181 protein-coding genes, 28 tRNA genes, 8 rRNA genes, 2 other RNA genes and 1 pseudogene (2 of these 220 only partly in view) are annotated in these 230,686 nt (G+C 46.5%); 36 read left to right on the top strand and 184 right to left on the bottom strand.

All coding sequences use genetic code 11. The features are described 5' to 3' along the window. From PTQ21_RS06845 to PTQ21_RS06820, 6 genes are all read right to left on the bottom strand, one after another. A 23S ribosomal RNA gene (locus PTQ21_RS06845) occupies positions 1-1,117 on the bottom strand; it reaches 1,810 nt to the left of the window's first position. Between the two features lie 311 nt (positions 1,118-1,428). Then, positions 1,429-2,981, bottom strand: a 16S ribosomal RNA gene (locus PTQ21_RS06840). Together the 16S and 23S rRNA genes form the textbook arrangement of a ribosomal RNA operon. 694 nt (positions 2,982-3,675) lie before the next feature. Further along, the gene (gene rocF, locus PTQ21_RS06835; RefSeq protein ID WP_083584913.1) at positions 3,676-4,644 is read right to left on the bottom strand and encodes an arginase; all 969 of its coding nucleotides are present in this window, start codon (positions 4,642-4,644) and stop codon (positions 3,676-3,678) included. A gap of 53 nt (positions 4,645-4,697) precedes the next feature. Continuing rightward, positions 4,698-5,891, bottom strand: a complete 1,194-nt coding sequence (locus tag PTQ21_RS06830; protein ID WP_274569250.1) for an ornithine--oxo-acid transaminase — start codon at positions 5,889-5,891, stop codon at positions 4,698-4,700. Positions 5,892-6,029: 138 nt separating this feature from the next. Beyond that, a complete protein-coding gene (locus PTQ21_RS06825; protein WP_072735864.1) occupies positions 6,030-6,686 on the bottom strand; it encodes an amino acid ABC transporter permease in 657 nt (218 codons plus the stop codon). 23 nt (positions 6,687-6,709) lie between these two features. Next, positions 6,710-7,531: a transporter substrate-binding domain-containing protein gene (locus tag PTQ21_RS06820; protein WP_274569249.1), complete on the bottom strand. Its 822-nt coding sequence runs from the start codon at positions 7,529-7,531 to the stop codon at positions 6,710-6,712. A gap of 328 nt (positions 7,532-7,859) precedes the next feature. On the opposite strand from PTQ21_RS06820, the gene PTQ21_RS06815 reads away from it, so the two are divergent. Further along, positions 7,860-8,504, top strand: a complete 645-nt coding sequence (locus tag PTQ21_RS06815; protein WP_274569248.1) for a GntR family transcriptional regulator — start codon at positions 7,860-7,862, stop codon at positions 8,502-8,504. A gap of 180 nt (positions 8,505-8,684) precedes the next feature. Here the strand turns inward: PTQ21_RS06815 and PTQ21_RS06810 are convergent, their stop codons facing one another. Then, complete coding sequence (locus PTQ21_RS06810) at positions 8,685-9,425, bottom strand: class I SAM-dependent methyltransferase (RefSeq protein ID WP_274569247.1); 741 nt, start codon at positions 9,423-9,425, stop codon at positions 8,685-8,687. A 164-nt stretch (positions 9,426-9,589) separates the two neighbouring features. On the opposite strand from PTQ21_RS06810, the gene PTQ21_RS06805 reads away from it, so the two are divergent. Further along, positions 9,590-9,952, top strand: a complete 363-nt coding sequence (locus PTQ21_RS06805) for a hypothetical protein (protein WP_063568136.1) — start codon at positions 9,590-9,592, stop codon at positions 9,950-9,952. Between the two features lie 68 nt (positions 9,953-10,020). Here the strand turns inward: PTQ21_RS06805 and PTQ21_RS06800 are convergent, their stop codons facing one another. The 5 genes from PTQ21_RS06800 to PTQ21_RS06780 form a co-directional block, all read right to left on the bottom strand. Next, positions 10,021-12,906 (bottom strand): S-layer homology domain-containing protein, encoded by a 2,886-nt coding sequence (locus tag PTQ21_RS06800; protein WP_420800355.1) that lies wholly within the window; start codon positions 12,904-12,906, stop codon positions 10,021-10,023. A 313-nt stretch (positions 12,907-13,219) separates the two neighbouring features. Then, the gene (locus tag PTQ21_RS06795) at positions 13,220-13,447 is read right to left on the bottom strand and encodes a cold-shock protein (RefSeq protein ID WP_017691121.1); all 228 of its coding nucleotides are present in this window, start codon (positions 13,445-13,447) and stop codon (positions 13,220-13,222) included. Positions 13,448-13,636: 189 nt separating this feature from the next. Further along, a complete protein-coding gene (locus PTQ21_RS06790) occupies positions 13,637-13,837 on the bottom strand; it encodes a cold-shock protein (protein WP_024633772.1) in 201 nt (66 codons plus the stop codon). Positions 13,838-14,225: 388 nt separating this feature from the next. After that, entirely contained in the window at positions 14,226-14,462 is a 237-nt protein-coding gene (locus PTQ21_RS06785; RefSeq protein WP_063568137.1) for a DUF6953 family protein, read from the bottom strand. A gap of 142 nt (positions 14,463-14,604) precedes the next feature. Then, positions 14,605-15,390 (bottom strand): CPBP family intramembrane glutamic endopeptidase, encoded by a 786-nt coding sequence (locus PTQ21_RS06780; RefSeq protein WP_274569235.1) that lies wholly within the window; start codon positions 15,388-15,390, stop codon positions 14,605-14,607. A gap of 299 nt (positions 15,391-15,689) precedes the next feature. Here PTQ21_RS06780 and PTQ21_RS06775 point away from each other — a divergent pair, with 299 nt between their 5' ends. Continuing rightward, positions 15,690-16,361: a phosphatase PAP2 family protein gene (locus PTQ21_RS06775; RefSeq protein WP_063568139.1), complete on the top strand. Its 672-nt coding sequence runs from the start codon at positions 15,690-15,692 to the stop codon at positions 16,359-16,361. Positions 16,362-16,503: 142 nt separating this feature from the next. On the opposite strand, the gene PTQ21_RS06770 is transcribed toward PTQ21_RS06775, so the two are convergent. Next, positions 16,504-17,283: an AraC family transcriptional regulator gene (locus tag PTQ21_RS06770; RefSeq protein ID WP_063568140.1), complete on the bottom strand. Its 780-nt coding sequence runs from the start codon at positions 17,281-17,283 to the stop codon at positions 16,504-16,506. 112 nt (positions 17,284-17,395) lie between these two features. Here PTQ21_RS06770 and pyk point away from each other — a divergent pair, with 112 nt between their 5' ends. Beyond that, entirely contained in the window at positions 17,396-18,811 is a 1,416-nt protein-coding gene (gene pyk / locus PTQ21_RS06765; RefSeq protein WP_064642858.1) for a pyruvate kinase, read from the top strand. Between the two features lie 138 nt (positions 18,812-18,949). Here the strand turns inward: pyk and PTQ21_RS06760 are convergent, their stop codons facing one another. Together PTQ21_RS06760 and PTQ21_RS06755 are read right to left on the bottom strand one after the other, a co-directional pair. Continuing rightward, positions 18,950-20,479 (bottom strand): methyl-accepting chemotaxis protein, encoded by a 1,530-nt coding sequence (locus PTQ21_RS06760; RefSeq protein ID WP_090955842.1) that lies wholly within the window; start codon positions 20,477-20,479, stop codon positions 18,950-18,952. 165 nt (positions 20,480-20,644) lie between these two features. Beyond that, on the bottom strand, positions 20,645-21,094 hold the full coding sequence (locus PTQ21_RS06755; protein ID WP_274569234.1) for an SRPBCC family protein: 450 nt from the start codon (positions 21,092-21,094) through the stop codon (positions 20,645-20,647). A 283-nt stretch (positions 21,095-21,377) separates the two neighbouring features. On the opposite strand from PTQ21_RS06755, the gene PTQ21_RS06750 reads away from it, so the two are divergent. From PTQ21_RS06750 to PTQ21_RS06740, 3 genes are read left to right on the top strand one after another with little or no spacing between them, the layout of a single operon-like run. Further along, positions 21,378-22,115 carry a WecB/TagA/CpsF family glycosyltransferase gene (locus PTQ21_RS06750; protein WP_063568144.1) on the top strand — a complete coding sequence of 246 codons (738 nt, stop codon included), beginning with the start codon at positions 21,378-21,380 and terminating at the stop codon, positions 22,113-22,115. A 23-nt stretch (positions 22,116-22,138) separates the two neighbouring features. Beyond that, positions 22,139-22,684 carry an AAA family ATPase gene (locus PTQ21_RS06745; RefSeq protein WP_063568145.1) on the top strand — a complete coding sequence of 182 codons (546 nt, stop codon included), beginning with the start codon at positions 22,139-22,141 and terminating at the stop codon, positions 22,682-22,684. Further along, on the top strand, positions 22,681-23,490 hold the full coding sequence (locus PTQ21_RS06740) for a helix-turn-helix domain-containing protein (protein WP_274569233.1): 810 nt from the start codon (positions 22,681-22,683) through the stop codon (positions 23,488-23,490). The genes PTQ21_RS06745 and PTQ21_RS06740 overlap by 4 nt, the downstream gene beginning before the upstream one ends. 63 nt (positions 23,491-23,553) lie before the next feature. On the opposite strand, the gene PTQ21_RS06735 is transcribed toward PTQ21_RS06740, so the two are convergent. Beyond that, entirely contained in the window at positions 23,554-24,087 is a 534-nt protein-coding gene (locus tag PTQ21_RS06735; RefSeq protein WP_269055453.1) for an MOSC domain-containing protein, read from the bottom strand. Positions 24,088-24,401: 314 nt separating this feature from the next. Between PTQ21_RS06735 and PTQ21_RS06730 the strand changes: the two genes are divergently transcribed. The 3 genes from PTQ21_RS06730 (at position 24,402) to PTQ21_RS06720 (ending at position 26,217) form a co-directional block, all read left to right on the top strand. After that, entirely contained in the window at positions 24,402-24,707 is a 306-nt protein-coding gene (locus PTQ21_RS06730; protein WP_274570457.1) for a DUF1304 domain-containing protein, read from the top strand. Positions 24,708-24,826: 119 nt separating this feature from the next. Continuing rightward, entirely contained in the window at positions 24,827-25,627 is an 801-nt protein-coding gene (locus PTQ21_RS06725) for a DUF4261 domain-containing protein (RefSeq protein WP_274569232.1), read from the top strand. Between the two features lie 230 nt (positions 25,628-25,857). After that, on the top strand, positions 25,858-26,217 hold the full coding sequence (locus PTQ21_RS06720) for a hypothetical protein (RefSeq protein WP_269055446.1): 360 nt from the start codon (positions 25,858-25,860) through the stop codon (positions 26,215-26,217). Positions 26,218-26,372: 155 nt separating this feature from the next. Here the strand turns inward: PTQ21_RS06720 and PTQ21_RS06715 are convergent, their stop codons facing one another. Beyond that, the gene (locus PTQ21_RS06715; protein ID WP_274569231.1) at positions 26,373-27,374 is read right to left on the bottom strand and encodes a GNAT family N-acetyltransferase; all 1,002 of its coding nucleotides are present in this window, start codon (positions 27,372-27,374) and stop codon (positions 26,373-26,375) included. Between the two features lie 136 nt (positions 27,375-27,510). On the opposite strand from PTQ21_RS06715, the gene PTQ21_RS06710 reads away from it, so the two are divergent. Continuing rightward, the gene (locus PTQ21_RS06710; protein ID WP_274569230.1) at positions 27,511-27,681 is read left to right on the top strand and encodes a hypothetical protein; all 171 of its coding nucleotides are present in this window, start codon (positions 27,511-27,513) and stop codon (positions 27,679-27,681) included. Between the two features lie 83 nt (positions 27,682-27,764). Here the strand turns inward: PTQ21_RS06710 and PTQ21_RS06705 are convergent, their stop codons facing one another. The 36 genes from PTQ21_RS06705 to PTQ21_RS06530 form a co-directional block, all read right to left on the bottom strand. Next, entirely contained in the window at positions 27,765-28,778 is a 1,014-nt protein-coding gene (locus tag PTQ21_RS06705; RefSeq protein ID WP_079697755.1) for a LacI family DNA-binding transcriptional regulator, read from the bottom strand. 104 nt (positions 28,779-28,882) lie between these two features. Further along, the gene (gene iolB, locus PTQ21_RS06700) at positions 28,883-29,692 is read right to left on the bottom strand and encodes a 5-deoxy-glucuronate isomerase (protein ID WP_274569229.1); all 810 of its coding nucleotides are present in this window, start codon (positions 29,690-29,692) and stop codon (positions 28,883-28,885) included. Between the two features lie 85 nt (positions 29,693-29,777). Next, a complete protein-coding gene (gene iolG, locus PTQ21_RS06695; protein WP_274569228.1) occupies positions 29,778-30,830 on the bottom strand; it encodes an inositol 2-dehydrogenase in 1,053 nt (350 codons plus the stop codon). Between the two features lie 70 nt (positions 30,831-30,900). Next, entirely contained in the window at positions 30,901-32,376 is a 1,476-nt protein-coding gene (locus PTQ21_RS06690) for a CoA-acylating methylmalonate-semialdehyde dehydrogenase (RefSeq protein WP_269453533.1), read from the bottom strand. Between the two features lie 71 nt (positions 32,377-32,447). Continuing rightward, complete coding sequence (gene iolC, locus PTQ21_RS06685) at positions 32,448-33,458, bottom strand: 5-dehydro-2-deoxygluconokinase (protein WP_274569227.1); 1,011 nt, start codon at positions 33,456-33,458, stop codon at positions 32,448-32,450. Between the two features lie 121 nt (positions 33,459-33,579). Further along, positions 33,580-34,473 carry a myo-inosose-2 dehydratase gene (iolE, locus tag PTQ21_RS06680; protein WP_274569226.1) on the bottom strand — a complete coding sequence of 298 codons (894 nt, stop codon included), beginning with the start codon at positions 34,471-34,473 and terminating at the stop codon, positions 33,580-33,582. Positions 34,474-34,651: 178 nt separating this feature from the next. Next, a complete protein-coding gene (gene iolD, locus PTQ21_RS06675; RefSeq protein WP_274569225.1) occupies positions 34,652-36,517 on the bottom strand; it encodes a 3D-(3,5/4)-trihydroxycyclohexane-1,2-dione acylhydrolase (decyclizing) in 1,866 nt (621 codons plus the stop codon). A gap of 318 nt (positions 36,518-36,835) precedes the next feature. Then, positions 36,836-36,906 (bottom strand) — tRNA-Gly (locus PTQ21_RS06670). Between the two features lie 9 nt (positions 36,907-36,915). Next, a tRNA-Pro gene (locus PTQ21_RS06665) sits at positions 36,916-36,989 on the bottom strand. A 7-nt stretch (positions 36,990-36,996) separates the two neighbouring features. Beyond that, positions 36,997-37,075 (bottom strand) — tRNA-Leu (locus tag PTQ21_RS06660). Between the two features lie 15 nt (positions 37,076-37,090). Then, a tRNA-Arg gene (locus PTQ21_RS06655) sits at positions 37,091-37,167 on the bottom strand. A 7-nt stretch (positions 37,168-37,174) separates the two neighbouring features. Further along, positions 37,175-37,249: transfer RNA gene (locus tag PTQ21_RS06650), tRNA-Gly, on the bottom strand. 10 nt (positions 37,250-37,259) lie between these two features. After that, positions 37,260-37,340, bottom strand: a tRNA-Leu gene (locus tag PTQ21_RS06645). Positions 37,341-37,346: 6 nt separating this feature from the next. After that, a tRNA-Lys gene (locus PTQ21_RS06640) sits at positions 37,347-37,422 on the bottom strand. Between the two features lie 7 nt (positions 37,423-37,429). Then, positions 37,430-37,515, bottom strand: a tRNA-Tyr gene (locus PTQ21_RS06635). A gap of 9 nt (positions 37,516-37,524) precedes the next feature. Beyond that, a tRNA-Thr gene (locus PTQ21_RS06630) sits at positions 37,525-37,600 on the bottom strand. 18 nt (positions 37,601-37,618) lie between these two features. Then, a tRNA-Phe gene (locus PTQ21_RS06625) sits at positions 37,619-37,694 on the bottom strand. Between the two features lie 96 nt (positions 37,695-37,790). Then, positions 37,791-37,868: transfer RNA gene (locus PTQ21_RS06620), tRNA-Asp, on the bottom strand. A 27-nt stretch (positions 37,869-37,895) separates the two neighbouring features. Continuing rightward, a tRNA-Met gene (locus PTQ21_RS06615) sits at positions 37,896-37,969 on the bottom strand. A gap of 20 nt (positions 37,970-37,989) precedes the next feature. Next, positions 37,990-38,065 (bottom strand) — tRNA-Val (locus PTQ21_RS06610). A 125-nt stretch (positions 38,066-38,190) separates the two neighbouring features. Further along, positions 38,191-38,262 (bottom strand) — tRNA-Glu (locus PTQ21_RS06605). A gap of 4 nt (positions 38,263-38,266) precedes the next feature. Then, positions 38,267-38,342 (bottom strand) — tRNA-Asn (locus tag PTQ21_RS06600). Between the two features lies 1 nt (position 38,343). Continuing rightward, positions 38,344-38,419, bottom strand: a tRNA-Ala gene (locus PTQ21_RS06595). Between the two features lie 28 nt (positions 38,420-38,447). Further along, positions 38,448-38,521: transfer RNA gene (locus tag PTQ21_RS06590), tRNA-Ile, on the bottom strand. Positions 38,522-38,559: 38 nt separating this feature from the next. Then, positions 38,560-38,676: ribosomal RNA gene (gene rrf, locus PTQ21_RS06585) — 5S ribosomal RNA — on the bottom strand. Positions 38,677-38,755: 79 nt separating this feature from the next. Beyond that, positions 38,756-41,681: ribosomal RNA gene (locus PTQ21_RS06580) — 23S ribosomal RNA — on the bottom strand. A 309-nt stretch (positions 41,682-41,990) separates the two neighbouring features. After that, positions 41,991-43,543: ribosomal RNA gene (locus PTQ21_RS06575) — 16S ribosomal RNA — on the bottom strand. Between the two features lie 778 nt (positions 43,544-44,321). After that, the gene (locus PTQ21_RS06570) at positions 44,322-44,867 is read right to left on the bottom strand and encodes a GNAT family N-acetyltransferase (RefSeq protein ID WP_274569224.1); all 546 of its coding nucleotides are present in this window, start codon (positions 44,865-44,867) and stop codon (positions 44,322-44,324) included. Positions 44,868-44,917: 50 nt separating this feature from the next. Next, positions 44,918-46,522 (bottom strand): response regulator, encoded by a 1,605-nt coding sequence (locus PTQ21_RS06565; protein WP_274569223.1) that lies wholly within the window; start codon positions 46,520-46,522, stop codon positions 44,918-44,920. Next, a complete protein-coding gene (locus PTQ21_RS06560; protein WP_274569222.1) occupies positions 46,519-48,417 on the bottom strand; it encodes a cache domain-containing sensor histidine kinase in 1,899 nt (632 codons plus the stop codon). Before PTQ21_RS06560 ends, PTQ21_RS06565 begins: the two co-directional genes overlap by 4 nt. A 27-nt stretch (positions 48,418-48,444) precedes the next feature. Further along, a complete protein-coding gene (locus PTQ21_RS06555) occupies positions 48,445-49,293 on the bottom strand; it encodes a carbohydrate ABC transporter permease (RefSeq protein WP_274569221.1) in 849 nt (282 codons plus the stop codon). Beyond that, positions 49,290-50,240, bottom strand: coding sequence for a carbohydrate ABC transporter permease (locus PTQ21_RS06550; RefSeq protein ID WP_274569220.1), 951 nt, complete (start codon positions 50,238-50,240; stop codon positions 49,290-49,292). The genes PTQ21_RS06555 and PTQ21_RS06550 overlap by 4 nt, the downstream gene beginning before the upstream one ends. Before the next feature lie 46 nt (positions 50,241-50,286). Next, complete coding sequence (locus PTQ21_RS06545) at positions 50,287-51,621, bottom strand: ABC transporter substrate-binding protein (RefSeq protein ID WP_063566437.1); 1,335 nt, start codon at positions 51,619-51,621, stop codon at positions 50,287-50,289. Positions 51,622-51,956: 335 nt separating this feature from the next. Continuing rightward, positions 51,957-54,254, bottom strand: a complete 2,298-nt coding sequence (locus PTQ21_RS06540) for a glycoside hydrolase family 88/105 protein (protein ID WP_274569218.1) — start codon at positions 54,252-54,254, stop codon at positions 51,957-51,959. A 256-nt stretch (positions 54,255-54,510) separates the two neighbouring features. After that, positions 54,511-56,085, bottom strand: a complete 1,575-nt coding sequence (locus PTQ21_RS06535) for an S-layer homology domain-containing protein (protein ID WP_063566439.1) — start codon at positions 56,083-56,085, stop codon at positions 54,511-54,513. Positions 56,086-56,349: 264 nt separating this feature from the next. Then, on the bottom strand, positions 56,350-57,168 hold the full coding sequence (locus tag PTQ21_RS06530) for an endonuclease/exonuclease/phosphatase family protein (RefSeq protein WP_274569217.1): 819 nt from the start codon (positions 57,166-57,168) through the stop codon (positions 56,350-56,352). A gap of 279 nt (positions 57,169-57,447) precedes the next feature. Between PTQ21_RS06530 and PTQ21_RS06525 the strand changes: the two genes are divergently transcribed. Together PTQ21_RS06525 and PTQ21_RS06520 are read left to right on the top strand one after the other, a co-directional pair. Continuing rightward, positions 57,448-59,217 carry an SWIM zinc finger family protein gene (locus tag PTQ21_RS06525; protein ID WP_063566441.1) on the top strand — a complete coding sequence of 590 codons (1,770 nt, stop codon included), beginning with the start codon at positions 57,448-57,450 and terminating at the stop codon, positions 59,215-59,217. 5 nt (positions 59,218-59,222) lie between these two features. Next, the gene (locus tag PTQ21_RS06520) at positions 59,223-62,237 is read left to right on the top strand and encodes a DEAD/DEAH box helicase (RefSeq protein WP_072735817.1); all 3,015 of its coding nucleotides are present in this window, start codon (positions 59,223-59,225) and stop codon (positions 62,235-62,237) included. Positions 62,238-62,340: 103 nt separating this feature from the next. Here PTQ21_RS06520 and PTQ21_RS06515 read toward each other — a convergent pair whose 3' ends face one another. Next, on the bottom strand, positions 62,341-62,799 hold the full coding sequence (locus PTQ21_RS06515) for a hypothetical protein (RefSeq protein ID WP_274569215.1): 459 nt from the start codon (positions 62,797-62,799) through the stop codon (positions 62,341-62,343). A 306-nt stretch (positions 62,800-63,105) separates the two neighbouring features. Here PTQ21_RS06515 and udk point away from each other — a divergent pair, with 306 nt between their 5' ends. Continuing rightward, complete coding sequence (gene udk, locus PTQ21_RS06510) at positions 63,106-63,738, top strand: uridine kinase (protein ID WP_063566443.1); 633 nt, start codon at positions 63,106-63,108, stop codon at positions 63,736-63,738. 176 nt (positions 63,739-63,914) lie between these two features. Then, positions 63,915-64,244, top strand: a complete 330-nt coding sequence (gene csaA, locus PTQ21_RS06505) for a chaperone CsaA (RefSeq protein ID WP_064641285.1) — start codon at positions 63,915-63,917, stop codon at positions 64,242-64,244. A 111-nt stretch (positions 64,245-64,355) separates the two neighbouring features. Here csaA and PTQ21_RS06500 read toward each other — a convergent pair whose 3' ends face one another. Next, a complete protein-coding gene (locus PTQ21_RS06500; protein WP_274569213.1) occupies positions 64,356-65,195 on the bottom strand; it encodes an AraC family transcriptional regulator in 840 nt (279 codons plus the stop codon). 194 nt (positions 65,196-65,389) lie between these two features. On the opposite strand from PTQ21_RS06500, the gene melA reads away from it, so the two are divergent. Beyond that, the gene (gene melA / locus PTQ21_RS06495; RefSeq protein WP_274569212.1) at positions 65,390-66,691 is read left to right on the top strand and encodes an alpha-glucosidase/alpha-galactosidase; all 1,302 of its coding nucleotides are present in this window, start codon (positions 65,390-65,392) and stop codon (positions 66,689-66,691) included. A gap of 89 nt (positions 66,692-66,780) precedes the next feature. On the opposite strand, the gene PTQ21_RS06490 is transcribed toward melA, so the two are convergent. From PTQ21_RS06490 to ytxJ, 9 genes are all read right to left on the bottom strand, one after another. Then, positions 66,781-67,479 carry a response regulator gene (locus PTQ21_RS06490; protein WP_064641280.1) on the bottom strand — a complete coding sequence of 233 codons (699 nt, stop codon included), beginning with the start codon at positions 67,477-67,479 and terminating at the stop codon, positions 66,781-66,783. Position 67,480: 1 nt separating this feature from the next. Beyond that, a complete protein-coding gene (locus PTQ21_RS06485) occupies positions 67,481-68,860 on the bottom strand; it encodes an ATP-binding protein (protein WP_274569211.1) in 1,380 nt (459 codons plus the stop codon). Next, positions 68,790-69,062: a DUF4118 domain-containing protein gene (locus tag PTQ21_RS06480; RefSeq protein ID WP_274569210.1), complete on the bottom strand. Its 273-nt coding sequence runs from the start codon at positions 69,060-69,062 to the stop codon at positions 68,790-68,792. The genes PTQ21_RS06485 and PTQ21_RS06480 overlap by 71 nt, the downstream gene beginning before the upstream one ends. An 8-nt stretch (positions 69,063-69,070) precedes the next feature. Beyond that, positions 69,071-71,410: a histidine kinase gene (locus tag PTQ21_RS06475; protein ID WP_274569208.1), complete on the bottom strand. Its 2,340-nt coding sequence runs from the start codon at positions 71,408-71,410 to the stop codon at positions 69,071-69,073. Between the two features lie 128 nt (positions 71,411-71,538). Further along, entirely contained in the window at positions 71,539-72,099 is a 561-nt protein-coding gene (gene kdpC / locus PTQ21_RS06470; protein WP_274569206.1) for a potassium-transporting ATPase subunit KdpC, read from the bottom strand. A gap of 224 nt (positions 72,100-72,323) precedes the next feature. Next, positions 72,324-74,462, bottom strand: a complete 2,139-nt coding sequence (kdpB, locus tag PTQ21_RS06465) for a potassium-transporting ATPase subunit KdpB (protein WP_240321502.1) — start codon at positions 74,460-74,462, stop codon at positions 72,324-72,326. A gap of 67 nt (positions 74,463-74,529) precedes the next feature. Next, positions 74,530-76,209 carry a potassium-transporting ATPase subunit KdpA gene (gene kdpA / locus PTQ21_RS06460; RefSeq protein WP_090955342.1) on the bottom strand — a complete coding sequence of 560 codons (1,680 nt, stop codon included), beginning with the start codon at positions 76,207-76,209 and terminating at the stop codon, positions 74,530-74,532. 63 nt (positions 76,210-76,272) lie between these two features. Next, positions 76,273-76,335, bottom strand: a complete 63-nt coding sequence (locus tag PTQ21_RS06455) for a potassium-transporting ATPase subunit F (RefSeq protein WP_231952816.1) — start codon at positions 76,333-76,335, stop codon at positions 76,273-76,275. A 308-nt stretch (positions 76,336-76,643) separates the two neighbouring features. Next, positions 76,644-77,183 carry a bacillithiol system redox-active protein YtxJ gene (gene ytxJ / locus PTQ21_RS06450; RefSeq protein WP_274569204.1) on the bottom strand — a complete coding sequence of 180 codons (540 nt, stop codon included), beginning with the start codon at positions 77,181-77,183 and terminating at the stop codon, positions 76,644-76,646. 370 nt (positions 77,184-77,553) lie between these two features. Here ytxJ and PTQ21_RS06445 point away from each other — a divergent pair, with 370 nt between their 5' ends. Continuing rightward, positions 77,554-78,432, top strand: coding sequence for a hypothetical protein (locus tag PTQ21_RS06445; RefSeq protein ID WP_274569203.1), 879 nt, complete (start codon positions 77,554-77,556; stop codon positions 78,430-78,432). A 121-nt stretch (positions 78,433-78,553) separates the two neighbouring features. Here PTQ21_RS06445 and PTQ21_RS06440 read toward each other — a convergent pair whose 3' ends face one another. The 27 genes from PTQ21_RS06440 to PTQ21_RS06310 form a co-directional block, all read right to left on the bottom strand. After that, the gene (locus tag PTQ21_RS06440; protein WP_064641272.1) at positions 78,554-78,985 is read right to left on the bottom strand and encodes a VOC family protein; all 432 of its coding nucleotides are present in this window, start codon (positions 78,983-78,985) and stop codon (positions 78,554-78,556) included. 219 nt (positions 78,986-79,204) lie between these two features. Beyond that, positions 79,205-79,765 (bottom strand): hypothetical protein, encoded by a 561-nt coding sequence (locus tag PTQ21_RS06435; RefSeq protein WP_072735797.1) that lies wholly within the window; start codon positions 79,763-79,765, stop codon positions 79,205-79,207. A 79-nt stretch (positions 79,766-79,844) separates the two neighbouring features. Continuing rightward, positions 79,845-80,072, bottom strand: coding sequence for a hypothetical protein (locus tag PTQ21_RS06430; protein WP_053782996.1), 228 nt, complete (start codon positions 80,070-80,072; stop codon positions 79,845-79,847). Between the two features lie 118 nt (positions 80,073-80,190). Next, positions 80,191-80,982: a carbohydrate-binding protein gene (locus tag PTQ21_RS06425; RefSeq protein WP_274569200.1), complete on the bottom strand. Its 792-nt coding sequence runs from the start codon at positions 80,980-80,982 to the stop codon at positions 80,191-80,193. Positions 80,983-81,196: 214 nt separating this feature from the next. Continuing rightward, positions 81,197-82,069 carry a sugar phosphate isomerase/epimerase family protein gene (locus PTQ21_RS06420; RefSeq protein WP_063566455.1) on the bottom strand — a complete coding sequence of 291 codons (873 nt, stop codon included), beginning with the start codon at positions 82,067-82,069 and terminating at the stop codon, positions 81,197-81,199. A 12-nt stretch (positions 82,070-82,081) separates the two neighbouring features. Then, complete coding sequence (locus PTQ21_RS06415; protein WP_063566456.1) at positions 82,082-82,957, bottom strand: sugar phosphate isomerase/epimerase family protein; 876 nt, start codon at positions 82,955-82,957, stop codon at positions 82,082-82,084. A 139-nt stretch (positions 82,958-83,096) separates the two neighbouring features. Continuing rightward, positions 83,097-86,198, bottom strand: a complete 3,102-nt coding sequence (locus PTQ21_RS06410) for an alpha-mannosidase (RefSeq protein ID WP_274569198.1) — start codon at positions 86,196-86,198, stop codon at positions 83,097-83,099. A gap of 2 nt (positions 86,199-86,200) precedes the next feature. Beyond that, the gene (locus tag PTQ21_RS06405; protein ID WP_274569196.1) at positions 86,201-88,507 is read right to left on the bottom strand and encodes a glycoside hydrolase family 3 N-terminal domain-containing protein; all 2,307 of its coding nucleotides are present in this window, start codon (positions 88,505-88,507) and stop codon (positions 86,201-86,203) included. Between the two features lie 44 nt (positions 88,508-88,551). After that, a complete protein-coding gene (locus PTQ21_RS06400; protein WP_274569195.1) occupies positions 88,552-90,774 on the bottom strand; it encodes a helix-turn-helix domain-containing protein in 2,223 nt (740 codons plus the stop codon). Between the two features lie 196 nt (positions 90,775-90,970). Continuing rightward, on the bottom strand, positions 90,971-92,608 hold the full coding sequence (locus tag PTQ21_RS06395) for a type 2 periplasmic-binding domain-containing protein (protein ID WP_274569193.1): 1,638 nt from the start codon (positions 92,606-92,608) through the stop codon (positions 90,971-90,973). Positions 92,609-92,743: 135 nt separating this feature from the next. Then, entirely contained in the window at positions 92,744-93,652 is a 909-nt protein-coding gene (locus PTQ21_RS06390) for a carbohydrate ABC transporter permease (RefSeq protein WP_231952803.1), read from the bottom strand. Positions 93,653-93,667: 15 nt separating this feature from the next. Then, entirely contained in the window at positions 93,668-94,648 is a 981-nt protein-coding gene (locus PTQ21_RS06385; protein WP_090811484.1) for an ABC transporter permease, read from the bottom strand. 313 nt (positions 94,649-94,961) lie between these two features. Beyond that, positions 94,962-96,374 (bottom strand): alpha-L-fucosidase, encoded by a 1,413-nt coding sequence (locus PTQ21_RS06380; RefSeq protein WP_274569190.1) that lies wholly within the window; start codon positions 96,372-96,374, stop codon positions 94,962-94,964. Between the two features lie 298 nt (positions 96,375-96,672). After that, positions 96,673-97,731: a Gfo/Idh/MocA family protein gene (locus PTQ21_RS06375; protein WP_063566462.1), complete on the bottom strand. Its 1,059-nt coding sequence runs from the start codon at positions 97,729-97,731 to the stop codon at positions 96,673-96,675. Between the two features lie 259 nt (positions 97,732-97,990). Further along, positions 97,991-98,857 carry a sugar phosphate isomerase/epimerase family protein gene (locus PTQ21_RS06370; RefSeq protein ID WP_274569189.1) on the bottom strand — a complete coding sequence of 289 codons (867 nt, stop codon included), beginning with the start codon at positions 98,855-98,857 and terminating at the stop codon, positions 97,991-97,993. A 142-nt stretch (positions 98,858-98,999) separates the two neighbouring features. After that, positions 99,000-100,388, bottom strand: a complete 1,389-nt coding sequence (locus PTQ21_RS06365; RefSeq protein WP_274570456.1) for an alpha-L-fucosidase — start codon at positions 100,386-100,388, stop codon at positions 99,000-99,002. 170 nt (positions 100,389-100,558) lie between these two features. Beyond that, positions 100,559-100,729 carry a hypothetical protein gene (locus PTQ21_RS06360; protein ID WP_161490621.1) on the bottom strand — a complete coding sequence of 57 codons (171 nt, stop codon included), beginning with the start codon at positions 100,727-100,729 and terminating at the stop codon, positions 100,559-100,561. Between the two features lie 186 nt (positions 100,730-100,915). Further along, positions 100,916-101,104, bottom strand: coding sequence for a hypothetical protein (locus tag PTQ21_RS06355; protein ID WP_024629467.1), 189 nt, complete (start codon positions 101,102-101,104; stop codon positions 100,916-100,918). Between the two features lie 101 nt (positions 101,105-101,205). Continuing rightward, a complete protein-coding gene (locus PTQ21_RS06350) occupies positions 101,206-103,992 on the bottom strand; it encodes a glycoside hydrolase family 3 C-terminal domain-containing protein (protein ID WP_274569186.1) in 2,787 nt (928 codons plus the stop codon). Between the two features lie 222 nt (positions 103,993-104,214). Next, positions 104,215-105,303, bottom strand: coding sequence for a low temperature requirement protein A (locus tag PTQ21_RS06345; RefSeq protein WP_269054590.1), 1,089 nt, complete (start codon positions 105,301-105,303; stop codon positions 104,215-104,217). 58 nt (positions 105,304-105,361) lie between these two features. Further along, on the bottom strand, positions 105,362-106,324 hold the full coding sequence (locus PTQ21_RS06340; RefSeq protein WP_274570455.1) for a ring-cleaving dioxygenase: 963 nt from the start codon (positions 106,322-106,324) through the stop codon (positions 105,362-105,364). Between the two features lie 128 nt (positions 106,325-106,452). Next, a complete protein-coding gene (locus tag PTQ21_RS06335; RefSeq protein ID WP_063566529.1) occupies positions 106,453-106,680 on the bottom strand; it encodes a DUF896 domain-containing protein in 228 nt (75 codons plus the stop codon). A 202-nt stretch (positions 106,681-106,882) separates the two neighbouring features. Continuing rightward, positions 106,883-107,899 carry an SPFH domain-containing protein gene (locus tag PTQ21_RS06330; RefSeq protein WP_063566468.1) on the bottom strand — a complete coding sequence of 339 codons (1,017 nt, stop codon included), beginning with the start codon at positions 107,897-107,899 and terminating at the stop codon, positions 106,883-106,885. Positions 107,900-107,938: 39 nt separating this feature from the next. Beyond that, positions 107,939-108,718, bottom strand: coding sequence for a TPM domain-containing protein (locus PTQ21_RS06325; RefSeq protein ID WP_090955414.1), 780 nt, complete (start codon positions 108,716-108,718; stop codon positions 107,939-107,941). Between the two features lie 23 nt (positions 108,719-108,741). Then, positions 108,742-109,773, bottom strand: coding sequence for a TFIIB-type zinc ribbon-containing protein (locus PTQ21_RS06320; RefSeq protein ID WP_274569182.1), 1,032 nt, complete (start codon positions 109,771-109,773; stop codon positions 108,742-108,744). A 44-nt stretch (positions 109,774-109,817) separates the two neighbouring features. Continuing rightward, a complete protein-coding gene (locus tag PTQ21_RS06315) occupies positions 109,818-110,522 on the bottom strand; it encodes a PspA/IM30 family protein (protein WP_274570454.1) in 705 nt (234 codons plus the stop codon). Positions 110,523-110,728: 206 nt separating this feature from the next. After that, positions 110,729-111,679, bottom strand: a complete 951-nt coding sequence (locus PTQ21_RS06310) for an alpha/beta fold hydrolase (RefSeq protein WP_274569181.1) — start codon at positions 111,677-111,679, stop codon at positions 110,729-110,731. 383 nt (positions 111,680-112,062) lie between these two features. On the opposite strand from PTQ21_RS06310, the gene PTQ21_RS06305 reads away from it, so the two are divergent. The 5 genes from PTQ21_RS06305 (at position 112,063) to PTQ21_RS06285 (ending at position 119,159) form a co-directional block, all read left to right on the top strand. Continuing rightward, on the top strand, positions 112,063-113,745 hold the full coding sequence (locus PTQ21_RS06305; RefSeq protein ID WP_274569180.1) for a sigma-54-dependent transcriptional regulator: 1,683 nt from the start codon (positions 112,063-112,065) through the stop codon (positions 113,743-113,745). A gap of 166 nt (positions 113,746-113,911) precedes the next feature. Further along, positions 113,912-114,898, top strand: coding sequence for a 2-keto-3-deoxygluconate permease (locus PTQ21_RS06300; RefSeq protein ID WP_064641229.1), 987 nt, complete (start codon positions 113,912-113,914; stop codon positions 114,896-114,898). A gap of 62 nt (positions 114,899-114,960) precedes the next feature. Then, the gene (locus PTQ21_RS06295; RefSeq protein ID WP_274569178.1) at positions 114,961-116,256 is read left to right on the top strand and encodes a four-carbon acid sugar kinase family protein; all 1,296 of its coding nucleotides are present in this window, start codon (positions 114,961-114,963) and stop codon (positions 116,254-116,256) included. Continuing rightward, on the top strand, positions 116,253-117,254 hold the full coding sequence (pdxA, locus tag PTQ21_RS06290) for a 4-hydroxythreonine-4-phosphate dehydrogenase PdxA (RefSeq protein WP_090811499.1): 1,002 nt from the start codon (positions 116,253-116,255) through the stop codon (positions 117,252-117,254). Before PTQ21_RS06295 ends, pdxA begins: the two co-directional genes overlap by 4 nt. Before the next feature lie 144 nt (positions 117,255-117,398). Next, a complete protein-coding gene (locus PTQ21_RS06285; protein WP_274569177.1) occupies positions 117,399-119,159 on the top strand; it encodes a sulfatase family protein in 1,761 nt (586 codons plus the stop codon). A 196-nt stretch (positions 119,160-119,355) separates the two neighbouring features. On the opposite strand, the gene PTQ21_RS06280 is transcribed toward PTQ21_RS06285, so the two are convergent. The 9 genes from PTQ21_RS06280 to PTQ21_RS06240 form a co-directional block, all read right to left on the bottom strand. Beyond that, positions 119,356-119,865, bottom strand: coding sequence for a GNAT family N-acetyltransferase (locus PTQ21_RS06280; RefSeq protein ID WP_072735777.1), 510 nt, complete (start codon positions 119,863-119,865; stop codon positions 119,356-119,358). A 150-nt stretch (positions 119,866-120,015) separates the two neighbouring features. After that, the gene (locus PTQ21_RS06275; RefSeq protein WP_274569175.1) at positions 120,016-121,143 is read right to left on the bottom strand and encodes a glycoside hydrolase family 88 protein; all 1,128 of its coding nucleotides are present in this window, start codon (positions 121,141-121,143) and stop codon (positions 120,016-120,018) included. Positions 121,144-121,176: 33 nt separating this feature from the next. After that, a complete protein-coding gene (locus tag PTQ21_RS06270; protein WP_274569174.1) occupies positions 121,177-123,510 on the bottom strand; it encodes a helix-turn-helix domain-containing protein in 2,334 nt (777 codons plus the stop codon). A 49-nt stretch (positions 123,511-123,559) separates the two neighbouring features. After that, the gene (locus PTQ21_RS06265) at positions 123,560-124,444 is read right to left on the bottom strand and encodes a carbohydrate ABC transporter permease (RefSeq protein ID WP_274569173.1); all 885 of its coding nucleotides are present in this window, start codon (positions 124,442-124,444) and stop codon (positions 123,560-123,562) included. Between the two features lie 30 nt (positions 124,445-124,474). Beyond that, the gene (locus PTQ21_RS06260) at positions 124,475-125,401 is read right to left on the bottom strand and encodes an ABC transporter permease (protein ID WP_274569171.1); all 927 of its coding nucleotides are present in this window, start codon (positions 125,399-125,401) and stop codon (positions 124,475-124,477) included. Positions 125,402-125,481: 80 nt separating this feature from the next. Next, positions 125,482-127,287, bottom strand: coding sequence for an extracellular solute-binding protein (locus PTQ21_RS06255; RefSeq protein ID WP_274569170.1), 1,806 nt, complete (start codon positions 127,285-127,287; stop codon positions 125,482-125,484). Between the two features lie 105 nt (positions 127,288-127,392). Further along, complete coding sequence (locus PTQ21_RS06250) at positions 127,393-128,247, bottom strand: aldo/keto reductase (protein ID WP_274569169.1); 855 nt, start codon at positions 128,245-128,247, stop codon at positions 127,393-127,395. A gap of 167 nt (positions 128,248-128,414) precedes the next feature. Next, complete coding sequence (locus PTQ21_RS06245) at positions 128,415-129,665, bottom strand: macrolide family glycosyltransferase (protein WP_274569168.1); 1,251 nt, start codon at positions 129,663-129,665, stop codon at positions 128,415-128,417. 226 nt (positions 129,666-129,891) lie between these two features. Next, on the bottom strand, positions 129,892-131,145 hold the full coding sequence (locus PTQ21_RS06240) for a mechanosensitive ion channel family protein (RefSeq protein WP_090811508.1): 1,254 nt from the start codon (positions 131,143-131,145) through the stop codon (positions 129,892-129,894). 201 nt (positions 131,146-131,346) lie between these two features. Here PTQ21_RS06240 and PTQ21_RS06235 point away from each other — a divergent pair, with 201 nt between their 5' ends. After that, positions 131,347-132,069 carry a hypothetical protein gene (locus tag PTQ21_RS06235; protein ID WP_090811510.1) on the top strand — a complete coding sequence of 241 codons (723 nt, stop codon included), beginning with the start codon at positions 131,347-131,349 and terminating at the stop codon, positions 132,067-132,069. A gap of 326 nt (positions 132,070-132,395) precedes the next feature. On the opposite strand, the gene PTQ21_RS06230 is transcribed toward PTQ21_RS06235, so the two are convergent. Beyond that, a complete protein-coding gene (locus PTQ21_RS06230) occupies positions 132,396-133,490 on the bottom strand; it encodes a carbohydrate kinase (RefSeq protein WP_274569167.1) in 1,095 nt (364 codons plus the stop codon). Between the two features lie 327 nt (positions 133,491-133,817). On the opposite strand from PTQ21_RS06230, the gene PTQ21_RS06225 reads away from it, so the two are divergent. Together PTQ21_RS06225 and PTQ21_RS06220 are read left to right on the top strand one after the other, a co-directional pair. Continuing rightward, the gene (locus PTQ21_RS06225; protein WP_064641207.1) at positions 133,818-134,999 is read left to right on the top strand and encodes a NupC/NupG family nucleoside CNT transporter; all 1,182 of its coding nucleotides are present in this window, start codon (positions 133,818-133,820) and stop codon (positions 134,997-134,999) included. A gap of 23 nt (positions 135,000-135,022) precedes the next feature. Next, positions 135,023-135,952: a nucleoside hydrolase gene (locus tag PTQ21_RS06220; RefSeq protein WP_072735766.1), complete on the top strand. Its 930-nt coding sequence runs from the start codon at positions 135,023-135,025 to the stop codon at positions 135,950-135,952. Positions 135,953-136,198: 246 nt separating this feature from the next. Here PTQ21_RS06220 and PTQ21_RS31460 read toward each other — a convergent pair. The 7 genes and pseudogenes from PTQ21_RS31460 to PTQ21_RS06190 all read right to left on the bottom strand — a co-directional run. Continuing rightward, positions 136,199-136,294, bottom strand: a pseudogene (locus tag PTQ21_RS31460) (IS3 family transposase); the annotation flags it as partial. Between the two features lie 150 nt (positions 136,295-136,444). Next, complete coding sequence (locus tag PTQ21_RS06215) at positions 136,445-137,041, bottom strand: IS3 family transposase (RefSeq protein ID WP_274570453.1); 597 nt, start codon at positions 137,039-137,041, stop codon at positions 136,445-136,447. Positions 137,042-137,073: 32 nt separating this feature from the next. Beyond that, positions 137,074-137,763, bottom strand: a complete 690-nt coding sequence (locus tag PTQ21_RS06210) for a helix-turn-helix domain-containing protein (protein ID WP_274569164.1) — start codon at positions 137,761-137,763, stop codon at positions 137,074-137,076. Positions 137,764-138,440: 677 nt separating this feature from the next. After that, positions 138,441-139,283, bottom strand: coding sequence for a hypothetical protein (locus PTQ21_RS06205; RefSeq protein WP_274569163.1), 843 nt, complete (start codon positions 139,281-139,283; stop codon positions 138,441-138,443). Positions 139,284-139,645: 362 nt separating this feature from the next. After that, a complete protein-coding gene (locus PTQ21_RS06200) occupies positions 139,646-139,894 on the bottom strand; it encodes a hypothetical protein (RefSeq protein ID WP_274569162.1) in 249 nt (82 codons plus the stop codon). Positions 139,895-140,294: 400 nt separating this feature from the next. Next, complete coding sequence (locus PTQ21_RS06195) at positions 140,295-140,639, bottom strand: helix-turn-helix domain-containing protein (protein WP_274569161.1); 345 nt, start codon at positions 140,637-140,639, stop codon at positions 140,295-140,297. A 48-nt stretch (positions 140,640-140,687) separates the two neighbouring features. Next, the gene (locus PTQ21_RS06190; protein WP_274569159.1) at positions 140,688-141,554 is read right to left on the bottom strand and encodes a hypothetical protein; all 867 of its coding nucleotides are present in this window, start codon (positions 141,552-141,554) and stop codon (positions 140,688-140,690) included. Positions 141,555-141,680: 126 nt separating this feature from the next. On the opposite strand from PTQ21_RS06190, the gene PTQ21_RS06185 reads away from it, so the two are divergent. Beyond that, positions 141,681-144,395, top strand: coding sequence for a TrlF family AAA-like ATPase (locus tag PTQ21_RS06185; protein ID WP_274569157.1), 2,715 nt, complete (start codon positions 141,681-141,683; stop codon positions 144,393-144,395). A gap of 42 nt (positions 144,396-144,437) precedes the next feature. Here the strand turns inward: PTQ21_RS06185 and PTQ21_RS06180 are convergent, their stop codons facing one another. Beyond that, complete coding sequence (locus tag PTQ21_RS06180; protein ID WP_274569156.1) at positions 144,438-145,622, bottom strand: DUF262 domain-containing protein; 1,185 nt, start codon at positions 145,620-145,622, stop codon at positions 144,438-144,440. A gap of 259 nt (positions 145,623-145,881) precedes the next feature. Here PTQ21_RS06180 and PTQ21_RS06175 point away from each other — a divergent pair, with 259 nt between their 5' ends. Beyond that, on the top strand, positions 145,882-146,358 hold the full coding sequence (locus PTQ21_RS06175) for a hypothetical protein (RefSeq protein ID WP_274569154.1): 477 nt from the start codon (positions 145,882-145,884) through the stop codon (positions 146,356-146,358). A gap of 66 nt (positions 146,359-146,424) precedes the next feature. Here the strand turns inward: PTQ21_RS06175 and PTQ21_RS06170 are convergent, their stop codons facing one another. The 3 genes from PTQ21_RS06170 to PTQ21_RS06160 form a co-directional block, all read right to left on the bottom strand. Then, positions 146,425-147,600, bottom strand: a complete 1,176-nt coding sequence (locus tag PTQ21_RS06170; RefSeq protein ID WP_274569152.1) for a hypothetical protein — start codon at positions 147,598-147,600, stop codon at positions 146,425-146,427. Positions 147,601-147,614: 14 nt separating this feature from the next. Next, on the bottom strand, positions 147,615-148,214 hold the full coding sequence (locus PTQ21_RS06165) for a hypothetical protein (protein WP_274569151.1): 600 nt from the start codon (positions 148,212-148,214) through the stop codon (positions 147,615-147,617). A gap of 477 nt (positions 148,215-148,691) precedes the next feature. Beyond that, positions 148,692-149,663 (bottom strand): phage/plasmid replication domain-containing protein, encoded by a 972-nt coding sequence (locus PTQ21_RS06160; RefSeq protein WP_274569150.1) that lies wholly within the window; start codon positions 149,661-149,663, stop codon positions 148,692-148,694. A 432-nt stretch (positions 149,664-150,095) separates the two neighbouring features. Here PTQ21_RS06160 and PTQ21_RS31455 point away from each other — a divergent pair, with 432 nt between their 5' ends. Then, the gene (locus PTQ21_RS31455) at positions 150,096-150,209 is read left to right on the top strand and encodes a helix-turn-helix domain-containing protein (protein WP_420800372.1); all 114 of its coding nucleotides are present in this window, start codon (positions 150,096-150,098) and stop codon (positions 150,207-150,209) included. A 97-nt stretch (positions 150,210-150,306) separates the two neighbouring features. Here the strand turns inward: PTQ21_RS31455 and PTQ21_RS06155 are convergent, their stop codons facing one another. Beyond that, complete coding sequence (locus tag PTQ21_RS06155) at positions 150,307-151,002, bottom strand: PaeR7I family type II restriction endonuclease (RefSeq protein WP_274569148.1); 696 nt, start codon at positions 151,000-151,002, stop codon at positions 150,307-150,309. 23 nt (positions 151,003-151,025) lie between these two features. Further along, the gene (locus PTQ21_RS06150) at positions 151,026-152,702 is read right to left on the bottom strand and encodes an Eco57I restriction-modification methylase domain-containing protein (protein ID WP_274569147.1); all 1,677 of its coding nucleotides are present in this window, start codon (positions 152,700-152,702) and stop codon (positions 151,026-151,028) included. 345 nt (positions 152,703-153,047) lie between these two features. Between PTQ21_RS06150 and PTQ21_RS06145 the strand changes: the two genes are divergently transcribed. Beyond that, positions 153,048-153,494: a hypothetical protein gene (locus tag PTQ21_RS06145; RefSeq protein WP_274569146.1), complete on the top strand. Its 447-nt coding sequence runs from the start codon at positions 153,048-153,050 to the stop codon at positions 153,492-153,494. Positions 153,495-153,565: 71 nt separating this feature from the next. Here the strand turns inward: PTQ21_RS06145 and PTQ21_RS06140 are convergent, their stop codons facing one another. The 11 genes from PTQ21_RS06140 to PTQ21_RS06090 form a co-directional block, all read right to left on the bottom strand. Next, positions 153,566-154,681 carry a site-specific integrase gene (locus tag PTQ21_RS06140; protein ID WP_274569144.1) on the bottom strand — a complete coding sequence of 372 codons (1,116 nt, stop codon included), beginning with the start codon at positions 154,679-154,681 and terminating at the stop codon, positions 153,566-153,568. 279 nt (positions 154,682-154,960) lie between these two features. After that, positions 154,961-155,325, bottom strand: a transfer-messenger RNA (tmRNA) gene (ssrA, locus tag PTQ21_RS06135). A gap of 618 nt (positions 155,326-155,943) precedes the next feature. Then, on the bottom strand, positions 155,944-156,426 hold the full coding sequence (smpB, locus tag PTQ21_RS06130; RefSeq protein WP_024629496.1) for an SsrA-binding protein SmpB: 483 nt from the start codon (positions 156,424-156,426) through the stop codon (positions 155,944-155,946). A 180-nt stretch (positions 156,427-156,606) separates the two neighbouring features. After that, entirely contained in the window at positions 156,607-159,384 is a 2,778-nt protein-coding gene (gene rnr, locus PTQ21_RS06125) for a ribonuclease R (RefSeq protein ID WP_274569141.1), read from the bottom strand. A 451-nt stretch (positions 159,385-159,835) separates the two neighbouring features. Then, a complete protein-coding gene (gene secG / locus PTQ21_RS06120; RefSeq protein WP_024629498.1) occupies positions 159,836-160,069 on the bottom strand; it encodes a preprotein translocase subunit SecG in 234 nt (77 codons plus the stop codon). A gap of 220 nt (positions 160,070-160,289) precedes the next feature. Next, positions 160,290-161,576, bottom strand: coding sequence for a phosphopyruvate hydratase (gene eno, locus PTQ21_RS06115; protein WP_063566488.1), 1,287 nt, complete (start codon positions 161,574-161,576; stop codon positions 160,290-160,292). A gap of 240 nt (positions 161,577-161,816) precedes the next feature. Beyond that, complete coding sequence (gene gpmI / locus PTQ21_RS06110; RefSeq protein WP_063566489.1) at positions 161,817-163,361, bottom strand: 2,3-bisphosphoglycerate-independent phosphoglycerate mutase; 1,545 nt, start codon at positions 163,359-163,361, stop codon at positions 161,817-161,819. Then, positions 163,361-164,113, bottom strand: coding sequence for a triose-phosphate isomerase (tpiA, locus tag PTQ21_RS06105; RefSeq protein WP_063566490.1), 753 nt, complete (start codon positions 164,111-164,113; stop codon positions 163,361-163,363). The genes gpmI and tpiA overlap by 1 nt, the downstream gene beginning before the upstream one ends. A gap of 33 nt (positions 164,114-164,146) precedes the next feature. Beyond that, a complete protein-coding gene (locus tag PTQ21_RS06100) occupies positions 164,147-165,328 on the bottom strand; it encodes a phosphoglycerate kinase (protein ID WP_024629502.1) in 1,182 nt (393 codons plus the stop codon). 149 nt (positions 165,329-165,477) lie between these two features. Next, positions 165,478-166,485 (bottom strand): type I glyceraldehyde-3-phosphate dehydrogenase, encoded by a 1,008-nt coding sequence (gene gap, locus PTQ21_RS06095; RefSeq protein WP_024629503.1) that lies wholly within the window; start codon positions 166,483-166,485, stop codon positions 165,478-165,480. 108 nt (positions 166,486-166,593) lie between these two features. Then, positions 166,594-167,619, bottom strand: coding sequence for a sugar-binding transcriptional regulator (locus tag PTQ21_RS06090; protein WP_063566491.1), 1,026 nt, complete (start codon positions 167,617-167,619; stop codon positions 166,594-166,596). A 483-nt stretch (positions 167,620-168,102) separates the two neighbouring features. On the opposite strand from PTQ21_RS06090, the gene PTQ21_RS06085 reads away from it, so the two are divergent. Together PTQ21_RS06085 and clpP are read left to right on the top strand one after the other, a co-directional pair. Beyond that, positions 168,103-168,177, top strand: a tRNA-Arg gene (locus tag PTQ21_RS06085). 178 nt (positions 168,178-168,355) lie between these two features. Further along, positions 168,356-168,952, top strand: coding sequence for an ATP-dependent Clp endopeptidase proteolytic subunit ClpP (gene clpP / locus PTQ21_RS06080; RefSeq protein WP_063566492.1), 597 nt, complete (start codon positions 168,356-168,358; stop codon positions 168,950-168,952). Positions 168,953-169,237: 285 nt separating this feature from the next. Here the strand turns inward: clpP and PTQ21_RS06075 are convergent, their stop codons facing one another. From PTQ21_RS06075 to PTQ21_RS06045, 7 genes are all read right to left on the bottom strand, one after another. Beyond that, on the bottom strand, positions 169,238-170,335 hold the full coding sequence (locus PTQ21_RS06075; protein WP_274569140.1) for a PdaC/SigV domain-containing protein: 1,098 nt from the start codon (positions 170,333-170,335) through the stop codon (positions 169,238-169,240). Between the two features lie 371 nt (positions 170,336-170,706). Beyond that, the gene (locus tag PTQ21_RS06070) at positions 170,707-171,462 is read right to left on the bottom strand and encodes an SIMPL domain-containing protein (RefSeq protein ID WP_064641198.1); all 756 of its coding nucleotides are present in this window, start codon (positions 171,460-171,462) and stop codon (positions 170,707-170,709) included. A gap of 147 nt (positions 171,463-171,609) precedes the next feature. Further along, positions 171,610-171,879 carry an HPr family phosphocarrier protein gene (locus PTQ21_RS06065; RefSeq protein ID WP_017691248.1) on the bottom strand — a complete coding sequence of 90 codons (270 nt, stop codon included), beginning with the start codon at positions 171,877-171,879 and terminating at the stop codon, positions 171,610-171,612. A 255-nt stretch (positions 171,880-172,134) separates the two neighbouring features. Continuing rightward, positions 172,135-173,073 carry a DNA-binding protein WhiA gene (gene whiA, locus PTQ21_RS06060; RefSeq protein WP_063566495.1) on the bottom strand — a complete coding sequence of 313 codons (939 nt, stop codon included), beginning with the start codon at positions 173,071-173,073 and terminating at the stop codon, positions 172,135-172,137. A 6-nt stretch (positions 173,074-173,079) separates the two neighbouring features. Beyond that, on the bottom strand, positions 173,080-174,066 hold the full coding sequence (locus PTQ21_RS06055; protein WP_063566496.1) for a gluconeogenesis factor YvcK family protein: 987 nt from the start codon (positions 174,064-174,066) through the stop codon (positions 173,080-173,082). A 13-nt stretch (positions 174,067-174,079) separates the two neighbouring features. Further along, positions 174,080-174,979 carry an RNase adapter RapZ gene (rapZ, locus tag PTQ21_RS06050; RefSeq protein ID WP_053782949.1) on the bottom strand — a complete coding sequence of 300 codons (900 nt, stop codon included), beginning with the start codon at positions 174,977-174,979 and terminating at the stop codon, positions 174,080-174,082. A 51-nt stretch (positions 174,980-175,030) separates the two neighbouring features. After that, a complete protein-coding gene (locus tag PTQ21_RS06045) occupies positions 175,031-175,981 on the bottom strand; it encodes an ROK family glucokinase (RefSeq protein WP_064641195.1) in 951 nt (316 codons plus the stop codon). A gap of 362 nt (positions 175,982-176,343) precedes the next feature. Between PTQ21_RS06045 and PTQ21_RS06040 the strand changes: the two genes are divergently transcribed. The 4 genes from PTQ21_RS06040 to PTQ21_RS06025 are packed head-to-tail and all read left to right on the top strand — an operon-like array spanning position 176,344 to position 179,778. Then, positions 176,344-177,297 (top strand): ABC transporter ATP-binding protein, encoded by a 954-nt coding sequence (locus PTQ21_RS06040; RefSeq protein ID WP_063566498.1) that lies wholly within the window; start codon positions 176,344-176,346, stop codon positions 177,295-177,297. A 1-nt stretch (position 177,298) separates the two neighbouring features. Beyond that, positions 177,299-178,036, top strand: a complete 738-nt coding sequence (locus tag PTQ21_RS06035) for an ABC transporter permease (protein WP_274569127.1) — start codon at positions 177,299-177,301, stop codon at positions 178,034-178,036. 9 nt (positions 178,037-178,045) lie between these two features. Further along, positions 178,046-179,179, top strand: a complete 1,134-nt coding sequence (locus PTQ21_RS06030; protein ID WP_274569126.1) for a sensor histidine kinase — start codon at positions 178,046-178,048, stop codon at positions 179,177-179,179. Further along, positions 179,176-179,778, top strand: a complete 603-nt coding sequence (locus PTQ21_RS06025; protein WP_063566501.1) for a response regulator transcription factor — start codon at positions 179,176-179,178, stop codon at positions 179,776-179,778. The genes PTQ21_RS06030 and PTQ21_RS06025 overlap by 4 nt, the downstream gene beginning before the upstream one ends. A gap of 170 nt (positions 179,779-179,948) precedes the next feature. Here PTQ21_RS06025 and PTQ21_RS06020 read toward each other — a convergent pair whose 3' ends face one another. The 51 genes from PTQ21_RS06020 to rpoE form a co-directional block, all read right to left on the bottom strand. After that, the gene (locus PTQ21_RS06020) at positions 179,949-180,884 is read right to left on the bottom strand and encodes an AI-2E family transporter (RefSeq protein ID WP_063566535.1); all 936 of its coding nucleotides are present in this window, start codon (positions 180,882-180,884) and stop codon (positions 179,949-179,951) included. Between the two features lie 256 nt (positions 180,885-181,140). Next, complete coding sequence (trxB, locus tag PTQ21_RS06015) at positions 181,141-182,100, bottom strand: thioredoxin-disulfide reductase (protein ID WP_063566502.1); 960 nt, start codon at positions 182,098-182,100, stop codon at positions 181,141-181,143. 170 nt (positions 182,101-182,270) lie between these two features. Continuing rightward, positions 182,271-184,004, bottom strand: a complete 1,734-nt coding sequence (locus PTQ21_RS06010) for a tetratricopeptide repeat protein (protein WP_063566503.1) — start codon at positions 184,002-184,004, stop codon at positions 182,271-182,273. Positions 184,005-184,198: 194 nt separating this feature from the next. Beyond that, a complete protein-coding gene (locus tag PTQ21_RS06005; RefSeq protein WP_274570452.1) occupies positions 184,199-185,953 on the bottom strand; it encodes a hypothetical protein in 1,755 nt (584 codons plus the stop codon). 95 nt (positions 185,954-186,048) lie between these two features. Beyond that, positions 186,049-186,921 (bottom strand): carbohydrate ABC transporter permease, encoded by an 873-nt coding sequence (locus PTQ21_RS06000; protein ID WP_063566505.1) that lies wholly within the window; start codon positions 186,919-186,921, stop codon positions 186,049-186,051. Between the two features lie 62 nt (positions 186,922-186,983). Continuing rightward, complete coding sequence (locus PTQ21_RS05995; protein WP_063566506.1) at positions 186,984-187,880, bottom strand: ABC transporter permease; 897 nt, start codon at positions 187,878-187,880, stop codon at positions 186,984-186,986. A gap of 142 nt (positions 187,881-188,022) precedes the next feature. Continuing rightward, positions 188,023-189,624 carry an extracellular solute-binding protein gene (locus PTQ21_RS05990; RefSeq protein WP_274569125.1) on the bottom strand — a complete coding sequence of 534 codons (1,602 nt, stop codon included), beginning with the start codon at positions 189,622-189,624 and terminating at the stop codon, positions 188,023-188,025. 334 nt (positions 189,625-189,958) lie between these two features. Continuing rightward, positions 189,959-192,211, bottom strand: coding sequence for a helix-turn-helix domain-containing protein (locus PTQ21_RS05985; protein ID WP_274569124.1), 2,253 nt, complete (start codon positions 192,209-192,211; stop codon positions 189,959-189,961). 293 nt (positions 192,212-192,504) lie between these two features. Further along, complete coding sequence (locus PTQ21_RS05980) at positions 192,505-193,452, bottom strand: ribose-phosphate diphosphokinase (RefSeq protein ID WP_063566509.1); 948 nt, start codon at positions 193,450-193,452, stop codon at positions 192,505-192,507. A 270-nt stretch (positions 193,453-193,722) separates the two neighbouring features. Then, complete coding sequence (gene hisJ / locus PTQ21_RS05975) at positions 193,723-194,547, bottom strand: histidinol-phosphatase HisJ (protein WP_274569121.1); 825 nt, start codon at positions 194,545-194,547, stop codon at positions 193,723-193,725. Between the two features lie 11 nt (positions 194,548-194,558). After that, a complete protein-coding gene (gene hisIE / locus PTQ21_RS05970; RefSeq protein WP_274569120.1) occupies positions 194,559-195,287 on the bottom strand; it encodes a bifunctional phosphoribosyl-AMP cyclohydrolase/phosphoribosyl-ATP diphosphatase HisIE in 729 nt (242 codons plus the stop codon). After that, the gene (hisF, locus tag PTQ21_RS05965) at positions 195,280-196,041 is read right to left on the bottom strand and encodes an imidazole glycerol phosphate synthase subunit HisF (RefSeq protein ID WP_072735753.1); all 762 of its coding nucleotides are present in this window, start codon (positions 196,039-196,041) and stop codon (positions 195,280-195,282) included. Before hisF ends, hisIE begins: the two co-directional genes overlap by 8 nt. A 231-nt stretch (positions 196,042-196,272) precedes the next feature. Continuing rightward, complete coding sequence (hisA, locus tag PTQ21_RS05960; RefSeq protein ID WP_274569118.1) at positions 196,273-197,007, bottom strand: 1-(5-phosphoribosyl)-5-[(5-phosphoribosylamino)methylideneamino]imidazole-4-carboxamide isomerase; 735 nt, start codon at positions 197,005-197,007, stop codon at positions 196,273-196,275. A 111-nt stretch (positions 197,008-197,118) separates the two neighbouring features. Beyond that, complete coding sequence (gene hisH, locus PTQ21_RS05955) at positions 197,119-197,739, bottom strand: imidazole glycerol phosphate synthase subunit HisH (RefSeq protein ID WP_274569116.1); 621 nt, start codon at positions 197,737-197,739, stop codon at positions 197,119-197,121. 3 nt (positions 197,740-197,742) lie between these two features. After that, on the bottom strand, positions 197,743-198,372 hold the full coding sequence (gene hisB, locus PTQ21_RS05950; RefSeq protein ID WP_063566514.1) for an imidazoleglycerol-phosphate dehydratase HisB: 630 nt from the start codon (positions 198,370-198,372) through the stop codon (positions 197,743-197,745). Beyond that, positions 198,365-199,669, bottom strand: coding sequence for a histidinol dehydrogenase (gene hisD / locus PTQ21_RS05945; protein WP_274569114.1), 1,305 nt, complete (start codon positions 199,667-199,669; stop codon positions 198,365-198,367). Before hisD ends, hisB begins: the two co-directional genes overlap by 8 nt. A 107-nt stretch (positions 199,670-199,776) precedes the next feature. Beyond that, on the bottom strand, positions 199,777-200,436 hold the full coding sequence (gene hisG, locus PTQ21_RS05940; protein ID WP_063566516.1) for an ATP phosphoribosyltransferase: 660 nt from the start codon (positions 200,434-200,436) through the stop codon (positions 199,777-199,779). A gap of 1 nt (position 200,437) precedes the next feature. Beyond that, positions 200,438-201,631 carry an ATP phosphoribosyltransferase regulatory subunit gene (locus PTQ21_RS05935; protein ID WP_072735750.1) on the bottom strand — a complete coding sequence of 398 codons (1,194 nt, stop codon included), beginning with the start codon at positions 201,629-201,631 and terminating at the stop codon, positions 200,438-200,440. Positions 201,632-202,128: 497 nt separating this feature from the next. Continuing rightward, positions 202,129-202,650: an acyltransferase gene (locus PTQ21_RS05930; RefSeq protein ID WP_063566518.1), complete on the bottom strand. Its 522-nt coding sequence runs from the start codon at positions 202,648-202,650 to the stop codon at positions 202,129-202,131. Beyond that, positions 202,647-203,297, bottom strand: coding sequence for a pyrophosphatase PpaX (ppaX, locus tag PTQ21_RS05925; protein ID WP_274569113.1), 651 nt, complete (start codon positions 203,295-203,297; stop codon positions 202,647-202,649). Before ppaX ends, PTQ21_RS05930 begins: the two co-directional genes overlap by 4 nt. Before the next feature lie 6 nt (positions 203,298-203,303). Next, a complete protein-coding gene (lgt, locus tag PTQ21_RS05920) occupies positions 203,304-204,341 on the bottom strand; it encodes a prolipoprotein diacylglyceryl transferase (protein ID WP_079697259.1) in 1,038 nt (345 codons plus the stop codon). A gap of 126 nt (positions 204,342-204,467) precedes the next feature. Then, a complete protein-coding gene (hprK, locus tag PTQ21_RS05915; protein WP_063566521.1) occupies positions 204,468-205,406 on the bottom strand; it encodes an HPr(Ser) kinase/phosphatase in 939 nt (312 codons plus the stop codon). A 263-nt stretch (positions 205,407-205,669) separates the two neighbouring features. Beyond that, on the bottom strand, positions 205,670-206,794 hold the full coding sequence (locus PTQ21_RS05910; RefSeq protein ID WP_063566522.1) for an ABC transporter ATP-binding protein: 1,125 nt from the start codon (positions 206,792-206,794) through the stop codon (positions 205,670-205,672). A 103-nt stretch (positions 206,795-206,897) separates the two neighbouring features. Beyond that, entirely contained in the window at positions 206,898-207,965 is a 1,068-nt protein-coding gene (locus PTQ21_RS05905) for a PucR family transcriptional regulator (protein ID WP_274569110.1), read from the bottom strand. A gap of 291 nt (positions 207,966-208,256) precedes the next feature. Then, a tRNA-Lys gene (locus PTQ21_RS05900) sits at positions 208,257-208,329 on the bottom strand. A 7-nt stretch (positions 208,330-208,336) separates the two neighbouring features. Beyond that, a tRNA-Tyr gene (locus PTQ21_RS05895) sits at positions 208,337-208,422 on the bottom strand. A gap of 9 nt (positions 208,423-208,431) precedes the next feature. Continuing rightward, a tRNA-Phe gene (locus PTQ21_RS05890) sits at positions 208,432-208,507 on the bottom strand. A 20-nt stretch (positions 208,508-208,527) separates the two neighbouring features. Next, positions 208,528-208,605, bottom strand: a tRNA-Asp gene (locus tag PTQ21_RS05885). A 9-nt stretch (positions 208,606-208,614) separates the two neighbouring features. Beyond that, positions 208,615-208,690: transfer RNA gene (locus tag PTQ21_RS05880), tRNA-Thr, on the bottom strand. Between the two features lie 5 nt (positions 208,691-208,695). Next, positions 208,696-208,771: transfer RNA gene (locus PTQ21_RS05875), tRNA-Val, on the bottom strand. A 9-nt stretch (positions 208,772-208,780) separates the two neighbouring features. Then, positions 208,781-208,857, bottom strand: a tRNA-Met gene (locus PTQ21_RS05870). 47 nt (positions 208,858-208,904) lie between these two features. Beyond that, positions 208,905-208,996: transfer RNA gene (locus tag PTQ21_RS05865), tRNA-Ser, on the bottom strand. Between the two features lie 85 nt (positions 208,997-209,081). After that, positions 209,082-212,008 (bottom strand): 23S ribosomal RNA (locus tag PTQ21_RS05860). Positions 212,009-212,207: 199 nt separating this feature from the next. Further along, positions 212,208-212,283: transfer RNA gene (locus PTQ21_RS05855), tRNA-Ala, on the bottom strand. 22 nt (positions 212,284-212,305) lie between these two features. Further along, positions 212,306-212,382: transfer RNA gene (locus PTQ21_RS05850), tRNA-Ile, on the bottom strand. Between the two features lie 37 nt (positions 212,383-212,419). Continuing rightward, positions 212,420-212,536: ribosomal RNA gene (rrf, locus tag PTQ21_RS05845) — 5S ribosomal RNA — on the bottom strand. A gap of 101 nt (positions 212,537-212,637) precedes the next feature. Further along, positions 212,638-214,190 (bottom strand): 16S ribosomal RNA (locus PTQ21_RS05840). 359 nt (positions 214,191-214,549) lie between these two features. After that, entirely contained in the window at positions 214,550-214,819 is a 270-nt protein-coding gene (locus PTQ21_RS05835) for a pro-sigmaK processing inhibitor BofA family protein (RefSeq protein ID WP_090812001.1), read from the bottom strand. A 38-nt stretch (positions 214,820-214,857) separates the two neighbouring features. After that, positions 214,858-215,085, bottom strand: coding sequence for a DUF2508 family protein (locus tag PTQ21_RS05830; RefSeq protein WP_079697741.1), 228 nt, complete (start codon positions 215,083-215,085; stop codon positions 214,858-214,860). A gap of 343 nt (positions 215,086-215,428) precedes the next feature. Then, positions 215,429-216,028, bottom strand: a complete 600-nt coding sequence (recR, locus tag PTQ21_RS05825; RefSeq protein WP_053779059.1) for a recombination mediator RecR — start codon at positions 216,026-216,028, stop codon at positions 215,429-215,431. A gap of 34 nt (positions 216,029-216,062) precedes the next feature. Continuing rightward, positions 216,063-216,374: a YbaB/EbfC family nucleoid-associated protein gene (locus tag PTQ21_RS05820; protein WP_024628773.1), complete on the bottom strand. Its 312-nt coding sequence runs from the start codon at positions 216,372-216,374 to the stop codon at positions 216,063-216,065. 48 nt (positions 216,375-216,422) lie between these two features. Beyond that, positions 216,423-218,183, bottom strand: coding sequence for a DNA polymerase III subunit gamma/tau (dnaX, locus tag PTQ21_RS05815; RefSeq protein ID WP_274569107.1), 1,761 nt, complete (start codon positions 218,181-218,183; stop codon positions 216,423-216,425). Between the two features lie 173 nt (positions 218,184-218,356). Further along, positions 218,357-218,624: signal recognition particle sRNA large type (gene ffs, locus PTQ21_RS05810), an RNA gene on the bottom strand. 149 nt (positions 218,625-218,773) lie between these two features. Continuing rightward, entirely contained in the window at positions 218,774-218,971 is a 198-nt protein-coding gene (gene rpmE / locus PTQ21_RS05805) for a 50S ribosomal protein L31 (RefSeq protein ID WP_024628775.1), read from the bottom strand. 103 nt (positions 218,972-219,074) lie between these two features. Further along, positions 219,075-220,349: a radical SAM family protein gene (locus PTQ21_RS05800; protein WP_274569106.1), complete on the bottom strand. Its 1,275-nt coding sequence runs from the start codon at positions 220,347-220,349 to the stop codon at positions 219,075-219,077. Between the two features lie 98 nt (positions 220,350-220,447). After that, complete coding sequence (gene rho, locus PTQ21_RS05795) at positions 220,448-221,773, bottom strand: transcription termination factor Rho (protein ID WP_063567654.1); 1,326 nt, start codon at positions 221,771-221,773, stop codon at positions 220,448-220,450. A gap of 469 nt (positions 221,774-222,242) precedes the next feature. Continuing rightward, on the bottom strand, positions 222,243-223,496 hold the full coding sequence (locus PTQ21_RS05790) for a UDP-N-acetylglucosamine 1-carboxyvinyltransferase (RefSeq protein WP_063567653.1): 1,254 nt from the start codon (positions 223,494-223,496) through the stop codon (positions 222,243-222,245). Between the two features lie 149 nt (positions 223,497-223,645). After that, positions 223,646-224,500, bottom strand: a complete 855-nt coding sequence (gene fba / locus PTQ21_RS05785) for a class II fructose-1,6-bisphosphate aldolase (protein ID WP_063567652.1) — start codon at positions 224,498-224,500, stop codon at positions 223,646-223,648. Positions 224,501-224,760: 260 nt separating this feature from the next. Continuing rightward, on the bottom strand, positions 224,761-225,147 hold the full coding sequence (locus PTQ21_RS05780; RefSeq protein ID WP_024628781.1) for a response regulator: 387 nt from the start codon (positions 225,145-225,147) through the stop codon (positions 224,761-224,763). A 220-nt stretch (positions 225,148-225,367) separates the two neighbouring features. Further along, on the bottom strand, positions 225,368-226,972 hold the full coding sequence (locus PTQ21_RS05775) for a CTP synthase (protein ID WP_063567651.1): 1,605 nt from the start codon (positions 226,970-226,972) through the stop codon (positions 225,368-225,370). A gap of 492 nt (positions 226,973-227,464) precedes the next feature. After that, positions 227,465-228,040 carry a DNA-directed RNA polymerase subunit delta gene (gene rpoE, locus PTQ21_RS05770; RefSeq protein WP_274569103.1) on the bottom strand — a complete coding sequence of 192 codons (576 nt, stop codon included), beginning with the start codon at positions 228,038-228,040 and terminating at the stop codon, positions 227,465-227,467. 463 nt (positions 228,041-228,503) lie between these two features. Here rpoE and PTQ21_RS05765 point away from each other — a divergent pair, with 463 nt between their 5' ends. Next, on the top strand, positions 228,504-229,658 hold the full coding sequence (locus tag PTQ21_RS05765; RefSeq protein WP_063567648.1) for a S8 family peptidase: 1,155 nt from the start codon (positions 228,504-228,506) through the stop codon (positions 229,656-229,658). A 247-nt stretch (positions 229,659-229,905) separates the two neighbouring features. Here the strand turns inward: PTQ21_RS05765 and argS are convergent, their stop codons facing one another. Further along, positions 229,906-230,686, bottom strand: partial view of an arginine--tRNA ligase gene (gene argS, locus PTQ21_RS05760; protein ID WP_274569102.1) — the 3' portion only. The gene runs 899 nt beyond the window's last position; only the last 781 of its 1,680 coding nucleotides appear in the window; its start codon lies beyond the right edge, outside the window; its stop codon occupies positions 229,906-229,908.

Raw genomic sequence — 230,686 nt, 5'->3', positions numbered from 1 at the left:
TCTAAGCCAACATCCTGGTTGTCTGTGCAACTCCACATCCTTTCCCACTTAACACACACTTGGGGACCTTAGCTGATGGTCTGGGCTGTTTCCCTTTTGACAATGGATCTTAGCACTCACTGTCTGACTCCCGGAAGTAAGTCTATGGCATTCGGAGTTTGACTGAGCTTGGTAACCCTTGCGGGCCCCGCACCCAATCAGTGCTCTACCTCCACGACTCTGTTTTCCGAGGCTAGCCCTAAAGCTATTTCGGGGAGAACCAGCTATCTCCGAGTTCGATTGGAATTTCTCCGCTACCCCCACCTCATCCCCGCATTTTTCAACATGCGTGGGTTCGGGCCTCCAGTGCGTGTTACCGCACCTTCACCCTGGACAGGGGTAGATCACCCGGTTTCGGGTCTACGTCCACGTACTATGTCGCCCTATTCAGACTCGCTTTCGCTGCGGCTCCGGCTCTTCACCTTAACCTTGCACGGGAACGTAACTCGCCGGTTCATTCTACAAAAGGCACGCCATCACCCCTAAAACGGGCTCTGACTTTTTGTAAGCACACGGTTTCAGGTTCTATTTCACTCCCCTTCCGGGGTGCTTTTCACCTTTCCCTCACGGTACTGCTTCACTATCGGTCGCTAGGAAGTATTTAGCCTTGGCAGATGGTCCTGCCGGATTCATACGGGGTTTCACGTGCCCCGCACTACTCGGGATACATCTCGGAGGGAACAGACTTTCAATTACAGGGCTTTTACCTTCTTTGGCGGGCCTTTCCAGACCTCTTCGCTTAACCGGTTCCTTTGTAACTCCATGTGAGATGTCCCACAACCCCAAAGAGCAAGCTCTCTGGTTTGGGCTTCTCCGCGTTCGCTCGCCGCTACTGACGGAATCACTATTGTTTTCTCTTCCTCAAGGTACTTAGATGTTTCAGTTCCCTTGGTATGCCTCTACATAACCTATGTATTCAGTTATGAGTAACTGGAAATTACCCCAGCTGGGTTTCCCCATTCGGACACCCCCGGATCAAAGCTTGCTTACAGCTCCCCGAGGCAGTTTCGTTGTTCGCCACGTCCTTCATCGGCTCCTAGCGCCTAGGCATCCTCCGTGTGCTCTTAGTAGCTTAACCATAGTTGCTCCGGTTTCGACTGCTCGCTTCCCTTGTTTTGCTTGCGCAAAGCCAAAAGTCGCTCTCATTCGATACCATCGCAATGCAGTTTTCACTATTTATTAAAACTTGTTTTAACACAAGTTCAGCTTAAAAAGGAATGTTCTAAATCGCAAAATTTCGTTTCGATATCTAGTTTTCAAAGAACAAGCTCCATGCAAAAGCAAGCTGTTTGAGAGTTTGAGCTCTCAAAACTGAGCAACGAGTGAGTAAGTTTTGCAGATCTAGTCTGCGGTTTTGAATGTTTCCACTCGGGAAACGATTCTCCATAGAAAGGAGGTGATCCAGCCGCACCTTCCGATACGGCTACCTTGTTACGACTTCACCCCAATCATCTATCCCACCTTCGGCGGCTGGCTCCTTGCGGTTACCCCACCGACTTCGGGTGTTATAAACTCTCGTGGTGTGACGGGCGGTGTGTACAAGACCCGGGAACGTATTCACCGCGGCATGCTGATCCGCGATTACTAGCAATTCCGACTTCATGCAGGCGAGTTGCAGCCTGCAATCCGAACTGAGACCGGCTTTGTTGGGATTGGCTCCATCTCGCGATTTCGCAGCCCGTTGTACCGGCCATTGTAGTACGTGTGTAGCCCAGGTCATAAGGGGCATGATGATTTGACGTCATCCCCACCTTCCTCCGGTTTGTCACCGGCAGTCTATCTAGAGTGCCCACCCGAAGTGCTGGCAACTAAATATAAGGGTTGCGCTCGTTGCGGGACTTAACCCAACATCTCACGACACGAGCTGACGACAACCATGCACCACCTGTCTCCTCTGTCCCGAAGGAAAGATACATCTCTGTACCGATCAGAGGGATGTCAAGACCTGGTAAGGTTCTTCGCGTTGCTTCGAATTAAACCACATACTCCACTGCTTGTGCGGGTCCCCGTCAATTCCTTTGAGTTTCAGTCTTGCGACCGTACTCCCCAGGCGGAGTGCTTAATGTGTTAACTTCGGCACCAAGGGTATCGAAACCCCTAACACCTAGCACTCATCGTTTACGGCGTGGACTACCAGGGTATCTAATCCTGTTTGCTCCCCACGCTTTCGCGCCTCAGCGTCAGTTACAGCCCAGAGAGTCGCCTTCGCCACTGGTGTTCCTCCACATATCTACGCATTTCACCGCTACACGTGGAATTCCACTCTCCTCTTCTGCACTCAAGTCACCCAGTTTCCAGTGCGATCCGGGGTTGAGCCCCGGGATTAAACACCAGACTTAAATGACCGCCTGCGCGCGCTTTACGCCCAATAATTCCGGACAACGCTTGCCCCCTACGTATTACCGCGGCTGCTGGCACGTAGTTAGCCGGGGCTTTCTTCTCAGGTACCGTCACCTTGAGAGCAGTTACTCTCCCAAGCGTTCTTCCCTGGCAACAGAGCTTTACGATCCGAAAACCTTCATCACTCACGCGGCATTGCTCCGTCAGGCTTTCGCCCATTGCGGAAGATTCCCTACTGCTGCCTCCCGTAGGAGTCTGGGCCGTGTCTCAGTCCCAGTGTGGCCGATCACCCTCTCAGGTCGGCTACGCATCGTCGCCTTGGTGAGCCGTTACCCCACCAACTAGCTAATGCGCCGCAGGCCCATCCCCAAGTGACAGATTGCTCCGTCTTTCCAGTTCTCTTCAGGAGAAGAAAACAACTATTCGGTATTAGCTACCGTTTCCGGTAGTTGTCCCAAACTTGAGGGCAGGTTGCCTACGTGTTACTCACCCGTCCGCCGCTAACTATCAGAGAAGCAAGCTTCTCTTCAAGTCCGCTCGACTTGCATGTATTAGGCATGCCGCCAGCGTTCGTCCTGAGCCAGGATCAAACTCTCCAATAAAGTATTGAAAAGAGCGATAAGCTCATTTTGAAACTGACGAGATTAAAAATCTCATTTATTTTGCTTCCAAATCATACAGTCCGAAGACTTGTACCGATTTCTCAGCGTCGATCTTGCAAGCAAGATCGTTACTCACTCGTTGTTCAGTTTTCAAAGATCAAACTTGTTTCATTGCCTTGTGTTGTTCACCTCAGCAACTTTTATATCTTATCACATCCGAACCAACTTTGCAAGCTCTTTTTTTAAGTTTCTTTCGAAGCTTATTTCATTCGCTTGCCGCACCGTGTTTCTCGTGTTTTCTTGGCCGGAATTAGAATATACCATGTACAGATTATGAACGCAAGCTTTATTTTCAAAAAACTTTAGAACCACATTCTCCATCAGATAATCTACAATCTCCTTCTTCTATAGTAGAGCCCTCGTATATGTACCCAATGCTCCTTAAGTAAAAAGAAAGCCACGCTCAACCAAACATTATTACTCTATAAAGCTAACTTCACCCTCCATCCGTTCAGAAGTAAAGAAGTGCACCCAACAACCATTAGCCAGGGAAGTACTCATACCGATCTTCACTCCGTTGAAGATCGTATGGATGAGTCTGACCCTGGCTCTTATATAACCTTACATTATATGATTAGACCTTACCTTCTATATAAGCATGAATTCATCCGAACAAGAAATATCTATACAACCGTTATAAGATCCGTTTACCCAGCAATGAAGCAATCAGTTCTACTCCAAGGCGGGCCGTATGCCTGTTCTGATCAAATAGCGGATTAACTTCCACCAGATCCATGGACGTAACTCGGTTGGTAGAAGCGAGCAGCTCCAGTGCGAAATGAGCTTCACGGTAATTCAATCCCCCTGGTACCGGCGTACCCACACCCGGAGCCTCACGCGGATCAAGACAATCCATATCAAAGCTAATATGAATACCATCTGTTCCTTCCCCGACTACAGCCAGCGCCTGTTCAACAACCTGTTGTATACCTATCCGATCAATATCATGCATTGTAAAGCTCTTAATGCCAAGCGCTCGGATCTGTTCCTTTTCATACACATCCAGATCACGTAAGCCAATGTAGACCAGATTGGAAGGATTAACGAACGACCCTGCACCCGGAATATGAGACAAGTTAAATGCAGAATGCCCCAAAGCGGCAGCAACACTCATCCCATGCATATTTCCAGACAGACTACGCTCTTCTGTGTTCAAATCCGCATGGGCATCAAACCAGATCACACCTAGATTGGAATAATGTGCAGACACCCCAGCAAGAGAACCTATAGCTACACTGTGATCCCCACCCAGAACAAGCGGAAAAGAACCTCCCGCTATCGCCCCAGACACTTCATTGCACACTCGCTCACTCACCTGTCTAACCTCGGATAAATATTTCACACGGTTTCGTTCAATTGGAGCAACAGACTCTGAGGGACAATCTACACGGATCTCTTTTGATACATTTAACCCAAGGCTTGCAATTTCACGTTTCAATCCTGCAGTAATGAGTTCATCCGGACCTAGCTCAGCACCACCTCGCGCCCCACCTAATCCAAAAGGAACTTTAATGATAGCAACATCATGATGACGTAAAAGCAATTGGCTCGTTTCATTAGAAGCATTCAGCGTTCCTGCAGATTCAATATCATTGTTTTCCATGTAGGTCAGCTCCTTCGCTGCTTATATGAAGTAATCAAAGAATGAAATATTTATCAGTCACCCAACACCTGAGTAATTCGCTCCAACGCCCAATCGATCTCAACCTCTGTAATGGTAAGTGGCGGCGCAAAACGGATCGTTGTCTCATGAGTTTCTTTACAGAGCAGTCCAACAGACATTAATTTCTCACAATAAGGACGTGCAGGTACATGCAGATCAACACCGATGAACAATCCTCTACCTCGAATCTCACGCACAGCTGAACTGCGAACTCCCTGAAGCTGTTTCATAAAATAATTCCCCAGACGCTCCGAGCGCTCTGCAAGCTTCTCATCTTCCAGAACTTCCAGTGCTGCGACAGCCACGGCACAAGCGAGTGGGTTCCCCCCGAATGTGGAGCCATGAGAACCCGGTTCAAACAAATCCAGTATTTCTGCATTAGCAGCAATAGCCGAGATAGGCATTACTCCCCCGCCCAGTGCCTTACCCATAATCCAGATATCAGGCTCAACCCCCTCCCAATCAGAGGCAAATCGCCGTCCCGTTCGTCCGAATCCGGTCTGAATCTCATCCGCCACGGTCAACACCCTATGCTGTTTACACAGTGTAAAGGCTTCAGCAAGATATCCTTCAGGTGGGATGACAATACCAGCTTCCCCCTGAATGGGTTCCACGAGAATAGCGGCCGTGTTTGGTGTAATCGCAAGCTTAAGCGCTTCAATGTCACCATAAGGAATGATTTTGAATCCGGGTGTAAACGGTCCAAAGTCTTTTTTGTACTCTTCTGAAGATGAGAAAGAGGTGACCGTCAGTGTTCTTCCATGAAAATTTCCGGAGCATACGATGATTTCAGCTTGATTTTCCGGTACACCCTTGCATCGATATGCCCATCTTCGCACTGCTTTCACGGCCGTTTCAACCGCTTCAGCTCCCGTGTTCATGGCCAGAATTTTGGGTTTGCCCGTAAATTGCGAGAGCTTCTGATAGAAATGTGATGCCGCACTGCTGTGAAATGCCCGTGATGTTAATGTTACCCGATCTGCCTGATCCTTCAGTGCCTGAATAATCGCTGGATGTCTGTGCCCATGATTTAATGCCGAATATGCACTTAACATATCCATATAACGGTGACCTTCCGGATCTTCGACCCATACTCCCTCCGCCTGCTCAATAACGATCGGGAGCGGATGATAATTAGGTGCAGCATAACGTTCCGACCAATCCATTAACATTTTCGAATCTGACATATACTCCCAGCACCCCTCTTTGATTATATTGTATACAAAATACAATATCAATGTATGCTTCGCCACGACCATTTACGACTCCTGCTCACTTTTTCCGCTATCACCTAAATCCACTCATTCGTAGAGTCCGTATGCAAGTTATCGGGATATGGAAAGTCTGCGTTCCAGCCAGGTGAGCAGGTTGGCCAACGTAAATGTAATTACAAAATAGAGGGCAGCAGCAACAAGGAGCGGGGCAAGTGGTTGGAAGGTAACCCCCTGAACGGCTCTGGCTGTATAGATAATCTCAGCAATCCCGATCATAGAAACAAGCGAGGAATCTTTAATAATAATAATGAATTCATTGCCGATAGCTGGAAGCATGTTACGAAAGGCCTGCGGCAGTATAATGTAGCGAAGCGTCATGCCATGAGACATCCCAAGAGAACGCGAAGCTTCAGTCTGTCCTTTATCGATTGCCTGAATGCCTGCCCTGAACACCTCTGCCATGTATGCCGAACTGTTCATGGTCAGCGCGACCACCCCCGACATAAATGCGGATAGGTTCACACCGATTACGGTCAGACCATAATGAATAATGAGAATTTGCACCAACATCGGTGTACCGCGAATGAGTTCAATATATGCCGATGCTACGAATTTGATAGGCCACACTCGTGATATACGCAGCAGTGCCACCATAACCCCCAGTAATGTGCCAAACAACACCCCAAAGAAGGAAAGCTCCAATGTTACCCACGCGCTACGCACATAGTCCTGCCAATGTTCCGATAGAAAGGAGAAATCTAAATTCACGGCATATCCCTCACTCGCCCGGTTTATTCGCCTAACATCTCATTGGCTTCTACGACGAAGCGTTCGATATCTCCGCCCGTTTTGAGCTTCTCCAGCGTACTGTTGATCTGATCAACGAGCTCCTTGTTGCCTTTTTTCACAGCGATAGCCGATCCTCCTTCATCCTCTGCCTGTTCAATCTTCACGTTTGCAACAACCAGTCCTTCCTGGTTCTTTACATACTGCTGCGCAACCGGCTTCTCCAGAATAAGCGCATCTACCCGCCCGGTCTGCAATTCAAGAATCAATTCGGGAATTTTGGCAAGAGAAGTAAGTTTGGCACCTTGAATGTCCTGAGCAATGCCTTCCTGAATAGAGCTTTTCTGCACACCCACCTGCTTACCCGACAAATTATCCAGTGAGGCTATCGATTCGCCTTCGTCAGCTCTAACGAGTACAGCCTGTTCTGCATAATAGTAGATATCCGTAAAATCAACGTTCTTCTTTCGCTCTTCTGTAGGGGTTAAACCTGATATCACAAAATCAACCTTGTCCGTGCTGAGCGCCATAAGCAAACCTTCAAAATCCATATCCTCAATCTTCAGCTCAGCTCCCATGTCCGCAGCAATCGCCTTGGCAATCTCAATGTCAAAACCAACAATAGTGTCTTTGCCATTAATGCTTTTGTGAAATTCATAAGGTGCGTAGTCTGCACTGGTGCCAAGTACGATTACTTTCTTCTCTGCGCCACCACTCTCCGAGGATGGAGAAGGTTCCGATCCGGCCCCCGTCGTTTGTTCCTGCCCACAAGCCGTCATGATTACCACCATTAACAACAGCATCATTGGCAAAAGCACTCTTTTCACTCAACATACCCCTGTTCTGTTTTGGAATGATAAAGGCATATAACTTGTATACAATATACACAAGACAATATATGGGCTTTAATGTAAGTAATACTAACAAACAATCTGTTGTATGGCAATGAATTTAACACATTTATACGCTATAATTCCATAATACGTAATTTATTTAACATGAAACTAACACCACTTTAGATCATTAAGATTGCTTGCCCAACTCCCCCCTCGGTGTTAAGATGATAAAAACTTGAAACTCCCGAACGGCGCACCATTACAGGGCTCACACCCTCACACATCCAATCATCACTATATACAGAAGGGGGGATTCGGTATGGAGGCACCCAAATACCGGTCCTTGAAAGATCACGTTTACGATTATATCGCACAGAAAATTCAAGACGGGACACTGCTCCCCAATCAGAAGATTAATGAAGCGGAGATTTGCAAAAAGCTGGACATCAGCCGCACACCTACTCGGGAAGCCTTATTTCAACTCACTTCTGACAACCTCCTGCAATATATCCCACGCAGGGGATTTATCGTCGCTCCTTTTGACGCTGGCAAAAAACTCGAATTCTCGCAAGCCATCGGTGCGCTTGAGGCACTTGCTGCTACACTTGCAGTAGACCACCTCAAACCGTCTGAGCTCCTGGAGATGGAAGCCCTTGTTGCACGAATGGATGAAGATATTACCCAGCTTGATCTGGCTGCTTACAGTAAGAATCAATATCAATTTCATAACCTGTACATCCAGCGCTGCGGTAACGCCACTGTCATCGAGATGTTAAACACGTTAAAAAACAGCTTTATTCGCCAGTCGTATGTTAGCGACAACAAGCCGAAGCTATCCATTGTGCTTAATGAAGTAAATGAAGAACATCGCCAAATTCTAAGCGCTTTTCGAGCCAAAGATAAACAGCAACTGGAAGCTCTACTGAAGCATCACTGGCGTATTATCGACAACGATATGCTGTAATACTTTTAACCAAACTCTGGCGTGAACTATTTTCATCACTTACTGGATTGGATTGAGAGTCCCAAAACAAAGAAAAAGCAATCCACTTTAAAGTGGGTTGCTTTTTTAGATGCCAGATTTGGCCTCAGCCTATTTTTTTCACATTCGTTATTGGACTAGCCTCTACGCCAAAAAGTAATCCTACTCTTTCTGTTTATTATCGCTATCCATTGATGACTTTGCTTCAAATACCGCATAACCCAGTCTTTTTCCGTATCTCGCAAGCAAACGATCATTGGTGCGACCCATGCGCCGCACTTGCTCATCCTCAAACAAGCTCATATCCATCTCCCGATGAGGATCATGATCCACGCCCCATTTTCCCATAGAACGAGACTGTTCCTTGACCAAGACTTCAGTAAATCCACACTGTCTGAGACGTTTCTTCCATGTAGTCATGGTTGCCAGTGTCCTTATTCCATAAAATTGTTTCAGCCTTCGGCTCATCACCTCTGTCTTCCTTCCGGATAACACCATCTCCCGATCAATGAAGAGACCCCCTGGCTTCAACACTCGCTTATATTCCGTAAGGGTACTTCGCCATTGGGTGAAGATAGTGACAGACTCCACAAATACCACATCAAAATAATGATCCGGAAAAGGCAAGGATTTCACATCTGCCTGAATAAAACGAATATCTAAGCGCTCCCGTCTTGCGCGTCGCACCGCTTTCTCCAACATCTGCCGATTAAGATCCACCGCAGTTACCCGATAACCGTTTCGAGCCAGATAACAAGCCGTCCTCCCTGTACCACACCCCACCTCAAGCACCTTACTATGCGCAGGCAGAGACAGCGTATCCAACAGTTGCATCGTTGCTGTAAACCCTCCCGGATGGGCACTCCCTTCTCCGAGCCGGGCCAGCAAATCATGATAATCCATGAGCTCCCCTCCCTTTTACTCCCTCCAGTGTATGGAGCAGATATAAAAACGGCTCCTCCCCATCTAATATCCGGGTACTCGTCCATACCAATCGTTCTTTTTTTTACTATGATATACAAACCGTTGAATTCAAGCGGCAACCGCACCTAATGAGGGGGATTTGCATGTACAGAATTAATCCGGTATGTGAAGAAACGGTTTCTCCGCACGTTGGACGTTCCGTTTGTCTCGTTATGAACGACGGTAAGCATATGTATGGTACGCTTAGTCAATGTCGTGATGGCAAAGTTTATTTGAACGGATGCTTCGAAGGACCACGACTGTGTTCAGTCAAATCCAAACAGCAACTTGTAAAAAGCAGTAAGAAAAACGCTGTTGCAACAAAGAAAGTTAAATCTTCGGCCTACGGTCCATATGGTTATGGAGGATATGGTGGGGGTTACGGTGGTTACGGCTATGGAGCTGGAGCAGGAATCGATCTGGCTCTGGTAGCAACACTGTTTCTGCTGCCATTCCTGTTCATCTAAACTCTCCAAACAAACAAAGAACCTTCTCGCTTCATGCGAGAAGGTTCTTCGTTTTTCATTTATCACACTTAAAGTTTCTCCTGCAGCCACTGTTGCAGGTTATATAACACTACGGATGCTTTACCCCGGCTTACACCCAACACTTCATCCGCGCTATAATCTTCTGCCAGATAAGAAACCAGCCCCTGGTCCTTCGTGTCCAGATCCGCTTTCAGCACTTTCAATGTGCTTGCCAGCAGTTCATTCGTTTCTTTCTCGGTAATCAGAGCAGATGGTCTGAATTTGTCTTGAGCTGTAGGAACAAGAACACCCATCTTTTCCAACGCTGCTACATAACCCACATACCAACTTCCCGCTTTTACATCTGCATATTTCGATTCCTTTGCTTCCGGCAATTCGGATACAGTCGAAAGGACACCAGACAGCATTTTCACAAACTCGGCACGTGATACACCTGCATAAGGAGCAAAAATACCACCCACTTTGCCGTCAATAATTCCGTCTTTACGCAAAGCAACCAGCTTATCCTGTACATCTTGAGGCAGTCCATCCAGATCAGTGAATGGAAGAGCTGTTGTAGATGACCCTGCACCTGATTCTTGCTCAGGATCGACATTTCCGCCCTCGGCGCCTGCTGGATTCCCTGTTACAATTCCATAACCATTGGTTCCCACATACACACGTCCGTACACTCTCGAATCACCTGTAATCGTTACATTGGCTGAACCATACTGATGCTGATCATCATTAATTCTAATCCAGGAAGAACCGTTATCGTCCGAACGGAAAATCCCATACGTTCCTTCTACTTTGGCGTAGGAATACAATGCCATATGCTCTTGCCCTTCCGCCGCTTTACCCAGACCTATCGTGGCTGCTTCTTCCACATTAGCCAGCTTGGTGAAGGTTTGACCATAGTCTACGGAATGGAACAGACCATACATACTATCGAGTTTCTTGTTATCTTTTGCCGCAGCCAGCCAGATCTCACCCTCTGAACCCGGTACAGCTTTGAAGTTACTCGTTAAGGCAACAGGCAGTCCAGTTGCGGTCGTTTTCTCAAACGTAACGCCACCATCACGACTCACATAAAAGGCCCCATTCGAGAATCCGTAGAAAACAGATCCATTCACACGGTCAGCCGAGACACGTGCACCTTCCGGAATACCTTTCGAAGCTTTCCAGGTCGCACCCTGATCGGTCGAAATACTCACCGGTCTTGCTTCTCCTTCAGCTTTGCTGACAGGACTCCATAGAATCGATTTCCCGTCAGCGCTAAAGGCCGCATGTCCACCCTCTGTCTTATCTTCATCGGAAGAGATCCAGGCATTCGAAGCAGGCTTCCAAGTTACGCCGTTATTCGTGGAAATTCCCATTCGAGCAGCCTTTCCTTCCGCGTTACCTACACGTACAACCAGATTCGGGTTCAACTCTGCATAATCAATATCCGTACTGGTTCCGAGATACGGATTTGTAATCATTTCCGGCGCCTTATCCAGGTCAGCATGACGGAATCCGCCAATGTCACCCATCGCACTCAGAAGAGGCGCCCCCGATGGCGGGCTGATAAGACCAAGTATGGCCGTCTCTTCAATACCATCCGCTTTGACGGAAATTTTCACCGTTTCATCTCGGTCTAGGGCTGTTACGTTATCCGAACCGTACAACGTTGCGCCTGTACCATATAGGATTTTATTCGAATCAAACGGATCAATCTCCAAGTCGCCAATCATCCATCCCAATTTAGGTGAAGTTTCAGGCAACTCCTTTTTCTCGCCCCAATCCAGCCAAGGAGATAGAGAATAATCGATAGTAAAATGATTTTCCCGACTTGGGTCTTTGGCATAATCCAGTGTCCAGAATGATTTCCATGTCTTCCCGCCGTCGGTGCTGCGGTAAATGAAGTCATCTGGCCACCATTTGTTCATCGTTGCGACCATTAGTGTATTCGGATCTTTGCTGTCCACTGCAAGCCCACCATACGGGTTATCTGTATTACCAGTTGGACTGATATCGGTCCATTTCCCTGTTTTCGTATCCAGTTTCCACACGGCACCTTTACCACCGCTGTATGGTCCAACAAACTCATTGTAAGTGACATATAAGGAGCCATCGGATGCGAGCACACCGTGATGGGGAACAAACCCTAGCGTAGGTTGGCCCTCTATAGGTGCCCAAGTCTGCCCACCATCCGCACTGCGATAGATGCTCTTCTCAGAATCTGCCACTCCAACGTATATCGTCTGAGTCGTATGGCCACGCGAACCTGTAGTTGGATCAAAAGTAATCCAGGCTACGCCTGCAATATCGTTATAGTCATCCTTTACATTCCCGACTGCTGTAAAACTGTCTACCTTGCTCCAGGTCACTCCGTAATCCGTGCTTTTCCATAGTCCATTTCCGCTGCGAGCACCCAGATACAACACCCGGTTGTTGTTCGGATCGATAGATAAACGCTCACCCATTGAACGCCCAGGCATGTTACCGCCAAGTTTGAATGGAAGCTCTGTCCGCTGCCAAATATCGCCTCTGTCCGTTGAACGCAATAACACACCGTTCATATCTGTCCAGTCATTCGTATATGTACCTGCTGCTATATAGACGCGATCCGGATCAACGGAATCTGTAGCCAAGCTCTCCACACCCGACATGTTCCATTCATCAAAACCAACAAAATCAAGCAGTTGAATCCACGATTTACTCTCAGCATCATAACGATATGCACCACCAATATCCGTGCGGGCGTATACGAGGTCTTTCTCTGCCTTATTATAGATAATGCCCGGAACGAAGCCGCCACCCACTACTTTGACCCTTCCCCAATCATAAGTCTGCTCTTTTGTAGCCAATGATGGAGATTGAGTCGAGCTCGGTTCCACACTTTCCGCGAAAGCGTTACCAACAAGAGTCGCACTTAAAGCAGCAACCAGTGAAAGACTTAACCATTTCTTCAAAATGCTTTTCCTCCTCTGAGAACATACGATTACGTCATCGGCAAACTGTAAGCGTTAACAATTTTATCGAAAACGTTTTATTTATTGCGTGTAAATGTGATTACTATCTATTCTACAAACCCTGGATTTAAATAAATACATTGTAAATTGGATATATTTCCATTTCAATATCCGACATATTGGAAAAAAAGATATAAAAAAAGGCATTCGTCAAAACGAATGCCGGGAACTTCATATTTAATACCCTTACCTTTGTACAAGATGTCAGGTTCAACTTAAAAAAAAACACCTCGTTAGAGGCGGGTAAGCTATGTTAAATCCGATTTCCTTTAGGCATCGTTTTAAGATTACTATTCGAATTCTCAAGCAATGGTAGCATCCTAGTCGTGCTGACCATCTCAGAAGCACATATCGGACAAGTAGGTACGTTATCAAACGCAAAATTGTCCCGCATCCATCCTTTGCACGTATCACTCGTACATTCCCAGATTGCCGCATCAGCTTGTGGAATCTCTTCCAACGGTTTTTTGCGATTATACATGACTTCTACCCCCTTTGTTATGGAAAAACATCTAATCCGACGTTATTTCACAGAAGCCACTACTTAGCGGAAGTTTTGTCCCGTCCGGACTTCTGTCTCGACAACTATTGGGCCGACTTTCATTATAACTGCTCAAAAAAAAGAAGCTGCCTTTACCATTATAACATGTTAAAGGCAGCTATGCTTTAATTACAGTTTTACAACTTCTTCTGCTTGAGGACCACGGTTTCCTTGTACAATTTTAAATTGCACGCGTTGACCTTCGTCCAGCGTTTTGAAGCCTTCGCCTGTAATAGCGCTGAAGTGTACGAATACATCTTCTCCGCCTTCAACTTCGATGAAACCGAAGCCTTTATCAGCGTTGAACCATTTTACTGTTCCGTTTTGCATGTGAATTACACCTCCAAATAAAGATTAACATGTTCCTTTGTTCTTTGCAGCAAGCAAATAAAAATTCACACATTGAAAAAGGTACCAGTCATAACCTATAAGTGATCGCCCTTTACAATATGTGAATTAGGTTTTCCACTCTCTACAACTTGTTTTTATTATAACTCCGTTTCCACCAAAAAGCAAATCTTTGTATTTTCTTTTCAAACAGCTTTGGAAATACATGTATTCGCACGCACTGGAACAGGGTTTGTCGCTTGCCCTGCCGCTCATTGCGGTCTTATGAAAGGATATGCAGATCCGAACCAACTTATACATTTTCTATAAAATATTTTGACATGCATATCCAACACATCCATGAAAGCTCAATCCATTACATGATAACACACTAGGTCCATGCCCACATAAAAGCATCACGATCCCATGCAATCTGCCCACGATGTAGCTTGCGGAACGCTTTCTTCACTTCTTTTGATAACGAAGTATTTCCATTCTCATTCACAAATACAAATTCTTCCCCAAAATTGGACTTCACATATTCAATTGCAGCTTCCTGATGAAGTGTACCGGTGAATTTAATCTCCTGTACCATCCATTCCGCCACTGCCTGTGCTGTCTTTTCCACAATATCACCTATTTATCTATGCATTGTACGGATGAACGGGCCTCCGATTATGAACAAGCCTGTCATACCGCCAGACTGAAGTATACCACGATCCTATGGCTGGCGGTAAACAGAGTTATGCATCAACTGATCACACGCCCATTTAATGAACCATTGAACTCCCCGGTGTACTACTCTCTGAAGAAGATGACTTTGTTCGAACGCTAAACGTCAACCATACGCAATAAGCAACCAACACAACCAATATGAAGATATCGTAGGGAAGTGTTCCGGTATCTTGCCGATCGTTCCCAAGAAATTGAATCAAATTATGTATGAAATGAAACAGAATCAGCGGCACGATATTTCCGTTTTTCAACATTAACAGCGCGAGCGCTGCTCCCAACAGCAGTGCATAGATCAGTTGCAGAAGGGTGTCTGCCATACTCTGACCGGATAATGCATTCATGATATGAGTGATAGAAAATAAAACACTTGAAGTCGCAACTGCCGCAACCGCACTCTTACGAAGCAAAGTTTTGAAGATTAGTCCACGATAAATGGTTTCCTCCACAAAAGCGACAAGCAAGGTGAAAAAGATAAAAAAAGCGACCTTGGACAAGGTTAATTCAGTAAATCCTTTCAGCGCAAGAGTACCCAGTACAAGGAGTAGCGGAATATAATACTTTGCATGACTTGCCGGGATGGTTCTTATGGAGCGAAATCCAGTCTCTCTCCATTTGCGTCGCAGGGTGAGATAAATAATGAGCACGAGGGCAATTGGAGTAAACGACATCAATACGGGTGATGTGTAGTCCAGTTGCTTCACGGTAGCAACCGCCCCTGCCGCAAAAACTGCCAGCAAAAGGAGCAGTTCAATAATGACTACCGTCAGCACGGGCCTGCGCGCGGAAAAGGATTGATTTTGCTTGGATTGCGTGGTTTTCATAGATTGTACTAGCCTCATTTCATTTTTAATGGTTGTCACATGAACTCATATGACAATTTAGTTGTATCATATTTATTGGATATTCGGATATCCTTTTCTGGATAAAACTATAAAAGTAACAAAAAAGAGAATTTCTCTTACAGCTTTTACCTTACAATCAGGTATGGCTCAAGTGCTAAAATGTCTATTATAGTAATAATAGAATGATTCAGTGCAGGGGTACGACATTTCTGCAACGTCATATATATGAAGAGTTAAGATGAAAGCTGCGAAATGAAGAACAAAATCAGGGGGATACTATGAAAGCATTATTTTTGCGCTGGGGACATTTGCTGGCAATCTTATGTATACCGCTTCAAGGTTCCATTTATGTTTTGTTGGGCAGTAACACCGGAAGTGATGTCTTCTACAATTATGCCTGGATTGATACACAGATTCCTTTTATCAAAGAATTTATTTATCCTTATGTCAGTTGGATGCCGATTCTGTATCTTGGATTTCTCTATTTGGGTCTAACGAACAAATCGCTATTCTGGCGTATGATAATTACCTATAACGTAGGGGTAATCGCAGCCAATATTGTTTTTGCGGTCTTCCCTACTTACGTGCCGCGACCAGAAGCTATCGGAACAGGTCTAAGCAGTGCGCTCGTACAATTTATTTATACCAATGATGCTCCATTCAACTGTTTTCCAAGCATTCACTGTCTCACAAGTTATCTGCTCTTCATTATCATCAATCGCCATTTGAACTTCAAACCACTGGCACGAATCTCCTGGTCGATATGGCTGTGGCTGATCATTGCTTCGACGGTGTTTGTGAAGCAGCATTCGCTGCTGGATGTAGCAGGCGGCATTCTGTTCGCGGAAGCAGCGTACTGGGCTGTGCATGTATTTGCGGTTCGCGCAGGTCTGGCAAGCAAAAAAACAAAACAGCCAATCACGGCTACAAATACAAGCAGCAACGCTTAGTATATGATTTATATGGCAAAGGCAGGAGTAATTCGACTGTCGTGAGACCAAAAAGAGGGCCGAGGCCCTCTTTTTTTTGCATGAATGCAGCTTGATGTTTAAATGTAAGAACTTTTCAAGACGAGACCATGAACCCTGTCTTTCATACAATAGGTGGACGTTCATGGAGCAAATCAGATGGAGGACTTCCCATTAAACGCTTGAATATCCGGTAAAAATAAGACAGATCACGGTAACCGAGAAATTCTGCAATTTCCTGAATAGAGAGTTGTGACTCGGTAAGCAAATACACCGCCCTTTTCATTCGTTGATCATGAACATATTGGCTGATCGTCTGATTCGTCATGCTTTTAAATAACGCGGCTGCGTAATTTGGGGTTTTACGGATCTCGTCCCCGAGCTCTTCTTTCGTAACTTTCTCCCGGTAATGCCGCTCAATGTATCGCTTCATCCGCTCCGCATGAACATGTCTCTCCGGTGGAATAACTCCGCGATCCAGTTCCCTATTTATATAAATAAGTACTTCCATCAATAAGGCTTGGCTCATCATGACATAATAAGACGGACGTTCCTGCCATTGTTGTTGGATGGCTTTCATGCGTTCATGAATCAGTTCATAACATCCAGGCTTATGTCGCAAGGCCTCACTCCGTTCCAGCGCGGGCAAACCTTGTGCATGATCCCCCTGTAATTGAACTACAATTTGCGTGTGGGTTACGGTAGGAATACTTTTGCCGTAATACGGAATGCCAGCGGGAATTAGCAGCAGTTCACCTTTCTCCATGATCTGCTTCTCTCCGTTCACCCAATATACACATTTTCCATAAGTAACCAAGCTCAATCTCCAAGTCGCCTGTGACTGCACCGCTTCTTCGTACCAACCGACACCATTAATGTGTCGTACTTCTAATGGAGTGACCATAACACACCTCATTATTGGACTATATTCTAATCATTGTACTATAGTTCATACCCTGATTCGACAGAAAACGCTACAATACACATATAAGCAAACATATGAGGAGGAAAATAGCATGTTGAAAACAAAAATTATTTGTACTATGGGACCTGCTTGTGACTCAATCGAATTGTTAAAAGTAATGATTCAGGAAGGGATGACTGTTGCCCGTCTGAACATGGCTCATGGTGAGCTGGAAGATCACGTGGCACGGATTAACAATATCCGCAAAGCCGCTTCCGAATTGAATACGTATATACCGATTATGATGGATATCAAGGGACCGGAAGTTCGTATTGGCAAGCTGAAAGAAGCATCCTGCCACCTGCAAGCCGGTAAAGAGCTTATCCTGACTACCGAAGAAATTCTTGGTGACGCTGAGCGTATTTCGGTAAACTACCCGGAATTGAACCTCGTTGTAAAACCTGGCGATCGCATCCTCATCGATGATGGTTTGGTGGATCTGACTGTACTGTCCGTGGAAGGATCCGATATTCACTGTAAAATCATCAGCGGCGGCATTCTGAAACCACGTAAAGGGGTTAACTTGCCAGGAATCAAAACGACTTTGCCAGGTGTAACGGAACGTGACGTTATGCACATCGGATTCGGGATCGAAAACGGTATCGAAATCATCGCTGCTTCCTTTGTTCGTAAAGGCGACGACATTCGTGAAATTCGCAGTATCCTAAAAGAACGCGGTGTAGATCATGTACAAATTATCTCCAAAATCGAAAACCAGGAAGGTATGACCAACCTGGACGATATCATTGAAGCATCTGACGGTATCATGGTAGCGCGTGGAGATCTCGGGGTTGAAGTACCAATCGAAGACGTACCTATGATGCAAAAAGAAATGATCGATAAATGTAACCGTGCAGGTAAACCGGTTATCGTAGCAACACACATGCTGGAATCCATGCAAGTGAATCCGCGTCCAACTCGTTCCGAAGTTAGTGACGTTGCTAACGCTGTTCTTCAAGGGGCAGACGTTGTAATGTTGTCTGGTGAATCGGCAGCAGGTAAATATCCGGTACAATCCGTGCGCACGATGGCTGCTGTTGCTCGCCGTGCTGAAACGATGATTGATTACAAAGAACAATTCAACCAAAAATCCGCTCAACAGGTAGCTGATATTACCGAAGTTATCAGTCAGGGAGCAGTTAGCTCTTCCCTCGTCCTGAATGCCAAAGCGATCATCACTTCTACAGAGAGTGGATTTACGGCGCGTATGATCTCCAAATATCGTCCGAAAGCACCGATCATCGCAGTTACACAGCATGAAGAAGTACTGGCTAAAATCTGCTTGCTCTCCGGTGTCATCCCGGTTATGGGCGACAAAGTAACAACAACCGATGAAATGTTCGAGTCTGCTACACGCAATGCAATCAAAACTGGTTATATCGAAAAAGGGGACATCATCGTATTGTCCGCTGGCGTACCGATTGGTCAATCCGGTAACACCAACTTGATCAAAGTTCAACAAGTATAATTCAACACATAGCATTGCATATATCGTTTCGTTGAGAATACAAAAAACCACCGAGAGCAGAAATGCATCTCGGTGGTTTTTTCTTATGCAATTCATTTTATCATCCAACAAATCGAAAGGGTTACACCTTTTTCAACCTTACAAATTCCGTGAGTAGTTCACCAAATCCTGCGACATCATATTAATCTCATCCATCGAGGCGTTTACCTGCTGTGTTAGGGCCGCCTGATTCTGCGTCAGTGTGGACATGTTGCCAATGTGCTCCAGAATCTGGTCAATGAACGTCTTCATTGCCTGCATGCTATCTTCAATATTGACGGTTGCCTGCGAGCTATGGTCAGCTAACTTCCGCACTTCCCCGGCCACAACTCCAAAACCAAGACCAAGTTCTCCCGCTCTGGCTGCTTCGATTGCTGCATTCAGACCCAGTAAATTGGTTTGGCTGGCAATTTCCCGAATAAACGCTGTAATGTTTTGGGTATCATCTGCACTGCTCTTCACCTGAATGGCCGCGTCCGCGGATAACTCTTGCGCAGTAACCAGTTCCTGAGCCTGATCGGTGATCGAATTAATTCCACGCACCATCTCACCGATAGATTCGGATAAAAGTTTTGTTTTCTGATTCATCGCTTCAACGATCTGTTCCTTATTTTTCTCATGTGTCACATCACGAATGGTTCCCGCTACACGGAGTGGTACACCGTTACCGTCCCGAACCGTCTCGCCACCTGCATGATACCAGCGATATTCCCCATTCTTACGTTGCAGACGGTAATCAAGATCATAAGGTGTCAGTCCACTGTAGTCATTCATGTGCTTGGCAAATTCATTGATCGTCCGGTCATGATCGTCCGGGTGAAGCCGGCTGCTCCAACTGCTGAACACATTCGGGAAATCCTGCTCATCGGTAAACCCAAGCTCTCGGCGAAACTGTGGTGACCACCAAAATTCATTATTCGGGTTAACCACATCTCCGGCCACAACGGTCATATCCCACGGTGCTTCCACTAATGCACGATTTACCAGGTCATAACGGGTAACGAGTGCTTCCAACTCGTCGGATTTGCTCTTCTCATCATGAATATCAAACATGATTCCCAGAAGTTTAACCGGAACGCCTTCGTCATTTCTGACAACTTGTCCAAGACACCGGAACCAGCGTACCTCTCCACTCTTCGTTATCATTCGGCTCGTTACGTTGTATGCAGCCATCTCAGAAGACTTATTAATGTTTTTCGTAATCTCCTGAACCAACTGGGGTCTGTCGTCGGGATGGATGGATTTGGCCCAACTTGCGAAAGCATCGGGATAATCCTTCGTATTGCTGAAGCCTAACATTTGACGAAATTCATTGGAAAAAGCAATGATATTATTGCCATCCAGAGGATCTCCTGCAACAATCTCGGACTCCCAGAGTCCAATATTCAACGCCTGATTCAGCATTTTGAGGCGCATTTCCGCTGCTTCATTTTGCTTCTTCAGAATATGTACTGCTTTATTGATATTATGTGCAATTTCACCAGCTTCCTGCAAATCCTCGGTTGATTCCAGCTGATTGTTATATATTCCTTGCTCTGCGTCTTTAACCAGTTTACGACTGTATTCTAATAATTGTTGAAGCGAACCCGCAGGGGCTTGCTTGATGATTTGGATTCGTTTACGAAACATCTCGATTTCTCCTCTAATGTCATTTCTATATATTTCGACAGAATTAGACATTAAATGTAGATGGTTTTCATTCATTTGCGAAAACAACATGAAAAAAAACGCCTTATCAGCGCTTTTTTCATATTGTTATGATGTTACATTCATATATCTCTCGCTATCGGACCTTTACCAGCCAAAATTCAGCGTTTCGCCCGTCTCTGCCCATGTCTTGATACTGCTCAAGATCATCCACCAGCTACTCTGTGCGTTTTCAAAAGATGGATGGTTGTCCGTAAATTGGTCATTAATCAATGTTAACTTCGTACATTCCCCTACCTTCTCCAGCTGGAACACTACTCTGGATTGAAGCTCGGCGTGATTGGCGTGGTAGGAAGGTCCGGGATGCTCAAGGTAACTTAATAGGGATAAAGGTTCGAATTCGAGAATATCACCGTACACATGAACCGTCTCTGCACCATCATTCCCAGGCCCTACATAGGCGAACGGCTGGCCCGGTTGGAAATTGGAACGAAGTTCGCTGCCAAAAAAGCTGCTCCGTGTACCGTCCGGCGAGATCAGGGCATTCCACACAGCTTCCTCTCCGGCATTAATATAGAACTCATATTTCAATTCCATGAACTCACTCCCTTTATGTGTTGTATTGAAGGTACAACTGACACTTGCTTGCAACACTATCCTATCGTTATACCCCAAACGAAGTATTGTAAAAACACGACAACAGCGAAAATAAAAGATTTTAGATGCCATGAAGCTTGATAATTCGGACTTTTCATCCGGTGCTAAACTTCAACAAATATAGTGCTTTGCCAGGAGATCAGATATACTAAAATGGAATGAAATAACAGGAAATGTATACAAGCTGGGGACGGATAGTTAGCATCCAGAAAGGAACTAAAATATGAACCAAACAACAAATATTATGGGAATCCCATTTCCCAATATAACTATGGATCAGACGGTTACGATTCTTGGTGATGTAATCGATCAGAGACAATCCGAACTGTTCCATGTCATCACAGGCAATCCGGAAATCGTCATGTCTTGCCAGAAGGATCAGGCGCTTCGTTCAGTCGTAGATCAGGCAGGTATTGTGACCGCTGACGGCGCGGGCATTGTTATGGTATCCCGCTTTCGGGGTGGACAATTGACCGAACGGGTTACAGGTTGTGATCTGCTTTTTCGTTTGTTGGAGGAAGGAAGCCGGAAGAATTGGTCCTTTTATATGTTCGGGGCAGAAGAAAGTGTCAGTAAGAGGGCTGTGGATGTTATTGCGCAAAACTATCCGGGAGTCGTTGTGCGTGGCAGACATCATGGATTTTTCACAACGGACGAGGAGCAAAGCATTGTAGAAGAAATTCAAGAGGCACAACCTGATTTTCTTATTGTGGCCCTAGGAGCACCCAATGCTGAACACTGGATCAACAAATATCGCCATCAACTCAATGCTCGTGTAGCCATCGGAGTCGGGGGAAGCCTGGATATTCTGGCCGGCAAAACCAAACGAGCACCTGCCATATGGCAGAAGCTTAACTTGGAATGGCTTTATCGACTGCTCAGCCAGCCTTCCAGATGGCGCAGACAACTTATTTTGCCACGTTTCGCTGTTCGGGCGTTGTTGTTCAGAGAGCAAAGGTAATATCAAGGGGGACTGATTACAGAATGATCGGTGAACAATCCAAGATCAAATTCAGGCCAAACAAAATACATATTATCGGCTCAGTCGGCAGCGGCAAATCTACATTGGCCCGCCTCTTATCCGCGAGGTTAGACCTTCCTTATTATGAGCTCGACAACATTGTGTGGCACCGTGTACCTAAAGGACAGGATATTCGCAATAGCCCTGAGAAGCGGGACACACTCCTGCAAAAAGCCGTTTATTCCAATCAGTGGATTATTGAAGGAGTACACTATGAATGGGTGGAAAGAAGTTTCGAGCAGGCTGATCTTATCGTCTATTTGAATACCCCCGTGTGGAAAAGGAATGTGCGCATTCTCAAACGTTTCACAGTACAGAAGCTCGGGCTGGAACAAGGAAATTACCGACAGACTTTCACTATGCTCTGGAAGATGTATAAATGGAGCTATCAACATGACCATAAGGAAAAGGCGCTAATCATGGCGTTTTTGCAGCCTCACCAACATAAATTGTGCATGGTTCGTAACGAAGCAGAATTGACGAGATACCTGGAGGAATCGACGAGATGAAACATGCGGATCATGCTGTCAGACCCAGTATGGGTCTTCTGAATCTGAATGAGGGCGACAAAAGATATTGCCTGACACGTTATGCCCCTTCCGAAGCATTGAGTTCTTTGGTCAAGCATTTCTGGATCGTCTCCTGGGATCTTACCGGGCATGATCCATATCCGCAGCATGTGGTTCCGAATCCCTGTGTCAATCTGGTGGTAGAGCGGGGAAACACCTTTTTCTTCGGTCCATCTGGACAGAAATTCTCCTATCTTGTCCGTGGAAAAGGAAGCGTGTTTGGGGTGAAGTTTAAGCCTAGAGGCTTCTATCCATTCATTCGTACTCCCGTATCCACATTGTATGGAAACCCCTTGGATGTCTCTGGTGTGCTTGGTATCGATGCTCCACTGCTCGAAGAACGTCTGCTCGGGGACGGAAGTGATGCGGACAAAGTCAGTTATATGGATCAGCTACTTTGTAAACATCTTCCTCCTCCTGATGATCAAGCCATTCTGGTTAGCCAGATTGTGCTGTATATTGAGCAGCATCGGGATATGTTGAGAGTCGATGACTTATCTGCTTCCTGGAATATGCACACCAGAAAGCTCCAGCGCCTGTTCAATCAGTATGTGGGCATCAGCCCCAAAATGGTGATCAAGCTCTACCGCCTACAAAATGCTGCTGAGCTGATGGAGCGGGGTGTGAATTGCGATCTGGTTAAGTTGTCCCAGGACCTTGGATATCACGATCAGTCGCATTTTATCAAAGACTTCAAGTCCATAATCGGCAGCACACCTGAAGAATACGTCCATTCCAGAGGATAAACTGAGATTATCTACAGTCGAAGCAAAGGGCTAGACTGCAATGCAAAAACCTGTCCTGAAGCCTCAGGACAGGCGAATAACTTCGATAGTATCTCCGGTACGGATGATGCCTTCACGCTCGACTGAACAGACGATTCCGCGTTTTTTGCGGGCGGCTGGCACGAACTTTTTGCGCAAACCATCCTGTTCGTAGACTTGCTCAATGATCTTTCCAGGGTGTACACAGGGCAGATTCTCCCCTTCGCAGATCAGCCCGGTTCCATCCGGAAACAGAAGTCGGGTCCCGACAGGAAGCTCCGTCAACTTTTCAACGCCACGGACCAGCATGTTGGCACCGAGCCACTCCGGGCGTACTTCAGGAACATTCATCTTCTCGGCAATGAGAGCACATTCCTCTTCTGAGACAATGCTGATTTGCCTACGATTTGCGATCGGCGTTCCCCGTTTGTATATTTTCTGACGGGAGTCCGCCGGGCGTAACAGACCGTAATGCCGGTCACCCGGAATTCCAGCGAGCTCAATATCGATAAAAGGTACGACTCGTGTAACAAACGTTGATGGATCATCGGCCAGTAGGACAACTTGAACGGTTCCCACATCCACGCTAATCCCCCTTTTCCATGAGTAAGTTCACTTCTTTATTGTTCATTATTACCCAATGAATGGATTTTCGATAATCAGCGTATGATTATCTTTGTACTTAATCCGCGGGGTCATTATAAACGAGAATCATGAACTCATTAACAATTTACACAATTAATTTGTGTAAAATTAAATTTATACTTTCAGTTCGGATGGCAAACATTTATACTGAGTGGGACAAGTAAATAAATGACATATAAGAAAGCAAGGTGTTTCTTTTGATTAGTATCATTTTCGTGGCTATTGTAGCCATTGAGCACTTCTACATCATGGTGATGGAGATGTTCCTGTGGACCCGTCCACGCACGATGAAAACGTTCGGTCTTACCCCTGAACTAGCGGAATCCACCAAGTCCCTGGCAGCCAATCAAGGTCTGTACAATGGATTTTTGGCCGCAGGTTTGATCTGGGGTCTCGTTTATCCAGATGCATCCGTCGGACAGCACATTCAGATCTTCTTCCTGGCATGTGTCATTATCGCCGCCCTCTACGGAGGTGTAACCGCTACTCGGTCCATCATTATCAAACAAGGGCTGCCTGCGATTATTGCATTAATTCTCGTTCTTTTCCTCTGATCACCTGATGGCCATTACCATGCCGGGATTCATTAAAAGCTCCAATGTGGTAAGGTATGGTTATAAAGGCATCGGATTATGCCTAATCACTGTGATTGGTCTGGAAAGGAGAACGTTTTATGGGACTGTTTGACAAGCTTCGACGCCGCAAAAAGGAAAACTCCACCGCAGGTGGAGCCGTACATACTGCTCCATATAGCGAAACTATCGTTGGATTTGTTTTGCTGGAGCACGAAGATTGTAATTTTGATCACTTCATTAGCACGATGAAAAACGAGTGGAATATTGAGATTGACGAACGTCCGGAGGAAGGCAATCTTTTTTTCGAAGTGGATGGAATGCAAGTGGTGTGTGCACACATTAATGCTCCTATTCCTGACCACGAAGTAGAGGAAAATGCCAAATTAAATGTGCTGTGGCAGGACGCGGTGCAAGTCACTTCAAGACATCAATCTCAGATTATTGTTTCTGTACTGAATGCAACTGACGCCATTCAGGCACATATTCTGTTCACCCAAACAGCGAGTGCCTTGCTCCAGCTGGACCATGCGTTGGCTATATATATGGCGCTACTTGTGGTGGAAGCAGGCCAGTACGTGGACATCAGTCGTTTAATCAAGGATGGTGAGCTGCCCGTCTCCCTCTGGATTTTCATCGGACTATTTCAAAGTCCTGAAGGCGCATCGGCCTACACTTATGGGTTACGCAACTTCGGGAAAGAGGAGATGGAAATCACTCAATCCGCAAAGCCGTTAAGTAAAGTATTTGAAATGATGTATATGACTGCGACTTATGTTGTTGAAAACGATGTAACCCTGCATGACGGCGAGACGCTCGGCTTCTCAGCAGAACAAAAGCTGCCCATCAACCGCTCGGAAGGAATAGCCACAGAGGGTAGCAGCTTGAAGATTGGTTTTTAGGCATCGTTAAGAGCCGTCCAGATTCCTCGTGACTGGGCGGCTTTTTTATGTTTGATTTCCGATTTAGCTCATCAACATACGTTTCCCTGAAATTGTATCTGCTAGGAGGACATAGTTCATAAGTATTATAAAATAGTGAACTTTGTTTTCATCTCTGCAAATTGAGGGTATAATTAATAGGTCAATAGACTTATATCGTACATAATATTTTATCGTAAGGGAGTTGCCAAATGTCTGTAAAACGATTGGATTCACCTAAACCTATTATTGAAATAGTTTGGGAAGGGGTGGTCTCTCCTGAACAGGTGGAACAAACCAATACCGAAATAAAAAAAATAGCAGAGCAATTGGGTAATTCATTTGATGTGCTGGTAGACATGCGCAATATGAAGGCATTTCCTCAGGATACAAAAGAGAAAATGGTGGAGCACCAGAAGCTGCTGGCACAGTGGGGCATGAAGCGTGCGAGTGTAGCGGTAGGCGGGGCGATTGCCAAAATGCAGCTGAACCGGATTTCCAAAGAATCGCAGCATCAGACCGAATTCCAATGGGAAACATATGATGAAGCTTTGGCTTTTTTATTGAACTAATTAAATAGGGCTGTTATGTGAGCACAATGGAAATATGGTGCGATGAACATGCAGGCATATATATCTTAAGGCGATTCCCTGAATATGAGGGAACGCCTTTTTGTATTTTCAAACTCTCCATATGAAATGAATATGTTCATCTGTTTGCGATAAGATCATGGTTTCATCACGCACACCATCGTTACAGATGTGCCACACATGCCCTGTTCGACGAATCCGAAACGCCGATAAAGCCGAATTGCTTCGTTATCGGGATCAACACTGAGCGAAACGGCGTCAATGTCCCGCTTTCGAGCCTCATCTAACGCCGCCTGAATGAGACGGGTGCCTATTCCTTTGCCACGCGCTGTCTCAACCACAGCCATTCCCATCTCGGGTGTAGCCGCATTTACATAACCATATCCCGCATTCTGCTCATTAAAAAATCGCAACGTCACCGAACCCATACGCTTGCCCTGAGAATCCACGGCGATAAATCCGAAATCTCCCTCTCTCCCCCAGCCTTCAACGTACTTGGACATGCCGGGGCTATGAATGATCTCAGGTTCAAAAGGCTCTTCGCCCTCCCGCTTGAACATGGATGCATACAACATCTCCCACAGAAAAGGGATATCCTGCTCTTCAATCGGACGTAATTGATATTCCGTCATTTTTTCCCCCTCCTTCAAATTGGTAAAGAGGCGTTCCATTTCATTTAAATTAAAATCATTGGTAATTTCATAATTTTCAAGTTGATCTCTCGTTTTGTATCCGCTGTAGATAGAGACGGCATGTTCGTTATAAAACGTAATTCCAAAGCCTTCTGTAAATCGATCTTCTTTCTTCGTCAAAAGCTGCCAGTCATAGTAATATGGGTTCCCCTCCGATCGCTCGGAGATATCTATTTGCTTTACTCTTCTTAATTCGATATCCTTCGCAAGCTTTAATATCTTTCTAATCTCTTGGGGATCTTTAATAGTCACTTCTTCTTCATCGTATGGATCGGTGGTCGGTATTTTTTTGATAATCAGAATGTCCAGTGTATCCAGCATACTCATATGATCCGTGACTTCAGCTCGAAAGGTGGTATGTTGTCTCGAAATGTACATGGGTATCACAATAGCTGCAATCACGATTACAACGACCACACCAAGAATGGTTTTGGTTCTTTTTTTCATTGAGCTCTCCTCTCGTTATTGGGTGAATCAGGAAATTAAGTTCATTATAAGTATACCATCTCATCCAAATATTGTTCTAGATCATTAAAATAACCCATTAAATACATGCATTTTATAAAGAAAAAACCTCTTCATAATGATCTCCAGTGTTGCAGCCATGTCGGAACAGAGCGCGGCTTCCACGGAAGAGGTTGCTTCTTCCACGCAAGAACAGTTCAATTACATTACAAGCATCTCGGAACGTTCCAATGAGCTGGCGCAGCATGCCAATACGCTGTACGAGGAAGTGAAGAAGTTCAAGATTTAACTCAAACAAGCCGCGTTCACCCTTAGGGGCATGCGGCTTGTTTTGTATGGACGACGTATATGTTTCTGGACAGGGCTGTGTTCTCAAGATTGATTTGATACCTTTCCTGTTGAGTCTCTAATGACCAATTCAGGCTTCAGGACAATTTTCTGTGGTGATTTGCCTTCATCTTTTAGCTCATCAATTAATAAATCAACGGCACGACGCCCCAGATCCTCAATAGGTTGGGCAACCGTCGTCAGAGGCGGACTGGTTACCGAAGCCAGAATCGTATTATCGAATCCGATGATTGATACATCTTCAGGCACACGCAGTCCTAGTTCTTTGGCAGCCTGAAGCGCACCAATTGCCTGCATGTCGTTACAACAGAAGATGCCTGTGGCTCGATTCTTTTCCGTGAGCAGCACGAGCGCCTCTTTTTTGGCTGAACCCAAATCGGCATATGACTCTCTCACCTGATCGGCTTCAAGAGAGTAACCCGCCTGCTCCAATGCTTCACGAAATCCGCGTACACGTTCCTGACTGCTGCTGACTTTGAACGGTTCGGACAGCACCGCTACGTGACTATGACCCAATTCAAGCAGATGCTGTGCTGCCAAGGCGCCACCAAGCCTGTCATCGATCGCAACGGTATGTACCGATAACGACGGCATATGGCGGGCAATTAGAGCAACAGGTATCGACTGTTGCAGGAGTGGAGACAGAATCTCGGCATTGTCGATACCTGTTCCGATCATCATGCCGTCGACCCTTTTTTGCTGAAGCAGATTCAAATACCGCTCTACCCGCTCGTCCTTATTATCTGTGCTGCAAATCACGACGCTATAACCCAACTGCCGACTGCGATCTTCTACCGCTCTGGCCAGCTCGGCAAAATACGGATTAGAGATATCGGGCACGAGCAGCCCGAGCGTGTATGTCTGCTTACCCGTAAGTGCAGCAGCAATAGCGCTCGGCTGGTAGTGAAGCCGCTCCATGATCTCCATAATCTCGGCGCGCCGCTTCTCGCTAATTTTACCTTTGCCGTTAATGACCTGTGAGACGGTTGCAATGGATACCCCCGCCTCGCGTGCTATATCATATATGGTTGCTTTCATTGTTATTTCCCCATTTGTGCTATATATAAATTCCCTTATATATAGGTAATCGTTTTCTTCTCATTATGCAGGGGGAAGTCCGCATACGCAACTTGAAGCCGATACTACTTTTTATTCATCAGCCAATCATGGTCCGGGTCGTTATGAAACTTCCAGGTTCGGGTTGGTCCTGCCATCACATTCAGATAGTAGACCTCGTATCCCGGAGGAGCACCTACCGGATGGTATCCACACGGAACAAGCACAACTTCGCCGTTGTTCACTGCAAGCGTCTCATCTACAGCTCGATCATCGGTGTATATCCGTTGGATGGCAAACCCCTGCTCAGGCTGCACTCGGAAATAGTACGTCTCCTCTAGCAATGATTCGTCAGGCAGAGCGTCCCGGTCATGTTTATGCGGCGGATAACTAGACCAATGTCCATCTGGTGTGAACACCTCAACAACAAGCAGACTGTCTGCTTCTTTTTGTTCCGGCAATATATTGTGAATCTGTCGTTCCAGATTGCCGTAACCACGCGTCTCAACACCTACATCATCCGGGGCAATCAGACGAGCTGGATACGTGCCTTTACCTGGTGCTGCACATATGGCAATCTCCAATGCGGTAAGAGCTGTTAACTCCACTCGATCTGAACTGGATACGTAAATCGAATACGGAGGAATTTTTTCAAAAACACTCATTCTTTTCCCGATATTCTCCCACGTATATTCACGAGTACTTATATTCGCCAAGCCGCTGAGAAGCACAATACAGAGTTCCTGATCCCCGCTCTCACGAGTTAGGGTCTGTCCCTCCGCAAGCTGCACCACCTGGAACCCAACATATTCCCATCCCGCAGACTCTGGTGTGACCGTCAACAACGTTCCGTCTGCTTTTGGATTCAACACAGGTTTTACTACGCGTTCTGACATGCTTCCTTCCACTCCTTCCGGTATTTATCCGTAATCCTGACGGCTGTCTATTAGATGAAATGAACTTGTTATTTTGAAAATAGCTCTATGGGGCAACCGTCTGCGACTCCACCGACATCCCCGGGACTTCCCGCAGCTTCACAGGTCTGCCTTGTTCCATGGACATGCGCGCGGCGATTGCGATGCGTTCTGCCTGAACGGCATCATTCCCGTTTACGATGACAGGTGTATCGTTCCGAATCGCGTCGATGAAAAGAGCAGTCTCCTGCACGTAAGCTTCGTTGTATCTCTCCAGGAAAAAGTGCAGCGGCTTGTCGCGCATCAATCCATTTGCTGTACTAATTTCTGCCGTATTCGGATGATCGTTCGCAGCTGTTGCGCTGCCCAATGAGCCAAATACCTCGACTCGCTGATCGTATCCATATACCGCTTGGCGGCTGTTATCAATGACGCCGATTGCTCCATTTTCAAAACTCAACGTCACAATGGCCGTATCCACATCGCCGTGTTCCGCAAAAACAGGATGAATCAGCACATTGCCCTGGGCATAGACTTCCTCCACCTCACTACCGGACAGATACCGGGCCATATCGAAATCATGGATCATCATATCCATGAAGATTCCGCCAGACACCCGGATGTACTCCGCTGGCGGCGGACTCGGGTCACGAGAAGTAATTTTAATAATATGCGGATCACCAATCGTTCCCTCCTGCACATGTGCACGTACACGTTTGAAGTTATGATCGAAGCGACGATTGAATCCGATTTGCAGCTTTACCCCAGCCTTCTGCACGGCTGCAACAGCTGCCTGAGTCTGATGAAGATCCATACTGACCGGCTTCTCGCAAAAAATGTGTTTGCCCGCCTGGGCTGCCTGTTCAATCAGGGGTACATGCGTATCTGTTGAGGAACAGATCAGCACTGCATCCACATTTGGCATGGCGATCAGCTGGCTGCTATCTGTCGTTACCACCGGAATGCCACGGCTGGAAGCCCACTCCTCCAGCTCGGGTCCTGCAAACAAATCACTGATGCCAACAATCTCGGCATGCGGGTTGCGCAGGAGATTGTCCGCATGAATTTTACCAATACGACCAGCGCCGACGATGCCAATTCTCACTTTATCCTTGCCCATTCCGTTATCCTCCCTGTATGTGTCCATGTGGACTCAACGTTCTTCCATTGGCTGGGTATGCCCTGAGTGACTACCAGCGGGCAGTAACCATTTTTTTGCGAGTATAAAATTCAACGCCATCTGTACCGTTGGCATGCAAATCACCGTAGAACGATTTCTTCCAGCCGGAAAAAGGGAAAAATGCCATTGGCGCAGGTACGCCCAAGTTAATGCCCAGCATGCCTGCATCAATCGTTTCACGGAATTGGCGCATGCTTGCTCCACTGCGGGTGAACAGGCAAGCTCCGTTGGCAAAGTCGGAACGGTTGGCCAGTTCCACTGCTTCCTCCAACGTAGCTACCCTCGCTACCGAGAGTACCGGTGCAAAAATCTCGTCCTTCCAAATCTTCATAGTGCTCTGCACCTCATCAAATACCGTCGGACCAACGAAATAACCAGACTTGCCTGTCGCTTCATCTTTACGACCATCCCGGATCAGAGCAGCGCCTTCCTGTTCTCCGGATTCAATGTAGCTAAGTGTACGTTCCTTATGCGGGCCACGAATGACAGGACCCAGGAATACCCCTTCATCCATACCGTTACCAATCGTGATACGATCTGCTGCTTCCACCAGCTTTTGCACCAGCGTGTCTGCAACATCGCCGACGGCCACAACAACCGAGCAGGCCATACAGCGTTCTCCGGCTGAGCCGAAGGCCGCACTGGTGATTTCTTTCACTGTCAGGTCGAGATCGGCGTCCGGCATAACGATCGAGTGATTTTTGGCACCAGCAAGCGCCTGTACCCGTTTGCCATGTGCGGATGCGGTAGTGTAAACATATTCAGCCACAGGCTGTGATCCGACAAAAGAGATCGCTTGAACATCCTTGTGTTCAAGCAGTCCATTCACGACGTCATGCGCACCGTGAACGATATTGAGCACGCCGTCCGGAAGCCCTGCTTCCTTGAACAGCTCAGCCAGACGGCCTGCCAGCAGCGGTGTGCGCTCGGACGGTTTCAGGACAAAGGTGTTGCCGCACGCAATCGCCAGCGGGAACATCCAGCACGGTACCATCATCGGGAAGTTGAAGGGGGTTATTCCCCCAATAACACCGATCGGATACCGATACATGCCTGACTCCAGCCCGGTGGCAATGTCGGGCAGCTGTTTGCCCATCATCAGGTTCGGGGCGCCTGCTGCGAATTCGACACATTCGATGCCACGTTGCACTTCGCCGTAGGCTTCCGCGTAGCTTTTACCGTTCTCCAGCGTAACCAGCCGGGCAAGTTCTTCCCAGTGCTCCACCAGCAGCTGCTGGTAGCGGAACAGAATCCGTGCACGGCGGGGAACCGGTGTGCCACTCCAGGACGGGAACGCCTCCCGTGCCGTCTGGACGGCCAAATCCACATCCGCCTGTTCAGACAGCGGTACGTGTGCAATGACCTCTTCCGTAGCCGGATTTACGACCGGCTCCGTACGGGTTGCCGCCGGGGCCACCCAGGCACCCCCGATCCAGTTTTGAACCATTGTCGCTGTTACTGACGCTTCTGAAATTCCTTTTCCCATAGCCCTGTCTCCCTTCGCTTATATGTGCGCTGCGTCAATTTCTCCATCCACTCCAAGTACTTCAACACGCTTCAAGACACCGTAATTTCGCCCCGATTGCAGCGTTCGATATAGTCATTCACTTGTTCCACCGTTGGCATCGCATCCGAGCAGCTGTGGCTGGAAATAACGATACATGCTGCCGCACTGCCAAACGCCATGCTGCGTTCAATCGTCCATCCCTGCATCAACCCATACAGGAATCCCGCCGCGTAGGAATCACCTGCTCCAAAGGTCTTCACCACACGCGCAGGGTAGCTGTCCGCTTGATGAGATAGCCCTTCACTTGTATAGGCAATGGAGCCTTCCTTGCCATGTTTGATGACGACAATTTCAGCTGAGAAATCGAACCATTTTTGTGCGGTCACCTGATCGCTATGGTCTGGATTATGGTCAAACGTTTCCATCATGTCGAACTCTTCACGTGTGCCCAGGATAATATCGCATTTCTCGGCCGCGAGGTTATAATAGACCGCCGTCTCTTCGGCTGATGTCCATGTGTAAGGACGATAGTCCAGATCGAACACAATGATTGTGCCATGCTTTTTCGCATATGCCAGCGCCTGGAATACCGCTTCACGAGATGGGCTCTGGGCGAGGGCTGTACCTGAGATCAGCAGCACTTTGGAGTCGGCAATCAGCTGTTCCTGCACCTCTCTCGACTGCAATAGCAGATCAGCCACATGGTCACGATACATTAGAATGCTGCAATCGGTTGGACTTTTGATCTCGGTAAAAGCAAGTCCTGTCACCGCTCCGGTATCGTCCGTTACCACATTTGACGTATCGATCCCGTTCCGCTCCAGATAACTGTTGATGAACCTGCCCATCTGGTCATTCGCGATTTTACCGATAAATGCCGTTTCCATACCGAGTCTGGACATGCCAATCGTGATATTAGCCGGAGATCCGCCCACATATTTTGTAAAAGTCATCGTCTCTTCCATCGGGCGATTGATCTCATTGGCATTCAAGTCGATGCACAGACGGCCAATCGCGGTGAAATCCATCTTCCTGGAATTAGGAAAGGATACGTAAGTCATTGTATTTGAACCCCTTTCTTTTGATGGGATTTGGAATGATACATTCATCAAACTCACACTCATAATCTGGTTTACCTCATGGTATGGCTCTCTCCCGATGGCCATGACTTTATCAGCTGTGCTAGTCTAAGGACTCCATATATTGCAACGATCGCCGCGCATACTCATACGGATTATGAATCGCAGGGTCCTGTTCGCCTTCAAGCATCGCCCAGCCATCATACCCCCGTGTGACCAACTCCTGCAGAATCGGTGCAAAATCAATACATCCATCTCCGGGAACCGTAAAAACCCCTTTACGAATACAGCCCACAAAATCAGACTGTTCCGCCCGTGCTGCGTCCAACACTTGAGGACGGATATCCTTCAGATGAATATAGGCAATCCGGTCATAATGCTTGCGTAGGAGAGCTAACGGGTCAGCTCCGCCGTAGTAAGCATGACCTGTGTCATAGAGCAAATAAACAAGAGATGGGTCAGTCAGTTCCATCAATTTATCGATCTCTTCCGGTTGCTCAACAACGGTACCGCCATGGTGATGATACGTCAGCTTCAACCCGTGCTCACGGGCGATGGCACCTGCTTCGTTCAGCCCCTCAGCAAGGATGTGCCATTCCGATTCACTGAGCCTCAACACTTCTTTTTCATACGGTGTCCGCCTTGGGTCAAAATGCAGGGAGCCACCTACTTCCGCCGTGCTGATCACCGTACTGCCCATCGATTGCAGAAACTCCGCATGTCTGCGATAGCTGTCCAGCTCAGACTGGCGATACGCCGGGTCGGAGAACAATACCGATTTCCACTGGGAAACGAGGCGTATATTGCGCTTGCCCAGCTCCTCCCGCAATGTGTCTGGATCCATGGGATATTTGCGTCCCATCTCCGTACCTGTCAGGCCAAGTCGCTGAATGTCATCCAGAATCTGTTCACATGTTGTTGCATCACCATGCTCCTTTACATCCTCTCCGACCCAGTTGATCGGATGAATCCCGAGCTGAAATGGCAGCTTGTTCATGGCTCCACGTCTCCTTTTGTGGTTCAACATTTTTGCATCATTCGATGTAACTCGTTGCTGGGTGAAAATATTTAGAGGAAGAAGCACCCTGATTCATACAACATATATACACGTGAAGCATTCCCTCTTTATCATGCAGATGTGAAAGACACTCTTTGAATTTATGCAAAATGGCCTATTAAACAGGTCTTACTTTGGCACGGTTTGCCTGCATGGCGTGGTGAGCCGTTACCACCTTTTCCTCGTTGGACACTTCTGGCACGCCCACATTCCACCAGGACTCATATCCGCCAGTATTGGTTCCAGGCACGACTGGAATTTCGATCAGTGTAGTCACGGTCTCATTCCGTGCATCTCTGATCGCCTGCTCCAATTGTTCTGTCGTCTCTGCCTTATAGGCTTTGGCTCCAAGGCTGCGGGCATGGGCTGCAAAATCCATAGGCATGTAATCCCCGGTCAGTCGTCCACTCTCCGATTCCCGATAGCGAAACTCGTTGCCAAAACCGTCACTTCCGTGCTCCCGTTGCAAATTATGAATACACTGAAATCCGTTGTTGTTGAATAGTAAAATGGTCATCTTCTTCTGTTCCTGCAAGCTCGTCACCAGTTCAGAATGAAGCATTAGGTAACTACCGTCACCCACCATGGCATACACTTCACGATCCGGCTCCGCAAGAGTTGCTCCGAATGCACCGCTCACCTCATAGCCCATACAGGAGAAGCCGTACTCCATGTGGTATGTTTTCGGTGCAGACGCGCGCCATAGACGGTGCAAGTCTCCAGGCAAACTTCCCGCCGCACACACAATGACGGAAGAAGGGTCAATGGTCCGATTAATTACACCGACCGCGGTTGTCTGTGCCAACCCTGCCTCATGTTGCAGTCCATAGAGTCGATCCACCTCGGTGTTCCACTCATCCCGCAGGTCGGCGATCTCAGATGTTCCGTATCCACTGTGGTACTGCCGTCCCTGTAAAGCCGCTTGCAAAGCTTGCAGACCTTCCCGTGCATCCGCCAAAATCGCTTCGCCACCCAATTTGGCGGCATCCATGCCGTTCAGGTTAATATTGATGAAAGCCGCTTCGGGATGCTGAAAAGCGGAGCGAGACGCCGTCGTAAAATCCGAGAACCGGGTGCCGACGCCGATTACCACATCTGCTTCTCTGGCAAGCCTGTTGGCAGCCAGCGAGCCGGTAACGCCGATAGCCCCCACATTAAGTGGGTGGTCCCACGCCAAGGCACTCTTGCCAGCCTGCGTCTCGGCAACCGGAATGCCAAATGCCTCGGCGAATTCAGCCAGCTGTGTAGATGCCTCGGCATACAACACGCCGCCGCCTGCTACAATCAGCGGCTTCCTGCCACGGGCAATCTGCTGCGCTGCCCGTTCTATTGCCGCCTGGACCGGGGGACGACGGTCCAGGTAATGCACCTTGCGGGCGAAGAACGATTCAGGGTAATCGTACGCCTCTGCCTGCACATCCTGCGGCAGCGCCAGCGTTACCGCGCCCGTCTCCGCCGGGTCCATCAGCACGCGCATCGCCTGCGTGGCAGCAATCATCAGCTGTTCGGGACGCACGATGCGATCCCAGTATTTGCTGACCGCTTTGAACGGATCAGTGGCTGAAATCGTATAATCGCCGCTTACCTCCAGCTGCTGCAGCACGGGATCTGGTTCACGCGTGGCAAAGTTATCACCCGGAAGCAGTAAAACGGGAATACGATTGACCGTTGCCGTTGCCGCTGCGGTAATCATGTTCAGTGCTCCTGGTCCGATGGATGTTGTGCAGGCATATATCTGTCTACGGTTCTTCTGCTTGGCATAGGCTGCTGCCGTATGTACCATGCCTTGTTCATTTTTACCCTGCATATACGTCAGACTTCCAGAACTACGCTCCAGTGCCTCTCCAATACCAGTTACGTTACCGTGACCGAAAATGCCGATAACACCTTTCACAAACTTGGTTTCCACCCCATCAACGGAAATATATTGCTGATCCAGATATCGGAGCAGTGCCTGAGCCATCGTCATTCTAATAGTTGTCATGGAATGATCATCTCCCTTCCCTTTACGGGTTAAGCGCTTAATCTACGTTAAGTTTAAGCGCCTTACCCCTAAAGGTTAAGCGCTTAATTGATATAGTATTACAGGCCGAAGGATTAGGCAAGATATTTTTGTAAGCGTTTTACAAAACGGCAAATAAACATAGCTTTATCACTGTGGGTGTTGTGTATTCTCCCACTGTTCATAAGCTATGATCCGATAAGTTACTAACATTGAACTATGTATTCGAAATCTGATGGAAACGTAAAAAAATACAAAAAAAGAGATGGCAGAAACCATCTCTTTTTTGCATTTCTATAAAGCGGGTGATGGGAATCGAACCCACGCTATTAGCTTGGAAGGCTAAAGTTCTACCATTGAACTACACCCGCATGTAAAAATCGGGATGACACGATTTGAACATGCGACCCCCTGGTCCCAAACCAGGTGCTCTACCAAGCTGAGCTACATCCCGTTATCTATACCGGCGAGAGGACTCGAACCTCCACGGTTTCCCACTCGATTTTGAGTCGAGCGCGTCTGCCATTCCGCCACGCCGGCATATGAAGTTATAAATGGCGCGCCCTGAGAGATTCGAACTCCCGGCCTTTTGATTCGTAGTCAAACGCTCTATCCAGCTGAGCTAAGGGCGCAAAATATTGGAGCGGAAGACGGGAATCGAACCCGCGACCCTCGCCTTGGCAAGGCGATGCTCTACCGCTGAGCCACTTCCGCATATAAGGGATGCGCGTGGAGGGACTTGAACCCCCACGTCAAAGACGCTAGATCCTAAGTCTAGTGCGTCTGCCAATTCCGCCACACGCGCATATAATGGTGAGTCATGAAGGGCTCGAACCTTCGACACCCTGATTAAAAGTCAGGTGCTCTACCAACTGAGCTAATGACTCGAAAAACTGGTGGAGGATGATGGATTCGAACCACCGAACCCGTACGGGAGCAGATTTACAGTCTGATGCGTTTGGCCGCTTCGCTAATCCTCCAGGATTACATGGTGCCGGCGAGAGGACTTGAACCCCCAACCTACTGATTACAAGTCAGTTGCTCTACCAGTTGAGCTACACCGGCATATTAAGTGGTGATAAATGGTGGCTCGGGACGGAATCGAACCGCCGACACGAGGATTTTCAGTCCTCTGCTCTACCGACTGAGCTACCGAGCCACAATAAAGTTTAATCTTGGAACGTTACACTTTATCTAGGGCGTTCGGTGCCATATTGCAGATTAAGTGAACAACTTCCTCATGTAAAGATTAAAATGGCGGAACCGACGGGATTCGAACCCGCGATCTCCTGCGTGACAGGCAGGCATGTTAGGCCAACTACACCACGGTTCCAGATCACTTTCTTGAAAGAAAGTATAATTGCGGGGGCAGGATTTGAACCTGCGGCCTTCGGGTTATGAGCCCGACGAGCTACCGGGCTGCTCCACCCCGCGTCGTTATTCAGAAATCTATATGGTGGAGGCTGAGGGGATCGAACCCCCGACCCTCTGCTTGTAAGGCAGATGCTCTCCCAGCTGAGCTAAGCCTCCATGTAAATATGACCCGTAGGGGATACTCTCACTTCGTTCGAGACTGCGAAGCCATTGCTAACGAAGTTTATCCTCCGACGAACCTTTGGGATTCTCATCCCATTTTAAGCTAATAAATATGGCTATGACCCGTAGGGGATTCGAACCCCTGTTACCTCCGTGAAAGGGAGGTGTCTTAACCCCTTGACCAACGGGCCTTAATGGCTCCCCGAACAGGACTCGAACCTGTGACAACTCGATTAACAGTCGAGTGCTCTACCAACTGAGCTATCAGGGAATGGTGGAGCCAAGCGGGATCGAACCGCTGACCTCCTGCTTGCAAGGCAGGCGCTCTCCCAGCTGAGCTATGGCCCCATACACTTTAGTATATCTGGTATTACTATGGGCCCTGGTGGACTCGAACCACCGGCCTCACCCTTATCAGAGGTGCGCTCTAACCAACTGAGCTAAGGGCCCGTATGAAAAATCGAAAAAAAATACCCCAAAGGGGTTTCGCTTGGCGGCGTCCTACTCTCCCAGGACCCTGCGGTCCAAGTACCATCGGCGCTAGAGGGCTTAACGGTCGTGTTCGGGATGGGTACGTGTGGAACCCCTCCGCCATCGCCACCAAACGCATAGCTTAGCTTACATTCAGAGTTTATTCTCTGAAAACTAGATCCGAAACGAAATGTGCGATTTATAACTTGCATATTGGATAAGCCCTCGACCGATTAGTACTGGTCAGCTCCATGCATTGCTGCACTTCCACCCCCAGCCTATCTACCTCGTCGTCTTCAAGGGGTCTTACATACTGGGAAATCTCATCTTGAGGGGGGCTTCACGCTTAGATGCTTTCAGCGCTTATCCCTTCCGTACATAGCTACCCAGCGGTGCTCCTGGCGGAACAACTGGTACACCAGCGGTACGTCCATCCCGGTCCTCTCGTACTAAGGACAGCTCCTCTCAAATTTCCTACGCCCACGACAGATAGGGACCGAACTGTCTCACGACGTTCTGAACCCAGCTCGCGTACCGCTTTAATGGGCGAACAGCCCAACCCTTGGGACCTACTTCAGCCCCAGGATGCGATGAGCCGACATCGAGGTGCCAAACCTCCCCGTCGATGTGGACTCTTGGGGGAGATAAGCCTGTTATCCCCAGGGTAGCTTTTATCCGTTGAGCGATGGCCCTTCCATGCGGTACCACCGGATCACTAAGCCCGACTTTCGTCCCTGCTCGACTTGTAGGTCTCGCAGTCAAGCTCCCTTATGCCTTTGCACTCTTCGAATGATTTCCAACCATTCTGAGGGAACCTTTGGGCGCCTCCGTTACTCTTTAGGAGGCGACCGCCCCAGTCAAACTGCCCACCTGACACTGTCCCCGCACCGGATTACGGTACCAGGTTAGAACCTAGATACGATCAGGGTGGTATCCCAACGGTGCCTCCACACAAGCTGGCGCTCATGCTTCAAAGGCTCCCACCTATCCTGTACAGATCGTACCCAAATTCAATATCAAGCTGCAGTAAAGCTCCATGGGGTCTTTCCGTCTTGTCGCGGGTAACCTGCATCTTCACAGGTATTAAAATTTCACCGGATCTCTCGTTGAGACAGCGCCCAAGTCGTTACGCCATTCGTGCGGGTCAGAATTTACCTGACAAGGAATTTCGCTACCTTAGGACCGTTATAGTTACGGCCGCCGTTTACTGGGGCTTCGGTTCACAGCTTCGGATTGCTCCTAACCGCTCCCCTTAACCTTCCAGCACCGGGCAGGCGTCAGCCCGTATACTTCGCCTTACGGCTTCGCACAGACCTGTGTTTTTGCTAAACAGTCGCTTGGGCCTTTTCACTGCGGCCCCCTCGTGCTATTCACACTACCGGGGCACCCCTTCTCCCGAAGTTACGGGGTCATTTTGCCGAGTTCCTTAACGAGAGTTCTTCCGCGCGCCTTAGAATTCTCTTCTCGCCTACCTGTGTCGGTTTGCGGTACGGGCACCATCACCTGGCTAGAGGCTTTTCTTGGCAGTGTGAGATCATGACCTTCGCTACTATAATTTTCGCTCCCCATCACAGCCCAGCCTTACGATGTGCGGATTTGCCTACACATCAGCCTCACTGCTTAGACGGACATCCATCAGTCCGCGTCACTACCCTGCTGCGTCCCCCCATTGCTCATAACGGCTTACGGTGGTACAGGAATTTCGACCTGTTGTCCTTCGACTACGCCTTTCGGCCTCGCCTTAGGTCCCGACTTACCCTGAGCGGACGAGCCTTCCTCAGGAACCCTTAGGCTTTCGGCGGATCAGATTCTCACTGATCTTTTCGTTACTCATACCGGCATTCTCACTTGTATAATGTCCAGCGCTCCTTACGGTACACCTTCAACCCTTATACAACGCTCCCCTACCCCTGATGCAAAGCATCAAGCCATAGCTTCGGTGGTGTGTTTAGCCCCGTTACATTTTCGGCGCAGAGTCACTCGACCAGTGAGCTATTACGCACTCTTTCAATGGTGGCTGCTTCTAAGCCAACATCCTGGTTGTCTGTGCAACTCCACATCCTTTCCCACTTAACACACACTTGGGGACCTTAGCTGATGGTCTGGGCTGTTTCCCTTTTGACAATGGATCTTAGCACTCACTGTCTGACTCCCGGAAGTAAGTCTATGGCATTCGGAGTTTGACTGAGCTTGGTAACCCTTGCGGGCCCCGCACCCAATCAGTGCTCTACCTCCACGACTCTGTTTTCCGAGGCTAGCCCTAAAGCTATTTCGGGGAGAACCAGCTATCTCCGAGTTCGATTGGAATTTCTCCGCTACCCCCACCTCATCCCCGCATTTTTCAACATGCGTGGGTTCGGGCCTCCAGTGCGTGTTACCGCACCTTCACCCTGGACAGGGGTAGATCACCCGGTTTCGGGTCTACGTCCACGTACTAAGTCGCCCTATTCAGACTCGCTTTCGCTGCGGCTCCGGCTCTTCACCTTAACCTTGCACGGGAACGTAACTCGCCGGTTCATTCTACAAAAGGCACGCCATCACCCCTAAAACGGGCTCTGACTTTTTGTAAGCACACGGTTTCAGGTTCTATTTCACTCCCCTTCCGGGGTGCTTTTCACCTTTCCCTCACGGTACTGCTTCACTATCGGTCGCTAGGAAGTATTTAGCCTTGGCAGATGGTCCTGCCGGATTCATACGGGGTTTCACGTGCCCCGCACTACTCGGGATACATCTCGGAGGGAACCAACTTTCAAGTACAGGGCTTTTACCTTCTTTGGCGGGCCTTTCCAGACCTCTTCGCTTAACCGGTTCCTTTGTAACTCCATGTGAGATGTCCCACAACCCCAAAGAGCAAGCTCTCTGGTTTGGGCTTCTCCGCGTTCGCTCGCCGCTACTGACGGAATCACTATTGTTTTCTCTTCCTCAAGGTACTTAGATGTTTCAGTTCCCTTGGTATGCCTCTACATAACCTATGTATTCAGTTATGAGTAACTGGAAATTACCCCAGCTGGGTTTCCCCATTCGGACACCCCCGGATCAAAGCTTGCTTACAGCTCCCCGAGGCAGTTTCGTTGTTCGCCACGTCCTTCATCGGCTCCTAGCGCCTAGGCATCCTCCGTGTGCTCTTAGTAGCTTAACCATAGTTGCTCCGGTTTCGACTGCTCGCTTCCCTTGTTTTGCTTACGCAAAGCCAAAAGTCGCTCCCATTCAATACCATCGCAATGCAGTCTTCACTATTTATTAAAACTTGTTCTAACACAAGTTCAGCTTAAAAAGGAATGTTCTAAATCGCAAAATTTCGTTTCGATATCTAGTTTTCAAAGAACAAGCTCCATGCAAAAGCAAGCTGTTTGAGAGTTTGAGCTCTCAAAACTGAGCAACGAGTGAGTAGTTTTTGCAGCTAAGCTGCATATTTGAATGTTTCCACTCGGGAAACGATTCTCCATAGAAAGGAGGTGATCCAGCCGCACCTTCCGATACGGCTACCTTGTTACGACTTCACCCCAATCATCTATCCCACCTTCGGCGGCTGGCTCCTTGCGGTTACCCCACCGACTTCGGGTGTTATAAACTCTCGTGGTGTGACGGGCGGTGTGTACAAGACCCGGGAACGTATTCACCGCGGCATGCTGATCCGCGATTACTAGCAATTCCGACTTCATGCAGGCGAGTTGCAGCCTGCAATCCGAACTGAGACCGGCTTTGTTGGGATTGGCTCCATCTCGCGATTTCGCAGCCCGTTGTACCGGCCATTGTAGTACGTGTGTAGCCCAGGTCATAAGGGGCATGATGATTTGACGTCATCCCCACCTTCCTCCGGTTTGTCACCGGCAGTCTATCTAGAGTGCCCACCCGAAGTGCTGGCAACTAAATATAAGGGTTGCGCTCGTTGCGGGACTTAACCCAACATCTCACGACACGAGCTGACGACAACCATGCACCACCTGTCTCCTCTGTCCCGAAGGAAAGATACATCTCTGTACCGATCAGAGGGATGTCAAGACCTGGTAAGGTTCTTCGCGTTGCTTCGAATTAAACCACATACTCCACTGCTTGTGCGGGTCCCCGTCAATTCCTTTGAGTTTCAGTCTTGCGACCGTACTCCCCAGGCGGAGTGCTTAATGTGTTAACTTCGGCACCAAGGGTATCGAAACCCCTAACACCTAGCACTCATCGTTTACGGCGTGGACTACCAGGGTATCTAATCCTGTTTGCTCCCCACGCTTTCGCGCCTCAGCGTCAGTTACAGCCCAGAGAGTCGCCTTCGCCACTGGTGTTCCTCCACATATCTACGCATTTCACCGCTACACGTGGAATTCCACTCTCCTCTTCTGCACTCAAGTCACCCAGTTTCCAGTGCGATCCGGGGTTGAGCCCCGGGATTAAACACCAGACTTAAATGACCGCCTGCGCGCGCTTTACGCCCAATAATTCCGGACAACGCTTGCCCCCTACGTATTACCGCGGCTGCTGGCACGTAGTTAGCCGGGGCTTTCTTCTCAGGTACCGTCACCTTGAGAGCAGTTACTCTCCCAAGCGTTCTTCCCTGGCAACAGAGCTTTACGATCCGAAAACCTTCATCACTCACGCGGCATTGCTCCGTCAGGCTTTCGCCCATTGCGGAAGATTCCCTACTGCTGCCTCCCGTAGGAGTCTGGGCCGTGTCTCAGTCCCAGTGTGGCCGATCACCCTCTCAGGTCGGCTACGCATCGTCGCCTTGGTGAGCCGTTACCCCACCAACTAGCTAATGCGCCGCAGGCCCATCCCCAAGTGACAGATTGCTCCGTCTTTCCAGTTTCCTTCAGGAGAAGAAAACAACTATTCGGTATTAGCTACCGTTTCCGGTAGTTGTCCCAAACTTGAGGGCAGGTTGCCTACGTGTTACTCACCCGTCCGCCGCTAACCATCAGAGAAGCAAGCTTCTCTTCAAGTCCGCTCGACTTGCATGTATTAGGCATGCCGCCAGCGTTCGTCCTGAGCCAGGATCAAACTCTCCAATAAAGTATTGAAAAGAGCGATAAGCTCATTTTGAAACTGACGAGATTAAAAATCTCATTTATTTTGCTTTGAAATCATACAGTCCGAAGATGTGTACCGATTTCTCAGCGTCGATCTTGCAAGCAAGATCGTTACTCACTCGTTGTTCAGTTTTCAAAGATCAAACTTGTTTCATCGCCTTGTGTTGTTCACCTCAGCAACTTTTATATCTTATCACATCCGAACCAACTTTGCAAGCTCTTTTTTTAAGTTTCTTTCGAAGCTTATTTCATTCGCTTGCCGCACCGTGTTTCTCGTGTTTTCTTGGCCGGAATTAGAATATACCATGTACAAAAATAAATTGCAACCCTTAATTAATATTTTTCTATCTCCGTTTATGAGAACAAATAGAACCGTTATATCTCCCTTCTATTTATAATCAATCTTTGTCTTGCAATCAGCCCCATCTGCTACACTCAATAAATATGACAATGTTGAATATCATTAACTTATTGAGAAAGGTAATAGTTAATGTTCATAGTAAACTGAGATTCTATTCGTTTTGAAGAAACACTATTTAGTAGCTCAAGGGATACTTAGTCTTGTATGGCACATATCTATTAGCCTCTATAACAATATATGAAATCAGATTTTAAGAAACTACATCTAATAGATATTAACTCTCTCCATGAGAGATAAGTAGTTACTCGTGTATCTGTTCTTTCATATTTAGAATAGTTATTGAATAATAAAAGGAGTGGCGTATATTGTTAGCCAACCTCTCACCACCACCTTCTCCCCCTCAGCCCCTGAACCTTCCCATCATAACTGTATCGTAATACCGACCGTCCGCGTGTCGTCGATCCTTTTTCACAGTCCCCTCTATCTCGAAGCCCATTCTTTTGTAAAGCTCCATCGCTTTATCGTTCGTCCCCACCACGTTCAATGTCATCTTCTCAATTCCATTCGTGTCTGCCCAATCTATTGATAGTTCGAGTAGTTTCTTGCCGATCCCGTAACCCCAGAACTCTTTCGCTACACAAACGCTAAATTCAACCTTATGAGAAAATCGCTTTAGATCAACACCTTCACACCTGGAATACCCGACGATTTGTTCCTTTACCATAGTAACGAGAAACAGGTTTCTCTCTTTCTCAGAGTCCAACCGGATTAGTTGTTCAAACCCCGCTGGATCAATAAAGCCTTCACCTTGCTCACGATCCATATACTCGGTTTCTCCATCCATCTGTAAACGAAGTGAAGACAATGCCTCAGCATCCTTTTCCATTGCGGACCTAATTGAATAGGTCAATCCTTTTACGTTAAACTCCTGTTGATCGATGATCATACGTTGTAATCCGTCCAATCTATTTTATTTTGCTTACCCTATTGATGGCTCTACCCCACCTCAGACGGACTCTTGCCCGTAAGCATCTTGAACACCTGACTGAAATAGGTCGCGTTGCGGAACCCAGTCATTTCACTAACCTCGTAGACCATGTAATGCCCTGACTGTAATAGCTCCAGCGCACGTTGAATCCGATACCCATTTACATAACTCACAAAGTTCTCTCCGGTCACCCTCTTGAACAGCTGACTCAAATATTTGGGGTGTACAAACAGTCCCTTGGCAATGGCTTCAAAACTAATCTCTTCAGCATAATGCATTTCGACGTACTGTTTTACCTGCTCCACTAGTTTATTGCTTTTTTTCTCGCCCATTTCTTTACGTATCTGTTCCATCCAGTTTCGAATAATACCATCCATCCAGCATATCAGATCCTGCAGCCCATATTTCGATTGAATTTCCCGCAAAGAGTGGCTCATCGAGAGCGGTGGTGCCAGCATGGGATAATGCCGGTTCCAACTATGAATTAACGTGTCGAACAGGCTCACAGCCACAACCTGCACATCCTGAATACTGGTACCACCCCCTTCTTCCAGCAGATTGCGAAGGTGAACCCATATCTCCTCTGCCAGATCAGTCCTCATACCTGCCCATGACTCACTCCATTGTCGCAGCAATTGCGAGTAATCCGTTGCGCTCGGGGTTAACGCATCTGATGAATCATATCGATATACACGGCTCCCGCCCTGAAACTCTGCTTTCTCTAGCGCCTCTCTGCTCTCCAGATAGGAGTCCATCACTTCGCATAAGTGCTCTTTGGACGTTCCAATACCTGCGCTCATTTCGATTTTGAGATACGTAAAAATCTGATCAATCATCCGTTCAACAATGGACTCAAATTGCTCTAGCGGGTCCTTCTCGTCAAATAGAAGCAGCACTAACACCTGGTCCGAGTAATCCACGATCTCCACCTGGCAGTCGTTTATCTGCGAAGTCTGCTCTTTGACGGTCTCCTGAATAATATCAGCTGCCCCATATCTTAATAGCTGCCAGTCCCTCTCTTTCATCTTTGTCAAAAATGCAGGCCGGTACAACTGTAGACTGATGGCGCGCACTTGAGAGGGTATACGAATGCCCACATAATCCATACGCTCCGCAGGTAACTCCTCTTCCCGGTAGCGTGTGGTTAACAGCTCGTGGAGAAACAATTTGCGAAGATAAGGAACCACCCGTCCAATCTCCTGTTTATACGTCCGCTCCAGCTGCTCACGCCGCTCACGCACATCCTCTTCCAGTAGCACCTCACGCAGAACGGACTCAATCTCCTCCACTTCCGCAGGCTTTAGCAAAAAATGATTCACGCCCCAGCGCATGGCCGCCCGGGCATTCTCGAATTCGTCATATCCGCTAAGAATGATGATCGGCAGATGGGGATGGTCCCGCCGCAGCGCCTGCGTGACCTCAAGTCCTGTCATTCCTGGCAAATAGACGTCCGTCATCACAAGATCAGGGCGCAGCTGTTGGAATAGCTCCAGTGCGTCCACGCCATTGGAAGCTGTTCCTGCAATGTGGAGGCCAATGGATGGCCAATCAATATGGTCGGTCAGTGCTTTTACAATATGCGGGTCATCGTCTACGAGCATAATGGTTTTCATTCATTTTCACCGCCCAGCCATAAGTTTAATTGTTCTTCCGTCTCAATACGTGGCAACGTAATGGTCACTTCTACTCCGCCTAATTCACCTGCACATATATCAACGCCGTACCCAGTACCACAATACAATTGAATGCGTTGATGTACATTTCGTATACCAATACCAGTCGTCTCCTCCAGCTTCCAGCCCTCAGGCAAGCCCTGACCGTTATCCTTTATGCAAATGATGACTTTGGGTGGTGGATCGTTGCTCTCCGATTCCCGCATATCCACCTGTATACGAAGTTGTCCTTCCTTCGGCTGCCCATGCATGACCGCATTTTCAATAAAGGGCTGCAAAATGATTTTGGGAATGTAACAACCTCGCACTCTCGGATCAATCTGTTCCTGATAATCAATAGAGAACGGCAGCCGCTCCGACTGAATGCTAACGTAACAACGAGCATGCTCCAACTCATCCCGTACTCGGATGAATAATCTGCCACCGCTCAATCCAATACGCAGCAGTTTGCTGAGTTGAACAATCATGCGGCTGATGTCCTTGGCCTCATAATCGAGAGCACGCCAGTGGATCATGTCAAGTGTGTTGTACAAAAAATGCGGTTTGATTTGCGCCTCCAGTAAACCGGTCTGTGCTTCACGCTTCGCCCGGCTCTCTTCCTTGACCTGCTCCATCAACTCCGTCAACTGTGAAGCCATATGGTTGAATCCATACGCCAAATGGGCATATTCTTCGGTAAACGAAAGCTGAACCCGGGTATTGAAATCCCCCTTCTCCAGTTGCCTCATCCGCTTGATCAACTGACGTAAAGGACGAACAATCCGCCAAACGAACAGATACGCAAGTACCGCTGAAAATAGTAATCCCAGCACAGCTATTCCAAGGACCTGCCATCCGGCCTGCCTCACAGGAGATAACAGGGTGTGAACAGGGATGGTCTGTACCAGTCGCCACTGAAGCATGGCAGGTCTTGAATACAGAACCAGCTGCGCTCCACCAGGCTTGCCGGAAACCACTTCAAATCCGTCCTGCCCATGTTCAACATGCTCCTGAATCCATGCACGATCAACGACTGGTTCGCTTTCCCCAGCAGCAGCTGCATTAGCAGATACATTAATAGAAGGAAAAATTTTTGAGGCTCCATGAATTAAGCTTGAATCCTCAGCAGAATTCACCCCTAAATTGTCATCGCCCATCTGCATGACGACGTTGCCTGCGGTATCCACCAACAGCACCTGTCCATCCAGCACCATCGGCATATCCGCAAATCTGCGTACAATATCGGCGCGACTCAGGCGGATGAGCACGTAGGCTACCGTACCACCCCGGCTGTCAAAGATTCGCTGGGCGTATCCGATTAGCGATTGGCCTGATTCGTTTTCCCGCAGAGGTACCCAAGCCGCATCCGCATGCTCCAGTGCAGCAAACCATGAATCACCGGCAATCGTATCCACTGAATAGATGCGGTCGGCCATCGTGACAGTGACACCGTTGAAGGAATCCGTATACAGCTCCACTGAGGTAATACCTTCACTGACTACCACCGTATGATCCAATATTTTGGACACCTCACGCCGTTGGTGGATCTGTGTCAGCCTTCCCGCTCCCTTCGTTTCAAGCAGACTCGACAGCTCACGGTTGCTCGCCAAAGAATAAGCCGTGCCTGTCACACCTGTAATAAAATCAAACCCGCGGCGTGTACTCTCATTCAGAAGAGCAAGTCGTGCTTTGCTGATCTCGGTAAACGTGACGGCAGAGAACGACTGGTATGCCAGCCAGACAATAACCGAGACGAGCAGCAGGTTAAACGCAATAAAGCAAGTCACCATCAACGTGGAGAGCTTGCTTTGTTGCAGCTTATGATTTAGGAATACAGATAATCTTCGTTTCCGCATTAGGAATCAACTCGTTTCGTCTTGGAATTACCCTTTGAGCCCAGAGGTCGCGATTCCTTCCACGAAATACTTTTGACACACGATAAATACGATAAAACAAGGCACCAGTGACAGCACTGACATCGCAAACATCGGTCCCCAATCGGATTGGGAACTGGAATCGAGGAACAGGCGTAAGCCTAGCGGCACCGTATATTTGCTGACATCACTCAGATAGATCAACTGGCTGAAGAAGTCATCCCATGTCCATAAAAAGGTAAAGATCATCGTCGTCACCAGCGCCGGAAAGGCCAGCGGGATGATAATTTTGGTATAAATTCTTACAGGACCACATCCATCAATCGTCGCCGCTTCATCCAACTCTTTGGGCAATCCCCGGAAGAACTGGACCATCAGGAAAATAAAGAAGGCATCGGTCGCCAGCCATTTTGGCACTACCAGCGGCAGATACGTATTCACCCATTCCAAATGGTTAAACAGAATATATTGAGGGATCAGCGTCACATGGTGTGGCAGCATGATCGTCATCAGCATTAAGCCAAAGCAAATCGCTTTGAACCGAAAATTCAATCTGGCAAAGGCATACGCCGCCATCGAGCAAGAGATAACATTGCCAAGCACAGAGCCCAGCGACAGGACGACCGAGTTGGTCAAAAAACGGGAGAAGGGATTGCCCTGAATCCCCGTCCAGCCATTGATGTAATTTTGCCAATTCCATGCTTGCGGCCAGAACCAGGTCTCGGTGAAAATCATATGTCCCGGTTTGAATGAACTACCCAGCATCCAGAGCACCGGGTACAGCATGACAAAGGCAATGACCGAGATCAGTACATGTTTGGCGACTACCCACGCAGCAGAGTTTCGTTGTCCAATCATGATTTTCCACCATCCTCATAGTGCACCCACAGCTTGCTGCTGCGGAATACCAGCAATGTAAAGACACCGATCAGAATCACCAGCACCCAGGCCATCGCGGACGCATAACCCATCTGGAAGAACGAGAACCCTTTTTTGTACAGGTATAAAGAGTACATTAATGTTGAATTGACTGGCCCCCCGCTGCCGTTACTGATGACAAAAGCCTGAGTAAATGACTGGAAGGAGGTAATCAGCTGCATCACGAGATTGAAAAAGATAACCGGCGACAGAATCGGCAGTGTGATATAAAAGAATCTCCGGAGTGGGCCTGCTCCATCAACGGCGGAAGCTTCGTCATACTCAGGTGGAATCTGCTTCAATCCTGCCAGGAAAATAATCATCGACGATCCGAACTGCCATACGGACAGCAGTACGATCGAATACAGGGCATATTTCGGGTTGGCGACCCAATCGGGTGCCTTAATGCCGATCATGGCAAGCACCCCATTGAGCAGTCCGTCACCGCCCAGCATTTTGCGCCACAGCATCGCAATCGCCACACTTCCCCCAAGCAGGGTTGGGATGTAATACACCGTACGGTAAATGCCAAGCCCACGAATGCCCTTGTTCAACAGCATCGCCACCAGCAGGGCAAAGATCAGCTTGATCGGTACGGATACGGCGACATACGTAAATGTGACTTTGAGCGATTGGATAAACAGTTTATCCGATGTAAACATCGTGGTGTAGTTATCCAGACCGACCCAGGAAGGGGCGGCCAGGATACTGTAGTCGGTGAACGAAATGTATAAGGAAACGAGCATCGGCCCAAGTGTCAGAAATAATAAACCAACCAGCCATGGGGCCAGGAAAAGAAGCGCTGCTCCATTATGGGCATATCTCCGTTTCACCCGCTGGGCTGTCACACGCTCAGTTCGTGCTTGACTGACCTGTGTTGTACTCATCTTCGCAACCTCCCCGCGGAATATGAAGTCTGGAACCGTTCAAGTGTTATTGACTTGATGCAAGTGTCGCCTTGGCCCCTTCAATGAACTGGGCAATCACATCCGGTGTGTTGTCTTGACCAAAGGCAATCTGCTCGCTTGCACTCTTGAAGCTGGTATCCACTTCGGAAAATCCTTGCGGGTATGGCGGATCAATTTCACTGGAGTTTTTCGATACCACATCGATAAATTGGAAGATAACTTGCTCCGCTTCTGGCAGTGTAGGCTGCATCTTCTCACGGATACTGGCATTGACGGGTACTCCGCGTTCCGAGCCGAGAATGGCGGTAGCTTCGGGATCATTTACCATGAAGTCGATAAACATTGCCACTTCCTTCGGATGTTTCGTTTTGGCATAACCGGACAGGAACTGGCCTGCTTTCAGGTATTCACCGATTTGCTTTTCACCCACACCGTGCGGAAGCACTTGTATCCCAAGCTTATGATCCTGGTTTTTGTTCACCTGCTGGAACGTCAGCAATTGGTTAGACCAGGCAAAGTCCATGGCAGCTGTACCAAGTGAGATCGGGCGTGTCTCCAGTGCATTCGTAGTGGACGCTGTCACTTCTGCGGAGGTAGCACCTCCGTTCTCACGAAGCGCCCCCCACATGTCAAACCATTGCTGAAGCTCCCCGCTGGTTGCTGTCAACGTCCCGCCATCAAATAGCCCCTTGCCTGTTTGCCGGATAAATACCTCAAACATGTTAGTAGTTCCCGATACATCCGCCGAACCGTAGAAACCGTCACCCTTCTCTGCTGCAATTTTGGCAGCTACGTCACTAAAATCTTTCCACGTCCAGCTTTCCTGCGGCTCCTCGATCCCGAGCTCCTGGAATACGGTCGCATCATAGATGACACCTGGCGCATTTACACCCAATGTAATGGCGTATAATTTATCGTCAATCGATCCGGCTTTGAGCATGCTCTTATCATGATCCTCGGTGCGCAGCTCCTTGCTCTCTGCGTATGGGGTCAGGTCAAGCAATGCACCACGCCGGGCAAAATCGGTTAGAAAAGCGTAATCCATCTGAATGATATCCGGTGCATTTGAACCGGCTACCTGTGTGGTCAGCTTGTCAAAGTATCCGTCCCAACCGGAATATTCCGGCTTGATGGTAATGCCAGGGTGTTTTTCTTCAAACAGCTTAATCACTTTGGTCGTAAGATCGTGTCGAGTCTGTGATCCCCACCAAGTCATACGAAGTTCAATATTGCCGGAAGTTCCCCCTTCTTCTCCTTCATTGGATGAAGCAGATGGTCCTGATGACCCTCCGGAACAGGCTGTAGCGAACATTAACAGGGATAGGCAGAACAAGGTTACCCACTTTTTGGTATTCAACATGATTGAATTTCCTCCCCTTTAGCTTTTATGGAATCGCTTACAAAAACTATTGTAACGGCCTATGGCTGCTCATGACATAAACAAAAGTAAGCTTTCCTGTCAAAAAAGTAAGGGGTTGGGACAAATGTCCATTCAATTGTCTTCAATATTCTTAGTGATTAAATAACCACCAGGAATGACGCTCCCAGTGGTTATTCATATATACTGCATTCCTCGTGCCGCGTACTCTACTTCGCTCCATCTCACCAGTGGTCATCCAGCCGTCTGCAATGAAACGTTAGAGTAGCTATCATGTGAGATTTCGATCAAGGTATCCTGTAGTTTTACTGACACTTTCAGGATTGCGTCACAGCAGTTGATGACACCTTAGGCTGGGCCAGATGTTTCTTCATCTTCGCCACTTCGGTTCCTGCCAGCATCATAATGCCAATACCGTGATTGTCATTCGTTACCGTGAGCAGGTCCTTATTGTAATATTCTGCAGTAAAGGCATATCTCGAACCACTGCATACACCATGTACATTACCCTGACGATCAATCGCTTTACGGGTTAATCCGTTCCAGGCCCGCTCAGCCGCTTCAATGTAACGTTCAGGTTGATATAACCAACCAAAACGTACTCCCCGTGCAAAACCATAAGCAAACATCGCTGTACAGGAGGCTTCCTGGTATGTTTCCGAATCATTCAATACCTGATGCCACAATCCACCCTCTCCTTGCAGAGCTGCATATCCTTCACATAATTCATTAAAGAAGGCAATTAAAGTCGGGCGCTCCGGGTGCTCTGTCGGCAAAGCTTCCAATACCTCAGACAGCGAAAAAAGCGTCCAACCATTTCCCCGTCCCCACGGAATTTGTGTCGCCTGTCCATATTTAAAATCGTATACGTGGGACATGATCTTGAATTCAGGCATGAACAGATATTTCCGATACAATAAAAATTGTCTAGCAGCTTCATCCAGTGCTGAATTATTTCCCGTCAGTCGGGCATACCGCACAAGAAACGGAGTGCTCATATAAAGGTCATCTGCCCATATCGTATTCTCGGCAAATTCACCGATACACTCACGGTAAAATGCACCGTCCTCCTGTCGCTCCAACCGGGTCAACATAAAATCTGCAATTCGATCGGCAATCGGCAAAAACGTCGGCTCCTGACATTCGGAATAGGCTTCCAGCATGGCTGAGCCAAAGGAGCCACAGTTATCCAGCATTTTCATCATAACCAGCTGCTGGTTAACCGCTGGGAAACCATACTGCTCCCGATCCCATAATGAGTACTCATCCATACGGGTACACGCCTGCACATGTTCTGACGCATAACGCGTAATGTCGGGCCGCTGCAAATAACGTCCAGTTTGCAACAGACCATATACGGTGACACCTAAAGGATAGTCCCAGCGACCATAGTTGGTTACACTGCCTACGGTCCATTTGTTACTGAGCATTGCATTTTCATAATAGGGGCGTATCCACGCATCCGGTCTGTCCAATCGCCAATATATGCGTTCCTTCCGTGTATGTTGGCTTCCCATTTCTTCTGGGTTATCGTTCAATACACTTCCTTTAAACACCCGATCAGTACGCATTAGATCCTGCAAATCAGGTTCTACGTCCTCCGATTCAAAAGGTCCTAGATATAGCCACGGCTCTCCAGAAGCTCCGTGCACACGCTGGGGAAGCTCCAGTTCCAATTGCTCTCCATTCACCGTTGCATTTATTACAAAATTCCATGACTCAGCCGTATCGCTACATTCACTGCGAATCAACAGGTCATTCCGTCCAAAAGATCCGGGTATGTTCACCTCGAATGGACCTGCTTCCTTCAATTGCACTGCCGATACACCGTTCAGCCATATATTCAGTGGTCCGGAAGATTGACCAGACAAACGGATCGGGCAATCACTTGAATCCCTGTTGATTAACCGTGTCCACGCATAGACTTGCTGACCTGGAAGATGTCCGTATATTCTCTCCAGGGATGGTTGCGTCTGTTTCTCCTCTGACCATTGCGCGTCAGGCAGCCAATCTAGTCTGTGATCCTCTTCTGACCCGAGCAGATTCCATTCCGGATGATTCTCCTCCGAACTTATCGGTTTGGAATACACCCATCCGGCCTGTCCCTGTCTCTCCTGGAAAGGAGCAAGCACATTCAGAATACGCACTTTCCCCTCGTCCGAGCCAAACTGGCATCCAAAGCCCGCAGGTGTATACTTCATCTCCAGCAACAACATATTCCATCCCGGTTTAATGTCGATTCCCAGTTTCACAGTCGCGTCCAGGTTGATCTCATCCATGACCGTGGAGCGATATACCAATTGCTCGTTAAAATAGAAGCGAACCGGTCCATAACAGCGGATCAGCACATCCAGATTTCGATCTTCATCCCCCCATACCAGCGCTGCGGCATAAGAAATCTGACCTTTCTGTGCATCAGGGAAACGTTTACTCAAATTCAGATCATACAGACCCTTCTCATTTTGCAAAATACCAGACTTCTGAAATACGCGATATACAAAATCAGCCTGCGCGTTGGCACCTATATACCTCTCTGCCAGCACCTTCAGCACCTGATCCTGATCTTCTCCGAATCGATAGTACATACTCTGCGGTTCACTGAAATACGTTGTCATTGAATGCCCACATTCCTCTCCCGATGGAATACATAGGTATAGCGCTTAACCTTTGTGAGAAAATCCCTTTTTGGTGAACGTTGATGATCCTCGTTTATCTTTGGAATAGCCAAATAATAAACCAAGTATAACTGACCTGCTTCCCGGTGGCTACAGATTTTTGATTACGCTTACAAATAAATAATTGTATTGTCAGTCTGACGATAAGACAAAACAACGGACTACATCGTTGTAGTCCGTCTCATGTAAATTAAAATTATCCGAAGATGTCAAATTTAACGAATAGCTTCTCTGTTTCTTCATATACAGATTTGGTTAATCCTTCGCCGTCAGCATCTACACGAATGATTAAATCATATTGACCTCTTGTCTCATTCATCTTATTTCCCAATTGCAAAATAATAGGTGTGCCGGGTTCTACATTTACTTTAAGCTTAAGCGTATGACCATCATTACTGATCTGACTGCTATCTATTGTATAATTCTCACCATCAATTTGGTAAGAATCATCTATGCTAAACTGGAACGCATCGGTCCAATACTCGATGGTGCCATCCACAAATTCTTCCCCTACATCGTAGTTTAGAGAAAATGGATTATTTCCATATTGAACTTGAAGATACTTTGTTTTAGAGTTGCTTGAGTCGAAGCCAAACTTACTGGAACCTATAGTCGGCACGTCTACTGGCATTTCTCCGTTTACAAGTGTAAAAGTAAATACATGCGCCGCATCTTTAGGAGACTCATTACCTGCTGAATCCTTGGCAGTAACCACAAATGTGTAGTCTCCTGGAGTCAAATTTTTCAATTTGGTAAGCGCAAGTGAACCATCCGATTTGCTTTTGGCAAGGGGAATTCCTTCTTCCAACTCTCCTTCATCCACGACTCCATTCGTATTCGCATCAGTCCAACTATAGAAAGTTACAACGGCTCCTTCTTCACTTACTGCTCCAGAATCCCCCTGAACTTGATCCCAGGTTCCGCTGTAATTATCGATAATGCTAAATTTGCTTACATCCACCGTTGGTGCTGTTGTATCCGCAGGTACAGATGGATTCATGTTCCCGCTGTCGCTACTTCCACCTGATGAGGACCCGCTATTATTCGAACTGGTAGATGGAGCCGGAGTAGGCACGGGCGTTGGTGTTACCTCTGGTGTTGGTGTTGGCGTAGGCACTGGTTCAGGTTGCGGACCTGTAGTTTCTTTTATCGTTTGCAGCAATCGAGAAGCCGTCAGTGCCGCAGCTTGACGATCGGCTTGTAACACGGGTTTAAACATGTTGTTTTGATCACCGATAATGTATCCAGCTTCGAGTGCCGCTCCAACCGCATCTTTTGCATATTTCGAAATAGTTGCGCTATCCTTGAACGTTAAGGAAGCAGCTTTGCCCGTTACGTCTGTTCCCTTTGCTCTCATCAGGGTTACGACCATATCCTGTCTGGATAATGTCTTACCGCTCCCGAATTCCCCGCTTCCCATGCCTTTAAATATACCTGCTTGATATACCGCTTCAACAGAAGCATAGGCATAGCTAGTCACAGGAATATCTGTAAATGTCGGATTGGATGGGACGTTATTGGTTACATCCAGTTTTAACGTTTTGGCAACTAGGATGGCAAAATCCTGTCTGGTAATCATACCGGACGGATTAAATTGGCCATCACTGAATCCAGTGACAATCCCTTCGTTTTGCAACTCTACTATGGCATCTTTGGCATAGGATTTATCGATATCGGTAAATGATACTGCGGCGTTAGCCTGTGTCGTCCACAAAGGTGTTGTCAACAAGGACGCCGCGAGAATCGAGCTGATGAAATGATTTTTTTTCAAAAGAATGCTCCCCCAATATGAAGTAAGTTCGTGTCATTCCAACGCAAAATCCAATCGAGGATCTTCCTTAAATAATATGGACATGTACGATAATGCACATTATATAGAGAGGCTCTGAACCGATTCTGAACAAATCGCCTTATTTCGACAACGTGGGGAGCAAAGGTTTAAAAATAAAAAGCCTCCGCTCACTTCCTTATAAGGAAGTGAGCGGAGGCTTTCGTTTTATTTTGATAAAAAATTGTGTACAAGGCTGACCTACTGTTAAATTTCCACAGCTACGCCATAATGGTCAGAGACCACAGGGCCGTTCTTTCCGTTGAGAACTACCATCGAAGACTTCGCCTGTACCGGACGATTCGAGAAAATATAATCAATACGCAGATCGCGTTTGTTATCCGCCCAGCCGGCAATGGCTTTGACCACGGTTGCACCGTCATCCTTTTGCACAGCTGTCGTGTACAGGTCATTCCAGCCCTTGCTCATCATATAATCGTAGCCTTCCCCACGTACTTCTGCGACATTATTGAAATCTCCCATCATATACAGCGGCTGGACCATATATGGAGCGAGCTTGCTCTCAGTCAGTTCCCACTGCCCCTTGAAAGGCTCTTGTTCATCATCCCACCAGTTATAGTGTCCATTCACAAACCAGGTGGCTTCGCCTTGTACTTCAGTCTGAACACCTATAATTTTGCGTGTCCGGTAGTTAGCGTAATCCCGCATGTGGGATACATACTCTCCAAAAGCCTTTGTAATCGGCGTCCGGCTCAGGATTGCCAGCCCTTCATCGTATTTTTGGAAACCGACATGGGCGGGAATCCATGTCCAGTAATAGGTCTCGGTCAGTTGCGTAAGCAGAACGTAGGCGTAGTTGTCTTTTTTGATCACAGCATCCGATTCCGTGGCAAAGTAATGTTTCAGTTCCTCCGCGGACAGCGCTGCTTCTTGCATCGATTGATTAACCTCTTGCATGGAGATCACATCAAATTGGTGTGTATTGATAAAATCAGCCAGCTGAATGATCTTGTTCAGTTGGTCTTCTTCTGCCCAAGCGTGCGTATTTAACGTAAGTATTTTCATATGCTCTCTCCTGTTGTTTAAAATTAAGCCGAATCCCGGCCTGCATCGTTCCTGAAAGGAATACATACGATAAGCATACACAAGACGAGCCTATTATGCATGGTTTATGGTAAAAAATAGAGATCGGTACTCTTGGGTTTCACCTATTAAAAAGTCCCATCCAAGTTCTCAGAACCAATGCACGGAGCACATGATAACTGATATGATGGATACATGAAATGTACACCATTACGTCAAGACGTGGTGATTACTGAACCTATGATTTCCCCAGGAGATGGAATGATGAACATACCTATTGACATGAACATGGATGATGCGCAGTGGCAACAGCTGATCAGGCAGGTCGCTGAACATTTTAACAACCTGACGATTATGCGCGGATTTCAATATTATAAACAGAAACGCGTCGGAACATTAACCTTCACTGAACAAAACGGAATTTTGGCTGAAGTGCAGGGCTCCGATGATTATAAAGTAACCCTGAGCTTGCAATCGTTGAACACCAGTCACTGCACCTGTCCGGTAGGATCTCATTGCAAACATATGATAGCCGTTCTAATGAGTTATGCGGAGCAACTGGGGCGACCCGTACATGGCATCGTCAATGCTCACTCCAGTACTGCACTGAAACAGGCTCCAAAACCTGCTGCTATGGCGACTTCAGGACGTTCGGATTACGCAGCGCACGAAGAGGATCTCACCATCCCTGATAACCAGTATAGCCAGATCAAGGAACGTGCAACGGAACTTGCAGAACTTGAAATCACGGAATGGCATGAGCTGTTTCGGGCATGCCTGAAACGACTCGGGATAGGCACGCCAAGTACATCGTATGTGCAGGCCGCAGCGGACGAGCTCTATTCCATTAAACCTAAGCTATCCGCTGGCATGGACCAGTTATTTGAGCTGCATGTTCAGTTGCACCTGATTCGCTTCTGTGTGCCTGGCCGCAATTCAATCACACATACACCGGTGTATCTGAGCTATCCTGCTCAACTTGCCGTGGATGCGCTCCAGAAAGGACTGGAACAGATCTTTAGCCGTCCGTTGGATCTCTCAGGTCTGAAGGGCACGAAGCTTGAACAACTTTGGAAAAGGCTTGAGGAAACCTCATCTTACCTGCGTACGCAGATGATATCCGAGACATCCAGCATGATGTTCTTCACCCCGATGTATCGACAGCTTTGGTTAAACTGGATCGTGCCTCATCTCCAGGAAAACCGAAAAACGCTAGAGTCAGAGCTAGCGTTTCTACAGGAAATGGAGAACGGACTGACTGCTGCTTCCAAACCCGCCAAACCTGGTGAGAGCGTGCTAAGCGTAGCGAATCTAACGGAAAATGGGCGCAATGCGCCGATTAAATCTGCCACTCTGCCCTTGCCGCTGGTATTGGCGCAGAGCTGGATGTATTTCCATTTGGGACAAGATGATCAGGCTTGGCAGCGATTGATTAGCGGAGGCTCGGCATATGGCATCCCGCCGGAGCATCTGCTGCATTTTCTTCATGTGCTTGCAGATTCTTCAGACTGGAAACGGCTAGGCGAGTGGTTAGTACAGCTTGGACCTCTGCTCGCGAACCGACGGAACTCCCCTCTGAATGATTACATGCAGTTGTGGGACACAGCCATTCATCATCTTCCTGATGTAGAACACCGCATGTGGGACACATTGGTCAGCATGCTGCCTCATTCCCGGCCAGCTTATGAAGAAGCAATGCATTCCCGGGGACAGTGGCGGCGGTGGATTGATTTTCAACTGAGCACGGAGACAGAGCCGCTAGAATTCCGGGTAGCGGTGCTACAGCCGATTGAAAAGGATGCACCCGAACTGCTTTTGCCTTTCTACCATCAAGCAGTGGATCGTTATATCGGACACAAAAACAGGGACGGATACAAAGCAGCAGTGAAACTGTTGAAGCGTCTGTCCAAAATTTATAAAAAATTGAAGCAGGAAGAACATTGGGAGCAGTTTATCACCACATTGGCTGTTCGCAACAGCCGACTGCGCGCCCTGCAGGAAGAGCTTCGGAAAGGTAAGTTGATCTCATGAGCCTAATGCACCCTTACACCGAAACAATTGAGGTCCATGTTGCATTGACAGGATACGGGGACGCCTTGTTCTATGGAGCGCTGAACACCCATCACTTTGTATCGGGACAATCGCTCAAGCAGCGATTATTTGCTTGGCATGCCCCTTCTTTCTACGGTACAGAACTTGAAACAAGACAGATCGAAGAAATTGAACTGGTCGTACTGCCTGCGGAAGAAGTGATTCCTTTCTTCAGCGAAATGAACACCCTTCTACACATAGAATGGAAATGGGACGAGCAGGCAGAGCATTTGATCCGGCTGGCCCCGGTACTCGCAGCATCGATTGAGAATCGTAAATACATCCCTAGCTTCACCGCATTTCGTACCGGACAACTGCAATGGACCTGGGACCCGGACAGCTTGAAAAAGCAGGATCGCACCACTCTTGGCAAAGCTCTGGAACAAACGGATGAGAGCTACGCCGAAGGGCTGAGTGCTGCCTTTTCCGCTTCCGTGTTCCAGCGATGGTACAGTACGGAGGAAGCGGCCACCGATCTGCGGCGAGAATTCCCGCAGTTGTTTCCACAAAGCGGAACAGCTCCGCAAACAGCCGGCATGGATGCCCAATCCTGGCTGGTGTCCATCGGCTGGAAAGCAGACGCAGCCCCATTCCGTCCACTCCTGCAATTGCTGGAGCCGGAAGATGATGAACCGGCTTGGCGGCTACGGCTGGTATTGCAGAACAAACTGGATGCAGCCGTACTCGTTCCCGTGAGGCTAGATTCACGTGGCCGGTTGGAAGGTGAATGGCCTGACGTGTGGACGCCGTTCATCCTTGATCGTTCGGGAGGATGGCTGGAGCAGCTGCGTGCACATCTGCCCCGAATTCGCCGCGCTATCAGTGGCAGTCGGGATGTGCTCAGTGATCCATTGGAAGATCAGGATGCTTGGCTGTTCCTGACGCAAGACAGCGGACGACTACTCGAAGCTGGCTGGCAAGTGCTGCTTCCGGGTTGGTGGGAAGCTGCACGCAAGAAGAAACCCAAGCTGCGTGCCAAGGTGAAACCGGAGGAAGGCAGTGAACGGGGACAGTCGTTCTTTGGACTGGACTCGATCATTCATTTTGACTGGCGTATTGCGATTGGGGATACGGATCTCAGCGAGGAAGAATTCGCTGATCTCGTGGCCCGTAATGAGCGGCTGGTCCGCTTCCGTGGAGAATGGGTTCCCCTCGATCCAGCCTTGCTTGAGCAGATTCGTAGGGCCATGGGTGGTGTGGATCAGGAACAGGGGCTATCGTTTCAGGATATTTTGCACCTGCATCTGCTGCATAATGAGCAACGCGAATATCGTAACCAGAAACGCAAAGAAGGACAGGATGAGGAAGAAGAACAGCCACAATCCAACGAGAACATTCGACTTGAGGTGGAACTGAACGAACACCTGAACCGGGTAATTGCACAGCTTGGCGGCGGGCAAGGCGGCGCTCCTTCCCTGCCTATTCCGGAAGGATTGCATGCTGAGCTGCGTTCTTATCAAAAAGAAGGTTTCGCATGGCTTGGATTCCTGCGTAGATTCGGTCTCGGGGCTTGTCTTGCGGATGACATGGGACTGGGAAAAACGATACAGTTCATTACGTATTTACTTCATCTCAAAGAGCATGAGCAGCGCTTGCCTGGGCAGGCCCCGGCCCTTCTCGTCTGCCCCACTTCCGTATTGGGAAACTGGCAAAAAGAAATCAGCCGCTTCGCGCCTTCAATTAACGTCAGTTTGCATTACGGGGCACGAAGACTGAGCGGAGAAGAGTTCCGGGAACAGACTGAACAGGTAGATATCATCATTACCTCCTATGCAACAGCTACTCTGGATCAAGAGATGTTGCAGTCATATACGTGGGCATCCATCTGTCTGGATGAGGCGCAAAATATTAAAAATGCCCAAACGAAGCAGTCCATGGCAGTACGCAGCTTCCCGGCAAAACACCGTATTGCACTGACTGGTACGCCGATTGAAAATCGGCTGTCCGAGCTGTGGTCCATCTATGATTTTATTAATCCAGGCTATTTGGGCAGCGCGCGGGCATTTCAGACTCGCTTTATCAGTGCGATCGAGAAGGATAAGGACGAGCAACGCATGCAAGATTTGCAGCAGCTCGTGAAGCCATTCATGCTGCGCCGCAAGAAGAAAGATCCGAATATTCAACTCGATCTGCCGGACAAAAATGAGATGAAAACCTACATTCACCTTACGGGTGAGCAAAGTGCACTGTATGACCAGTCCGTTCAGGAACTGATGGACAAAATGAAAGAGCTGGAAGGCATCAAGCGCAAAGGTGCGATTCTGTCTGCCTTAACCCAGCTCAAGCAGTTGTGTGATCATCCCCTGCTGCTGACCAAAGAAGCCTTGCCGGAAACGATCTCCTCGGAAGGCTCTGTAACAGAGTATGACCTGTACAGTCCGCAGGATATGGCCATGCTGATCAGTCGCTCCGCGAAGCTGGAACGACTGATGGAACTGGTCCGCGAACTACGGGATGAGGGCGAACGGTGCCTGATTTTCACACAATACATCGGCATGGGACAGATGCTGCAACAAGTATTGAGACAGGAGTTGCAGGAACCTGTGCTATATCTGCATGGGGGTACGTCCAAGACAGGAAGGGATCGCATGATTGATGAGTTCCAGTCCCGGACGTTGCCTGCGGCAGAGCAGCCGTCGGTCTTTATTCTATCCATCAAAGCAGGCGGCGTGGGCTTGAACCTGACCGCAGCGAATCATGTATTCCACTTTGACCGCTGGTGGAACCCTGCCGTAGAAAATCAGGCTACAGACCGCGCCTATCGGATGGGACAGACGAAGGATGTTCAGGTACACAAGTTCATCTCGCTGGGCACACTTGAAGAACGCATTGACGAGATGCTGGAGAGTAAACAGCAGCTCAGCGACAATATTATCACCAGCTCTGAAAACTGGATTACCGAGCTGTCGACGGATGAGCTGAAGGATCTGTTCACCCGGCGCCGCGACTGGTCGGGTTAACTCCAGACTAAGTTGATGCGACATACGCAACCTTGTAAATAGTAGAATACAAAAAGAGCGAAGTGTCGGAAATGCATTCCGTCTTCGCTCTTTTTTTACATTCCTAGCGCATGTTTCCGATGATAGACGATCTTGAATCCTGCATTTTCTTGATGAAGTTAGTCATCACATCAAAGGCTTCATTGCGTTTGTTGGACAAAGACTGCACACGCAGCATATCCATTTGTTGTGAGTTGCTCAACGCATCGATTTGGCCTTTCAGTTTTTGAGCTTGGGCAGTATCCCCATTCTGATTAGCTACCTGCAATTGTGCGTTCAGCTCTGCAATCGCTTGATTGCGATTTTGAACTTGTTGAATCTGTGCCTGCAATTGGATATCCAGCAATTTCGTGCGTTCTTGCTGAACCATCATCAAAGCTGTTTCGATATCCATGCTACTCAAATTAATGCTTGAGACAGAAGGTACCGTAGATACACTTGCTGCAGAAGCAGAAGTTACAACGGATACAGCTGCGATGGCAGCAATAACTGTGGAAGAAATGACTTTGCTTGATTTTTTCATAACGTACACCTCCCTTTATATTTGTAGATACCCCCCATTAACTGGCATCTTTCGACATCATATATCGAAGGTCCTAGATCCTACAACCTATAATTGCGAAGTTGAGACTAAATTGATACAGGTTGATGGGTAGTTCTACAGAAAAATGTGGTAATTCCCTAAGATGAAAAAAGTGAGTTGCTGTGCTACAATAGAGAAATTGTGCATTCACAGACAGACATGTGGGTAAGGACTTGAATCTATCCCGATTCAACCATTATTTATCCATAACCATGCTGCCATTCTAGGGAGGTTTATGGAACAATCATGCTCATTATTGGTATCGCCGGAGGAACCGGCTCCGGTAAAACGACGGTAGCTCGCTCCGTCATAGACCGTCTTGGATCAGGCAAAGTGACTTTCATATCCCAAGACAACTATTACAAAGACCAGTCGCAGCTCACCCCTGAGCAACGTCGACTCACCAATTACGATCATCCGTTTGCATTCGATAATGATCTGTTAATTGAGCATCTTACCCTGCTAAAACAAGGACAAACGGCATATGCTCCCGTATATGACTTCACCATAGATAACCGTGCCGCTGATGAAACGGTTGAACTGGCACCGAACCATATCGTTATTGTGGAAGGACTGCATGTCCTGATCGATGAACATCTGCGTGCCCTTCTGGATATCAAGGTATTTGTTGATACGGATTCCGACGTGCGTATTCTGCGCAGAGTACTGCGGGATATGGAAGAACGCGGCCGTACGATTCAATCCGTGTACAAACAATATCTCGAAACCGTCAAACCGATGCATGATGCTTTTATCGAGCCTTCCAAAAAGTATGCAGACATCATCATTCCCGAAGGTGGACATAATGAAGTCGGCATTCAGATGTTATCCATCCTGACTGAGAAATATCTGACTGGTGAAAAGTGGAATGGCGCATAATTTAACATGATTTTGCTGCATTAGGCGTTATGCCCTGCTCACGTCTGAGTGAGACAAAAACGGGCATCGCTCATACAATATCAGCACTAAAATCCAGGTTGCGATTAGCGCAATCTGGATTTTTTGGGTATTTCTATTTTATAATGGACTCCATAGCTGAAAGGAGACATCACAACATGGCTACTTTTGAAGAGTTTATACAGCATGATATCCGCGTTGGTACAGTGGTAGAAGCCGAACCTTTTCCAAAGGCTCGCATGCCTGCCATTAAAATGACCATCGATTTCGGCCCACTTGGCCTTAAACGTTCGAGCGCCCAAATTACGAAACGTTATACCCCTGACATGATGGTAGGTAAGCAGGTTATTGCTGTAGTCAATTTCCCGCCGCGCCGAATTGCAGGTTTTGTATCCGAAGTACTGGTGCTTGGCGGCGTGCCTGGCGAAGGTGACGTTGTATTGTTAACGCCGGACCAGACATTACCGAACGGAACGCCGATTGCCTGATTTTTTATCATATCGCTATTCCTGTGTTTTTCACCTTAAAGTATAAGGCTATGAATCTTCGGATTCGCGGCCTTTTTTTTGCATTTTTTGAGGTTCACAACATAATGAAGACTAATCTCCCTGTTCCATGCTTCTCGACCCTTTTGGAGACACACCCGTCACTCGCTTAAACATCTTGGAAAAAAGTAATGGATCTGTATACCCCACAGAGTGGGCCACTTCACTAACCGACAGGGCTGAATGCTGCAGCAGTTCAGCTGCACGATTCATCCGGTATTCGAGAAAGAAAGCCTGTAATGACTTGCCGTACCTCTCCTTAAAAAGCCCTGACAGATATGTGCGATCCAAACCTACGGCTCGGGCAATATCTAGAATTGAAGTTCTCTGACTATACCTGTTCTCCATAAATTGAACGGCCTGCCTGATGTATTCCTCTTTAGTGGACAGTGGCCGTTGCAGCTGCTCTTCTGCAGGAGAAGATGCAATCAATTCGGCGATCAGCCGGTACAGCAGGCTCTGGTTGAACACATCTCCCCCGGTACGTGTTGATGCTTGAACCATCTCCGTATAAAGACGAGCAAATGTGTCTCCATCTCTAGCCTCAAATACAGGATGTTCCGGACTGATGTGCGCCCGCTGCATGAATGCCTTGGCATGAACACCTTTGAACCCGAACCATGAATAAGTCCATGGCTGCTTCGCATCTGCTTCATAATGAATAAGTGTATCCGGAAGAATGACAAAGCCTTGACCCTGTGTAAGCTCGTATTGTTGATCCGCCATAAACACAGTGCCCTGTCCTTCATGAATGTAATGAACAATGTAGGCATCCCGAACACCCGGCCCCCAATAATGCGACGGATCACATGCCTGCCAACCGAAAAATAACAGTACCAATTCCATCTGCGTCAAATCCATAGGAACCACGTTCGTTTCGATTAATTTCAACATTCCACACTCCCTCCGTTCACCACAACAGGCAATCTCTTCACTAAAATTATAACAGGTAAATAGATGAATTATTAGCTGTAAGCGAATCCAAAAATGGGATTATGCCATGTTTCAGAGAGGTTGAGCCATAGTTATATAAGCCCGATCCGCCTATATTGGAGGTACACCATTTATTCAGGGAGGCTGAACTTGAGATGAACAAAATTACGTTCCTCGGTGCGGGAAGCACCGTTTTTGTCAAAAATGTATTGGGTGACGTTATGATGACCGAAGCACTTCAGGATTTTGAGCTGGCGTTGTTCGATATTGATGCTGAACGCCTAAGCGACTCAGAGCGTTTGCTTACCAGTATGGCCCGTTCGCTCGGAAGCCAATGTGCCATCAAAGCTTATACCGACCGCAAGGAAGCACTGCGCGGAGCCAAATATGTGATTAACGCCATTCAGGTGGGCGGATATGATCCATGTACCATTACGGATTTTGAGATTCCGAAAAAATATGGATTGCGTCAGACGATTGCCGATACGCTTGGGATTGGCGGGATTTTCCGTAATTTGCGGACGATTCCGGTGATGCTCGATTTTGCACGGGATATGCAGGAAGTGTGCCCGGATGCGTGGTTCCTGAACTACACCAACCCGATGGCGGTACTGACAAATGTCATGAACGTGCATGGCGGAATTAAAACCGTAGGTCTGTGTCATAGTGTACAGGTGTGTGTGCCGCATCTGTTTGATGCACTGGGGATTGATCAGAAGGGTGTGGTCGCGAAAGTTGCGGGTATCAACCATATGGCCTGGCTGCTGGAAGTGACACGCGATGGTCAGGATCTGTATCCGGAGATTAAACGTCTGGCGAAGGAAAAGCAGAAAGAGCAGCATGATGACATGGTGCGTTATGAGCTGATGCAGCGCTTTGGATACTATGTAACCGAGTCCTCCGAGCATAATGCCGAGTACCATCCTTATTTTATAAAACGAAACTACCCCGAGCTGATCGAACGCTTCAATATTCCGCTGGATGAGTATCCGCGCCGCTGCGTGAACCAGATTGAAGGCTGGAAAGAAATGCGTGAGAAGCTGTTATCCAGCGAAAATATTGAACATACGCGCAGCCGCGAATACGCTTCGCATATTATGGAGGCCATGGAGACGGATCGCCCTTACAAAATCGGCGGTAATGTCATGAATAACGGACTGATCACCAACCTGCCTCGTGAAGCCTGTGTTGAGGTGCCTTGTCTTGTTGATGGATCAGGTATCAGCCCGACGTATATCGGGGACCTGCCTCCGCAGCTTGCGGCATTGAACCGTACGAATATTAACACCCAGCTGTTGACCATTGAAGCGGCGATTACGGGCAAAAGAGAGCACATCTATCATGCCGCAATGCTTGACCCGCATACAGCTGCCGAGCTGTCCATCGATGATATCGTCTCCATGTGTGATGAACTGATCGAAGCTCATGGCGACTGGCTGCCGAAGTACACGTCATAAGAAGTTCATTGTTTGCAATTCAGAAGCACTAGTCTCCTCTCAGCAGGGAGGGGCTGGTGCTTTTTTGAGCTTTCATCTTGTTTCCCAGCCTAATCCTGAAGCAGAAAACGATAGCCGATTCCCGGCTCGGTCTGAATAAAACGTGGACGCGTGGGATCTTCCTGCAATTTTTTGCGCAGATGACCGACATATACCCGCAAGTAATGGCTGTCCGACTCATGATGATGCCCTCCCCACACCTGTTGCAGCAGCTGGCGTTGGGTAATAATTTTGCCTGCATGGGTTGCGAGCACTTTCAGCATTTCATACTCAGTTGGTGTTAACTTTACGGGTGATCCATCCAAATCGACCTGTCTCTGGGCCAAATCAATGGTAAGCGAACCAAAACGTAATACCGGCTCATCTGTAGTTTTAGCCACATGGCGAAGGGCAACCCGAATACGGGCAACGAGCTCCCCCATGCCAAACGGTTTAGTGACATAATCATCCGCCCCGCCATCAAGTGCAGCAATTTTATCCTCTTCGCGTTCCTTTGCAGTCAGTACAATGACTGGTACCTGCGACCATTCCCGAATCCGCTGAAGTACATCCATTCCGGACATACCGGGCAAGCCCAGATCAAGCACAATCAGATCAGGATGTACAATGCTCGCCTGAATGACCGCTTCTTCGCCGTCGGCGCATTCGTGAATCTCAAATTGATGCGCCTGAAGCGTAACCTTCAGCAGTTTACGGATTTGTGGTTCATCATCCACAATTAATATACGCGCGCCTTGCGGTGCCGTCATGTCATTCTTCCTCTCCTTGTCCCATATACGGGAATGATGCTTCGGGTTCCTCTGTTGGCAAACAGATGCATACCCGCGTCCCGCCTCCCGGATTCGGTTCTGCGGTAATCGTACCTCCGTGAACTTCGACGATTCCTCTACAGATGGCAAGCCCGAGTCCCGTACCTGTCACATGCCTTGACGATTCGGATCGATAAAATTTCTCAAACACCCGCTCGCGCTCTGCTTCCGGAATCCCAACACCCGAATCAGCCACCACAATAGTCATTCGTCCATGCCGCTCATCCACCTTCACCGTAATGACGATTTCACTGTCCTCTGGTGAATATTTGATGGCATTGCTGATGACGTTGACCAGAACCTGCTCCAGCAAAACCTCATCCCCGGATACAAACGGCGGCTGATCGGGCAATTCAACCCGAATGCGACGGTGCTGGATGAATTGTTGAACCTGGGTTAGCACAATGCCGATCATGTCGCCCACGTCGCACCATTTTCTGCGCAGCTGCAACATGCCACTCTCCAGCTTCACCATGCCCAGCAAATTGGTTACCAGCCTGTTCATGCGAAGCGCTCCATCCCGAATATTGCCTGTCAGTTCTTTTCGATCCTCCGGGGTAAAAAGAGAATCATTCTCCAGCAAACCTGTCGCTGAACCAATGATGGCCGTAAGGGGTGTCCGTAGCTCATGGGACACCGAGTCCAGCAAAGCGGTGCGAATTCGTTCCGATTCAGCCGTCACTTGCGCGAGTCTCGCTTCCTCAGCCAGCTTGACACGGGCAATGGCACTTGCTGCCAGCCCGCCACACGCTTCCAGCAAACGCAGCTCTTCCCGCTGCTCCTGAAGATCGCTGGATTCCAGATTCACAGCAAGCACCCCATGTGTCTGGTCTTCTGTACGCAGCGGCACATACAGACCAGACGATTCCCGCAGGCTGGAGGAGCCGCGTCCGGCAATTTCGCCATGTTTATACACCCATTTGGCAATAGCGACTTCAGCTTCCCCTTCACCCCAGGCTATTGAATCCGAATCCTCCGAAGAGGAGGTAACCTGAAGTTCGCCTTGAGCATTCGGGAGATATATTGCCGCCGGAGCCCCAAGTGTCAGTGACACTTGTCTCACAATGTTGCCGAGTAGAGTATGCAAATCTGTAACAGCCGTCATCTGACGGCTTAAAGCATATAGCGAATTCGTCGTAATCTCGCGTTGTTTTACCACCTCTAGCTGCTGCCGCAGGCGCCCCGCCAGACTCGCTGTTAATACCGCCACTGCCAAATACACTATAAAAGAAAACATATATCGCAAATCTTCAACCGTAAAACTGAGAAACGGGGGAACAAAAAAAGAAGTCAAAGGCAACAACGCTAAGACTTGCTGCATATATGGCCGGACCCATTCCCCAGTACACAGCGCTGACCAATACCGGAAAAAGATAAATTAACCCCACGTTAACCAGGTCATCGCTAATCCCTATCGCATGAAGCAGAATGGTTAGCAATGTGATTCCAAGGGTTACCCATATATATTTGGGAACACGGTTCAGCTTCAGCCAGAAGTCTTCCCCTTTATTTCGTTCAGACACAGCACATCTCACATCCCGCTCAGATCATAATCGTAGTCCGCAACGATCAATACGTCCATATGTCTGGATAACCGCACCAGCCTGCTGACCACCGTTCCCTTTCCACGATAGCCGTTCAGCCACCAGACTCGTCTCGCTTGACCAACCACCAACTGCGTTGCTTTTTCTTCAGAAGCTTTACCCGCCAAAATACCAGGCACATCTCTCAGCCTCTGGCTATGATGAATATGAAATTTGCCGCCCAGTCGAACGGTCAGCTGTTCCAGCTCCTCCAACTGGCATTTCACTTCATTACTCATCCCTTCACCTACATGAACATGGTGCACATGCCAGACCGCCTTTAACCGGTAGGCTGTACGAAATCCGCGGCGAATCAGCCGCTCCGCATGCTCATCACTGCTTACGCAGACAAAGACCGCCTCCTGTCTGCGCCAGGGACCGCGAAGTGCACTTTTGCGCTCCTGTGATTCGAGGCGTTCATCCACATCATCAGCCAATTCCCGCAGGGCAAGTTCCCGTAAGGCAATCAGATTACCAATGCGAAAAAAATGACCAAGCGCTTGTTCCACCTTGGCTGCTGCATAGATTTTACCCTCCCGCATGCGTTGCCGCAAGGCTTGGGGGGCAACATCGATAAGTTGGACCTCATCTGCCATTTGTAAAATCTGATCCGGCACGGTCTCTCGGACTCGAATTCCCGTAATATGTTCCACCGCATCGTTCAGACTTTCCAGATGCTGCACATTCACGGTAGTGATGACAGAGATGCCCGCATCCAACAGGATCTGCACATCTTCGTAACGCTTTTGCCGCAAGCTTCCCGGGACATTCGTATGCGCGAGTTCATCCACCAATACCACTTCAGGACATAGACGAAGAATGGTATCAGTGTCCATTTCCTCGAGCTGCACCCCTTGGTACACCCGCTGCTCTCGTGGAATGATGGATAACTGGCCGATCTGTTCCACCGTCTCCGCCCGATTATGTGTCTCCAGCAGACCAATCCGTACGTCGATGCCTTTGCGGAGCAGATCATTGCCTTCCCGGAGCATCATATAGGTTTTTCCTACACCTGGCGCAGCACCGATGTATACCTTGAACTTACCACGCCGAATCTGACCAATCTGTGCCTTCATCTCCTGCTCACTTAACCTGCGATATGTTGGCGTCTCTGTATCCGACAATCGGGTCGGAAGTACCCGCTCGCCCTCATGCTGTGCCCGATCGGCAAGCAGAAACAGATCGACACCCCGCACTCTGCGCAGCAATGAATTAACAAATGACCCCCGCCACAGCTCCTGCCAGCGACTGTGCCGTGAGTGTCCCATAACAATACGGGTAATCTGATGCTGGACTGCGTAGCGTGCAAGCGTAGATGGAATGTTACGGCGGTGTAATACAGGCAATTCCTCAAACTGTCCCCCGAATTTCTCCACCAGTTTAATCATGTTTCGACGAAAAACAGTAGCTTCCTTGGTTAGCGGCTGCTTCATATTACGAAAGGTTACGGCATGCAAATCTCCGTTTAATCTCTTCGCAATCTGCTGTCCCCGCCGAATATAGATAGACCCGTTCCAGTGATATTGGGTGGATACCAAAATGCGTTCCATGATGCCTGTCGTTACCGTAATTCCCATCTCTTCCCGGTGCTCACGCAGTGATTCGTTGACCCCTTCCGCAACAAGTCGGAGAGCCAGTTCACGCAAAATGCCCAAATTGCCATGCCGAAACACCGCTTCACCTTCATGTCCCCGAAGATGTCCCTCCGCAAGACGGCTTAATACGGTTTCCGGGGTTACATCGATCAGCTTTACTTCATCGGCCAGTTCAAGGGTATCGGCAGGCACGGTATGCTCTGCTGCAATTCCTGTTAGCTGGCGTGCAAGCTCCGTATATCCCTCCAGCTCATACACATTCACCGTTGTAATGACACTGATGTTGTGTCTCAGCAAATACTGAATGTCTTCCAGTCGGGTTGCATGACGTGCCCCTTTTCGGTTTCTATGAGCAAGCCCATCAACGAGTACAACCTCCGGATTACGTGCCAGCAAGGCATCCAGATTCAGATCCTTCATTTCCGTGCCATCCTTCCAGCGAGACCAGTGAATGCTTGGAATCCGCTCCAACTCGCCGAGCTGCTCCACGGTCTCCGGTCTTTGCATGGTCGACACAGCACAGATAACCACATCGATCCCCTGATGGCGTAATGTGTTTCCTTCCCTAAGCATATGATACGTTTTGCCCGAACCGCTGACCGGACCGATATATATCTTCAAGGTGCCCTGCTGCAGCTTCGTGATCATCTTCAAGATGTCTTCCGGGGACTTCCGCTTGAAGCTGTCTTCCATCCTGTTCACTCCCCCAACATAACCTTTACTTAAAATGGAGAAAGCCCCTTCCGAAGCTCGGAAGAAGGCCTGATACGAACAACCAAGGGAAGCTACATTCCCCGTGGATCTAGCTAATAAAATGCCTGTTATTTTAGCTCAGCCGTCAACGCTTGATTCAGAGCGGTCACATTCACACGCGGCTCACCGAAAATGCCTAGCTGTCGCCCTTGTGTATGTTCCTCCACGATCTTGGCAAGCTCTTGCTCACCAAGGCCCGTTGCCTGGCTAATCCGGGGAATCTGTGCTTTTGCTGCTTCCGGTGACAGATCCGGATCAAGACCGGAACCGGAACCTGTCACGAGATCTGCAGGAATTTGCTGCAAGCCCGGATTCTCTTGCTTGAGCTGAGCCACCTTTTCCTTCATTTCAACAATATACGCCTCCGAGGCCACGGCGCGATTGGAACCTGCCGAAGCAGTTCCATCATAATTAGCGTTCGATGCCCGGGGCTGGAACAGCCCCGGCGATTTTACTTCCTGCGCCAGCAGAGACGAACCGATGGTTTTCCCGCCTTGTGTGATCAGACTGCCGTTCGCCTGATTTGAGAAGAGCAGCTGCGCCACTCCGGTTGTAACAAGCGGGTAGATCATACCGCAAATTAGCATAAGTACGACAGACAACCGAATGGCGGGCAGTACCTGTTTCATATGAATCACATCCTGATTTGTTATTGTAAAAACTCAACCTATACGTGTTACACTGGTTCACTCCGATTGCAGCACCATCCTACGATCGCTGTTATCCCCAGATTTTTTTTGATTCCCTTTTCCAAGGGATAAAATCCGGGGATAAAGGCGAACACTTCGTTTCTTCAGATTGGTTCTGCACTCTTCGTTGTCGTGTAAATCAAGGCTTCTTTTTAAATACTTAGTTAAATAAGCCCCGACAGTACCAGATCAATCAGCTTAATTCCGATAAACGGAACAATTACACCGCCCACACCATAGATGAACACATTTCGTCCAAGCAGCCGCTCCGCGGACATAGCCCGATATTTCACACCCCGCATGGCGATTGGGATTAGCAGTGGGATAATGATGGCGTTGAAGATCAGCGCTGACAAAATTGCGGACTGCGGTGAAGCGAGATTCATAATATTGAGTGCCTGAAGCTGCGGCATGGCTAGAATAAACATGGCCGGAATGATGGCGAAATACTTGGCAATATCATTGGATATCGAAAAGGTCGTCAGTGCGCCGCGGGTAATGAGCAGCTGCTTGCCAATGGAGACCACCGACAACAGCTTGGTCGGGTCGGAATCCAGATCGATCATGTTGGCCGCTTCCTTGGCCGCCATGGTGCCCGAATTCATCGCGAGGCCGACATCGGCCTGCGCTAGAGCAGGAGCATCGTTGGTGCCGTCGCCGGTCATGGCGACGAGCTTACCCTCCTGCTGCTCTTTTTTGATCGCGTTAATCTTGTCTTCCGGCTTGGCCTCGGCAATAAAATCATCCACGCCCGCTTCCAGCGCAATGGTCGCCGCCGTCAGGGGATTATCCCCTGTACACATGATCGTCTTGATGCCCATGGCTCGCATCTCTGCAAACTTCTCTTTCAGCCCTGGTTTCACTGTATCTTTCAGATAGATCACACCATAAATCTGGTCATCAATCGCAACAGCAAGCGGTGTACCCCCAGCTTTTGCAATTCGGTTAGCTATATCGTCCAAATCGCCGGGTATCCGTCCTCCACGGGAGGAAATATGGCGTTTGATCGCATCCACCGCACCTTTGCGAATTTGCTTCCCACCGCTTAGATTCAGACCCGACATGCGAGTTTCTGCAGTGAAGTTCACATGTTCTGCATCTGCATATTCTGTCTCCGCCCAGTTCTCACCCTGCTTGCCAGCCAATTCAACAACCGAGCGCCCCTCCGGTGTCTCATCGACTACGGAAGCTTGCAGCGCAGCCCGAGTCATCTCCTGTGCAGATACGCCCTGAACAGGAATAAACTCCGAGGCCATGCGGTTGCCGTACGTAATAGTTCCGGTTTTATCCAGAATCAGCGTATCAATATCCCCTGCCGCTTCCACCGCTTTACCCGACATGGCGAGTACGTTGAACTGCGTGACACGGTCCATCCCGGCAATACCGATCGCGGATAACAACCCGCCGATCGTCGTCGGAATCAGACAGACAAGCAATGCGATAAGGGTAGCCAGATCGAGCCGGATGCCCAAATAGTTCGCCATTGGCACCATGGTCATGATGACAATCAGGAATATCAGGGTCAACACGGCGAGCAGTGTTGTCAGCGCAATTTCATTCGGCGTTTTCTGGCGCTGTGCGCCTTCAACGAGTGAGATCATTCGGTCGAGGAACGACTCCCCCGGATCGGTTTGCACACGCATCACGATATAGTCAGAAGTAACCCGCGTGCCTCCGGTAACGGAGGAAAAGTCACCGCCCGCCTCCTTGATTACGGGAGCCGATTCCCCGGTAATAGCGGACTCGTCGATAGAGGCCAGCCCTTCAATAATCTCACCGTCCGTGGGAATCAGTTCGCCTGCTTCTACACGGACGATATCTCCTTTTTTCAACTGGGTCGAAGACACTTGCTTAATGGTCCCGTCTTTCTGTACCAGCTTTGCAGTCGTGTCCGATTTCGTCTTCCGTAGCGTATCTGCCTGAGCTTTACCCCGTCCCTCTGCCAGTGCTTCAGCAAAGTTGGCAAACAGCAACGTGAACAACAGGATGAGAAACACCGCGATGTTGTACCCTCGCCCTGCCTCGGATGCAACAAATAGATCCGGATTGATACATAACAGCAATGTGATGAGTGTGCCGACTTCGACGATAAACATCACCGGATTTTTGATCATGACGACCGGGTTCAGCTTCTTGAAGGCATCCAGAGATGCCTGAAGCAGAATATCCCGACTTAATGTTTTGCTTCTTTTGGGCGTACCGGGATCCGTGCCCGTACCTCTCGTTCCTTTACCCTGGGTTCTGATCGTGCCTCTGTCTAATCCTTCCACCGTCTGCTCCTTCTTTCGTTCTACTACATTCATTGTGATAATCCACCTCCGCACTTTACGTCCTTGCTCCTATTCCCATATCCGATCACTGTACCGTTCATCATCGAATCATCGCCAAATGTTCTGCAATCGGTCCAAGCGCCAGTGATGGGAAGAACGTCAACGCCCCAACTACCACAATCATCATCACCAGAATACCTGCAAAAAGAGGCGTGTGCGTACGCAATGTACCCGTTGTTACGGGAACAACCCGTTTGGTGGCCAGTGATCCGGCAATGGCGAGCATCGCGATCATGGAAATGTATCTTCCAAGCAGCATTACCACACCAATGGCGATGTTGTAAAAGTCTGTATTGGCATTCAGTCCGGCAAACGCCGATCCATTATTGGCAGCTCCGGATGCAAAGGCATATAACACTTCGGTCAGACCATGCATGCCTGAATTCGAAATTGAAGCGACAGACTCAGGACGCATAAGCGCCAGCGCGGTCGGAGCCAGAATAATCAAAGGATGAACAAGCAGCGCGATAGACGCGAGCTTCACTTCCTTACCCTCAATTTTTTTGCCAAGAAATTCAGGGGTCCGCCCAACCATCAGCCCACAGATAAACACAGCCAGAATCACATAGAGCAATCCGTTGAGCAAACCTACCCCTTTACCGCCGAATACGTTGTTGAGCATCATCTCGGCCAGTGCAACCATGCCACCAAGCGGGGTAAGCGACTCATGCATATTGTTCACCGACCCGGTTGTGGCTGCTGTAGTCACCGCTGTGAACAGCGCCGATTCGGATACCCCAAACCTGACTTCCTTGCCTTCCATATTACCTTGGATTCCCACCGCATCCAGCGCTGGCACACCGCGATATTCCGAAACAAATACCGTGGTCAGCATCACGAGGAAAAGTAAACTCATAGCCGCAAACAGCGTCCAGCCCTGCTTCCGGTTGTTCACCATGATGCCGAAGGCGTAAACCAGCGCAGTAGGAAGCAGCATCATGCAGACGATATGCACCAGATTCGATAACGCCGTTGGGTTCTCAAATGGATGCGCTGCGTTGGTTCCGAACCAGCCTCCACCATTGGTACCCAAGTGTTTGATCGACTCCAGCGAAGCGACCAGCCCGCGGCTAATCGTCTGCTGTGCCCCGTCCAGTGTGGTTGCGTTCACCGCTCCCGCCAGTGTCTGCGGCACACCCTGGAATACGAGGAACAACGCCACAATGAAGCTCAGCGGCAAAAAGATTCTCGTAATCGACCGTACCACGTCGACGTAGAAGTTCCCCAGTTCATCCCGTCGGCCCACCAGGCCGCGAATGAAGGCAATAGCGACCGCGAAGCCGGTCGCGGCTGAGGTGAACATTGGAAACGTCACGGCCAGCATCTGTGACAGATACGACAGGGCGTTCTCGCCCGTGTAAGACTGCCAGTTCGTGTTGGTCATGAACGATGCAGCTGTATTAAAGGCCTGTGCCGCAGGCATATTACCAATGCCATCCGGGTTGAGCGGCAAATACTTTTGCAGCCGCAGCACCAGAAACATTAATAAAAGCATGACGAAGTTCGAAATGAGCACGGCTGACAGGTACTTTTTCCAACCCATCGACTCGTTCTCCTTCACCCCCATCAATCGATACAGCAATCGCTCAGGCCCGCCAAATATCCGATCCAGTCCTGTTCGTTTGCCGTCAAACACCTTCACCAGATAACTCCCTACTGGCTTCACCAGTAGTATGATGATCAGCAGCGTCACCGCCACTTGTAATAAACCGCTACTCATATCCGCATATCCTCCCTAAAATCGACGATCCGAGTGCTTCTGGTTTCGTGCCCCAAGCGACCATCAGAACTTCTCCGGCCTCACTAGCACGTAACCAAGATAGACCACCAGTGCGAGCACAATCATGCCGATGACGATCATACGGCTTCTCCCCTTTCATGCCCTATGCATTCATGCTTTCTCACAAAATTTCACAAAGCCCCAGAACACCACAAACAACAGCACGACCAGCCCAATTATCGTGGCATCATTCACCATGTGCTCCCCTCCCTCTCTCTACCGTTCTTGCAACCTTCTACATATGAAATCGTAATACGAAACGCTGTAAAAAGGGGGTAAAGAAATACCCTCCAGGGTGTAAAAAAAGCGTAAAAAAGACCCGTTCCACTCAGCGATTAGCTGAAGGAAGCGGGTCTATGTATGTTGGGTGCGCTTTATCCAAACGGATTCTGGGCCCATTGCAGCAGTCTCTTCCGGGTAATTTTCCCGTGTGACGTATGTTGAATAACTTGGCCGCCGTCCAGCAGCAGGACTTGCGGCGATTCATGGTGAACCTCGGTATCTTCCGCAATGCGGCGGGAAAGCGAGCGGCTTTCGATGACTTTGACGATCCGGTACTCCATCTTCTGCCCGGGATCTGATGCATTCGAGCCCACAAAGGCCATAAACTCCCTGTATGCTCTCGCACTGACTGGACAAGTCGTACTGTGTTTCAGAAGCAGCACCGGATGATCCTGCGACCGCTCAAGTACCTCTTCCCATTCCTCCTGCTTATACAATTCCTTGACATGTTCACTCAGCATATCATCCAGCCCCGAGCCTGCACGTTTGCTAACGACAGATCCAACCACGACGCCCATTGTCACACCAAAGGCAACCCCCAGAGCGATCTGGTTTGTTGCCACGCCAATACTCGTTCCAATGGCAATACCCACCCCAAGCCAAAGAGTTTGAGGATTCACTTTTTTGTCCATGGAGATCATCCTCCTTGAAGATATTCATAAAAAAATATTAATTTTAATGTAGGAACAGTCACTCATTTGCCTGTATAAAATGGCTATGATAACATAAGAATAGACAATATGGAGAGGTGAAATCCTCTCACGGCGCACGTCTGTTCAGATGCAGAGCAAATCCCACCGCAGGCGGTCAACCTGTTTAACGGTGGGTTTTTGTTTATGACTTCATTACGGTAATGCCCACCCGTTGTCTACCAAAATTATACCATAGGCGCCTACGCAGGCGCTTTTATATTCCTCATCGAAGAGTCCACTTTTGTGATACACTGAGTGTAATTTGGCAACGATGAACATGAAGATATGATTGGAAAGGCGGAAATTCGTTATGGCATATGCTTTTATGATCGAACCGCAGTATTATACCGCTTTGGAGAACGAGGACGAGTTGATTGAGAAGTGCCAGGAATGGGGCTTGCTTTCGGAAAAAGCAACGAAGGTCAAAACGTTCTATTATAAAGGGAATGGGCTGAATATGCCTTGCACCATCATTGGCTTTGTCGATCATATGGCAGCAGTCATTCAATTGGACAATGATCAGAAACACTGCATTCATCCGTCTTATCTGAAAGAAATGCAGGCGTCCAGCTATAATGTAAAAAGTCCGGTTGGAGCGGGTACGGCAAAGGACAAATCTAATGAACCAGTCGCTACAACCAACTTAGAAGAGCTCCCTAGCTCTGATGCTGCACAAGATCCTGTTACTGCTTCCTATTCGGATAAGATTCCATCCGGTATGAGTGACTTTGATTCCGAACTGGATGTGGACACGGATAACGATGATACCTCCTCCGAGCTAAAAGGCGACCCTGATGGTCTGGTGGAAGAGTATGTTGGACCCGCTAACGCAACAAGCAGTGCTGCTAAACCAAAGGCAAAAACCGCAGGTAAAGCTAAATCGCTTAAGATTGAATTGCCGGAGGGTAAAGTGAAAATGTCCGCTGTTGTGAAGGAATTTACGACCGTGCCGAACCATTTCTCCGACAATGATGATGAAGTCATTATCTATGAAGCTCTTACGATCACCGAGCCCGAAGTTATTGACGTTGGCGAAGCCTGGTCCAGCCACAGTGCCACGATCAAGAAGCAGGAGCTTGAGGTTGGCGATGTGCTTACTTTTGAAGCAAAGATTATCAAGAAAAAGCTGACCAAGAACCCTGTTCCCTACAAAATCAATAATCCTTCCAAGATTCAGAAAGAAGTCTAATTTTTAGATTAGCAAGTATACACACTCCTTGCAGGAGTCACAAAAAAACCTCCAGACACGTTACTCATGTCCTGGAGGTTTTGTAGTTTTATCTTTTATGTCAGAGACACTAACTTACATTTTACTGATGGTTGGCTGCTGTACAGCTGATCTGGAACTGAACGCCAAATTTATCGATAACCATGCCGTAGGCTGGACTCCAAAATGTTTCCTGGATCGGCATTTTCACTTCACCACCGTCTTGCAACTGGTTGAAAATTGCTTTGGCTTCATCCGCAGTATCCGTGTTCACCGTAACATTCACATGATTACCCACAATATAAGGCATGCCAGGGAATGTATCGGATAACATCAGTACAGAACTGCCAATCTGCAAAGAAGCATGCATGATGCGGTCTTTCGCTTCGGGAGGTACGGGGTGGTCTGGGTTGGAAGGACCATCGCCAAATGTCTGGAGAGCCAGCACTTCCGCTCCAAATGCCTTTTTGTAAAATTCTACTGCTTCACGTCCGTTACCATCCGTTACAAGATACACATTCAAGCTAATCGCCATTCGTGCTTCATCTCCTTGATATCATGTAATTGAACCATTCCTGCCACTTGCGACAAGAGTATATACGAATAGGTTGTCCATTGACAAGAAGGTATTTCCACAGGCTCCTCTAAGAACAAATTCCCCTCTCCAAAGGAGCTCTGACCACTATCATTCCACTTCCAGCAGTACTGGGGCACAAAAATCATCCAGTGGTAGGATTGTCCTGTATTCCTTATTTTATCCCCGGTTTGTGCGAGCGAAATGAAAGATTGTTAGGATAATACCCGGTACCAGCGCAGCAAAACTGGCAGAGATGAGACACCATTTCAGCAGAGTAAAAATCGGAGTCAATTCTGCTACCACGGGAGTATGTACAGGATAACGATACATCGTCAAGGAGGCACCTGCATTTTCAAGCATATCTAAGGCCCATCCTCCAACTGGAAGCAAATTAAGCCTTCGCCAGCGATTCTCTGGCGGAATCACTCGATACAGAATAGACAACAAAACCAACAACAGGAACAGATAAACGATCGGCCAGACGAGATCAAATGTAAAACGTGCCTGGATATAAGCGCTACGCCCTTCTTCGCCATATTGTTCAGCCATCTGGTAGAGATCATTTGCCGAATACAGGAAGGATGTATCCGGTGATTCTCCACTTCCTGTTACTTCTTCCGACTTCGCCGCCTGCCAGGGAAGAATGAATGCAATAAAGCATGCAAAAATAACAACTGAAGCCACCACCCATTTCCAATTCACCCAATGGTATAGCCCTCTCGAGAGTTTGCTCAGCATGGTCTGTTCCTCCTATCTCCAAAAAAAAACCACTCTCCCGAATCCTGTCGGTAAAATGGCTGCGGTCGATCCTATGAGGTTAGCGCGTTTTTACGATGCTATCTATTTCACTTTTCAACAAGAGGTATCGGTGAACACTTCTCATGATCGGGACCTTAGTTAGTTTATTCTTGTCTACATAAAGTTTCATCTGATCTTTGGTCAGACCGAGCAAACTCCCTGCTTCAGATACCGTCAATACAACCTCGGGATTCGTAGCATTAAACGTTTTTTTCACTTTCTGGTTCCAGTCCTCGAATACCTGCATAGATCAGTGATCTCCCCTATCCATAGCCAGTCATTTTCCAGGCTGAATAGATCTATTATACCATACTTGTGATGATCGTAACTTAATCCTTATCGAGAACCAATTAATGTTAATGAATTTAGGCTTCGCGACCAAACACCTCGAACTGACTTAATGCCGGGAATGGAGAGGGATCTGACGAATTGATCAGTTCGCTTAACGTTACCCATTCCACGTCCTTCGACTGAATTGCGATCGTTTGTGGTTTATGAGTTTGGATCAAACTGGCCTGCTCGGAGCTGCCATCGGAAAAGGTAAGAGTAACCCGCTCCCAGAAATTATCGTGGGGAAAATCTGCACGCAAGGTCAGGACTACTTTGTCGATAGACACCGTACGTCCAAAGTTGACTGTAATGGCAGCATCATCCCGCTGGTTGATCCCCCAAGATTCGTAAGGCCACTCGCCATGTGAATCATTGGCGCTGTTGCCATTAATGGCGTTACGTGCTGCAAATACGGACTCTCCACGGGTTTCCACGTTGGCGGAGGCATGGGGAAAACAGCTTTCGTTTCCATGCTGATCATAAGGATTCAGCGCTACATTTTTATATGCCTCAATCTCTTCACGTGTAGCCAACCGAGCATGTAGAACATGCTTGTCACCCTTAAATGACTTTGGTGAATAGGACACTCGTTTCTCGTCAAAAGGAATGGCATAACGATACTCCTCACCTGTAAAATAAACGAAAGCCGGGTTCATGGAATCCTCCAGCTGGATGATCAGATATACGTTTACATCAGAGCTTCTTAGAACGATGCTGTCCCCTGATCCATAAGCCTGTCTGTACACAAGATTTACTTGTTCACTGTCCGTCCGCGTTTCGAGCACCACACCGTCCGCATTTTGAATTTCGAGCGATAAGTTCGTCATCTACATTCTCCATTTCTATTAATATTATTTATAATTATCTTGATTAGAAAATATGAAAGCGCTTCGCTTTATTATACTTTATCATAATCACGGGACTGGGCATCCCTGAATAATGACTTATTTAACACAAAGACGAGTATATTTTCCAACATAAGAAGTGCAAAAAGAGCCACTTCTTTAAAGTGGCCCCACAATGTAAAACTAAATGATTGCCCTAAGCCTCTTCCCAGAAGCGGCGCAGGTTGCTCATGGCGATTTTGGAAGCAGATTTGCATTCCTCCATGCCCTCAAACTCAATCGTAATGTTACCATCATAACCGGAGTCTTTGATCAGCCTCACAATTTTGCGAATTGGAATATCCCCTTGCCCAACAATGGCACCGCGCAGGAAGTTGCCGTAAGCGGTTGTGAACCATTCCCCTTCACCCGGATGCTCATCATAAGGGCGGAAATAAAAGTCCTTGAAGTGGACCAGAGAAGCGTACGGCAGATTTTTCATGACCCCGATAATCGGATTCTCATCCACGCACATGAAGTTGCCGATATCGAGTGTCGTTTTGAAGTTGGGACGATCTACGGCATGAAGCACACGCTGCACACGATCACTGGCCTGCACACTGAAGCCATGATTCTCAATGGTTGTTGTAATGCCAAACTGTGCAGCATAATCAGCAATGATCTGGCTTCCCTTCACCATCAGCGGCAAATTTTCCTCAAACCAGGCAATGGTCATTTTCTCCTTAGGCAAAGTAAACGCCGTTACGTCATGACGCATATGCTTTACACCCATCCGGTGTACAACATCGACATGTCTTTTGACCCGAGCTATCTCTTCTTCAAAAGCTTCTTCCGTCTCCTGCACGAAATTCGCAGGCATCGAATAGTTGGACAGCTCAATACCCGCAGAAGCAGCCCGCTCCCGAATGGCGTCGGCGAGATCAGGATTGTCCTCCACGGTATAGCCATACGGAACCATCTCCATATGCTCGCCACCATTTGCGGCAATCCAGTCGATGATATCCAGAACCGTCATTTCACCCGAATTCAGATCGTTCAACAAGCTATACGTACTCAGGCCCACTTTCATCTGCTCAGCTCCCTATCGGTATTGTTGGATAAATTTAACCGCTTTGCGAATGTCCTGTTCCGGCTGGTCGCCTACCTCGCGTTCAATCGTCAGATAACCTTTGTAGCCAATATCCCGAAGGGCTGCAAAGTATGCGTCAAAATCCACACTGCCCTCGCCCAGCGGTACCTCACGGAAGAATGTTCCGGAAGAGACCATTTCGGCAATTTTCTCATGATCCATAGGCGCATATCCTACTGCACCGTATACGTCCCTCGGGTCTACTTCCTTCAGGCGCACACCATCTTTCACATGGGTATGCACAATATAATCCTTGAGCAGATGAACACCTCGTGCAGGGTCATCTCCGGTAACCATCACCATGTTCGCCGGGTCAAAGTTCACTGAAACCCCGTTAGTCGACAGGGTATCCAGAAACCCTTTCAGGTCTGCTGCCGTTTCCGGTCCCGTCTCAATCGCGAAGTAGGCTCCTGCGCTTTTGGCATATTGACCCAGTTCTTCACATGCGGCATGCAGTGTGGCATACACTTCGGAGGAAGGATCGTGCGGAACAATACCGATATGTGTTGTGACGATATTCGTACCTAGATCCAGAGCAAGATCTACAATGCGCTTGGACTTCTCTACTTTCCACGGATTATCTTCCTTGACCTGGAACCCGTGACCGCCCAAATCGCCGACCAGGGCAGAAATTTCAAGACCAAGAGAATCGATATAACTTCTTAACTCCTTACGAGCTGTCGGAGAGAGGTTCTCAGGGTCCATCTCTCCATGGACTGCATAGATCTGTACGCCTTCTGCACCTACATCCTTCGCTTTGCTTAATCCTTCACGTACACCTACACCGAAGCTATCCACGATCACGCCAATCTTGTTTGTTAATTTCATGCCATACCCTCCCGTTAAATCGGTATTTGATTTTTCATTCCTGGTGAGCCTTCATGATGGACGGAATGCTCTATACAATTTTCGACCCCTACCCGGTCACTCCTTTTTCTCCGATCATTTCTTATCCGGTTTCCTGAAACTAATCTGCTGAGACCAACTTCACGGTTTGAATTTCATATGGCTTGAACGTCAGCTCAAACTTCCCTTCATGACAAGCTAGTGGCATGATTTCATCCTCCAACAGATTGACTACAGACGTCTGTATACGCGCGTCAGCCCATTGAATCTCAACCGTTTCTCTTCCACCAGATGACTCATAGAAACGAAGTACCGTTCCCGTACCGTCTTCGGAAGCCTTAATCGTATCCAGAATGACATGTTCACTATGGAAATGAACCCAGCTGTGCTCTGCTGGCAATGTGCCAGAGTGTCGCTCACTCGCAACAACCCGAACCGGGTGGTTTAGTTCCATCGCACGTCGCACCACCCCCGCTTCCCGCCAATCTCCCTGATGCGGCAGCAGAGAATAAGTGAATTCATGCTCACCCTGGTCTGCATGTTCATCCGGCCATTTAGGGGCACGCAGTAGAGAAAGACGGATCGTCTGATCCTTGATGTCATATCCATATTTACAATCGTTCAGCAGGCTTACACCACTATTGCCCTCTGAGATATCCGCCCAGCGGTGACCACACACTTCAAACTGGGCCTGCTCCCAGCTGGTGTTGTTATGGGTTGGCCGCTCCAGCGCACCAAACGGAATTTCATAGGCAGCTTTCGCTGATACCAAATCAACGGGAAAAGCCACTTTAAGCAGCTTATGGCTCTCCGCCCAGTTCACCTTTGTCTTGAAATCAACACGTCGCTGATGACGATACAGGATAATATCCTGGTGAATCTCCGACTCGTTTAACTTCCAGTGAAACCGAAGGATATCCTGCGTTACTCCACGCTGTATTACTTCTTTGGAGATCAGCTCTGCCACTCCTGCTCGCTGCGATTCAAACCGCGGATCAATATCCCAAGCATCCCAATACGTTGGCCTGTCATGGAAAAACTGTAACTCATTCGCTTTATCGCCCGGCTTCAGCCACTCCCGTTGCATGGATTTGTCATACCATCTGGTGATCTCTCCTACATCGTTAAATTCAAGCGTGTAAAAGTCCGTTTCCCAGACAGAAGGGAAAGATTCATCCTGCTTCAATGCAGGAAGATTGGCTTCCGGTTCATGGCGTAGCCATAACGTTGTATATCCAAAGGCCGGAATAGATCGGACATAGACTGACAAGGTCAGTGCGTCTCCATTTGCCTCCAGGTCACTCGGCAGACGATTACCCTGATGGTCAAACGCTGCTATACCGCTCAGTTTCTCGTCGCCTGTAATCGTAACGACTTCTCCCCGCTCCCAGCCCAGACTATTAAATACAACATAGGACAGACCGTCGAAGCCATCTGTCGCAATGCGGTCCTCAATACGGCCAAGAGTACCATCCATAGCCGATGTCCCCAGAGCGAATACTTTCGTATACTCTTCCATAGATGTTACGTATACTTCGGGAATGGACGTGCCCGGGATAATATCATGGAATTGATTCAGCATAATCAGCTTCCAGCCTTCATCCAGATCACTTTTCGACTGAGCTGCTTCAACTCCGGCAAACTGCCCCCAGATTTCCGCTTCCCGATACAACACCTCCGCTTTGCGATTGTTCCGTTTGTTGCGCGCATGGGTTGTATAGGTTCCACGGTGCAGTTCCAGATATAAGTCGCCATGCCATTTGGGCAGCTTAGGATTGTTGTTCGAAATTTCTTCGAAAAACGCGCCTGCTGTACTGAAATTGCTGATGGGCTGCCCAACCATGAAATGGGATCGCTCTGCGAACGCAACCATTTCATTCGTTACCCCGCCTCCACCATCGCCATGCCCATACAGCAGCATTTGCTCGGGGTGTACATCCTTCTGCTTGTAGGATTGCCAGTGCTCATCGACATCCTTGGGCCGGGTATGTTCATTCACTCCATGATTGAGATACGCAAGCACCGAGGTGCCGTCAATGCCCACCCAGTGGAACAGATCATACGGGAAAACGTTGGTATCATTCCAATTGAGCTTGGTGGTCATAAAATAAGGAATATCAGCCAGCTTGAGCAGTTGTGGCAGCGAAGCACAGTAGCCAAACGTGTCAGGAAGCCACTCGATGTTTGAACGCTTGCCGAACTCCTCCTGATAAAAGTTCTGCCCGTATAAGATCTGCCGCACCAGCGACTCGCCACTCGGAATGTTCAGATCAGGCTCTACCCACATGCCACCAACTAGTTCCCAGCGGCCTTCGGCAATTCGGGCTTTGATTCGTTCGTACAGCTCTGGATAGTGCTCTTTCACGAATGCATACAGCTGTGGTTGACTCTGCGAATACACGAACTCCGGATACTCATCCATCAAAGTACACATCGTGGAGAAGGTGCGGCTGGACTTGCGCACGGTCTCACGCACAGGCCACAGCCAGGCAATATCGATATGGGACTGCCCAACCAGATGCATGAATCCGTCCCGGTCCTCTTCCGGGTCTTCCTCCTGCACCGACTGTGCGAGCCATTCTTCCCAATGCTGCACCCACGCCGCTTCACTCCAGCGCTCCGGCTCGTTGTACATCTTATCCATCACCTGATGAATATCCCGAATAAGACGGGTGCGCTTTAAGTCTTTCTCCGGCAATGCTCTGAGTGATTCTGCAAGTACCGTAATGCTATACATTAGACTCTGTAAAGACGAATTAACACGAACCAAAGCGGCTCGGATACCCTGAATTGGCGGCTGGATGACCGCCTGTCGATTCAAGGGGTCATGTGGTTCCGGTATGGGATCATATAGCTCAATCTCCAGCAAAGGCGTAGTTCCCACACGGCTCTTCGGTAACGGTACATACCCATGATTGCGGTCCAGTCCGTGATAAGGCATGCCATTTACCCTTAGCAGCCCTTCACCCCCGGCCTCGAAGATCAATCCGACCACATCTTCCTCCCAATTAGCCGGAATCTCTACGGTTTTGCTCAGAAAATAAGTCGTTCCATGGTTGCTATGGAGCGGATTCAAGCTTTGAACAGCCGCATTCTCCTGTTCATACTCGTATTCGCCAGGACGGATATACTTGGCTTTCTGCATCTGCCACTCTAGAAGTTCAATGGTATCCGTCCATTGCTGCTGAGCCAGATCCTGAATGAATCGCTGAATTCGAATCATACCTACACCCCCACCTTCTGGATGTGTAAACTACAAGCAGCCCAGTCTCTGGAGCTGCTACCAACCATCAGCTTGAATTCACCCGGCTCCAGAACAGGCTGAAGACGGGAGTCGATCAGCTCCAGATGTTCTTTTTGCACAGGGAACGTCACCGTCTGGGTCTGTCCCGGCTCTAGATGAATTTTACGGAAACCCTTCAGCGAAATTTCGGCTCGGGTGACCGAAGCCGATACATCCGTAATATACAGCTGCACCACCTCATTTCCCGCAACCACTCCCGTATTTGTGACCTCTACCTGCACCTCTGCTTCATCGTCTGGTCCGATCACTTCCGGCACAACTCTTACATTCTCGTACTTAAATTCTGTATAACTCAGCCCAAAGCCGAACGGATATTGTGGTACCAGATCGATCTCCAGATATCGCTTACCCCGAGTGCGTTTGGCATTGTAGCTGACCGGAAGCTGACCTACATGCTTGGGAATGGAGACGGTAAGACGACCAGATGGATTCACATCACCGAACAGAATATCTGCAATAGCGTTGCCTCCCTCCTGCCCCGGATACCACGCTTCCACAATGGCATGGGCATGCTCATCAATCCATGATTCAGCAATCGGCCGGCCGTTAATATATACGACAATAACCGGTTTCCCCAGCTTATGTACTTCCTGCACCAGTTCCAATTGAACACCCATCAGGTTCAGAGACGAGCGGTCTATCCCCTCGCCGCACTCCATATCGTTCCATGGATCATCCGTAACAACGGATGCCCCCGTCCGCAGATCAATGGTCCCTTCGCCAAAATCCCGGCTACTTGACCCTCCCATCACCATAATGATGGTGTCTGCTTCTTCAGCACAGGCGAGCGCTTGCGCAAAGCCCTCTCTGGAATCCCCTTTGATCCGGCAGCCTGGTGCGTACAGCACCTTTCCGGTGTCAGCACCAAGCTTGCGCGTAATCCCATCCAGCACCGTAACGATCTGTCCTCTCGGCTGCGGCGAGGTGTAGTCGCCAAGCTGGTTGTAGACGTGGTTCGCATTTGGGCCAATGACCGCCAGTTTTGTACCTGTTTTACCGAGCGGAAGGGTGTTGTCTTCATTTTTGAGTAAAATGATTCCCTCTTGCGCGACTTTTCTCGCCAGCTGAATATGTTCTTCACATCCGATCACCTGCTCTGCAAAGTCAGGATCAACGAAAGGTTGTTCGAATAAGCCCAGTCTGAACTTCATCTCCAGCACCCGCCTTACCGCTGTATCCAGATCCTGCTCTTCAATTAATCCTTGCGACAGGGCCTGCCCGAGATGCTTACGGTACATGTACCCGGACATTCCCATATCCACCCCTGCCTTAAGCGACTGAGCGACGGCCTGCTCCCCGTTCTCCGCGGTGTTGTGTCCATTGACGAGCATCTGAATTGCACCAAAGTCAGTAATGACAAATCCGTCAAACCCCCATTGCTCGCGCAGGAGATCATTCAGCAGATACGAACTCGACGTACAAGGCACACCATCAATCTCGTTATACGCTGTCATGACAGAACATGCTCCGGCTTCCACTGCTTTCTTGAACGGCAGCAGATCCACCTCGTGCAGCTCTCGCAGTCCCATATGCACCGGAGCAGCATTGCGCCCACCCTCCGAGCTGCCATAGGCTGCAAAATGTTTGAGTGTCGCCACAATCGTCCGATTAGAATCGAGCCGGTCACCCTGTAAACCTTTTATCGCTTCAACCGCCAGTTCACCGATCAGGTATGGATCTTCGGCAAAACATTCCTCCGTCCGTCCCCATCTCGGGTCCCGTACGACATCAAGCACAGGAGAATATGTTGCCGCTCCTCCCTGGCTCCGAGTCTCCACAGCAGTCGCTTCACACATCTTGCGGTACAATTCCGTGTTCCAAGCACTTCCTATTGCTAACGGCACCGGGAATACAGTTGCCCCAATGGCCATATGCCCGTGAGAACACTCTTCCCCGAACAAAATGGGAATTCCCAGCCGGGAGTTCTCCATGGCATACCGCTGAATTTCATTAGTGGCAACAGCTCCTTGCCTAGGGGTCAGGCCAGTCTCCAGCGTCACTTCCGTCCAGGGATCAGCACGAAGTGCTCCATACAACGACCCAATCCCGCCCTCTGCGATGTCCTTTTTAAACTCATCTGTAACCTGAACCGTACCATCTGCTTCCTTAACATAAGTCTTCCACCCCATCGGCTGGATCAGCTGTCCTATCTTCTCCTCCGTGGTCATCCGTCCGAGCAGATCTTGGGTCCGCTCCTGAATGGGAAGCGAAACATCTTTATAGTCCATATGCACATTCTCCTTATGAGTTCGGCTTAGTCTGGTGCATGGGCTCACATGGCTTTTCGGTAGTCGCTAGGCGCTACACCCACCACATTCTTGAACGCCCGATTGAAGGAATTGTAATTCGTATACCCAACTTCCTCACTGATCTCCTGAATGGCCTTATCCGTCTCCAGCATGAGCTGCTTCGCCTTCTCAATACGGTGACTAATCAGAAGATCCACGAACTTCTCACCAATTTCGTCCTTAAACAGCTTGCTTAAATATTTCGGATTGATATCAAATAGATCACTTAGATAATTCAGCGACAACTCGGGGTTGTTGTAGTTCTGTTCAATATACTTGCGAATTTCAAGAATATGAGATCGATGTTTTCTGGAGCAATGAAGCGTCTGCATCTCATCAGCCAGCTCACGGAAACCCTCCCAGCACAGCGCGCGTAAATCATCCAACGTCTCCCAACCTTCCAACCTAGGAAGAAGTGGTGTAAATACAGATGCCCATCGCTCCTGATACTCTCGTGGAAGTTCTGCGAACTCCCGGTTATAGTGCTGGAACAGCAATTGGACCGTATTCATAATCTCCTGGCGGGAGAGCACGGATTCATGGATCTGTTCGAACAAGCGATCAAAATGCTTCTCCCACACATCTTCCGAGAGTCGCATCGCCTGCACCAGCAAAGAGATCGTCTTCAGGAACTCATACACATCATTGGTTGAGCTCGGTACCTCCCCGCATGGAATGATCCGATTCATGCCGAGCACAGCCTTGTATTCCAAGGCATGCACCGCCTCCTTCAGCGAAGCTCTCAGACCACGGACATCCACTGCCACTCTTCCAATACCAATGGTTACGGTGAAGTTCAAATACTGCCCAACCCTGTCAAGATAACCGGAGAGCAGTCTCTGCTCGGTTTCCTCACCTTTCTCCATTTCGGGAATCCAGAGTATGGCATACAGACGCTGATCCGATATCCACTCTGCCCACACTTCGGTGCCCTCGTGCCTTGCACTCTCCTGCAGAATGCTGGATAACACGAATTTCAGAAGGGATTGATCCTGATTGTGGTACTCCTCCATGAACCGTGAATACTGATCAATCTCCACCACCATTACAGCCCATCGATCCTCTAACTGCGGGAGCTTGAACCTGCTCATCTCCGCTGTCAGTTCATTTCCAGTAAAGTCCCGCGTACCCTCCAGCAGCTCCTGAAAGAAATATTTCTTCTGCAAAATTAGGTTCTCTTCATGCTCCTCCTGATATTGCTTGGTTTGATCAATCATTCGCTCCAGCGTAGTCTGGATAAAACGGAACTCGTTATCCTTCGTATAACCCGCCCCTGGCTGTTTCTGCGAAGCCACCGTCTCAATCAACGTGACAATCTGCTGGATGGGCTTGTAATTTCTACGTGTCACATAGATCACCCATACCACACCAATCAGGACAACAGCAACGGCAAAAACAAACCAGATATTATAAAATTTCAGGGCAAATTTGACGATCTTGCCATTATTCAGTCCCGTCTGTACCTTCCAGCCGCTGTAGCTGGATGTAAACTCGGAGAATACTTCACCTGAGTCTGTTTTGGGAGAAACCGCTGTAATTCCATCCTGAATTCCTCCGTCCCACAGATTGCCACCCGAGCGATTGAAGATATTCACGAAGGTGAATTCAGGGTCATACATCTGCATGATGGATTTCTGCAAGGTCGGCAGATCGACGTTAACAACCACAAGACCCGTGCCGTTTCCGACACCGCGAATGAGTGTAATGACCTGTTTTCCTTCCTCTGTCGGGAATGCCTTAAAGGATCTCGCCCCCACCCACTTTTGCGTTGCCGCAGCACGACTGTCTTTAATAAACGCTGCATCCGGGAATTCCTCAATCGGCACTGCCTTGCCGTTGCTGAATACCGTATCGTCGTTGTATCTCACCAGATATATGGAATCAATCAGCGGATACTCTATTTTTAATTCATCAATAACCTGGACTGCTTGAATTCCGGCATACACATCCTCGCTTCCGGTTACCGAATAATAATTTTTCAGGTTGGGATTGGTCAAAATATCACGCAGCACCTTGAAGTCAATGGAACGTAGTGAATTGTCCAAATATTGCGTTACCTGTGACGCCAGAAATTCATTGGCCTTGAGTGCTTCTCTCCGGTTCTGTTCATTGAATACCTGAAAGAAGATAATAAACAGGATTGTGGTCACGATAAAAAAAACAGGCAAATACGATAGCAGCAAACGTCTAAACCAACTGTTGTTCATCTCCGAGGCCCCCCACCACTGTTTATACGCATGAGCATTTTGCATAAGTTAGAATGACAACCGCGCCAATCTGGTCGCTAAGTTTCCATAAATATTCAGTAAATTATATCGAATGAAGTGGGGTTGTCAAAAGGAGAAGACCGTCCCGATTCCTGTGTTGGCATCGGGACAGCCTCATTCATGAATCCATTAATCTTTATTGATTCTTCTCAATCGCACGCTGGTAAATCTCAAGGTAATTGCTGAGTCCCAGACCATCAAAACCTTTCACATACGCGTCCCATTCCTTATCAATGCTCTTGCTGCCGATAATGAATTGAGCCATATTGGTCATCACGTAATCCTTGACGGCCGTCGTGAGCTGCGCAGCGGTTTCTGTATCTTCTGGACGGATAAACACGTTCGCAGGATAGATTTCTTTTGGCGCATAAGGTTCATATACATTGGTTGCTTGCGCTAGACGTGTACCGTAACCCTCCGCTTCCAGTGGGTTCTGACCTTCTGCAAAAAGATTCCGGAACGTATTGGACAAGTCATGTGCTCCGATCTGTGACCAACTCTCGTTGACTACAACATTTGGGTCACGCTCAGGCAGGTTGTAGTAGCTGTATTTGGCAGGCTCACCATTGATGTTTTTCTCATCGGCATCCGCCTTCTTCCAGCCTTTGCCTTCGGTCGGCCCGTACTCTGCATATAAAGCGCCTTCTTCACTGAACATATAATCTACAATTTTGATCGCAGCGATCTGTTGTGCTTCGGTCGCTTTATTGGTGATGGCGAACTCGAACTCACCTACGCTTTGCGTAGCACCTGTCGTCTGCACACCATCCGGCCCTTTCAGCGGAGGCACGATGTCCCAGTGCTGGTGGCGGGTGATATCTTTGTCATACGTGTTCACGAGGTAACTGACCAGCGCTGTCGTTATAGAGCCGACCACCTCATCACCTTCCTTGTTACCCAACTGCCCGATTGCCTGATCGTTCTGTGTGAAGGAAGCCGGGTCAATCAGGCCTTCTGCATACAGCTTATGCATGTACTCCAGCCCTTTTTTCCACTCTTCCTTATTCGCTGCAAAATCAACCTTGCCATCATTCACGATCAGATATTTATCGTTGTCATTATAGATAAAGCTGTTCATTAAATAGGCATCGATGTTGCCGTTCCACACGTACTTGTTGGGTGCACCCGTGAGTGGAATCTCATCAGCTTTGCCGTTGCCATTCGGGTCTTGTTCCTTGAACGCCTTCAGAAACGTGTAGAGTTCATCGGTCGTGGTAGGCATTTTGAGACCCAGATTGTCCAGCCACTCGGTGTTAATCCAGTATTTCTGTGCATACGTACAGTGGTAACATTCATTGAAAATCGGCAGAGCGTAGATGTTGCCATCCGGCGCAGTTACCGCTTCTTTGAAGTACGGCTTCTCCTCCATCATCTTGGACAGGTTCGGACCGTACTGCTTGATCAGATCCTGCAGCGGGAGGAACACGCCCTGATTTCCGTACGTTTGAAGGTCTGAGGTCGTGAACTTGCCATGGAGGAACACTTCGGGATAATCCCCACTCGCCAGCAGCAACTGTCTGCGGTCTTGCAGAGCGTCCGTCGGGGCCAGATCCCATTTCAGGGTAACATCGAACTTGTCTTCGATAAATTTGGTGAACTCATTTTCTTCCATGGACGCTTTACCTTGTGGGGCAAAGAAGGTCATCGTTACCGGGCCACCGCTCTCCCCGCTACCGTCGCTCCCTGTACCTGCATCCTCGGATGAACCACATGCGGACAACAAAGCCATCGAAGCAAAGACCAGAAACAACATCGAAATCCAAGATTTTTTCAATCTGACTCCTCCTTTTTGTTGAAAACGGCATAACATTCTGATTGCGTACTCGTGTTAAACCTTATCCCGGAAGCCGGAAGCCGGAGTGTTCCCCCACCTCCTTTCAAGTGGCGTAACGGACGCAGATGACAAAGATCATCCTTTGAGAGAGCCAACCATAACCCCTTTAACAAAGTGCTTCTGCACAAACGGGTACATGATGAGAATGGGAATGCTGGCGACTACGATCAGTGCGTATTTCAGGACCTGCTCGAACCCCTGATCTCTTAGCTGCTGGCTCGTATTGGCCAACATTGCTGGGTCTGCGGCGTTTAGAATTAGCAGATTGCGCAGCACATACTGGAGTGGGAACAGCTTCTCGGAACGAAGATAGATCAGGGCATCAAAGTACGCATTCCAGTGGCCCACCGCATACATCAGGGTCATGACCGCCAGAATCGGCTTTGATAACGGAAGAACTACGCTGATCAAATACCGGATGTCCCGACATCCGTCCATTTCCGCCGCCTCCCCCAGCTCTTCCGGGATGGAAGATTGGAAGAAGGTTCTCGCTACGATAACTTGGAACACTGCGAGCGCCCCTGGCAGCCACATCGCCCAGCGTGTATCCAGCAGATGAAGGTCTTTCATCAAGAGATAGGTTGGAATCAGACCGCCATCAAAGAACATCGTGATCATCATGAAAATAATGATGGCACCCCGTCCGTAAAACGACTTGCGCGATAGCGGATACGCGAGCATGACCGTTAGCGCCACATTGATAAATGTGCCTACAACGGTATAGATGATCGTGTTGTAGAAACCAAGCATGAGCTGCTGGCTTTTGAAAATGGAGATATAGGCCTTGATGTTAAAGTCTACCGGGAACAGCCACACCTGACCGGATGTAACGGCACGTGAGGAGCTGAACGAAGAACTGATGATATACAAGAGCGGGTAAAACACTGTTAGAAGTATGGCGAACAGAAAGATATAGTTGAATGTCATGAAGATACGGTCACCGAGCGGGTCCTTGATCCGGTTACGATTCATCAGGTTGAACATGGATGAGCTCCTCCTTTACCACAAGCTGTTCTGGGATACTTTGCGGGAAATGCCGTTGACGATAACCAGTAGAATCAGGTTGATAACGGAGTTGAACAATCCTACCGCCGAGGAGAAGCTGAAGTTGGCCCCGATCAGACCGACCTTGTACACATACGTGGAGATGACTTCCGATGCACTCGTGTTGAGCGGATTCTGCATTAGATATATTTTTTCAAAGCCCACGCCCATAATGCTGCCCAAGCTAAGAATCAGCATGATGACGGTGACCGGTACGAGCGTTGGAAGATCGATATGCCAAATTTTCCGGAGCCTTGAAGCGCCGTCCATCTTCGCTGCCTCATAGAGGGATGGATCAACCCCAGCGAGAGCCGCGATATAAATGATCGATGAATAGCCCATGCCTTGCCAGACACCCGACCACACATAGATGGATTTGAAGTATTCGGGAATGCCCATAAAGTTGGTCATCGGGAAACCCAGGAAGGTAAATAGCTTGTCTACAACACCCACATGCGGTGACAGCATCAGAATGATAATGGATACCATGACGACTGTGGAGATAAAATGCGGAGCGTACGTGACCATCTGGACGGTCTTTTTAAAGTAACCTGTTCGGATCTCATTCAGCGCAAGCGCCAGCAGGATCGGAATGGGAAATCCGGCGAGTAACGAGTAGAAACTGATCCCAATCGTATTTTTGATCAGCAGCCAGAAGTTCGGGGATTCAAAAAAGGCCTCAAAGTGTTTCAGTCCAACCCATGGGCTGCCCCAGATTCCTTTGACGACACTGAAGTCTTTGAAGGCAATCTGTACACCGACCATTGGAATGTACTTGAAGATCAATAGATACAATACGGGAGGAAGCACCAGTAGATAGAGCTCCCAATGCTTTTTGAGGCTTCTGATAAATGGATGCTGTCGCTTAGGTTCTGCGTAATTCCTTCCTTGCTGGAGCTCCACCAGTGCAGGTATGCTTTCCGTAGCTCGACTCATTCGCGTCACTCCTTCTACACCTTAAGTGTAATAATACATTACATTTACATCCCTTAAACATCCTTTTCTTTGACTCATTTTTCTGTATTAGCGTCATCTGTGTGAAGATTAATGTCAGGTAACGCTTTCTTAAATCGATAGTACCTTGAGCGGTGTTCTTTTATCAATTTGCAATTTTCTCCCACCTCTCCTTATTCCCAAAACCCTTGCCGGACAAGGAAAAATCGTCCTTTAGGATAGGTATATCGCAAAAATCACCAACCCAAAAAATCCCGGGGGACTTTAAAAGTCCCCCGGGATTTGAAGTATAGATTTATTGGTTTGTGAACAATCTGAACGTCAGCGTGATAGGTGCTACTTCTGTAACTACCGCTTGCGGCAACTCTACAGCAAGTCCATCTTCTGTCCGTTGGAATGACAGCACATCATCTGTGCCGACGAGTTCAATTCGCTCCACCTTTTCCATATATGGAATGATTACCTGTGATTGTACTGCCTCGTTCTCGCTTCTGTACAGACGGAAGGCATACGATACGTTGAGATCTTCCTTACGTGTAAAGGCCCACTCTCCTGTGAAGTATGGTCCGCAAATCCGCGTACCATAGATGCCCTCCCCGTGAGTACCGATCCATTCTCCGAGGGCTTTAATGCTTCGCACTGCCCCTTTTGGAAGACGCCCGTCCGGTTGTGGCCCCACATTCAGCGCCAAATTACCGCCCTTGGATACTACCTCAAGCAGAATATGCGCCAGCTGTCTTGCTGATTTATACTGATCATCATATCCAAACGCAAAGGAATTGCCCACCGTGATACAGCTCTCCCAAGGAATATTCATTGGATGCTCCGGGATGGTCTGCTCTGGAGTTACGATATTCTCATACGGTCCACCTACTGTGCGATCTGCTGCGAGGAGCCACGGCTGTGTTGTCTGACGCGCCCGCTCCACCACTTCGCCTAATCGAATATCCTGACCGTGGCGTCCTTCACGTACCCAGCCTGCATCCAGCCACAGACATTCGATTCGTCCGTAGTTGGTCAGCAGTTCCATAATTTGCTCATGCGTGAACTCCACGAATTTCTCCCACAGCCATGGATACGCTTTCGGGTCATAGGATGGTCCACGCCACATATGGCTTCCCCGCTCCATGCCAGGTGTCCAGTAGTATGGCGTATGCCAGTCCGCTTTGGAGAAGTAAGCCGAGATGCCAAGACCCTTGGCACGAAAAGCGTCAAAAAGCGCCCGGCAAATGTCCGCATACTTATGAGTGTGAAAAGGAGTATCCTTGCCCGTGATGCGATAATCGGTGGTATGTGTATCCCACATGCAGAAACCATCATGATGTTTGGTGGTGAACAGGAAATATTTGAACCCGTTATCAGCGGCCATCTGTGCCCACTCTTCAGGCTGAAAGCGAATGGGATTGAAGGTTTTGTTGAGATCAAAGTATTCTTGCTTGAAATGCTCCATGTCGTCAGTCCAGTCGATATCATTGCGCGACCAATCGCCATCCTCATCACTTAGCGCCCAGGACTCCACGAGTCCAAGTTGGGAATAGGGACCCCAATGCATCATCAGCCCCAGCTTCTGATCCTTGAACCACTCCAGACGTTCATTCAGCAACGGATCTTCAGGCTTCACCCATTCCTCTTCTTTGCTAAAGTTATGCACCCCAGCTTCGACGACCTGTTCTTCCTGTTCCAGCACCGTATCTTTGGTTTCGCTCATCCCGTTCATCTCCTTTGGATTGGATGTCATACGCTGAATAAATAGCATTACACTGGACCACTGCGCGGTCAAAACAATCTTCCGATCGCTGTTATCCCCAGATTTTTTCGATTCCCTTTCCTAAGGGGAAAATCCGGGGATAAAGGCGAGCGCTCCGCTTCTTCAGATTCGTTCTGCCCTCTCCGTTATTGTGTAAATATTTCGTTCAACTAAGAAAGACATATTAAGCCCAGTCATTTCGATTGCAGTGCCTCACTACTTCGAGTGGCGTTGCCATTTTCGGATCGCAACACCCTATCTACAGTGAAATTTCGCGTCCTTCTCGTGCGGACTCGTAGATGGCACAGAGGATTTTCATGATTTCAACGCCATCCTCAACGGGGCTTAGCGTCTCTTTGCGCCCTTGGGTACTGTCGATAAAATGATTGACTTCATTACGGAAAGAACCTGCGAAATCAAGGGATTTGAAATCCACCTGTGGCGTCATGTTCAAAATGGTATCGAATTTCTCACCGATCAGTGAAATTTCCGGTTCCAGTTCAGCGCCACCTTTATCGCCATAGAGTCTGACCGAAGTTTCATCCTGCTTCGCGTGCAGTGTGAAGCTTACATCCACCAGCAGGCTTGCCCCGTTCTCGAAACGAATCAACGCATTAGCCATATCCTCCACGGTGTTTTTGTTCGCATCATAATCCGCTGCCTGGTAGAAAGATAGATTACGGATATTGGCACGGTTACCCAATCGATTGGAGACATTCGCGGAGACGGTTTTCACTTTCGGTTTGCCCATTAGGTACCAGGAGATATCAATAATGTGCACGCCAATATCGATCAACGGGCCCCCGCCAGAACGCTCCACATCTGCAAACCATCCACCCGGATTGCCCAAACGCCGCAGACAGGATGCCTTGGCATAGTAGATCTCTCCCAGCTCACCTTCATCAATGAACTTCTTCAGGATCTGCGCATTGTCGCTATAACGGCGTACAAAGCCAACTTGAAGCAGCTTTCCACTGCGATGAACAGCCTTCTCCACTTCCAACGCATCTTCTACCGTCTGACAGAGCGGCTTCTCGCAAAGTACGTTTTTACCCGCATCCAGAGCAGCAATGCTGATCTCGGCATGTGTATCATTCCAGGTACAGATGCTGACCGAATGGATTTCAGGTAGTGCCAGGAGTTCCTTATAATCGGTGAATACATGGGTAGCGTTATATTTTTTCGCCGCTTCCTGGGCACGTGCTTCATTCAGGTCGCATATAGCGTATATTTCAACTTCGGGATTACTGTCATACGCTTGTAAATGAAAATCGGAAATTGAACCTGCACCGATAACGGCAATTTTAAGTTTGGACATGGATTTTCCCTCCATAATAAGTTGAATGATGGTCATATCAGTTGATTCAAAACATATGATAATCGGCTTAACGTAACTACGGTGAATGTTTGGACTTTCGGCCGCTGTTGTCTACAGATTTCTTGTATCAACTGCTCTCAGCAGTTGAAATTCGCAGACAAAGGCGGACGCTACCGCTCCTACAGTTCCAAACTTCACCTCTGTTACTTCAGCCTTACATATAAAAATTGATTCCACTTATATAGTAGTAAGTAGCTGCTTATACTTCCTCCCAGAAGCGGCGGACGTTATCCATCGCGATTCGGGATGCTGTTTTGCAATTTTCCATACCTTCGAATTCTACAGAGATATATCCGTCGTAACCGGACTGCTTCAACACACGGAATACTTCCGGCATGTCGATATCCCCGTGACCCACAATCGCTCCGCGCAGGTAATTGCCGTGTGCGGTCTGGAACCAGCCCTCTCCGGGATTACGGTAGGAAGGTCTCCGATAGAAATCTTTGGCGTGCACCATGGATGCATAAGGAATGTTGTTTTTCACAGCGCTAACCGGGTCTTCATCCACACACAGGAAATTGCCGATATCCAACGTTGTCTTGAAGTTTTCTCGTGCCGTCTCATACACCAACCGCCGGACACGCTCACTGGACTGCACATAGTAACCATGATTCTCCACACTTGTGGTAATGCCGTGACTCGCTGCGTAATCGGCAATTCGCTGACAGGCCTTCACCAGAACAGGCAGATCCGCCTCAAACTGAGCGACAGTGCCCTCCTGTGCAGGACGAAACGCAACATCATGGCGCATTCTCGTAACGCCAAGTGCGGCAGCGACATCCACATGCTTCATGACAGCAGCAATCTCATTTTCAAGTGCATCCGGGCCTTCTCCTGTAACGAAGTTGGCACCTATTGCGTAATTGGAAATATCAATTCCCACGTCTTGCGCAGCCTCTCGAATCTGGTCAATTAATTCCGGTTGGTCGATCAGGCTGTACCCGATCGGAACAATCTCCACATGTTCTCCGCCCTGCTCGGCGATGTAACGGATGGCGTCGGGTACAGTCAGTTCCTTGGCATCCAGTGCCTGTTGTAGACTGTATGTGCTGAGTCCTACTTTCATATCCTCTCATCCTCTCCTGCTGGTGTGTGGCTCTACCTTACATATACCTTTTTCCATAAGATCATACAATTACCAATAATCGTTTGCTACTCTATTTTCCATGGGATGAATCCAAAATCGGCTTATCTACAAATGTTACGGCTCAATCGCCAGCTTCATGCACCTCTTGTTTGCTCAGATATACACCCAGCCAGGACAACGTTGGATACCATCTGGATTCATGAATGGTCAGACGAATAGTTCTGGCGGTAAAAGGTTCGAAACTACAGATTCGTTTGTGACCAACAATCGTGCCGCGATACAGCTCCTGCCAATCCCCACCCTCACCCTTTGCCTCCAGCGTAAACCGCTCAATTCGTTGGCCTGAACGGATATGCTCCATGAGAACAACTCGGTCGAACCGCTTTTCCTCCGGCAGCTCTACTTCCAGCCAAGCCAGTTCAGTTCCTTCAGATGGGCACCAGAACATATCCGATTCTTCACACAATACCTGGGTAGCGGCATGTACTCCATCCATGGTATCCGATGCCTGAATTCTCGCCCCAACAGCCTGACTTTGTCGATAAGTACTGCGCAAAAAGTCTCCGAGCTGCTGCAGCCGCTCAATATCCTGTTCGTGAATAAGGCCGCGTCGATCTGGTGGAAGGTTTAGTAGAAAATTGGCGTTGCCGCCAACCGCTCCATCATAGATGCCAAGCAGTTCCTCCAGCGATTTGACTTGATCGTCCTCGCTTGCATGATAGAACCAACCCGGACGGATGGATGTATTCACTTCTGCGGGATACCAGATGAGCTTGCCCTCATGCTGCCGGATCACTTCCCGACTCCCCAAATCGGCATCCTGTGTATTAATTCTGCTGGCAAACTCACCATCATCCACCTGCTGCGATTGCTCCTGGATCTTCTCATTATCTTGCAAGTAGGCAGGTACGACGCTCCATTCCGAAGTCCGGGTATGACCTGCCTCATTGCCGCACCAGCGAACATCCGGTCCACATACCGAGATTACAGCCTCTGGCTGCAACTCCCGGATCAGCGCATAATAGGAATCCCAATCGTAGACCTGCCTTTTCCCATTCGGCCCCTCTCCGCAAGCTCCGTCGAACCACACGCAGAAAATTTCACCATATTGGGTTAACAGCTCACGCAGCTGATTTTCGAAAAATTCGTTGTATCGCTCTGAATCTCCGTAGGATGCTTCATGACGGTCCCAAGGAGACAGATAGATACCGAACTTCAACCCGCCTTCACGGCAGGCATCGGCAACTTCTTTCACCAGATCACCCGCACCATTTCGCCAAGGGCTGGCGGCTACCGTATGTTTCGTGTACTGGCTTGGCCACAAACAAAACCCGTCGTGATGCTTGCATGTGAGAATTAATCCGGTCATACCGGCAGATTTGCACGCCTGAACCCATTGCCGGGCACTCAGATGAGAAGGGTTAAAGATATCGGGATCTTCATTTCCCGTTCCCCACTCCTGATCTGTAAACGTATTCATGGTAAAATGAATAAATGCATAGAACTCCATCTCCTGCCATTTCAGCTGACGTTCTGATGGCACGACCTGTGCTGCTGCCTTCACCCAATCGGTTGTATTTACTGGATTCCTCTCCTCTCATGCCGGTTCTCTGTCCGCTTTCCGTCAAATGCCATAAAGGACCGACAGAGCACAGCATCTCCAGCGGTCCTTAATTATGTTCATCTGTCGTTGAAAGTCAGCTGCCTGATTGCAATTCGATCCCTGTGCCACGAAGACTCTACCAATCTCAGCGGAACGATCCACGAACCCTCCTGCTGTCCCCACATCCTGCTCACCACATCCATTGCCTTTTCATGCTTGCCTGCAAACCATGCCGCCATAACCTTCATGAATGGGTCTCCTTTCGGAAAATGATGGGTTAGCCATTGGAGTAATCACATTTGTTATTTTCGTTATCATAAAAATGTTATTGTTTTATTCATAAACAGTCTAAGACGTTATGAATGAAACGTCAATACACAAAAAAGACACCCCTAAGGGTGCCTCTCTCTTGATCGATATCGAATATTATATGTTCATTTTCGCTTTGCCTTTGTCATTCGATTAAACATGATCAGTGCAGCAATCAACATGGCAACAATTGCGATATTACTTGCTGCATCATGCGACATGCCGAACAGAACGCCCAGATTGGTAACCAGGCCTCTGACAATCAGCGCAACCGCAATTAGCAGAATGGGGCTCCAAAAATTATACCTTCTCATCCTTCGCAACACTCCTGACCAGATTGTTCAGAAATTCCGGATCTCATAACACAATCATAACAGTCGTCATGTTCAGTTACAACAGATCAGACGATCCTGCGTTACACTTGTTTGAATTCGATCCAGTCGATCTGCAGACCCGGTTTGGTGAAGTCCAGCTTCAATTCGTACAAGCCTGCTTCCAGCTCCACTTTGACAAGTTTCTGTCTGATCCACTTACCTTCAGTACCATTGGTTTGAATGGTCGTCATCAATTGATCATTGAGAATCACATTACATGCACTTTGAGCCAGTTCCGGCTCAGGAGACATAATCTGTACAATAATCCGATATTGACCTGCTTCATCCACTTTCATGTAGACAGGTTCGCCCACAACGGGTTTGACCTGTGCATTATCAGCCAGCGCTTGTGCCTGCTCTGAGGAAAGTGAAGCATTCGCTTGGAATGAAGCGACATTCTCTACAATCTCATGTTTTCTGGAGAAGACAGGTGCATTCATGATGAACTCACAAATATTCATAGCCGAGCGCTGAAGCTCTCCGCGTGTCAACGTCCCATTTTCCAGAGATTCGATCGTGTTATCATCCCAGCCGTTGATTTCTGCGCCATAGTTAGGTACAACCATGTACAGATCGTTTTGAGCGCGAACCATCCAGTTGGTGTTTTTCCGATCTGCTGGTCCACCTTCAACGCCATCGTTCATAATAGCCCACCAGTCGGTCATCACGATACCTTGGAAGCCCCACTCCCCACGAAGAATGGTCGTGTTCAGATCGTAGTTCGAAGCCGCCCAATGTCCATTAATCGGATTGTAGGAGGTCATGATCGAGTTCGCACCGCCTTCTTTCACGGCAATCTCGAACCCTTTCAGATAGATCTCACGCAATGCACGTTCAGATACAACAGCATCCACTTTACTGCGATGTTTCTCCTGATTGTTGCAGGCGAAATGTTTCAGTGTAGCATTAGAGCCACCCTTCATGATTCCTTTTGTGCAAGCAGCAGCAAATACACCAGAAATCAACGGATCTTCTGAGAAATACTCAAAGTTACGTCCATTCATCGGACTCCGGCGAATATTCAATCCAGGCCCGAGCAATGCATCCACCTGATTTCTCAGCAATTCCTGACCTTCCATCACATACAGCTCTTCGACGAGTTCTGCATTCCATGTTGCGGCCAGCAAAGTTCCAATGGAAACTTGTGTAGCCTTCTCCCCGCTATCCATACGAATACCGGATGGACCATCTGCAGTACATGCAACAGGGATTCCGTAATTGAACAGACTGTCACTCACGCCGCCAAATGCGGAAGCTGTACCCGATGTAACGAGCGGGCTGCTCATACCTTCGCCTCTTACAATGGCTGCCAGATCCTGATCACTCAGTTGGGCAATAAATGCTTCCAGGCTGACTTTGCCATCCTTCACATCTCTCAGCTTGTAGCCCTGATTGCCCGTTTGCTCCAGCGTTTGCGGTAAGCATTGTTCAATTCGTTCAGCCATGGATACTTGGCGCGTCGGTACATCTGCAAAAATCAGCTCGTAAGATCCGTCTTCTTTGCGCGCTCCCGGCTTCATTCTCGTAAAGCCTTCAGTCGGTGCCATTGCCTCCTGGAGCTGTTCCACGAGTTGAATCGTTTCTACGACGTAGCCATCTTGGCCATCAATGCTGACATGCTCCACATTTTTGACACTGGTTCCTACGTACAAACGATATGTTCCTGGCTCAAGTACATACGCCGATGCATGTCCTGTTACGCCAGCATCATCATAGGAAGCCATGGAATCCACAGGGAAGCTCACGGTCAGGCGCTGAGACTCACCCGGCTGAAGCAGATTCGTTTTGCCGAATGCCACCAGAGCTTTTGCAGGTTTCCCTAATTGACCTTGTGGGGCTTCATAATAGATCTGCACTACTTCTTTACCGGCATAGGTCGTGCCCGTATTGGTTACGGTTACATTCACCTTAATGCTATTTTCTCCGTCTTGGGAGATCAATTTTGCGTCTTCTGCCTTGGTTGTGAACGTGGTATAGGACAAGCCGTATCCAAATTCAAATTGTACTTTTTCAGGTCGAAACGTTTCGAAATAACGGTAGCCTACGTAGATATCTTCTTGATAAAGGTTCTTAAACTCATTCCCGTAATTGCTTGTGGAAGGATAATCTTCAATGGAATACGCAATCGTATCGGTCAATTTACCACTTGGTGTAACGTCTCCGGCCAGTACATCGGCGATCGCATTACCACCCTCCATACCGCCATGCCACGAGTAAATGACACTTTGGATCGGATGAACGTAACTTTCATCATTCAACCAGCTCATGTCCATGATGTTCGATACATTCAACACGACGATCGTTTGTTCAAAATGATTCGTGACCTGCTTCAGCATCGCTTTCTCATCTTCCGTCAACCGGTAGCTGCCTGGTGCATCCACATTATCCTGATCTTCGCCTGCTGTTCGTCCAATCACCACGATTGCTTTGCTGGATTTACTTCTGGCTTGGGATACCACTTCATCCGTTAAAGGCATTTCTTTCTGATTCCAAGGCTCTGCTGCCCATACTTTTCCACCGTCATCAAACGGGTTTTCTTCAATCCATTTTTCATAGACAGCTGCCAATTCTTCATTAACTGTAAGTCCTTTTTTGCTACGCAGACCATCCAGCAAATTGGTTGTATACGCCACATGAACGCTGCCGCCTGAGCCTGTACCACTGCGATAATAGTTGACTTGAATCCGTCCAAACACTGAAACGTTTTCGTCTTTACGAATCGGAAGAGCCTGTCCTTCATTCTTCAAAAGCACTGCGCCTTCAGCGGCAACCGTGCGGCTAAACTCTGCAAACCCTTCCAATGGAACTCCGATTTGATGTGTGCTCAATGATTTCCCTCCTGATTGTCATCTCCATACCCACGAATCACTATATATATTCGTTAATCTGGTAGATTCACTTGTATCTAGTCTCATATTAACAGATTCTATAGTAGAAAATAAATCAGGTTAAACGTTTTTTCTCACAGTGGACATGATTTTACGATTATCCAACTAAAAAAGCCACGAACGTCATTCGTTCGTGACTTTTATTCTTGTGCGACCTATGCATTATGTCGTTAATTTGGCATAGACAAGGAAGAACACCATGTTCTCTCCCACGATAGCATAATTAGGCACCCGATAGATCAGATCCACAACGATAAACGCGACCATTATCCCCAGCATAAACACCAAGTGACGCGGACGTAACCGCAGATGAGCATGCCTGTATCGGTGGAACACCAGCGAGGTGGACAGAAAATACAGCAGAACTGAACCAAAAACAAAGGCTAACATGAAACCATAATTGAGTTCATCCAGGTATAACAGTTGAATAGAAGCGGCAATCATGCTCATGGATATATAGATGAACAGATGGCCGTATATGATCGCTTGCCCGGCGGTCTGGATCTCTTTGCTGACCTTTTTCTCAACATTATCAAAATACTGCCACCACATCGCAATCACGAATATGGATGTAAACGCCGCGAACAGAACAGATCGTACATCCCAGTGATCCATTTGCAGCACAGCAATGATACTGACGACCGACTCACCGAGCAGGATGAGAGTAAACAGAGCGAAACGTTCCAATAAATGATGCGTGTGTATCGGCACCTTCACCAGATTTTTGCGTCCGATGAGCGGGAGAATGATATCCACGGCAATTCCGACGTACAAAATCGCATATCGCAGCCATGAATCAAAGAACAGGGAACCTGTTGATATCAATATGCCGATGATGAAGCATACACCCAGATAACGAGCGGCTTTTTGTTGATGTTCGCTTTTGGAATTATGAATCATAAAATATTGAATGGCAGTCAATGCCCTCGAACCGATATAACCCGCAAAGAAAGGAAGATAGTATTGATCAAAATCAACCGAGAGACTCGCCGTCATCACCAGAACAGACAGGAGTTGAAGGATAAGAAAGACTCGATGGATGAAAATGTCCTGACCATAACGGTTAATAAATAGGGTCTGACCGACCCATGCCCACCAGACAGGAATAAAAATCAAAACAAATTTCATCAGATATTCAAAGGAAATCACGCCGTGTTCGGCATGCAGCAGGACATGTCCCGCTTTGGAGACCGCTGCTACAAAAAGCAAATCATAGAACAGCTCCAGCCAGGTAACCTTTTTCTCCATCATCCTTCAATGCTCCTTTAGTTGAACTCATATCAAAAAGATTGCTTGTTCTGGCCCTTCTTTAACGTGCCATCATAGAATGCGAAGGCTCTAACGTTCTTACTTGGATCGGCTGCAAATTGCCTTCAATTTGGGCACGATATGGCTCAAACCACTCAGGCAGCATGAGTTTCTGTCCAAGCGACTCCGCAGGCTCATCTTTCGCAAATCCAGGAGGATCGGTAGCAATTTCGAACAAGATTCCGCCAGCTTCTCTGAAATAGATTGCGTTAAAATATTGACGATCCCGAACTGGGGTTGGTTGATAGCCGTACTGTTGTACAGCTTCTCTCCACTGCTCGTGCTCTGCAAAATCTTTGGCACGCCACGCAATATGGTGGACCGTCCCTGCTCCGCCTGCCCCCAAAGCCATCCGGGTGACAGGAACATCCACGACATTACCGATATCTCCGACGGACCGGAATCGTACATACTCCTCATCTTCGTCTACTTTGGTGAATCCGAGTATTTTGTCCAGCGCATCCATCGTTCTCTGCGGATTGACGCTGAATAGCACGGCACCTCCAAATCCTTTGATGGCTTTGTCCGCTGGAATGCTTTCATGCACCCAGGTACTGGCTGGCCCCTCTTCACGTTCAACCAGTTCAAGACGCAAGCCCTCACTGTCTTCGAATTGCAGCAGCTCTTCCTTAAAACGACTTGTTTTGGTTACCTCAATGTTATACTGCTCCAGCCGATCCTGCCAGAAGCCAATAGTCCCAGGCGGAATCACATATGAGGTGATGCCAACCTGACCGCCACCAATTTTGCCTCGCGGTGATCCGGCTGATGGGAAGAATGTGATAATGGTCCCTGGACTTCCGTTCTCATCCCCAAAATACAGATGGTACACATCAGGTGCATCGAAGTTGATTGTTTTTTTCACAAGCCGAAGTCCCAAGACACCAGCATAAAAGTCGACATTAGCCTGCGGATCTCCCGCAAAAGCTGTAATATGGTGAATACCTGCAGTTTGAATGGTCATCATCATTTCCTCCTAGGTTTATAGATCATTTTGTATGGGAAGGGTTATTTGTAGATCGTCTAATAGGTGCTTTTTTTATATTTATGGTCGTATATTATCTTTAAATTAAGATATTAAGCCGAGCTGATTCAGTTATTATTTTGTTGGGCCTGTTCCTGTTTCAGTTTATCCGGAGTGACGTCATCGCCGTTCGGATCATAGATGGTTACATTCAGCAGAATATCGTTGATCGAACCGCGAAAGGTTTGCAGATATTCCTGGCGCAGACGAATTTGTTCTGCTTTCTCCATCTCCGTCAATCCTGCCGCGTTGGCTTTTCTTGAAAGTTCATTTATTCTGGTCAATGTTGGAATCATCATCTTGATCTCTCCTTGTAAATCGGAATTAAGATATTTGCTTTTCTCGATGTAATTTATATTCAAATTAAATATCTTAATTTAAGGATAAATGATTTATGCTCCGTTGTCAACCGTTTTCTACCATTAAAAATAGAATGAAAAAAAGGGCCTACTCCAAAGTTTGACCTTGGAGTAAGCCCTTCTTATATTTAGATATAGGTTAACCCAACTTCTGACCACAGTTTGGACAGAAGTTTGCACCTTCATTCTTGGCGCCACAGTTTGGACAGAAGTTCGGCTTTTTATTGTCTCCAGACGAAGAAGATGCACCTGCATCGCTGTTTTGATTAGCCGCAGGCTTTTGATCCGAATTCTGATTCTGGTTGTTCTGATTCTGATTCATATTCTTCATCATTTCATTTGCCATGTTCATGCCCATCATCATGCCCGCCATATCCGAAGCAGCGCCGCCACCCTTAACTTTACCGGATGAGATGCCATCCGTCATGCTGACCTGCTGATATTTTTGCAAATTGCCGATCATTTCATGTGAAGCCGTCTTCGTAATCATATCCTGGATCTCCTGCGGATAATTGAAGCTCATCACCTGGAAGCCTGTGATTCCGATCCCGATGTCCATCATTTGCATATCCAGATCTTCCTGAATACCTTTGGCAATATCCGAGGCATTCGCCTGCAGGTTGAACATGTCCTTACCTTCACGGCTAATCCATTTCATTAGCAACTGATCCAGCACAGACGTAATCCGGATTTTGACATCCTCGACCAGATAGCTCTGCTTGATACCCGCGATTTTATCGATCAATGTAACATAGTCACTCACTTTAAAATTAAACGTACCATTCGCACGAACCGGCATTCCACCTGGAAGTTGAGGAGTTGGAATCAATACCGGACTTTGCGTACCCCATCGAACCGTAAACTCCTTCGTATTCACAAACAGCACTTCGACCCGCATGCCGCTGTTGAATCCGAATTTGAAGCCTTTTAAGGTAGACAGAAACGGAATGATCTCGGAATCGATATTAAACGACCCTTCGTCCTCAAAAATCCCTTCCACCTTGCCGTTATTCAGGAAGATCGCATCCTGCCCCGAACGGATAATCAATTTACTTCCCTTCTTGATCTCACGGTTACTCCACTTCCAGAAAATCATATCATCTCTGAACTCTTCCCATTCCACCACATTCGAAAATTGATTTTTGAAAAATCCCATACTCGTTCCCATCCCTTCTATTTGGTCTTACTTCGTATCTTAGAAAGATCTGCTGCTACCACTGTGTGAATGACCGCCTCGGCTGGTACCTCCGCCCCCGCCTCCTCCTCCGCCACCGTTATTGTTGTTCTTCTCAATTTTGCGTTTGGTTACGGTAGTACGGATATACCGATCCTGACGATCGATCACACTGGAAGTACTTGAATCCTCATAAGTAGCACGATTGACTGTAACTCGCCCACCGGAACGATAGGCCATTACCCCAACAGCAATACCTCCAATCGCTACTGACGCAGCAAGTTGGAACCAAATATTGAAGAGGATATTATCAGGATTTACTCCCGGTCTAATTCCCATATATTCGTAGGACAGCTTGATATACTTTTCAAAAGCCAGTTTATAATTACCGTCCGTTACATCTGGCGCAATCTTAGCTGTGATTTTATCTGCTCTGCCGTTGTCGATATACTCTTTCCCTTTATAAAAACCAGCAAGATACATCTTCCGGTTATACATATCAATTGTCAAAATAACTGCATTGCCATGAGCCTTATCGTAACCAAGCCCCTGATCATCATAGAAATCCTCAGTCAGCAGTATTTCACTCTTTTGCTCCTCATTATTTGAGGTGTAAATAACAAAATCCGTCTGCCTCTCCGCCCCATACTCATTCGCCAATGCGTTCAGTTCACTTTTCTCCTGCTCGTTCAGCAGATTAGCTTCATCGTAAATCAGGTTCTTGCTGTCTGCTGCCGATACAACTGACATTGGAATCAATGGAGACACGAGAGTAATCACAAATAAAATGAGCGTTGCCATCCATGCCAGATGTTTTCTTTCCCTCACAGGAATCCACCTCCCATCATCCAGGAGACCAGTTTCAATGACAACAAAGAAACGGCTGAAATTCCTGCGAACCATCCGACAACTTTAGCTTTGCTAATAGGCGGTTTACCCACCACTTTACCTGTCTGACCATTCATGGCAAAGGTATACTGCGAACGATTGTAGTCATAGTAAACCATCCATACCGGGAGCAGCACATAGTCTGCATTTTTTAACGTAGTATCAATCTGTTTATCTGTGTAACTGACACTGTTATAGCCCGAAACCGTTGATGCAATATAAGAATCGATATAAGAGCTCGTTTTTTCCTTGGCGCGTGGGTACAGCTCCTCATCCGTATAACTATATTTTTCCGCAATATACCCGGCGAGATACGGGGTTTTGAAAAGCTTTAACTGGTTATAAGGAAATGGCTCCAGCTTATCCATCAGTTCATCTTTCATTTTCTCCGATGCATCAATGGGCAGATTCACATAATTCAGCCGGATTCTCCGGTAAATATCGAAATGCTGCGTTTCCGTGTAATGGTAGTCACCCTGCGTGTAGGTTCTAATTTTTGTGCCACGGCCATGAACTTCGATTTTGTTATGTAACTCATATAACCAGAAAGGCACATATATCCCGGTAATGCTCTTGACCCGATCAGCTGTCATGAATCCACTAGGTGTCAGCAAGCCGTTTCTGCACCACTTTTTGAACGCCTGCTTGGCCTCATCCTTACTGATTGAAAAGGGTAAGACCATGGCCGGTGCCAGATCTCCCGTCAGTCGATCACTCAGAACAACGGCAGCTCCACAGAAGCTGCATGTCGTTGCACTTGTCTCCGGCTCAGTCACAATATCCGCGCCGCAGCTGTTACAGTGATACTCCTTGACCTCATTCTCCGTGAACACCTGTTTCTTCAGCGGATCGGGGATCTGTTCGATATTATCCTGTCGTCCGCAGCTGGGGCAGGATAACGCTCCAGTTGCACTATCAAAAAGCATTCCACTGCCGCAGTTGGGACACTTGTACTCGATTACCGGCATTTGCTCACCTCAATGTTTAACGAAATGTATTACATCATATATCGTTATTTATCTTCCAATTTCTTCTGAATTGCTGCAAGCTCTTCCTCTGGACTCGGCGTCACCTGTGCATTATTACCCGCATCGGCATTCATTTGCTGCTCCAACTGCGCAATTAGCACATCCAGATCATCTTCCTGTGCCCCAGCACGCAGTTCAGCCAAAGCCTCAGCTTCATTAAGTGCCTGATTCGCTTTGTCTTCCATCGCCTTCAAAGCAGCATTCGCATTGGCGGCGGAGGCGTTCCGTTCATTGGCCTGTTGTTGCGCATTGGCAGCCGCCATTCTGCCCTTCAGCTCCGTATGCCGAGCTTCCAATTGCCCCATATCCGCCACCAGCTTCTCGTGCATATGCTTCATCATTTTGGCTTTGGCCGAAGCCCGATCATAGGCAGCTTGTAATTCATTCCGTTTCTTAGCCTGCTCTGCCTTCTTTTCCAAAAAACCACGTGCCTTGGCTTCATCACCAGACTCCGCAGATTTCTCTGCATACCGCTGTAATTTCTTAATCTCTGCACTGCATTCGTCCAAAGCCCTCTTCGCCCGGCTCTCATCCGAGAGAACCGCAGCCGTCTCTGCCTTCACCTGACCCAAATCACTGCTCAAGCTCCGCATATATTCATTCACCGTCTTCTCCGGATCTTGCGCCCGAGCCAGCACATGGTTCATATTCGCTTTCATCACGTCCCTAAACCTCGATAAGATTCCCATCATTCGTTCCTCCTTCGATCAGTTCATATGTACTATAATACATGAATATGGGGATGAAGGTTTCATTTACTGCCACTGCAACCATAAATCTGAAGTAATCCAAGCGTGACACAATTTCTTTACATTATAAAAGAAAAGACGATCGCCTATGGCGTCGCCTCATTAACTAAAACCTCTTCCGAAATCAGTGATTTACTTTTCATCATTCACAGTTCTTCTATAAATTTGATACTTTCCTCTGCAATTAGATCGGGATCAGCATCATGAACGTAATGACCGTTATGTAATAAAAGATAGCGCCCATTCTTCACAAACTCAACGTAGTTTACTAAGTAATCACTCCAGTTCTCGACAGGTAATTCTTCTCCACTCGATATAAAAAAATACATGGGCACATCTGGAATACCTCGTTCTAAAACTTGTGCTGCATTATTCCTAATCATTTTAACTTCTTCATTCATGTTCAGTGTCTGCGTTTTTTTATAAAATAATGCCCTATAGATTTCCTCCTCTTGGGAGGACAACCGCTTCTCTTCAATGGCGGCGGACGAGTTAACAATGTCGGGGGAAAAACGGGTTATTCCGACACGAGCTCCTAGGCTTGTAAGGCTCATCATACCAGCTGAAGGTAGAGGATACTTTTCATAAACTTCTGGAATAGCAGGATCAAGACCAATAATAGCCTCAACTTCGTTTGGATACATTTGTGCCCAATATAGTGCTTCTATACCCGACATGGAATGCGGAAACAACACATAGGGCGGTGTTTCTCCCGCTAACGTCAGAGCTGCTCTGGTTTCTTCCAACATCGTATTGATATCACGGGGGACCTTTGCCGTTGCACTGAAACCGTAGCCTGCCTTCTCAACAACAGCAATCTTGTATTGATCCGACAATCTGGAATAGAGCGCCTTGAAATCTAATACAGGAGAAGATGTGCCCCCACCTGACATAAAGACCAGTGTATGTTCTCCGGAACCTTCTGTATAGACATGCATTGGGTGATTATTAACATCAACCATTACACCTGGGGGTGATAGTATAGCCGATTCTTTCTTTAGTTTAATTGTATGATTCGTGAAACTAATCGCTATGAACAAAAGCAGGATACCCATTAAAGCCAAGACACCATAACCCATTCGTTGTACAATTTTCATTACATTCCCCCAACATTCTGTCCCATTTCCAATTATTATAACATGTGTTCATTGACGTATACTTTACTAGGATTCCACGGGAAGGCTCTCCACCGCTGTGAAGAAGACATCCAGCAGATCGACGTCAAAATTAGCATGAACATATGCGGCAATCTGCGCCAGTTGTGCTTCCCGTTTGAAAAATCCGAATATGGTATTCCGTCATCTTTATCACACTTCCAAGGAGGAGAGTACATCCAGATAATCTGTTTGCTTGTCAGCTAACTGAATCCGTCAGGAGCCAGGGATGCCATTCCTCTGCAAGTTGGCTATAATAAGGAAAGCCCTCTGGTCTGATGTACCAGCAGGAACCATGAATGATTTTTATAAAAGGCAGGAAAATTATGCGTACACGAGTTCATATTATCGCTCCTTACGAATCCATGACTACGATTATAGAAGAATGTATTCCGCTATTTCCCCAGTTAGCCATTCAATATGAGGTGGGCGACCTGATGAAAGGCGCCGAATTGGCGGCCCAGGCTGAACGAAACGGAGCGGAGATTATGATTAGCCGCGGCGGTACTGCACAACTAATCAAGGAAGCCATAACCATTCCCGTCATTGATGTGCAGTTGTCCGGATATGACATGATTCGTTCGCTAACGCTGGCAAGCCAGTTCAACGGCCAAACCGCTATCGTTGGCTTTGCCAATATTACTTCAGGAGCACAGTCGATTATCGATCTGATGGAACTGCCTTTAAAGGTGTATACCATACGCAGCTCCGAGGATGTGGCAAGGCTGCTGCTGGAGCTGAAAGCGTCAGGTTACCGTCAGATTGTTGGCGATGTTATCACCGTGAATACAGCCAAAACCTATGGAATGGAAGGATTGCTGATCCAGTCTGGCAAGGAATCCATTCTCAGAGCGCTTGAAGATGCACAGTTGGTATATCGGTACTTGAGCAAAAATCACGCGATATCCATCATACTGAACAACCTGGTTACCCAGGAGCATCCAAATCTCATGATCTTGGACGACCAGAACGAAGTTGTATTCGAGAATTTGACTGATTTTGAGCAGAATCCGCTGACCTATAATCACATTTACCTCACCAATACCAACCTGGACTTCCATCAATCCCAAGTTCAAAATGTGTTCATCGTGGATGATTACCAGCTTACGGTGACGGCCTACGAAACGACGTTAAGTAAAAAAACCTATAAAGTATACTCCCTTGAAAAAGGACAGCCCTACGCTTTTGCACAATTCGGCATAACGGCATATACCGATATATCCATGGAGCCGATTGTTGCCGAATCCCCTGCCATGCAGGCCGTATTGAAGAATATCCGGGCGCTTTACGAAAACCATGAACCCATTTATCTGCTAGGCGAAGCGGATTCGGGCAAGTCTTTTCTGGTAAAACATATTCATCAAATGTACTCCAGCGGTGGGCTGATGCTCCAAATCGATCTTGCCCAGGTTCCTCCAGGACATTTGCACAAAATTCCACTTTCCAAGGTGCGAAACGTAGAAATTAATCTTTTGGAAAATGGTTCGAATGATGAGGAATTGATCTCATTCATTCAGACCTGTCTACAGAGGCAGATCGGGGTATTCATCCTGGGGGAACAGGGATTGAATCCTAATAGAACGCTGGATGTCGAGCTGAATACGATCATTATGCCGAGCCTTGTGGACAGGCAGGAGGATCTTGCGCCACTGATCCAGCACTTCCTCAGCGATTACTACCAGAAGTATGGGACAGTTGCGGTGAAGATGAAAGAGGACGCGTTGCAGCTAATTAGGGATCAAGTCCCGCATATGACTGTGAACCAGTTGAGGCATCTTATCAAACAGGCTGCACTGAATGAGCAGGATTACGTGATCTCAGCCGAAACCTTATCACACCTGCTCGGTGAACAACCCTCACCCAATACGATGAAGCTTAGTGGTACGCTGAAAGAAATCGAAAAAGAGATTATTCAACTCGTTCTACATGAGGAAAACAATAATCAATCCAAGGCGGCCGAACGCTTAGGGATTAACCGTGCCACGTTATGGCGTAAACTTAAAGAGTAACTTTAGGTTTACGCTTTTTTTACGATTATATGTGTTGCATAATTAAACACTTATAACTATTACTTAAAATTTACAATAATTAAGTGTTGCTAAAATAAACAATATGAGATAACATAATCCCTGCAAACGCTTTATAAAAACGATTACTTCATAAGGAGCCACTACTATGAACATTAAAGCAACATTAGATCGTATTCCTGGCGGTATGATGGTTGTTCCCCTGTTGCTCGGTGCAACCATTAACACATTCTTTCCGAATGCTTTGCGAATCGGGGGTTTCACGGAAGCCCTGTTCGTAAATAGCTCAAGCACATTGATCGCCCTGTTCCTGTTGATTGCTGGTACGCAAATTACGTTCAAGACGGCCGGTTCTTCGGTTGGTAAAGGCGTTACATTGCTTGTGTTCAAGTGGGCAGTTGGTGCAATATTAGGTTTGATCGCCATCTATTTTGCGGATTCCAATGGTTTATTCCTTGGTTTGGCACCGCTTGCCATTATCGCTGCAATGACGAATTCCAATGGTGGACTGTACATCGCCCTGGCCGGACAATACGGCAAAGAAGATGACAAAGCGGCTTATCCGTTCCTCGCGCTCAGCGATGGACCGTTCCTCACCATGGTTGCTCTTTCCATTTTCGGTGCGATGGGCTTTGCCAACGGCATGTTCTCCCCGATGGCTTTTGTAGCCGTACTGCTTCCACTGATCGTCGGTGTTGTTATCGGTAACCTGGATCGCAACCTTGCTGAATGGCTGCACAAAGGCAGCGATAAGCTCGTTCCATTCTTCGCCTTTTCACTCGGTATGGGCATCAACTTCTCGTCCATCATTCAAGGCGGACTTAGCGGCATCATGCTGGGTGTAATTACTGTATTGATTACTGGCGGCGTCGGCTACCTGCTCTTCAAAGCCATTGGCTGGAATCCCATTGTCGGAGCTTCGGAAGGTTCCACAGCCGGTAACGCTGTAGGTACACCTGCTGCCATCGTGGCTGCCAATGCTTCATTTGCCCCGATTGCCGAGATTGCTACAGTACAAATTGCTGCGAGTGTTGTGACGACTGCCATTCTACTGCCGATCTTCATCGGATTCCTCTCCAAAAGGCTGGAGAAATCAGGCGGTGTCGAGAAATACAATCAAAGACCGTCCACATAAATGCATTGAATTTAGCTGACCGGACTTATATTTAATTTTGATTTTCAAGGAGGGATGACTGCATGAAATTAGCCATTATTGCAGATGATTTGACCGGCGCCAATGACAGCGGGGTGCAGCTTGCCCGCCATGGATTAAAGACAAGCGTACTATTCAACATGGACGAAAATAACATTCGTAATTACGATGCGGTCGTGTTTGATACCGACAGCCGTTCCATCACACCGGAGGATGCATATCAGCGGGTTAGTCGAGCAGCCGAACTGCTGTTAAAGAACGGATTTGGCACCATTTTCAAAAAAATGGATTCAACCATGCGCGGAAACATCGGGATCGAGATCGACGCTTTGTATGATGTGGTCAAGCCCGATTTTATGATGATCGCCCCAGGCTATCCCAAGAACAATCGCACCATTCTTAATGGCACGCATTATCTGAACGGGGTTCCACTAGCCGATACCGAGATTGCGAATGATCCGAAGACACCTGTCACTCTTTCATATCTTCCGGATTTGCTCAAGCTTCAGACCAAGTATGAAGTGGGCGAGATTACGGTGAGTGATCTTGAATCGGGTACAGATCATATGAAGACGCAACTGGAAACCTTTAAGGCAAACGGCATTCCCTATATCCTCGTCGACTCGACAGATGAACAGCATTTGGAGCAGGTTCTAAGCATCACCAGCAAGCTTGATTATTCATTTGCCTGGGCAGGATCGGCGGGAATTGCGAACTACCTTCCCACTCATTACGGCTTGGGAGCCAAATCTGCGGAATTGACCATTCCGGCAAACCTAGGTCCGATCCTCACCGTTGTAGGGAGTGTGAACAAAAACTCTCGTGAGCAGCTCAAGCTGTTGCTACAGAAAACCGACGTATCATCCATCCCGTTCCACTCGTTCAAAGCCGTATCGGGTGCAGCAGATCGTGAGCAAGAAATCGATCGTGTGTATGAGGAAGTGATGGCCAAAGCCGTAGAGGGCAATGACGTTGTCCTCTATTCAACCGCCGAACAGGTAGATATTGAGCTAGCACGTGCTAAGGGTGAAGTCAGAGGACTTAATCACACCGAGGTCAGCAATGAAATTGTACGGGCCATAGGTGAAATCTGCGCCAAGCTGCTGGAGAATGGGTATTTCAAAGGTGTATCCATGACGGGCGGAGATACAGCTAAGCAAATCTGTATGAAGTGGAATATCAGCGGTTTTGAGCTGCTTGATGAGCTTGAAATTGGTGTACCGATATCGAAATTTATTGGAATTGAGGATTTGCACGTAATTACCAAAGCGGGCGGGTTCGGCAAGCCCGACGTCTTCATCCATGCAATAGAAAAATTAAAAGGAGGAGTTACCGTATGAAACCAACCGTAGGAATTACAATGGGCGATGCAGCAGGTATTGGACCCGAGATCATCATGAAAGCATTGGGCCATCAGGAGGTCTACAACAATTGCAATCCACTCGTCATTGGCGATGCAAAAATATTGGAGCGTGTCCTGCCTGTCATCGGATCGAGCCTGAAGGTAAATGCTATTCATGAACCATCCGAAGCCAAGTATGAATTCGGTACTGTGGACATTATTGATTTGGATCTCATTCCTGCAGATCTGGAATATGGAAAAGTATCTGCCGTTGCGGGAGATGCAGCATTTCAGTTTCTGGCGAAGGCTATTGATCTAGCGAAAAAACAGCAAATTCACTCCATCTGCACAGCGCCTCTGAACAAGGAAGCCCTGCACCTAGGTGGGCACTTGTATCCAGGTCACACCGAGATTTTGGCTGATTTGACCGATACCGAGGATTTCTCCATGATGCTGACTACACCCAATCTGCGAGTGATTCACCTTACGACGCATATGGGTCTGATTGATGCCATTGCCAGCATCAACCCGGAAAGAACATACACTGTGGTTAAACTGGCTCATGATACTTTGAAAAAAGCTGGCTTCGAAAATCCGCGTGTAGCTGTTTGCGGTATTAACCCGCATGCAGGTGAGAACGGACTGTTCGGTAATGGTGAAGAGGAAGAAAAACTGCAGCCCGGCATCGAACGTGCGCAAAAGGAAGGCATTAACGTCGTTGGTCCACTTCCGGCGGACACGTTATTCTTCCGCGCTGGCCGTGGCGATTTTGATATCGTTGTGGCTTGTTATCACGACCAAGGACATGCACCAATTAAGGTCATGGGCATTGAAGAAGGCGTGAACATTACGGTGGGTCTCAAAGGCGGCATTATCCGTACTTCAGTAGACCATGGAACAGCCTTTGACATCGCAGGCAAAAACATCGCCGATGACAAAAGCATGCTGGCCGCCATCCGTTCCGCCATTGAACTTGCGCCCAAAACGCAAATTTAAAGTAATCCAAGAGATATATACAGTAACGACCGTTCCCCATTCTTCTACTGGGAAACGGTCGTTTTGTGTACAAGCGCAGTCAGTGGATATGGACTTTTCGTAATCATCATCACATACCTTAAAGTAAAAAACGATTGAGGGTGTATGAACTCCGTGAACAATACTTCCCTGCCATCTTCTACTATGGAGAAACCCAACTTTCTCGTCATTCTTGTAGATGAAGAGCGTTATCCTCCTGTATATGAGAGTAAAGAAATACAGGCATGGCGTAGAGAAAATCTGATTACCCAGGAACGTTTAAAGTCTCATAGTATGGAATTCCATCGGCATTATATCGGAACAACCGCCTGTTGTCCCAGCCGGGCTACCATTTTCACAGGTCAGTATCCATCACTGCACGGTGTCAGTCAGACTGTCGGCATTGCCAAGGAATCGTATGACTCTGACATGTTCTGGCTGAATCCTAATACGGTGCCTACGATGGGCAATTACTTCCGAGCAGCAGGATACCAGACGTACTATAAGGGAAAATGGCATATATCCAATGCGGATATCATCTCTCCCGGCACCCACCAAAGCGTTCCCAGTTACCACCCCCTGACCGGGGTTCCTGAACCCCAATTGGAAAGCCTGTACCTTCACGCGAGCCGTCTGGAGGATTTCGGATTCTCCGATTGGATCGGCCCTGATCCCATAGGCAGAAACCCTCGAAACTCCGCTTCCTCCGCCGCTTTTGGCTTAAGTGGACGGGATGAGGTATACGCCGCCGAAACAGTTCATCTCATTGAGTCCCTTGATCGCAGGAAGAATGAACACCAACAAGTTGAGCCCTGGCTCATTGTCTCTTCCTTTGTGAACCCCCATGATATTACGTTATATGGTGATCTCGCCGCGCGCCTATCCGATTTCAAATTCGAGGTAGATCCGATGCCCGCAGTCAACGCTCCTCCGACAATACACGAGTGGCTGGGTACCAAACCACGTTGTCAGGCAAGTTACCGAGACTTGTATCCAAAAGCTTTACAGCCCATCACCGATCAGAGCTTCTACCGCCAGCTATATTACCAATTGCAAAAAAATGCGGATTGCCAAATGTTCAAAGTGTATGAGGCTCTTACGCGCTCCTCCTTCTATGACAATACCATTGTTATTTTCACATCGGATCATGGCGACCTGTTGGGCGCTCACGGCAATCTTCATCAAAAATGGTACTGTGCCTATGAGGAATACCTTCATGTTCCTTTTTTGATTCACAATAAACAACTGTTTCCCGAGCAACAACATGTGCATAGCCTGACAAGTCATGTCGATCTGCTGCCAACCATGCTGGGTCTGGCCCATATTAACGTTTCCGAAATCCATGGACGATTGCAAAAGAATTTCAGTGAAGCCCGCCATTTGGTAGGACGGAATCTCACACCTCTAATTTATGGAGATGATAATCCGGCTCTGACCCAGCAACCGGTCTATTTTATGACGGACGATGATGTCACACGTGGTCAGCACCAAACCAATCCATTAAGCATGCCCTATTCGTCTGTGGTACAACCCAACCATATCGAAACCGTAATTACCACCCTTTATAAAAACAACAAACCGGAAATCTGGAAGTTTTCCCGGTACTTTGACAATACTCAATTTTGGAGTCAGCCTGGGGTAAAAGATGTCATCACACAGCCCGTTGGAAAGCCCGCTTCAGGACAATGTGTAACGTTAACGAAAACACAGCCGGTACCTGATGAATATGAATTGTACAACTTGACGGACGACCCGCTGGAGACCTGCAATCTGGCCCATTCTGCTTATGCCACTCCGCAGACGATGAACATTCAGCAATGGATGATGCAACTTCTGGAGGAACAACGGAAACAAAAACGTTTGTATCCTCATCAACCTACGATATAGAGATTTGGAGAAATAACATCCCTATAATTCGTTAAACCAAATCGTAGACTTATGGAAATTGCAGCTATTAACATGTGCTCGGTTCGTTAAATAGTAATAAGCTAAAAAGGATGTCCTCGTCATGTTCATGACTTATGGGACATCCCCTTTGTATATTTATATTGAAATGAAGACTCATCATCCAAGCCCAATTTCGTTATTTATCTGAACCATACAATCTTAGCTCTTCTGCATCATCCGAAAACCGGATCATTTTTTCAAATTTTAATCCCAGTTTTTCAAGAAGCTTTGCAGATTTTTGATTATTTGATGAAGAGATCGCCACGATCCGATCGAAGCCCAGCACCGTTCTTCCATGGTCCAATGTTGCCGCAGCGGACTCGTACGCATATCCATTCCCCCAGAACTGTGGAAGAAAAGCATACCCGATGTCCACATCTTCCAAAGAATCTCGTTTGATCAGCCCACAAATCCCGACCGGAACACCATCCGCTTTCCGCTCCGTCAAGAACAGCCCGAACCCTAAGCGGTTGTACATCTCGACTGGGCCATTCAGGATATATTCACGTGCGCCTTCCACGGTTCTCACACCTCTGTCGCCAATGAACTCCAGCCAGGAAGGATCATTCAAAAGCTCAAGCATAAACTCCCCATCATCCGGTGACAGCCAACGAAGGTTTAACCGATCTGTTTCAAGAACTTTCAAGAAAACATCCCCCTTCTGGAGCATGGACGATGAAACCCACCAGAATATAAATGTTTGGCCCAATACTCTCAATAGATAACATTATACTGACCCTTAATCTTACTTCACAAGTTGATACAACAAAAAAACTAATGTATATAAGGAGTCACCTTATCGATCGTACCAATATCCAGGAATACCTCTTTCCAGACGCATCAGCGCCTCAAGATAAAAATAATCGCCCCAGATCGTGTAATCATCAGGTGAATCTCCACCTCTTACGGAGTATGAACCATGCTTCAGCAGACCCTCCGCTGTATCCGAGCCCTGCGTGGAATAATGATTAAATAAGGATTTCATGGACGATTCCGCTGCTTTCCGAAAAGCCTCCCGCTCAGGATCGGCTTCATCAAGCCGTCCGGCAATTTCTAGCAGACCACAGGCAACAATAGCCGATGCAGAACTGTCCCGTTTCGGTTCAGGCGTCTGCGGGGCATCAAAATCCCAATACGCTACTTCGTCCTCCGGAAGATGGGCAAGGAAATAACGGGCAAGACGTTTGGCTGTCTCCAGCATCTCTGTACTTTGCAGATAGCGGCTGCACAGTGCAAATCCGTATATTCCCCATGCCTGTCCGCGAGTCCAGGTAGAGCCATCATTGTAGCCTTGATGCGTACCGCCTCGAATAGCCTCTCCGGTAGCCTGGTCAAAATAAAAGGTATGATAACTTGAATCGTCTCCACGAACGAGGAAGCGGCGGCTTTTCAGTGCATGCAGTTCGGCAACGCGGCGATACTCCTCGTTATTGGTCTGCTCATACGCCCAGAACAGCAGTGGAAGATTGAGCAGGCAATCGATAATAATTCGCCCTCCGTTATTCACATCACCTTTCCGCCCCCAGGCCTGAATCAGTCCAGCATCCTCCCGCCAGCGTTTCATCAGCATATCGGCTGCCTCCAGCGTGAGTTCCCTTGCAGCGACGTCATACTCCACAATCCATTGTGCCTTAGAAGACAACGAATAAAGGAAGCCAATATCATGATGATCGAAAATAATTTTCTGTTCCATTCGCCGACGGAAGTTATCGACGCTATTCACGGCAGCCTCACGAAACCTCGGGTCCTGAGTATACTCCGTGCATAACCACAGGATGCCTGACCAGAACCCTGCCGTCCACTCCGTATTATCGTTAAGCACATAATGCTCATCCCCATTACTAACATGGGGAAAGCGTCCTTCGAATCGATCTATATTATGCCGAGTGACATGGAGTGCATCTTCAATAGCTTTTTTCCACATGGAACAGTTCCTCCTCTAGACAAGTCATATTCTTCAAGCCTCTTGCTGGACAAGTCTGCTATTTTGCTTATATTGACCGGGAGTGATCCCCTCATATTTCTTGAAAACACGAATGAACGAATTGCTGTTCAGGAAACCCACCCGCTCGGATACGTCCTGGATCGTCAGTTCCTCTGCCTGTAGAATTTTCTTGGATTGCTCAATTCGATATTGGTTGATGTAATCGATCACGTTGACTCCGGTCTGTTCCTTGAAGTACTTTGAGACATAGGTTGGATGAAACCGAAAGCGCTCGGATAAATGGGTCAAGCCCAGATTGACATCTGCATAACTCTCATGAATGAATTCCACCAGTTGATCCCTCAATTCCTCACTGCGGGACCGCTTGCGCTCATGCACCGTCTGGCATACCGTCTCCAGTATCCGAAGCAATTCGGACTCAATCTCCTCAAAGGTCTCACATGCAAACAATTGCCGAATCAGATCGTTGCGCTGCGTCATCTCGTTCTGGTCGTCCGTCTTGATCTGCTCCGTAGCTTTCAGAAAGGTACCGATCAACTCAAACATCAGACAGCGAGCCAGTTCAACAGACAAGGGCTCTCCCGCAAAATTAGTCATGAGAATCTCATTCATCACTTCCGTGGAACGGGCATAATTTCCAGTAGCAATATAATTGATGAGCTGTCTCTCCAGATCAAGAGGGTAATACAGCTCCTCCTTAGGCCTACGAATCCGGTTCGGATCAATAATTTGACCGATCCCCAGAATCAGCCTGTATTCCAGCGCTTCTTCCGATTCCCGGAAACAATCCGCGATTTCCCCAATACGGTGATGAACATGGCTAACGCCAACAGTGAAGTACACGCAGAATCGGGAGCCGATGAAACGCTGGGCTTCTTCGACTGCACGAATTAACCGATGACTGGTATCCTCCTCACACTCTCGAATATTGATCAGGAACGCAATTCTTCCATCAATGTCCGCAGAGTATACATGACCGATTGAGCCGATCATCTCCTCCAGCACATTGGTCAGAATCAGATGCACAAATTGATGCTTCTCCTCCTGGTCCTGCTCACGTACTCTGGAACGAAACAGCCCTTCAACATCCTCAATGTGCAGGAGCAATACAGCAAACGACTCCGTCTCGAATCGAATACCTGAACGTTCCAAGGTCGAAGCAAACTCCTCACCCACCTGTACCCTACCCTTCATCAACTTGGAGAGCAGACTGCTCCGTATAACGCTTTGCTGATCCTTAAGCCTGTTCGCAAATTGATCCTGCTCTTCCCAGGCTTGCATCAGAACAGATTGCAAAATACCATATTCATCGTCCGGCTGTTCCAGTTTCCATTTAACCTTATCCGAGATAATGTTCATGATCCGTCCCAGCGGACGGTAATTCCGTCTAGTGAACCACCAGGCTGCCACCCCACCAAGGATAAGCCCTGCAGCAACGCCTCCAAGCGTAATATCGCGGATAACCGTCAGCTTCTTGGCATAGATTCGGGTAGGTATGATGGATACATACTTCCAGTCCTGGATCTTAGAAGAAATCTGCGATATGGTCACGGATTCTCCGTTCCAATCGATCGTTTCCGTTCTTTTCCCAGCATCATTGAAAAGGTTAAGACCTTCCCCACTTATGTAAGGGGTTTCAAGTGATCCGGTAGAAAATAACGTTTGACCGTCGTGATCTAGAATGAACACGGTGCTCTCTTTTTCCAAACGTACGTTATCAATGGCTTGCTGGAATCGGTTAGGGTCCAGGCTAACAACGAAGGTCGCAGGGCTGTCAGCGCCATTCTGAATAGGAAACGGCTGAATATAGACAAGCGTGTCTTCAATCCGTCGATCTTCACTCCGAACCTCCATCTTTCGGTACATGCTCTTACCGGAATCATGCATAAGCCGGGTCCAAGCTTCCTCGGTTACATTGGTGCCCTGATAGAACATGTCATATAAATAATTTTTTTGAATAAGTGAAGACGAGGACAACGCGATATCGGATTGTTTGATATAAATATACAGTTCACTAATCAAGCCGTTTCCGACGCGTGTAGATTTCAGGTTTTTGATTAGATCAATCCCCATGAACCTCCAGCGGGCATCCTGTTCAGACGCATGATTAATGAAGCTCATGAGTTGGGAGTCAGCCATTAATTGATTGCTTATGCTGCCAATATCACCAATCTGGTTATCAATGGTTTCCTGTACCTGAGATAACAGCACCATGTTGGAACGATTAACTTCTTCCTCAAGCAACATCCGAGACTCGGCAAAAACAGCAGCACCGATCACAATCGGTATGAGCAGAATGACCATGTAAGAAATGCCCCAGGATAACAGGATGCTTTTTCTCTTCATGCGTCTCCTCCTCACCCTTTGTTATTTGGTATGGCTTGATAAGGCAACTCTATTCTTTGATTGCTCCGATCATAACACCTTTAACAAAGTATTTCTGCAGAAACGGATAGATGAACAATATAGGAAGGGTGGCTACCATAACGGTTGCGTATTTTACACTTTCCCCGATGGCCTCTTTGTCCATAGCGGTCGCTCCTGTCGTCATCGAGTCTGTACTGTTCTGAATCAGAATTTCTCGCAGCACCAGTTGAAGTGGAAACAGGTTCCGGTCCCGAATATACAGGATCGCACTGAACCATGAATTCCAGTGACCGACGCCGTAAAAGAGAATCATCACCGCAATAACGGGCATAGACAATGGTACGACGATCCGCCACAGAATGAGCATCTCTCCTGCCCCGTCTATACGGGCCGACTCTAGTAGACTTTCCGAGATTTCCGCAAAGGAAGTTCGCATAATAATCAGATTATAGCTGCTGATCAGACCGGGTACAATCAGAGCCCAGAGGCTGTTGCCCATATGAAGCGTGTTATTAATCAACAGATAAGACGGTATGATTCCGCCGTTAAAAAACATCGTAAATACAATCGCCAGCATAATCGGATTGCGGAGCATAAAGCTTTTGCGGGACAACGTGTACGCCCCCAGAATAGTAAACAGCAGATTAAGCGCCGTGCCCACCACCACAATGAATATCGTGTTCCTGTATCCGGATAGGATGTTGGGGTTGCTCAGTACCAGCTTGTAGCTCTCCATCGTAATCCCTTTGGGGAAAAGCAGCAGGCCTCTATGGGCCATGAGTTGACCTGAGTCGCTAAGCGATGCATTTAGCACATGCAGCAGTGGATACAAGGTTACGATAATTAGCCCTGTCATCAGAATCGCGTTGGCACCGCCAAACAGACGCTCTCCCATGGACCTTTTCATTCGCAAAGAAACTCCCTCCCTTCACCTCGTTCTTGGCTAGAACAGCTTGGTATTGGATATCGCCTTGGACAGGCGATTGGCACCGATTAGCAGCGTAAAGTTAATGACCGACTGGAAGAGACCCACCGCGGTGGTATAGCTGAACTCGGCACTTTCACTAATCCCTTTGCGGTAGACAAACGTCGAGATCACATCTGCTGTATCATACACATTCGGATTATAGAGCAGAATAATTTTCTCGAACCCAATCTCCATCAGTCCACCAATGCGGAGTATGAGGAGGATCATAATCATCGGAATGATGCCGGGAAGCGTGATATGCCACACCTGGCGAAGCCGACTCGCTCCGTCCACGTTGGCAGCATCGTAGAGCTCAGGGTTAATGCCGCTAAGTGCAGCTAAATAAATGATGCTGGAGAAGCCGAGCTCCTGCCAGATCGATGAGGCGGTATAAATGGTACGGAAATTGGCCGGATCGCTGAGAAGCGCGCTGCTCTGACCGCCAAAATAACCAATGATGGTGTTGAATAGACCATCGCGGGACGAAAAATCAACAATCATGCCGCAGATGACAACAATGGAAATAAAGTGAGGAATGTACGAGATCGTCTGCACCGTACGTTTGAAGATTTCATGTCTGAGCTCGTTAAGCAGAAGAGCAAGAAGAATGGGAGCCGGAAAACCGAACAACAGCTGATAAAAGCTTAGCAAAAGAGTATTCTTCAGAATTCGCCAGAAATAATAGCTCTGAAAGAAATCACGAAAATGCTGCAATCCGACCCAATCACTGCCCCATATGCCCTTGCCCACCGAGTAGTCTTTGAACGCAATGATGACTCCGTACATCGGCAGGTATTTGAAGACGAGAAAATATAAAACGACGGGAAGAGCCATCCAATAGATGGCTTTATTCTTTTTGTAATTGAGCCATAACAAGGAAAGCTTGTTCGACAACTCTTTCATCCCCTTCCTTTTTCATTCCAAAGAGGGCATCCACGGCAGCAAAGTCGTAAAACGGCTACACCACCGTGGACATCTCTTCCTTATCTGGCGTTATAACGGTCCAGGGCAGCTTGCTGAATTTCAATAGCCCGTTTCACGTTAAACTTGTTGATCTGATCCACAAACTTGTCAAAGTTCTCAATCGGCTCAACCCCAATGACAAATTTGACGAACATCTCGTCCCGGTAGGTTCCAATATCACTCATGATCTTGCTGTACTCCGTAGATTCTTCTGTTGTCAGACTGGTTGGAGGAAGGCCCACCTTCAGTGTATTCTCGCTGTATTTGGAGAACAGAACCGCCGCATCCTTCTGCTGTTGGAGCTGATAATATTGCTCGTTGTACCGATCGTCATCCTCCCCCACGAAGGGATAGTTCGCAATAAAATGTTTGGCCATGGCCTGAGCAACCGACAGACCGTCTGGATTTTTCAAAATCTCATCAGTATAGGTCGGGTAACCGTCCTTCATCGTATAGGTGAGGCCCTCCATACCGAAATTTTTCAGCATATGTCCTTCTTCACTGAAGAAATAATCGAGTGCTTTGACCGTTTCCTCCGGATGTTTGTTGCTATTGGTGAGCACAACGCCGCTACTGCTCCACTCCCAGGAACGTCCGGTAAACAGTGGTTCATCACCCTTATTCAGCACTGGATATTGAGTGGCTGTCAGGTTGGCGTTCGGATCGGTTTCCTGCAGAGCGGGCAGGTAGCGGCCTACACCTCCACCGATGAAGGTGAAAAACGCACCAGCTTGACTGCTCAAAATTTTGGCGTCGTATGTTTTCTGATCATTGGTAGCAAAATCGGGATCAATCAATCCCTCCTGATACCAGCGATGGAACATCGTTAGAAATTCCTTATATTCCGGCTCGATTGGTCCATAGACCACCTTGCCATCTTTCATAAACGTATTATTAGTGATGCCGTAAGCCTCCAGATATGTCGGTGCGGCTGGTCCCATCGTGCTCATTTTGGGTGGTGCACCAAACAACAGGGGCGCTGCTACACCTTTTTTCTCCTTGAAGGCCTTGAGTACCGTCTCCCATTCCTCAATCGTTTCCGGTTTCTCCAGCTTCAGCTCATCCAACCAATCCTGACGGATGAACGTACCGCCGAAGGTTTTGTATTCCCCCAGCCGCAGATGCGGTATCGCATAGATATCTCCGTTGTCGGCTTTTAACTGTTTGGCAACCTCGGGATTCTCGTCCAGGATCTTTTTCAAATTGGGAGCGTATTCATCAATAAGATCGTTAAGTCGAATGATGATACCATCATTGAATAGCTTGGCGTAATCTCCATTGACAAACATGGCATCAGGCAGCTGATTCGAGGCAATCATGACATTGAACTGTTCGGTCTCGGCACCCACAGCGGGATGCTGGAATTCGATTTTGGTAATGGTTTTCTTCTCCCATTCCTTAATCGCCGTGATTTCATTCATGCTCTTGAGTGTGATGGAAGCATTGGTATTCATCGACATCCAGATTGAAATGGGGGTAGGTCCATCTCCTCCTGCTTCACCTGCACTTCCGTTGTCTCCTGAACAGCCCCCAAGAGCAGCAATGCTCATCATTAGGCAGATTCCAATTGTCAGTCGTTTTCTCCATGACCTTTTCATCACTTCACGTCCCCCCATTGAATTTGTATCGCGGATAAGCAGCCCTGTCATCTCTCTCCATAAAGTTACCGTTTGTCCGCTATATTGGCTATCCTCCATTCTTGCCGACATATCCAAAATTTGATATTTCCATGCGCGGCGCAGGATTTGCACATGAATGCAAGAGATCAAGATCATATATCCAGATTGAACGGTGAGTAAATAAGTGATGAACGTTTGTAAAAACATACATCAAAAAGCCTCCTAATCTACATCTCTGTAGGTTAGGAGGCTTATTTATTTTATAACCATTCAACTCACCGTAAGGTGAACCGAACTTTTTATAATAAGCATTTAAAATTCTTCGTATTCACTCGGGTCCTGATTCCACAACCGTCCATCTTTACGATTATAAGAAGAAATGACTTCCATCTCCTTCTCGCTCAGCTCGAAATCGAAAATATTGATATTCTCTTGCTGGTGTTGAAGCGAGCCTGCTTTAGGGATAGGAATTGAACCAAGTTGGGTATGCCAGCGCAAAATAACCTGCGTACCCGTTTTGCCATGAGCTTCGGCAATACGAAGGATCTGCTCATCTTTTACGATATCTTGTACAGCATCATTACCACGACCAATCGGACTCCACGATTCGTTAATAATGCCATGCTGGAAATCTTTCTCCCGCTGATCCGCTTGGTCAAAGAATGGATGCAGCTCAATCTGATTCAGACTTGGCGCTATTCCCGTCTCCTTAATCAGGCGTTCATTGTGTTCCGGAAGGAAATTGCTAACTCCGATGGAACGGATATATCCGCGTTTTTTCGCCTCAATGAGTGCCTGCCACGCTTCCACATACATATCCTGCTTGGGATTCGGCCAGTGAATCAGATATAGATCATAATAATCAAGATCGGCTCTGTATAGAGATTCTTGGATGGCTACAATCGCCTTTTCAAAGGCATGGTAACGCCCTGGCAGTTTAGATGAAATGAGCAGGTCTTCTCTGGAAACGGAGCTCTGTTTAATGGCCTTCCCAACAGTCGCCTCGTTCTCATAGTTATACGCTGTATCAATTAGTCGGTAACCTGCATCCATCGCGGACGCTATGGATTTAACACCTTTTTCTCCTTTTAAGCTATAGGTACCAAAGCCAATGGCAGGTACTTTTAAGCCATCATTCAACGTATATTCCGGAATTGTATGATTCATCTGTAAACTCTCCTTTGCGAAAGATATACTAAAACGATATGGAAAAGGTGATATGCCCTCTCCGTTTATTCTACCCCTCCATACGCGGATGAATCAAATATAAGCCACCACCCCGTTAACGGGGTGGTGGCTTTCTCGTCTAATTTTAATAGAGGCAAGTCGCCTCTTTATTCAAGCGAAGAGATGGGCGTGGCCGATAACGACCGCTTGCCCATAAAGTTCTGAATGGCGATAGCAGCCTGCTTGTACCCACCAGCATCGCGTAACGTTTTCCCAATAACCTCAGCATGTTCCTTGTAGGAGGCATTACCGAGCACTTCTAACACCGCGGTTCTCAGTACGTCGGGTGTAAGGTTATTTTTATCCACGATGACACCTGCTCCGAGCTCCTGCACCCGGCCTGCTACACGTGGCTGATCCGAGGTTAACGGGAGCATGACCAACGGTACATTATAATACAAAGCTTCACTTGCACTGTTCATGCCCGCATGTGTCAGAAAAGCATCTACACCCTGCAGCACTTCCAATTGTGGGAGATAGGGTCTGATGATGAAGTTGTCAGGCATAAGATCAGCAATGGGCTCCAAATCAGTATCCTTCCCTGAAGACAATATAAACTGCACAGGCAAATCACGAAAAGCCGTAAAGCACAGCTTATAAAAATCAAGATCCTTATTTAAAATGGTTCCCATCGAAATATAAACCGCCTGTTTATAAACGGCATGCAGAGATTCCTTTGCAAAGGATGGTGCATCCTTGCGGGGGGTAATAGATGGGCCAGTGAACACAAAGCTGTCGTCCAGCTTGTCCCCCATGGGTTGAAAATAACGGCTTGTATAAACAATCTTCAGTTGTCCTGGGTGCCCTGAAAGATCCGCTAGAGAAGGAACAGCCACATTGAACTGAGAAGCTAGTTGCTGGGACATCTCGATGATGCTGTTATATAGCTCCTTAACCTCCTCATCGTCATCCTTCAGTTGATTTTGATTACCTGATCCGAGAGGCTCCACAAAAACAAAAGTTGTGGTTGAGCATACCGCTGGTATACCCAGCTTTTCACCTAAAATTTGTCCTCCCCAGCCTATTATGGAGTCAAAAATTAAATAATCGTAGGTTTCATTTTCGATCAGATTCAGAACATCCGGAATAAACCGCTGAATAATTTTTTTCAAAACCATATATAAAAATTGGTAAGGGTGCTTGATTTCAAATGGCTTCATATCTGGGTTGTTGAGCAGGCTTGCCTCGTTGAAGGAGTACGCTTTAAATTGTGCGCCTAACGCTTCAATCTTCGTCCGATATTTTTCCGTACAACAGTAGACGACTTCATCTCCGTTCTCTATCAGTTCCTTGATTATTCCGAGCGTCGGATTGATATGCCCTTCTGCAGGCATCATTACAACTAATACACGTGCCACGAAATTCACCTCCATTAAATTTTCCAATCTTCAAAGCGGGACATTTTATTTCTAGCTTCAAGATACGATACGTGTAAAATAAAATCTGGAAATCATGCCCATATGAATATATTATTAATTATTTCCAATTTTGTAAATAGTGTATATGTCACTTTTTGAACAAAAAAAGCACCTTTACGGTGCTCTCTCTGTTCATATTCATTTTGGATCAGGTAAATAACAGATCTCAATATCCTCTCGAATATTGGGGGCTTTCTTTTAGTTGCACGATATCATGTCCTGTTGGATTTTGGAAGGCACGAAGGCCAAATGTCGGCGCAACCGCGAAGATGTGGTCAAAAATATCCGCTTGAACCGATTCATACACACCCCAGGTGATATCATTGCTGAATGCATAGATTTCAAGAGGTAGTCCGTTATCTCCAGGCGCCAACTGTCTCACGATCAACGTCATATCCTTATGAATTTTCGGATGATTCCTTAGATATTGATGGATATACTCCCTGAATACACCCACATTCGTAAGCTGTCTACCGTTCACAATGCTGTCCGTATTAATGTGGTGTTCCATGTTGTATTCGTTAATTTCATTTAATTTTGTCGCGATATAATCCGTAAGATAGTGGATCTTCTGAAATTCCCCAATCATTTCCTTGGTGCAGAAGCTTATGCTGCTTGTATCGATATAGACGCTTCGCTTAATCCTTCTACCACCGGATACCTGCATGCCTCTCCAATTTTTGAAAGAATCCGAGATGAGCGCGTAGCTCGGAATCATCGTGATCGTTTTATCGAAATTCATAACCTTCACCGTGTTTAATGTAATATCGATGACGTCGCCGTCTGCATTATATTTGGGCATTTCAATCCAGTCACCGACACGCACCATGTCATTCGATGATAATTGCACGCCTGCCACCAGTCCCAATATGGAGTCCTTGAAGACAAGCATCAGAACGGCAGATAAAGCGCCGAGTCCACTGAGAATAATCAACGGATTCTGACCAATGAGGCTCGAGATGACGATAATGCCTCCAATGATGAAAAGAATGATCTTGGCTACCTGAATGTATCCCTTAATGGGTCTAATCTTAGAGATTTCATAGGAACGATATATGGTATCAAAGGCATTAAGCAGCGCATTTAATACCGTGATGGTTATGACGATCATATAAGTTAAAGCTGCTTTTTCAATCAAAGCTTGATAGGACGGGAAGACATACGCAGAATAATAAATGATAATCGCCGGTACCAGATGCGAGAGGTTGTGGAACACTTTTTTCTCCACAATGATTTTATCCCACGTGTACCGATTGTTGTTGATGATTTGGATAATAATCTTCAGTACGATTTTTTTGGCTATAAAATTGGCCAGTATGGAGACCACAGCTATAAATACCACCATGATCAAATTCGAAAGATATCCAATGGTTTGTTCACTCATGCCAGTTCCGTCTAGTTGATTTTTGATAAAGTCCATTGTATCCTCCTGACGCGGTTTATATTAACTTATTATTATAAATTACATTCTAGTACGAAGTAAAATTTCAAAATAATACAGTAATCGGTTGATGGGTAAAGGGTACTTGCCCCCGCTCATGAGTATCACGTCACACAAATGGGCTAATGTGCATAGACTGGGCTAAATATAAACCAGATCCTTGCATTGGAGATGTGAACATTGAGTAATACAAAAAATAAGGCTAAGACTCAGCAATTTCCCATGAAAAAGCTTTCTCCCGTAAGCATGGTAACAGAACTTCCACCCGTACGCGGTAATTTAAGAACCTCTTCCTCAAATCCAAATAAGGCCATTCATAATGAAAAGGACACAACATCCGCTATCGATGCATGTGTAGACCGTGCTTTTCGTATTCCTATATTTTTGAGTACAACCAACACGGTAAATGGCCCGCAAGAGCAATTTTTGAACCGTCTGATTAGGGAAATTGAAGATGCATTGCTCTTTCCCCGCACATTGCCCGTTAGTGAACAATACCCGGAAAACATTCTAACGAATATACGACGCCTGGTTTTTTCAAGCTATGGTCTGCTCGCGATCAACTTCCGCAGATTTTTTGTTCAAATTCTTGAATCCAATGTAGGGGAGCCACCAACGACCACTCCGTTCTGGGAAGGATCGACCTTTTCTCAAATTGAGCCTGCCATGGCCTTTCAATTTGGCATTCCAATCTTATTAGTGAGGGAGAAAGGAACGGACGTCAGTAATGGAATTTGGGCCGGAGGAATTACACCTCTCAACATATTTGTTGACTGGGATTCCGACAATCAATCGGTAGACGATTTCTTTAACAGTGTTCAATGGAGAGAGGTCTTTGCTTATTGGGCTGCAGAGGTAAGGGGTAACTATTTGCTTCGAACTGAGCCGTTGTTCAATAATTAATATGAATTAAAAGATTCACTGTTATTGACGATGTAATCGTTGCGTAGATTGCACTGCCGCACTCGTTCACCTCATACCTGTGCAAGAGGTCACTTTGGATGCGCCCTTTTTTGACCTTATAGATGCCAGTTTATTTGATGTTGCCTCAACCACACGATTTCACCATCCCCGACAGATTACGGAAAAGCAAAAAAGCGACCTAATACGGTCGCTTTTTTCAAAGTTTGGTGGAGGCATGGGGATCGCCTACATAGTTATGGTTAAAAGCATGGTCCTATTTGACTCGCCATAGACATCGCGCATTTAATGTAGCGACCAAGTAAATGTTATCGTGAATATACCTGTACGACTTCATGTATTTTTTCAGGTTTTAAAGATGTGCAAATCGATTCTTCCGTTTGAAGGGTAAGAACAGCACCGGCAAGTCCCAGCTGGCACGCGTTATGAAGCGATTCATTGTTCATGATTCCATATATGGCACAAGAAGAAAACGCGTCACCAACCCCTGTGGTATCCACAATATCCGTCTGGATAGCAGGTAAATGTCCAGATTCCTCCGAGGAAGAATAATACGCCCCCTGATCGCCAAGCGTAATCATTACTTGTTTAACGCCACGTTCTCTAATTTTTTCACACGCGATCTGGCAATCCTCAATTGAGTCAATTCTCATGTCGGCAAGCACCTCTGCTTCAACTCGGTTGGGGAGCAACAGTTCTACTCCGTCGAGACGAAATGGAAGTTTTTGCGCCTTGGCTGCAGATGTAGGATCTATGTACAAAGGAATATGTTCATCGGCACAACGTTTAATGATATAGCTGATACATTCCTTAGGAATATTCGTATCCATAAAAACGGCTTGCGAGGAAACGATGTAGGACCACTTCTCCTCAAACATGGACGTCGTCATTTTTTCATATATTTGCATATCATCCATCGAGACCACGCTCTCACCGGTTGGATCCAGAAGAGTGATGAAAATCCCAGTCCGCTCAGTTGGCAACACCCAAACTTGACTAACATCAACACCTTGGCTCTTTATTTCATTTAGGATCCAGTCGCCTTCTTTATCGTCTCCAACACAAGTCATAATGGAAGTATTACAATTGAGCCGGCTTAAATTTTCAGCAACGTTGCGTGCTGCGCCGCCGCAGGATTCATTGATTTTTACCGGATTGGATGAAGAATAACTGATCATCTGATTGGATCGCGCTTTCTTGTCTATGTTGGCCCCTCCAATACAAACAACCGACGAGTCTTCCCGTAAAATATAAGCCCGTCCCTTGATTTCACCGCGTCTGGTCAAGCTGGCAATATAATTGGCAACCGTCGGACGGGATAAACCAACCTTAGCGGATAACTCTTGTTGAGATATATAAGGATTCATTTTTATATAGTCTAAAATTTGTTTTTCTTTATCCACGAAGTAACCTCATTTCTTCTTATATTCCTCAATACAACCGCGTGTTTGTCTGTCGTATTCATTATACAACTAAAATTACCTTCAAATGAATTCATGCAGTCGTGCCATGCGAAATTTAGCCATTTGTTATGGATTGTTATGGATCTCTAGCATCATGATTTAATTTTGTGTATTGACACAATAAAATGAGAGCGTATACTAAACATATGTTTTATATATAAACATTTGTTTATAACTATTAGGAGGTGTACATTGGCTGTTAATTATCTTGTGGACAGACAAGTCAATCTTGCATGAGACATTGGCATTAACATGGAGGAGATATACATGAATTTTGTTTTCTTACTAACTGGCCTTCTTCTTGTTTTTATTATTGGTTTTGCAGTAAGCAACAATCGCAAAAAAATAAAATACAACCGTGTTCTGATCATGTTGGTCATACAGATCCTTTTGGTTTACTCTATGATGAACACGAGTATAGGGATCATTGCGATTACAAAAGTGGGCTTGTTGTTTGAAAAGCTGATGGGGATTGCCAATGCGGGAATACAGTTTGTATTTGGCGGCTTGGCGAATGAAGGTCAAGTCCCGTTTTTCCTTGGCGTGTTAATGCCTCTTGTGTTCATGTCTGTATTGATTGGAATTCTGAATTATATCAAAGTATTGCCTTTCCTCATTAAATATTTAGGTCTGTTTCTAAGCAAAATAACGGGAATGGGCAGACTTGAAAGTTATTTTGCCATATCTACATCTGCACTTGGACAACCGGAAGTATTTTTAACCATTCTCAAACAAATCCCTCATCTGTCCAAAGAAAGATTATATACGATTTGTACATCTGCAATGAGTGCAATAAGCATGGCGATGGTTGGAGCATACGCCAATATGCTGGAGCCCAAGTTTGTTGTAACGGCTGTTGTATTGAATATTTTCAGCGCTCTTATCGTTGCCAATATAATTAATCCATATGATCTGGATGAGGATGAGGACTTAGTTGAAATTGAGGAAAAAGAACGGCTACCATTCTTCCGAATGGTTGGGGAAAGCGTAATCGATGGTTTTAAAATCGCCATTATTGTTGGTGCCATGCTGCTCGGATTTATCTCCCTGATGGAGCTGGTCAATGTGATTTTCCAAAGCGCATTACACGTTTCATTCGTTACGGTAATTGGTTATATTTTTGCGCCAATCGCCTTCTTAATGGGAGTTCCGTGGACAGAAGCTGTACAAGCAGGCGGAATTATGGCTACCAAACTGATTACGAATGAATTTGTTGCTATGTTGAGCTTTGGTGATATGTCGAACCAATTCTCCTCGAAAACGGTCGCTATTATATCTGTTTATTTAGTTAGTTTCGCAAATTTCGGAACGCTAGGCATCATCTCCGGATCAATCAAATCGATCAGCGACAAGCAAGGAGACCATGTTGCGAAGTTTGCTCTTAAATTGCTGTTAGGTTCAACATTAGCATCTGTTATTTCAGGCACAATGATGGGACTTGTCATGTAAATAAAACGTAGAGGTGAAATATAATGACAACAAGAAAAGTGATTATGGATTGTGATCCAGGACATGATGACGCCATTGCGATTATTTTAGCTGCTGCACAACCGGAATTGGAGATTCTAGCGATTACAACAGTTTCCGGAAATGCAGAAATTGAAAAAACGACTCAAAATGCTTTACAAATTTGTGATTTGATTTCGTTAAATGATGTTGTGGTTTCAAAAGGTGCCAGTGAGCCTTTGGTCCGATTACGTGAAAATGCTCCTGGCATTCATGGGGAGTCAGGCTTGGATGGTCCTAAGTTTCCTGAACCTTCCCGCAGCTGGAGCGAAGAACATGGCGTTGATACCATTATTAGACTTGTAAAAGAGTCGACAGAGCCAGTTACCCTTCTTCCAACAGGACCGTTAACCAATATTGCGTTAGCATTAACAAAAGCACCGGAAATAAAAAGCAATATTGATGAAATTGTACTCATGGGCGGCGGAACTATCGGCAACTGGACACCAACTGCTGAGTTTAATATTTGGGCTGATCCAGAAGCCGCAAAAAAAGTTTTTGATAGCGGTATTCCAACCGTAGTAATGGGACTGGATATTACACATCAAGCCTTGGCGACCAAAGAAGTCATCGACGAAGTAAATAAAATCGATAACCATGTCGCTAAAATAGTGGGCGAACTACTAGTATTTTTTGCATCGACCTATAAAGAAATGTTCGATTTTGATGGGGCACCGGTACACGATGTCTTAACTGTGGCCTATTGTGTGGCACCAGAATTGTTCAAGACTAAAGATGTGAATATTGTCGTGGAAACGAAAGGTGAGTATACCGCGGGAACAACCCTAGTTGATCTGCACGGGGTTACTGGTAGAAAAGTTAATGCTAAGTTTGGTTTAGAACTTGATGTAGACGGTTTTTGGAAACTAATGATTGACGCACTTAAAAAATACTAGAATCTAGTGATAGCACCTTTGGTTTGCTTCGTGCATGTTGATTTACTTTTTTTAAAATTTCCTGGAGCTGTTTTCGATCTCCAAACGTCTTGACCACCTCCATTTTTATTATCGTTAAGGTTGTTATATTAAAACTGAAAAGCCACCATCCAGATCTGAAATGCACCCCATCAAGTAGACAGTTAAAAAACAAAAAAATGGTTCGTTTAGATACCTTAGCTCGAATGACGTGCTGAGGTATCTTTGTTATGCTGCTTTTCGGTATTCGTTCGGAGACAGACCGTTCAAACACTCCGTGTAACGGTAGTTGTTGTTGTAGCGCATATATCGGTGAACCGCACGGTGAACATCATCATAGGTGTCATACTTTGTAAGATAGTAACTTTCTGACTTATATGTACCTCAAAATCGTTCGATTGGCTGATTGTCCAAACAGCGACTTACACGAGACATGCTCTTTGTGAATCCATACTTCAACTGGAGCCCGTTATACTAATGAGACGTGTACTGAAATCCTCTGTCGCTCTGGATCATCGGGGACACGCCTGGATTCTTGACGTACGCTTTTTTCAGCGTATCCATCACGAGCTTATTGTTATTGGAATGACTGAGTACCCATGAAACAATAGAGTTATCGTATACATCAATAATGGCACTTAAATAAGCTTTACGTCTATTTCCATACTTCAGTTCTGTCACATCGGTAGACCATTTAACATTCGGAGCAGGGGCATGGAAGTTGCGGTTCATTTTATTTTCAGCCACATGGATGGCTGTAGCACTCACGTAATGTGGCCGTTTTTTACGAATGACTGCTTTTAGCCCCAGAACGCGCATAATTCGGTAATAGCGCTTTTTGTTGTACTTCTGGCTCAACTTTCGATTTAGTTGGATGCGCATTTGACGATAGCCCAAAATTCCATCTCGCTTGTCATAACGACGCTTCACTTCTTTAGCCAACTTATATATTTCACGTTCTCTGGCAGAAGGTGTCCACTTTAACCATCGGTAGTAGGCAGATCGTGCAATTCCAGCCAGTGCACATAACGCCGCAATAGCGTATCCTTTTTCACGGTGTAGCTCTTGTATCGATTGATACCGTTCTACATGTCGAACCAGGGTTAACGTGGTTTTCGTCGCTCGATCTCTGCCAACTTTTTTGCAAAGGCATTCTCCATCTCCAGATATTCATTCCGGGCTTCCAGTTCCTTGATGCGTAGCTTCAGTTGTTCCTGCTCGTTCAGTTTTTCTACAGGCTTTTTATACCCCCGATGATCTCGGAGGGCCTCTTCTTGACCCGTTTTGTATTTCCGAACCCATGCATATACTTGCGAATAAGACACGTCATACTTCTGGGCCACTTTCTGATAGTCCAGTTCATGTGTGAGGGTATATTTTACAATTTCGATTCGTTCCTCGAATGTGGTTTTGCGTCCTTTTTTCATGTGAGATCGTCCTTTATCTTGAAGGTTGTTTTTCCATACGATCTCTTGAGTATATTTGGAAATCCATTTCGATAAAACGCTTCGACTTGAAATACGATAGGTTTGGATGGCCTTTTCTATGGAGCAACGCCCGGACAATACATCTTGGACCGCAGCTTGTTTTAGTTCGTTGGAGTACGCATTCCAGGTTCTTGATTCCACTAATCTGCGTAAGCCCTCTTCTTTATATTTCCAAATCCACTTCCTAACCGTATATGCACTACATCCTAATTGCTTGGCTTCCTGGTTCGGACTGGACTTAAACGCAATGCACTGCTTGACCGCACGTAGTTTCCCTTCAAGGGACACCCGACTTCGTTTAGACATTAGAAAAACTCCCATCATATCGACGCAGAAAGTTTTGTTTTTTCTACTGTCTACTATGATGGGAGCATATCAGATCACTGGATGGTGGCTTTTACTTACTCTAATGGAGGCGAGGGGAGTTCAACCCCATTTGGTAATTAATTTTTCATCCGACAGCAACAATAATTATTTACCTTTCTCGGATCTCACGTGCCAAAGAAGAAAACCAACATTTGTGACTACTGGGGAAGATTTTTTCAAATAACAAAAGAGACCGATCCATTAATCCGGTCTCTTCTTAATATTTTTTATAATTAAAATAGATACATATATAACTAAAATCACAAACGTAACCAGCATAATTATCGGTCTAAATATATTTACTGAATCTATCGCGTTTATGCAAATAATAGCAGTAATTAGTAATGCAATGTTCTGTATATGGTGTTTTGTTGCTTCTTTTTTTATCAAGCGGTAGCTCACTAATATCACAATGTAAATATATAAACCTAAGCCTACAAATACTGTCCAGTTTATAAGATCACCCCTTGTAATATTTGTGCTATATTCATAACATTAACTCCATAAACAAAATAAAAGGAACCTCATTACCAAAATAAAATGGAATAGTAGGTTCCTTTAATTTGTAAAAAAAGTATAAAGCAAATCTAATGATCCTGAGTTTTTACGTATATTAGTTACATATGCGAGACAGCATAATAGGCATCTCCAACATCATCTTGAAGATCACTAAAAGTATTATAAAGATCTATTGCAATAAATGCAAGCGCGCCTCCAAGAGGTATAGCTGCAATTACTGTACTCAGAGAGAAGAATGTCATAGTAGCTTCGAACGCAAATGCTGCCGCCTTTACATAAGTGTCACGATAATTAGTTTCAACGGAATCCATTGCTGCTTTAGCATCATAGAAATTACTATTAGTCTTCGGAATATTGGTTCTGGAAGCATTGCTTCCAGTAGGACCAACATATACCCCACCATCAAATTTAAAAGATACACCACTATATGTACCAAAAGTGTATCTAGTTCTATCACTGTTGCTATAATAATGCGAAATTGTAGGAGCACCACCGGCATCGGAAGAGCTTATTGAGAATGAAGGAGTACCACTCGCATCGGAGGAGCCTATTAAGAATGTAGGGATGTCATTCTCTGTGATCACTTCACCATTTACTTCAAGTTCATTTTCTTCATTAACAGAAAAGGTTGTAATTTCGGTTGAATCTGCGAATTTTTCTGTATATGCAGGAATAGCTGCATATTCTTTTGCTAGTTCGTAATCCTTAGTCACAGTAGAGATATAAGAAGGTTCACCGTTTTTGTCAGTTATTTGTTCTATAGTTGTGGTTTTATTCAAACTACCAAGGAATTCACCATCAACAGTATACAAATCTTTGCTGATAGAAGTAGTTTGTTTAGTTGGAACATTAGCATTTTTTTCTGGCGAAGCATAGGCAGCAGTACCTCCAGAAATAATAAGTGCCGAAACTAGTAAAGAAGACAACATTTTTTTAAACATAGAAAAATCCTCCTTTAAAGTATGTAATTTCTTATCTATTATATATTGCCATATACAGGAAAACAACAAAAATTTTGTTGTTGTTTTCAATAAAATTGAAATTCAAGGAGGTTAAAACAGTTTCAATTAAAAATAATCATTTCGTATCAATAAAAAGAGGCCCCGGTCATAAAGACCAGGACACTCTTTTTTTATATGCTCACAGAAATAATTTCTTCTATTCTGGTGAAGCTGTAATCCTCTTCAACACAAATGGGGCATCCTTCAAATGCTCACCGTCTGATTCTTTTTTTCTAGATTTCAATCCACTCGCTCAATTGATGGGAAATTTCTTAACTAATGCAATTTCAGAAGGAGCTAAATTACTCACCTGCTCGCAGAAAGGACAATATCCAAAAAAAATTTTCATCCCACATAAAAAAACCAAGTAAATGTTGAAAATGTTCGGAGTATCTTGTCTCATAGACTTCTAGATAATCTTCTTCTTCATTTGATTGATAATTCTTAGTTGTTCTTAATGTATACGATTCAATATTTACGTGTAATTTTTGATACATACCTAACTTGAAAAGAAACTCACTAAAAAGATATTCTCCAAATTTTTTCTTCATTTTACTCCCTAAAAATTTGGTTAAGCCTTCATGTATTAGAAAAAAATTATGTAAGTTATAAAAAAGAATCAGATTGCTGATGTTCCAGCTACCTGATTCTTTTTCACTTGGAGTTACCTAAACGCCTTCAACATAGTACTTACTCGTTAAGTACCATCTTGGAGGCGAGGGGAGTCGAACTGTTGTCCCCAACTATTTAGTTGATGTTAATTGATATTGGGTTATAATTGAACGCCTTATTTTATAAGGATTTTACGGTGTTGATTTGTTAATTGGTTTTTAATGATTTTAACTCACCTTAGAGTGATATATCCAGAACGGCTACATCTTGGCTACAAAAAACCGAGGGGATTCCGAAGCAAAACACGATTAAATTTATCTGGTTACCATTCCTTTTCACTTACTTTAAATACATCGAAAAAATATCTAATACATTGTCTAAGCCATCAAATAACTCTTGAGCAACCAAACTTCTCTGAGAATAAATTTTAGGAACTAAAGCTATTTGGTCATTTTGATTTATTAGAAAGTAGTCATTTGGCAAATCAAAGGTCTGAATGATTTTTTTGATATATGAATTGTAGACAGATGGATTAGTTATTTCACCATTCAAAATGCAATCAATATTGGGGCGAGATAAACCTGTTAATTTAGATAAGGACAGTTTCGAATATCCTCTTAAACGTAAAAACGCAATCAAATTTTGTGTAGTGATTTCTTGATATCTATAAAATTCACCCCTCATTTTGTAACACTCCTCTTGTCCTTTCCTTGCATCAATAATAAAACCACTTTACTTTGTATTTTTCCGTACACTCCCTAATTCCTCTTGTAGCGAACGCTTCATACTTTTAAGAAGTTTTTTCATTCTCTTATTTCTATACGCAAATGTTTCATTCATATCAGATTGATAAATAGAAATTAAGTAATCCATGACTTTAGATTGGATACCACATGAGTCAACAACCAACTTATAGCATCTTTTTTCTGTTCTCGCATCGGGGAAATCCTCCCCTTCTACTGTCACGACAAGCTCAAATATTTTAGTGACAACAAAGACTACAAATAAGCGAATTAGCAATGGATTGTTATTCTTATCAATAGTGAAGGTGTTGTTTTCGGTATAACAATCAATTGTCCCAAAATTGCAATGACTATAACGAGAAAGAATCTCATAAAAGGGCGTGTAGTAAACTTTATCAAGTCCTGTCTTAAATGCACTTGGATTTTCCTGCTTTCCTACTTCTTCTTTCGCTCTATTCATAATCCTACCATCTGGTTCTACATTGTAGTATGCAAGTGCTACATTAACAGGATTAAAAATGAATGAATCAATATTCTCTGTTTCCTGAGCGTATCTGCAACTTAGGAAATTTTCAAATATACTACGTACCAACATGTAAACATCTTCATTTTGGTTGAGTTTAAGCAAGTTTCTAATACTAATAAGTGTCTTTGTGCTTTTCGTAAATGCAAAGTATTCAAAATCGTATACGAGTTTTGATGATTTATAATCATAAGCGACTAAATCCATTGTTCCATAAAGAAATGCCGCATATTCGGTAAATTTTTTTGACTCAAAGATAAAACTATTAATTAACTTATCCAATTGCTTAATATTCGCGTGTTCAATATCAAGCTCTGATGAAGACACTGACATAATAGTCCCCCCTTTTACTCATATTTTAGCGAAACTCATTATGGAATAGCTACCCTTTTTAAAAGGAATCCTCATTAATTTGTCAAATATAATATAACAATGTTGTCGATATAGGAGGAAATACACTTGTCAATTAAATATTCAAAAGGATCTGAATGGAGAAAGTGGGACTTGCATACCCATACACCATTGGATGTCGAGTGGTTAGATGACGTATCTCTGGATACAAATGAGGATAAAAGGAAATTCGCAAAAGAGTACATTGATTTTGCAGTTCAACAAGAGTTATCAGTTATAGCTATTACAGATCATAATTTTTGTGACACTCTTTCTCAATTATTAATTCCTTTTATACAAGAAGAAGCAAAAAAGCATGATATAAAAATACTACCTGGATTTGAAATCACCGCAAATGAGGGTAGCGGGGTTCATTTTCTAATTATATTTCCAGAAAACACGGAATTGTCTACTATAAAAAGTATTGTAGATCAACTTTTCAATCCAGGTGTTCAAAAGATATCAGCAAATTTAGTACCACATTCTAATAAATCAATTGATGAAATCAAAAGAATTATTGACTCTTCGGGTTTAGATTCTGTAATAATATTTGCTCATGCCGATCGAGATAAAGGTGCACTACATAGTGACACAATTCGAGGTCAATATAGAATAGATTTATGGAAAAAGCCCTACATAAATTTATGTCAATTATCAAAATCAACAGATGAATTTACCAATAATTTTTATGCATCTGTTATAAACCGAACAGATCCCAATTTCATTAGAGATATGACATACATTACCGCTTCTGATTGTAGAAGTATTAATAATACTCAATCAGTTCCAGGCAGGACTTACTTAGGGGAAAAGTCCGTATGGATAAAAGCTGATCCAACTTTAGACGGGTTAAAACAGACAATCTATGAACCTGAAAGAGTACGAATTCAAAAGAATAGTCCAGAGCATGATTTTAATAAAGCATTTTTCTCTAAAATAACTATTAAAGAACAGACCAGTATTTTCCCTGGAAAATCCGTCAATTTTAACAAAACAGAATTACTTTTGAATCCCAATCTTGTAACAATAATTGGGGGGAGAGGTACAGGTAAGAGTTTGATTCTTGATGCCTTAGGAAAAACGTTCGGAAACAATAGCAAAAGGGGCATTACTATTGATATAGAAAAAGAGTTTACTGTAACCTATACACTTGAGGATAATTCCACAAAGAATTTTTGCATAAATGAAGAAAACAATTTGGATTATCTACACGTACATCAAGGTGAAGTAAAGGAAATTGTAGAAGATCCTTATCTGCTTGATAGCGAGATTAAAAACATGCTCGGTTTTATAGAATTCTCTGAAAACACAGCTTTTGAATCTGAAATAATTAGCTTGAATAAGCGGATTATTCAATTTAGAGAATGGTTTAAAGAGTTAGGTAAAGATGGTGAATTAATAAATGATAAAAGATTTAACGAGAATCAGAAAAAAAAGTATGAAGAGCTTCTTAGTAACATTACAATTGAAAGAAATAAAGAACTAATAGAAAGGTATTCATCCAATAACGGAGAAATCGCATCCAGGAATATTGATATCCAAGAGCTGTCTAAAATTCGAACTAATGCCCAAAATTTTATTTTAGAGATTAATAGTCAAATAAATTTTGTAAATCAAGGTCAGTTTACTGAGAAACTATCATTAGTAAACTTAGACCCTTGGTTATCACAGGTTGAGGATACAATTAAACAACATAAGTTAAAACTACAAATTAAACAGCAAGATAATGAAGCAATTAGGAAACAATTTTTGGAAATTGGAATCAAAGAAGATATTTCAACTTTACTTCAAAAGGTTGAAGAGTATCAAAAATTAATAGAAAAGTACAAAAAGAAAATCGATGAAATCACTGATCGTGAAAGGCAATACCCTGAACTAATTAATAAACGCTCTAAATTAGTAAGTAAAATTAAAGATAACCTGTTAAGTCAAGTAGAGAAAATAAATTATAACTGGGAGCAAATTAAAATTGGAAAAGATAGTTGGGATCAGCAACAAAGGGACTTAATTAATTTACTCCTTAAGGATATAGAAATAGTAGCCGAGGTTCATTTCGACTTAGAATCATTTTATGATAATGTATGCTCCAATTTAAGCAAAACAAGATTTAAGACAACAAAGGACGAAACATCAATCGAACGAATTCATAAGTGCTTTAACGTAAAGTCATTTGAAGATTATTTGAACTTAATTTCTAACGAAGCTATTATTGACATTGGACACGCAAATAACATTACTTTGGAGGATTTTGTCTCAGATAGTGGATATTTTATAAAGAACGGCGAGAATGAATTTCTGCGAACACTTTTTGAGGAACAATACAGAAATAAATATATTAAAGCTATCACTAAAATTAAATATAAGGAAAAAGAACCCAATGAACTCTCTATTGGGCAGCGAGGCACGCTTTATGTTTGCCTTAAACTTGCAACCAATCCCTTCTCAACCCCATTTGTTTTTGATCAGCCAGAAGATGATCTGGATAACCAATTTATTGTAAAAGAACTTATACCCATATTTAGAACTCTCAAGGAATACAGGCAGATCATTATAGCTACTCATAATGCCAATCTTGTTGTAAACGCTGATGCTGAGCAGGTTATAGTCGCAAGTAATGATGGTGAAATCCTATCCTATGTTAGCGGATCATTAGAGAATACTTTCAAAAATGATTCCATAACCAAAACTCTGTTAAAACAAGGGATCAGAGAACATGTCTGTGATATCCTTGAAGGTGGAGAATTAGCATTTGGAAAAAGAGAAAGGAAATATGGATTGAAATAAAATAATGGGTCCCTGTAACTGATGTTGCTGGGACCCGTTCTCTTATTGATAAACTTGCTCTATGCATTTTTTCATCTCATTGTAACAAGCATATTGGACCTTATAGCTCGTCGAAGAGACCCCTCCAAATTCACCAAAACCAACTTTTAACATACCCCTTTTAATCGCCTCATATATAATCTTATACTCGTATATATCCATTTCATCTTTCAACCATCCTATCTCCAATAAATACTTATACATTAGTGTGAGGGGGATTAAAAAACTTATAAGAAATACATGGCTACCTTGTTGTGACTTTTTATTGATGAACTCTTTAGAAATGACCTGATTGATATTTTCTACCTCTGCGATCATTGTATAAAAGTTTACAAATCCATATACAAGCTTCTTAGTATTATCCTGTGCTTTCAACAACTCTACTTCGTCTAAACCAACCATCATTTTCATAAATTTACTCACATAAATAGGCGTATCATTTTTGCCTTCTATTAATCCAAAAGTAAAATAAGCTAAAAATGCATAGACACTGTAGTTCAAAGTCTTGTCTTTCCGTCTCTTTCCTGTGTCATTAAACATTTTTCTAAATCCCTTATTTTGAATAAGCTCTTTTACAAGTTCAGTTTTAAACCAAGTTGCATAATCAGATCGGAAAAGAACTTCAAGAAGCTCTTGTTTCCTTAAAGGATTTGTCTCTTGATTAAATCTTAAAAATACCTCGTACTCCAGCTCTGGATTCTGAGAAGTATCTATACTACTAATATCAATTTGCGAATCATAGAGTAACATATTTCTAAATATAACAGGCAGTTTTTCAAAACTCTTCCCATTAAGTTCTCTTAAAATTTTCAATCCAGTCAACTTGTATTTTCCTTCTATAAATCGTTGAATTGCTTCTAAGCGATGTCGTCCATCAATGACATTGAAAAAGACTACTTCCTTCAAAGTGTTTTGAGATAAATAAATTGTTGGTATAGGGATGTTTAAGAGAATTGATTCAATAATTGATGATTCTTTTCTTGTCGTAAATTTATAATGTCTTTGATAATCGGGGAGTAAAACGATCCCCCCTGATTTGCCCTCATCTCCTTTCCTCAACTTATCCATTAAACTATCAATCTTTATACTGTCTTTTTTTACATTGCATCTCCACAAATTTAGAAGTTGAAATAATTCAGTCGTCATTACATCCTTGCGTTGATCTCTATTCTTGGATGACACGGACATAATAATTCCTCATTTCAAAATATAATAATGACTTAGTGGATACCATCATAGCTCAATATGTCAATTATTAAAAGTTGTAAGATATGACAATATTTTATAGTCAATAAAAATGCCCTTATCTCCTATATGCAATCTAACAACTCCTCTATAGTTGATTGTAATCTAAACGTATTTAATTACTCCTGGTCTATTCAAACGAATATTTGTGGCTCAACAAATCTATAATCATAAAAATGCTAAAGTAAAGGAGTTGTAATAATTGAACAAAGACAAATTTTTCATCATGCCACCCGAAGTGAGGGTTACAGAAATCAACGAAATGTTGCTGAGCATGACATTAAAAAAAGTAAGCGAGACATTAGACATTCCTTATAGCACATTTCTTAAAGAAATGACTGCTGGTGATTATGTCTATATTCAACGTGAGAATCGCTATTTCAAATTTGTAAGAGAGAATGATTACACACCGCAGACCTTATTTTATGAGGATTTCGCTGAAGAACTATATTTCATCCGTGAGAATTTGACTCATTTCAAATCAATGATCGTAACCGAACCTGAATTGAAAATTAGCAAGAAAATTCACAACAAAGATGCTATTTTCTCTAACAAAAGCATTAAAATGAATGAAGAGATTTATGCGAATTTTTCATCACATTGTCAGGATAAATTTCCTCAGTTTCGTCTACAAGATCTAATTGCCCAATCACTCTTAGACTTTATTGAGAAATACTAATCCACACAAAAAAGTAGCCTTCATCCAAGAAGGCTACTTTTTTGATTGTTCAGGTTTGCACTTACATCATCTCCGTATCAGGTTTAGATATTTTTTCCCTTGAAGATATTTGTTGGTGATATCATAATGAGTGTATTGAATTTCGATACATTCTCTGTCTCCTGGTGTAATCCCCCAATCTGCAAGCGTATTTTCGAGCCTGTTACCTTTTAGCTCTTTTGATCGAGGTTCCCTAATAATTTTCTCGGCTTCTGATTTCACAAGATTTGAGGCTTCTTCATCTAATGAAACAACACCTACTTTTAGCTTAAATTTCAGATCATCCACAAAATAGCGTTTCAACATTCCATAAACACAAGCGATGTGCGTGGCAATACCATATATATTTTTCTTGTTATTTACATCAAAGATTAAGATTGTTATCGTGAAATAACAACCGCCATTTTCATCGTTATGTTGTTTCATTTGGACGATATAAATAAACGCTGTCAACATGCTGTCAATTGAATAGAAATCTAATCTTCTTTGTTTATTCGATAACTTAAACGGCATTGGGTCTTCATCGAGTTGGTTAGTAACCTCTTCCACTGCGTTCTCAGTAAATGAGAAATGGTTTCCTATCCCTTTGCCATATGTAGAATAAGATCCCTTTTTTAGACCCGCCTTTCGCTTAGACTTAACCAGTTGCAGGTCTTTAATAGCCCCTTTAAAATTACTCATATCCAGATGTTGCTTCAATGTACCCCAGTAGTTATTCATGTACTCCAAAGCTTGATTTTTATTAAACAATAATGCACTTTTGTCGCTCTCAAGAGTATCAACAATTGACTCCAGCGTTACTTCTAATTTTTTATTCTGGATTCGAGGAATAATTTTATCAAGTATATAGCAGTTTTTATATAGGCTAATAAGAATACGCTCGTTCGTATTCGATTTTGGGACAGCCCCTATTTGTTGGCTGTTCTGCTTTCCCTCAATATAGCGAATACCAAATTTTCTAAGCGTAAGCATGTGTAGTGAAGTAGTTTTGTTATATGCTGTAAAAGCCTCTTGTCTTATTATTTCCGCTGAAACCAGCTCATGAATATGGCCTAAGAAGACTGAGTACGTATTTGTTATTCCTAAAGCCTTCGCATATGCAAAGAGCTGTTTCATTACAATGACCTTATTTCCTAAACTATAAATGATACTCAAGTAAATCCTATGTTGCTGACATATCGCTTCTTTTTCGTTATTAGTCATTCTCCCGCCTCCTTCTAAACCCGTATTGTTTCATATTCACATTTCATAATCTCTACATATACTTCTTTCGACAGCAACTCTGTTACTCCGTAGTTGTTCGTAATCGATTCATAAACAACCTCTGCATTCTGGTCGTTAATATAAGAACCATCAGGAAACGACAGTAAACCCCTATCAAGCATCTGTTCATATCGATTAGCCTCTTCTACTCTGTTTATTTTTAATTGCTCTATCTTGCTTATGAATTGTTCCCTCAATTCGGATTCCGTCTTCCATGTACGTTGCTGTTCTTCAGGTAAGCTAAAATACTTTCTGGCTAATGCTAAATCATGCCTCGGACTTTGAGCGTGATAATGGTTATTCAAAGCCCATTGCTGTTTTGCAAGTTCTCTTCCGCCTTTGGTAAGCTTATAACACTCTTCTACTTGATTCCCCTGCTTATAACACACCTTTTCAACTAAGCCATCACGAACATAGTTTTTAAGTCTTGAGTCCGCAATTCCAACGCCGTTTAGCTGTTCTCTATTCGCATGCCCCACTCTGGACAATGCTGTAAATGCTAATCTGTCACGATTGAAGAATTGTGTGATATACGGTTTTGAACGTCTTGCCATTTGATGCACCTCCTCTTTTTCACTTTATTTTGGTATCAGGTAATTTGGATGGGCTGGTAACAGGACATGCATATTACCTGATACTTGGACAGTCAAGGACTGGACAACTTGCCTCTGTCTCTGCAAGAGACATTGGACAGCGGAGAGCTGTCCAAATGCCTTTAGGGGCGAAGTGAACGGCACTCCGTTCCAAAGTGAGCGGCAAAGCCCGAACGGTCGTCACAGGCGATTGTAACGGAGTGAATGGAGCTTCCAGTTGAACCAAACCCAACGGGTGAAGGTGAGACGGAAGACTCCCCGTGAACGAAGTCCCTCTTCCCGCTATTCCCTCATCCCGTTGCTACAATTCTATGAGATGTAGGAAAATCTTATTGATTTTGACGATCGCTCCATGTTTACGATACTGTACCACGTCCCTCTTTTTGCATATTGCATTATAGATACGAATCATTGAATTATTCATTAGAGTCCACTACGTTAACCAAAATAAAATGGATTCCGAATACACATATCTCGACTTAAAATTACCTCATCGTTTTTCTCCACAAGAAGCGGATTGATTCCCAATGCTTCTAATCTTTTTATATTCTCTTTGATTACATATGAGCTGTAGGCAGGTTTCAATTTGCATCCTGGTTTTTTCCTCTTTAATGACTTGATCCCATCGAAACCAAGCTTCATTACATCTGTAAGGAATTTTCTTACCTTTGTTTTTTCCTGCTCTTTCAATCCGCTTCGTTTTATTATTTTGAAAGCTTCAGCCTTCGTATAAAAATTACCAGAATGAAATATCGGCATAATATTATTCGCCATGTACTTAATCCAAAAATCGTGATTGAAGTAATTGCCCATTTTTTTGTCTAACCTATAATGTCTTTTCATGTAATTCAAATGCCGATTTAATAGACGTACTTCTACCCGTAAGACATCTTTTTCATATTTCTTTATGACTTTACATTTATCCTGACGCTCGGCTTCTTTATCATAGACACAGATAACAATCGATTTTGAATTGTAATACAAAGTCGTGCCGTATATATTTCTCTTCACCTTATATCCAAATCGATCAATCGACTTCTTCAAAAGATCTAACACAACCTGCCGCTCCGCAGCATCAGCAATTACGGCATCGAATCGATAGTCAATTCGGCAAAGCGTAAATTCCTTATCGTTTTCACCAAGAACAAAATAAAGATATGCATCCAGTGCTTTTTGAATAGTAGACAAATCGTTCTCCAAGACGATGCCTCTCCTTAACAATTGAACTACATCAATTGTCGTAAATAAGTACCATGTACCGAACTTAATTGTAATATCAGTATCGAATACTTCTTCAAATTGACCATCAATAATTTCATGCACCAACGCTATGTCCTCTTTAAATCTTCGCTTTACACCAACTACCTCTTCATCAGATAACTGCACAAAAAGTCTTGCCGTATGAATCATGTGGATACCAACTCCTTCTTTATAATAATTAAATTCAATTTCAAAAACAGCTTAAAGCCAATTGCCGCAAGGGATTTTCAGTATTTCAATTGCTATTTTTTTAGCGATCCGAACATCATTTTTTGTCCCTCAGACAGACCATTTTGAGGTCAAATTATATAATAGTCAGTCCGATGCCAATATTAATCAATTAACGGTGACTAATGCTGTCCAACAAAAAAAGATAACTCATAAATTTCAATCTGAGTTATCTGTAACAGTCGAACACTATCGAACCACTTTTTGGCCAAAACAACTTGCTTATCATTTATAGTAATGACATAAGGCTTACCACCAAGGAATAATAAACGGGAGTGATATAAAGTGGAGAAAAATTATGAATTGCTGACAGTTGACGAGGCGAGAAGCATCCTACGGGTCGGGAGAAATGTTATGTATGATCTGATCAATAACGGTGGCGTACCACACGTTAAGATAGGTAAACAAAACAGGATACCGAGAGCTGAACTCGAACTATGGATCGAACAACAAATTATCACTTCATAAAAAAAAACCCTCCATACGTGGGTTTTTTTCACATGTCAATGCCACTCTGATAGCATTGACAGTTCTCATATGCATTTGTCGATCCGCTGTGCTCATTTTACTGATTTGCAACAATATGACCTACCAATGATCGGACAAGTAGTTCTATTGATAAATCTTGATTAGGCGTACGATATTCCCCATGATTATCAATATCTGAAATTATAAGAGCACATTTATCATATAATTGTTCTTGAACCATCTTTACCATAAAAAGCTCAGCCCGTTCTTCGTAATTAGCAGGTTTCTTAGTCCTTGGAAACTCCATATATTCCTCAAGTGGCTTGAATAGCATTCCTTTTCGATCTAATCCACCTTTATTTTTAACATGGTCACTCATCACATATATATATCCCAAAAATGGACGAGATACACCAAAAGCACCATGCTCAAATGCTTTTAATAAATCATAACTGCTACCAACAGCTTCCTCTGTTCTGTTATTAAGATTATTTCCTACTGAACCATGCATTGACTTGAATTCAATAACTGCGAGGAGTTTTTGAGATCCGTCTGAGTACCTTTTAAGGACAACCATATCCCAATCTTTTGACATTCTAAAGTAACCAGGAAGTTTAGCTGATCTCCCCATTACAATCTCACCCTCTGAAATGCCGTTCAAATCTAAAATATACCTTAACATATCTGAAAATCCATCCATTGTCTGACCATTAAGAACTCCATTAGTTCTTACACCCCAAAATGCTTTTAAGGCTTCCTGAGTCATAATTTGAATCTCATTTGCTTCTGGCATCCACAAATCAAAGCCACCTCATTTTATTGGACGAGATCTTGTATGATTAGCAATTCCTCGTCACTCAAATTAAACAAGCGTTGTGCAATATGATCAATCCCTACAAAATCTTTTTCTTGATGAAGTCTCTTTAGATTATACACATCATTTTCAGATACATCGGAAGGAAGTCGAATTTTTTTTAGATACTGTGCTTGATATCTCAAATAATCTCCACGCATTTTTGTGGCATAGGACCAAACAAAAAACTTCACTACCGAACTGACCAAAATTGCTTGTAATGCATCGATATCCCACGAACCCGCTGTAACATAGTAAAGACTATGTTCTGGATAATATTCGCCTTTATCTTTAACAATCAAATTCTTGGATTTAATGTCTGGTATAAGTAATTTTTGTTGTTCTAACCTTTCAGGAAAGATTCGATCAATTGTCTTGTACCATTTGGTAGGATTACTTTTAGCTGTACTTCTTGATTTTAGAAGTTCCTCATGCTTAATAAGATGTTTTTTTAATTTGGGATAATCATCAAGACTAACCAACGAGCCATCCTCAAGATATGGGTTTATCACATAATACCCTCGCCATTCAATAATCCCCTTGGCAATGTCATCTTTTGTAACTACTGGAAGGAGGATATCTGGCTCGATATCAATTTTATTTGGATTAATAACGTAGACATCTTTAGCACCAGTAGCTACTCCAATACCTACGTGGATAAAATGTGGTGCATCCGTTATTACTGGGTGCTCTTTTTCCAATTTATTTAAAATTAACTGTGCATTTTTCCCATTAAGAATCCATGGATCTGTTCCTTTAAACCATTCATCTATTTTATGTGTCTCCACATCTCCAGTGGTAGGTTGTTTTCCATATAGCAAATAATTTTTTGCTGTATCTAAATAAGAGTTCGTTACACAATCCATCCTTAATGTTCTACCTGCCCCTCGCTGGGCATTTTCAATTGTAAAAATACATGGGTAGGCTGATACTTCCTCCACGAATGGTTGCGAATTATGAATATCCATGAAATGTAATACCCGAAAATTATCATTTATGAAATTACGAATCTTTTTACCATATTGGTTTTTCGTAAATCGATCAGTGCATATAAAATTTAATTTACCACCGCTATCTAACATCTCAAGGCTATGCTCTATGAAGGCTACATATATGTCTGCTCGATCAAAGAGTGTCTTGTACAGATTTCGATACTTCTTCTCTAATCCATCTTCTACGTTTTCAATTCTTATATATGGTGGATTTCCAACAATGTAGTTATATCTTTGAACTACTGGCTTGTTCCAAAGCAAAAAATTTTCATTAATAACCCACTCTTTTACTAATTTCTCGCTAACATTATCCGACAAGCCTCTATTACATAAAAGTTTTTTGAAATTATCACATAATGTAGAATATTTATTGGAATCGATTTCGATCGATGTTATTGCTTTAGAAAGTATACTAAAGATCTTTTTATCATTACTGAATACTTCTTTCCCATGATGATGTTCTGTAGAATCTAATAGACGATCAACAGCCTCTACTAAAAACGCACCCGCTCCAGTTGAAGGTTCAAGTAAGGATTGGTCAAATAAAGGCTTATCAATTGTGTAACCCACTAAATCAAGAATGAGAGATACGATTCCAGGCTTTGTATAATAAGACCCACTCCGTTTTTTGTCTATTAATTCAAGCAAAATGTTACCCCTTTCGTTTCACTAAATGGCTTTTCTCTTACATGTTATTTTACCACATGACAGACTGTCTAATACTAACTTTCAACACTTACGAATGATATGTGAAGATCGTGTTAATGCTTAACAAAAATTCTTATTTCCTTTTTATCCGACTCGTTAAACGGTGTTTTTGATTCAATCTGAAGTAACGGGCGGATAGTAAAAGAGGAATTATTAACGGAAGTATAGCCGTAAGAGTATTACCTGTCGGTAAGACACTTAAACAACAAAAAAATATGTTATTATGGTTGTTAAAATAGACGAAATCCACTAATTAGGGAAGATGTGATGTAGATAAGTTGGTCAGTGTTAGGTTTTGGGAAACATGAAGGTAAAACCTTACCGCAAGTTTTATTTACTGATCCTGACTGGTTTTACTGGGCTTATGAAAACGATGTACTAAAAGGGAAAATTACCCAGATTGAAATACAGAGTGTGTACGAAAAATCCCGCAATATCAAGATAACTCAAAAAGACCATCATGCTGAGTTTGTCTTTGATGGTATTCGAGGAGTTTTTACTGACCTGAAATTAGTTCCATTTGATAGACCACGACATGTCGGAACAAGCAAGACTCAGCGTCTGAACAAGATAGATATGGCTTTGATTCGTTATGCAAAAGAATATGATAAGCTGGGATACAATTTGTTGATTCCCATTCTGAAAGAAATGTTGTTTGGAAAAAGTAATGCTCGCATTTCAAAAAATAGGGCTGAAGAGTTCTTTAACAATCCAGATAACTTTGTAAAATAAAATCAAGGTATCGACATGAAGTAAGGGTCGAATAAAAATAAAAACCCTCCAGAAATGGAGAGTCAATTTTTTTACGCATGCAATGCCGCAGTCATAGCGGTGATAGTTTTCATATGCGTTTTGTCAAATCTATGTGTATAAATTTTTGTCGTCGTAGCTATATCTGAATGGCCCAAAAGCTCTGAGATTGCTTTCAAATCAACGTTTTGATCATATAAAATACTGGCCACTGAATGTCTCAAATCATGAAATCTAATCGGAGGCAGATCATTCTTTTTCAAGAACGCTTTAAATTGCTCAGTAATAGTGTTAACCCTGTATAACTCACCATTGTCTTTCGTGTAGACATAATCTAAATCCACGTATTCGCTTTTTAAGATGCTCTTAAAATAATTTTGTTTTTCTTTATGTCTGGTTAATACTTCAAACAACTCATCGGGAATAAATAGTTTTCGCTTACTCTCTTCCGTCTTAGGCCGTTTAATAACCACCTGTTTACCTGCGGAGGTTCGAACTTCAACAATGTTGATAATCCGATTGGCGAAATCAATATTTTCCCATTTCAGTCCAATAACTTCTTCTCTCCTGAGTCCCAAATACCCTGCCAGACATACTGCTACTTCTAATTTTTCATCACGTACTTTTTTAAACAATTCTTTTAGCTGTAGTGTAGTATACGACTTACCTTCAAACCTTTTCTTCTTAGGAAGCTCAACAGCGTCAGCTACATTTCGATGTACAAATTGTTGTTTCAAACCAAAGTTAAGGCATTTTCGCAAACACGCATGATGCTTAATAACTGTATTTGCCGATAGGCCTTTTACATTCATTAGAAAATTGTAATACTGCTGAATATGAATAGGTTGCAGACTTTGCAATTCAAGCTCCTTGAAATAGGGAATAATATGTTTATTTATTATATTATTGTACCCATATTTTGTAGTTTCTTCACATTTGTGCTTAACGTAATTCTCCATCCAGTATTCAATAAATTCGGCCAAAGTCATTTTATTCGAAGTAACCAACAGATTACGTTGCTTATTATAATTAAACTCCGTTAGAGCTTTTTCAGCCTCCTCAAGAGTTTTATAAGTCTTGTAACGTCTATCTCTTTCACCATTAATAGTTCCATGATCAAATGTTGCTCTATACTTACCTTTTTCCGTTTTAATAATACCTTTCATCATTTTTAACGCCACCTTTTTGTCTTATTGATATAAACAATTTAGAGCTAAAACATACATTCGTAAATAGCAAAACTGTCGAACCTCGTTCAATAACGACCGTACAGGAGTTCTGTATTTAGTTACAAATTATCATAAGGAAAGATATTGTAACAATAAAAACCCAGTAGCCAAAAAGGCTACTGGGTTAATAAAGATCCAATTAAAAATATTGATATGGCTACTAAATGGCTACAACTTTAGATAAGAAAAGCTAAAACCCGCTCACAGAGCGGGTTTTCAGTATGGAGGCGAGGGGAGTCGAACCCCTGTCCGAAGATAACGACACATAAGCTTCTACGGGTGTAGTCACAGTTTTGATGTCACCCGAGTATCGCCCCGTAACCGGCTATACGTTGGGTCAGCCTGATTGTCTTCTTCAGCACACCCCAGGCGGAGATGTGACAGCGTATCCCACTACTTGTTAGCCCCTAATCCTGTCACATGGGCGATGCAGGTTAGAAGCACGCACACAGTTTCTTAGGCTGCGAAAGCGTAGTTTGTTTGTTGTTTGCCGTTTAATAGGCTTTAGCGTTGATGAAGTGGACGCGTCCCCACTACCCGCTACCCATGCTCGAACTATCCCCGTCGAATCCATAAACGCCCCCTCATATAAGAAGGGCTCCAGGATTAATCCGTGAATACGGAGCAAAGGTGCTGCACATCTTTTTCCCTCCAAGGTAAAAAGATGCTTCTTTCAAACTCGGCATTCCTGCTACAAGAACATCATAACACAGGAACATTCACCGATATAGTACAGATTGCTGGAAGACGTTCCAACAGGCTGAGCAACTACGCATGTTATCCAACACACATATGATGCTCAAGCGTCTACATATTATACCGCGTCCCTTAAGGGAAGTAAAGTTGAGTACCGAAGTGCAGACAATTCATGAGCATGAACAGCTTTTATTAACTATCTTACCCACGATCCGAACAAGCTACGCAGCCATCTGCAATAACTCCATCAACCTTTCCAATAAACCATACAGCTTCACCTGACCCATACTAACAATTTCTATTAGACAGGTTACATGGCAAACTGTTGTATATCATATCAGATCTGGCACAAAAATCTGACACCCTTTTAACAAGAAACCTCTAATCAGATCAAAAAAATCCCAAGCTCTACCCAACTAAGGGTAAAACCTGAGATCCTTATTTCTAAAATAACCCGCCTATCACTAACTAACTTACCATGAGCAAATCAACACATAGCAACCCAATCAACGAGCAACCTTCTGCTTCTCGCGAAGTACCCGTTGAATATCACGTTGTGCATCGCGTTTTGCAGCAGACTCCCGTTTATCATACTGCTTCTTACCTTTACCCAGTCCGAGCAATAGCTTCGCATACCCGTTACGAATATAGATCTTCAGCGGTACTATGCTGTATCCATCCTGCTTCGACAGCCCTAGAAGCTTGTGGATCTGCACTTTATGCATCAACAGCTTGCGCGTACGTGTTGGATCAATTGGATTATGACGGTTCCCTTGTTCAAAAGGACTAATATGCATATTGTGAATATGAATCTCACCGTTCCGAATCGTGGCAAATGCATCGCCAATATTCGCACGGCCGTTACGAAGAGATTTAATCTCCGTTCCGGTAAGCACCATGCCCGCTTCATACGTATCTTCAATGAAGTAGTCATGGGAAGCCTTTTTATTCTGTGCAAGCACTTTACTCTGTCCATCATTCTTGCCCATGTCCTCACTCCTTCTCCGTAAAATAAGCCGGTACCTATGCTCTACAGCAGCGCACCATACATTTTCTCAGGTACCACATGCCAGACCTTAATTGTAGCAAGGACCGCTGTTAAAATCAAGAAAGAGGCGGTCTGCGCCGCCCCTTCCCATTACACTCATTTCATGCTCAGCGAAACGCGATTACTTTTTCTTCTTCCGTACAAAAGCCGCCGTTCCGTTGGCTGGTGCGCCTTTACTCTTCTTGCGCTTACGGCGTGGTGCGCCGCCTTCCTGAACACCACCCGGTGTAGCTCCTTCTCCGATAAACACACCGCTAGGTGAGGTGTTTTTGCGTCCACTACCGCCTTTGCCACCTTTACCTCCGCCTTTACCGGATTTGAAGCTACCTTCACCGCGACTGCTGCCGCTGTTCAGAGCATTCCCTTGTCCACTAGCTGAAGTGCCTTCCTGGCCACCTGCGGTAGAGCTATAACCACCTTTGCCCGAGCCAAAACCAAAGCTTACCGCTCCCTTGCTCCGGCCCGCTGATCCGCCGATATCTCCAGCACGACGCTCACCTCTCGGTTTGCCGCCACCTTTGCCACCCGCGCTTCCTGCTGTGTTCGAAGCTCCGCTACGACCGCCACGTCCGCCTTTGCTGCTCTCATCGGCAGATCTGCCCCCACGGCTGCCTCCAGCACCAGTTGGGGCGCCTTTACCACCACGCGAGCCACTGAATCCACCGGAACCACTCTTCGCACCACCGCGTGCTCCGCCACCAGCAGGACGTCCACCTTTACCACCACGTCCACCGCTGAAACCACCTGGACGTTCGCCGCGAGGTTTCATATCAACCATTTCAAAGTCAATCGTGTACTCTTCCATGCTCACACGCGCCACTCGAATCTTCACCTCATCACCGATGCGGAAGACTTTGGAGGTGCGTTCGCCAATCAGAGCCATATGTTGGTCGTCAAAATGGTAATAGTCGTCTGTGAGCGCACTCAGGCGAATCAGACCCTCTACCGTATTTTCCAGTTCAATGAACATACCGAAGCTGGTAACACTGCTGATCATGCCTTCGAACTCTTCGCCGACCTTATCAAGCATATACTCGGCTTTCTTCATTTTCTCTGTATCGCGCTCAGCTTCAACCGCCACTCGCTCGCGTTCCGAAGACTGTTGCGCAATATCGGCCATACGTCCAGCCAAATACTCCTGACGGTTCTCAGGCAAAGCCCCATTGTTCTCAATCACTTCCCGAATAACACGGTGAATGACGAGGTCGGGATAACGACGGATCGGTGATGTGAAGTGACTGTAGAACTCTGCCGCCAGACCAAAGTGACCAGACATCTCAGAATCATACTTCGCCTGTTTCATGGAACGCAGCATCATTGTACTAATAACGGTTTGTTCTTTCGTTTCTTTGATATCCTCAAGAAGGGATTGAAGCGCCCGTGGATGAATCGCGTTGCCACGTCCTTTGACGTGGTGTCCGAAATTCGCCGCAAAGGCGAGAAAATTTTGCAGTTTTTCCTGATCTGGATCTTCATGCACACGATAAATGAACGGAACCTTCAACCAGTGGAAATGCTCTGCTACCGTTTCATTGGCTGCCAGCATGAATTCCTCAATGATTTGCTCCGCAATCGAACGCTCCCGTTTCACGATATCGACTGGTTTGCATTCTTCATCCACGATGATTTTGGATTCTTCAAAATCAAAGTCAACCGCACCGCGGCGCATACGCATCGCACGAAGCTTCAAAGCAATCTCTTTCATCAAGTGGAAATCATCCACTAGGTCCTTGTAACGCTCCAACAATTCAGGCTCTTCACCTTCAAGAATTTTACGAACGTTGGAATACGTCATCCGCTCTTTGGTCTTGATAACACTTGTGAAAATGTCGTGTTTCACAACCTTCATCTGGTCGTTGAACTCCATCTCACAAGACAGGGTCAAGCGGTCTACCTGCGGGTTCAAACTACAGATCCCGTTGGACAACCGTTGCGGAAGCATCGGAATAACACGGTCCACCAGATACACGCTGCATCCCCGATTGTACGCTTCCTGGTCCAGCTTCGAGTTCTCCTGCACATAATAGCCTACATCGGCAATATGAACGCCCAGACGATAGTTACCGTTAGGTAGTTTCTCCACATTGACAGCGTCATCGAGATCCTTCGCGTCTTCGCCATCAATCGTAACGATATTCAACCCACGCAGATCGCGGCGACCTTGCTGGATAATTTCTTCTTCCGTAATGGCATCCGGTGCTTTTTCGGATTCTTCCACCACTTCATCCGGGAAAGCTTCAGGCAGCTGATGTTTACGGATCACTGACAAAATATCAATGCCCGGTTCATCCTTATGACCGAGAATCTCGATCACTTCACCTTCTGCTGCTGCCCGGCCCTCTGGATAGCTGACGATTTTCGCAACAACTTTTTGCCCATCAACAGCTCCATTAAAGTTCGTCCGTGGGATGAAGATATCCCGGTTAATCCGCTTATCGTCCGGAATGACGAAGCCATAAACCTCGTGGCTTTGGAATACACCGACCACTTGCGTGACCGCACGGGTAACAATACGGACAATCTCGCCTTCCAAACGCCCACCGGAAGGACCTTGAGAAGTCACTTTAACAAATACCGTATCTCCGTTCATCGCGCTTTTCATATCATTGGCATGGATGTACACATCCGGGTGTTCCCGATCCTCAGGGATGAGGAAAGCAAACCCCTTCGCATGAGCCTGCAAACGTCCGCGCACCAAATCCATACGTTCTGGCATGCCGTAGCGGTTATTGCGAGTCAGCAAGACTTTGCCGGATTCCTCCAACGTATTAAGCATAATTAAAAAGGCTTTGAAATCAGCCGCGTCTTCAATCTCGAAGTGCTGTTCCAGTTCCTGATAAGTCATCGGTTTATAAGCGGTATCCCGCATGAAGTCGAGCAATTGTTGTTCTGTTATCATTAATATTCACCTCGGGAAACATAAAAGTGTAATCTTGTTTCATCTCTCTATGTATCAGAAACCTTACAAATAGAAAAGCCATTTAACTCAGGCCTCACTATCTCATACCCTAGTATACACGAATTCAATCCGGCGCATCCGTACCCTGCAAAATAAACCAAGCATGCATGGCCCCTTGCATAACCGCGCTTTCATGCATCATAACAGCATTTATGCTACATGTGTTTTGCTCTCGAAAAGACAGAAAAGAATCGGCCCAGAACAGGGCGAATATGTAGGAAGGTAACCGAACGGAAGTGAGAAGAAATCGAAGATCAGAATCATGTAGTTCATTGGAAAAGACTGGTCATGAATGAATTTATTAAAAAACCTCCGTTTCTTCTCGAAACGAAGGTTAATCATTCAAGCGTTCCTGCTCGAAACTATCGCGTTACATAAGGCACTCCAACTCTTACTTGGAGACAACCGTAACGATGATAGACAAAATGAAGAATCCTGCACCCAGTACAACTGTTGCACGTTGCAGGAAAAGATCCAGTCCGCGCGCTTTCGTTTTACCGAAAAGATGTTCCGCACCACCGGAGATGGCACCCGCCAAACCAGCGCTTTTCCCGTGCTGCAGCAATACTACAGTGATTAGACCGATCGAAAACACCACGAGCAGCAATTTCAAAGCAATATCCATTCTTTCCACCTCCTACCCATGTGGGCATAACATCTCACCATAAAAACAGTTACTTTAATTGTAACACAGCTATTAACGTGATACAAGTAGTGGCATTTCCTCAATTACTGAGATATAGCCAACATTTTCAACCCTTTTAATCTTCTTTAGTAATTAAAATCAACTTAATAAAAAAGGCAAGCCGGTTACCCGGCTTGCCCATGAGTTGTCGTAAGACAACTTATTTTTTGAGGTTGTAGAAACCTTTGAGACCATTGTATTGAGCCAGTTCGCCCAGTTGATCCTCGATGCGGAGCAATTGGTTGTACTTCGCGATACGGTCTGTACGGGAAGGAGCACCCGTTTTAATTTGACCCGCGTTTGTTGCAACAGCGATGTCAGCGATTGTGCTGTCTTCGGACTCACCGGAACGGTGGGAGATTACAGCAGTGTATCCTGCACGTTTAGCCATTTCGATTGCATCGAATGTTTCAGTCAATGTACCGATTTGGTTAACTTTGATCAGGATGGAGTTACCGATACCTTGTTCGATACCTCTACCCAGACGCTCTGTGTTCGTTACGAACAGGTCATCACCAACGAGTTGTACTTTGTCTCCCAATTTCTCAGTGAGCAATTTCCAACCATCCCAGTCATCTTCGGACATACCGTCTTCGATTGTGATGATTGGGTATTTCTCAACCCATGAAGCCAGAAGGTCAACATACTCAGCGGAAGTGTAAGATTTACCTTCGCCAGCAAGTGTGTACTTACCATCTTTGTAGAACTCAGTGGAAGCTACGTCCATACCCAGGAATACGTCAACGCCTGGTTTGTAACCTGCTTTTTCAATAGCTTCAATGATTGTAGTGATTGCTTCTTCGTTCGAACCAAGGTTCGGTGCGAAGCCGCCTTCGTCACCTACAGCTGTGTTCAGACCTTTGGAGCTCAGTACGGATTTCAGGTTGTGGAAGATTTCCGCTCCTACGCGAAGAGCTTCTTTGAAGCTTGGTGCTCCAACTGGAAGAACCATGAACTCTTGAACGTCGATGTTGTTGTCAGCATGCTCACCACCGTTGATGATGTTCATCATTGGTACTGGCAGTACTTTAGCGTTGAATCCGCCCAGGTAAACGTACAATGGCAGATCCAAAGCGTCAGCAGCTGCGCGAGCTACAGCCATGGATACAGCCAGGATTGCGTTAGCACCCAGTTTACCTTTGTTTGGCGTACCATCCAAAGTAATCATCAATTTGTCGATACCCAGTTGATCCAATGCATCCATACCGATTACTTCTGGAGCGATTGTTTCGTTTACGTTCTTAACAGCTTGCAGAACGCCTTTACCCAGGTAACGGGATTTGTCGCCATCGCGAAGCTCAACAGCTTCGTGGGCACCAGTAGATGCACCAGATGGAACGATTGCGCGTCCGATTGCGCCGGACTCCAGGTATACTTCAACTTCAACTGTAGGGTTACCGCGGGAGTCAAGGACTTCGCGAGCGTACACGTCAGAAATAATAGTCATGAGTGATAATCTCCTTTTAATTTGGAATTTTATTTTAATACGTTCAGAATAGTTGAGTTTCACCAGGCCACTCCGCATGCAGTACCGTCTTCCGATCGCTGTTATCCCCTGATTTCTTTGAACTTGTTTTTATAAGTTGAAATCATGTGATAAAGGCGAACGCTTCGCTTCTACAGATCGGTTCTGCCCGCTTCGTTAAGGTTCAACTTAGGCCTTATTCAATAACCTATTAAAATTATATTATTTACGGGTAGCGATGACAGATGTACCTGTCATTTCAGCCGGTTTAGGCAATTGCATCAGGTCAAGAATCGTTGGAGCGATATCCGCGAGGATTCCGCCTTCACGCAGGGTAACGTTAGCATCTGTAACGATGAGTGGAACCGGATTCGTTGTGTGAGCAGTGAACGGACGTCCTTGCTCATCGAACACCATATCCGCGTTACCATGATCCGCAGTAATCAGCACAACGCCGCCTTTAGCGAGAACTGCATCCACAACACGGCCCATGCATTCGTCTGTTACTTCTACTGCCTTAATGGTAGGCTCCAGCATGCCGGAGTGTCCAACCATATCAGGGTTAGCGAAGTTCAGAATAATGGCGTCATGTTTGTCTGCTTCAATCTCACGAACACATGCGTCAGCTACTTCATACGCGCTCATCTCCGGCTGCAAGTCGTACGTTGCAACTTTTGGTGAGTTGATCAGCACGCGTGTTTCGCCCGGAAGCTCAACATCACGGCCGCCGCTGAAGAAGAAGGTTACGTGCGGGTATTTCTCGGTTTCTGCAATACGCAATTGTTTCTTGTTGTTCTGTACCAGAACTTCACCCAGCGTGTTGTCGAGGTTTTTAGGCGAGTAAGCCACGTAACCTTCAACGGTCTCGCTGAACAAGGTCAGGCACACGAAGTGCAAGCCCACAGGGAACTTCGGACCGCGGTCGAAACCACGGAAATCCTGGTTCGTGAATACTTGCGACAGTTGGATCGCACGGTCAGGACGGAAGTTGAGGAAAATGACGGAATCGCCGCTCTCCACCAAACCTACCGGCTGGCCATCCGCTTTAACGATAACCGTTGGTTCAACGAATTCGTCAAATACGGATTTTTCATACGATTCTTCAACTGCTTTGAGTGGATCAGTGTATTTTGGTCCATCACCATAAACGATGGCACGATATGATTTCTCAACACGTTCCCAACGTTTGTCACGGTCCATCGCATAGTAGCGACCTTGAACCGTTGCGATTTGTCCTACACCGACTTCCTCGATTTTGGCAATCAGCTTCTGCATGAACTCTTTACCGCTATCTGGCATAACATCACGGCCATCCATGAAAGCATGAATGTATACGTCATTCATTCCTTCTTTTTTGGCGAGATCCAGCATAGCGAACAAGTGGTCGATGTGACTATGTACGCCGCCATCGGACAACAAACCATACAAGTGAAGCTTTTTACCGCTTTGTTTCGCTTCGCGAACAGCTTTAACGAGTGTCTCATTGTCGTAAAATTCACCGTCACGAATCGATTTGGAGATACGAGTCAAATCCTGGTATACGATCCGGCCGGCACCAATATTCAGGTGACCTACCTCGGAGTTCCCCATTTGCCCTTCAGGCAAACCTACCGCTTCACCGCAAGCAGTGAGAGTTGTGTGTGGGAATTGGCTCATAAAACGGTCATAGTTCGGTTTCTTGGCTTGCGCTACCGCGTTGCCTTCCACCGTGTTACGAAGACCAAAGCCGTCCATAATGATCAGTGCTACAGGTTTTGGAGCTGTCATTACTTCGCCCCCTCAACAAGCGCGATGAACGAAGCCGGTTGCAAGCTGGCACCGCCAACAAGCGCGCCGTCGATGTCGCTTTGTCCGAGGTATTCTGTTACGTTCTCAGGTTTAACACTGCCGCCGTATTGAATACGAACTGCATCTGCTACCTTTTGGTCGTACAGATCCTTCACCAGCGTACGAATGTAAGCAATAACTTCATTCGCATCTTGGGAAGTAGAGGATTTGCCTGTACCAATCGCCCAGATTGGCTCATAAGCGATAACCACTTGTGCAGCCTGATCTGCGGACAGACCTGCAAAAGCAGCTTCCGTTTGCACTTTGCACACGTCTTTCGTTTGATCAGCTTCGCGCTCTTCAAGCGTCTCACCAAGACAAAAGATTGGAGTCAATCCGTGACGGAATGCTGCATGCAACTTTTTATTGACAGTCTCATCGGTTTCCGCAAAATATTGACGGCGCTCCGAGTGACCAATAATGACGTAATCCACACCCAGGTCTTTCAGCATCACGCCGCTGATTTCACCTGTGAATGCACCGTTGTCTTCAAAATGAAGATTTTGTGCACCAATTTTGATGTTTGTGCCTTTAACGGCTTCTACCAGGGATGGCAGATTCGTAAACGGTGCGCAAATAACAGTCTCTACGCCTTCAACTTCCGCTTTTCCTTTAACTTCCTGAATGAAGTCATTGGATTCGGAAACCGTTTTGAACATTTTCCAGTTACCTGCGATAATCGGTGTTCTCATGGTTTTCAACTCCTTCATGCTATAGCTTAAAGCTTACTTGTCGTTCAATGCAACTACGCCAGGAAGCACTTTGCCTTCCATGAACTCGAGCGATGCACCGCCACCTGTAGAGATGTGGTCCATTTTGTCAGCCAATTTGAACTTCTCAGCTGCTGCTGCGGAGTCACCACCACCAATGATGGTGTATGCTTCTGTCTCTGCACAAGCTTCAGCAACCTCACGTGTACCGTTAGAGAAAGGCTCAATTTCGAATACGCCCATTGGTCCGTTCCATACAACCAGCTTGGAGTTTTTGATCACTTCAGCATAGATTGCACGAGTTTTCGGTCCGATGTCCACGCCTTCCCAGTCTGCAGGGATGCCGTCGATACCAACGATTTGTGTGTTTGCACTTGCACTGAAGTCGTCAGATACAACGATATCTACCGGCAGGTAGAAGTTTTTGCCCAATTTTTTCGCTTTTTCAATGAAACCAAGAGCAACGTCCAGTTTGGAATCATCCAACAGAGATTGTCCGATTTCATGTCCTTGTGCTTTGAAGAACGTGTAAGTCAGGCCGCCACCGATGATTACGTTATCTGCAATGTTCAACAGGTTGTCGATCACATCGATTTTGTCTTTAACTTTGGAACCACCGATGATTGCTGTGAAAGGACGCTCAGGGTTGGAGATTGCTTTGCCCAACACTTCAAGTTCTTTTTCCATCAAGAGACCGGATACTGCTGGCAACAAATGAGCGATACCTTCTGTCGAAGCGTGTGCTCTGTGAGCTGCGCCGAATGCATCGTTAACGAATACGTCAGCCAGTTCAGCAAATTGTTTTGCCAATTCAGGATCGTTTTTCTCTTCGCCTGCGTGGAAACGAACGTTCTCAAGCAACAATACGTCGCCATTGTTCAGTTCAGCGATTTGAGCTTTTACTGTTTCGCCAACGGAATCATCCGCTTTAACGACTTTTTTACCGAGCAATTCGGACAAACGCTCAGCAGCTGGAGTCAAACGCATGGATTCAACCACTTCGCCTTTTGGACGGCCCATGTGGCTTGCCAAAATAACTTTAGCGCCTTTTTCGATCAAGTAGTTGATCGTAGGAAGCGTGGCACGAATACGTTTGTCATCTGTAATTTTACCATCTTCGAGCGGCACATTAAAATCTACACGGACAAAAGCCCGTTTTCCTGTCAATTCGATATCGCGTACACTTTTTTTGTTCATCTGTATTTCCTCCGCACCCATGTATTTGGTGGACCAATCAAGAGCTGAAATCCCTTGTCAATCCTGGTGTTTTTGAGAAATTTGCAAAATGTTGATATATAAAGAGCGGAAACAATAGCATCTGTTTCCGCTCTATGTTATTGCAGATATTACTTAATCATTTTTGCAAAGTGCTCCAAAGTGCGAACCAGTTGAGCAGTGTAGGACATTTCATTGTCATACCAAGCTACAGTTTTAACCAATTGTTGGTCGCCAACAGTCAGAACTTTAGTTTGAGTTGCATCAAACAGGGAACCGAAAGTGATACCTTGGATATCGGAAGATACGATTTCGTCTTCAGTGTATCCGAAAGTTTGTGGATCGGAAGCTTCTTTCATAGCTGCGTTAACTTCTTCAGCAGTTACTTTTTTGTTCAAAACAGTTACGAGCTCAGTCAGGGAACCAGTAGCTACTGGCACACGTTGAGCTGCACCGTCGAGGATACCTTGCAGTTCTGGAATAACCAGACCGATTGCTTTAGCAGCACCAGTTGTGTTAGGGATGATGTTTTCAGCTGCTGCGCGAGCACGACGGAAGTCACCTTTAGGGTGTGGAGCATCCAAAGTGTTTTGGTCGCCAGTGTAAGCGTGAATTGTAGTCATCAAACCTTGAACGATTCCGAATTTGTCTTGCAGTGTTTTTGCCATAGGTGCCAGGCAGTTTGTTGTGCAAGATGCGCCGGAGATTACAGTTTCAGTACCGTCGAGGATTTCATGGTTTACGTTGTAAACGATGGTTTTCATGTCGCCAGTAGCTGGTGCGGAGATAACAACTTTCTTAGCTCCACCTTTCAGGTGTTTCTCAGCTGCTTCTTTAGTTGTGAAGAAACCAGTACATTCCAGAACGATATCTACGCCCAGGTCGCCCCAAGGAAGTTCTTCTGGGTTACGGTTAGCCAATACTTTAACTTCTTTACCGTTCACTTTGAAGAAGCCATCGTGTACTTCAACATCGCCATCGAAGCGACCTTGAGTTGTATCATATTTGAGCAAATGAGCCAGCATTTTAGCATCAGTCAAGTCGTTGATTGCTACTACTTCAATGCCCTCTACATTTTGAATACGGCGGAATGCCAAGCGTCCAATACGTCCAAAACCGTTAATACCTACTTTAATCATGAGTAAGTTCCTCCCAAGTTTTGATTAATTTTTTTTATGAAACTTATATATTCAAGACAGACCGTGAAGTCCGTAAAGACAACAATGGTTGTGGTGAAAAGTAAACTCTTATTCCATTTCGGCAACGATGACTTCGGCAGCAGCCTCGTCAATAATCAGAATATCTTCCTGGCCAAATCGCAGCACGGAGTGAATAGCAGCAGCTTTGCTTTTGCCACCTGCAATTCCGATCACGACATCGGTTCGTTCAATATCCTGGAGTCGCATGCCCAGCGTAAGCATGGTGTGTACCACCTCACCCTGATCATTAAAGTAATAACCGAAGGATTCAGATACGGCCCCTTGCGCCTGAAGTTCATCTATGATCTCTGTCGCAAGTTTACGGCGCCGTGCCATCTCTACGGCATCACCGATTCCATGAATGACGATCCGCGATTTTCGAATCAGCTGCAGAATCTCCTGAACACTTGGGTCCTGGATTAGTGATTCGTAGGCATGATCACTAAGCAAATCCGGTACATGCAGGAGTTTGTATTGGGCCCCTACCCGTTTTGCCATCGTGGATGCAATCGTATTGGCCTGAATTTCGAGGCTTTCTCCCAGCCCACCGCGTGCCGGCACAAACCAGACACCTTTCAGCGATGTTGGCGGAGTCAGTTGCTCTGCAACTCCAGCCGTTGTTGAACCGCCAGTTACGGCGACAACATCGTTATCAGTCATAATATTACCCAGAGCCTTCGCTCCGGCTCTACCCAGTTCCCGTTTGGCAAATGGAGAAATGTCCGAATCACCAGGAACCACAACTACCTTTTGCAGACCGTAGGCTTGCTTGATGCGCTCTTCCAGTTCGGATAATCCGAACAGCTCTTTGGCGACGGGTTCCAACTGCTGCAGCAATTCATGCCCTGCCTCACTGATCTTCATGCCTGCACTGTCAATTTCAATAAGTCCCTGAGCCTTTAACAAATCGGTTTCAGCCCTCAGAACCCGCTCGGTCATCTGCATGGAATTAGCTAACGTTCTTCGTCCGATCACATCCGATAACATGATCTGGTGCAGAATCGTATACCTCTTCTTCAAGACATCCATGAGATCAGGCAGAAGCTGCTTTTGCACTTCTAAAATCGTTCGCATGCTTTCCACTCCCGCAAGCTTCTCGTTCCAAGCTTTCTTTCATGGCCCCAAAACGTCCCGGGTTAACTTTTTAAGTCCCACGTCTATTCTACCTAAAACTGACGTGACATGCAAGTGTTTCGAAGCGTTAAATCGACACGTTTCAGGCGTTTGTACGCGCTTATTTTCACAATGTCAATCTACTATGATCGAGAACAACCTGTTCGACACCATATATAGAAGCAAAGTAAAATTCTCATCTACATATTGCTTGCTATGGTTTTTCATATGGCATGTCCAAAACCTCTTTTAGCATTTACCTATTTGCGCTCTTTATCCACTTATTTTCATCATGATCAATTTCAGGGTATTCCAAACCAAAACAGCGAACATCAGCTTGCAATTAAATTACTCATGAGCTATAATCATTATTGCTGTCACATATTTGAAGCTTCTATTTCAAAACTGCTTTTATGCAACTATGTTTGCAGCAATAATCAATGTGCGCCCGTGGTCCAATGGATATGACGTAGGCCTCCGAAGCCTGAGATCCAAGTTCGATTCTTGGCGGGCGCGCCATTCTTAATTAGTAGCTCATAACACTCTTAACCAATGAAACCGAATAGGTTTCTTTTTTTTTCAAACTTAGTTTGACTTTCTTTGACTTTTTGTTTGGAATTGTTTATGATGTGGGTAATACGGTAACAGTTTATATATAACACCAATTAACATTTACATTTCTGAGGAGGTTTTTCACGTGAGTTATATTCCAATGGTCGTTGAACAGAGCAACCGCGGTGAGCGCGCCTATGACATCTATTCCAGATTGCTGAAGGATCGTATCATCTTCCTTGGCAGTGATGTAAATGACGTTGTGGCGAATTCCATCATGGCACAGATGTTGTTCCTTACTGCGGAAGATCCGGAGAAAGACATTCACTTATACATCAATAGCCCAGGCGGCTCCATTACAGCCGGTATGGCGATTTACGATACTATGCAATTCATCAAACCGGATGTATCTACCATCTGTGTAGGTATGGCGGCTTCGATGGGTGCATTCCTGTTGAATGCAGGTGCCAAAGGTAAACGTTTTGCATTGCCTAACAGCGAAATCATGATTCACCAACCACTTGGTGGTGCGCAAGGTCAAGCTTCGGACATCGAAATTCGTGCCCGCCGCATCCTGAAAATGCGTGATACGTTGAACCGCATCATCGCTGAGCGCTCAGGCCAACCGCTGGAGCGTATTGAGAAAGATACAGATCGTGACTACTTTATGAGCGCTGCTGAAGCTGCCGATTACGGTATCATCGATAAAGTTATTGAAAACGTAGGTTCCCAAGGCATCTAAGCCGAGGCGAATCGCCAATTAAACGGATAAACCATATATCCAACTCAAACGGCAACGCCCAGTTGAGTTGGATATATGAAAAAAGGACGCTCTCGTCAATATGACGAGGGCGTCCTTTTTTTGAAGATAATTTAAAAGTGCATGATACATATTTAATTGATTCACTTTAACTCTCATAGCGTTACGCTAGCAATAAGCCCAACACTAATACTAAAGATACATTTACGAACCGAGCATACGCATACGCTATTAGCCATCATTTCAACGAAATGAAAATCTAATACTTTACTTGTTTGCTGTTAAGCCACTGAACGGCTCTGTGCCTTTAGGAAGCAACTCTTTGTATGTGAACGGAAATTCTGGGAAGCCTTCCGCATAAGCTGTATACTCATACAACTGGAAGAATACAACTACACCTGTTGGTGTTACATAGAAATCCTGATCTTTATTCAGGCCTTTATAGCCTTCAAGGTAACCACCGCTAGCTTTAAGCTGATCTCCGACTTTTTTGCTTACTGTCTGACGCACAGTTTTGTTATTTTGAATTACATCATCCAGACTCAATTCCTTGCCGGAATCCAGAGCAAAGGTGTGACCTGAACGGAAAGTCATGCCATGTGCACCTGCATAGTCCTGATAACTTTGCGTAATGAGTCCAAGCACACCATTTTCGTTGTATGTCACGACATAAGAACTCTCAAATGCATATGGACGGTTCGCTGCTGCGTCACCAAATTCCTTAGTTTGTTTTTTGAGATCTGCTACAAAAGCATCGACTTCATCTTTCAGCACCTTGTTGATAGCTGCTTCTGCTTTATCGTTAGCCAGTCCGCTAACCTGAGGATATTGAATATCGACTTCAGCGTTCTTGATGCTGACTTTCACTGTTGCCGCTTTGACTGTCACGCTATTTTGCTTCACTTTGCTCAGCGTCAGTGTCTTGGCTTTGCCATCCCAGTTGCCCTGAACACCCAAATAATCTCTCATTGCAGAAAACGGAATATACAATCGGCCATTGATCAGCTTCGCTTCCACTTGTGGATAGTAGTTATTAATTCTAACACTCGGTGCCCCATCAATCAGGCTGATGGTCATCGTATTATTAGCTGCCGTTAAGGAGTACTCCTTAGCCTTTGCATCATATTTCAAGCTTCCACCTGCAACATCTTTCACTGCGGTAAGCGATACCCAAGTGGAGCCACCTTGAAGGAGCCCTTTTTGAGTAAGAGTTTTGCCCCCCGACTTCAGAGTTACCTCAGTAGGTGTTGTCACTTTCGTGGATACTGAAGCTGCCTGTACAGAACTATCCTGCCATACAGCCCCGCTCCCCACAATAATTCCTGCCGCCAGTAGTGCACTAGTCCATTTTTTCCATGATGTCATATATAAAACTCCTCTCTCGAATTCAAATTTGAGTGTCATTGCGTATGTATCCTGATTTGATCGTATGCCTCATACGCTCACCTCTTTATTATAATTAACCCAATTGCGGAAAGGTTTACAGCTCCAGTTACAATGTTGTTCGATCCAGATGTCTATAATGAAGGTTTTGTTACGAACAAATGGACAAAAAAGATACCAAAAACCAGCAATTCATTTCGTCATATTTCACCTCTTCTTTCCAAACTTCATCAAAGTGCGCCTTTATAACAAAAAAGACGCTGTCCGATGGACAACGTCTTTGTCATTATTGCCTTTCGCCCGCTCAAGCATATTTTTTAACGGACATCCAGCTTTTATTTACTTTACTTCACTTATTTCATTTCATAAGTAATATTCAGCGTTGTGCTTACTTTAACCTGTCCTGTTTCAATTTCTGTGCTACCAGCAGAATCAGCTGTTGCTTTGGACATCAAAGCCTCACTTGCATAGAACACAGGTACATTGGCGTCACCTTGGCTCACGGAGAGAACAGCACCCAGTTGACGTTTAACCGCTTTTGCAATAGCTCCAGCTTTTACATCAGCATTAGCAACAGCTTTTTCAATTACCTGAGCTTCAAAGCTCTCCGGTTTTTCTACCGTAAAACGTACATTTTCAATATTGTTGGCACCAGCTTGGGATGCAGCATCCAGGAGTTCACCAATCTTGTCCATCTCCCGGTAAGTTACAGTCAATGTGTGATGAGCTGTGTACCCTTTGATCTTCTGTCCGTCTTTTTCACTATACGTGTAGTCAGGCTGTACGTAGAACTGGCTGGTTTGAATATCATCCGCACTGATTTTCCACGTACTTTTCAGCAGATTGCTAACCTTTTGAATTTTCGCTGCATTCGCTTTTTGCGCAGAGGCTGCGGTATCTGCCGTACTGTTCACTCCAATGGAAAGATAAGCGATGTCAGGCTTCACCTGAATCTCACCTGTACCCACAACGTTAATCACGTTTTGCTGTACCCCCTGTACCTCAGCAGCATATGCATAGTTACTAGGTGCCACCCAAGCAGTACCTCCTACTAGCAATGTACCTGCGACCATCACCGCGCCCAGCGGTTTCATCCATAATTTACCCATTACGTTAGCCTCCTTAAGTTTTAACATCACAAACTCAAATCGATTTGATACCTAACAGACGGGCTTAATTCCATAATGTTGCACTTGACAGTCATAAAACGCAAAAAAGCCCCTTTCGGGACTTCTTCATTGAGTTCAAATCATATCTTATTGGTTCTCAAGCTCTTCCTTGCTTACCAGACTAACTAAAGCGTTTACAGCCTGTTCGGCGTCCGCGCCTTCTGCACTAATCTGGATTTCCGTACCAGTACTGATTGCAAGGCTCATGATCCCCATGATACTTTTTGCATTTACTTTTTTGTCGTCCTTCTCGACGAACACTTCAGATGAGTACTTATTCGCTTCTTGAACGAACAGTGCCGCAGGTCTGGCATGGAGACCCGTTTTCAAACGGACAACTACCGGGTGCTTTGTCATGGAAACTTACCCCCTATTATGAAATCTGGACATTAAATACACAATTATATTTATAACATTATACCATATAACCAGAGCAGGACACTAGAAGAAAAAACTCAGGGTGATTGGATGTCATTATTATGACCCATTTTAGCCTTTTTACATCACCTCATTACACCTGAGCAGCTCTCCAAGATCTTTACAGGCTGACTTTAAGTTGACCTTTAGGCGAAAACCAAAGCAATCAGTTTTGCTAGTAGCCCTACCCTTCATTTAACCATAACGCTCGGTACGAACCTTCTCTGCCAACTCATCAATCTTGCGAAGCCGGTGATTCACCCCGGACTTACTTACTGTACCCTTAAGCAGTTCGCCTACTTCCTTCAAGTTGATATCCGGATGGGCAAGTCTGACTTCAGCCACTTCACGAAGCTTTTCGGGCAACGACTCCAGACCAACTTCCTTTTGCAACAATCTGATGTTATCGATCTGTCTGACGGCTGCTCCAATCGTTTTGTTCAGGTTCGCCGTCTCACAATTGACGATTCGGTTGACGGAATTACGCATATCTCGCATGATACGCACATCCTCGAACTTGAAAAGAGCCTGATGTGCACCAATGATACTGAGCAGTTCAATGATTTTCTCGCCTTCCTTAATGTATAGGATAAATCCTTTTTTGCGTTCTATACACCGGGCATTGAGATGAAATTCATTCGCCAGGTCCACCAGGGCCTGACAGTGCTCCTCGTACATGGATGCAATCTCCAGGTGGTAGGATGAACCTTCGGGATTGTTGACCGAGCCTCCTGCCATAAATGCTCCTCGAAGATAAGCACGTTTACAGCAGTTATTTTTGAACAGCTCTCCACTGATCCCGGGAGTAAACAGAAATCCTTCAGAAACAATGTACAGATCTTTTAAAATCACCTGTACCATGGTTGGAATCCGAACAATATATACATTGTTCTTTTTCAGCCGCATTTTTTTGCGGACAAGCAATTCCGTATGCACTTGAAAATGCTTTTTAAGCAGAGAGTATGCCCGTCTTGCAATGGCGGCATTCTCCGTCGAAATATCCAAGATGACTTTTTTATTCGATAACTGCACCGCACCAAGCATACGGATGAGGGCTGAAAGTTCCGCCTTTTCGCAGCACGGTTCGCTTTCGATCATCGTTAGTTCTTTTTTGGTCTGTGCTGCAAACGACATGGGACTTCACCTCTTCCGTAACATCCAATTTTGTACAAGTTGATAGATGTGATGGCTCAGCTTGTCGGCATCATGACGCAGATAAGTCCGGAATAGGACCAACGTATCCGCAACCACTTGATAGCCGGCACTCTTCAGCACATTCATATCCAGCACAACTGGTTTAGCTCCTTTTTCCGCATACTTATTCTGCACTTGCAGCGGAATATCACCATTATTTACAATGACATAGTCGAAAATTTGTTGTCCTACATGTTCATGTACCGCCTTGAGGTGGTCACTCACCGTGTAATTATCCGTCTCTCCTGGCTGTGTCATCACATTACAAATAAACATTTTTACTGCGTCAGCTTCAACGACAGCTTCAGCCAGCTTAGGTACAAGCAGATTGGGCAGAATGCTCGTGTAGAGACTACCTGGTCCAATCAGGATGGCGTCTGCCTGACGAATAGCCTCAACAGCCTCTGGCAACGGCTCCACGTGATCCGGTTCAAGGAAAACGCGTTTGATCCGTAAGCCAGCTTCAGGGATCTTGGACTCGCCCGTAACAATCGATCCGTCCTCCATCTCTGCATGCAGTATAACGGCCTGCCCGGCTGCGGGTAATACCTCACCCCGAACGGCAAACACGCGGCTAAGTTCCCGCACAGCGGTCACAAAGTCGCCCGATATATCCGTCATTGCAGCCAAAATCAAGTTACCCAGGCTGTGGCCTGCAAGCCCCGCGCCTGTATTGAAGCGATAATTCAGCATATCCGACAATAACGGTTCTACATCTGCTAGCGCCGTGAGTACGTTACGAATGTCGCCCGGAGGCGGCATTTGCAACTCATTACGCAGGATGCCCGAACTCCCTCCGTCATCCGCCACCGTCACGATGGCCGTGATGTCCAGCGGCTTTTCCTTCAAACCGCGCAGCATCACGGATAATCCGGTTCCGCCGCCCATGACTACAATTCTCGGACGTTCTCTTCGTGGTCCGGCTTCTTTCATCCCTTCACCCTCTTCAATGACGGTCCCGGTCGGCGTCGCGATGGCTCACGGTGACAGCCTCAGTTTCGCTGCTTCCCAACATTTTGCCCAAATATTCCGATATTGCTACCGAACGATGCTTGCCTCCGGTACAGCCGATTCCAATAATAACCTGGCTTTTGCCTTCCTTCCGGTATTGCGGAATCAGAAAATGCAGCATATCCAGCAGCTTGGTCAGAAACGCCTGCGTCTCCGGCCATTTCATAACATATTCATATACATCACTATTCTGTCCCGTATTCGGACGTAAATGTTCAATATAATGCGGATTTGGCAAGAAACGAACATCAAACACCAGATCCGCATCGATAGGAATACCGTATTTGAACCCAAACGACGTAATATTTACCGACAGCATATGGCTTTCCAGATGAGAAAAGCGGGATATGATGCGCTCTTTCAATTGAGCAGGCTTCATCGTACTGGTATTCAGTACCTGAGTGGCGGAATTTTTGAGTTCCTCCAGCATCTTACGTTCCAGCCGGATGCCGTCCAGCGGCATGCCCTCAGGAGCCAGTGGATGTCTGCGCCTGCTCTCCTTATAGCGCTGGACTAATACAGAGTCTGTCGCGTCCAGGAATAATATTTCACAATGAATGGTAAAATGATCTTTAATATAGTTCAGTGACTCGGACAAAGCCGTAAAGAACTCACGACCGCGAAGGTCGATAACCAGTGCGACCTTGCCAATTTTGCCGTTCGATTGCTCAATCAACTCCGCAAATTTTGGAATCAATACCGGTGGAAGATTATCCACACAGAAGAAACCAAGATCCTCCAGGCTTTGTACTGCAATCGTCTTGCCTGCTCCGGACATGCCCGTAATGATAATGAGCGTGGCGCCTGTGCCCGGTGAAACTTCACCTTCAAGCATAAATGTCCCCTCCTTATCATATTGCTGTCGGATTATACTGTTACGAGGTTACTAGGAACGCAAGAGAAGACCTGCCGCGCCAACAATACCTGCATTATTGCCAAGCGTTGCTTCAAGAATCTTAACCCCTTCTTGCAGCGGTTCAGGTGTCAGTTTCGCAAATACAGTCCGTACTTCATCAAACAAAATATTACCCGCTTTGGATACACCGCCACCGATAATGAACATCTCAGGGTTAATCACAGCCGCTACAGCCGCCATTGATTTGCCCAGATAGAACGCTGCACGATTGACGATACGAAGAGCAACTTCATCGCCCTCCTTAGCTGCATCAAATACTTCTTTAGCTGCAATCTTGTCCACGAGTGCCAGTGATGTATGATCTCCACGCTCTACAGCGTCTTTGGCCATACGAATAATTCCGGTTGCTGAAGATACAGTTTCCACGCATCCCATTTTGCCGCATCCGCACTGAATGGCTTCCAGATCAGGAACAACACTGACATGACCAAGCTCACCAGCCATACCGGAGAAACCTTGATAGATCTTGCCGTTCAAGATCAGTCCGCCACCAACGCCTGTACCAAGCGTATAACATACACAGTTGTCCACACCCTTGCCAGCACCTGCCCAAGCTTCACCCAGTGCAGCCACGTTTGCATCGTTATCTATTTTGACTGGCTTGCCCAGACGTTCTTCCAAAATCGAACGAATGGCTACATTCCGAAATCCAATGTTAGGGGCAAGAACGATAATTCCCTCGCGTACATTGGTGAACCCAGCCACTCCTGCTCCTACACCTTCAAGCTGTTCCCAGCTGTAAGGCGATTCAGCAACGATATGACGGACATACTTCTCGATGTTGGCAATGACCGTGTCAACGCCCTTATCCACTTCAGTCGGTCCTTCATACGTATGCATAAGCTGACCGTGTTCATCACATATACCGACCTTGATTGCTGTTCCGCCGAGATCGACCCCAACGTAGATTTTCTCAGACATGCTACAAGCCACCTTTATCTATCTATAATAGTTTAATCCTACGTACCAACTATAATTGAAGGATACGCCTGGGTCAAGACGATAAGACCTTTGCTGTGATTAGCTTCCTCGCTATTGTGAACAACATCACAGGCTATTTTTGAATACGTATACAACCTCATTTGTCTCTATTAAAAACGCAGGCTTCATTCCTTCCTCCATAGAGGAGGAAGCCTCAACTCATGATATTGCATATCCACTCGTTCCATGCGTAAAAGATGACAATTGTCATCTGAATTTCATGACAATCCTTACTAATCACGTCTCAGACAGTTCGGTAAGATGGAAATATCTTCTAGAACAGAACAAGGACGTGATTCAAGATGAGCTCACCCGTTATAAAGATGGAACAGGTAAGCAAAAGGTACGGCACCAAAGAAGTTGTCAACCATATCTCTTTAGAGATCAACCGTGGTTCGATTGTTTCGATCCTTGGCCCTAATGGTGCCGGCAAAACAACAACCATGAAAATGATGCTCGGCTTGTCCACTGCTACATCAGGACTTGTGACTGTGCTTGGCCAAAAACCGAATCACAAACAGGTTCGACAGAAGATTGGTGTCATGCTGCAGGATGTGAGTGTAATGGATGGGCTTACCGTTCGAGAGATTATAAGCATGGTACGCAGCTATTATCCAGCACCGCTTCATGCAGACCATATCGAAGAACTGACGGGACTCCCTCCAGCCGACTTAAATAAAAGAGCAGAGAAGCTGTCCGGCGGACAAAAGCGCAGCCTGAATTTTGCCCTCGCCATGGCAGGTAATCCCGAAATTCTATTCTTTGATGAACCTACAGTCGGACTGGATTCGGAAACAAGGAGACATTTCTGGGAACGAATCCGCCAGCTGGCACAGGAGGGTAAAACCGTAATCTTCACAACGCACTACCTCCATGAAGCAGATGAAGTAGCGGATCGAATCATTCTCTTTAACCGAGGTACCATTGTTGCAGACGGAACACCAGGGAATATCAAGGCCGGAATCACAATACGAACGATTTCCTTTTCAACTACGCATAGCATGTTCACCAATGATGATGTGTCCAACACGGAGATGGCATCCGTAGCCGATGTCTGTGCACAAATTGAAGATTTGCCTGATGTGGATGGGATCGAGTATCACAAAGATCGTTGCATTCTTCACACCAAAAATACAGATGTGCTGCTCCGTCACCTCATTGAACGCCGGATTCCCGTTAGTGACATCCGAATTGAAACCGGACAGCTGGACGATGCCTATGCAAACCTGATGGAAAGCATGAAGGAGGAAATTTGATATGTTGATGCTTCTCGCTCAATCTCGTGTTGAAATGCTCCGCATGTCCCGCAATGTCTACTTTATTTTCTGGTCCTTAATGATGCCCGTCGCCTTCTATTTTCTTTATACGCGCATCTTCACTACAGGAACAACAGATCCAGAACAATGGAATGCCCACTACTTGATGTCTATGACCTGCTTCAGCATCATGGGATCCTCAATCATGACACTCGGTATCCGACTTGTCCAAGAAAGAGCACAGGGTTGGGTCGCTTACTTGCAAGTGACTCCGTTACCCAACTCGATTTATTTTGGAGGAAAAATGGTAGGACAAACGATAATGCACCTGTTTTCCATCATCGTCATCTTTACAGCTGGATTCCTGATTAATGGTGTATCACTTCCTCCTGCTCAATGGATCAGCTCCGCCCTTTGGATTCTGGCTGGTTCTCTCCCCTTTCTTGCCCTTGGTACCTGTATAGGAACATTCCGACGGGTGGACACCGCCAGTGGATTGAGCAACGCTCTCTATCTATCTCTGGCCTTGCTGGGCGGGATGTGGATGCCTCTTGACATTATGCCGAGCTGGTTACGACAGATGGGCAACTGGCTTCCCTCTCATAGCTTTGGAAATGGAGCGTGGGTTATTATAGCCGGAGGCGTGCCTGCCCTACGCGATATCCTACTTTTGGCAGCATATCTGGTTGGATTTATGTTACTATCCACATATATCCGTAATAAACAAAGGGAGGCGTAATCTTCAAATATGCTTCAGCATTTCGAGATTTTCCCAAAGCGATATGGATTTTACCCGTATATATGGATGATCTATCTGGCTATGCCAATCTATTATTTGTGGAACGCACAGGGACATGAGTGGTACATCGGCGTAACCTCCTTCATCGTATTTATCCTGACTTATCGGCAGCTCTACATGACATCAGGTACCTCACTCTTCTCCTATTGGCTTAGCCTACAGATGCTTTGCGTTCTGGTACTAAGCCTGGTGATTGATCCCAATATGTTTTTCCTCGGATTTTTCACAGCCAATTTTATCGGATGGTACACGGAGAAACGTCAGTTCCGAATGTTTTTGGTCATATTCGCCATTATCCAGACCATTCCAATTGCTTTAAAAATTCAATACCTTAGCGCTTATCAACTCATGTTTTTTGCGCCATTTTATCTCATTATGCTTGCTTCACCCTTCGGGATCCGTTCCATGCTGGATCGACAAAAGCTGGAGGCCCAGCTGGATGAAGCCCAGCAGCATATCAAGAAATTAATTAAACGTGAAGAGCGAATGCGAATTGCCAGGGATCTGCATGATACCATGGGACATACGTTCTCGCTGATCACACTGAAGAGTGAGCTGGTTGCCAAACTCATTGTCAAAAATCCCGAACGTGCCTTACAGGAAGCACGGGAGATTGAGCGCACCTCCCGTGCGGCATTGCGGGAAGTACGCCAGCTTGTCTCTGACATGCGGGCAATCAGCATGGTTGAAGCACTCACCGATGCCAAAGAAATGTTGAAGAGTGCTGATATCGAGCTTCAATTAGCAGGAGAACAGGGCCCATTTCATGATGTTCCCGATCTAACCCAGAACATGGCGAGCCTCTGTCTACTTGAAGCCGTAACGAATATTGTAAAACACAGCAAAGCCACTTGCTGTGTAATTAAGCTGGAACGAACGCATGATGGCATAAGCATACGGGTTAAAGATAACGGTAATGGCATTAGTCCAGATGAACATCAAGGCAATGGCCTAAAAGGCATGTCTGAACGACTGAACCTCATCGACGGCTCCCTCCAGATTTCCTCGGACTCTGGAGGAACCCACCTTGTCTTTTCCTTTCCCTTGATCGCCACTGAACACCAAGGAGGAATTAGAGCATGATTCGTATTTTGATTGCTGAAGATCAACGCATGCTGAGAGGTGCACTTGCGTCACTGTTAGACCTTGAAGATGATTTAGAGGTCATCGGTGAAGCAGGTAATGGAGAGGAAGCTCTGAAGCAGATTGGTTCCCTCCAACCAGATCTGTGTCTTATGGATATTGAAATGCCTGTTATGAGTGGCCTGGACGTAGCAGAACGTATACAACAGCTCGGTCTGCCCTGCCGTATTATCATCCTCACTACCTTTGCCCGTCCGGGATTTCTGGAGCGTGCTATTCAGGCCGGGGTACAGGGATACTTGCTCAAGGACGAACCAAGCGATCGTTTGGCGGGAGCTATTCGACGGGTCATGAGTGGTGGACGAGAGGTTTCCCCAGAGCTCGTTTTTGGTGCAGCCAAAGAAACGAATCCGTTAACTGAACGTGAAAAAGAAGTGCTTAAGCTCGCAGCCACTGGCATGAATGCCAATCTTATCGCTGCCTCGCTTCATCTTTCCTATGGTACTGTGCGCAACTACCTGTCTGAAGCTTTTAACAAGCTTGATGCCAAAAACCGCATGGAAGCCGTCAGTATTGCAGAGCAGAAAGGATGGTTGTAGAGACTAGTGCGCTCGGTTCATAAGCACCAACAATTGGACTAATTACATACCAACCATACCTCCTCCAGTGAATATGGACAGAGAAAAACGCCTTCCCATAACAGGAGGCGTTTCTCTACTTTTATGAACATTACCTAAACCTATACCTTCAGCAGCTATTCAGCTACTGGTCACAGCTTCGTTTCCACACGTACGGGCTCTTCCGTTTTTTCCATCTTGTTGACGTCCAGAATATCGAGCAGGAAGACAAAGATCGGTATACCGATGATAAGCCCCCAGATCCCCAGGAAATGTTGAGACAGAATCAGTACGATAAACGTGTAAAACATCGGCAATTTGGTTTTGTGAGCCATCAGCTTCGGATTCAGGAAATACGTTTCCAGCGCATGAATGATGATGATCATAATAATCACGATCACGCTGAGCTGTAATCCTCCCAGTTGATAACCGATCAGACACAGCGGAACTAGTGAGATGATAACCCCCGCAACGGGTACCAGACTCAGCATAAACACCAGAATGGTCAAGGCGAACAAGTACGGGAAGCCAAGTATCCATAATCCTAGGATCGTCAAAGCCGTATTAAACACAGCAATCATCAATTGTGCCTCGATTACTTTACCAAAAGAAGATACAAACTTATCTCCGAGATAGGCCACTTCATTATAGAACCAGCCGATTTTGCTTGTTTTGAACTTGGAGGTAAACTTGGAAATCTCCCGCTTCTGCAACAAGAAGAACAGACTCAGGATGATAACCAACAGAATGAACTCCAACCATTTGCTTAACGCAAAAATATACTTCAATGCATCGTTGGTATAGTTTTTGATATCGAACGATTGAAGATAACCGGCAATTTTGGAAGCAAAATTATCTCCGTCAGCGGTATCAAGAAATTTCATGATCTCATTCGTTAACTGAACGACCTGATCCACAATTCGTGGTGAATACTTGGAGATGCCCAGTACAATGGCTGCAATAACGATAAGATAGAGCAGGATGACTACAACTTTATAGTTAACCGGAAATAAACGATTCAACTTCTCTGTGATAAAATGCTGCAACCTGTTCATGACATAGGTCACCAGGAATAACAGCAAAATCATGTGCAGCATACTCCCCATGCTGAATAGAACCAAACAAAACAACAGCAGGATCAAAAATCGCCGCACTGTTGCATTCTGTAACCAATCTTTTATCATTTCCCCCAAAGTCTTCACCTCACAGCTAATATGCCCATTATGTATACGATCTCATGCCCACTTTGGTTTCAAAAAAAGAGAAGCCTTCCGGCTTCTCACATTATGAGACTTCCCGTTGTCTCTTCTACTTAATTTATGCCAAACCATACCCTTTTCATGCTTACTTATCCAGTGTTTCGCTCCAGTCATGCACAATACTGCCTTCAAGGAATTTCTCGCAGTCCATTGCGGCCATACACCCTGAACCTGCTGCTGTAATGGCCTGACGATACTTCGTATCCTGAACATCACCACAGGCGAACACACCCGGAATGTTGGTCTCGGTTGTACCCGGTTTAACGACAACATAGCCGTGTTCATCCAAAGTAATCTGGTTGCTCAGGAAACCCGTATTCGGTGTATGTCCAATGGCAATGAATACGCCATCGGCTTCAAGCAATTCTTCCTGTCCAGTCTCGTTATTGCGTACCTTAAGCCCTTTAACACCAAGAGCCTCAGGCACAACTTCGAGCGGTGTACGGTTCAAAGCCCATTTCACCTTCTCGTTGCTGCGAGCCCGATCCTGCATAATTTTCGATGCACGTAATTCGTCCCGGCGGTGAACCAAGGTAACGTCTGTTGCAAAACGGGTCAGGAAGCTGGCTTCCTCCATAGCGGAGTCTCCACCGCCAACAACGACGATCTTTTTACCACGGAAAAAGAATCCGTCACAGGTGGCACATGTACTTACCCCACGTCCCACATTCTCCTGCTCTCCGGGAATACCGAGATAACGGGCCGATGCACCGGTAGAGATAATGATTGATTCGGCTTCCAGTTCACCGATGCCTCCAACTTTAACCTTGAAGGGCGGTTTACTGAAATCCACTTCTTCCACCCAACCATTTTTGAACTCAGCTCCAAAACGCTCCGCTTGCTTGCGCATATTGTCCATCAGTTCCGGACCCATAATGCCTTGCGGAAAACCAGGGAAATTCTCAACTTCCGTTGTCGTCGTCAATTGACCACCCGGCTGAAGACCTTCGATAACCAGTGGGTTAAGATTAGCACGAGCCAGATATATCGCTGCTGTCAGACCCGCAGGTCCGGTTCCGATCACAATCGTTCTGTATTTAGACATATAGATACAGCCTCCTTAATAAGGTTGAGAGTGTGTTGAGTGGCGACTAACTTGCTATGATGATATCCTACAGGCATGTCGAGACCTATTCGTTAAGTTTACCCGTTTTCCAGGCTTATGTATCCTTCACGCAATGAAGTCTATCCCAAAGCGAGAATTTCAAGGAACATTTACTGGACCGGTGGGTTGGAATTGCACACTTTATTGATTTGCCGTGCATATTTGCTGACTGTGGCAGCTGATATGCCATACCGGTCGGCTATGCTTTGGTAGGTCACTGGACGACTATGAATTTTAGCAGCCAGATATTCCAATCCCGCAGCCAAGCCTTCAATTTGCTTCGTGCCAGGCACCTCCAGGTGTACGCGAGATACATAGTCGGTCCACAACCGCTCCATTTCTTGCTGCAATTCGGCTTTGGCTTCAGACATCTGTAACGCACGGTCCACGACCGCCTGCCAATGCGAAGAAGCTTTCGTCTCCGTTTGTTCCGTCATCGACTCGATCTTCGGAATAGTGCGTTTGCTCAACGCAGTTAGCGGTCGCAGAACAGGAGAATCATCCTGCTTAGTTCCTTCTGAACCAAGACCGTTTAATACGGAACGAGCGGCTTCCACCAGATCCTGATCTTCACCAGGTTCCTCGATAAAGGATTGCAGCGCCTGCTGCACCTCGTAATCACCAATCATGCCAAGAGCATGAATGACCTGGAGCTTAGTTGCCCGATCCCCATGTCGCAACGCCCAGAAGAAAGAGGAACGGATCAAGGGATCATTTTTCATCTCTTCAGGTATGCCGTTGCCATAGTTCTCCCATTGTCTGAATTGCTCGTCAAATGGCAGATGATAGTGATAACTTAGTTTCTCCGGATCTTTCTCTCCCTGTCTCACAGCCTCAAGACCCGACAGATAGTACCGGGATACTTCCGAACCTGGATCCAGCTTGCCTACATGACGCCACAGACGTTCAGCGGAATCGTAACGTTCGGTATTATAAGCTGCGACTGCTGCATAATGTGCGAGAGCTGGGTCCGCAGCGGTTTCTTCATCCTTCAACAGGCGACGGAAATGTACATAAGCCGTATCATGTTGACCCAGGATACCCATCGTGGTAGCCAGTTTGTAGACCTGTTCGTGCTGGAAAGGCACGATGACACGCAATTTTTTGATCAGAAGCAGCACTTGGTCGGCTCGATTCTCGTTCTGATGAAAGATCGCCAGATTACACAGTGCATGCAAATTACCAGGCTCCTGCTCCAGTACCTCGGCAATCGTCTCTTTCGCCTTGGGAAACAGCCCCATATAATAATAGGCAAGCGCCAAGTTGTTGCGAGCAGCCAAATAATCAGGATACTCGGGTGACATGCCTTCCAGCAGCTCAGCCGCCTGTGCAAACTTCCCTTGTTCCAACAATTCCCGCGCCTGATCGTGTTCAACGACACCCTTACGTGATTTGATCCGGTTCAGTTTGGCTGGTCGATCCAGCTCGTAGTAAAGAAGCTCCATCATCTCTTCCGCTTCCGTCATAAACTGACCTTGGGTATCCTCCTCCAAATACGTAACAAGCGCTTGCTCAGCTTCTTCAAACCGATCCATATTCGCATAATTGTTCGCCATGTAGAAATAACATTCCGTCATGGACGGATCTACCACGTCGAGCACATGCGCAAGAACGGCATTGGAAGCCTCGTAATCCCCCTTCTCTGATAATATACCCGCCATATTACAATGATTCACCGGATTTTCCGGCTCATATTCAACAGCTTTACGAAAATATTTTAATGCCTTGTCGACGTGATTACGGTCCAGCGAGCGGACAGCTCTCTCAAAAAAGAAAGAAGCATCCAAGTGAATCGGTATTACATTGGCAAGGTGTCCCTCAGCCCGCAGTAGCTTGCCCTTCATCTTCCAAGGCACCTCCTCTTTGCTTTCATTCATACTCTCCAGTATACCACATCTTAAGGCCCACTTCTCAATATGTAGTTTCATGTCGTTTATGCCAAAAATGCGCAAAAAAAGATGACACCCCCTCATCCCTTTCGAATGAAATGTCATCTTTTTGCTTCATGTACTCTTCCTTATAGAGAGATTCATCAGAATTACAGCTTCAACGCCATGGATGGCGAAAGAGAGATATGAACTGTCTTGTGGAAAGGGGTCATAAAGTTAACCAGTACAACCTTACACTTATTTGGCAGCTTTGCCTCACGTACGGTTGCTGCCAAATGCCCTACCTCGCCTCCGGTCAGCTCAATCCAGTCATCTCCACAGGAATAACGCAATGTGCCGCTCTTCCACAGATAATGGCCTTCATCTGTCTCAAGCAATTCCCCCTGGGAAAGCTCGCCCTCGCTGCCGAACACGAAAGACAGCTGCACCATAAGCTGCTCCGGCTGCTCTCCCGCCAGCTTCAGGGTCCAGCCATTTTCCGTTCTTAATACTTCCGTCTGTACAAGGAACGTCTGTTCATGGGTGAGATCTCGACTCTGATGGGGCAACAAATACCACGGACTGATAGCTGTTCCCGCCGTCTCAGGCAGTTGGCTATCCGGGATCGGGCCGTAATAGCCTTTCCTCTGTTCGCCCGTCAGACGGTAACCTGCTGGCAATCGAGACATATGCTGCATCGGCACATACCCTGGATTAAAATAGGAGGCCAACTGAACGGCCAGCAGACGTACGGCACCATGACGAAGGGCAAAGAATGAAGGCACCTCCGTCATTACAGTCGCACTTGTATTACCGGAACGAATACGTGCTACAGGTGCGCCGAAGTCCGTATGCAACCGGCTGTGCGAGATGTGTCCATGATGACCTGCCGAATCCATTCGCTGTAAATAGCCCTCCCGCACAAATCGTTCGTTCAGTATGATCTCGTACCGCTCAGGCAGCTGTTCCCGTGCCTTACCAGCCTGCTGCTGAAGCTCAGGCTCCAGCAGCAGCCGAACGAGCGCATTGACCGAGCAGACGCCGGGATCTGTTAACATTTCTCCAGCCCAATCGGCCATGCCGGCAAAGATCGGATCACCGTCCAACCGAGCCATAATGGCATACGGCAAGTAATACGGTGATAAATCATGCACGCTCCCCAGATCCTGGCGACCTGAGTATTCTGTAACAACCTCACCTGTTGGATGTACAAGATACACCATCATACGAAGATTGAGTCTCACCGGGTCCAGCAATTCGGGACGGTTCAACAGGCGTGCCGCATGAATCAGCATGATGTCGCTAACCGCGCTGTAGATTCCGTTGCTTCGTTCAGTCCACTCCCCATCAGGCGTAATATCCATACCTTCAGCCAGCCACTGCTCTGCACGCTGCACAGCTTCCTCCAGGTCAAACAATTGATGCAGGAAACCGAGCGCCGCGCATAGCACCCAGCGATGATTCGGCGTATGACAGCCTCCAGTCAGCAAGACTGGAGCAGTTCGTTCCAGAAACAGGCGCATATTGTCCAGCACAGGTTGCAATGGCTCCAAGTCTTGCTGCTGAAGAAGTTGATATAACTGGGCATATCCCACGACAAGAAATGCGGTATCCGGCGGAGAATGGGAATTGGTCCAACCGGGGGAGATGGAGCCGTCTGCATGCTGATTACGGAGTACGTACTCCGATGCAAGCTGCAGACGATTTAACAGATCTTCATCCCGATAATAGATCGAATCCGGATTGGCGAGTGCAGCTCCCCAGTAACACATGTCCGTAGGTGTTCCGGTCGTATGGTTGACCCAGGCGATACCTGTAGAGGGGTCAATCGTTCCTCCATAATAGCGGCTGTCCGGATCAAGCACTTGCCGCGATATCCCTTTTTGCACTGCTCTGTCATTGCTTTCCACCAGTTGTCTGTACATGTCCAGTCCCTCCAAACAAATGCCGATGAACGGAATATTCGGCGCAATAATTCTTGTCATCTCGTTAATCACGATTGGCTTAAGAAAACCTATGATCAGCCCTTAACAGCTCCAAGCATGGCACCGCTAACAAAATATTTTTGCAGCCATGGATAGACGAGCAGAATCGGTACGGTTGCAAAAATAACGGTGGCCGCCTTAAGACTTTCCGGAGTTAATGGAGCGCGGTTGGCACCTTCCATCTGTGTGAGCTCACTCACCATGTTGTTTTGCACCATTTGGAACAGTTTGAGCTGAAGTGGATACAGTTTAGGATCATTAATGTACATCAGGGAATCCTGAAAGCCATTCCAGCGGCCAACAGCATAGAACAACGCCAAAGTTGCCATGACCGGCATTGACAGCGGTAATATGATTTTCAACAGTGTATGCAGATGTGAACTGCCGTCAATTTCAGCGGACTCCTCCAGACTTTCTGGTATACCATTGAAAAATGAGATCAGGATAATCAGGTTAAACGGACTGACCAGACCTGGCAGAATTAGCGCCCACGGCGAATTAAGCAAGTGCAGGTCACGAATGAGCAAGTACTCAGGAATGATCCCCCCGCTAAAGAACATCGTAATGATGATCACGTACATGAAAAGCTTGCGGCCCTTCATTTTTTTCTTGGTCAACGGGTATGCAGCTGCGATTGTGAACACCATGCATAACACCGTTGTCACAATCGTTAACAGGGTCGTATATCCCAAGGAATACAGCATCGAATGATCGGAGAACACCTTAACATACGCATCCCAATTGAACTCCTTAGGAAAAATGGTGACTTCACCCGATGTAATGGCACGATTGGAGCTTAATGATATGGCAATCGTGTGCAGAAACGGAGCGAGACAGAACACGACGAACAAGCTAATAAACAGGATGATAACGGTATCAAAAATCCGGTTTGAGGTGCGTTCACTCATATGCGCACAACTCCTTTACTGATGGTATACATATAAAGCAGCTAAGCGTACCTTCTGTTCTTTTAAAGAATTCCTTCACCTGTTGTCTTTTTCGATATATAGTTCGAACCGAGTACAAATATAAGTCCCACGACTGCCTGGAACAGTCCAACGACGGTTGCCAGCGTATATTGTCCCGATTCCAGCCCGACCCGGTATACAAAGGTACTGAGCACATCAGAATATTCACGTACTGCCGTGTTCCCGATAATATAAGGACGATCAAATCCGATGCTGACCATATGTCCCAAATTAAGAATGAGCAGAGTAACAATAGTAGGCTTGATGCTTGGCAGGGTTATATGCCAGATTTTCTTCAGCCGTGTCGCTCCATCAATCTCTGCCGCTTCGAACAATTCCTTATTAACACCCGTCAGCGCAGCCAGATATAGAATCGTTCCCCAGCCTGCACTTTGCCAGACACCTGTGAACAGGTAGGTCACAAGCCACGGGTTTTTCTCCGTCAAAAATGGAATCGGATTTAAGCCCATACTTTCAAGTACACCGTTTACCATACCGGATTGGTTGCCGAATAACTGGTACACAATTCCCCCAATAATGACCCACGAAATAAAATGAGGGATATACAGAATCGTCTGCGATATTTTTTGAAACCATTTAAACCGGATTTCATAGAGCATGATGGCTAATATAATGGGAGCAGGAAACGAAACGATCAGATCAAGAAAATTCAACATAAAGGTGTTGCGCAACGTGGTGTAGAAATCTCGCATCCCGAATACCTCGCGAAAGGCATCAAAACCGATCCACTCACTGCCGTTAATACCTTGAAACAGATTAAAATCTTTAAATGCGATCTGAACGCCATACATCGGTCCGTAGCGAAACACCACGAAATAGATGAGGGGCAGTGAAATCAACGCGTATAATTGCCAATACCTCTTCAAGTATGCGGTCAAGTCGGTCTCCTCCTAACAACGAAGAAACACTGTGCCGCCTTAACCTCAGCCGACGGCACAAGTCCCTTCATAAATGATCCGATATCAAGCTTGTGTAAGTTGGATTACTTTGGATTCGTACATTCACACATATCTCCGACTGCTACTTCGCAGCAAGCTCCTGAACCGCTTGATTCAGTTCCTTCTTCAATTCTGTGCCGCCCAGGGACATGAAATCATTCATTTCCCGTTCATACACTGCGTCGAATTCTTCCGGTTTAGCCATTGCTGTTTTTACGATAATGACATTAAGCTTATCTTTGAGCGCCGTGCTGTACTTCATCTCTGCCTGAATCGGTTTGTCAAAAATGATGGGTCCTACCGTATCGGTGTTAGCAATATCAATCGACTGTTTAAGCATTTCCTGATTATTTTGCGGGAAGCCCATGATCCATGCTTTTTCGTTGATAGCCTGATCACCGATATTTTTACCATTTGAGATAATAGCTGTATCCCCTGCGTTGAACAGACGATCCTTCGCTTCCTGAGAAGCATCCTCTTTGACAACAGGAATTCCGTCTACCAAATCGTAGTTCTCTCCTTCCACGCCGCTGTAAATATCAATCAGATTATTGTCTGATGCCATCCAATCCAAATATTTGATTGCTTCCACCGAACGTTTGCTGCTCTTCGGAATCATGATGTACATGCCGTTTGAACCGTAACGGGATTTGATATGTTTGTTGTCTACGTTTGCGTTGGTGTACGCATCAACCGGAAGCACTTTACTGCCCTGCGTATTTTTAAGCAAGTTATCCAGAGTGCCATCTGCATAGAAAATAGCGTCGACATCCTCAGACCAGTAGCCAATGTTTCCGTTCTGTACATCCTTCACCAGTTGGGCCTTATCTTCATCCAAACTGAAGTCCTTGCTGATCAAGCCTTCATTGTACAGCTTGTTCATGAACTTCATGGCATCCTTGAAGCCCTCATGGAGAGGCAATTCATAACGTTGGGCATAAGTCAGATCTCCGCTGATCGGCTTGATGAATGAGTAGATCAGCGTTTCGAACTGAGCTGGCGCCAGTGCCATTCCCATTGGAATGTTTTTGCTGCCAAGTCCACCAGGGTCTTTATCTTTAAATGCTTTCAAAGTGGTATACAATTCATCCGTCGTCTTCGGTACTGGCAATCCCAGTTTATCCAGCCAATCCTGACGAATATAAGAGCTATATCTGCCTGTGATGGCACGTTTGCCAGGAACTGCGAACTGCTGGCCCTCTAATTGACCAAACTTAAGGGTGTCCTCGCCAAGGAATTTTTTCAGGTTAGGTCCGTATTGATCAATCAACTCTCCCACATCAGTCAGACCGCCTTGTTCGGCGTAACGATAAAATACACTTGAGTCATAAACAAATACAATATCCGGAACATCCGTATTACTCGCCATTAGGACATTCAGCTTGGTTACTTCCTCCGAGCGCTGAATCGGTACGAATTGTATATCAATGTTATTCGGATCGCCGAACCGTTCCTGGATCAGTTTGGACAAATAGTTATTCGTAATGGTATAAGGTGAAGGACTATTCCCGCGGTCAAACACCTCCACTTTTAAAGTGACACGCTCGCCATTGCCTGATGCACTGCCTTCTGATTCCTGATTCGATGCAGATGAACAGCCGGCTAGCAAGGAAACTCCCATTACCATAGTAAGCGCCAATCCCATCCATTTCTTTAGACTCCCTTTGGTTGCTTTTCCTGTCATTTTGTCATCTCCTTAGCATTGCGTGAATGTTTAAAGCTTGCCCAGAGTATTCCACATCTTTCCGCGCTCTGGCAATAAACTCGTTTCGGAAACGCTTACATAAGGATAATGGTTTATCCCGAGCGACGATTTTCGCAGACTGACTATATTCGTAAAGGACCCGAAAACAGGCGTAAATCAAGGATTTCTTGCATAAGCGCAAGCTTCCAAGACGGAATATAGGTTTACACTAGCAGCAAAAAAGGCGGACTCCTACATGGCTTCTCCTGAGAAAAACCTGCATGAATTCCACCCTGTGCTTAGCACGGTATAATACGTAGCATGAGCCTTTGAATTACGACTCGGAATCGTGATGTTCACGTTTCATACGGCGATAGTCTCCCGGTGTAATACCCTCAACCCGTTTAAATACACGTCCCAAGGTAATTCCATTGGCATACCCCACCTTCAAGGCAATGTCCTGTAGGGAAAGATCCGTACTCCGCAGAAGACGCTCCGTTTCCTTCATCCGCAATTCTGTAAGAAAGTCTACAAACTTCATATTGAACTCTGTCTTGAACAAATAACTTGCATGTTTGCCGGTAATCTGGAATCGATCGCTCAGATGTTTCAGCGAAAGATCAGGATTCGCAAACTGTTCCTCGATATAGTTTTTCATTTCATTGACCATCGCTTTGTAGCTCTTGGTTTCAGTTACCGACACATAAGTTCTGAACAAGTCCGTCAGGTCATCAAACAGAATGTCTTTGACACCTTCAAGTGTCTCCGCTTCTTTCATCAGCATCAACCACTTGTTTATGTTTTCCTCCGATAATTTCTCCTGCAGCTGTTCGGACATGACCGCTACTTCCCGGCTGAGCATCTGTAGCATCGCCTGAATCAAGGAGTGAATCTCATCATCTGGCAGCTTATCACGTTCAAAAGCCGCGAAGATCTCCTCCAGTTGATCACGCCACTGACTGCTCGACATCCGAAACCGTTTAACAAAATCAGCAATCATCTGCAAATAGGTATAGGTATCAAGCAGCTGCTGCTGGGTTTCTCCATACCCGGCCAGAGCGATATCACCATCTCTCAGCAATCTGCGGTGCATCACAGTCTCAGCCGCTACGTATGATTCACGAATAGCCTTGATGCCCTCCGCGATCGGTCCGATACCGAAACTCAATGATATACGCAGATTCTGCTCAACCCAGGATCGGCATTCCTCCGCAACTAATCGAATTTGCTCCGTCATATCCGCGTTACCGTCTGTGGACAGGAAAAGGATCGCAATCTGATCTGAGCTGACCCATTCGGTCCAGCATTGCATACCCGCATCGCGTGAGAGCTCCTGCAGCACATTCATTAACGCAAATTTGAGTGTATTCTGCTCGCCTCTCGTAAACCGTTCCTGGAATCCTTTCTCATATCGGTTAATTTCGCCAACCACAACAGCGAAGCATGACGAAGTATCCACGCCAGTTAACGGGGAAAGATCCTTTAATCGCTCTACCGCATGATCCAGATTCTCCCCATTCAGCAGATCGTTAAAAAGTTTGCTGCGCTGCAGCAGCACGTTTTCTCTGCTCTTTTTGTCCGAATCCATCATATGGTTAATCAGGTTTTCTAACACGCCATCAATCAATTTCATCTCATCGGTCCGTGAGCCCGATTGCTCCAGCACCCGAATCTGATGCGCCTCAATCCGATTCATAATAATCTGAATGGGTTTATAGTTGCGACGAGTGATATAGATAATATAGACGATTGCACAAATGACGGTAACAACCGCAATAATCACCCATACATAGGAAACCACCGAGACCCAACCATATAAGTTCCCCTCCTTGATCCCACTGGAGATCGTCCAACCCAATCTTTCCAGCGAAAGGGTGTTCAGCTCTTGGCCTTCTACAGCACCTTCACGATCTGAATGCGCATCGTACACAACCTGACCGCCACGGTCAAGAATGCTCATGAAAGAAAGCTGTCCATTAACCATACTATCAATGCTCTGCTCGATGCTACTCATCTTGATATTAATGACAAGCACCCCATCAGAGCCAAATGGCAAGGGCATATCCTTATCTACCGTCAACACCCGAATAGGCGTACGCTGATTAACTCCTGCATCGTATTCCCTGACAGGCTGCCAGCCTGAAGTAAGAGAACCAGAGTCGATTCGGTCGATCCATGCCTTGTCTGAAAAGCTATCTACCTCCTTAGAGCCGCTTAATGTTAAAACGCTTTCATTTTTCTTATCATACAAATAAATGGATTGGATCCAAGGGTTGGAACTCGTCAGCTCACGCAAGTTTTGAGCAATGCTATACACGGTCTCTTTGCCCACCTGGTTCTGGCTATTAAAATAGTACTTATAGGCCTGCTCACTCTGCACCGCTTCCATAACCGACAACTCAATATCCCGGATCGTTCGGTCCAGACTGTCCACCAAATAGCTGGAGGAGATACGGTCTGCTTTCCTTGTTTCTTCCCTGGAGATGTCATTAATGAAAACAAAAGCGATAAAAATGAGTACGGTCATGGTAAGAAAGAAAATAGGAAAATAAGAAAACAGTAAACGATAATACCAAGTCCGGGACAATAGACCCCACTCCTCACTCCACGACACCGTTGTATAATAGCCGTGGTTCTACTGTTCATCACATCAGTTACATCTCTGGGATTGAATTCCCTATATACGCAGCCATAAAATCAATTTTAAGTTATTATAGCACAAGCCCCCAGGCAGCAAATCAGTAATCGATTCCCTCCTTCTCCTTAACTCATCCGCATCTTTACCCTAATCCATCATAAAAAAACAAAAACCGTGCTGAGCAGCAAACCACTCAAACACGGTACAATACACCTGGATTCGCACAGATCTGTGCTGCATGATTAAATCCCTGAATCTTTAAACAGCGTCGCCATGGAGCCGCCATCCACAATAATGCGAACAGCACGTGCAAGCATTGGAGCTACGGGCAACACTTTGAAGCATTCTGGGTGATCATCCGGCAGTGCGATGGAGTCTGTGACCACCACCTCGGCTATAGACGGGTGATTAAGTTTACTTAGAGCTCCGTCCGAGAACAGACCATGTGTTGCACATACATATACGTTTTTGGAGCCTCGCTCCTTCAATCCTTCAACAACATTGAGAATTGTCGTTCCGGTATCGATCAGATCCTCAATAATAATTGGAGTTCGACCTTCAACATCCCCAATAACGTGCGTAATGATCGATTCATTGTGGCTTGGCCGCTTTTTGATCATAATGGCAAAAGGTGAATCCAGACGATTCGCCAGTTTCTCTGCCATCGAGGCTCGTCCCGCATCAGGGGAGACAACTACCGGATTTTCAATCCCTTTACTCAGCAAATAATCACTGATGAGATCCAATGATGTCATGTGATCCACAGGAATATTGAAAAATCCTTGAATTGCCGCTGCATGCAGATCAATGGTAACTACCCGGTTTGCCCCAGCAGTAGTTAACACATCCGCAACCATCTTGGCCGAGATCGGCTCACGCGGAGCAGACTTGCGTTCCTGACGGGCATATCCGTAATAAGGAACAATAATATTTACCGTACGGGCAGAAGCCCTTTTGGCTGCATCAATCATGACGAGCAGTTCAACGAACAACTCATTGATCGGATGAGATAATGATTGAATCAGAAACACATCACAGTTGCGGATCGTCTCTTCGTAGTGAACGTATATTTCTCCGCTCTTGAACCGGGACAGTTTGATCTTGCCTAGTTGTACACCCAGCTTGTCGCATACCTGTTCTGCCAGCTTAGGGTTCGATGAACCGGAAAAAATACGTAACGAATGCTGCATAATGCCCTCCCGAGGGTTGAAGTCCCAATATAATCCTTTATCAGTCTAAAAGTGAATGTTCAAAAAGACCGGTTTTCAGTACCGAGAAGATGGGATAAAGCTAGAAATGGAGTAGCGGAGCGTAGGCAAAACTACGTGAGCAACGAACATTTCGGCTGAATTCCAGCTTCGACGCTGATGATGCCATTAGGCATCCTTCGTAATCAAAAGCCGACTTTTTTGAACTACCTCTAAAAAGGTTATTTCCTACCCTCATTATACTCCACTACCTTATACATTTAAAGAAAGGAACGAGCGCTGTCGACCTTCAAAAACGGCTACCTCCGTACAGCCCAGCTCACGCAAGAGCGCCTCGGCCTCAGGCAGATAATCGCCTAGCTTCAGCGGATCATGTGCATCGGAGCCAAGGGTCATCGGAATCCCCAATTGAATGGCCTCTGTTAACATCCGGCGACCAGGAAACATCTCTGCGCATGGCTTCGATAATCCTGATGCATTAAGCTCCATGGCACAGCCACTTTTCGCGATAGCTTGCAGCGCCGCATTCTCCAGATCTATACGCTCTTCAGTCTGCTCTGGTGCCGGAGTGAAGCCAAAGCGCTTGATCACATCTGTATGACCCATAATATCGTACATTCCCGTCGCTGCCGCTTTGCTCACAGCATCATAGTACTGACGATAGACTTCTAGTACGTCTTTCCCTTCCCAATGATGGGTCTGGCGAAAATCCGTAATGTCCCATTCCCCGAGAAAATGAACCGATCCAATCACATAGTCCCATGGATACCGCTCAATAATGGCCCGAATTTCTGTCTCCCAGCCTTCGATATAGTCGCCTTCGAGGCCAACACGCACATCAATCTGACCACGGTAGCGCTCTTTCAGAGAGAAACACTCTTCCACGTAACGCGGCAGCTCGTCCATAGGCATTGCCATCTCAGGATAATAGTGAGCAGGGTCTACATGCAGCAAAGGCATGTGATCCGACAGCCCAATCTGCGACAAGCCAATCTCCACCCCACGCTGCACATAAGCCTCCAGCTTGCCAACCGCATGACCACACCGCTCATGGTGTGTATGATAGTCTATTAGCACAGGCTCGCCTCCTAATCGCGGCGAGGCCGCTCGTGGCGACGGCTCAGCTCTGACATGATGTCATCCAGCGGCAGCTTGCGCTCTTGCAACAGAACGAGCAAGTGGTACATCAGGTCACTGACCTCAAGACGAAGCTCGTCATTGTCTTTATTTTTGGCGGCAATGATCGTCTCGGACGCTTCTTCACCGATTTTTTTCAGAATTTTATCAACGCCTTTATCGAACAGGTACGTCGTATATGCGCCTTCCGGACGCTCACGTTCACGCTCTGCAATGACCGATTCCAGTTCAGCCAGTACTTCAAAACGACTTTCGGAGCTAGCACTTGCAGTAGTTGCACTAGAATCGCCTGAAGTCTGGTCTGCGGATTGCTCTGGCGAGCCCACGATTTCATTATGGAAACACGTCACTGCTCCGGTGTGGCAAGCAGGTCCATTCGGTTTTACCTCAACTAGCAAGGTGTCACCATCACAATCGTATTTCAATGAAGTAATCGTCTGTACGTTGCCTGAAGTTGCGCCCTTGTGCCACAGCTCTTGACGCGAGCGTGACCAGAACCACGTTTCACCGGATTCCAGAGACAATTTCAGGGATTCCCGATTCATATAAGCCATCATCAGAACTTGACGTGTCTCTGCATCCTGCACAATGGCAGGCACCAAACCATCGCTCCAGCGAATGTGTTCCACAACCTGCTCCAAGGATAACTGCTCCTTAATCTCATTGCTTACATTAGTCACGGATCTCCACCCCTTGCTCTCTCAAATGTTGTTTTAACGCCGGAACGGCGATTTCTTTGTAATGGAATATCGTTGCTGCTAGACCTGCGTCCGCTTTGCCTGTAGTGAAGACATCATAGAAATGGGATTCCTTGCCTGCACCGCCTGAAGCAATGACCGGAATACGTACCGATTCGGATACCGCTGCAGTCAGCTTCAGATCGAATCCGTCCTTCGTTCCGTCCGCGTCCATGCTTGTCAGCAGAATTTCGCCAGCGCCTAAGGTCTCCGCCTGTTTAACCCAATCCAGCGCCTTAATTCCTGAAGGTTTACGTCCACCATGCGTGTACACTTCCCATTCGCCCCAAGCCTCATTATACTTGGCGTCTATTGCAACGACGATACACTGGGAACCAAAGCGACGTGCTCCGTCTGCAATCAGCTGAGGATTAAGCACAGCTGCCGTATTTACCGCAATCTTGTCCGCTCCTGCACGCAGAATGCGCTTCATGTCTTCCACCTTGGAGATCCCTCCACCTACGGTAAAAGGAATGGCGATCTCGCCTGCGGTTTGCCGCACTACTTCTTCCATCGTTTCGCGGCCTTCCACCGAAGCGGAGATATCGAGAAACACCAGTTCGTCCGCACCCTCGCGGTCATACAGCGCCGCCAGCTCCACCGGATCACCCGCATCGCGGAGATTGACGAAGTTAACGCCTTTGACAACCCGGCCGTCCTTCACGTCCAGACAAGGAATGATTCTTTTTGCCAGCATGCTCCTCTTCCTCTCTCCTCATGATCGCATTCCTGTATAAGTTCAACTTAGAATATTCACACTAGCCACTCCGATGACAGAACAACCTTACGATCGCTGTTATCCCCAGATTTTTTGATCCTTTTTTAAAGGGTAAATCCGGGGATAAAGGCGAACGTTTCACTTCTTCAGGTTTTTTCTGTCCTCTCCGTTATCGTGCAAATGTTTATTTGAGCCTATATAGTATCGCTATTATTTATTTACCACACGCACCGCTTCGGACAGATCAATACTACCAGTATACAGCGCTTTACCTACGATTGCTCCTCCGACACCATCTTCCGCATGCTTGCTTAAACGAAGCAGATCATCCATGACACTAACTCCCCCGGAAGCAATCACCGTACGGCCACTCGTCTTCGCAAGAGACACGATCGCTTCCACGTTAGGACCCTGCATCATACCATCACGGGAGATGTCTGTGAAGATGAAGGTTTCGGCACCAAATGCCGCCAGCTCCTTCGCAAGTACCTCGGCCTGAACTTCCGATGTCTCCAGCCATCCGCGTGTCGCCACATAGCCATTGCGTGCATCGATACCAATAGCTACTTTATCTCCGTAACGTCCCAGTACTTCTTCTGTAAAGGCACGATCTTCAATAGCGGCTGTCCCGATAATAAGACGACTTACACCGAGACCCAACAAACGTTCTACATCAGCCACTGTACGAAGACCTCCACCTACCTGAACAGGCACGTTCACGGCCGAAGCAATACGCCCGATCAGCTCATCATTCACGGGATGACCTGCTTTTGCACCGTCCAGATCCACCAGATGAACGTATGTACCACCTTGCTTCTCCCAGGAAAGAGCAACTTGAACCGGGTCATCGTTATATACCGTCTCCTGATTGTAATCTCCCTGCACCAGTCTTACACATTTGCCGTCCCGGATATCAATTGCCGGATATATGATAAAAGATGACATACAAGGCCTCCTGAATATATTCATATTTGTGCTCTAGGCTACATTCTATATGAGTTTGCTACGTTATTTTATAAGGATGAATTAAAAAAATCATATGATCGCTGATTATGATTACGCCTTCGATCCAGTCAACGCCAGGAAGTTTCCAAGCAGCTTCATACCCAGCTCTCCGCTCTTCTCCGGGTGGAACTGCATACCGAAATTGGAGCCTCTGCCAACAATCGCCGTAACCGGATGTCCGTAATCCGTTACTGCCAATAGATCGCTCTCTTCATCCGTACGTGCATGATATGAATGGACAAAATAGACATGACTTGCCTCAAGCCCCGCGAATAGCGGATTTTCCGGGTGCAGGAACTGCAATCGATTCCAGCCCATATGTGGAACCTTTAGTTCTCCCGGTGCGAATCGCACCACTTTACCCGGCATAATATTCAATCCTTCATGCTCGCCATGCTCCTCACTTGAGCTGAACAACAGCTGCATGCCCAGACAGATGCCGAGCAGCGGTGTTGGTCCAGCTGCCGCTTCCTTCACCACTGCGTCCAAGCCACTCTCTCTCAAGTGCACCATGGCATCGCCAAATGCACCTACACCTGGCAATATCACACCATCTGCACCAAGAATCGCATCCCGGTCACCTGTGACCAGCGCTTCGTAGCCAAGACGTTCGACCGCTTTGCCGACGCTGTGCAGGTTCCCCATACCATAATCGACAATTGCAATCGCCATCGTCTACAGCACTCCCTTCGTGGAAGGCACACCCGTTACACGTGGATCAATCGTTGTTGCCTCATCCAATGCACGTCCCAGTGCTTTGAAGATCGCCTCGATCATGTGGTGCGTATTTTGTCCGTAGTGCACGATAACGTGCAATGTAATGCGCGCTTCCAGCGCCAGTTTCCACAGGAACTCATGTACCAGCTCGGTTGAGAAGCTGCCCACTTGCTGAGACGGGTATTGTGCACGGTACTCAAAGTGAGGGCGGTTGCTGACATCGATGACTACCTGAGCGAGAGCCTCATCCATAGGCACAAAAACACTCGCATAACGTTTGATGCCCCGCTTGTCACCCAATGCTTCACGAAGGGTCTGTCCCAGACAGATCCCGATATCCTCCACCGTGTGGTGGTCATCAATATCAACATCGCCGCGCGCCTGTACGTTCAGATCGAATTGTCCATGCTTTGTGAACAGATCGAGCATATGATTCAGGAAAGGTACGTCCGTTTCAATCTCGGATTGCCCGGTTCCATCTACGGCAAAAGAAAGCTGAATGTTCGTTTCATTTGTTTTGCGGTCTACCTCTGCCTGACGTACAGCACCCTTATTCTGAAGGTCCAAACCATTATTCTGCTTATCCATTATCCGATTCCGCCTTTCCTTCCTGTTCTAACCGTACAGCGATCGCACGGGCGTGTCCTTCGAGCCCTTCATGCCGGGCCAGCTCTATAATAGCCGCGCCATTTTGGAGCAACGCTTCCTTACTGTAATAGATCAAACTCGATTTTTTGATAAAATCATCCACATCCACAGGTGAGCTGAATCGTGCCGTTCCATTTGTCGGAATAATATGATTCGGTCCCGCAAAATAATCCCCTACCGGCTCCGAGCTATACGGGCCGAGGAAGATTGCTCCGGCATTCTCGATCCGGCCAGCGTAAGCCATCGGCTCCTGCACCATGATCTCCAGATGCTCCGGTGCGAGCCGGTTCACCACATCGATTCCCTCATCGATGGAATCGACCACAATAATCGCGCCATGCTGCTCCACGGAAGCAGCAGCGATATCGCGCCGCGGCAGCACTTCTAGCTGCTGCCGCACTTCGGCCTGCACGGCTTCCGCCAGCACGGCCGAGGTTGTGACGAGAATGGCCGATGCCATCTCGTCATGCTCCGCCTGCGACAACAGGTCGGCGGCGACATACACCGGATTCGCCGTATCATCGGCGAGCACCACAATCTCACTCGGCCCGGCGATACTATCGATATCGACTGCGCCATAAACCTCGCGCTTCGCGAGCGCCACGTAAATATTGCCCGGTCCACAGATCTTGTCGACCGGGGCAATACTCTCCGTGCCGTAAGCTAGGGCGGCGATTGCCTGAGCGCCGCCAACCCGGTACATTTCGCTCACGCCTGCTTCCGCAGCAGCCACGAGAATGTACGGGTTAATACCTTCACCGCCATTTGTTGACGGCGGCGTCACCAAAACAATCTCCGGCACGCCAGCCACCTGTGCCGGAATCACATTCATCAGCACCGACGAAGGGTACGCTGCTTTGCCGCCAGGTACATAAACGCCGACCCGCTTCAGCGGTCGGATTACCTGGCCCAGCAGACTGCCGTCCGGCTGCCAATCCATCCATGAGTTGCGTTTCTGCTTCTCATGAAAAGAACGAATGTTAGCGGCGGCCTGACGGATCGCCGTCACGAAGGAAGGCTCCACGGCTGCATAAGCCGCCTGCAGCTCTTCCTGCGGCACGCGAAGCTCCGCAGCCGTCAGCTTCGTGCGATCCAGCTGCTCTGTGTAACGCAGCAGTGCCGCATCTCCTTCCCGGCGAATGTCGCTGACAATGCGCCGTACCGCTTCATTTTGCTCAGGTGTACCGTATTCCACTTCCCGCTTCAAATCAAACTCCCGTGCAGGTACAATTTTCATGAGTATAACCTCCCTATCCCTGTATAACCTGTGATACCTCTAATATCCGTTTATGCTATATGATCAATCATCGATTAGTTACTTCTGCTCCATCTTACATGCTTGATTTATCCCCGAAAGATCCCCGAAGACACCTCATTCGAGGCTGGAATGACCTGTTGGAGAGCATCGCATAATGCTTGAATCCGTGCATTCTTCATCCGATAACTGACCCGATTGGCAATAAGGCGGCTTGTGATATCCAGAATACCCGTCATCTCCACGAGTCCATTCTCACGCAACGTCTGACCAGTCTCCACCAGATCGACGATTCGATCTGCCAGACCGATCAGCGGCGCCAGTTCGATGGACCCGTTCAGTTTGATTACTTCCACCTGCTGTCCTTGCTCGCGGAAATACTGGGAGGCAATCCTCGGGTACTTTGTTGCCACCCGCTGCTGAATGCCAGGCGTCCAGTCCGGTAGTCCAATAACAGACATGCGGCACTGGGCGATTCCCAAGTTCAACAATTCGTATACGTCCCGATTTTCCTCAAGCAGAACGTCTTTACCCACTATGCCAATATCCGCTACTCCATACTCCACATACGTTGGCACGTCTACGGGCTTCGCCATGATGAACTCCATCCCCGCTTCCGGCACTTCGATGACCAGCTTGCGCGTATCGTCCACGTCTTCCGGAATATCAAGCCCTGCTTCACGGAACAGTTTGGAGGCTTTCTTATAGATTCGGCCCTTCGGCATAGCTACCTTCAAAATATCCGACATCTCAGCGTCCCCCTCCATTTTCATGCCCGTACGTGATAACCTGCTCAGCCTGGATTGACTTGTTGCCTGTTAGAGCCTCTGCCCCATCTTTAGGAAGGAGGTATGTTACTACATTCTGACCAATGCTGCGTAGTCTCGCCGCCTCTGTTAGAGCCTCAGCCCGGTGTTCCGAAGTATATTGAATAAGTACAGGCTTCTTCTCTTCCATCGTAATTCCATGAACACCATCGATAATACGGTTTGTTTTGAGTGCAAATCCTGTAGCCGGTAATGAACGGCCAAACTGCTGTAACAGATTATCATATCGTCCGCCACTGCATACCGGGGATCCAAGCTCTGCCGCATACCCTTCAAACGTCATGCCTGTATAATAGGAGAAATCACCAATCATCGTGAGATCAATCAGCACATGCTCAGAAACACCGTACGCTTCCAACACTTCGAATACTGCACAGAGATGTGCAATGGACTGTGCTGCTTCAGTACTTGAACTCAGCTCTGCTGCGTGTGTACATACTTCTTTACCGCCACGCAGACGCAAAATAGCTTCAAGCTGCTCCTTCAGTTTCGGTTCCAGATTCAATGCTTCAATGGATTGGCGATAGCCGACATAATCACGTCCCAGCAATCCTTCTTTCAACTGTTCCTGTTGTACCGTTTGACCCGGAATGACTTCTTCCAGTAACCCATTCAGAAATCCCATATGACCCATCGCAATTTTAAAGGAAGACACACCCGCTGCCTGCAAAGAAGCGATCGCAAGTGCTACAACTTCTGCATCTGCCTCTGGCGAATCATCACCGACAAGCTCTACACCTGTTTGGAAAAATTCCGCCTCACGCCCCGCTTCCTCTTCAATGGAACGAAACACATTCGCATGATAGGACAAACGCAGAGGAAGCTCCTCATCCTTTAATAGAGAAGAGACCACCCGTGCAATCGGAGCTGTCAGATCTGATCTTAGTACGAGCGTAGTCCCGCGACTGTTCAATAATTTAAACAGCTTGCGATCCGATGTGGAACTCGCTACACCTACGGTATCGTAGTATTCAATCGTTGGCGTAATGATTTGACGGTAACCCCAGCGTTCCATGCATTCCAGTACATTCCGCTCAATGGTTCGCAGCTTGGTCACCACATGTGGTGTATAGTCACGAAAACCTGTCGGTTTTTCAAAGCCTTTTGGTTTGGACATTGGTATTATTCACCCCGAGTCAGTAATTTAAGATTGGTAGACGTTCTATTTCAACAGGATTTATGTAGTGTAAATCCCCATTCTATCTTGTAACCTGAATTTTTATTGTTGCTGCCAGGCAGCCTTCAGAAAATGTTTAGTAAGTGTTCTTCATTTCTGCTTAACTATACTTAACTTTTGCCCCTTTTCTTTAACATGGTAAAGTGCTAACAAACTAAAGGATATGGGATATGATAACATGAATGACTATCCATCGTCAACAATACAGCCCCTTTGGGGGGCTTGTACTATATCCTCCATTTTGATCCCATGCTGAACATGAGTCTAACTATTTGTATACGAAAAAAGCTGCCATCAGCAGCTTCCTTACTCCAGTCAATTCGACTTATTGCTCTTCCCCTGACTGAACCCATTCAGGTTAATTTTCGTCCGTGTATTCTTTGCGATGATCTTTTGCAGATATATCCGTAGGCCGTCTCGGCCGTCTCCCAAAATCATTACTCATCAGCCTTTATGACAATATCCTCCGCTGATGCATTCGAGCGAGACAGATCACGAAGTGGATTTCCTCCAACAAAAGCCCCCGGAGCTACATCCTTATGAACAACTGCTCCTGCAGCTACTACCGCACCGTCTCCAATGGTTACACCCGGCAGGATGGTTGAATTAGCACCGATCAGTACATTTTCTCCGATAATCACCTCACCCAGTCTGTACTCTTTAATAAGATACTCGTGAGCCAGGATCGTGGTGTTGTAACCAATCACGGAATTTTCACCCACCGTAATTTTCTCCGGAAAGAACACATCAACCATCACCATCAAACCAAATGCCGTATGTTTACCCACCTTCATGCCAAGCATGCGACGATAGATCCAGTTTTTGACCGATAGAATCGGGCAGTACCGTGACAACTGAATCCAGATAAAGTTACGCACGCCTTTCCATGGACTCACTGTCTTATAGATATGCCAAAGTGCGTTATGGCCTTCTACGGGATAGCGGGTTACTTTTCTCATGAACGTTCCGTTTCAATCAGCTTAAGCAAATCCTTCATGTCGTGCAAAATGTAATCCGGGTTATAGCCGCTCAATACGGCCTCTCCCTTAAGGGACCAGGCTACGCCTGCCGAAAGCGCACCCGCGTTCTGTGCCGATTGAATATCGACAGGGCTGTCACCCACCATCAATGTTTTGGACGGATCTGCACCCAACTCTTCGATCGCCTTTAGCACCGGTTCAGCATGCGGTTTGGGATTGGTTACATCGGTAACTGTTACAATCGATTTCATATACTTCAACAGGTCGAAACGCTCCAGCACTTTAAGAGTAGATGGACGAATCTTCGTCGTGACAACACCCATCACAATTCCTGCCTCATGAAGAGCCTCAACAACCTCAATCACGTGAGGAAACGGCTGAACCATCGCCTCATGATGAACGTCGTTGTACGCCCGATATCCTTTGACATACTCCGCAACATCCTCTTTCCCAGAAAACGTACGCATCTGATTCTCCAGTGTTCCTCCCATATGAGGAATGATCTGTTCGCGTGTCCAAGGGGTAGATAACTGCAAATCCTCCATTACATGAAGGAAAGAGTTAATAATTAGTTCATTCGTGTCGATAATCGTTCCATCCAGATCAAACAAAACCGTGTCAATCATGTTGCATTACTCCTTTTTCTCTTCAGCTTGCTTCAGATCCTCTTTGGTCGAGACTGGAGTTACCGTGTCCTCTTTGCCTGCAACCGGGCCCGTTTGCACCATATCATCCGATGATTCTGAAGGAACCTTGGAAGATACAATTGGATCGCTATACCGTACATCTGCCTTGCCTGTCATTCTTCTCACGACGATGAAGACTACCGCAACAATAATGATCCCAATAGCCAGCAGCTGCGAAATTCTTACGTTACCGTAGGCTGGATCAAGATATCCTTGCTCGAAGCCCATAGCTGTCATCGGTGACCATAATCCATTAACCATGGAGGCAACCCATTGCGGAGCCTGGAATCCCAGACTATCGGTACGCAACGCTTCGATAAAGAATCGACCGATCGAGTACCAGATAAAATAGGACATAAACAGCTCACCAGCACGCAGGAACTTCTGACGACGAAGCACCAGTAAGATGACCAGACCAACAAGACTCCACATCGATTCATACAAAAATGCAGGATGATGGAATACACCTTCCACGTTCATCTGATTAACGATAAAGTCTGGCAAATGAAGCTTGTCTCTCAAAAATGATTCTTCTACAGGACCGCCATAGGCCTCCTGATTCACAAAATTACCCCAGCGTCCGATCATTTGTCCAACGATCAATCCAGGTGCACAGATGTCGGCCATACGCCAGAAATTATACCCTTTACGACGGAAGAAAATGACTGCACATATGATCGCACCAATCAGTGCGCCATATATGGCGATACCACCATTCCATATTTTAAAGACATCCCAGAAATTATCCTTATAATCGTCCCATCGAAATGCCACGTAGTATATGCGGGCACCGATAATGGCAGAAGGCACACCAAGCAGAACCATGTCCATGAACACTTCCTGCGGAATGTTATACCGTTTGCCTTCCCGGATGACGAGCAGCAAACCTACAAGCGCCGCTGTACCGAGAATAAGCCCGTACCAGTGAACCTTTAACGCTCCGATGGAGAACGCTATCGGGTTCAACAGTAATAATGTATCCATTCATTCACACTCCTATAAATTGACTCATTCACAAGCATGACCAACTGCTGTATGTCTCCAACGCTCTATAAAGGAGTAAAACACATCAACAATTGGCCTTTAATCATATAATAGATCCTTCTCTTCTTAGTCCATGTCTTCCATATCTTCAGAGATCGTTGCTGTCAGCTTGTTCGTAAATTGCAACGCAGCATTCAGCCCCATCTGTTTCAAGCGATAGTTCATTCCCGCTACTTCAATGATAACAGCCAAGTTCCGCCCCGGACGAACAGGAATCGTTACAAGCGGTACATCTGTGTCAATGATGCGTGTCGTCTCTTCATCCAGACCAAGACGATCATATTGTTTATCCTGCTGCCAAGCTTCCAGACGAACAACCAGTGTAATCCTTTTGTTATTACGAACCGCACCCGCACCGAACAATGTCATTACGTTGATGATGCCGACACCACGGATCTCAAGTAGGTGACGGATCAATTCTGGCGCAGTTCCGTGCAGCTGGAAGTCTGATGTCTGACGAATTTCTACCGCATCATCGGCGATCAATCGGTGACCACGTTTCACCAGTTCCAGTGCAGTTTCACTCTTACCAATGCCACTGCTTCCGGTGATTAACATCCCTACTCCATACACATCACAGAGTACACCGTGAATCGTTGCTGTAGGCGCCAGTTTCTTCTCCAGAAATCCAGTAATCCGGCTGGACAGAATCGTTGTAGCCATGTTGCTGCGAAGCACAGCAAGGTTCTGTTCTTCACTGATGTCAATCAGTTCCTGTGGCACTTCAAGTCCACGGGTTACTACGATACATGGCGTTTCTTCCGTACAAAGGCGCTGCATCCGATCACGGCGCTCATCTTCTGGCAACATTGCAAAAAAGGCCAGCTCTGTTCTACCAAGCAGCTGTACCCGTTCTTGTGGATGATATTCAAAATAACCGGCCATTTCCAGGCCAGGACGGTTCAAATCGTCTACAGTAATGACTCTCTTCAGTCCGTGAGATCCAGAAACAACCTCCAACTGGAATTGTTGTACCAATTCAGATACTTTCACTTTTTTCGCCATTTGTCTCTTCCTTTCAGCATTCGCTGCCCTCTATGTACATCAGCATTAGCGTCATTCCATTGCATTAATAGCGCATTCATGTTGTTTGTTACAGCATCTAACCTTCAAATAATCTTAAATGAATTCCGGGATGAATGCAATCTTGGCTTCCACCCGTGTATGAGTAAAAAAGCCCCTTCCAGCAATAACGGAAGGGGCTCAGATTACAATGTATGATTGCGTTAACTGATAGATTCTATCGTTACCGATGAATCTCAGTACTATTAGTCTTGAAGAAGAACGTTTGCTTCAGTCTCTTTGTCAAAGATATGAACTTTGTTCATGTCAATTGCCATTTTAACTGTGGAACCATCACGAGTGTTGGAACGTCCGTCTACACGTGCGATTGTAGTGTCGTTACCTACACCGCTCAAGTAGAGGAGCATTTCGTGACCCAGGTTCTCTGTTACGTCTACGTGTGTAGAGAATACAGAGTTCGGGGATGCTTCCAGGAATACTGGCTCTTCGTGAATGTCTTCTGGACGAACACCCAGAATGACTTCTTTACCAATGTATCCTCTTGATTTCAGCACTTGTGCTTTACCTTGTGGGATTTCAACGTCCACACCAGGAGCTACGAAATGCATGCTAGCACCTTGCTCAGCCAATTTACCCGAGATAAAGTTCATTGTAGGGGAACCGATGAAACCAGCTACGAACAGATTAGCAGGGAGGTTGTAAAGCTCTTCCGGAGAAGCAGCTTGTTGGATGATACCATCCTTCATAACAACGATTCGATCACCCATTGTCATTGCTTCGATCTGGTCATGCGTTACGTAGATAACGGTTGTTTCCAAACGTTTCGCAAGTTTAGTGATCTCAGCACGCATTTGACCACGCAATTTTGCATCCAAGTTGGAAAGAGGCTCATCCATCAAGAACACTTGTGGATCACGGACGATCGCACGTCCCAGAGCGACACGCTGACGTTGACCACCGGACAATGCCTTAGGTTTACGCTCAAGCAAATGCTCGATATCCAGGATTCTAGCTGCTTCACGTACACGTTTGTCGATCTCATCTTTTTTCACTTTACGCAATTTCAGACCAAACGCCATGTTTTGGTATACGCTCATATGCGGATACAAGGCATAGGATTGGAATACCATCGCGATATCGCGGTCTTTAGGAGCAACATCATTAACGACGCGGTCACCGATATAGAGTTTACCTTCAGAAATTTCCTCAAGGCCTGCGATCATACGCAGTGTTGTTGATTTACCACAACCGGACGGACCTACCAGTACCAGAAACTCTTTATCTTTAATGTCCAGGTTAATATCAACTACTGTTGCTTTATCAGAACCCGGGTATTTTTTGAAAATATGCTCTAAACGTACACCAGCCATGATTGTTGCCTCCTCAGAGATCATTTTGTAATCGAATACATTTTGTAGTTTTATATTAACCCATTTGCATGATGTTTGACTATTCGCAAACTGCACAAAAATATCAAAGCTTTTTCGTCACTTTGTACATAAGCAATAAAAGTCGCACCAGAACAGCACTTTCGAAGTTTCTAACATCATATCCAATCTCCTGTTTGATCTTATCCAAACGATATACCAAGGTATTTCGATGAATAAAGAGTCGCTTTGCCGTCTCGCTGACATTACAATCGAGATTGAAGAAGGTCTCCAGTGTAGCCAGTGTTTCACTATCACTAAACAACACAGTGCCTTTCCCCGTTTCCTGTATAAAACGAAGTCGCTGTTGCACAGGAATACTATCTACCAAACGCTCAAGGTGCAGATCCCAAGGAAGATGAATGTGTTGCACGACATGGAAAGCTCTGCCCAAGTGAACACTCTCTTGAAGAAGTGCCGTGACAGAAGATAGCTGTTTTGCAGGGATACACGGTAAGGATGCGGACAAATGAAATACACCCGCCCATTCACTGGCTACCAATTCATAGAGTCCCTGACAGAAGGCATTCAATAAATCTTTTCTGGCTTCCGTCGTATCCTCTTCAGCTTCGCCTGTGACAATCTGTTCATCACCCAGAAACACCCACTCCTGCGCTCCCACAGGAATCAGTATAATCTCTTCACCGAAGTAACTTTCGAGTAACTTGTTCAATTCCTTCGAACGAATACGATGAGCATCAGGTGTCTCACATTGCAGCAAAAATGGGATTTTCTCTGTGTTCAATTCTCCATCCAATGAAAAATGATCCGGAATAGGTTCCTGCTGAACTCTTTGCTCAACCTGTTTCCGAAGCCACTGTCCCAATTCAGCAAGCTGTTGTTCTCTATCGTTTTCATATATCACAGGCTGTTCTTCATCTAACGATTCCCTATGACTAGTAATGAGAAGTTCAATTAAACGCTGTACTTCCAGCGTAACGGCATCAACAGAGCATCCCCAATATAAAACAGTACCTTCTTCCTCGTTCATCCCGATTTTAAAATATATTTGGTCTTCTGTACGCCAACTGCTTACATCCTTTGCTAAACCATCCATCATCTCATCATCACGTAAGAAACCTTCGGCCTCTTTTGTAAGAGTATTATGAGCCACTGGAACAGTTCTACGGTGAGCTGAGCTCAATCCATATTGATTCCATTCTTCTATAGTTATCACGGATTCGTCCAATGTAGTACCTATAATTGCTTCGATTTGTTTTTTTAGATCAGGTATGAGCTTCATATAATGAACGCCACCACTCTGCTTTTTTCTATTATTTTATCATATCTTGCGCAGCATCGCCTTTTTCAGTCTTTATCAGAGTTTCCATATTATTAATTTATTTATCTATAACAAAAAAGAGTGATTAATCAAATTAATGATCAATCACTCTTTTTCAAAAGATGAGTCATGAAGGGCTCGAACCTTCGACACCCTGATTAAAAGTCAGGTGCTCTACCAACTGAGCTAATGACTCGAAAAACTGGTGGAGGATGATGGATTCGAACCACCGAACCCGTACGGGAGCAGATTTACAGTCTGATGCGTTTGGCCGCTTCGCTAATCCTCCAGGATTACATGGTGGCTCGGGACGGAATCGAACCGCCGACACGAGGATTTTCAGTCCTCTGCTCTACCGACTGAGCTACCGAGCCTTATTTAATTTTTAGATTAATGGCGGAACCGACGGGATTCGAACCCGCGATCTCCTGCGTGACAGGCAGGCATGTTAGGCCAACTACACCACGGTTCCAGGCATTAATGGTGCCGGCGAGAGGACTTGAACCCCCAACCTACTGATTACAAGTCAGTTGCTCTACCAGTTGAGCTACACCGGCGTATATGGTGGAGGCTGAGGGGATCGAACCCCCGACCCTCTGCTTGTAAGGCAGATGCTCTCCCAGCTGAGCTAAGCCTCCTGGGTAATATGGTAGCGGCGGAGGGGATCGAACCCCCGACCTCACGGGTATGAACCGTACGCTCTAGCCAGCTGAGCTACACCGCCATATTAATAATATTGATCTTGATTGCTTGTCCATCTTAAGGTAAAGATGGCGGAGAGAGAGGGATTCGAACCCTCGCACCGCTTACGCAGTCTAACCCCTTAGCAGAGGGTCCCCTTATAGCCACTTGGGTATCTCTCCAAATAGACAATCATGAACAATGCTTACAAGGATTGCTCCCTGAAAACTAGATCCGAAACGAAATGTGCGATTTATAACTTGCATATTGGATAAGCCCTCGACCGATTAGTACTGGTCAGCTCCATGCATTGCTGCACTTCCACCCCCAGCCTATCTACCTCGTCGTCTTCAAGGGGTCTTACATACTGGGAAATCTCATCTTGAGGGGGGCTTCACGCTTAGATGCTTTCAGCGCTTATCCCTTCCGTACATAGCTACCCAGCGGTGCTCCTGGCGGAACAACTGGTACACCAGCGGTACGTCCATCCCGGTCCTCTCGTACTAAGGACAGCTCCTCTCAAATTTCCTACGCCCACGACAGATAGGGACCGAACTGTCTCACGACGTTCTGAACCCAGCTCGCGTACCGCTTTAATGGGCGAACAGCCCAACCCTTGGGACCTACTTCAGCCCCAGGATGCGATGAGCCGACATCGAGGTGCCAAACCTCCCCGTCGATGTGGACTCTTGGGGGAGATAAGCCTGTTATCCCCAGGGTAGCTTTTATCCGTTGAGCGATGGCCCTTCCATGCGGTACCACCGGATCACTAAGCCCGACTTTCGTCCCTGCTCGACTTGTAGGTCTCGCAGTCAAGCTCCCTTATGCCTTTGCACTCTTCGAATGATTTCCAACCATTCTGAGGGAACCTTTGGGCGCCTCCGTTACTCTTTAGGAGGCGACCGCCCCAGTCAAACTGCCCACCTGACACTGTCCCCGCACCGGATTACGGTACCAGGTTAGAACCTAGATACGATCAGGGTGGTATCCCAACGGTGCCTCCACACAAGCTGGCGCTCATGCTTCAAAGGCTCCCACCTATCCTGTACAGATCGTACCCAAATTCAATATCAAGCTGCAGTAAAGCTCCATGGGGTCTTTCCGTCTTGTCGCGGGTAACCTGCATCTTCACAGGTATTAAAATTTCACCGGATCTCTCGTTGAGACAGCGCCCAAGTCGTTACGCCATTCGTGCGGGTCAGAATTTACCTGACAAGGAATTTCGCTACCTTAGGACCGTTATAGTTACGGCCGCCGTTTACTGGGGCTTCGGTTCACAGCTTCGGATTACTCCTAACCGCTCCCCTTAACCTTCCAGCACCGGGCAGGCGTCAGCCCGTATACTTCGCCTTACGGCTTCGCACAGACCTGTGTTTTTGCTAAACAGTCGCTTGGGCCTTTTCACTGCGGCCCCCTCGTGCTATTCACACTACCGGGGCACCCCTTCTCCCGAAGTTACGGGGTCATTTTGCCGAGTTCCTTAACGAGAGTTCTTCCGCGCGCCTTAGAATTCTCTTCTCGCCTACCTGTGTCGGTTTGCGGTACGGGCACCATCACCTGGCTAGAGGCTTTTCTTGGCAGTGTGAGATCATGACCTTCGCTACTATAATTTTCGCTCCCCATCACAGCCCAGCCTTAATGATGTGCGGATTTGCCTACACATCAGCCTCACTGCTTAGACGGACATCCATCAGTCCGCGTCACTACCCTGCTGCGTCCCCCCATTGCTCATAACGGCTTACGGTGGTACAGGAATTTCGACCTGTTGTCCTTCGACTACGCCTTTCGGCCTCGCCTTAGGTCCCGACTTACCCTGAGCGGACGAGCCTTCCTCAGGAACCCTTAGGCTTTCGGCGGATCAGATTCTCACTGATCTTTTCGTTACTCATACCGGCATTCTCACTTGTATAATGTCCAGCGCTCCTTACGGTACACCTTCAACCCTTATACAACGCTCCCCTACCCCTGATGCAAAGCATCAAGCCATAGCTTCGGTGGTGTGTTTAGCCCCGTTACATTTTCGGCGCAGAGTCACTCGACCAGTGAGCTATTACGCACTCTTTCAATGGTGGCTGCTTCTAAGCCAACATCCTGGTTGTCTGTGCAACTCCACATCCTTTCCCACTTAACACACACTTGGGGACCTTAGCTGATGGTCTGGGCTGTTTCCCTTTTGACAATGGATCTTAGCACTCACTGTCTGACTCCCGGAAGTAAGTCTATGGCATTCGGAGTTTGACTGAGCTTGGTAACCCTTGCGGGCCCCGCACCCAATCAGTGCTCTACCTCCACGACTCTGTTTTCCGAGGCTAGCCCTAAAGCTATTTCGGGGAGAACCAGCTATCTCCGAGTTCGATTGGAATTTCTCCGCTACCCCCACCTCATCCCCGCATTTTTCAACATGCGTGGGTTCGGGCCTCCAGTGCGTGTTACCGCACCTTCACCCTGGACAGGGGTAGATCACCCGGTTTCGGGTCTACGTCCACGTACTATGTCGCCCTATTCAGACTCGCTTTCGCTGCGGCTCCGGCTCTTCACCTTAACCTTGCACGGGAACGTAACTCGCCGGTTCATTCTACAAAAGGCACGCCATCACCCCTAAAACGGGCTCTGACTTTTTGTAAGCACACGGTTTCAGGTTCTATTTCACTCCCCTTCCGGGGTGCTTTTCACCTTTCCCTCACGGTACTGCTTCACTATCGGTCGCTAGGAAGTATTTAGCCTTGGCAGATGGTCCTGCCGGATTCATACGGGGTTTCACGTGCCCCGCACTACTCGGGATACATCTCGGAGGGAACAGACTTTCAAGTACAGGGCTTTTACCTTCTTTGGCGGGCCTTTCCAGACCTCTTCGCTTAACCGGTTCCTTTGTAACTCCATGTGAGATGTCCCACAACCCCAAAGAGCAAGCTCTCTGGTTTGGGCTTCTCCGCGTTCGCTCGCCGCTACTGACGGAATCACTATTGTTTTCTCTTCCTCAAGGTACTTAGATGTTTCAGTTCCCCTGGTATGCCTCTACATAACCTATGTATTCAGTTATGAGTAACTGGAAATTACCCCAGCTGGGTTTCCCCATTCGGACACCCCCGGATCAAAGCTTGCTTACAGCTCCCCGAGGCAGTTTCGTTGTTCGCCACGTCCTTCATCGGCTCCTAGCGCCTAGGCATCCTCCGTGTGCTCTTAGTAGCTTAACCATATCGCTCGTGTTCGAACTGTCTCTTCCCTTGTTTTGCTTACGCAAAGCCAAAAGTCGTTCCATTTCGATCACTCGCTCATGCAATCTACCTTATAAACACTTCACTTGTTTACACAAGATCAGCTTAAAGGAATGTTCTAATTCGCAATTTTCGTTTCGATATCTAGTTTTCAAAGAACAAGCTTGTAAAATCTTGTTGGTGGAGCCAAGCGGGATCGAACCGCTGACCTCCTGCTTGCAAGGCAGGCGCTCTCCCAGCTGAGCTATGGCCCCATATTAGATTTTAAGGTATACATGGTGGGCCCTGGTGGACTCGAACCACCGGCCTCACCCTTATCAGAGGTGCGCTCTAACCAACTGAGCTAAGGGCCCACATTATATATAATTTTGAAACCCGTAATGGGTTTACGCTTGGCGGCGTTCTACTCTCCCAGGACCCTGCGGTCCAAGTACCATCGACGCTGAAGGGCTTAACGGTCGTGTTCGGGATGGGAACGTGTGGAACCCCTTCGCTATCGCCACCAAACGTTTGAGAGTTTGAGCTCTCAAAACTGAGCAACGAGTGAGTAATTTTTGCAGCTAAGCTGCGTATTTGAATGTTTCCACTCGGGAAACGATTCTCCATAGAAAGGAGGTGATCCAGCCGCACCTTCCGATACGGCTACCTTGTTACGACTTCACCCCAATCATCTATCCCACCTTCGGCGGCTGGCTCCTTGCGGTTACCCCACCGACTTCGGGTGTTATAAACTCTCGTGGTGTGACGGGCGGTGTGTACAAGACCCGGGAACGTATTCACCGCGGCATGCTGATCCGCGATTACTAGCAATTCCGACTTCATGCAGGCGAGTTGCAGCCTGCAATCCGAACTGAGACCGGCTTTGTTGGGATTGGCTCCATCTCGCGATTTCGCAGCCCGTTGTACCGGCCATTGTAGTACGTGTGTAGCCCAGGTCATAAGGGGCATGATGATTTGACGTCATCCCCACCTTCCTCCGGTTTGTCACCGGCAGTCTATCTAGAGTGCCCACCCGAAGTGCTGGCAACTAAATATAAGGGTTGCGCTCGTTGCGGGACTTAACCCAACATCTCACGACACGAGCTGACGACAACCATGCACCACCTGTCTCCTCTGTCCCGAAGGAAAGATACATCTCTGTACCGATCAGAGGGATGTCAAGACCTGGTAAGGTTCTTCGCGTTGCTTCGAATTAAACCACATACTCCACTGCTTGTGCGGGTCCCCGTCAATTCCTTTGAGTTTCAGTCTTGCGACCGTACTCCCCAGGCGGAGTGCTTAATGTGTTAACTTCGGCACCAAGGGTATCGAAACCCCTAACACCTAGCACTCATCGTTTACGGCGTGGACTACCAGGGTATCTAATCCTGTTTGCTCCCCACGCTTTCGCGCCTCAGCGTCAGTTACAGCCCAGAGAGTCGCCTTCGCCACTGGTGTTCCTCCACATATCTACGCATTTCACCGCTACACGTGGAATTCCACTCTCCTCTTCTGCACTCAAGTCACCCAGTTTCCAGTGCGATCCGGGGTTGAGCCCCGGGATTAAACACCAGACTTAAATGACCGCCTGCGCGCGCTTTACGCCCAATAATTCCGGACAACGCTTGCCCCCTACGTATTACCGCGGCTGCTGGCACGTAGTTAGCCGGGGCTTTCTTCTCAGGTACCGTCACCTTGAGAGCAGTTACTCTCCCAAGCGTTCTTCCCTGGCAACAGAGCTTTACGATCCGAAAACCTTCATCACTCACGCGGCATTGCTCCGTCAGGCTTTCGCCCATTGCGGAAGATTCCCTACTGCTGCCTCCCGTAGGAGTCTGGGCCGTGTCTCAGTCCCAGTGTGGCCGATCACCCTCTCAGGTCGGCTACGCATCGTCGCCTTGGTGAGCCGTTACCCCACCAACTAGCTAATGCGCCGCAGGCCCATCCCCAAGTGACAGATTGCTCCGTCTTTCCAGTTTCCTTCAGGAGAAGAAAACAACTATTCGGTATTAGCTACCGTTTCCGGTAGTTGTCCCAAACTTGAGGGCAGGTTGCCTACGTGTTACTCACCCGTCCGCCGCTAACCATCAGAGAAGCAAGCTTCTCTTCAAGTCCGCTCGACTTGCATGTATTAGGCATGCCGCCAGCGTTCGTCCTGAGCCAGGATCAAACTCTCCAATAAAGTATTGAAAAGAGCGATAAGCTCATTTTGAAACTGACGAGATTAAAAATCTCATTTATGCTCCAGTCGATTCAAGCCAAGGCTTGTCTCGAACTTTCGCGTTCATTCTGCAAGCAGAATGTTTACTCACTCGTTGTTCAGTTTTCAAAGATCAAACTTGATAATTTTCTTGCTTTTTCGTCACCATTTTCTCTCAGCGGCGACTTTTATAATATATCATACTTCGTTTGTTTCAGTCAAGCTTTTTTTGAAATTCTTTTTTCGAGTTCTTATCGAACTCAGTCATTTCGTCAAAAGCATTTAACCAAGCAAGCAAAGCAACGAGATATAATGTACCATATAAATATCGAAGGAGTCAACTACCCAAACAAAGAAATTTTCAAACCCAATAATAAACCAACACCCGGCAACCCTAAAATGCTCACAGTACCTATTGTAGCAGGGTTCAGTGGAATGTAAGTTCCGGTGATCCACCCTGAATAGTTAACTACATATATCCCTACCGCAGCCAGCACCAGATGAATACCGAATGATGTAAAAAATGATAACCCAATCCGTTTTCTAAACAAGATGATTATCAACCCTAGTAACGACACAACCAGCAAACTGCCTAATATAAGACTCTTCATACTCTCAACACCTCCATAATTGAATGTCACACCTCCGCCTACATGCTCACTCCTCGATCACCTATAACTGCCTTATTAATCCCTACACGTTTAGCGCGCTTCAAATGAATCTGATATTTACGCTCCGCGGCCTCCAGCACATAGATCGCATAATCGATTTCATCCTGCCCCTGTGCCTCTTCAAACTGTCTAACAGCCCGTTCCCACTCTGCCTTAGCTTTCTGTATATCTGAATAAATCTGGTCCTCTTCCATCTCCTTTAGCATTCTTTCGCGCTTCTCCACCGATCTCCCTACATTTCGCCATGTAAACATAAGCCATCCCCTTCCTGATCAGCAAAGCATATTCTCATACATATCAGGGAAAGGACAAACTTAGAACTGAGCTAAATAAATTAATGAATCGTTATTTTAATCTCAACGACATTCTATGGATTAATAACCATACATCAGTAGAAATGAGAGACTTCACATTTAGGCAACGTTAAAAAGAGTATTAAAACAAAAAAAGAGAGCCTAAAGGGCTCTCTAAGTAATCCAAACTTATCTATTCTTTTCTTTAGGAAATCAATCATTATAGGCGCATGCTCTCATTAAGAAACACGCACTACTATCTCATCTCCCTGCGCCCTTCCAGCGCCTTGGAAAGAGTCACTTCATCCGCATACTCCAGGTCGCCCCCAACAGGCAATCCATGGGCAATCCGAGTCACCGAGATCTCAAACGGACGGACCAGACGGGAAATATACATCGCCGTGGCCTCACCTTCGATATTCGGATTTGTAGCCAGAATCAGTTCTTTAACTCGCTCATCGCTTAAACGGGTCAAAAGTTCCTTCAGACGGATATCATCCGGACCTATTCCCTCCATAGGAGAGATTGCGCCTTGCAGCACATGATAGTATCCGTCAAATTCCTTGGTACGCTCCATAGCCACCAAATCCTTGGAATCCTGAACTACACAGATTACCGAGACATCCCTGGATTTGTCCTGACAGATCCGACATGGGTCAGTATCCGTAATATTACAACACACCGAACAGTAATGAAGATTCCGCTTCACACTGACGAGTGCTTTGGCAAAGTCAATAACGTCATCTTCCTTCATTTTAAGCACATGAAAAGCTAGTCGCGCCGCAGTCTTGGGGCCAACACCCGGCAAACGGGTGAAGGCGTCAATCAGCTTCGCTATCGGTTCGGGATAATACAATCGATTGCGTCTCCTTTGATAGGATCAAATTTAATTAAAATAATCCCGGAATTTTCATACCGCCTGTGAATTTACCCATATCCTGGTTCGCAATTTCATCAGCTTTGGTCATTGCGTCATTGACTGCTGTCATAACCAGATCCTGCAGCATTTCTACATCCTCTGGATCAACCGCTTCTGGCTTGATAGTGATAGCCAGCAATTTCTTATGTCCGTTAACTTCAGCAGTTACAACACCGCCACCAGAAGTACCTTGGACTGTTTTGTCCGCCAGTTCCTCCTGCGCCTTCAGCATTTGCTCCTGCATTTTCTTCACTTGTTTCATCATTTGGTTCATGTTGTTCATGATTATTCATCTCCTTTGTTATAGTTATCGCGCCAGGCGCATGTATATCTATTCTTTGATCACTACAAGGTCCTCACCAAAGAGCTGGATGGCTTCATCAATCCAAGGCTGCTTGTTGCCTGAACCGCCGTCTTCATGCTCAGGTTCGAGCTTAAAGTCCTCCTTTGGCGTTTCAGTAGCCCCTTCCATCGCTCCAGTCCAATCTTTGAGCATCATCGTCACAAGACGCGCTGAACGTCCAAGCTGTTCAGACAGTACCCGTTCAATCACTTCACGATTAGCCTGCTTCTCCGTAGTTTCACGGTGGATGTTGTTCTTAAACGCCACCAGAACATTGTCTTCCAGCAGCGATACCGGTTCACCATCCATAAACCAGGCGTGAACGGTTACTTTCTCTTCTTTGACGCGCTGCAGGATCTGCCCCCACTTCTTGCTAACCTCCGCAAACTCAGGAGATCCCTTACGTGCAACGTACTGATCAAGCTGTGCAGGCAGCTTCGCTGGCGAATTGCCTCTCGACACTGGAGCTCGTGTTGCCGGGCGTGAAGGAGCACTTGATGTAGCCTCCCCACCAGACAAACCACCCTTAAGCGCGCGATCCAACTTTTTCTCCAGTTCAGCAAGCTGTTGCTTCAGTCGGTTGATCTCCCCGCCATCCGCTGGCGCGGATGCAGCAGGAGCAGCGCCGGCCGAACCCTCCATCTGACCCGATGATGCCCCTTGAGCAGGAATACTGCACAGTTTAAGGAGAGCTACTTCAAACAACGTCTGCGGCTGTACTGCATATTTCATCTCACTCTGGTACCGGTTAAGAGTATCAATCATCTGGAACAGCTGTTCCTTGGTGAATGATTCCGCCATATCACGGAACGACTCGGGATTAAGCACCCGATCCGTCAGTTTATCTGCATCCGGCACCATCTTAATCATAAGCAAATCACGGAAATAATAAAGCAAATTTTCCATGCACTTGTCCGCACTCTTACCTTCATGCATGAACCCTTCGATCATTTGCAAAATATGACCTACCTCGCCTTTGAGCAGAGAAGCAGCCAACTTTGCAAACTGTTCGGAAGGAATGCCTCCGGTCATATCCATAACCTGCTGATAGGTTACCCTTCCATCTGTATAGGAGGAGATCTGATCCAGGACACTGAGTGCGTCCCTCATCCCTCCGTCAGACAGACGAGCAATATACTGGAGTGCGTCCTGATCAGCTTCCATACCTTCCTGTTCACAGATCAGCGTAAGTCGTGCTGTCTGTTCTTCCAGGGACACCCGGCGAAAATCAAATCGCTGACAGCGAGAAATAATCGTTGCCGGAAGACGATGGGGTTCTGTTGTTGCCAAAATAAACATCACATGTGGCGGAGGCTCTTCCAATGTTTTGAGTAGCGCATTGAATGCCTCTGTCGTCAGCATGTGCACTTCGTCAATAATATACACTTTCTGCCGGACTTCAGTCGGGGCGTATTTCACCTTTTCCCGAAGATCGCGGATTTCTTCAACGCCACGGTTGGATGCGGCATCAATTTCCTGCACATCCATCACAGCGCCAGTCGTAATCCTGCGGCAAGCTTCACATTCGTTACAAGGCTCAGGCGCAGGCCCGCGCTCGCAGTTTACAGCTTTGGCCAAAATCTTGGCGGCACTCGTCTTCCCTGTTCCTCTGGGCCCGCTAAACAAGTAGGCATGGGAAGTCCGCTGTTCACGAATCGCGTTCTGCAAGGTCTGAATAATATGCTGTTGTCCCACCATATCTTGAAACGACTGGGGACGCCAAGCCCGGTATAACGCGATATGCTCCATGATGCGTTACCTTCCTTCCACTTCGCATTCGAGTCCTTTGTCGTTCCCCCATTATACTATATTCCGGGGTGAATCCAAACTTTATCTGACTCATCATGCATGGTTTTTTTAGACATATCAAAAAGACCTCTGCATACATACAACTGCAAAGGTCTCTACATTTAAATGGTAAGCCGTGCACCTGCTATCGATATTTGCGATCCAAGCGGCACCCCTTAACAACAGCTCGGGCTAGGCGACCCTCCGGCACAAGAGTGATCTCACTTATGGCTGCTTCCTTCCGGACCTGACCAGGTTCATGAGTACTCATTGCGGAGGACCCAACCGTCAACACCACGTTAAGGGACCAAACCTCACATCGACAAAACCTCTAGCAGGAATTCAACCTCGCTGTAGCGGATTGCGAGTTACAGGGCACCGCTACCTCCCCATCTAGCACGGTAAGAAATAGTATAACTTAAGGTTGTCTAAATTGCAACCAGAGCGAAAAGAGCAGCAATACAATCACATAAAAACATATAAAAACCCCTGCCGGAACGGCAGAGGTGATTTGGATGTAATAGTCAGACAATTCCCAGGGAATTGCTGAATTAGATTCCGTATTTTTTCTTGAAACGATCAACACGGCCGCCAGCATCGATAAACTTCTGTTTACCTGTGAAGAACGGGTGGCACGCAGAGCAAATCTCTACACGAAGTCCGTCTTTAACCGAACCAGTCTCAAAAGTATTCCCGCAAGCGCAAGATACTTGACCAATCGTGTATTTAGGATGAATTGCTGCTTTCATTACCTTTCACCTCTTTCCGCCCTGAGCCTCAAGCGGACCCAGAGTAAATGGCACAACATCGAAGATTATAACACGGCCTAATGCCGGTTGCAATCCATTATTGTCATGAGGTGATCAGACGTTTCGGACGCGCCATTCCAGCTGGGGGAACGTGCGTGTATGAGCCGATAACGACATCAGGCAGCTCTTCCTCAAAGATCTCCATCATTTGCTTCATGCCCAAAATATCACCTTGAGCCGGAGGAATCAATTCCAGATAGCTCTCAGGGTCTATATTAAGATTACGCATTTGAATAAGACGCAAATCGGTTCTGTGAGCAAACTCAATCATCGCTTCAATCTCTTCCTCACGATCCGTTACTCCCGGGAAGATCAAATAGTTGATCGACGTATATACACCCTGGGAAGCAGCGTATTTCATCGATTTTTCTACATTGGCCAGTGTATATCCACGAGGTTTGTAGTATGCATTATAGTGGTCATCCAGTGCGCTGATTGTACTTACACGCATTAGATCAAGCCCAGCATCAACAATACCTCTCATGTGATCATTCAAACCGGCATTGGTGTTAATGTTAATATATCCCATATCAGTAATGGAACGCACTTCGCGGATGGCTTCAATAATCAATTTGGCCTGTGTGGAAGGCTCCCCTTCACAACCTTGACCAAAGCTGATAATCGATTCCGGCGTTTTCAAGTGCTCCAGCATTACTTCAACGATTTCGTCTACACGCGGACGGAAATTCATCCGGGTCTGCGGGGAAACGAAGCCACTGTCATCCGGTTGCTCGGAAATACATCCGAAACAGCCTGCGTTGCAGGAATAGGATACTGGAACTCCGCCTTCCCAACGATTCAGGAAGGTATTGGAAGAAGTCAGACATTCATACCCGAGCGCACAATTGGACAAATGGGTATAGAGACGATTTTCGGGATATTGCTTCGTTAAACGTTTAACACCCGCACGTACGTCATCCCGATCACAGTTCAGTGGGTTCCATTTATCCGGATGATCTGACATCCGGGCAGTGACGTAAAACTGACCATCTTTCCAAACAACAGCCGAGTAACCGAACAAAGGCAGTTTGTACTCCTTATCCGTTTTTACATACCCCGGCAGACACAACCGAGTGAATCCTTGCGGAAGCAAAGCTCCAACCGCCTGTGTATCACTAGGCATTGGCAGCATTTCGCCAGTATCCGGGTCCATACCAATCGGACGTGTACTCGGCAGTCCAACCAGCGTTGCACCTTCCGGCAAAGGAATCAGCTCATCCTCCATAATTTCGACGATCATATCTCCACTGCGGGCCAGCCCGTACAGGGAAGGGTGATCAAATACATTACCTTTTTCATCTGCGTATACTAAATACATGATGTTCTCCTCACATCTAATGGGTTAAAGCCAAACGACGAGTATATTGTTAATCAACAGCAGCGCTGCAAAAATTGAGTTAAATCAACGACGTAATGCTAGGTAGTTGTACCGGACGCCGCAGTCTGTCTTGGCGAACGTCGAGTCGTAGTCGTTCCGGAGTTGCTGGTCTGACTGCTGCCAGCTGTATCAAATGCCGCTAGGAACTCAGCATTCGTTTTGCTATTACGCAGTTTCTTCAAGAAACCTTCGACAAAGTCGTGGGAATCGTTCATGTTTTTACGAATCGCCCAGATTGTATCAAGTTCTTCCTTGCTCAGCAACACTTCTTCGCGACGTGTACCGGAACGACGAATGTCGATAGCCGGGAAGATACGACGCTCTGCCAGCTTGCGATCCAGATGAAGCTCCATATTGCCCGTACCTTTAAATTCTTCATAAATGATATCATCCATACGTGAGCCCGTATCAATCAAAGCTGTAGCCAGGATCGTCAGACTTCCACCCTCTTCTACATTCCGAGCAGAACCGAAGAAACGTTTCGGACGATGGAATGCTGCCGGGTCAATACCGCCACTAAGTGTCCGTCCGGACGGTGGGATGACCAGGTTGTATGCACGAGCAAGACGCGTAATGCTATCTAGCAAAATAACGACATCTTTTTTTGCTTCAACCAGACGGAGCGCACGTTCCAGCACCAATTCCGCAACTTTGATATGGTTTTCTGGCAGCTCATCGAACGTAGAAGCTACAACTTCCCCTTTAACCGAACGCGACATATCCGTAACTTCTTCCGGACGTTCATCAATCAACAGGACAAATAGTTCAATTTCTGGGTTGTTGGTTGAGATGCTGTTGGCGATTTCTTTGAGGAGAAGTGTTTTACCCGCTTTGGGAGGTGCTACGATCAATCCGCGCTGTCCCAGTCCTACCGGGGCGAGTACATCCATAATGCGTGTGGACAAATGGCTGGGGGATGTTTCGAGAACCAGTTTCTTCTGCGGGTACAATGGGGTTAATGCCGGGAAGTGAAGTCTTTCCGCAGCCGCTGATGGATTCTCACCATTTACAGCGTTGACTTGCAGCAAACCGAAGTATCGCTCGTTTTCTTTAGGTGTTCTACACTTACCTGATACGAGGTCACCTGTTCTTAGGTCAAACTTGCGAATCTGTGAGGCTGAGATGTAGATGTCTTCCGTACTTGGCAGGTAATTGATCGGACGAAGGAATCCGTAGCCTTCAGGTAGAATTTCGAGCACACCCTGCATGAACATCAATCCACTCTGTTCAGCTTGTGCACGTAATATAGCGAAGATCAATTCTTTCTTTTTTAAAGTGCCGTAGTAGGGAATTTGATATTTTTTGGCCAGTTTGTAGAGGTCCGTTAGTTTCATTTCTTCCAAATCGGAAATTTGTAGATCCATATAATAACCACCTATTCAATTAATAAGTCCGTGAAATGGATAGTTTCGCTTGATGTTCCGGCTATAAGAGCAGCATCGTTCTGCATTTCTCTTCTGTCCATTGTACGGAATGTAACCGTTATAATGCAAATACTTGTCTTTGAGTGTAAGTTTCCGGGCGGGATGGCCAGCTTTCGGCAAGATCCGCTAGTGAGTGAACACGAATACTTGAGGCGTTCGATCCGGGCAGACCGGCTATGGAGCGCAGTTCAAACAAAACCGGGGTTTGGGGAAAAGGAAATGATGTTCTTAAAGCCATATGAAGTCTGACTCAAAAAAAGACCCTCCGGTAAAGGAAACAGGAACATTTCGTCTTATCCCGGAGAGACTGAGAACTCTATTAAAACAGGTTTACCCAATTACTGAACGGATATGCAGTTCTGTCAAAATAATCACTTTAATACCGTAAAACTCGTCATACAATACAGAATTAATCGGTTTCTCGCCACACATCTGCACCTAGCAGACGTAGATTGGTTACTAGATGATCGTACCCGCGATCGATAAACTCCACGCCTGTCACTTCGGTCACACCTTCACTGACGGTGAGACCTGCGATCACCAGCGCTGCACCAGCGCGAAGATCGGATGCTTTTACCTTGGCCGCATTCAATGCACTGCCTTCAATAATAGCTGACCGCCCTTCCACACGGATTTTGGCGCCCATGCGTACCAACTCAGGAACGTGCTTGAATCGATTGCTATATACAAAGTCGCTCAGGACACTCACACCCGTTGCCTGTGTCAACACACTGGTCATCGGGGACTGCAAATCCGTCGGAAAACCGGGATATACGAGCGCCTTAACGTCTACATGATTGTAGCTCGGTTTGCCAATGACACGAATACTTTCATCCAGCTCCTCAATACCAACGCCCATCTCCAGTAACTTTGCCGTCAAAGCCTCCAGATGTTTGGGAATGACATTGTCAATCAGAACGTCGCCACGCGTTGCAGCCGCAGCGATCATATACGTGCCTGCTTGTATACGGTCCGGAATGATGGAATGACGGCAACCCTTAAGCTCCGACACACCTTCAATACGGATCGTTTCGGTACCGGCACCCTTGATGCTGGCACCCATTGAATTCAAAAGTGTTGCTACATCTATAATCTCAGGCTCTTTAGCCGCGTTTTCGATAATTGTAGAGCCTTTGGCACGAGTAGCCGCCAGCATGATGTTAATGGTTGCACCTACACTGCTTACATCAAGATAAATCTTTGCTCCGCGTAGCTCTTTGGCATGCAAATGAATGGAGCCGTGTTCGTTTGTTACCGTTGCGCCAAGCGCTTCAAACCCTTTGATATGTTGATCAATCGGACGAGGCTCAAAGTTGCAGCCCCCGGGTAAACCAATGGTTGCTTCTTTAAAACGCCCAAGCAATGCTCCCATCATATAATACGAAGCACGGAGCTTCTTCACGGGACCATTCGGCATAGGAATGGATTTAATGTCGGAAGGATCGATCTTCATCTGACTGCCTTCCCAATGTACACGAGCCCCGAGTTCCTCCAAAATTTCTGCATAAACCGCCACGTCACTCAAAAGCGGCAGGTTGTCCAGCACGACTTCTGACTCGGCAAGCAATGCTGCAGGAATAAGCGCGATGGCGCTGTTCTTGGCGCCGCTTATAGTTACAGTTCCCTGTAACGGACGTCCGCCACTAATCATCAATTTTTCCATAAAGCTTAATGTCCCCCTACGTGTTTTGCAGCCGGTTAACGGCAATACGTGCTGTTGGCTTTCGATGTAGAAATAAGGCGTGAAAATGGAAAGACACCGGCTAGGCGGTGTTCTTTCCACTTACACAGTATGGAACTGGTAAAGACAAATTACGCTTTGTTGTTGGAACCAAACTCGCGAATTTTACCTTTAACGGTTTCTTTGATTGCATCACGGCCTGGTACGATGAATGTACGTGGATCGTAAGCATCTGGTTTAGCTGCAAGCACTTCGCGAACCACTTTGGAGAACGAAATTTGGTTCTCAGTGTTCACGTTGATTTTGGAAGTTCCCAGGGAAATGGCTTTGTCGATATCATGTTTAGGGATACCTGTACCACCATGCAGTACCAGTGGAACGTTAACTGCATCGCGAACTTCTTCCATTTCTTTGAAGCCCAAGTTAGGCTCGCCATGGTAAGGACCGTGTACGGAACCAAGAGCTGGAGCCAATGTGTCGATACCTGTTTCTTTAACGATACGTACACACTCGTTCAGATCAGCGTACATGATACCACCGATAACGTCGTCTTCTTGTCCACCAACAGTACCTACTTCGGCTTCTACAGAAACGCCTTTAGCGTGTGCATATTCAACAACTTTTTTAGTCATTTCGATATTTTCATCGATGGAGTGGTGGGAACCGTCGATCATTACGGATGTAAATCCAGCATCGATCGCTTCTTTACACTTATCAAAGCTGGAACCGTGATCCAAGTGAATAGCAACTGGAACGGTGATTTTCATGTCGTGAATGAGTCCTTCTACTATTTTAACTACTGTGTAGAAACCACTCATGTGACGTGCTGCGCCTTCGGATACGCCCAAGATTACTGGGGATTTCTCTTCTTCTGCTGCAGCAAGAATCGCTTGAGTCCACTCAAGGTTATTGATGTTGTATTGACCAACTGCATATTTTCCTTCGAGTGCTTTGTTCAACATGTCTGTCATAGATACTAATGGCATGGTTTCAATCCTCCTAGGGGTGTTGGGTTGTGTCTATGGTTTTTAGCCGAAATCACATACGGGCTTATTATACCACATCCCATGTCAAATACTAAACAAGCATTTGCAAAAATGCTGTGCTTTGCAGCACAGTTTTCATAGACACAGCATGATGACGTCCCCATTTCCAATATTCCCCGGATGCCTGACTGAAATACCCTGTATGCCCACCTGTAAACTCTCACAGCTTCACACGCAAAAAAATCCTGTATCTACAGGATTCAGCTGCACTTATTTGCAGTATCATTTCGAAGCTGCATATTGACTGCCACTCGCATTTCATCGATATCAAACGGTTTCGTAAAGTGCATGAGCGCTCCAAGATCGGTAGCTTCTTTGATCATGTCCAGTTCACCATAGGCCGTCATCATGATGACTTTGATATCCGGATCAATTTCCTTAATATGTTTCAGAATTTCTAGGCCATCCATGCCAGGAATCTTCATATCAAGCAGCACAAGATCAGGTTTGTCATTATTTACTATCTCCAGGGCGATCTTCCCATTAGGCGCTTGGAACGTATTATATCCTTCGCTGCTGAACACTTCCATTAACAGGATTCGAATACCGTTTTGGTCATCAACAATCAACACTTTTTTATTTTCCACTAAGTAACCTCCTAGAATTAGGAAAGCATGTACGTCTGAATCTGGATAACAATCCCATAGTCGTCATGATAAGTATTCTACCTTACCCATTGAAATCCTGCTTACATCCCAAAATGCCAAAAACCATTTTCGCTCATCTCGATGCACTAAAAAAGGATGTCCCCAGCACCCTTATCGGCTGCCAAGAACATCCATTTATTTATAGCTTAATGATCAACACTTATTTTCCAGCGCTCTCCAGAGAAGCTTTTACAAACTCACGGAACAATGGCTGCGGACGGTTCGGACGGGAAGTGAATTCCGGGTGGAATTGTACTGCCAGGAACCACGGGTGTCCTGGAAGCTCCACGATCTCAACAAGACGTCCATCCGGGGATGTACCCGAGATAACCAGACCGGCTTTTTCGATCGCTTCACGGTATTCATTGTTGAACTCGTACCGGTGACGGTGTCTCTCATAGACCAATTCATCATCATAACAAGACATTGCCAGGGAACCTTCCTGAAGCTTACAAGGATACAGACCCAGACGCATTGTACCACCCAGGTTTTCGATGTCTTTTTGTTCAGGCAACAGGTCGATCACCGGGAACTCTGTAGCTGGATTGATCTCGGAGCTATTTGCTCCATTCAAACCAACGATGGAACGTGCATATTCAATAACAGAAACCTGCATACCCAGGCAAATACCGAAGAACGGAATTTGTTTCTCACGGGCATAACGAATCGCAGATACTTTACCTTCAATACCCCGATCACCAAATCCGCCTGGAACGAGGATTCCGCCTACGCCGTGCAGCAGATCGCCCACATTCTCATCGGTGATATCTTCGGAGTGAATCCAGCGGATCTTGACATCTGCATTGGATGCAAATCCTGCATGAGACAAGGATTCAACAACACTCAAATAAGCATCATGCAATGCCACATATTTACCTACAATGGCAATCTCCACTGTATGCTTCAGCTTATTGATACGGTCAACCAGCCCTTCCCACTCGCTCATATCCGGTGCAGGAGTAGTCAGCTTCAGGTGGTTTACCACGATCTCATCCAAACCTTCTTCACGCAGGTTCAAAGGCACTTGGTACAATGTGTCTGCATCACGGCATTCCACCACGGCATTTTCATCAATGTCACAGAAGAGAGCGATTTTGGCTTTCATGTCTTTGGACAGCTCATACTCTGTACGGCATACAATGACATTCGGCTGAATACCGATGCTGCGCAATTCCTTCACGCTGTGCTGCGTTGGTTTGGTTTTCACTTCTCCGGCAGCCTTGATGTAAGGAATAAGTGTTACATGGATGTACATCACGTTGTCACGACCTACATCACTCTTGATTTGACGAATAGCTTCCAGGAACGGCAAGCTCTCGATGTCACCTACCGTACCGCCGATCTCCGTAATGACAACATCCGAACCCGCTTCACGTCCTGCGCGGAATACGCGCTCTTTGATCTCGTTCGTAATGTGTGGAATGACTTGTACCGTTCCGCCCAGATATTCCCCGCGCCGCTCTTTGCTGATGACGGAGGAGTATACTTTACCAGTCGTGACGTTGCTGTTTTTGGAGAGGTTGATGTCAATAAAACGTTCATAGTGGCCAAGGTCAAGATCCGTTTCCGCGCCATCATCCGTTACAAAAACCTCACCATGCTGATAAGGACTCATTGTTCCCGGGTCGATATTGATGTATGGATCAAATTTTTGAATAGTTACCTTCAACCCTCTGTTTTTCAGCAATCTGCCCAGCGAGGCAGCCGTTATCCCTTTGCCCAGGGAGGACACAACTCCGCCCGTCACGAAAATATACTTTGTCACTGTTATTACCCTCCTAATATAAGTACAGAAATTCAGGCGATATATGGTATTATCGTAACCCGTTTCCCAGGTAATCATCGTTAAAAAGAGCAATGGCAGAAATTCCCTGCATCTGCGAACTGCTCTTTCATGCGAAGACCGTGTGTAAACAACGTTGTTCTACAGCGTAGAATGGTGCAAACCTTCCGGGAGCCAACTACCGAGCCTGTCCCTAAATAGATATCATTGCATCGATCCATTTGGTGTTTTGGATATACAAAAATAGACCACGGATTGTTGGCCGGGAGCATGCGGAATTCAAATCATTTTGCAAAATTCTGCCTCTAAAAATACAAAAAAAGTACTCCCGCAGGACGGGGCACTTTTTATAAAAAACATAAATATTTTGTCGCTCATTCATAAGCCCATGCAATAGTTTACCCGTTACCCCGTCTGCTGTCAAGGCTGACTATGCGGGGAAAACGGGTAAACTATCGATGTCAAAAATGACTGCTACTTATCGGAATCGTCGTCAAATTCACCCTCGTCTTCGGACTCTTCTTCATCGCCTTCTTCGAGGTCTTCCTCTTCCAAATCGTCATCTTCAACTAGAACTTCTTCTTCGCCATCTTCTTCGTCAAAGATGTCGTCTTCGTCATCATCATCGTCATCATCATCATCGTCCTGATCATCATCAGAATTGTCGAAGTCTTCGTCGCTGTTGTAGCTGTCTTCCTCTTCCCCGAAGTCCTCATCTTCCAGATCATCGTCTTCATCGTTGATGATGCGCGGACGCTTCGCACCCGTCATGGTATCTTCCGATCCAGCTACCGGATACCAGCGCTTCAAGCCCCACAGACTTGTACCGACGCAAGCAAAACGGCCATCGATATTAATCTCGGTATATAACTGGGCGATAAACTCGTTGATTTCTTCATCAGTCATTCCGCGCTGTTTAGCTACCTCATTCATCAAATCACGGTAGTAATACGGCGTATTGGCCGCTTTCAGCACCATAAAGGCGAGGTCCACCAAAGGAATCTCTCTGACCTTTTCTTTATCAATTTTCAAATTGAGCGAGGTACTCACTGACAGACACTTCCTCTCACACAAAATTCACTTTATATCCCTACGAACTGGAATGTTACATATAACATATCCATTAACAAACCTAAGTAAAACCTATTTAGCCTCAAAAAGCAAGTTTTTATGTATGGATGTCTCATAATTCCAAGAAGCGACTTCAAACGAGCAATGTATAGACCCGTAAGAGACCGCTAACTCGCGGGCATATCGTCCTTTTTGCAAAAAAAGCATGATCATATAAAAAAGACGGAGTCCCCTCCGCCTTCTGACTGTATACCCTTGAAGGATCGCTCCTCACCAGGGTCCCCGCGAGAGCCCTCTAGCCCTCCATCCATCATATGTCCCTGCGCCCGTTTTGACACGAAGAGAATGTGTTTTTGTAAAAAAAGGGCAGGTTCCCCATGCGGCGGGATCAATGCATTCATAGAATACCTCAGCATGTTCATCCCGAAGGGGGCTGCCCATTATGGACTATACTGGTTTTCTACATCAATTGGTTGAAGGAATGCAACGTCCCGAACCAGAACAGGGGCGGCGGTACCTGATCCGGTTCGCCAAACCGAAGCAATATGAAGCCTGCCTCGTGGAACTGTCGCGGATGAGGAATGAATTTACGGATCTTGGTATGGTACGCTCCTCCCGGCTGGCCCGCTCCATTATCGCCCCGGTGCATGACCCAGAAGAATTATCTCGCTACAGCAATGAGATTACGGTAGAAGAAGATGTATCCATCTCACTGCATGCCACCGCGCTTCACAGTAAACCGAGCAGTGCTCAGGGCATACCTTGGGGCGTCAAACAGATTCACGCTCCCAAAGTATGGTCCGTATCCACGGGACATCGAATCAAAATCGGCGTGATCGACACAGGTGCCGATTATCAACACCCGGATCTTCGCTATTCGCTGGCACGCGGAATCAATCTGTTAAACCGCAGTCTGCTTCCTCATGATGATAACGGTCATGGCACCCATATTGCCGGAACCATTGCCGCAGCTAACAGTACGGCAGGTATGATTGGCGTAGCCCCTCGCTCCCTGATCTATCCGGTGAAGGCATTCGACCATAATGGTTCGGCCTTCGTGTCAGACATTGTGCTTGGCATCGATTGGTGTGTACGCAATCGGGTCGATATTATCAATATGAGCTTTGGCATGAAAACGCGTAGCAAAGCATTGCTTGATGTCGTGAACCGTGCCCATCAAGCCGGAATTGTCATTGTTGCTTCATCAGGAAATGACGGCAAACGCCGCAGCATTGATTATCCGGCACGTTATCCGCAAACGATATCGGTTGGGGCAACCGACAAAAACCGGCGGATCGCCTCGTTTAGTAACCGAGGTGCATACGTTGATGTATATGCGCCAGGGGACAAAATTGTTTCATCCTGGGTGCAAGGCAAGCACCATGAGATGAGCGGTACCTCCATGGCGACATCGCACGTCAGTGGCGCCATAGCGCTCTTGCTTGCGAAGCATCCAGGCCTGTCGCCAGCCGAGATCAAAACGCTCGTGAAGCGCGCGACCGTTCCGCTGCGCGCACGCAAGACAACCACCGCGAAGAGCAAAATACGCGGTGGCGAGATTGACGCCCTCAAGCTGATGCAGGAGGGCGGAGGGTAAACAGCGCTGCCTGCCGCAGGGAGCCGTTCCGTGAAGCATTCGCTAAGCGCAGCACTGCTGCGCGGTGTGATGCTTCATGGTGATTGCCCACGGGCGGCAGGCAGCGCTGGCTCTGGGTGCCTCGGGGCCGTATGAACTCGGCTGCGGGCACAGCAAAAAGTCTCCATGTCCACGCTGCATTGCAAGCGTGGTGCATGGAGACTTTTTGTCAAAGCCACAGGGCGGTTGTGCACCGCCAGGGCTTGAATTACATTTTGTCCGGTGCGGATACGCCCACCAGACGAAGCGCTGTTGCGATGACGGTGCGTACAGCACCGATCAGGGCCAGACGCGCCTGAGTTTGTCCCGCGTCTTCAGTAATGACGCGCTCTGCACGATAGTAACTGTGGAACAGGGATGCCAGTTCATATACATAACGAACAATACGATGCGGCGCATATCCCGTAGCAGCAGTCGCGATTTCTTCAGGCAGTTCACCCATTTTGCGAAGAAGGTCATATTCATGTTCCGTTGTCAGCTTCGAAAGGTCGATCTGTGCCAATGGCAACAGCTCAATGCCTTGTTCTTCTGCCTGACGGTATACGCTGCATACCCGAGCGTGAGCGTATTGAACATAGAATACAGGGTTTTCATTGGACGTCGAAATCGCAAGGTCCATGTCGAAGTCCAGATGAGAGTCCATGCTGCGCATGGTAAAGAAGTAACGAATGGCATCAATGCCTACTTCGTCCATCAGATCTTCCATCGTTACCGCCTTGCCTGTACGCTTGGACATCTTCACTTTCTCGCCATTCTGGAACAAGCTCACCATCTGTGCAATCAGCACGACCAATTTCTCAGGATCGTTGCCCAGTGCTTGCATGGCCGCTTTCATCCGTGGAATATAACCGTGGTGGTCCGCTCCCCAGATGTTAATCATCGTGTCGTATCCACGCGCATATTTATCACGGTGATAAGCAATGTCCGGCGTAAGGTACGTGTACGTGCCGTCATTTTTAATCAAAACACGCTCTTTATCGTCACCATAC

This window comes from Paenibacillus marchantiae (assembly GCF_028771845.1).
Lineage (GTDB): Bacteria > Bacillota > Bacilli > Paenibacillales > Paenibacillaceae > Paenibacillus > Paenibacillus marchantiae.
The sequence above is the reverse complement of the archived record's forward strand: the minus strand, read 5'-3'. Positions and strand labels throughout refer to the sequence as shown.

Coding starts and splice junctions, on each gene's coding strand:
- PTQ21_RS06690 (WP_269453533.1), bottom strand. CDS start 32,376: ATGGGAAAAGGAATTTCAGAAGCGTCAGTAACAGCGACAATGGTTCAA.
- smpB (WP_024629496.1), bottom strand. CDS start 156,426: ATGGGCAAGAATGATGGACAGAGTAAAGTGCTTGCACAGAATAAAAAG.
- PTQ21_RS06295 (WP_274569178.1), top strand. CDS start 114,961: ATGAAATTAGCCATTATTGCAGATGATTTGACCGGCGCCAATGACAGC.
- csaA (WP_064641285.1), top strand. CDS start 63,915: ATGGCTACTTTTGAAGAGTTTATACAGCATGATATCCGCGTTGGTACA.
- PTQ21_RS06055 (WP_063566496.1), bottom strand. CDS start 174,066: ATGAAAGAAGCCGGACCACGAAGAGAACGTCCGAGAATTGTAGTCATG.
- PTQ21_RS06160 (WP_274569150.1), bottom strand. CDS start 149,663: ATGATTCATACGGCAAGACTTTTTGTGCAGTTATCTGATGAAGAGGTA.
- iolC (WP_274569227.1), bottom strand. CDS start 33,458: ATGACTTACGTATCCTTTCCTAATTCCAGGAAGATGGATTTCACCGCG.
- PTQ21_RS06415 (WP_063566456.1), bottom strand. CDS start 82,957: ATGAAATTAACAAACAAGATTGGCGTGATCGTGGATAGCTTCGGTGTA.
- iolB (WP_274569229.1), bottom strand. CDS start 29,692: ATGTCAGAACGCGTAGTAAAACCTGTGTTGAATCCAAAAGCAGACGGA.
- kdpA (WP_090955342.1), bottom strand. CDS start 76,209: ATGAGTAGCGGTTTATTACAAGTGGCGGTGACGCTGCTGATCATCATA.
- PTQ21_RS06780 (WP_274569235.1), bottom strand. CDS start 15,390: ATGAAAACCACGCAATCCAAGCAAAATCAATCCTTTTCCGCGCGCAGG.
- PTQ21_RS06550 (WP_274569220.1), bottom strand. CDS start 50,240: ATGAGTACAACACAGGTCAGTCAAGCACGAACTGAGCGTGTGACAGCC.
- PTQ21_RS06165 (WP_274569151.1), bottom strand. CDS start 148,214: ATGGCAAGACGTTCAAAACCGTATATCACACAATTCTTCAATCGTGAC.
- PTQ21_RS06830 (WP_274569250.1), bottom strand. CDS start 5,891: ATGTCAGATTCGAAAATGTTAATGGATTGGTCGGAACGTTATGCTGCA.
- PTQ21_RS06305 (WP_274569180.1), top strand. CDS start 112,063: ATGCGTACACGAGTTCATATTATCGCTCCTTACGAATCCATGACTACG.
- PTQ21_RS06730 (WP_274570457.1), top strand. CDS start 24,402: ATGGTGATGGAGATGTTCCTGTGGACCCGTCCACGCACGATGAAAACG.
- PTQ21_RS06445 (WP_274569203.1), top strand. CDS start 77,554: ATGGCATATGCTTTTATGATCGAACCGCAGTATTATACCGCTTTGGAG.
- PTQ21_RS06500 (WP_274569213.1), bottom strand. CDS start 65,195: ATGTTGAAATTAATCGAAACGAACGTGGTTCCTATGGATTTGACGCAG.
- PTQ21_RS06275 (WP_274569175.1), bottom strand. CDS start 121,143: ATGTGGAAAAAAGCTATTGAAGATGCACTCCATGTCACTCGGCATAAT.
- PTQ21_RS06180 (WP_274569156.1), bottom strand. CDS start 145,622: ATGTCCGTGTCATCCAAGAATAGAGATCAACGCAAGGATGTAATGACG.
- kdpC (WP_274569206.1), bottom strand. CDS start 72,099: ATGAAACAGGTACTGCCCGCCATTCGGTTGTCTGTCGTACTTATGCTA.
- iolE (WP_274569226.1), bottom strand. CDS start 34,473: ATGAACAAGCTGCCATTTCAGCTCGGGATTCATCCGATCAACTGGGTC.
- PTQ21_RS05790 (WP_063567653.1), bottom strand. CDS start 223,496: ATGGAAAAATTGATGATTAGTGGCGGACGTCCGTTACAGGGAACTGTA.
- PTQ21_RS06225 (WP_064641207.1), top strand. CDS start 133,818: ATGAATTTTGTTTTCTTACTAACTGGCCTTCTTCTTGTTTTTATTATT.
- PTQ21_RS06030 (WP_274569126.1), top strand. CDS start 178,046: ATGCTTCAGCATTTCGAGATTTTCCCAAAGCGATATGGATTTTACCCG.
- PTQ21_RS06255 (WP_274569170.1), bottom strand. CDS start 127,287: ATGTTTTTACAAACGTTCATCACTTATTTACTCACCGTTCAATCTGGA.
- PTQ21_RS06300 (WP_064641229.1), top strand. CDS start 113,912: ATGAACATTAAAGCAACATTAGATCGTATTCCTGGCGGTATGATGGTT.
- hisF (WP_072735753.1), bottom strand. CDS start 196,041: ATGCTGGCAAAAAGAATCATTCCTTGTCTGGACGTGAAGGACGGCCGG.
- dnaX (WP_274569107.1), bottom strand. CDS start 218,183: ATGGAGCATATCGCGTTATACCGGGCTTGGCGTCCCCAGTCGTTTCAA.
- PTQ21_RS06035 (WP_274569127.1), top strand. CDS start 177,299: ATGTTGATGCTTCTCGCTCAATCTCGTGTTGAAATGCTCCGCATGTCC.
- PTQ21_RS06385 (WP_090811484.1), bottom strand. CDS start 94,648: ATGAGTCGAGCTACGGAAAGCATACCTGCACTGGTGGAGCTCCAGCAA.
- PTQ21_RS05830 (WP_079697741.1), bottom strand. CDS start 215,085: ATGCTAAAGGAGATGGAAGAGGACCAGATTTATTCAGATATACAGAAA.
- PTQ21_RS06170 (WP_274569152.1), bottom strand. CDS start 147,600: ATGACTAATAACGAAAAAGAAGCGATATGTCAGCAACATAGGATTTAC.
- PTQ21_RS06570 (WP_274569224.1), bottom strand. CDS start 44,867: ATGATCATCGATCAACAGGAGTTTAACGTAAAAGGATTGACCTATTCA.
- hisB (WP_063566514.1), bottom strand. CDS start 198,372: ATGGATAAGCAGAATAATGGTTTGGACCTTCAGAATAAGGGTGCTGTA.
- PTQ21_RS06745 (WP_063568145.1), top strand. CDS start 22,139: ATGATCGGTGAACAATCCAAGATCAAATTCAGGCCAAACAAAATACAT.
- PTQ21_RS05765 (WP_063567648.1), top strand. CDS start 228,504: ATGGACTATACTGGTTTTCTACATCAATTGGTTGAAGGAATGCAACGT.
- PTQ21_RS06440 (WP_064641272.1), bottom strand. CDS start 78,985: ATGGCGATTAGCTTGAATGTGTATCTTGTAACGGATGGTAACGGACGT.
- whiA (WP_063566495.1), bottom strand. CDS start 173,073: ATGTCGTTTGCAGCACAGACCAAAAAAGAACTAACGATGATCGAAAGC.
- PTQ21_RS06040 (WP_063566498.1), top strand. CDS start 176,344: ATGAGCTCACCCGTTATAAAGATGGAACAGGTAAGCAAAAGGTACGGC.
- eno (WP_063566488.1), bottom strand. CDS start 161,576: ATGACTATTATTTCTGACGTGTACGCTCGCGAAGTCCTTGACTCCCGC.
- PTQ21_RS06315 (WP_274570454.1), bottom strand. CDS start 110,522: ATGGGAATCTTATCGAGGTTTAGGGACGTGATGAAAGCGAATATGAAC.
- PTQ21_RS06725 (WP_274569232.1), top strand. CDS start 24,827: ATGGGACTGTTTGACAAGCTTCGACGCCGCAAAAAGGAAAACTCCACC.
- PTQ21_RS06430 (WP_053782996.1), bottom strand. CDS start 80,072: ATGCAGGTATTCGAGGACTGGAACCAGAAAGTGAAAAAAACGTTTAAT.
- PTQ21_RS06360 (WP_161490621.1), bottom strand. CDS start 100,729: ATGAAGGTTATGGCGGCATGGTTTGCAGGCAAGCATGAAAAGGCAATG.
- PTQ21_RS06525 (WP_063566441.1), top strand. CDS start 57,448: ATGATGAACATACCTATTGACATGAACATGGATGATGCGCAGTGGCAA.
- PTQ21_RS06205 (WP_274569163.1), bottom strand. CDS start 139,283: ATGTTTAAAAAAATGTTGTCTTCTTTACTAGTTTCGGCACTTATTATT.
- PTQ21_RS06540 (WP_274569218.1), bottom strand. CDS start 54,254: ATGACAACGTATTTCAGTGAACCGCAGAGTATGTACTATCGATTCGGA.
- kdpB (WP_240321502.1), bottom strand. CDS start 74,462: ATGAATGTAGTAGAACGAAAGAAGGAGCAGACGGTGGAAGGATTAGAC.
- ppaX (WP_274569113.1), bottom strand. CDS start 203,297: ATGATTGACACGGTTTTGTTTGATCTGGATGGAACGATTATCGACACG.
- PTQ21_RS06810 (WP_274569247.1), bottom strand. CDS start 9,425: ATGGATTATCATGATTTGCTGGCCCGGCTCGGAGAAGGGAGTGCCCAT.
- PTQ21_RS06155 (WP_274569148.1), bottom strand. CDS start 151,002: ATGCCAGAAGCAAATGAGATTCAAATTATGACTCAGGAAGCCTTAAAA.
- PTQ21_RS06090 (WP_063566491.1), bottom strand. CDS start 167,619: ATGCGAACGATTTTAGAAGTGCAAAAGCAGCTTCTGCCTGATCTCATG.
- PTQ21_RS06045 (WP_064641195.1), bottom strand. CDS start 175,981: ATGTCTGAGAAAATCTACGTTGGGGTCGATCTCGGCGGAACAGCAATC.
- iolD (WP_274569225.1), bottom strand. CDS start 36,517: ATGACAACTATTAGAATGACGATGGCTCAGGCACTGCTCCGATATCTG.
- fba (WP_063567652.1), bottom strand. CDS start 224,500: ATGCCATTAGTATCTATGACAGACATGTTGAACAAAGCACTCGAAGGA.
- secG (WP_024629498.1), bottom strand. CDS start 160,069: ATGGATATTGCTTTGAAATTGCTGCTCGTGGTGTTTTCGATCGGTCTA.
- PTQ21_RS06270 (WP_274569174.1), bottom strand. CDS start 123,510: ATGAAGAGAAAAAGCATCCTGTTATCCTGGGGCATTTCTTACATGGTC.
- PTQ21_RS06520 (WP_072735817.1), top strand. CDS start 59,223: ATGCACCCTTACACCGAAACAATTGAGGTCCATGTTGCATTGACAGGA.
- PTQ21_RS06010 (WP_063566503.1), bottom strand. CDS start 184,004: ATGAAGGGCAAGCTACTGCGGGCTGAGGGACACCTTGCCAATGTAATA.
- PTQ21_RS06005 (WP_274570452.1), bottom strand. CDS start 185,953: ATGTACAGACAACTGGTGGAAAGCAATGACAGAGCAGTGCAAAAAGGG.
- PTQ21_RS06075 (WP_274569140.1), bottom strand. CDS start 170,335: ATGACATCATGGAAAAAATGGACTAGTGCACTACTGGCGGCAGGAATT.
- PTQ21_RS06190 (WP_274569159.1), bottom strand. CDS start 141,554: ATGTCAGTGTCTTCATCAGAGCTTGATATTGAACACGCGAATATTAAG.
- hisD (WP_274569114.1), bottom strand. CDS start 199,669: ATGAAAATTGTACCTGCACGGGAGTTTGATTTGAAGCGGGAAGTGGAA.
- PTQ21_RS06565 (WP_274569223.1), bottom strand. CDS start 46,522: ATGAAAACCATTATGCTCGTAGACGATGACCCGCATATTGTAAAAGCA.
- hisG (WP_063566516.1), bottom strand. CDS start 200,436: ATGTCGGATATTTTGAAGGTAGCTATGCCGAAGGGCCGAATCTATAAG.
- PTQ21_RS06490 (WP_064641280.1), bottom strand. CDS start 67,479: ATGACGGCACCGCAAGGCGCGCGTATATTAATTGTGGATGATGAACCA.
- PTQ21_RS06325 (WP_090955414.1), bottom strand. CDS start 108,718: ATGGCAACGCTCATTTTATTTGTGATTACTCTCGTGTCTCCATTGATT.
- PTQ21_RS06755 (WP_274569234.1), bottom strand. CDS start 21,094: ATGGAATTGAAATATGAGTTCTATATTAATGCCGGAGAGGAAGCTGTG.
- PTQ21_RS06530 (WP_274569217.1), bottom strand. CDS start 57,168: ATGAAAATACTTACGTTAAATACGCACGCTTGGGCAGAAGAAGACCAA.
- PTQ21_RS06020 (WP_063566535.1), bottom strand. CDS start 180,884: ATGATTTTGCTGTTATTCCTGGTGACCTATGTCATGAACAGGTTGCAG.
- PTQ21_RS06420 (WP_063566455.1), bottom strand. CDS start 82,069: ATGAAAGTGGGCCTGAGTACGTATAGCTTGTTGAACGATCTGAATTCG.
- PTQ21_RS06555 (WP_274569221.1), bottom strand. CDS start 49,293: ATGATTGGACAACGAAACTCTGCTGCGTGGGTAGTCGCCAAACATGTA.
- rpmE (WP_024628775.1), bottom strand. CDS start 218,971: ATGAAAGCAGCAATTCATCCTAAATACACGATTGGTCAAGTATCTTGC.
- hisA (WP_274569118.1), bottom strand. CDS start 197,007: ATGTCATCTTTTATCATATATCCGGCAATTGATATCCGGGACGGCAAA.
- PTQ21_RS06345 (WP_269054590.1), bottom strand. CDS start 105,303: ATGATGGAGAAAAAGGTTACCTGGCTGGAGCTGTTCTATGATTTGCTT.
- PTQ21_RS06750 (WP_063568144.1), top strand. CDS start 21,378: ATGAACCAAACAACAAATATTATGGGAATCCCATTTCCCAATATAACT.
- hisH (WP_274569116.1), bottom strand. CDS start 197,739: ATGGCGATTGCAATTGTCGATTATGGTATGGGGAACCTGCACAGCGTC.
- PTQ21_RS06375 (WP_063566462.1), bottom strand. CDS start 97,731: ATGTCCAAACTTAAAATTGCCGTTATCGGTGCAGGTTCAATTTCCGAT.
- PTQ21_RS06310 (WP_274569181.1), bottom strand. CDS start 111,679: ATGAAAATTGTACAACGAATGGGTTATGGTGTCTTGGCTTTAATGGGT.
- PTQ21_RS05835 (WP_090812001.1), bottom strand. CDS start 214,819: ATGAAGAGTCTTATATTAGGCAGTTTGCTGGTTGTGTCGTTACTAGGG.
- PTQ21_RS06330 (WP_063566468.1), bottom strand. CDS start 107,899: ATGGGATTTTTCAAAAATCAATTTTCGAATGTGGTGGAATGGGAAGAG.
- PTQ21_RS06715 (WP_274569231.1), bottom strand. CDS start 27,374: ATGAAAAAAAGAACCAAAACCATTCTTGGTGTGGTCGTTGTAATCGTG.
- PTQ21_RS06340 (WP_274570455.1), bottom strand. CDS start 106,324: ATGACCATTCAAACTGCAGGTATTCACCATATTACAGCTTTTGCGGGA.
- PTQ21_RS06380 (WP_274569190.1), bottom strand. CDS start 96,374: ATGAGCGAAACCAAAGATACGGTGCTGGAACAGGAAGAACAGGTCGTC.
- hprK (WP_063566521.1), bottom strand. CDS start 205,406: ATGGCGAAAAAAGTGAAAGTATCTGAATTGGTACAACAATTCCAGTTG.
- PTQ21_RS05935 (WP_072735750.1), bottom strand. CDS start 201,631: ATGTCCAAACCAAAAGGCTTTGAAAAACCGACAGGTTTTCGTGACTAT.
- PTQ21_RS06250 (WP_274569169.1), bottom strand. CDS start 128,247: ATGAATCATACAATTCCGGAATATACGTTGAATGATGGCTTAAAAGTA.
- trxB (WP_063566502.1), bottom strand. CDS start 182,100: ATGTCTAAATACAGAACGATTGTGATCGGAACCGGACCTGCGGGTCTG.
- PTQ21_RS06815 (WP_274569248.1), top strand. CDS start 7,860: ATGGAGGCACCCAAATACCGGTCCTTGAAAGATCACGTTTACGATTAT.
- PTQ21_RS06770 (WP_063568140.1), bottom strand. CDS start 17,283: ATGGTCACTCCATTAGAAGTACGACACATTAATGGTGTCGGTTGGTAC.
- rocF (WP_083584913.1), bottom strand. CDS start 4,644: ATGGAAAACAATGATATTGAATCTGCAGGAACGCTGAATGCTTCTAAT.
- PTQ21_RS06485 (WP_274569211.1), bottom strand. CDS start 68,860: ATGCAGCAAGTCTTAGCGTTGTTGCCTTTGACTTCTTTTTTTGTTCCC.
- PTQ21_RS06335 (WP_063566529.1), bottom strand. CDS start 106,680: ATGATTCCAACATTGACCAGAATAAATGAACTTTCAAGAAAAGCCAAC.
- lgt (WP_079697259.1), bottom strand. CDS start 204,341: ATGGATACATTATTACTGTTGAACCCGATAGCGTTCTCCATCGGAGCG.
- PTQ21_RS06260 (WP_274569171.1), bottom strand. CDS start 125,401: ATGAAAGAGTTGTCGAACAAGCTTTCCTTGTTATGGCTCAATTACAAA.
- PTQ21_RS05910 (WP_063566522.1), bottom strand. CDS start 206,794: ATGGCTGGTGTACGTTTAGAGCATATTTTCAAAAAATACCCGGGTTCT.
- PTQ21_RS06285 (WP_274569177.1), top strand. CDS start 117,399: ATGAACTCCGTGAACAATACTTCCCTGCCATCTTCTACTATGGAGAAA.
- PTQ21_RS06025 (WP_063566501.1), top strand. CDS start 179,176: ATGATTCGTATTTTGATTGCTGAAGATCAACGCATGCTGAGAGGTGCA.
- PTQ21_RS06390 (WP_231952803.1), bottom strand. CDS start 93,652: ATGTTCAACCTGATGAATCGTAACCGGATCAAGGACCCGCTCGGTGAC.
- PTQ21_RS06410 (WP_274569198.1), bottom strand. CDS start 86,198: ATGATTCGAATTCAGCGATTCATTCAGGATCTGGCTCAGCAGCAATGG.
- PTQ21_RS06775 (WP_063568139.1), top strand. CDS start 15,690: ATGAAAGCATTATTTTTGCGCTGGGGACATTTGCTGGCAATCTTATGT.
- PTQ21_RS06560 (WP_274569222.1), bottom strand. CDS start 48,417: ATGCGGAAACGAAGATTATCTGTATTCCTAAATCATAAGCTGCAACAA.
- PTQ21_RS06140 (WP_274569144.1), bottom strand. CDS start 154,681: ATGATGAAAGGTATTATTAAAACGGAAAAAGGTAAGTATAGAGCAACA.
- rho (WP_063567654.1), bottom strand. CDS start 221,773: ATGGATCTACAAATTTCCGATTTGGAAGAAATGAAACTAACGGACCTC.
- PTQ21_RS06425 (WP_274569200.1), bottom strand. CDS start 80,982: ATGACGAACTTATCGCTCGAAATTCAAAATGCGGACGGTGTGGTGCTC.
- PTQ21_RS06545 (WP_063566437.1), bottom strand. CDS start 51,621: ATGTTGAATACCAAAAAGTGGGTAACCTTGTTCTGCCTATCCCTGTTA.
- PTQ21_RS06070 (WP_064641198.1), bottom strand. CDS start 171,462: ATGGGTAAATTATGGATGAAACCGCTGGGCGCGGTGATGGTCGCAGGT.
- PTQ21_RS06790 (WP_024633772.1), bottom strand. CDS start 13,837: ATGCAAAACGGAACAGTAAAATGGTTCAACGCTGATAAAGGCTTCGGT.
- PTQ21_RS06400 (WP_274569195.1), bottom strand. CDS start 90,774: ATGAACAACAGTTGGTTTAGACGTTTGCTGCTATCGTATTTGCCTGTT.
- PTQ21_RS31455 (WP_420800372.1), top strand. CDS start 150,096: ATGTATGATCTGATCAATAACGGTGGCGTACCACACGTTAAGATAGGT.
- PTQ21_RS06720 (WP_269055446.1), top strand. CDS start 25,858: ATGTCTGTAAAACGATTGGATTCACCTAAACCTATTATTGAAATAGTT.
- PTQ21_RS06710 (WP_274569230.1), top strand. CDS start 27,511: ATGATCTCCAGTGTTGCAGCCATGTCGGAACAGAGCGCGGCTTCCACG.
- pdxA (WP_090811499.1), top strand. CDS start 116,253: ATGAAACCAACCGTAGGAATTACAATGGGCGATGCAGCAGGTATTGGA.
- PTQ21_RS05930 (WP_063566518.1), bottom strand. CDS start 202,650: ATGAGAAAAGTAACCCGCTATCCCGTAGAAGGCCATAACGCACTTTGG.
- PTQ21_RS06705 (WP_079697755.1), bottom strand. CDS start 28,778: ATGAAAGCAACCATATATGATATAGCACGCGAGGCGGGGGTATCCATT.
- PTQ21_RS06405 (WP_274569196.1), bottom strand. CDS start 88,507: ATGGACTATAAAGATGTTTCGCTTCCCATTCAGGAGCGGACCCAAGAT.
- PTQ21_RS06240 (WP_090811508.1), bottom strand. CDS start 131,145: ATGGACTTTATCAAAAATCAACTAGACGGAACTGGCATGAGTGAACAA.
- PTQ21_RS06220 (WP_072735766.1), top strand. CDS start 135,023: ATGACAACAAGAAAAGTGATTATGGATTGTGATCCAGGACATGATGAC.
- PTQ21_RS06320 (WP_274569182.1), bottom strand. CDS start 109,773: ATGCCGGTAATCGAGTACAAGTGTCCCAACTGCGGCAGTGGAATGCTT.
- PTQ21_RS06355 (WP_024629467.1), bottom strand. CDS start 101,104: ATGAGAAGGTATAATTTTTGGAGCCCCATTCTGCTAATTGCGGTTGCG.
- PTQ21_RS06000 (WP_063566505.1), bottom strand. CDS start 186,921: ATGAGTGAACGCACCTCAAACCGGATTTTTGATACCGTTATCATCCTG.
- pyk (WP_064642858.1), top strand. CDS start 17,396: ATGTTGAAAACAAAAATTATTTGTACTATGGGACCTGCTTGTGACTCA.
- PTQ21_RS06760 (WP_090955842.1), bottom strand. CDS start 20,479: ATGTTTCGTAAACGAATCCAAATCATCAAGCAAGCCCCTGCGGGTTCG.
- PTQ21_RS05990 (WP_274569125.1), bottom strand. CDS start 189,624: ATGACAGGAAAAGCAACCAAAGGGAGTCTAAAGAAATGGATGGGATTG.
- melA (WP_274569212.1), top strand. CDS start 65,390: ATGAACAAAATTACGTTCCTCGGTGCGGGAAGCACCGTTTTTGTCAAA.
- gpmI (WP_063566489.1), bottom strand. CDS start 163,361: ATGACAGCTCCAAAACCTGTAGCACTGATCATTATGGACGGCTTTGGT.
- PTQ21_RS05980 (WP_063566509.1), bottom strand. CDS start 193,452: ATGCAGCATTCGTTACGTATTTTTTCCGGTTCATCGAACCCTAAGCTG.
- PTQ21_RS06370 (WP_274569189.1), bottom strand. CDS start 98,857: ATGAAAGTAGGACTCAGCACATACAGTCTACAACAGGCACTGGATGCC.
- PTQ21_RS06065 (WP_017691248.1), bottom strand. CDS start 171,879: ATGACAAAGCACCCGGTAGTTGTCCGTTTGAAAACGGGTCTCCATGCC.
- PTQ21_RS06435 (WP_072735797.1), bottom strand. CDS start 79,765: ATGCTGAGCAAACTCTCGAGAGGGCTATACCATTGGGTGAATTGGAAA.
- PTQ21_RS06475 (WP_274569208.1), bottom strand. CDS start 71,410: ATGGAAGACAGCTTCAAGCGGAAGTCCCCGGAAGACATCTTGAAGATG.
- PTQ21_RS05820 (WP_024628773.1), bottom strand. CDS start 216,374: ATGAACAACATGAACCAAATGATGAAACAAGTGAAGAAAATGCAGGAG.
- PTQ21_RS06200 (WP_274569162.1), bottom strand. CDS start 139,894: ATGAAGAAAAAATTTGGAGAATATCTTTTTAGTGAGTTTCTTTTCAAG.
- ytxJ (WP_274569204.1), bottom strand. CDS start 77,183: ATGGACAAAAAAGTGAATCCTCAAACTCTTTGGCTTGGGGTGGGTATT.
- PTQ21_RS06515 (WP_274569215.1), bottom strand. CDS start 62,799: ATGAAAAAATCAAGCAAAGTCATTTCTTCCACAGTTATTGCTGCCATC.
- gap (WP_024629503.1), bottom strand. CDS start 166,485: ATGATTAAAGTAGGTATTAACGGTTTTGGACGTATTGGACGCTTGGCA.
- rnr (WP_274569141.1), bottom strand. CDS start 159,384: ATGATAACAGAACAACAATTGCTCGACTTCATGCGGGATACCGCTTAT.
- PTQ21_RS06210 (WP_274569164.1), bottom strand. CDS start 137,763: ATGTCTAAACGAAGTCGGGTGTCCCTTGAAGGGAAACTACGTGCGGTC.
- PTQ21_RS06805 (WP_063568136.1), top strand. CDS start 9,590: ATGTACAGAATTAATCCGGTATGTGAAGAAACGGTTTCTCCGCACGTT.
- PTQ21_RS05800 (WP_274569106.1), bottom strand. CDS start 220,349: ATGTATTTAGTATACGCAGATGAAAAAGGTAATGTATTTGATCACCCT.
- PTQ21_RS06795 (WP_017691121.1), bottom strand. CDS start 13,447: ATGTATAATCGCAAAAAACCGTTGGAAGAGATTCCACAAGCTGATGCG.
- PTQ21_RS06100 (WP_024629502.1), bottom strand. CDS start 165,328: ATGAACAAAAAAAGTGTACGCGATATCGAATTGACAGGAAAACGGGCT.
- PTQ21_RS06740 (WP_274569233.1), top strand. CDS start 22,681: ATGAAACATGCGGATCATGCTGTCAGACCCAGTATGGGTCTTCTGAAT.
- PTQ21_RS06195 (WP_274569161.1), bottom strand. CDS start 140,639: ATGAGGGGTGAATTTTATAGATATCAAGAAATCACTACACAAAATTTG.
- iolG (WP_274569228.1), bottom strand. CDS start 30,830: ATGGGCAAGGATAAAGTGAGAATTGGCATCGTCGGCGCTGGTCGTATT.
- udk (WP_063566443.1), top strand. CDS start 63,106: ATGCTCATTATTGGTATCGCCGGAGGAACCGGCTCCGGTAAAACGACG.
- PTQ21_RS06365 (WP_274570456.1), bottom strand. CDS start 100,388: ATGGAGTTCTATGCATTTATTCATTTTACCATGAATACGTTTACAGAT.
- rapZ (WP_053782949.1), bottom strand. CDS start 174,979: ATGCTTGAAGGTGAAGTTTCACCGGGCACAGGCGCCACGCTCATTATC.
- tpiA (WP_063566490.1), bottom strand. CDS start 164,113: ATGAGAACACCGATTATCGCAGGTAACTGGAAAATGTTCAAAACGGTT.